This is a genomic window from Vibrio hannami (assembly GCF_029589055.1).
GTDB classification, from domain to species: domain Bacteria; phylum Pseudomonadota; class Gammaproteobacteria; order Enterobacterales; family Vibrionaceae; genus Vibrio; species Vibrio hannami.
In genome coordinates this window covers 806,850-1,037,535 of sequence record NZ_JARQZP010000007.1, presented here as the reverse complement: position 1 = coordinate 1,037,535, position 230,686 = coordinate 806,850, and the positions used below count along the sequence as shown (strand labels likewise).

Sequence of the window (230,686 nt, the reverse complement as noted above, 5' to 3'; positions counted from 1 at the left end):
ATATCTGAGCCTTCACCACCAGAAACCGTATCCGAGCCCATATCAGCTATGTTTTTAGTAACATATCCGGATTGTAGAACAGATTCAAGCTCATCAGGAGTACCAACTATCTGAGCTTCTCCGGCTTGCGCTACGACATCTGATACTACATAGATATCACTGACCAGAGCGGAAGTGTCACTGTTTTTCTTAGAAGCATCATGCTCCAAAACCAAGTAATAATCACCACTATCCAGATCATCTATTGAAACAGTGCTACTTCCATTGTGGGAGCTCAACTCAGCTGAGGAAATAACGACAGCACTGGTAGTTGATGAATCGTACTTCAATAAAGTCCATGTGAAATTACTATGCTTGAGCGAAATATCAAACTCAATAGAACTTGAGTCTTTAGAAACAGAAATCCAATTACTTACCCATATCGCAGCGTCATCAGCATTGGCCTGACTATCCCTGTCCTCCAGTTCAATTTTGTCGTTAGACACACTAACCCTACCATTACCCCCGGTAGAATAATTTGATTCGGATACATCGAGAGCCTTAACTCTATCCTCAGCACCCGGCACTACTTCTAGCCCTGTAGTAGATGTGTTGTCAAAGAACTTAAGAATTGAGTCATCAATATCGCTGCCCATACCAACAGCGACAACTTTAGAGTTATGAATTGTGACCAACTCATTGTATTCAGTTAAAGCACCGGCAACAGTGCCGTCATTTGGCTTTCCATCTGTTAGGAACAGAGTTATGTTCTCGTAATCATTTGAGCTGATTGTTGAGCTGGCAAACCAATCGTTAGCTTCGGAGAAACCGACACTATAATCGGTACCACCACCTACTGGTAAGTTATTCTCGATTCGATCCAGCAAGTCAGCTAAAGCCGATGAACTTTCTTTTATATCAAGAGCTTCAAAGCTGACATCTATATTATCATCGAAGCCAATCAAACTGATATTAACGGTTCCGTCATGCCCCGCGTATGAATTAACCAGGTTTGTCAGTGCTTGTTGCATCATATCCATCCGAGTCATGTAAGACCCATCAGAATTGAGCAGGTGGTTTCCATCACTATCATATACATATGAGATCATACTACCCGAAGCATCAACAACAAGAGCAATATTGTAATTTACTCCCGGAACTACATTAGTAACAAAGCCACCAGTGTCACCAAGCAAGACATCATCACCATCTCCCCCCTGGATATCATGGTTGTCACCATTAGGGTTAGTTCCTGGGGTGAAAATACTACCCGTCTCAGCCTTAGCATAGCGAGGTAGGTCTAGCGCTTCTCCGTTAGAGTCAACTTCCTGCGCTCCAACTGTTACAACGAAACCTGGAGTAACACCAACAGGAGATTCTACCTTTACAGTAACCTTACCATCTGAATCGAGAGCATCAGCTGGTATCGTCCAGGTTCCATCGCCATTATCGACACCAATGGACAAACTCACGCCATCAGGAACATTCCCAACAACAACTTCAGTAATAACTTCACTTCCATCGTTATCGACAAGATCGACATCGATATTTAAGTCATATATCTCTGCAGTTTTTACAAGGTTACCATCATCATCGAATTCGTATTTACCGTCATCGAAATAGAAATATTCGATATCATAAAAATCATGAGTTCCAGTAGTTCCGTCACTTGGTGTTAAGCGAACCTGATAACCAGCTGAAGAACTATCATAATCGAAGTTAAAATCAGCTGCAGAGCCAGGAATATAGGCTGAGTCATTACCCTCGCCTCCACGATACGAGATTGATGAGTTTTTATTCAAACCGACAATGGAGTCGTCTCCAGAACCACCCTGCAACTCATGGGATCCGCTTCCCGAACCACCGATAAGAATATCATTGTCGTTGCCTCCAATTAGATAATCATTTACCGAAGCTCCACCAACAAGTATATCGTTACCACTACCCCCATCCAGGTAGCTTCCTTGAAGAATGTCGTCACCACTAGTTGGTGAGTTAGAACCGGAATAGTTCTCCAAAGAACTGTTAACGAACTCTATTAGGCTATCAGTAGGTGTTGTCGTACTCGTAACTAGTTCGGCACTAACTGACAATCCGTTAGAAATTGGAGCGATGTATACAGTAACAGTTGCATCATCTGTATTGCCATTCTGATCGCTTACGGTATAAGTGAATGTTGCCTCACCACTGAAACCCTCTGTCGGCGTGAATACAACATTACCGTCAAGAAGCTCTACTGTACCGCCAGTTGGGTTTGCCACTGACACGATCTCAAGTGGATCATTTTCAGGATCTGAGTCGTTCGACAGCAATGTACTTGGTGAAATAGTTAACGTTTCACCTTCAACCGCAACAAGTTCATCACCCAATGTTGGAGCATCTAATAGAGGTGAAAATTCGCCTACTAAATTACCGTCTTCATCATACTGACCTATATCGATATCAAGAACCGCATTACCTTCCTGATCCCAATATATAATTTCAACCGTATGGTAGCCTGACTCAGATATCGAGAATACATCATGTGTTAACTCATGTGGGCTCTGGTTTTTATCAACTATTGCAACAATTTGCCCGTCGATCTTCACCATATATCCGTCATCTGCATTAACTTTTAGAGCGTAGCTACCTTCGTCAAGATAAATCGCTCCGGTTAGATGGAATACGCCATCAGTACTATCATCAGGCACAGTTCCGACAGCTGAATCTGCATCATGCCCCAAGAAATCCTTAAGCTGGCTATTAGAAGCTACACTACCATCGCCGGAGTCAAGAGCGTAATCGATATCTGTAGATTGGAATGTTACGTCTGGTTCTTTCGTACGAATTACGGCTAGCGCATCATCAACACTGTCAATATTTAGCGCTTTGGTGTTTTGATCGTTATACCCATAGTAGTGACCAGTTAGGCCTGTGGAATATGTGTCATCTGCTGCTTGCGGCGCATCGTTCACTGGAGTTACATCTGGGTCTGCACTGTCACTATCTGTCAGGCTCGTATCATCATCCTGCGTGACTGTTAGATCAACTACTGGAAGGTCATTACCCGCATTCACATACGCCGCACCTTCCGCAGTTAGCGTCACTGTACCATCACCGTTTAGCTCGTACAGGGCGTTGCCATTACCATCTTCTGGGCTGCCAGTCGCTGCAGTCCAAGTTACGGTGACATCGTCATTTTCTTCATCGCTGGTCATGTAAGTTGCGGCTACTGCGCCTTCCACCACGTTGGCAGCGTCTTCGGTGAAGTTGTTCGCCGTCACCTCGATGGTTGGGCCGTCGTTCTGCTCGTTGTAGGCCGGCGTCGCGTCGTCTTTCGCGGTTTCGTTGAGGCTGTCGGTCGCCGTCAGGTCAACCGCCGGCAGTGTGGTGCCTGCGTTGATCGCATCCACACCCGCCTGGGTCAGTACCACATTCTCGCCGGAGAACTCGTAGTAGCCCTCTGTATTGGTGCCCGGCGTGAAGTCAACATCACCACCCGCCACCGTCAGCGTGCCGTCCTCTTCGTCGCTCGCCGTGAAGGTCGCCACCACATCGCCCGCTGCCGCGTCGTTTTCATCGAAGACCGGCTCGGCCGTCACCTCGATGGTTGGGCCGTCGTTCTGCTCGTTGTAGGCCGGCGTCGCGTCGTCTTTCGCGGTTTCGTTGAGGCTGTCGGTCGCCGTCAGGTCAACCGCCGGCAGTGTGGTGCCTGCGTTGATCGCATCCACACCCGCCTGGGTCAGTACCACATTCTCGCCGGAGAACTCGTAGTAGCCCTCTGTATTGGTGCCCGGCGTGAAGTCAACATCACCACCCGCCACCGTCAGCGTGCCGTCCTCTTCGTCGCTCGCCGTGAAGGTCGCCACCACATCGCCCGCTGCCGCGTCGTTTTCATCGAAGACCGGCTCGGCCGTCACCTCGATGGTTGGGCCGTCGTTCTGCTCGTTGTAGGCCGGCGTCGCGTCGTCTTTCGCGGTTTCGTTGAGGCTGTCGGTCGCCGTCAGGTCAACCGCCGGCAGTGTGGTGCCTGCGTTGATCGCATCCACACCCGCCTGGGTCAGTACCACATTCTCGCCGGAGAACTCGTAGTAGCCCTCTGTATTGGTGCCCGGCGTGAAGTCAACATCACCACCCGCCACCGTCAGCGTGCCGTCCTCTTCGTCGCTCGCCGTGAAGGTCGCCACCACATCGCCCGCTGCCGCGTCGTTTTCATCGAAGACCGGCTCGGCCGTCACCTCGATGGTTGGGCCGTCGTTCTGCTCGTTGTAGGCCGGCGTCGCGTCGTCTTTCGCGGTTTCGTTGAGGCTGTCGGTCGCCGTCAGGTCAACCGCCGGCAGTGTGGTGCCTGCGTTGATCGCATCCACACCCGCCTGGGTCAGTACCACATTCTCGCCGGAGAACTCGTAGTAGCCCTCTGTATTGGTGCCCGGCGTGAAGTCAACATCACCACCCGCCACCGTCAGCGTGCCGTCCTCTTCGTCGCTCGCCGTGAAGGTCGCCACCACATCGCCCGCTGCCGCGTCGTTTTCATCGAAGACCGGCTCGGCCGTCACCTCGATGGTTGGGCCGTCGTTCTGCTCGTTGTAGGCCGGCGTCGCGTCGTCTTTCGCGGTTTCGTTGAGGCTGTCGGTCGCCGTCAGGTCAACCGCCGGCAGTGTGGTGCCTGCGTTGATCGCATCCACACCCGCCTGGGTCAGTACCACATTCTCGCCGGAGAACTCGTAGTAGCCCTCTGTATTGGTGCCCGGCGTGAAGTCAACATCACCACCCGCCACCGTCAGCGTGCCGTCCTCTTCGTCGCTCGCCGTGAAGGTCGCCACCACATCGCCCGCTGCCGCGTCGTTTTCATCGAAGACCGGCTCGGCCGTCACCTCGATGGTTGGGCCGTCGTTCTGCTCGTTGTAGGCCGGCGTCGCGTCGTCTTTCGCGGTTTCGTTGAGGCTGTCGGTCGCCGTCAGGTCAACCGCCGGCAGTGTGGTGCCTGCGTTGATCGCATCCACACCCGCCTGGGTCAGTACCACATTCTCGCCGGAGAACTCGTAGTAGCCCTCTGTATTGGTGCCCGGCGTGAAGTCAACATCACCACCCGCCACCGTCAGCGTGCCGTCCTCTTCGTCGCTCGCCGTGAAGGTCGCCACCACATCGCCCGCTGCCGCGTCGTTTTCATCGAAGACCGGCTCGGCCGTCACCTCGATGGTTGGGCCGTCGTTCTGCTCGTTGTAGGCCGGCGTCGCGTCGTCTTTCGCGGTTTCGTTGAGGCTGTCGGTCGCCGTCAGGTCAACCGCCGGCAGTGTGGTGCCTGCGTTGATCGCATCCACACCCGCCTGGGTCAGTACCACATTCTCGCCGGAGAACTCGTAGTAGCCCTCTGTATTGGTGCCCGGCGTGAAGTCAACATCACCACCCGCCACCGTCAGCGTGCCGTCCTCTTCGTCGCTCGCCGTGAAGGTCGCCACCACATCGCCCGCTGCCGCGTCGTTTTCATCGAAGACCGGCTCGGCCGTCACCTCGATGGTTGGGCCGTCGTTCTGCTCGTTGTAGGCCGGCGTCGCGTCGTCTTTCGCGGTTTCGTTGAGGCTGTCGGTCGCCGTCAGGTCAACCGCCGGCAGTGTGGTGCCTGCGTTGATCGCATCCACACCCGCCTGGGTCAGTACCACATTCTCGCCGGAGAACTCGTAGTAGCCCTCTGTATTGGTGCCCGGCGTGAAGTCAACATCACCACCCGCCACCGTCAGCGTGCCGTCCTCTTCGTCGCTCGCCGTGAAGGTCGCCACCACATCGCCCGCTGCCGCGTCGTTTTCATCGAAGACCGGCTCGGCCGTCACCTCGATGGTTGGGCCGTCGTTCTGCTCGTTGTAGGCCGGCGTCGCGTCGTCTTTCGCGGTTTCGTTGAGGCTGTCGGTCGCCGTCAGGTCAACCGCCGGCAGTGTGGTGCCTGCGTTGATCGCATCCACACCCGCCTGGGTCAGTACCACATTCTCGCCGGAGAACTCGTAGTAGCCCTCTGTATTGGTGCCCGGCGTGAAGTCAACATCACCACCCGCCACCGTCAGCGTGCCGTCCTCTTCGTCGCTCGCCGTGAAGGTCGCCACCACATCGCCCGCTGCCGCGTCGTTTTCATCGAAGACCGGCTCGGCCGTCACCTCGATGGTTGGGCCGTCGTTCTGCTCGTTGTAGGCCGGCGTCGCGTCGTCTTTCGCGGTTTCGTTGAGGCTGTCGGTCGCCGTCAGGTCAACCGCCGGCAGTGTGGTGCCTGCGTTGATCGCATCCACACCCGCCTGGGTCAGTACCACATTCTCGCCGGAGAACTCGTAGTAGCCCTCTGTATTGGTGCCCGGCGTGAAGTCAACATCACCACCCGCCACCGTCAGCGTGCCGTCCTCTTCGTCGCTCGCCGTGAAGGTCGCCACCACATCGCCCGCTGCCGCGTCGTTTTCATCGAAGACCGGCTCGGCCGTCACCTCGATGGTTGGGCCGTCGTTCTGCTCGTTGTAGGCCGGCGTCGCGTCGTCTTTCGCGGTTTCGTTGAGGCTGTCGGTCGCCGTCAGGTCAACCGCCGGCAGTGTGGTGCCTGCGTTGATCGCATCCACACCCGCCTGGGTCAGTACCACATTCTCGCCGGAGAACTCGTAGTAGCCCTCTGTATTGGTGCCCGGCGTGAAGTCAACATCACCACCCGCCACCGTCAGCGTGCCGTCCTCTTCGTCGCTCGCCGTGAAGGTCGCCACCACATCGCCCGCTGCCGCGTCGTTTTCATCGAAGACCGGCTCGGCCGTCACCTCGATGGTTGGGCCGTCGTTCTGCTCGTTGTAGGCCGGCGTCGCGTCGTCTTTCGCGGTTTCGTTGAGGCTGTCGGTCGCCGTCAGGTCAACCGCCGGCAGTGTGGTGCCTGCGTTGATCGCATCCACACCCGCCTGGGTCAGTACCACATTCTCGCCGGAGAACTCGTAGTAGCCCTCTGTATTGGTGCCCGGCGTGAAGTCAACATCACCACCCGCCACCGTCAGCGTGCCGTCCTCTTCGTCGCTCGCCGTGAAGGTCGCCACCACATCGCCCGCTGCCGCGTCGTTTTCATCGAAGACCGGCTCGGCCGTCACCTCGATGGTTGGGCCGTCGTTCTGCTCGTTGTAGGCCGGCGTCGCGTCGTCTTTCGCGGTTTCGTTGAGGCTGTCGGTCGCCGTCAGGTCAACCGCCGGCAGTGTGGTGCCTGCGTTGATCGCATCCACACCCGCCTGGGTCAGTACCACATTCTCGCCGGAGAACTCGTAGTAGCCCTCTGTATTGGTGCCCGGCGTGAAGTCAACATCACCACCCGCCACCGTCAGCGTGCCGTCCTCTTCGTCGCTCGCCGTGAAGGTCGCCACCACATCGCCCGCTGCCGCGTCGTTTTCATCGAAGACCGGCTCGGCCGTCACCTCGATGGTTGGGCCGTCGTTCTGCTCGTTGTAGGCCGGCGTCGCGTCGTCTTTCGCGGTTTCGTTGAGGCTGTCGGTCGCCGTCAGGTCAACCGCCGGCAGTGTGGTGCCTGCGTTGATCGCATCCACACCCGCCTGGGTCAGTACCACATTCTCGCCGGAGAACTCGTAGTAGCCCTCTGTATTGGTGCCCGGCGTGAAGTCAACATCACCACCCGCCACCGTCAGCGTGCCGTCCTCTTCGTCGCTCGCCGTGAAGGTCGCCACCACATCGCCCGCTGCCGCGTCGTTTTCATCGAAGACCGGCTCGGCCGTCACCTCGATGGTTGGGCCGTCGTTCTGCTCGTTGTAGGCCGGCGTCGCGTCGTCTTTCGCGGTTTCGTTGAGGCTGTCGGTCGCCGTCAGGTCAACCGCCGGCAGTGTGGTGCCTGCGTTGATCGCATCCACACCCGCCTGGGTCAGTACCACATTCTCGCCGGAGAACTCGTAGTAGCCCTCTGTATTGGTGCCCGGCGTGAAGTCAACATCACCACCCGCCACCGTCAGCGTGCCGTCCTCTTCGTCGCTCGCCGTGAAGGTCGCCACCACATCGCCCGCTGCCGCGTCGTTTTCATCGAAGACCGGCTCGGCCGTCACCTCGATGGTTGGGCCGTCGTTCTGCTCGTTGTAGGCCGGCGTCGCGTCGTCTTTCGCGGTTTCGTTGAGGCTGTCGGTCGCCGTCAGGTCAACCGCCGGCAGTGTGGTGCCTGCGTTGATCGCATCCACACCCGCCTGGGTCAGTACCACATTCTCGCCGGAGAACTCGTAGTAGCCCTCTGTATTGGTGCCCGGCGTGAAGTCAACATCACCACCCGCCACCGTCAGCGTGCCGTCCTCTTCGTCGCTCGCCGTGAAGGTCGCCACCACATCGCCCGCTGCCGCGTCGTTTTCATCGAAGACCGGCTCGGCCGTCACCTCGATGGTTGGGCCGTCGTTCTGCTCGTTGTAGGCCGGCGTCGCGTCGTCTTTCGCGGTTTCGTTGAGGCTGTCGGTCGCCGTCAGGTCAACCGCCGGCAGTGTGGTGCCTGCGTTGATCGCATCCACACCCGCCTGGGTCAGTACCACATTCTCGCCGGAGAACTCGTAGTAGCCCTCTGTATTGGTGCCCGGCGTGAAGTCAACATCACCACCCGCCACCGTCAGCGTGCCGTCCTCTTCGTCGCTCGCCGTGAAGGTCGCCACCACATCGCCCGCTGCCGCGTCGTTTTCATCGAAGACCGGCTCGGCCGTCACCTCGATGGTTGGGCCGTCGTTCTGCTCGTTGTAGGCCGGCGTCGCGTCGTCTTTCGCGGTTTCGTTGAGGCTGTCGGTCGCCGTCAGGTCAACCGCCGGCAGTGTGGTGCCTGCGTTGATCGCATCCACACCCGCCTGGGTCAGTACCACATTCTCGCCGGAGAACTCGTAGTAGCCCTCTGTATTGGTGCCCGGCGTGAAGTCAACATCACCACCCGCCACCGTCAGCGTGCCGTCCTCTTCGTCGCTCGCCGTGAAGGTCGCCACCACATCGCCCGCTGCCGCGTCGTTTTCATCGAAGACCGGCTCGGCCGTCACCTCGATGGTTGGGCCGTCGTTCTGCTCGTTGTAGGCCGGCGTCGCGTCGTCTTTCGCGGTTTCGTTGAGGCTGTCGGTCGCCGTCAGGTCAACCGCCGGCAGTGTGGTGCCTGCGTTGATCGCATCCACACCCGCCTGGGTCAGTACCACATTCTCGCCGGAGAACTCGTAGTAGCCCTCTGTATTGGTGCCCGGCGTGAAGTCAACATCACCACCCGCCACCGTCAGCGTGCCGTCCTCTTCGTCGCTCGCCGTGAAGGTCGCCACCACATCGCCCGCTGCCGCGTCGTTTTCATCGAAGACCGGCTCGGCCGTCACCTCGATGGTTGGGCCGTCGTTCTGCTCGTTGTAGGCCGGCGTCGCGTCGTCTTTCGCGGTTTCGTTGAGGCTGTCGGTCGCCGTCAGGTCAACCGCCGGCAGTGTGGTGCCTGCGTTGATCGCATCCACACCCGCCTGGGTCAGTACCACATTCTCGCCGGAGAACTCGTAGTAGCCCTCTGTATTGGTGCCCGGCGTGAAGTCAACATCACCACCCGCCACCGTCAGCGTGCCGTCCTCTTCGTCGCTCGCCGTGAAGGTCGCCACCACATCGCCCGCTGCCGCGTCGTTTTCATCGAAGACCGGCTCGGCCGTCACCTCGATGGTTGGGCCGTCGTTCTGCTCGTTGTAGGCCGGCGTCGCGTCGTCTTTCGCGGTTTCGTTGAGGCTGTCGGTCGCCGTCAGGTCAACCGCCGGCAGTGTGGTGCCTGCGTTGATCGCATCCACACCCGCCTGGGTCAGTACCACATTCTCGCCGGAGAACTCGTAGTAGCCCTCTGTATTGGTGCCCGGCGTGAAGTCAACATCACCACCCGCCACCGTCAGCGTGCCGTCCTCTTCGTCGCTCGCCGTGAAGGTCGCCACCACATCGCCCGCTGCCGCGTCGTTTTCATCGAAGACCGGCTCGGCCGTCACCTCGATGGTTGGGCCGTCGTTCTGCTCGTTGTAGGCCGGCGTCGCGTCGTCTTTCGCGGTTTCGTTGAGGCTGTCGGTCGCCGTCAGGTCAACCGCCGGCAGTGTGGTGCCTGCGTTGATCGCATCCACACCCGCCTGGGTCAGTACCACATTCTCGCCGGAGAACTCGTAGTAGCCCTCTGTATTGGTGCCCGGCGTGAAGTCAACATCACCACCCGCCACCGTCAGCGTGCCGTCCTCTTCGTCGCTCGCCGTGAAGGTCGCCACCACATCGCCCGCTGCCGCGTCGTTTTCATCGAAGACCGGCTCGGCCGTCACCTCGATGGTTGGGCCGTCGTTCTGCTCGTTGTAGGCCGGCGTCGCGTCGTCTTTCGCGGTTTCGTTGAGGCTGTCGGTCGCCGTCAGGTCAACTGCCGGCAGTGTGGTGCCTGCGTTGATCGCATCCACACCCGCCTGGGTCAGTACCACATTCTCGCCGGAGAACTCGTAGTAGCCCTCTGTATTGGTGCCCGGCGTGAAGTCAACATCACCACCCGCCACCGTCAGCGTGCCGTCCTCTTCGTCGCTCGCCGTGAAGGTCGCCACCACATCGCCCGCTGCCGCGTCGTTTTCATCGAAGACCGGCTCGGCCGTCACCTCGATGGTTGGGCCGTCGTTCTGCTCGTTGTAGGCCGGCGTCGCGTCGTCTTTCGCGGTTTCGTTGAGGCTGTCGGTCGCCGTCAGGTCAACCGCCGGCAGTGTGGTGCCTGCGTTGATCGCATCCACACCCGCCTGGGTCAGTACCACATTCTCGCCGGAGAACTCGTAGTAGCCCTCTGTATTGGTGCCCGGCGTGAAGTCAACATCACCACCCGCCACCGTCAGCGTGCCGTCCTCTTCGTCGCTCGCCGTGAAGGTCGCCACCACATCGCCCGCTGCCGCGTCGTTTTCATCGAAGACCGGCTCGGCCGTCACCTCGATGGTTGGGCCGTCGTTCTGCTCGTTGTAGGCCGGCGTCGCGTCGTCTTTCGCGGTTTCGTTGAGGCTGTCGGTCGCCGTCAGGTCAACCGCCGGCAGTGTGGTGCCTGCGTTGATCGCATCCACACCCGCCTGGGTCAGTACCACATTCTCGCCGGAGAACTCGTAGTAGCCCTCTGTATTGGTGCCCGGCGTGAAGTCAACATCACCACCCGCCACCGTCAGCGTGCCGTCCTCTTCGTCGCTCGCCGTGAAGGTCGCCACCACATCGCCCGCTGCCGCGTCGTTTTCATCGAAGACCGGCTCGGCCGTCACCTCGATGGTTGGGCCGTCGTTCTGCTCGTTGTAGGCCGGCGTCGCGTCGTCTTTCGCGGTTTCGTTGAGGCTGTCGGTCGCCGTCAGGTCAACCGCCGGCAGTGTGGTGCCTGCGTTGATCGCATCCACACCCGCCTGGGTCAGTACCACATTCTCGCCGGAGAACTCGTAGTAGCCCTCTGTATTGGTGCCCGGCGTGAAGTCAACATCACCACCCGCCACCGTCAGCGTGCCGTCCTCTTCGTCGCTCGCCGTGAAGGTCGCCACCACATCGCCCGCTGCCGCGTCGTTTTCATCGAAGACCGGCTCGGCCGTCACCTCGATGGTTGGGCCGTCGTTCTGCTCGTTGTAGGCCGGCGTCGCGTCGTCTTTCGCGGTTTCGTTGAGGCTGTCGGTCGCCGTCAGGTCAACCGCCGGCAGTGTGGTGCCTGCGTTGATCGCATCCACACCCGCCTGGGTCAGTACCACATTCTCGCCGGAGAACTCGTAGTAGCCCTCTGTATTGGTGCCCGGCGTGAAGTCAACATCACCACCCGCCACCGTCAGCGTGCCGTCCTCTTCGTCGCTCGCCGTGAAGGTCGCCACCACATCGCCCGCTGCCGCGTCGTTTTCATCGAAGACCGGCTCGGCCGTCACCTCGATGGTTGGGCCGTCGTTCTGCTCGTTGTAGGCCGGCGTCGCGTCGTCTTTCGCGGTTTCGTTGAGGCTGTCGGTCGCCGTCAGGTCAACCGCCGGCAGTGTGGTGCCTGCGTTGATCGCATCCACACCCGCCTGGGTCAGTACCACATTCTCGCCGGAGAACTCGTAGTAGCCCTCTGTATTGGTGCCCGGCGTGAAGTCAACATCACCACCCGCCACCGTCAGCGTGCCGTCCTCTTCGTCGCTCGCCGTGAAGGTCGCCACCACATCGCCCGCTGCCGCGTCGTTTTCATCGAAGACCGGCTCGGCCGTCACCTCGATGGTTGGGCCGTCGTTCTGCTCGTTGTAGGCCGGCGTCGCGTCGTCTTTCGCGGTTTCGTTGAGGCTGTCGGTCGCCGTCAGGTCAACCGCCGGCAGTGTGGTGCCTGCGTTGATCGCATCCACACCCGCCTGGGTCAGTACCACATTCTCGCCGGAGAACTCGTAGTAGCCCTCTGTATTGGTGCCCGGCGTGAAGTCAACATCACCACCCGCCACCGTCAGCGTGCCGTCCTCTTCGTCGCTCGCCGTGAAGGTCGCCACCACATCGCCCGCTGCCGCGTCGTTTTCATCGAAGACCGGCTCGGCCGTCACCTCGATGGTTGGGCCGTCGTTCTCGTCCGCTGCAATCGTAGTTTCCAAAACCTCAACCAAAGCCAAACGCTGCGTCTCAGACATACCAGTAGCTGCGGTGCCGGTGGTATCAAAAGAAGTGCTTGCGATGGTTTCATCGCCTTGTCTTGCTATGTTGTCTGCTGTTGTTGAAGCTGAACCTTGTGGTCCGCCTTCGCCTGCTGCGGGTGCAAATTCATCACCAACTAAAGTTGGGTCCGCGCCGGCCTCTAATTGAGCAAAGATCTGGTTAATTTCATCATCTATCGGAGAGATTTCACCTGTTGGGGTTACGATGCCCGCCTGGATGTTTTCTCCAGTCTCTACCGAAACATCATCAATAGTAAGTAAAACTTCACCGGGCTTAAGGTCTGATAAATCAGCGACAACCTTAATATTGCCATTGATATCGATAACGATGTATTTACCAACAACAGAGGCACTTCCCAACAACATGTTCATAACCTTTCCTTACGTAGATAGCGATATTTAATGCTCAATTAATTATTGTTATTTCTGTAAACAAACACATTCACAGCAATGTATGATTTTAACATTGAGTTGGAACCGGAGCCACACTTTCGGGGGAATAGATAAACTTTTGTCGTATTAGTCGCACTTTATTTTTTCTCTTCTCATTTATGAGATTTTTTTTTGATAATCGAGTGAATTATTCCAATAATTGGTTGTATTATTTAGTATTGTCGTGTTTACCCTAGTGCTGCTCGTGATATAACCCTATTCGACAATGAAGCTATTTCTAGCCGAAAAACATTGTGTTACGAATGGAAACATTTAGGGACATTACTTTAAACATTATTATTACAAACTCATACTTTAGAATGAGATTTACGTAAATAAAGCTTCCGTTGATCTATTTGGAGAAACTATTTTGAAATGGACTAGGTTAAGTGTGTTGGGTTGTCTTGTGTCGCTAAGCTTTACAGCTAATAGCCAGACACTTGAACAGGCAATTGCCACCTCGATTTCCACCAATCCCGATATAAAAAGTTCTTATAACGACTTTAAGAGCTATGTCGAGATGAACAATGTATCCAGTGGTGCATACCTACCAAGCCTGGACTTAGACGCAGGTATTGGTTATGAACGAATAGATCCGGCAACCGGAGATACTACGGACCTTACGCGTAAGGAAGCCGTATTAACGCTAACACAGCTGCTTTGGGATGGTTCCTCTACTTTAAAAGACATTGACAGAACAGAAGCTGAAGCTGAGTCCATGCGCTACCAGCTTATTGCAGATGCTCAGGATCTGGCGCTAGAAGTAGCGAGTGTCTACCTGGAAGCAGTAAAGGCTCACGAAGTTCTTCAACTTTCTGAACGTAACCTTGCTGTTCACAAGAAAATCTATAAAGACATTAAACGCCGCGTAGACTCCGGTATCGGTTCTACTGCCGATTTGTCTCAGATTGAAGCTCGTATCGCCAATGCCCACAGCAACCTGCTAGCCGCTCAGAACAATATCTTCGATACACATACTCAATTTACAAAGCTCGTCGGCCAAACGCCACAAGGATTAATATATCCAAGAGCAGATGAAGAGGCACTGCCACTAACCTTAGAGCAAGCAAATGAAATCGCCAAAGCGAACCATCCAGTTCTAAAAGTCGCTGCGGCAGACGTTCAGGCTGCTAAATATCAATTTGAACAGTCTAAAGGTACAAACTACCCAACATTCTCAATCGAGGCTTCTCACGGTTTATATGACGATGCAGATGGCCGAGAAGGACGACGCGATGAAACCTCCGCGATGCTTCGTATGCGCTACAACCTGTTTAATGGTGGTTCAGACGCTGCAGAGCAAGACAGAATGGCCTATCAACTTAACAAAGCGAAAGACTTGAGAGATTCAAGTTTCCGAAATGTTGAAGAAGGTCTTCACCTTTCATGGAGCGCTTTAGACCTGACACTACAACAGATGGAATTCTTAGCCGATAACGTGGACTCTACGACAGATACTGTTATCGCTTATGAGAAGCAATATCGAATTGGCCAACGTACACTGCTTGATTTGCTCAACACCGAAAACGAACTGTTTGAGGCGCGTCGAAGTTATCTAGATGCAAAATATGATGAGCAGTACGCTAAATATCGCGTTCTTAACGCAACTGGCACATTATTGGACGCACTGTTAGTCGACATTCCGCAGGAATGGAATGAGAAGGTTGAGTAAGGAAGTATATAAAATGAAAAATAAACTAATTTCTCTTTCGTTTCTGGCTCTTGCACTCTCAAGCCCAGTGAGTGCTGAAGATAAATATGACTATATTCAGACACCTGAACCTGACCAGATAGCAGACCTGCAAGATGATGATTCCGATGGTGTTATTAACGCCAGAGATAAGTGTAATTCCACACCAAGTGGCTCAGATGTCGATAATTATGGCTGCGAGGCGCTTATTGAGGATCAAGAATATCTGAAGCTGAAAATTCTATTTACCAACGACTCTTCGGTAATTAGCCCTGCATTTATAGGCGAAATTAAGAAGATGGTTTTGTTTCTGGAACGTTACCCTGAAACTTCTATAGAGGTTCAAGGTTACGCTAGCAAGGTCGGCACGGCAGAATATAATCTGAACCTATCTAAAGAAAGAGCAAATGAAGTGCGAGATGCCATCATACAACTAGGTATCGACCCTAGCAGAGTCACCATTACCGGGTATGGAGATACCGTATTGGATCGCGATGGTGAGTCTCAGGTTGACCATGCACTAAACCGCAGAGTTACCGCTTCAGTTGTTGGGTATGACGCATCTATCCTAAAAGAGTGGACTATTTTCACAAAACGCCCCAAATAAATCGCACATAACAGCATGATGTAAAACGGCGGCTGACTGATTCAGCCGCTGTTTTTATTTCTGCCGCGACATATTAGCGTATTTCAATTAGTATAGTTATTACATATCACTAATTACGATTGGGTTATATGAATTTCAGGCGTTCAATCAAGCTTGCTTTAATTTCCTCAGCGTTGCTGATGTCTGTTGTCGGTTGCACCAGCAAACCCAATATGAGCAGTACTCCTTCAGTTAGTGATGAAAAACTTGGCAGCTCACTCTCATCTAACGATAAAACAAAAGGCTTGTGGACCGAGTATCAATCCTGGAAAGGAACCCCTTACCGATTTGGTGGTACGTCGAAATCAGGCGTTGACTGTTCAGCATTCGTTCAATCTGTTTTCTACAAAGCTCAGAATAAAACCCTTCCACGCACAACTGAACATCAGTTAAATAGTGGTTATGAAGTAAAATATGAAAATGCCAAAGCCGGAGATTTAGTATTTTTCAAAACTACTTGGAAAGACAAACACGTAGGAATATATCTTGGAGAAAACGCCTTTATGCATGCGTCTACATCCAGAGGGGTCATAATTTCCAGGCTCGATAACCCATATTGGTCATCTGTATTCTGGCAAATAAGAAGAATTGATTGAGCGTTTAGTCGTAAGTCGCTACAGCCACATCAAATAGATTCTTAACCAGCGCCACATACTCATCGAGAAAAACGATCTGTTCATTAGTTGCTTTTGAAAGCCAAACACCAGCCAATACTTCACTCAAATCTTCGACTACAGAATCCACTTCTTTCAGAAGCTTAAATCGTACACTAGAGTGTAATTCTGGGTTTTGCTCAAACAAAGCCATGATATTGCTGGAGATCATATCCGTTACTACGTCTTCAACAGTTTCTTCACCTGTATCACCGCTTCCAGATGTAAATACATCCAGATTAAAGGTCAAGTGCTCAATAAGAGCCAGATAGCCATCCGTATCAACAACCACTATATACTCCAGAAATTCTATTGTGATAACTCACATTTAGCATTGCTTACTAAACAATACTAAATCATCAACTTAAATGATGCCACCTCAACAATGAATTCAATGATAAAAGATGAGTGTTCGACGATCTTTTTTGTACTTTATGAGGCATATCAACAATCCAGCAATAAAAATAACGACTAACCACCTGATTTTGTAAAAAATTGCCCTAAAATTAATCAAGTGGTGCGTAATTCAATTCTGGAGTGAGTGTATGTGGCAAGCAATTTCTCAACAACTTTCTGATACATTGATGTTTACTTTCCAAATAAGGGAGAAGCAAAAATTAGAGGGTGGTGGTGTAAGCGAGTGCTACATGATCAGTGACGGCGACCAACGCTACTTTCTAAAAATACAGGAAAGAGAAAACCTTCCGATATTCGAGTCAGAAGCGGAAGGGTTAAAGGAGCTAAGACTATCCAATACCGTTTCAGTGCCCGAATTAGTGCTCGTGGGGCAAAGTAAAGATAAGTCTTTTATTATCCTGAACTATTTGCCTAGTAAACCACTTGAAGATCAAAAACGTAGTTATGAGTTTGGTGTACAGCTTGCAAAACTTCACCAGTGGGGAGAACAAAAGGAGTATGGTTTCGACCAGGATAACCATATTGGCTTGACCATTCAGCCAAATAGCTGGACTAAGAAATGGGCCCGCTTCTTCTCAGAGCAGAGAATTGGCTGGCAACTGCAATTGCTCAACGAAAAAGACATTCAGTTCGGCGATATTGATTCCATAGTTTCCGGAATAAATGACAAGCTATCAAACCACCATCCTAAACCATCACTTTTACATGGCGATCTTTGGCATGGGAATGTATCTAACACTGCATTTGGCCCCATTTGCTACGATCCTGCTTGTTATTGGGGCGACCTCGAATGTGATATAGCGATGACCGAATTATTTGGTGGCTTCGAACCAGAATTCTACCAAGGGTACGAGAGTATTACCCCTCTAAGCTATGAATATCAGTCACGCAAAGACATCTACAATCTCTACCATATTCTAAACCACTGTAATATGTTCGGCGGACATTACGTTGATGAAGCAAAACAATATCTGGATAAGATTTTTACCAGCTAAGGTACACCCAAACTGACAACTCCATACTATGCTTAAAGTATGGGGTTGTTCAGGCTTCGCTCGTAAGGTAGGCAACTATGAGAAGTTACTACGAAAAACATGTTATTTGTCCACATTGTGGTTACTCTATTGGTATTACCTTAGATGCATCTAATGGTAGTCAGGAGTTCTATGATGACTGCCCTGCGTGTTGCAGAGCAATTCATTTAAATATGCAGGTAGACGAACAAAATGATGCCATCGATCTCATTCGTTGACGCTGACGATGAACAATACTTCTAAGCTTTTTGGTTAGCGAGTACACGTTCAACAGTATCTACAATAGCCTGTGTTTGGGGATCAAATTCTATATTGACCCTTTCACCTTCACCTTTTCGCCCGAATAAAGTTCGTTGAAGCGTTTCTGGTATAAGGTGAACACTAAAGCGCCTTTCTTCGACTTCTCCTATGGTGAGTGAACAACCATCAATGCCAATATAACCTTTAGCCAGCACGTATTTCATCGCCTCTTCCGGCATGGCAAACCAGACCGTGCGATTGTTAGGTGAATCTATCACCTGAACAATTTCAGCAGTGAGTGATATATGACCAGACATACTGTGCCCGCCAATTTCATCACCAAATCTTGCCGCTCGTTCTATGTTGACCCAGTCCCCCTCTACAAGCTCGCCAAGGTTGGTATGCTTAAGCGTTGCTTGCATTAAATCAAAAGTGACAACGTCATTATTTATTCCAGTTACGGTCAAGCAACATCCATTGTGAGCGACAGAAGCGCCGATTTCTAAACCTGCATCTAACCCTTCGGGTAATCGGATAGTATGGGTTTGAAAGCTCTCTTTTTTATCGATAGCGACGACTTCGGCCATCCCCTGTACAATTCCGGTAAACATAAATTCTCCTATCTTTTTATGGTGATATTACTCACATTTCATTATCATTACATCCCCTGACCACGCTTATATTTGGAATAACTGTGCACCGTTATCAGAGAGAAGCTAAAGAATTAATCAAGCTTGCTACGCCCGTTCTTATTGCATCCATTGCTCAAACAGGGATGAGCTTCGTCGATACCGTAATGGCCGGAGGTGTAAGCGCGACTGATATGGCTGCTGTAGCCGTAGCCTCTAGTATATGGATGCCAACTATATTATTCGGTATCGGCTTGTTAATGGCACTTGTCCCGGTGGTCGCACAGTTAAACGGTGCTGGCAAACAACACAAGATTGCATATGAAATTCAACAAGGTTTTTACGTAGCTGCTTTACTGGTAGTTCCGACTTTATTGATATTGATTCAGACCAAGTTCATCGTCGGGATGATGGATGTTGATCCCAGCCTGGCCGAAAAAACAACCGGGTACATGAAAGCTATGTTATTTGCAGTGCCAGCCACCCTGTTTTATCAAGCATTAAGAAGCTTTACCGATGGTATGGCTCTTACTAAGCCCGCGATGGTAATCGGCTTTCTTGGCCTAGCTGCTAACGTGCCTTTAAACTGGATGTTTGTGTACGGCAAACTAGGTGCTCCAGCTCTTGGTGGCGTTGGTTGTGGTGTTGCCACCGCCATTGTATACACGCTGATGTTCCTATTTATGCTGCTTTACGTCACCACTTCTAATAGGCTTAAGCATATTGGCTTATTTGACAAGCTTCACAACCCTGTTTGGAAAGAACAAATCCGTTTGATCAAACTAGGTTTGCCCGTTGCTTTTTCAATTTTTTTTGAAGTGACACTCTTTGCTGTCGTCGCCTTGCTTGTGTCTCCCCTGGGCCCAACCATTGTCGCAGCTCATCAGGTCGCAATAAATTTCTCCTCACTGGTGTTTATGATACCCATGAGTATTGGCGCTGCAGTCAGTATCAGAGTTGGGCACAAACTTGGTGAAGAAAGCACAGAGGGTGCGAAAATCTCTACTCAGGTTAGTATTGCTTTGGGTTTATTACTCGCTGCGATAACCGCTTTGTTTACAGTTGTTTTTAGAGACGAAGTAACTCTTCTTTATACCAACGATAAAGAAGTCGCTAGCATAGCGGTTCAACTATTACTTATTGCTGCAATCTACCAATTAACCGACTCGGTACAGGTTATAGGCGCAGGGGCATTACGCGGTTATAAGGATATGAAAGCCATCTTTAACTGCACATTTGTCGCCTATTGGGTACTTGGGCTTCCTACAGGATACATCCTTGCAATGACCGACTGGATAGTTCCAAAAATCGGTGTATATGGCTTCTGGGTTGGTTTTATTGTGGGGCTAACTTCAGCAGCCATCATGTTGTCGCTTCGCCTCAGATGGATGCAAAAGCAAGAAGATGGCATCCAGTTGGAATACGCGTCACGGTAAAAAGTTGCTTAACGTCTAAGTTAATCCTTTCCAACACATTCGCAACATACTGATTTAATTCGCATTAAACTTCATTACATAAGCTCACAATACCATTGTGAGCTTATTACGATATTCCTAGCACCACCTCACAAAAACAAAAATATTCCTCTGATTTATACATATATCAATAGTTGCGATACTTTGATTCTTTATATAATGCAGGGCATCGTTTCCTCCTTGCATGACAGATTATGACCTCAGATAGTATTGTTGTAGCCATATCTGGCGTAAAAGGCACTAATCATTTTAAGCTATCTAAAAGCACACTCGTTCGTTTAAAGTTTCTAGCGTTTTTTCTCTGTTTCGCTGTCATTGGCGTAACGGGTACCATCTATTTCCTGATGGACGAAGTTAACCTGTTCAAACAAAAACATAATCTCCTGGAACAAAAATCTGTTCTATTGAGCCAGGAACTAAAAGAGTTTGAAGTTTTGAAAACAGATCTGCAGCATGAAGTGACACAGAAACAACAAGAACTCGAATACCTAAGCGATAGGCTAAAAGATATTGAAACTGTTGTAGGCTCTTCTCCAGAAGCACTGGACATAAACTCAAGGTTGGATGTTGCAGCAATTAATACCGTTGTTCGTCAGCATATTTTGCAAATCATTCCAAGCGGTAGCCCAGTGAATAAAGCTCGTATTTCTTCACCTTTCGGAATGCGAACCCACCCGGTAACCAAAAAGCGCATCATGCATCGTGGTCTCGACTTCGCAGTTAACACCGGAACGCCCATTTATGCACCTGCAGATGGTGTCATTGAAGTAACACGTAAAAGCAACCAGGGCTCAGGAAACTATCTGCGTGTCTCGCATGCGTATGGCATTACTTCATCCTACTCCCACCTAAAGTCATTTAAGGTACAAAATGGGGATTTTGTAAAGAAAGGCGATCTCATCGCTATTTCAGGAAATACAGGGATGAGCGCTGGACCGCACCTACATTATGAGGTTCGTTTTGTTGGACGAGCTTTAGATCCAAAACCATTTGTTAATTGGAGTATGGAAAACTTCGAATCGGTATTTAACGTAAGTAAGGGCATAAAATGGGACTATTTAATAAAGAACGTGGAAAATCAAGTAAACACCACAATACAACTATCATCGCAGAGGGAGCAAAAATCGCCGGAGAGCTAACCCTATCCGGAAATATTCAGGTTGATGAGTGTATTAACCGGGAAAGCTGCAGACTGAAAAGCTTGTAAACAACAAGCTCCCTTCCGGGAGAATTGAAGGTGAGATTTACGCAGAAAAAGCGATCATTAACGGCCACTTTGAAGGTGAAGTGTTCGCCAGAAACATTGAAATTCTAGCCAATGGAAAACCTCCTAAAGGAGAAGTCACTTCTTCTGAGTTGATCATCCATAAAGGCGGCGTATTCTTAGGAAACCCAAAAACCGTAACTGGTGAAGAAGTGATAAACCTTTCTGACAAAAAAGAGAAAGTAAAAAGCGCTTCTTAAGCTAACTGTCTGAAGAGTGTAAGACTGCCCTATCTTCACTCTTCAGCGCTCTTACCCTCAAAAACCTCGCAAATTTGGGTAGTCCGCCAGAAGTGTAACCGCCATATTCAATGGTGATGGTTTCTCCGAGTGATGGAGGCTCCATTCTCTGCTGATCCGTGAATCCAGAACCGATATACATTCCGATCTCCGTTCTTTAGTTCAACAAGGATCGCACCCATTTTACCTTTGAATTTACCTCGCCCTTCCTTGTAACCTATAACCGTCACCTCGGTATCGCTCACCTGCTTCATCTTCAGCAAGTCATCTGTACGTCCCGATACATAATTGCTCCCAATTTTCCTTAACATGACGCCCTCCCCACCCTTTGCAAGTACGTCTCGAAAAAAGTTATGCAAATCAGCACTGCTTTCAATAGGTTGGTGTGCAACGACTTTAACAGGCGACAATGGTTGAACATGTTTAATAGACTTTAGCTTTTGGTACCTGTCTTTATAAATCACGTCTTCGCCATAAAGATCAAACAACATAAATTGGATTTGTTTCCAGCTATGCTCCTCCGGAGATTTATCTAATACCGTTTTCTGAACATGGTTGAAGTTGCCTCGACCAGCCCAGAGCTCACCTTCAACTGGCACATTTGGTAAGGCCTTTATAAACCAGTCGGGCGCATAGATTCTGCGACCAGATCGAGTAATGAGCTTTTCTCCAGTCCATATAGCCCGGATGCCATCTAGTTTTTCACTCATCCAGTAAGGCTAAGATCAACTTCATCAAAATATGGGCGTGCTAATACAATGTCGGGAACGTAGTTAGTAGCTGAAACGCTTACTGGTAAGCCGGCTAATACGGCAGAAGCAACAACGGTGATATATCCTTTATTGACCATGTTAATCCCTCCTGAAATCACCGTTATTACCAAAATCCACATTCAGGTTAAGAAGAGTATGGTCATTTTCAAACGCACTGCTAAGTTATTCTATTTACTTTCATCCCATTTCATCGCTTTTAGAACAACACCTAATTTTTGCTCCTTGACGCTATTCAGAACACATCCCCGCACCTAACAAAGAACAAATATTCGCCAAACCGATGAAATTCACGCCAACCAGTTCAAAGTTAGAGAAATTTTGCTTGCATGGGGCTAACCTAGTAGCTAATATTCTCTGCGTTCCAAGACAATGCGTCCGTAGCTCAGTTGGTTAGAGCACCACCTTGACATGGTGGGGGTCGGTGATTCGAGTTCACTCGGACGCACCATATATTCATATAAAAAAAGCCTAAGCACTCGCTTAGGCTTTTTTTATTGCTTTCGCTCCGCCCTAAATAAGAACAAAACACATATATCCTTTCTGCCAAACTATTCATGTTCCATTCATCTTGAATGCGCTAGACTGACAAAATATCGTCAATTTCGTACATATCTTACAGGCCGAATATGAACAAATCAGCCCTATCTTCTGTTTTCATATCTACGTTGCTACTGCTGCCTCTTCATGCGTTGTCTAAAGACAAAGATGGTCACGAGTTAGTCTATGACGTACACCGTGAAGGAACTCAGGGTGGAGTTTGAAGATGAACAGGACGAAGTTTATGAAGCGGTTCAAAAAGGTCTCATCAAACCATTTCCTGAATTATATAAGGAAGTAGAACAACATTTAAAAGGCCGCGTGATTAAGGTTGAACTAGAAGAAGATGACGACGAATGGATATACGAGTTAAAGCTACTGCATGACAACAATGTTATTAGGGTGGAATACAACGCTGCGACATTAGAAATGACGGAGCTAAAAGGTCGTCACCTGATGAACGTCATAAGGAAATAACTACAAACATGAAGATTTTAGTTGTTGAAGATGAACCGCAACTGGCCTCTCAGATAAGTTCCGCTCTCGATCAGGCAGGATGGGTTTCAGAAATATCTGCCGATGGTATTGATGCATTGTATAGAGCAACCTCTGAAGAATGGGAGGCAATTATATTGGATCTTGGCCTGCCCAAGCTTGATGGCCTGACAGTTCTTAAAAGCCTGCGTGATGAAGGTATCAACACCCCGGTTATTGTTCTGAGCGCACGTGACGCACTTACTCAAAGAGTTTGAAGGTCTTAACGCTGGTGCCGATGACTACCTGACAAAACCTTTTGAGCTTGTGGAACTGATAGCACGAGTCCGGGCACAGCTTCGACGTCAGTCCGGCCAAACATCTTCGGTCGTGCAACTTGGGGATTTAAGTGCTGGACACCAGAGCATCCAAAGTCATGTGGAAAGGACAAAGTGTCGAGTTGCCCGGCTCTTGAGTATAAAGTAGTAGCGTACTTTATGCACAATAGCGATAAAGTGGTGTCTCGAACAGAGCTGGTCGAACACATTTATAAACAAGACTTTGACAGGGATTCAAATACCGTTGAGGTATTTATCGGCAGGATCGAAAAAAGATTTCTCAAAAGTTATTAAAACAGTCAGGGGATTAGGGTATCAGTTAAATGTTGAGTAGGTTGTCTGAGCTCAAAAAGTCATCCGTATTAAAGAAGCTACCAAGCTTGAAACATCTTAGTATACGTACGCGATTGATGCTAGCGGCAAGCCTCTGGATTGGAGGCCTGACACTTGCCGCAGGAATCATGGTCCCTACCCTGGTAAATACTTATCTTGTTGATAACACTCGTTCCCAGCTACAAGTTGTCGCAGACGAAATCATCGCGAACCTAACCATATCCAATGAAGGAAAACTTACTCTTCAAAAACCGGTATCCGACTCAAGATACAACAGACCTTACAGCGGCTTCTACTGGATTGTAACCAGTAAAAAATCAGACACTTCGATCCCGTTCTCTATGGGATAAGTCGATTACTCCTGTTCATAAAAAATCAAAGGTACTTACCGGAGCAAATGGTGAGAAGCTTATATCGATATCTCAGGTGGTGACAATTCCCGAATACAGAGGCCGAATAAACATTACTATTGGTATCGATGAAGACCCAATAGAAGACACATTAGACAATGTGATTGAGTGGCTACTAATCATTCAGTTGGTACTATTTGCCGGGTTACTTGTATTTACTTTTGTTCAAGTCAATTGGTCACTGATACCTCTAAACAAGCTTCAAAAGGAGCTTAAGACGCTCGAACAGGGTAAACAACAAGCTTTGTCCAGCGACTACCCAGGGGAAATCAAACCACTCGTTGCCGATCTTAATGCACTCCTGTTTCACTATCAGGAGCTTCTAGAGCGAGCCAGAAACCATGCCGGTAACCTATCCCATTCGCTCAAAACGCCGCTGTCTGTGATAAAGAACCAGATTTCTGAATTACCAGAAGAAGAGCAACAGTCACTGTCCCAAACAGTGGCTCAGTTACAACAGCAAATAGACTATCACCTTGGTCGTGCCCGCATGGCCGGGGCAATGAACATACTCTCGGTGAGCGCAAATCCTTCAGAAAGAGTCGATGCTATTTCAACAGCCTTTGAAAAAGTCTATTCCCACCGCGAGGTGGTAATGGTTAACGAACTGGACAGCGAACTGAACGTAGCCGTCGAAAGTACGGATCTCGATGAAATGCTGGGTAATCTGATAGAAAACAGCTTTAAAATGGGCAAACTCGCTCATAAGAGTTTACGGTAATGTTCAAGGCGACGTACTTGTCTTAACTATCGAAGATGATGGTAAAGGGGTTGAAGATAGCATGCTAGAGGAAATCGTGAAACGCGGCGTCCGCCTTGACGAAACAATTCCGGGAACCGGACTTGGCCTCAACATTGTTGCTGAAATGGCACACAGCTATCGAGGTGAGTTGAGTTTTGAAAGGTCATCTATGGGCGGGTTAAAGGCAATATTGCGGCTAAATCTCAGCCGCTAAAGAAAGCGTTGGTCTGACAATCAACATTCTGCCATCGGTGTAATAATCATGGTTTTCATCCAATGCCTCTGGCTTCGCAATATGCTTCAGCTCTCCCTGCCACATATCCGTATCAGTTACTGAACGAGCCAAATAATCCCTCTGCTTATCTACATTGGCTTCGACCGTATGCAGCAGAGTTATTAAACCTGAATGTAAGGCGATACCAAGACCATCATCATAACTGATCGCTCCAAACCACATTTTCTCATCAATGCTCGCTCCTTGAGGTATCACGGACCACCAACGTATATGATTTCGTTTGCTCAAAGTGCCTGGTAGTTGAAATGCCATATCCTGGGGTATCCCGTGCCAAAACAGGTCTGAAACCGGCGGTGTGTCTAATTTTAGTAATCCAATATAATCCCGAAAGCTAATATCGTTGCGGGAAAAGTCTGATTTTCAATCCAGCCAAGTTCGAGCACCATATTAATACTGGATTCATTTTTGTTTTGACTTCTTCAGAGACAAAAAATGCCCGCAAGTGCAGGCATTTATGACTTTATGAACAGAAAAGACAGACTTATAAGATCTGAATATTTTCAACTTCTACTTCTGGTGTGCTGCCACCTTCATACTCACCAAATATTCTAACCCTGGTTTTCTCATTGACTGTCGCAGCCTGCTGAATGTCATCATCCATCTCTATCTTAATTTCATCTTCTCCATCGGAGAAAATAAATTCATCCTTTCGAGTCTGACGGATTATAAAGCCCTCCATAATCACTTCTCTTTCAGTGAAATAGCCACTATCTTCAAGCAGTGAAGCGACACTGGATAACTCGACTGGACCATTGTAGTTCAGAATATGACGCTCATGATCTTTTCCTTTGGCCAAAACAGCTGTAGGTACTAAAACAAGTGCAAGAGCGATAGCAATAACCTTAGATTTCATCTGTAACTTCCTTCTAAATTAATCTGATGTATTCAATGATTACTATTAAATCACTCCCCCGCTGAATTAATACTGAGCCAGTTATTCATATTCTATTCATGTTCTCTATCAGCTAGTTAATACGCGAATCCTCTTTGAAATTTCAAACCCACGTTTGATGGGAAGCTTGTTCTTATATACCAGCTACGAAAAGTCTTACTTTTGTGAACAAACAGACAACCTTATATTTACAATGGGTGTAATATTTTCACATACGCATCAATTAGACATATCTAAAACACTCAATAATAAGATGCGAAAACAACTAGCTGTAAATAATTCTGGTGAGGAATTAATCGACATCGACACTCAAGAATGTCGAGAAGTACCCATGTTAATTGGAGCTGCCGCTAGAAAAATAATAAACCGCAGGTAGCAACGCTGTAACTCCAAAATACGCTGGGGAAAATAACCCACACATCAAGGAGCAACGTGTTATGTCTACAGTGACTCAGGAAAGCAATGCACAAAACGAACAACCAAACGCCCCACAGTACCCGGGACTATCAACCGTAATACACGGCAATGGCGCAGTTGCGCATGTTATGGATTACGTCTGTGGCGGCGTTATCGGATACCCAATTACCCCTTCAACCGAAATATCAGAACTTTACGAAGCTTTCCGGGCACAAGGTGGCTGCAATGTGTGGGGAAAACACCCTTTCTTCTTCGAACCAGAAGGTGAACACTCGGCTCAAAGCGGTGCACTAGGTGCCGCATTAACGGGCGGAAAATACATCTCAAACGCGTCATCCAGTCAGGGGATTCTTTATGGCCTTGAGTCGCATTACGTCACTGTAGGTAAGAAAGCGGCCGGATTTGTACTTCATGTCGCTGCTCGCTCCGTATCGCGCCATTCACTCAACGTAATGGCAGGTCACGATGATGTATATGCTCTACTCTCAGCCGGATACACCACACTGTTTGGTAGTAATGCACAGGAAGCGGCTGACTTAGCCGCGATAGCTTACAGAGTCAGTGCTCTTTCGCTAATCCCGGTTGCAAATACGATGGACGGATTTGCAACCAGCCATATCCAAAGTGAAGTAAAACTTCCAGAACCTGAGCTCCTGAAACAATATCTCGGCGACCCATCAGGCCGTATTCCTGCTCCGACAGAAGCACAGCGCATGCTCTACGGCGCTAAAGGCCGGGTATGGCAGCTTCGCCAATTTATCGATAAGTATCAAAACCAGTTCTGGCCAGAGAAGCTGGCTGATTTAATCGGTTATATTGAGAACAATCAGGACGCGATTGAAACCGACAGTGAAGGTAAGTTGATCGAAGAGATCAATCAGTTTATCCCTGAATTACTAACCAAAAAGTGGAAAAGAAGCTGGCTTAACGCTTATGAAAAAGGTTCACGCCAGCTAGTCCCTGCCCTTGTTGATACCCATAACCCAGGCCTGACTGGTGGTGTACAAAACCAGCCAGACTACCGGGCAGGTATCGTTGATCATCGCAGCCACTTTATGAGTGATGTACCTCGCTTTATCGAGCAAGCAATGCAGGAATATGGCGATCTATGCGGACGTTATTACCAGCCGGTGATGGACTACAAATGCGATGATGCCGAACACGTCATTATTGGTTTAGGTTCAGTGACTGATGATGCAGAAGCGGTAGCTGCCCATCTACGTAAACAAGGCCGAAAAGTAGGCGTAATATCAATCAAACAGTTGCAACCGTTCCCAGAGGCTCAACTCGTAGAAAAATTAGCAGGTAAACAGGTTGTCACCATACTTGAACGCTGCGATGAAACTCGCTTAACCGACAGAGTCACTCACGCACTGTTTAAAGCCCAGGAAAATGCCAAAACAATCCGCCACAAAGGTATCCAGGCATTAACCAATATCCCACTTATCAGTACTGGTGTATTTGGTCTTGGTGGTCATGACCTTCAGCCAAAACACCTGATCGCTGCCTTTGACAATATGTGCGCAGATAGCATCAAACCATTCTTCTATCTGGGCAGTCAGTTCTTTGATGAAAACGCGCAAGGTATGCTGAAAACCATTCAGGAAAGACTGCGTAGCGCATACCCAGATACCGAATTGATGGCACTGGAAACCGGAGAGAATCCGAATCTACTGCCTGACGATGCTCTACGTGTTCGTTTCCACTCTGTTGGGGGATACGGCACCATCGCTACTGGTAAATTGTTGACGGATATCCTTGCTGGTGCTTTGGGTATGAACTCCAAATCAATGCCCAAATACGGTTCTGAAAAGAGCGGCGCACCAACAAACTTCTTTATTACGCTCTCACCTGAGCCGATAAAACTGACTAACGCTGAACTTAAGCAAGTAGAGATCGTGCTTTCACCTGACCATAAGGTGTTTATGCACACCAACCCACTTGCTGGACTAACTCCAAACGGCACCTTTATTCTGCAAACCCACCACGAACCAGAACAGGTATGGCAAGAGATACCCGCCACTGCAAGGCAGTTTATCCGTGATAACAATATCGATTTCTTTATTGTTGATGCGTTTAAGGTTGCTAGAGAGCAAGCACCATCGGCGGATCTGGAAATACGAATGATGGGTATCGCCTTTATCGGCGCACTGTGCGGCCACGCTACTCAGGTGACTCATGGTGCAGACGAAACGCTGATGGTTGAGCGTATTTCACAACAAATTGCCAAGAAGTTTGGAGCAAAAGGTGAAAAAGTCGTTGCCAGTAATATGGCGGTTATCCGTGAAGGTATGCATGCAACAAAACAAGTGTGCTATCAGGACTTCGACGATGCTGTTATTGAACAGGATACTTCAACAGCATCAGCAAAACACAAGCAGACTTCAGCAAGTTGTGGCCTGTTTGACCAGTCCTACTTTAATGAAATTGCAGGTAGTCGTTACGCCGACGGTTCCATTGGTGAAGCTCCAGTGATTCCTGGCTCAGGTATGTTTATGCCACCAGCCAGTGCCATCACCAAAGACAAAGGTATCTTCAGGCTCAATGTGCCGAAGTTTGAAGCCGATAAATGTACCGGTTGTATGGAATGTACCATCGCCTGTCCGGATGGCGCTATTCCGAATATGGTGCATGAGGTACACGATATTGTTTATGTCGCTATCGACAAACTCAACATCCCACCCGCTCAGCGTGAGCAACTGAAAGTTAAGATGCCGCCAATTATGGATGCTGTTCGCCAGTACTACCGCACGGCACCAAAAAATGAGGCACTTACGTTGTCTCAGGCGTTCGTCAGAGTGACTGACAACATGAGCTTCGACGACCCAGCGGTGAGACAACAAATCGCCGAGCTTAGTGTGGCGTTGGAATCCCTACCTGTCAGCAGAACAAAACCATTCTTCGACTCAATGGAAAAAGCCGTTCCGGGTAGTGGAGGTCTGTTCTCTGTAGCTGTCGATCCAAGTAAATGTAGTGGATGTATGGAGTGTGTGGATGTCTGTGGTCCAAATGCCCTTAAGAAGGTACGCCAGACCAGCGATCTGAACAAAGAGATGAAAGAGCTGTTCACTACACTCGGAGAAATGCCAAATACACCAGCTCGCTTCCTTGAAAAAGGCGTCGCAGATTCCGCCGAGTCTAAACGCCTTCTTCTTGATCGCAGTAACTACTATGCGATGAGCTCTGGACATGGTGCATGCCGTGGCTGTGGAGAAGTGACAGCGTTACGTTTAGTCACTTCTATCAACCGAGCACTTCAACAACAGAGATATCAGGCACATATCGATAGCCTTGAAAGCATGCTGGATAAGTTGGAAGACAAGCAACAAGCTCTTGTTTCACAGGGAGGCGATCAAGCAAGAATCGAACGTATTGCCAACACCATGCAAACGTTAGAGAAACGTCTGTATCACTTTGAAAACGGCCCAACTGGAAATGGTCCATCGGATGCGCTGATAGCCAATGCGACCGGTTGTAGTAGTGTTTATGCATCAACCTTCCCGGCAAACCCATATAACGACCCGTGGATTAACAGCCTGTTCCAGGATACGCCTGCACTATCTAAAGGTCTATTTGAAGGCGAAGTGGCGAACCAGTTAGATCAGTTCAAAGCACTTCGTACGGCGAAACTCGAACTGGAAGATATGTACGACGCTGATGTCCATGATAACCAGATGCGGTATCTGGAATGGTCTCACCTTTCTGATCAGGAACTGGCTCTTCTGCCAACCGTGTTTAGTATCGGTGGTGATGGTGCCACTTACGATATCGGCTTTGGCGCACTTTCCCGCTTATTGACCACATCCACACCAATCAAAGTGTTGGTTCTGAACACTGGTAGCTATTCAAACACGGGTGGACAGGCATCAACGGCTAGCTTTACCGCTCAGGATTCCGATCTAAGCCGGTTTGGTAAAGCGCACAGTGGTAAACAAGAAGCACGTAAAGAGCTGGGCATTATCGCTACCTTCCACCCAGAAGTCATGGTGGTTCAGACATCTACTGCGCTACAGGGGCACTTCATGTCTAGCCTGATGGAATACCTGAATTATCAGGATGCCCTCGCTCTGTTTGATGTGTACACGCCATGTATGGGTGAACACGGTATCGCTGATGACGCAAGTACCCGACATGCCCGTTACGCAGTTGAAAGCCGTATGAACCCTGTATTTGTCCATGACCCTCGCAAAGGCGCTACCTTAGCAGAAAGGTTCTCTATTGAGGGTAACCCGGAACAGAATCAGGATTGGGCGACACATATCATCAGCTATCAGGACAGCGATGGAATGATGCAGCTAAAAGAGGTGCCATTCACTCCTGCAGACTTCGCTCTGTATGAAGGTCGGTTTAAGAAACACTTTAATGTTCTGGTAGATGATGGGAGCGCTGTAGAGCTAGCGGACTATGTCGCGATGAGCGCTGACGAACGATTAGATAAAACACCATTTATCTGGTCGGTCAATCAACACCAACACCTGACTCAGCTGCAAGTTTCAGACTCAATTGTGTCACTGACCGAAGAACGACTTCGTAACTGGCATATGTTGCAGTACTTAAGCGGACAACATATGAGTGGTCTAGAGGATACTTATCAGCAGCAAGTGGACGAATGGAAGCAGAATTACCAGCAAGCTCTAAACAGCAATGACCAGACTATCGAGTCGATTGCAAATGGTTTAGCTGAGCTGGCAATGGCGACTGGTGCAATGGGCGATTCCATTCCGGTAACTCAAATTGATACCGCTCCTGTAGCGTCTGCATCAGTATTAGGAGAAACACTTCCTCTGGTTTCTATAGATGAAGAGGAAGAGAACCTCTGCACCGACTGTAAAACCTGTTATCAGCAGTTAGGCGAACTGTTCGAGAAAACCACCATCATTGAAGATGGCGTGCCTAAAGTAGTCAGCCATGTCATTCCAGGTGCTCTTGATTCAGTCGAAATCACTGAAGAACTGATTAACCGCGCGCACCGGATTGCAGATGAATGTGATGCTGAGATTATCCACTTCAACGCACCAGCATCGGCGGAGGTGTAGTATGACCACTGTTCTAAATCAGCCTCAAAGAGAACTGATGCTAAAACGGATGGAGCAGAATCCACGCCGTTTTCAGCAGATGGTTATCGAGGAGAGCCAGAAGCTTATAAGAGATACCTTAAAACGTGGCAACCTCAGTGCTGAGTTCACCAATAAGCTATGGGAACTCCTGCTTGTCGGTGATGACCTGAGTGTCACTCTGCAACGTTACCTCTGGCGAGTGCCACTAAAACAAAAACGTGCTTTTGTCGAAGCGTTAGATACTCACCTGTCAGAGCGTTATCCAATGTTCAAGGGTCTTTCCGCTGGCTGGCCGGGATCAAATAACATCCCGCCGTATGTCAGACCTGCAGAAGAGAGGCGAAAAGACTTCGATCTTGTTAGTCAGGGCTACCTTGGTTATATGGGATTGGGGTATACGCTACGCGAAGTCGAACTGTTCGTCTGGCTTGAAGTCATCAGAGACAAACAGTGTGAAGACAGACCTTGTGAAGTCGGTGTTCCAAAATGTGATCGGAATGGTGAGCCCGCTGAAGAAAATGACGGCGGCTGCCCGGTTAAAATTCATATACCACAAGTGCTTAACCTGATGGGTGAAGGGCGCTTCAAAGCTGCGTTTGAGTTGATACGCGATGCCAACCCACTACCAAATGTAACCGGACGAGTATGCCCTCAGGAACTGCAATGCCAGGGGGTATGTACCCATAACAATAGACCGATAGAAATCGGTCAGTTGGAATGGTTCCTACCGCAACGTGAACGTGAGCTGTCCAATGGAGCGCCACCAGAAGCCGTTGCATGCAACCCTTGGGTGGCAGCAAGCAGGCCGCCAGTAGCGATTGTCGGTTCAGGCCCTTCTGGCCTGATTAACGCCTACTTGCTAGCAAAAGAGGGTTACCCTGTCACTGTATTTGAGGCATTCCATGTCCTTGGTGGCGTACTTCGCTACGGTATTCCTGAATTCAGACTACCTAATCAACTTGTTGATGATGTCGTTGAAAAAATCAAAGCATTGGGAGGCCGCTTTGTCGCCAACTATATTGTTGGTAAAACAGCAACACTGGAAGATCTGAAACGCGCTGGATTTGTTCGTATATTCGTTGGTACAGGTGCAGGCCTGCCCCGCTTTATGAATGTACCCGGAGAGCATCTGCTGAACATTATGTCAGCGAATGAGTTCCTGACGCGCGTTAATCTGATGCACGCCAACGAACCGGACTACGAAACACCAATGCCCGATATGAAAGATAAACAAGTCATGATTATCGGCGGTGGTAACACGGCAATGGACGCAGCCCGTACCGCTCGTCGACTGGGCGCTAACGTCACTATCGTTTATCGTCGTACCCAGCAGGAAATGCCAGCCAGGGTTGAAGAGCTTCATCATGCACTGGAAGAAGGTATTCAGCTTAAAGAGCTTCGCGCACCAACGGTGTTCAATGGCGACAAGAAACACTTCCTGAAAAGTGCCGTACTGGATGTTATGGCACTGGGAGAGCCAGATGCTTCTGGTCGCAGACGTCCGCAATCAACCGGTGAAACTGAAGAGATGAAGGTTGACTTTGCGATTATGGCGCTGGGCAACAGCTCAAACCCAATTGTTAAGGATGCAAACCCTGACCTGAACACCTCAAAATGGGGAACATTGCTTCTAAACAAAGGCTCACAAGAGACCTCAATATCTGGCGTATTTAGTGGCGGTGACGCAACCCGTGGTGGCTCTACAGCTATCAAAGCTGCTGGTGATGGCCAGGCTGCGGCCAAAGAGATAATGAAAGGTATTGAGTTCAACAATCGCGAAGTGATGAATCTGGTCAACAAAGCCAGTCATTACACCGATTTAGGTCAGCTACCTGCCAAAATCGTTAAGCGCAGACAGCTTACCGATGAGATTGTCGAGTTTACTATCCAGTCACCGCTTATCGCGCGTTCAGCAAAAGCCGGACAATTTGTCCGTGTGTTACTCGATGAAAAAGGAGAACTTATTCCCCTAACCCTTGCCGATTGGGATGCCGATGCCGGAACCATTGAACTGGTTGTTCAAGGTTTAGGTAGCAGCTCTAAACTAATGAATCAGATGCAGGAAGGTGATTGCTTTGAAGCCATCGCTGGCCCTCTGGGGCAACCGAGCAAGGTCGTGAAGCATGAGGACAATCACAGAGTCTACTTTACTGCTGGTGGTGTTGGCCTGCCTGCTGTGCACCCAATCATGCGAGCGCATCTGGAAATCGGCAATAAAGTCACTCTAATCTCGGGTTTCAGGGTGAAGCTCAGAAGTTCTGGACCGAGCCCGGAGATAAAGTTGAGAACCTGCGCGAAACCTACCCTGAGTTACTGGAAGTTATCTATACCAGTAACGACGGAAGCTTCGGTATAGAAGGCTTTGTCACCACACCTTTGGAAGAAAGGCTGAAACAACATCAGTCCGGACACGGAGAACCTATCTCAGAAGTGATTACTATCGGCCCACCTTTGATGATGCGCGCTGTTAGTGATCAGACTCTGGGCTACAAAGTGGAGTGTGTCGCCAGCCTTAACTCCATCATGGTAGATGCAACAGGCATGTGTGGTGCTTGTATGGTGCCCGTTATGCTGGATGGAAAGCTGGTTCGAAAACACGCCTGTATTGATGGCCCGGAGATCAATAGCCATATTATTGATTGGGATAAGTTTTTACCAAGGTTCGGCCAGTTTAAACCGCAGGAGAGACAGAGCCAGATAGCGCATAAATTTATCAGTGAATAATTATTAGCCGAATAAAACCCCTGCAAAACAATCAGTTCAGCAGGGGTTTTATTGCAATGCATTCACCCACCCTATCACTGAAAATAAAAAACTATACATTCATGCAATTTCTAACCCTTAAGTAGTAGATAATTGAAAAATAGCTGCTATCCTTTATATGAAACACATTGATATTAAGATGTCGTTTTTAAAACAGATAAAACAAATTAGATCTCAAAAGAGGCAAGTTATGGCTAGAAAATTTACTCGTATAGAGTTTGAAGGTGACGGTGCTGTCGTCGTCACAAATCCCCAGAATGGAGGCGCATACAAGGTACAGGGAAACCTTGCATCAGGTGTTGGGAGCTTTAGCGGCTTTAAAGGATTAACCCAAAATGAAGCGGTTAACAAAGTTATTGAGCGCGTTGGTAAGCACGCCAGGAGATGTCTCACTCATACTATCGAAGCATAAGGTAATTAAGGTCGCATTTAGCGACCTTAATTATTAGTAGTAGTATTAAATCAGTTACCTACCCTATGAAAGCTTGTCCAAGCAGATAACCAACAATACAGGCAGACACCACACCTATAATACCCACTGACATAAAGGAGTGGTTAAAGTACCACTTACCAATCTTAGTCGTACCCGACGAATCAAAGTTAACAGTCGCAATATCAGATGGGTAGTTCGGAATAAAGAAGTAACCATATACCGCAGGCATGATACCGATAAGCAGTGCAGGATCTAACCCAAGGCCCAAACCAACCGGTAACATCATACGCGCTGTTGCTGCCTGAGAGTTAACCACTACCGACACAATAAACAGAGCAAATGCGAATGACCAAGGGTAGTCAGTTACCATACCGATGATGCCTTCTTTAAACTCTGGAAGCGCATATTTAAAGTAGGTATCAGACATCCACGCGATACCAAAGATAGCAATCGCCGCTACCATACCAGACTTAAATACAACGCCTTCCGGTACTTTACGTGGGTCGGTTTTAGTCGCCAAAAGTATCACACCACCAAACGCCAACATCATCATCTGGATGATAACCGACATCTTGATTGGCTTTTCACCTTCAACAATCGTTCTTAGTTCTGGCATCATCGCAACCGCGACAATCGAAAGCAGAGCCGCGATAAAGATAAATACAGAATTACGTGCAGCTGCTGGTAGTACTTCATCCAGTGTCGTCGCTGTTGTCTTCAGAATCTTTTCACTCCACACAGGATCTTTCAGGCGACGCTGATACTCAGGATCATCTTCAAGCTCTTTACCACGACGTACACTGTAAAGTGCCATCAGGAAGGTACCCGCAAGCGTTGAAGGTACTGTTATCATCAAAATAGAAAGCAGTGTTAGATCAGTCTGAATATTCGACAGTTGCGCCAAATAGTAAACAACCGCAGCAGATATTGGTGATGCTGTAATTGCAATCTGAGAAGCAACAGATGCCGCCGCCATAGGGCGCTCAGGACGAATACCGTTCTTCAATGCAACATCACCAATAATAGGCATAATTGAATAGACTGCGTGACCCGTACCCAACATAAATGTCATTGTGTAGGTAACAAAAGGGGCAATAAGAGTGACATTTTTCGGATTCTTACGCAGAATTCTCTCAGCGACTTGAAGCATATACTTCAGACCACCCGCCGCTTCCAAAATAGAAGCACAGGTAACCACCGCCAGAATTATCAACATCACGGTTACTGGTGGTGAAGTTGGAGGCATTCTGAAGATGAATACTTCTACCACCAACCCGATGCCAGAAACAACACCGAGACCTATACCACCATAGCGTGAGCCCATGTACAACATGAGCAAGAGGAATAGAAACTCAAGATACAACATGTTAAATCCTTAATAGTTATTTGACTGACGATAGTCTAACAACTCTTAAAAAATCGGATTTAGAGTGAGCATCCATTGTAAGTAACTACCACTTTTGAAACTTTTGTAAACGCCATTACTGATACGTTTGATAAATATGTAAATTACTGACTCGAAACAATTATTTATTACCTTACTCAAGATATAATATCGCCTTATAAAGCAAACTAATGAATTTTTGATGAGTAAGGCAGTAAATGAAGCTTAAGAGCTACCTGGCAATATCAACCATCGCAACATCCTCTACAATCGGAGTTATTGTCACAACAGCAATTTTGTTGATGCTTCAGGCCTCTCACCAACAAGGCTTTGAAGCTAGGGGGCTTGAGTTAGCCCGAGTACTTGCTCACAATCCCGTGGTCATAAACGCGGTGAATGCCAAGAACAATAATCAGCAATTTGAGCTTCAGGAATATATAGAAGATATTCGAAAGAGTACTGACGCGTCTTATATTGTAGTGGTGGATAAAAACGCACTACGCCTGACCCACCCTAAGCCAGACAGACTTGGTAAACACTTTGTCGGTGACGATATCTTCCCCGCTTTAAGGGAAGGCAAAGAGTATAGCAGTCTGGATTCTGGTTCACTTGGTGAAGCCATTCGTAATTTCTCTCCTATCCGTCTAAACGGAGAAGTGATAGGTGCTATCTGTATAGGCTATTTATCATCTAAAACAACCAGTATGCTATTGCATGAGTTTAGCGAAATCGGGCTTTTAATAATTGTCGTTTATCTGCTTGGCCTTGGGACGATAATCGCTTTTCTATACAAGATGAAACGAACCTTCCTTGATTACGAGCCGGAATATATAGTCAATAAATTCAGGGAACATGAGATGGTGTTCGACAGCATCCGAGACGCTATGATCGCTATCGACAACGACATGAACATCACTACCATTAACAACAGTGCGATCAAGATGCTGTCACTCTCTACCTCAGATAAAAACGACTATTTGAGCCATCCCCTTTCAAACTATTCTGTGCCTTTGAGTCATTTGGTTCTGTCTAGTCAGACTCATTTTCATCAGGGGTATTTTAGTATTGGTAAACTTAACTATCGCGCAAATATATACCCGATAAACACAACTAAAGGTTCCCTTGGACACGCCATCGTATTTTTTCCGAATCTGAATCAGAATGAACTTGAGCGCGAAGTAAATTACCTGAAGAGCTATTCAGAAATCCTCCGAAGCAAAACCCATGAGTACTCAAACAAGCTCAACGTTATCTCAGGACTACTGCAAACCGAAAAATACAATGATGCCATCGACTTTATCCAACAAGAAACCGATAGATACCAACATGTCTTAGGAAGTATCGTACTTTCGGTCTCCGATAGCGCAATCGCTAGCTTACTGCTTGCCAAGTTCAATCGCGCATCCGATATAGGGGTAAAATATCACCTTGATGCTGATACCAGCCTTTCCAGCTATAAAAAGAACACTTCGGAAAAGCTGGTGACCATGATAGGAAACTTGCTCGACAACGCTCTGCTCGCGGCCTGGCAAAATCGTGAAAATACACCACCAGAGATCTCCATCTATTTGAGTGATCGTAGTAGCCATTTGATTATTGAAGTCGAAGATAGTGGTGGAGGAATAGCCAAGGACATATCCGATCATATTTTGGAGTTTGGTGTGACCTCAAAAACCAACACAGAACAAAGCGGTATTGGTCTATATCTGGTAAAACAGCTTGTTGACTATTTCGATGGTAGTATCGATTGGGAAAGAACAGAAAACCAAACCACTCTTTTTAGCATTTACTTGAACAAAAGCTCGGTAGAAAATGATGAGTAAACACACCGTTATGATATTAGAGGACGACGTTAGGGCAAGTTACACCCTCGAGTCTACCATCAACCAGCATCCGAATTTTGAAGTGGTCGCTATTAGTGAGAGTTGTGCAGAAGCCCTTCTTCAGTTCAGGCTATATCGGCCCAACCTGGTTTTTGTTGATATTACGCTACCCGACGGCAGCGGACTGGACGTAATTCGTCAGTTAAGAGAACAAAATGCCCAGTGTGACTTCATCATGACAACGGCAGAAAGGGACAGCGCCGTTATTGAAAAAGCAGTCCACCTTGGTGTCAGCGATTATTTGGTAAAGCCTATAAGGATGTCCCGTGTCCAACAAGCGCTGGAAGACTTCCATAGCTTCAGGTTACAACTTGGTGAGTCACATATGGTCGATCAAGGTGAAATCGATCAGCTATTTCGGAAATCACCCGCTAAAACCCATAGACAAACGCCAAAAGGAATTGACGCGACAACTCTCGAAACTTTAAAGAATATTCTAATGACGGAACAGCTATCAGAATTTTCCGCTTACGATATCGGCGAAAAAATGAATGTCAGCCGAGTTACCGCAAGAAGATATCTGGAATTTCTGGAGTCTGAAGGCGTAATACGTCTGGTACTGAACTATAACACTGGAGGCCGACCAAAAAGGTTATATCAGTTAGTTTAGGCGTACAGATTCTGCTTTTATACACAAAATTAATTTGTCGAACTTAACTAGAATAATTTAGGATAGATCACATATTCAAATTACTGAGTAAAATTATACCTTTCCAGGAGGAATAAATGATTTCTAAGTGGTCTCAACGTTTCTACCAGATGGCTGAACTTGTCGGTTCCTGGAGTAAAGACCCATCAACTCAGGTTGGTGCGGTTATTACAAAGAAAAACCGTATTGTGTCCGTTGGCTTTAACGGCTACCCTCACGGGATTTCAGATAGCGCTATGACGGATGAACGTGAAATGAAGTATTTAAAAACGCTTCACGCTGAAGAGAACGCCATCCTATTTGCGAAAAGAGATTTAGACGGTTGTGATATCTGGGTAACTCATTTTCCCTGCCCTAACTGTGCAGCAAAGATAATCCAGACTGGCATAGCTGCTGTTCACTGCCCGGAACAAGAACCGGATTTTTTATCTCGCTGGGGAGATAAAATTCAGATAAGTCAGGATATGTTCTTACAGGCTGGTGTAAAAGTTAACTGGCTTCCACTGGAAGATCTAAAGAACGACAACTAATTAAGGTAAGCCTTATGAATCAAAAAGCGTTTCCCGCTCAGGCGATACTAGGCATATTTATCTGTTTGGGCCTGGGTATTCTTGGATATTTTATCTCTAGTGCTGCAATAGAGTACAAACTGTATGAACGAACGGTCTCGGTAAAAGGTCTATCTGAAAAAGAATACTCAGCCGATATCGTTATCTGGCCCATCCGCTTTAATGTTGCGGATAATGAGCTTGCTTCGCTGTACAAAACGATCGATCAGCAATCTTCCAGCATCCGTGATTTTTTAACTGATAACGGTATTAATGCAGATGAGATAACCTTGTCAGCCCCCTCTATCACTGACAAATCCGCTCAGCAATATGGTGGCGATCCTAATGCGGCTTATCGCTATACCGCATTTCAAACCGTGACCGTCTATTCTTCAGACATAGAAACGGTAAGAAAAGTAATGAGTACTTTGTCTGATCTCGGAAAACAAGGCATTGTATTCACCGGCGGTGGTTATGACTCACAAGCCGAGTATTTATTTACCCGCCTCAACGAAGTGAAGCCAGAGATGATTGAGGAAGCGACTAAAAATGCCAGAGCCGTGGCTGAAAAGTTTGCTACAGACTCAAAAAGTCGCCTGGGAAAAATCAAAAAAGCCTATCAGGGACAGTTCAGCATTCGCCCTCGTGACAGAAATAATCCGCATATCAAGAAGGTTAGAGTCGTAACAACCGTAGAATATTATCTATCGGACTAGGATAAAGCTTGGTCGTGCTTGTAGTTTGAAGCGTTTACCGCTATCTTGCACGGCCACAAATCTATGTACTCTATAAAAATTTACTCTATACAAACGTACTCAATAAAACGTACGCTAAGAAGGAACATCCTTTGAGCCAGACTGCTTTCACTCAACTTCCCCTATCTCCCGCGCTTTTGCAGAACCTTGAATCTCTGGGTTATACCGATATGACCCCCATCCAAATGCAATCTCTTCCGTTAATGTTAGACGGAAAAGATGTCATTGGTCAGGGCAAAACAGGCTCAGGGAAGACAGCAGCGTTCGGATTGAGCTTATTGTCCAACCTCAATGTGAAACGATTCCGAGTTCAGTCTTTGGTGTTGTGCCCAACAAGAGAGTTAGCGGATCAGGTTGCCAAAGAAATACGTCGACTGGCTCGAAGTATCCACAATATTAAAGTGCTCACCTTGTGTGGTGGTATGCCAATGGGGCCTCAAATCGGCTCGTTAGAGCATGGCGCGCATATTCTTGTAGGAACCCCTGGCCGAATTTTGGATCACCTCGAAAAAGGTCGAATTGATCTTTCTGAGCTTAACACACTGGTACTGGATGAAGCAGACCGAATGCTGGAAATGGGTTTTCAGGAAGCACTAGATAGCATCATTGACAGTGCACCAAAGAAAAGGCAAACCCTGCTGTTCAGTGCGACTTTCCCAGAACAAATAGAAACGATTGCAAATCGGATCATGACGACTCCTGAGTTAGTGAAAGTTGAGTCTACGCACACAGAAATAAGCATTAAGCAGAAGTTTTTTAAGGTTGAGAGCCAGGAAGAAAGACTCATCGCGGTTAAAAAACTACTTCTTCACTATCAGGCAGAGTCTACCGTCATCTTCTGCAACACCAAGCGTGAAGTTCAGGACGTAGCAGAAACGCTTTATCATCAAGGCTTTGATGTTATCGACCTTCATGGAGACCTGGAGCAAAGAGACAGAGACCAGTCTCTGGCACAGTTTGCGAATAAAAGTATCTCGGTGCTTATCGCTACCGACGTTGCCGCACGAGGCCTTGATGTGGACAACCTGGACATGGTGATCAATTACCAGCTATCCAGAGACCCTGAAGTTCATATTCATCGAATTGGTAGAACCGGTCGAGCGGGCAACAACGGAATAGCTTGCAGCTTATTCAGTGATAAAGAGATGTACCGTGTTGCGATGATCGATGAATTGATGGATATGCCAATTGAGCCTGAAGCATTACCATCCGATGATGTACTCTCTAAGCCGACGTTCGAAGCCAAAATGCAAACGATTGAAGTTGCAGGAGGCAAAAAGCAAAAAGTGAGGGCTGGTGATATCCTCGGTGCACTGACAGGCAAAAACGGCATAGAAGGCAGTCAGGTAGGAAAAATCAACCTGTTCGCAATGCGCTCATACGTCGCAGTTGATAAGCGTGTCGCTAAAAAAGCACTTCGGACGATAGAGCAAGGCAAATTAAAAGGGCGTAAATTCAAAGCACGTTTATTGAAATAAGCCTAAAAAAAGCCCAATTACACCTCCAAACAAGGTCTCATTAATCAATCAGTTAAAGAGACCTTTGTCCAAAATTTACTCACACTAATCGATTGTTACTTCGTGAAACAAAAAAACTATTTCATATCGTAATCAAGTTTGCGAATCTACCCGGTAAATACATCCCAATAAAGACATATCCCGGATGTATATGATGTAACCTATTTTGGGAGATTCAAGCAAATGCGAAACTCATGTTGTGAAAAATCCACAAATAGAACATTCAGTCTTATTTTACTCGCCTGTCTGATGTTTCTTATGCTTTCAACGTCTAATGCTCACGCCCATGATACTCATAAGGAACACAAACTGGTCATTGGCGTTGTCAGCAACAAAGCAAAAACATATCTCAGGCAAACCTACCCACTCGCTATCTATCTCTCCGAGCATCTTGAAAAATTTGGTATTAACTCAGTTGAAGTAAGGGTCAACGGCAGCCAGGAGCAGATGGGGGAATGGCTACAATCAGGTGAGGTGGATATTGTAACCGAAACCATTTTTTCTGCCCTTACCCTACAAAAAGAATATGGTGCAAAAATGGAGCTACTAAGGTGGGAAAAAGGGGTAGATCAATATCATTCTGTCTTCTTCACACATCAGGAATCAGGCATAGATAACCTTAACGATCTGAAGGGAAAAGTAATTGCGTTCGAAGACAAAGGATCAACTTCAAGTTATTTTATTCCTGTCGCTACATTGATCAACAACGAATTCAAACTCAATAAATTACGTTCCGTTCAAGATACAGTAAAACATGATGAAATTGGCTATGTGTTTGTTAAGGATCAGCTGATACGCGCAAGTGAAAAGAGTATCTCCTCATGGGTGTACAGGAAACAGGTAGACGCTGGAGTGTTCAGTAATCACGACTGGGAAGATCCAGCTATTGTCCCACCTTCATACAAGCGCAAGCTAAAAGTCATCCACCGAAGTATTCCTGTTCCACGGAGTATCATTCTATATAGCCCTAGACTAACCGGACCGATCAAGGAAGAGATAACATCCGTACTCCTCAATGCGCACAAAACAGCAAATGGGAAAAGCGCACTAGAAGCCTTCCAGGAAACTAAGAAATTCGAACCTTTAAATGAGAGGAGCGAACTGTTTACGCCAATAGAAAAACTACACGAAATTGTGGTTGAAACCATATACTAATAAGGCGGATAAAAATGTTTCCACTTAAAGTTCAAGGTAAATACATACTGTTTTCATTGTTTTTATCTCTGACCACCGTCATATCATGTACAGCGGTTTATTATTACCTGGCCCAAAAGCATTCCAGCGACTTATTTAGCCAAGTTACCGAGCGTTCACTTGACGCTTATAAGCAAGCTGTCGTCGAGCAGGCTAAAGAGATGTCTGACTATCTTGCATTCGCTCTTTTTGACCCCCTGTATAATCACAACCCAGATCAGGCCCAATATCTGATCGAGCCTCTGCTCAATATCAATAAGATCTCTAAAATTATTGTCTTTGATGCTAACGGTTCCACGTTCCATGATGGCAGCAAGTGGCTATTCAATTTCGGCGAAAAATTCAATAATCAGGAAGTTCTTTCCGCTGTTCTGGAACAAGGTAAACACTACGACAAGTTTTCAGACAAAAGCTTTGGCAGTGCACAGCCTATTATGGTTGCGGATAAGATTATTGGGGGTGTTTATATTGAGTATTCTCTGGACGAAATTAATCAAAGTATAGGCAACATCTCGAATATATTTTATGGCTTTAAAAATGAAGTTCGTCAAAAACTGTTTTTAAGCATGGGGACGGTCGCTGCATTGAGCTTCCTATTTTCGGTTGGATTTGCCGTTATTATTGCACGCTCAATAAGTAATCCGATAACCAAGCTCATTCAACATACTAAGCAAATAGCGGACACCAATTTTTCAGCTGGTCAAAACCTATCATATGTAAAACGTTCCGATGAGTTTGGTGAACTGGCTATCGCGTTTTCTGATATGTCTCAGGAATTAGAGCGAAAAACAGCGAAGATATCCTTCCTCGCATTTCATGATCATCTCACTAAGCTCCCCAATCGTACAAACTTTACTCAGTATGTGAACGACCAGATGGCCGCGTTACCAGGAAAACCATTTTCTGTACTATTTATCGACCTGGATAACTTCAAGGCTATCAACGATAACTATGGGCACAAAAAAGGCGATATGTTCCTGATTCAGATAGCCAGTCGCCTTGAAGCCACTCTTCAGCTCTACGGTGGTTTAAGACCAAACAAACATTGGGTAAATAAAAATATGATCTCCCGTGTTGGTGGTGATGAGTTTCTGGTTTACCTGCCCAATGCCCATCACCAACATGATATAGCGCGTTTTATAGAATTATTGCTACGAGATATCTGTACACCTATCCAGATAAGTCAGGAACAATTTGTGGTTGGCGCGAGTATTGGTGTTGCTACTTATCCTACTTCAGGAAATAGTGCAGAAGAGTTGATCAAGAGTGCTGATATAGCCATGTACCAGGCAAAATTCGAGGGTGGTAATAGCTTTAAGATATTCAATGATAAAATGAGTGAAATCGTCGCCCGTCGCGCCTTGTTAGAGCGAGAAATGAGACAATCGCTAGACGACTTGGAACAGTTTGAGTTCTGGTACCAGCCGCAAACCCGACTTCGAACGAACCAAATCGTCGGTGCCGAAGCGCTGGTTCGATGGAAACACCCAACACTAGGTTTAATTTCACCCGCAGAGTTTATCCCGATTGCGGAAGCAACAGGCATGATTATCCCAATAGGGAATTGGTTGATAGAGCGAGTTTGTAAGCAACTTAATACCTGGGAGAGCTTTCTTCCAAATGATTTTTATATCGCTTTCAATCTGTCAGCTAATCAGATCTATAGAAACAATATCGCCAATCACATTAGACACATGCTAGATAAGCACGCTATTGACTCAAAGCGAATTCACGTTGAAATTACCGAAAGCCTTCTATTAAAAGATGAAAATGAAGCAATGGTGACTTTAAACGAGCTACGCAGCGATGGTGTAAAGGTGTGGTTAGATGATTTTGGGACCGGTTATTCATCTCTGGCCTACCTAAGGCGCTTCCAGTTAGATGGAATCAAGATAGACCGAAGCTTCGTTAACGATCCGACTTATATAGAGAAAGATGCAGAACTAGTAAAAGCCATTATCGCGCTTTCTGGTAATTTAAATATTGACGTTGTTGCGGAAGGAATCGAAACTTTAGAACAAAAAACTTATCTTGATAAACATGGGTGCACATATGGCCAGGGTTATTACTTATCCAAGCCCCTTATTCCGGAAGAGTTCATTCACCTGTTAAAGAAACCAGGCAAAAAGTATAACTGTCAATTATCACCGTCTACTTGTACTATTCCTGTTTAGCGGAATAACGTTAGATAAAAAGACAGTATGAAAACAATAGAGTTTGACGGGAATCATTACGAGCTAGGCCTAAGGATTGGCCAATTATCAAAAGATATTTTTGATCGACATATCAAACCTTCCAAAGGTTTTGAAGAGCTAACCCGATGGAAATCATCGGACTGGTTTAATGAGGTCACCAAACTAGTTGAATTAAAGTGTCCGGGCATTTTTGCTGAGTTGCAGGGAATTGCGGATGGGGCCAGTCAGCCTTTCGAGGACATCCTTTTATGGAACTGCCGTGGAGATCTTGTTAACTGTATACCTGAAGGTTGTACCTCGATTGGTGTTACTCAAAGCGAATTGACCTTAGTTGCACATAACGAAGATGGTGACCCGGAACTGAAAGAACATGTGTTCTTACTCAAAGCCAGGATGGCAGAGTCCACCGACTTTACTTCCTTTGTATATCCGGCCTCTATCCCAGGCCATTCGTTTGCTATGAACGAACATGGATTAGCTTTTACCGTAAACAACATTCGTTTAACCGATAAACAAGTGGGTTTACCAAGAATGGTCATGTCCCGCTCTCTGCTAGAATCCAAAGACTTTAAAGCGTTCATTTCGGCACTTGAGTCCAGCACCCGAAGCGGCGCTTTCCATTACACCGTTGCCGACCTGACTTATAAAAAAGCACTGAGTATTGAAGCGCCATTCCAGAAGGTTTCCTCTATCGAGGCATGTCCTGTTGTGGTTCATGCGAACCATCTGGTTCACCATGATTTAGATTTTGTGCCTCAGATAATCACTGAGTCTTCGGCATCACGACAAATTCGAATGGAAGAGCTTGGTTATGCATATAAAGAAGCGTTTGATAGTCAGGTGTGTTTAAAGATATTGCGCGATAAGCACCACGATGTACTGCCGATATTCAGGCAAGCTGCTGACGACCCAGACGAAGAAAATACCTTAGCGACAGCCATATTTACATTTGAAGAACAAGGCTTAATCATGAATGTATTTGAGCCTCAAAGCGAAGAAGCTGTATACACAGAGGTTGTTAAAAACTGATGTTAAAAAGCAGCAGGATAACTGCTGCTTTTCTAACTTATTTTAGCTGCTCGACGCTGCCAATACGAAACAGAGTTAAGAAACCAAAAAGTGCTTTATTAGTCGATTCATGGCATCGACATCTTCAACCAGTTTACTCGATTTATCCAAAGAACCTTTAGACACGCTCAATGTGTCATCTGCCAGGTTCTTAATTCTTACCGCGTTCTGGTTTACTTCTTCTGTTACTCCTACCTGTTCACTGACTGCCAGCGCGATTTGATGGCTGTTGTCATTCACTGACTGAAGTTTAGAAGTAATATTCGTTAGTACCTGACTGGTTTCATTCGCTCTGTCGCGACAATCTACGGACAGCTGCTGACCTTTACCCATTAGAGAAACAGCATCATCAGCGGTTTCCTGTAAATTAGAAATCATAGTGTAGATTTCATCTGTCGACGTGCGAGTTTTAAGTGCCAATGTCCGTACTTCATCCGCTACCACCGCAAATCCTCTTCCCGCCTCGCCCGCTCTCGCAGCTTCAATAGCCGCGTTTAGCGCCAGTAGGTTTGTTTGCTCTGAGATGCCGTTGATCACATCAAGAATTAACTCTATCTGTTTACTGTTTTCCGCAAGTTGGTTAATAACCTGCTTAGAGCTATCAAGCTCAGATGCCAGTTTCTCGATCACATCAATGGTAAGAGACAGGCTTTCCTGCCCCTTCTGAGACTCTTCCGTTGCCTCTTCCGTTGCCTGAGACGCCTCTTGTGCACTTTGTGATACTTCCTGTATTGAGTGAGATAGCTCTTCAGCTGCAGCCGCAACCTGCTCTGTTTCAGCAAACTGCTGGTTTAAGCTCTGCTCTATAGATTGCGCATCGCCATAACTGTCTTCTGCTGAGATCAATATCTTCGATGTCGTTTCTGAAGCTCGAGCCGACACTGCACGTAGCTCTGCTTTTCTCATATGTAATGCCAGTTCAACCTGAGAGAAGTCATCAAAGTGTCCAGTATAAGGTTCTTCCATTAACGGATTAGAATAAGAGTCGTTGGCGAGAGATTTAATTTTACTGAATCGGCTACTAAGTCTAAACCCGTTTGCTAATAATGCGGCACTTAACACCGAACCTATTATGCCCAAATAGACAGGTTCGACCGCCACAAGCATCCACAAACTTTGTATAAGAAGCAATGCCAAGAGCCAGGTTAGTGTTAATCGAAGAATAACGACGCATTTTAGGCGTCTTACCTTGATTTATTTTTTTATACAGCTCTGCCGCTCTATCAATCTGCTCCGGTTCAGGCTTAGTCCTGACTGATTGGTATTCGATAATCTCGCCTTTTTCGTTTTTGATAGGGGTAACAAAGGCGTTTACCCAGTAGTGCTTATCTCCCTTACACTTGTTCTTCACCAGCCCCATCCAGCTATTACCGGACTGAATATATTGCCACAGCTGAGCAAAGGCGGCTTTTGGCATGTCCGGGTGACGGACAAGGTTGTGAGCTTCACCCACTAGCTCATCGCTCTGGTACTCAGCGACATCGCAAAAGGTTTCATTAGCAAAAGTAATATGACTAGAAGGCTCGGTAGTGGAAATTAAACTAACATCGCGTGGGTAGTTCTTGTTTAAGGGATCTGAACTTGCTGACATAAGGCAAAAAAACCAGGTTGAATGTAAGCATACATAGTACGAATTACCAACAAATATATAAATAAAAACGTTTACCTTATTCCTTTTTGCTAATTATAAGCTAATTAATAACGATTGTGGTTTTACAATCGCTTGCAAATTAACAATTCATCAACGTAATACCACAAATGCTTTATCATAAATTTCATTTATATTAATAGTGGTAACGTAATCAACAGCTAATCCCATGATGTTTTTGCGAAATCTATAACTTAACAGCAATCCAAATAAACATAGTCCCCTATAACTTCATTTCGCCTCGCTTATGTCTTGTTAAAGAAATCCTAAATAAATCGTTCATCAAAAATCAACTCGAACGAAACACAATTGTCATCTTTTAGCTTAAAAATACCTATCAAACGAAACACCAAAACACTCGCACGAAACTAAACCTTAACTAACAAAGGAAAGGACAATGAAAAAACTATGGATTGCAGGGCTGATGTCAGCAATGGTATCTGGTTCAGCTTTGGCAGCAACTGAAGTTACCTGGTGGCATGCGATGGGTGGTCAGCTTGGCGAGACAGTGAACAAAATCGCAACGGATTTTAACGCGTCTCAGGATGACTACAAACTAGTACCTGTATACAAAGGCTCATACACCGAAACACTGACTGCAGGTATCGCTGCGTTCCGTGCAAACGAAGCACCAAACATTCTTCAGGTATTCGATGCCGGTGCAGCAACAATCATGAATGCAAAAGGCGTAGCAAAGCCTGTACAAGATATCATGATCGAATCCGGCTACGGCTTTAACTCTACTGATTACCTGGCTGGCGTGCGTAACTTTTACGCGGACAGCAAAGGCAAAATGGTAGGTATGCCATTTAACAGCTCAACTCCAGTTCTTTACTTCAACCGCGACATGCTAAAAGAAGCGGGTGTAGATGCGCCAAAAACCTACGAAGAGATGGAATCTCTAGCGAAAAAACTAAAAGAAAAAGGTCATGCTGCATTTTCTCAATCACACACTCCCTGGATCTTTTTCGAGAACTTTAAATCGCGTCACAACCAGCAGCTAGCTGACAAAAACAACGGTTACGATGCGCCAGCTACCAAGGTTATGTACAACACCGCTAACCTTCAGATGCACTTCAACAAAATGAAAGAGTGGTCTGACAAAGGTTACTACAAGTACTACGGTAAGGACTGGTCAGCAAACCAAACTCCTTTTGAGCGTAAAGAAGTGGCTATGTGGATCGGTTCTTCAGGTTCATTTGGTGGTCTGCGTGACCGCGTAGATTTCAATCTTGGCACCACTTACCTGCCATACTGGAAGTCAGTAAACAAAGATGCGGGTGTGACCTTTATCGGTGGTGCTGCTCTGTTCGCACTATCTGGTCATGAGAAAGCGGAAGACAAAGGCGTTGCAGCGTTCTTTAACTACCTGACAAGCCCAGAAGTACAGATGTACTGGCACAAAACGACTGGTTACGTTCCTGTAACTAACGCTGCATATGAGCTAACAAAAGCATCTGGTTACTACAACGATAGCCCGGATGCTGAAGTAGGCGTTAAACAGCTAAGCCTTCACGGTGGTGAGTGGACAAATGGTTACCGTCTTGGTTTCTACCCTCAGATTCGTGAAGTGATGTACCGCGAAACAGATAAAATCTTCGCTGGCGAATCTAAAGTTGAGCCAAGCCTTAAGAAAATCGATGTTGAAGCACAACAACTTCTGAAGCGTTTTGCTCGCACGGTTAAATAAGTAAACCCAGTGGCCTCATTCTATGGAGAGTGAGGCCTTTTTGTAATTTCTGAATCAATATTTCAATTGGAGTCCTTGTGGAACGTCGTCAACAATTCCGACATACACCATTGCCTTACCTGTTTTTGGCTCCGCAGATTTTAATTATTGCGATCTTCTTCATCTACCCCGCTGCACAAGCGTTCTATCTGTCGTTTATGCTGGAAGATCCATGGGGAATGTCATCTACCTTTGTCTGGTTTGAAAACTACACCATGCTTTTTGGATCAGAAGAATATTTAAAGTCTGTCGGATTTACTCTGTTTTATTCTCTGCTAGTCTCGTTTTTCTCTCTGGCGATTGCGTTACTACTGGCAGTAAAAGCAAACAATATCATCCATGGTCAAAGCGTTTATAAGGTAACTCTTACCTGGGTATACGCTGTTGCTCCTGCGGTAGCGGGAATGATGGGCACCTTTATCTTCAATCCGCATATCGGCGTTTTTGTCGACCTGTTTAAAGCAATAGGCTTTGAGTTCAGCTACCAGACCAACTCGACACATGCCATCACAGTACTAGTAATCGTATCGGTATGGAAACAGATCTCAGTCAACTTCGTATACTTTTTGGCAGGACTTCAATCCATACCTTATGCGGTAAAAGAAGCTTCAATGCTCGACTGCATCAGTGACAACCGTCGCTTCTGGACTATCACCTTCCCGTTGTTAGCACCTACTGGATTCTTCCTTCTGGTTATCAACCTGACTTATGCGTTTTTCGATACCTTCGGTGTGATCGACATGATGACCGCAGGCGGACCAGGTGGCTCAACGACGTCAATGGTATACAAGGTATTTACCGATGGGTTTGTTGGTGCTGATTTGGGCGGTAGTGCGGCGCAGTCTGTAGTGTTACTAGTTCTTGTGCTAGGCCTGACCTACCTACAGTTCCGCTTTGTTGAAAAACGCGTTCATTACTAAGGAGATAAGACCATGAAATCGAACAAAATCAGTGATCATATCATCCTTATTCTGGGTGCGATTATCATGCTTCTGCCTATCTGGCTGATATTCGCCAGCTCTACACATAGCTCAAGCACATTATTAACTGAAGGCCTTCAGTGGCTGCCAGGGGATCAGCTGGTAGAAGTGTATGACAGAGCATGGAACACCGATCAGGGATTCTCATCTGGGGTAACTGCCAAAACCATGATCATCAACTCCCTGATCATGGGGCTTGGATTTGCCATCGGTAAAATCATCATCTCAATGTGTGCTGCCTATGCACTTGTTTACTTCAGATTACCCTATGCCAGCGCCTGGTTCTGGTTGATCTTTGTTACTCTGCTGTTGCCGCTCGAAGTGCGAATAATGCCTTCTTATGAGGTTGTCTCCAGTCTCGGGATGCTAAACAGCTACTCAGGACTTATTATCCCGCTTATCGCATCGGCAACCGCGACCTTCTTCTTCCGCCAGTTTTTCAAAACGATCCCGGATGAACTGCTTGAAGCCGCACAACTGGATAATGCTGGCCCATTAAGATTCATCGTCGATATCCTGCTACCACTTTCCCGAACCATGATGGCCGCTATTTTTATCATCATGTTTGTTGTCGGCTGGAACCAATACCTGTGGCCTATCATGATGACCACGGATGAGAGCTACAACACCATTGTAATGGGTATCAAGCAGATACTGGCGAACATCAACGAAACTCCCGACCCAAGATACAACTACGCTTTTGCCATGGTCATTCTTGCCATGCTTCCACCTGTACTGGTCGTCATTATATTTCAACGCTGGTTCGTAAAAGGACTGGTCGAGAGCGAAAAATAGAAATATCGGATTATTAAAATGTTAGAAATTAAACAACTAGTAAAAACTTACGAAAATGGCCACCAGGCAGTAAAAGGCATCAACCTCGATATTGCTAACGGGGAATTTATTGTTCTTGTGGGGCCATCCGGATGTGGTAAGTCATCGATACTTCGCTCTATCGCCGGTCTTGAAAGCATAAATAGTGGAGAAATTCACCTGAACAGTTTCCGTGTTGATACGGAAAAGCCGGCGCTACGCGACATTGCGATGGTATTCCAAAACTATGCCCTCTACCCTCATATGACGGTCTATAACAACCTTGCTTATGGCCTTAAAAACCGGGGCGTAGCGAAAGAAAAGATTGATGAGAAGATTCAGGGCGTAGCTAAAACACTGAAGATTGAACAATACCTGGATAGAAAACCCTCAAAGCTTTCCGGCGGACAACGTCAGCGCGTAGCAATGGGACGCGCTATCGTGCGGGATCCTCAGCTATTTCTGTTTGATGAACCTTTATCAAACCTTGATGCAGCACTTCGCGCCCATATGCGTTTAGAAATTAAGAAGCTCCAACGAGAGCTAGGGGTAACCAGTGTTTACGTGACTCACGATCAGGTTGAAGCCATGACGCTTGCCGATCGTATCGTGGTGCTGAACCAGGGTGAAATTGAACAGGTTGGCACACCTTCAGAGGTCTACCACCAGCCTGCCAGCCGTTTTGTAGCAAGCTTTATGGGAAGCCCTGCGATGAACTTCCTATCTGCGACACTCTCAAACGGTGAACTATTGGTTAATGGTCAGGCAATTCCTGTTCCCGAATTCACCGGACTCGATCAGGAAGTGGTTCTGGGCATTAGACCAGAGCACGCAGAGACACAGCCATTAACCGGTTCGTTAGAACTAGAGCTGAACATCAGTGTCATTGAACCTCTCGGACCAAACCAGCTTGTTCATGGAAAAATCGAAGGTCAGCCTTTTATAGCAGTAACACCGGAAGTTGATTTTACTCTGGATGTACCCCTTAATATTTATATAAACCATGATAATCTGCACCTGTTTGACTTACAGGGCAAGCGTCTAACTCCAGTTAAAAAAGTAACTCAGCACTAAGGAATGATTTGTGGGTTTATCTTCCAGACAAAAAGAGATCTTGAATTACCTTCAGCAGAGCCATGGCGTACTGTCCAGCTCTCTGCTTTCGGACAAATTTAATGTCTCTGTTCAAACCATTCGTAAAGATATGAACGAACTTAGCGACCAAGGTCTGGTCAGGCGCGTTCATGGTGGTATCTCACTTCCAAGTGCAAACGACAATCTCTCCTTTACCAACAGAGAGCTGTTAAATGTTTCGGCAAAGCAGAGAATTGCCAAAAAAGTAGCGGAGTTAATACCTGAAGGAAGCAGCATTTTTCTTGGTATAGGAACCACTCCGAAACATGTCGCCAACGCACTACTGGATCATCCGGGTTTAACGGTTATCACCAATAACATCAATGCGGCATTAACATTGAGCCGCAACCCTAATATCTCTACTTATTTAGCTGGTGGCGCTGTCCGTACATCGGACGAAGATACTGTTGGTGAATCCACTACTTCCTTTTACCGTCAGTTCAACATTAAAATCGGAATATTTGGTGTAGGTGGACTGGGTGAGAAGGGAGAACTTCTCGACTTTACGCCAGAAGAAGCCAACTTGACCCGTGCCATTATCGAACAGAGTTACGAGTGCTGGTTGGTTGCAGATAAGTCTAAACCCGGCAGATATGCCCCTATTGTCAGTGGCAGGCTATCTGAAATGGAGCGCTTGTTTGTCGATGAATCAACATCAGAATTTGAATCTCTTTGCACAACCAATCAGGTTGAGCTAATTGTGGCAGATTAAGGAAATAGAATGATGAAGCCAATAATTATAGGGCACCGGGGTATCGCTGGCCGCTATCCTGAAAACACCAAAGCCAGCCTTGAAGCCGCAATTCGTGAAGGAATAAGATGGGTGGAAGTCGATATTCAGCCCACAAAAGATGGTCGGTTAGTTGTCTGCCACGATCACACCATCGACAGATGCAGTAACGGCACAGGCCGAGTTGATCACCACTCTCTTGAAGAGCTGCAATCGTTTGATTTCGGCAGTTGGTTTGCACCTGAATTTAAAGGTGAAAAAATACTGACACTCGAAGAGCTGTTAGCGATTTCTAAAAAGCACAACCTCAGGCTGAACCTGGAAATTAAGCTCGATACAGATTGCGCTGAGCCGGTGGTTACAGAGCTTGCCCGGTTGCTGGATATATCGCAAATCGATTACGAGACTGTCGTACTATCCAGCTTTGCTCCGTCAGTAATAAAAGTGCTGGCGAGTAAGTGCCCGGAATATAACCTTGGGGTAATTACCGATAAACTTAGCACAGAAGACATAGAACTGATAAGAGAAACAGGCGCTAACAACTGTCACATTAACTATCAGACAACTACAGCCCACGAGATTTCTTTGTTAAGAAAAATGAGCTGCCAAATCTGGTGCTTTACCGTAAATGAGCCGGAAAAATTCGCTCTGTTACGCGAGGTAGACGCGATATTTTCAGATTATCCTGAGCGATTCTAAGCGATTCTAAGCGATTCTAAGCGATTCTAAGCGATTCTAAGCGATTCTATTCAGACAATCCTAGGATGCGTTTTCAACGAATCGATCGCCATTCCCCTAAATTGGGACTGGCGATTTATCCTTCTTAGAGGGTCAGTTGATAAAGATTATTATCGCTGCCATACAATTGAATTACACCGACCCAACTGAACCCCAACTTGATAAGTAACCTGTTGGATGGTTGATTTTCAAGCAGAGTAACGCCCAGTACAGAGGTGAGTCCACGGGCTTTTGCATCATCCAATATCGCTTTAGATGCTTCCAAAGCATACCCTTGTCCCCAGAACTCAGGCAAGAATGCATAACCTAAATCGGGGTGATCTAACTCATCTCTGGTAACCAGACCGCACATTCCGATCTTTGCCCCACTCTCTTTATGAATAACCATGTTAAGTCCAAATCCAACCTTGTTATAGCTGGCAACCGGGCCGTTGATTAAGTAGTTTTTGGCATCAGTTGATGAGCGCACATTCTTATCCGCAATATTCAAAATAAACGACGGCTCATTGAGTTGCTTCAGGATGTAGTCTGTATCTGACAGCTCAAAATGACGGATTATCAAACGCTCAGTTTCCGCAACGATCATTGTGCTGTTTTACCACTGCTTAGGATTTGAACCGTAACGGTTGTGACCAGGTTGCCCGTCTAGTGCCATAAAGAACAGTAAGATCAAAAAGCCCACTATTGGTATTAGTGAAATAAGCACCCACCAACCAGACCTGTCTGTGTCATGTAGCCGGCGAACACTTACGGAAATACTTGGAACAAGAACAATTAAACTATAAATCAGACCAAGATAAACCGTGCCCATCGTGCGGTCTATTGCCTGAAAAGCAAAGGAGAAAAGCAAGTTAAAAATGAAGAACATCCAGTATTCTTTACGACGTGCCCTTCCCTCAAATACAGCAAAATTCTTAAGCACATATATGTAGTAATTCATCGTACCTTCCAAGCCCTTTTTCAAACAAAGTGTTATTTACTATACCTTATATTAAAAGGGACACTAACAGCTTTAAGATGATAGTGAATACTTGGCCCAGAATGATAGGTAGAAAATACTTCAAAAAATCCTTTGAATCGAATCATAACAATACCTGTGCCACCAAAACTGGGTTGATAGATAGCTTCTTCATTGAGATCCAGTACCAATCCTGTTTCGTAGCAACGAAGCTCATCCAGGTTTCCATATCGAGGTATTGGAAATATTCTCTGATGACCACTTCGCGCGATTAATTCATCGATATCAATCTCGCATTGCTCCTGCACAATGCCATTTTCTTCGGTCGATACACTTGCATCTAGATAACCATTGATAAAAACAACGTTGTCGTCGTTTCTTTCAAGGAACTCGATAAAGCCAGTATCCTGATTACTTTTTGTCAGGTAAATGTTGTCCGAAAAAGATTCAATATTGTACTCCCGCTCGCAATACATCATTCCAGCAACAAAAGCGAATAAGGCCAACAGTATGGTCAGGGCTAACTTAACGAACTGATTCATAGCAACTTGGCTTCCTTGGACATACATTGCCGCGGGAGCAAATAAGTCTGGCTTGTTTATCAATTCCACGACCAATCCAGTTTATATTCAAGATCTTAGCTACGGAAGCGAGCTCTTTCTTAATATGCCTCGGAATAATGACTTCTCCACCATTGTTAACGCAAAGTTGTTTCATTTCACTGGCAACTTCTTTTGCGCTCTGACCTTGCGCTTCAATTGCGGGGTTGAGGTCCAAACCAGCACATAAAACCCGATTATTTCCTGCAGGATCGACCACGCCTATCGACTCACAACAATAGAGCCTCGGCTCATCGTTCACATCTAAAATAGAAATTTGCGCCCTGGAGTTATCTTTAGGTTCGGAAAGCATCCTGAATACCGACCAATGCTGGCAAGGATCGTTCACTTCACGCATATTGCCCCAGGGCAGTGGGATACCGTTACCGCGATAAACTGCTTTGAGCTTGCCAAGGGCATGAGCATCAAAGTAGTGCCAATGCGGGTATGGCGAAACAACTGTCATTCGTCTCATTGCAACAGAAGGAGAAACACCAACCGCTTTGTGAACGTCAATCTCATAACCATGTCTGTCCAGCAATTGTCTGAATGGCACCTTAGGGCAGAGCAAAGCGCCCGCGAAAAAGCTTGCTTCAAAACTTCGCCACGCAGTCAGAATGTCCTGCGGATTAACGGGAGAGCCGTTGGTTACTGAGTCATCTATTCCCCAAGTATGACTACCTATCGTTAATGTGCTCGCTAATCCTTCGTGATTGTGTAGAACGCAGTGACCGATATAGACTGCCAGATCGTATTTCAGCCTTGTTGGGTAATCTTGCAATACAGTGTTTAAGTACACCTTACCCGGTGGCTCAAAGTAAGAAGTCACCAGTTGACGGCTAACAACACCTAGTTCGTCAAGCACTTCTTTTGGCGCATCATCAAACCAATGAACCTGTAGACCATGCTGAGCCGCAAGATCTAGCATATCTTCGACAGCTAGCGGTATGCGCTTTAAACCCACCTCTTCTGCGGCACGCTCAAGATCGGGAAAATGATTCTGATGGTGCTCCTGATACGCTCGTATCAGCAACTGAGCAAACTGACGCCCGGTTACACCGGTCTGAGAAAGCAGCTCGGGAATCGCTATCTGAAGCATATCATTGGAAAACAAAAAGCTCGGTTCCAAAGGAATACCACTCAGCCCTCCTTTGCGCCCCTTGTTTGGTGTAATGTCCTGAGACTCTGGCTCATCATCTAGAAACCACCTTGCGTCTTTCTGAAAAACCTTTGCGATGACATCCAACATATCGGCACTTGGTACCCGCTTCCCTCTCTCTATCATTGAGAGGTACGAAACTGATGGTGAATTTTCCGGGTCAATTCGTACACATCGCGAAGACAGGTCTTCCATTGTTAAATGGTTACGTTTCCGTAAGTTACGTATCTTCGTTCCTAAAAAGTGGGACTTTCGGATAAGGCTTTGTGTTTGTCTCATGGCTTCCTGCCTATTGTAAAATTCACAATGTGAAATTTTTGTTGTGAAATTGTAGTGATTTTTTGTGTAATCTACAAATCAAGCAAGTCAACAAGTAAGACCAGATCATACTTTTGGAGTCTTTACTCAAAACTTGCAGGCATATTACGGACGATAGCAGACAAGAGGGCGGGACCATGAATTTGCCAGCATTTAAAAATACCGGTAACAATGACAACAGACATTCTTTCATTGCTGAAGCGGTTTTTGCCGTCGAATCGTTAAAAGCTCAGCAAGTACAAGAAAAGCAACGTAAAGCAGTTGAGCTACTAAACACTATGTTTCCGCTGGATAAGGGATCACACGCACAGGTAGCGTGTTACATCCGTGATGGCCGCCATCTGATGGCTTACTTCACCGACGGGACGCATTGTGGACTCAATAAACCTGGACAGTTTGTAGCCTATACAGGGCGCCCCGAGCACCCATACTCTATTGTTCTAAGAGATAAAAATGGTAGCCATGTTGAAGTGATCTTCAAGAAGGGTTCTAACGAAAGTGGCCGTACAAAGGTAGAAATCGCGGATATTCAACTGGAAACCTGTGCAACATTCCCAACTTCTGTCGAAGGCTCACCTGAAGGCATGCGCCACTGGATTAGCCTGATTAAGCTAGACGAAAACGGCCAGCCAAAGGTCTGCCTGGATGATAAAGATTACACAGCGAAGTGTGGTGGAGATTACTTCTTAACCTGCTGTTACACAGCATAACCAGTGTCAAACAAAACATTATAAGTGCAACAATAATTATAAAGTAGAACGGTAATGTGTCTTCCGGAAGTCCTTAGCGAGCCCTAAGGCTTCCGGTTTTTTTTGTTTATCTGCTGGTGCTCTTTCCAGATCACCCAAACAAACGCCACAATGCCTGCACAAAAAAGAATGGTGACAACGACGAGTATGATGTCGCAAATCCACTCAGGTCTGCATGGCATATAGATCTCTATCTCCATATTACCTACCTATCTAGAAAACAAGGTCGATAATGACTAAGACCAGTAAGCGACCTAATCTATTTCCTTTGCTCCAGATAAATCATAAACAATCGCGCATCAAACTCTAGCTGGTGATAGTCCGGTTCCATATGGCAGCAAAGAGAATAAAACGCCTTGTTATGTTCTTTTTCCCTGAGGTGAGCCAGCTCATGAACCACCAGCATTCTGAGCAACGGTTCCGGCGCATTTTTAAATACGCTGGCGATACGAATCTCATTCTTTGCTTTAAGTTTTCCACCATGGTTTCTTGATACAAACGAATGTAATCCGAGGGCATTGTTAATCAAATGAATCTTGCCGTCGTACACAACTTTGCTAAGCGGAGACGTCTTTTTCATATAACGGTTTTTGAGCTCTACCGTGTAATCAAACAGTGCTTTTTCACTTTTTATCTGGTGGTACTCAGGATATTTTTGCTCAAACCACTGGGTCAGCTTCCCGGACTCTATCAACTGAGAAACTTGTGTAACGATTGAGTCCGGATAGCCATTAATGTAGCGAAGTGATTTGTTCATAGGAAAAGGAATATTGTCATCTTTGGTACAAGAGACGGCAGTATATACTCAATCGCTTCGAACAGGCACTACTTCCTGCGCTCGCATTTCAACGAAGAATTGATTAGACTCCCCTTCCGATAAAAACATCCCTTTTTCACATATTCGAGGTGGTACCATGAAGAGGCTCGTCCTGTACGTAAAAGACAAATGTCCACATTGCAAAGACGCTCAACGCTACCTGGATGAGAAAGGCTACAAGTACCGCCTTACAAACGCAAAAATGCAGCGTGGAAGAAAAGAACTGGACGCCATTGGTGCCCGCTCTGTTCCAGTTCTGAAAATCGGCGACAGAATTATGATTGGCTGGAATCCAAAGAATTTTGAGAAGATGTACAACTCCAAATAAAAACCGATCATACATCTCGTTACGATGCTCCGCGTGGTAATGCATATTAGACTTCAAGCGTAAGAACAGAGTAATGACCCCTGTCCTTTCAGTTCAACGTCTACAAAAACTCGCCTAATAAATCGTTGTAGATCTCTCTGGCTCTAGTCTCTTTTATTAGGTTTTCGACTTCACGTGGGGCAGTATAGAAATCTAAGTCTTCAACGTGCTTTTTGATTACTTCGTCATTAAAAATTTTGGTTGTAGTCTTTGTGTACATCTGTTTGTAATCGTCAAAATCATAACTTACACCTTCTTCGTAATAGTCTCCTAAAGAATCAACCATCTCTGTTAAATGTTCAACTTTACCTACTTCACCAAATATGGTTGCAAAGTTTCCTCCGTACAGTTGGTTCAGGTTAGCTCTTTCTGTTTCACTAAAATATTTGCCAACAATTACTTGCAAATCCCAACCATCCTCAAGATATTCCTTATTATGCTGTACTACTGCTGCTTTGTAGCCATGCTTGTACATACCAAGTTGGTCGCATATATTCGAATTTATTTCTCTAGCGCCAATTTCTTTCTCAGTGAACAACTCGAAGGTTAAAGCATATTCTCCGTCCTCTATGTATGCATAACACTTACCAACAACTGGCGTCGGAGGCCCTGGATTCGGTTGTGGCGCCGGTGGCTTATCATTACTCTTGCTATTACAACCAACCAACGCAACTAAACAAAGCGCAATAGATAAACCTTTAAACTTCACAACAACCTCAACAGAAAATACAAAATAGACCATAAATGATTAGTTGCGATTAAATCACGAATCATAATTGATTTTTGTTAGAGTTTTGCAAGCTTTATTTGACGCTAGTTCAATGAGGTTAAAATGGCTTATGCATTACCACGCAGGAGCGTGGTAATGAGAGTTTATGTGCTTAGCGGAAGACTAAGAGTGAGAACTCCCACGAAAAAACGTTAACTGGGGTCAGAAAGTTCAGCCTGCTGTTTTTTTGTGAGATTAGAAACAACTAACTGATAGGAGTTTTCGACAAAGCCGCGAAGTACCTCATCCGCATCGGGGTACTCAATATTGACGCTAACCCAATGTTTCTTGTTCATATGGTAACCCGGGCTAACAAAAGTAAACTGCTCAATCAGAAATAACACGTCATCAGGATTGGCTTTCAGGTTCACAAAATCTTGCCCGTTTCTGTGTCCAATAAGGGCAAACATCTTATCTTTAACCTTATAAACCAGAGTAGCGGGTCCAAATGGGTATGTTTCTTCGCTGCCGTTAAATGATTTAAGATACTCAACAAGTTCACTTCTACTCAAATTCACCTCCCCTGGCTAACCCTGAGTGTCGTAACCTAGCCATAGCTTTTTTGAATCGCAACTACGCGGTTTCGTCCAGACTCTTTCGCTTGATAAAGAGCACTATCTGCCTGTGAAATGATTTTGTCTGCAATGTCTGATGCTTCTCCACCCACCCATTCGGCAATATGAAAATGGCAAAGTCCAATGGATATGCTTAGTTGCTTTTGCTCCAATCTGATCGACGAAACCGCCTGTTTAAGTTGATTGGCAATATTTTCTGATGACCTCTGTTCACAGCCAGATAACCAAATAACGAATTCTTCACCGCCAAAGCGAGCGATAAAACCTCTGTCATCTAGCTGCTCAAATAGACTCGATGCAACTTTTTGCAGTACTTCATCACCAGTTTGATGGCCTAAAGTGTCATTGATTATCTTAAAGTGGTCTAAATCAGCAACCAACAAGCCTCCTTGCCCGCCAAGCATCTGCATCTTTTCGATATCGGTTCTCAAAACATCAAATAAAAACCGGCGATTCGGTAGATTAGTCAACGCATCGTATTTGGCCTGATGTTCTAACTCCTGGTTTAATTGCATCAACTCTTTTTTCTGCTGGTTACGGATCAACTCACCTTCTATCCATAAAGCCATAAGCTTTAACAGTTCTATTGTCCCTTCAGGAAATGACTGAGCCTTAGGGGTTATACCAGAAAAATTTAACGTACCGTAAAGTTCATCATTAAGGTAAATGGGAATCCCGATATAAGCGCCCAACTTAAACTGTTGGTAGGCAGGGTGTCCGGTAAAAGCCGGGGTACTCGTAATATCATGCACCACTACAGGAACATCCGACTGGCATGTCATTTCACAAAAGGTACTGTCAAAGGTAAATTCATCTCCAGGATTTAAAGGCACCTCTTCCGGAGCAATGGAGTGTTCGATCACATACTTGTCATCTTTGATTTTTGACATGATTGCGATATCCAGGTCAAACACCTCCAGTCCCAGCATTAATATCTGGAACATCTGAATGTCATAACCTTTTCCGTAATCATTGGTTATTTGATACAGGCGGCGAATGACCTTAATTACCTCGTTGCTATCTTTCATAATCGTTGTTATGTCGCGCTAATCTGGATTCCCTGCTTATTTTTAGTAAAGAACACTTAACGCCTTAATTCAATCTAAGTAGAAGAAATACCGAAGATCTTTTAATATCTCTACCATTAATAAATAACTCAGCTAACACAATGAAACTGACACAATTGACTCAAGAGATATACGACCACATCTACAATGATATCCGCGAATTTCGCTCTACGTTCGACTTACCGGTTTGCTCACCAGAAACCATGGATGACGACTCTGATACCCTTCATTCTTCCCTGATTATTGAGGAACTCACCGAGCTTGCTCAGGCTGATAGCAAAATAGAACAGGCAGACGCGATCGTCGATAGTGTCTATGTTTTAATGGGACGATTGGTACATTTAGGCCAGGACAAAGTAGAGGATAACCTGTCAATCAGCTACCTGATTGACGTTTTGCTCAACGCTGCAGTAAATCTGGAGATCAACTTTATTCCCTGCTGGAATGAAATTCACTCAAGTAATATGAGTAAGGTATGCCGAAACGAGCAAGAGTATAAAGAAACAGAAAGCTTCTACGCTGAACAGGGAATCAAACTGAAACCAGTCTCAAAAGGGAACTATATTATTGCTAAGTGTGCACTAAATTTTGTCACTAAAGGCAAAACCGTTCGCGAAGGAAAAGTTCTAAAATCGGTTTACTACCGACCAGCAGATCTTAGCTCGTTGATATAGGGTAAAAAGTTTAGGATAAAAAAATGCGCCTTTGTCATATATGACAAAAGGCGCCAATACTAACGAAAGTAGAACGAGAATGTATCACTCTTAATAATGCCAATAGTGTGCCAAAAGTATTATTTTTGTAACCTATTGATTTTTATTGATATTGATATTTGCTTCTCAGTTCTCTTTCTTATTCCTGCACTAGTTTAGTGCTTTTTGCCCGATTTCAGCCCACGGACGTGAGCTAAGTCGTTCAAAATTAAACCTTTAATCGTACACTAGCTGGTCGTTTTCATAGCGAGTTTCCACTTCACTCACCATTAATGCCGCACGATGACCTATCGCTACCTGCTTATTAGGGAAAACTACCGCTTCCTGCTCTACCTTCGCGAATAGAATTTTGTCTCCGTCATGACCCAATACCTGACCATGCTCAAAACGGGTGAAGTTTTCAATATCATCACTAAAGTTGAAGTCAAAATCTTCGTGTGTGCGTTTTAGAGTCTGGGTAACGCGGTATGGTGTAGGTTCGACGCCTTCAATGCCTTCTAAAGAGTTGGTTAACAGTCCTCGGAACGCGATATCAAAATCACTAATCAGGCTTAGGTCGCTTTCTCCAAGCGGTGATACCTGCCCCAACTCCACCGTTAGTGATTGTGCACCAAATGCATCAGCGGTGTACCAGCTAAATGTACTGGTTGGAGCGTTCGATAACAGAATCGCTTCCAGCTTAGCTTTAGCACCAAAATCAATGAGTTCCTTGCTGCGAGTCGGCTTGGTGGTTTTTGGAGAAACGGCAAACGTAAAGTGCTTTGAACGTCTGATGGCGCAGTGAAGATCCAGATGCCAACGCTGCTCTTGTGAGACACCATCAAAGAAGTCAGCAACATCTTGCATTAACACTTTGGCGATTTTGCCTTCGAGTGAATCAGACTCAACACGCTTATCAAAAAGACGGTTCATATTGTCTTCGATAAAACGTATCTGTTTATTAGTTGCTTCAGGATGAGCAAGCATAAACAAGCATCGAGCTTCAATATTGCACTTACCTTCCAGAATATCTGAAACAACATTATCTACTAATTCCATTGGCGCAGTTTCATTACCATGCACACCAGCAGATACAACGATGGACTTTGTTTGGTCAGATATGTTCGCTGGCACCACTTCCAGCAGTCCACGCTTTAGAAGCCGGATCTTAATGCCCGACGGTAACTGAAGTTGGCCTATTGCCATTTCAGCGCCCGTATCTAAAGTGTCAGACAAGAACGATTGACGAAACAATGGTTTTTCCATGCGTTACTCCTTTGTTTACATAGCACCACGCTAATAAAACATCGCAGAAATTGTGTTGATTTTGGGGTAATCCCCATCAAAAGTAGTATCTTACCCTTAAATGGTATGCGGCACCAAGAGCCCAAACCGGGTTTTAGGTCATAAAAATCTATATTGTTGAATTATACGGTTACGCCTGCACTCTCGAAACTCGCCATATTGTTGTAAAACTCAACTGAAGCAGCAATGATTGAGTATGCCAGCGCAGCTCCTGTTCCTTCCCCTAGTCTCATTCCAAGATCCAGTAATGGTTTAGCATTTAACTCATCTAATAAGATTTTATGGCCAGACTCATTTGAGCGATGAGCAAAGATCATATAGTCACGGCAATCAGGGTTGATTTTAGTCGCGGCGTAAGCAGCAGCTGTAATAATAAATCCATCCACCAGTACAGGCACTTTCGCATCTGTTGCAGCCAGAAACGCCCCTACAATCTGCACTATTTCAAAACCACCTACCTGGCACAACACTTCTAGCGGGTCAGCACCAACACAACGTTCGACACCTTTTTCTACCAACTCTTTCTTTTTAAGAAGCTGTTCAGAGGTTATGCCTGTTCCCAATCCAACACATTCGCTTGCCTTGCGGCCACTAAGCGCGCTCAAAATTGCTGATGCAGAGCTGGTATTTCCTATCCCCATTTCACCAAACATAAGGATGTTTGACCCATCTGAGATGCTCTTCTCAGCCACAGTTCTTCCAAGCTCCACCCCCTGGTAACTTGCTCAGAAGTCATTGCAGGGTTAACAGCAAAATTTTCTGTACGCGTCCCTAGCCTTTGAGAAACAAAATTTGGGGCATCAGATTCAACAGGTAATAGAATCCCTGCATCGATAACTTTCAAATCGATATGGTTTGTGCGGCAAAAGCAGTTAACCGCTGCACCACCATTCAAAAAGTTAAGAACCATCTGTTGGGTCACTGCACTTGGCGCAATACTAACGCCTTCATCCGCGATACCGTGATCACCAGCAAACACCAACATTGTCGGTTTAGAAAGTACGATCTGGTCAACTGCTTCTTCTTTCCCCTGACTCTGAATCAACGCAAGTTGGTGAGCAACCGATTCAAGCTCTCCTAAAGCACCCGGTGGTTTGGTTTTCTGATCAATTCGACTCTGTATTTTGCTTGAGTATTTTTCTTCTAACATCTTGTTTATTTCTACCAAATTTCCATATGGACAAATTATTTCATTAACCCGGTTTTTCTCAGCAACCTCTTCTATCAACGTGCGAAGTTTTGCCGCTATTGCGTTAAGTTGCTCCATCTCATTTTTCTCAAACGGGTGGATTAGTATTTTCTCGGCACCTTTACTTGAAACTATTGTAGGAAGGCTAAGAACCACATCATTTAGGCCATATTGTCCTTGAATCAGGGTACCAACTGGCAACACAGATTTTTCATCAATAGTGATAGCCTGAATAATTCGGAATACACTCGCTGCAATACCGTGTGTCGTGTTCTGCTTCTTATAGAAGATCTCGAATCCGGCTTGCCTTACCTCATCGAGCAATTCGTCTGCGTCAATTTTTGCAAGATCGTTGGTTTCACAGTAATAGTCAGCAGGCTGACCACCAATACTGATTAAACTCTTTGGGGTAAAGCAGTTGCTTCCATGCTCCCCTAACACGTAGCCGAATACGTTCTTAGGGTCGATATCCGCTTTTGCTGCCACTATTGTCATCAATCTTGCCGTATCTATCAGGCAACCAGCACTGATTACCTGAGAAGCGCTAAAGCCAGTATTTGCCACCATAAAGTAAGTAACTATGTCACACGGATTGGTCACAACAATCAATTTAGCATCCGGAGATACTTTCTCGATTCGCTTAGCGATATCAACACAGATCTTACTATTGATTTCAGCCAGGTCTAGACGGGTCTGGCCTTCTTTTATTTGAGCGCCAGCAGTTATAACCACAATATCGGCATCACGCAGCAACTCGTAATCGTCACCTGCCTGTAACCGCGTATTCTTGCTGAACGTAAGCGCATTGGTATGGCTGAAATCCAGTATCTCGCCAACCGCTTTATCCTTGTTGAGATCAACTAAGACCAATTCACTTACACTACCTAGCGTCAGGAGGTAGTTACATATTCCGACACCTACCGAGCCAGCTCCAATAACTCCAATCTTCATATTATCTCTCCCTGATAACGTTTTTGAATTCCAATGCAGCTTCATCATATTGATAGAATTACAATAAACTATCGGGCAGTGTTATTACAAAAATAAATTCTACCAATGCATTAATTCAGAAGAATATCCTGCCTTAATACACAGCTAACGGCCCAGCAAGGTTTTGAATCAGTATTAAATTTTTTATGTAATCATTGTTTGTTGACTATACTTAACTGTGACATGAGTGAGAGAAATAAGGACAAGCAAATAAATTAAATAATTATCCGGAGGTGTTTGTATGCTGTTAAATCAAACCTCAAAGCGCTCTAGAAAGTCAAAGTCATCCACTCAAAATCGCAAAAATGCGAAGAAAAAGATCCCTTTATCAATGACATAATCACATAAACTCCATTATAAGGCTCCATTTCGGAGCCTTTTGTATATACTCTAGTTGTCGATTTAAAACAGGTAACCTTATGGATAAGTTTGGTGATGCGGCAACTGCAATTATAGCCGGAGCCAGTGGTCTGGTTGGAAACGAGCTTCTGCGACTTTTACTTAGCAAGCCATCAGTCAGCAAAGTATACGCTTTGGTCCGTAGTCAGTTATCTCAAACCGATGACAAACTTACCCAAATACAACATGAAGACCTGATGATTACCAACTGGCAGGAAGGAGATACCGCGCCAGATATCGGTTTTATCTGCCTCGGAACAACAATAAAACAAGCAGGAAGCAAAGAAGCGCTAGCGAAAGTCGATTTTGAGCTAGTATGCCGTGTTGCACAGGAAATGAAGTTAATTGGTGTAAAACGTATAGCTGTGGTTTCCAGTTTCGGTGCTGATCCTAAATCCTTATCCCATTACCTTCGTTGCAAAGGAAAAGCAGAAAAGACCATTCTTGATATGGGATTCGAACGAGTTGTTTTTGTCCGCCCTGGCCCGCTGGCTGGAGAACGGAAACAAAAAAGAACAGACGAAGTGATCATTGGTAAGCTACTGAATGTGCTTAACCCACTGCTTATTGGCTACCTTGCTAACTTTCGTCCAATTCAGGCTAAAGATGTGGCGAGTGCTATGCTGTACGCTACATTGCAACCGAAGCATATACCTTCAGATTCGTATATGACGTTTACTACCCCGGAAATGATAAAGCTTCTGAACTCCTTTTAAGCGAATAATAAAACAACGCCCATTCATTGCCTTAGCCAGTTCTCGGTGGTCTAATAGCCGCATTAGCTTACCTATCGGAATACATGCATGCAAAACGAACACTCACCTACTTTTTTCTGGTTCGATTATGAAACCTGGGGCACCAACCCAGCGACTGACAGACCAAGCCAGTTTGCCGGTGTTCATACTGATATGGATTTCAACATTATCGGAGAACCTCTGGTAATCTATTGCCAGCCTCCGGCCGACTATCTGCCTTCTCCTGAAGCCGCATTAATTACCGGGATTATTCCTCAAAAAGCTCAAAATCAGGGTTTACCCGAGCCTGAATTTATCCGCAGGATTCATCAGGAGCTATCGGCTCCAAATACTACAAGCCTTGGTTACAACAGCATTCGATTTGACGATGAAGTGACCCGCTACACACTTTATCGCAACTTCTTTGACCCTTATGCATGGAGCTGGCAAAACGGCAACTCTCGCTGGGATCTGCTTGATGTGATGCGCACGTGCTATGCGCTACGACCGGAAGGTATTAACTGGCCGACCAAAGAGGATGGCACACCAAGCTTTAAACTCGAACAGTTGTCGGTAGAAAACGGTATCGAGCACGAGAATGCACACGATGCTATGGCGGATGTGATTGCGACAATCGAGTTAGCGAAAAAACTGAAGGCAGCTCAACCCAAGCTGTTTGATTACCTCTATCAGATGCGTCACAAACGAAAATTGAACGAGCTTATCGATATCGTCAATATGACCCCTCTGGTGCACGTTTCGGGCATGTTTGGTGTAGGGTGTTCCAATACAAGCTGGATTGTACCAGTGGCGTGGCATCCTAAAAATCAGAATGCCGTTATCTGCATCAACCTCGCGAAAGATGTATCACCTCTGCTTGAGCTAGATAGCGATGCACTATTAGAAAGGCTCTATACCAGGCACTCTGAGCTAGCAGAAGATGAACTTCCTGTACCAGTTAAGCTGGTTCATATAAACAAGTGCCCTATTCTTGCTCCAGCTAAAACACTGACCGCAGAAAACGCAGAGAATATTGGAATAGATAGAGAGCAGTGCCTGAATAATCTCGCAATCATCAAGCAACACCCGGAAATTCGTGAAAAGTTGATAAACCTTTATCAGCATGAGCGCGAGTTCGAAAACAGTAGCAACGTCGATAGTATGCTCTACGATGGTTTCTTCTCGCCATCGGATAAAGCGTCGATGGACATTATTCGCGAAACTGCACCAGAGCACCTCGCTGCGTTAGATATATCCTATGCGGATAAACGAATCGAACCCCTGCTATTTCGATACAGAGCCAGAAACTTTCCGACTACACTTAGCGAAGACGAGCAAATCAAGTGGGCAAACCACTGTCGCGACTATTTTGAGTCTCATCTGCCCGATTACATGCTTAATCTAGAAAATCTGGTTCATGAACATGAAGCAGATGACAAGAAAATGGCAATACTAAAGTCTGTCTATAAATATGTTGAGAAATTAGTATCCTAACGCAATGAACAAGATTAAATTATTAACGGTAGCTAGGTACGTTAGCTCGGCTTTTTTGATCCTGGCATCTTTACAAGCCGGAACGGCCATCCAGCATTACTTTGACCTTAGCATCCCTGGCAGCATTATAGGGATGCTGCTCCTGTTTTCACTGATGACCGCAGGTATCATCCCCGCTCAGTGGGTGAAACCTTCAGCACAGCTACTTATTCGCTATATGATCCTGCTGTTTATTCCTGTAAGTGTCGGTTTGATGGAACACTACGAAGTACTGAGTGAAAATGCACTGCAAATTTTTGTCAGTACCGTCGGAGGCACTGCTATTGTCCTGGTATGTTTGGCCTGGATGCTTGAGAGAATACTGGTAGGTAAGAAATGATCTGGCTATTTGTTACTTTAGCTTCTTTTTGGGTAGCACGTTTGGTCAGCGCTAAACTTAATCATCCTTTAGCCAATCCACTGTTGATAAGCTTGTTTATTGTTATTCCTCTCCTTTTGATAACAGATACCTCTTATCAAACTTACTATCACGATAACGAAATCTTTATGTATCTGCTTCAACCTGCCGTTGTTGCACTCGCTTATCCTCTCTACGAACAGGCAAGAGAAATTCGCGCTAACTGGAAAATCATCTTTCTGGCGTGTGGTGTTGGCAGCGTACTTTCTATGTTTACAGCCTCTGTTATCGCTGTTTTCCTGAACACAGACATTCCGCTAATCGCAAGTATTCTCGGAAAATCGGTAACAACGCCAATTGCAATGGAAGTATCCAGCCATTTAGGTGGCGAACCTGCTATCGCTGCGATTATGGTACTCATTGTAGGGGTATTTGGCGCCATCTTCGCTTACCCAATCTATAACCTTGTTGGTATTACTCACCCTATAGCCAGAGGATTAACAATGGGGACGGTTTCTCACGCACTAGGCACAGCAACATGCCTCGAGAAAAATCCCAAAGAAGGCGCATTTAGCTCCCTTGCATTAGTGTTATGCGGCGTTATTACTTCATTCCTGGCTCCTGCCTTTTATGCACTAGTGGAATGGTTGCATATCATCCTAAATGGATAAGGGACTAAAACTATACAAAAAGCGTGACATCACTCAATTAATGAAAAATGAAAATTCATTACATTAACTTACGTGACAACGATCACGGTTAATGTGCAAATTTGTTCTAGAATGACACATATCGATAACCAAAGGAGTCATTGATGAACTCTAGAATTGAACAAGTGCTGAACAAGATGCCGCCAAAAGTTGCTCAGTACCTAAAGCAAGTTGTGGCATCTGAAGATTTTGACGCAACGATCTCTCCTGAGCAGTTTTCTGAGTTGCTTGCTCTTTCAGGCTTGAACGACGATGAACTTAGAGTTGCTTTGCTTCCTTTAGCTGCATCATTTTCATATGCACCAATTTCAGAGTTTTTCGTTGGTGCCATCGCACGCGGCCTATCAGGCAAACTGTACTTTGGTGCCAACATGGAGTTTGAAGGCGCTCAGTTAGGTCAGACGGTTCACGCTGAGCAGTGCGCTGTCAGCCACGCATGGATGAAAGGCGAGAAAGGCCTGAAAGATGTCACGGTTAATTACAGCCCTTGTGGACACTGCAGACAGTTTATGAATGAGCTGACCACGGCCGATGAACTGATGATTCAGCTACCAGAACGTGATGAAAAGTCGCTTCAGGAATATCTGCCTGAATCATTTGGTCCAAGAGATCTTGGCATTAACGAAAGGCTGATGGATGGCAATCGCCTTGCACACCAGTCGCCAGAAGACGATACACTACTGGCAAGAGCTGTAGACGCACTAAATATGAGCCATTCTCCTTACACCCAAAATCACAGTGGCGTCGCTCTTGAGCTAACAGATGGCACAGTAGTAAAAGGGGCATATGCTGAAAACGCTGCTTTCAACCCTAGCCTTCCTCCGCTTCAGGTGGCCTTTATGCAGGTTCTTATGTCAGGTCATCGTTTTGATGAGATAAAACAGGCCGCAGTTGCTGAAGTTGCAACAGGGAAGATAAGCCACCTGGCATACATTCAGGCAACACTTGATGTAATAAATCCGGACATTCCTGTTAGCTATATTTCAATCTAGTAAGATACAATATTCTGCTCTATTAAAGCCTTAATTCGTTAAGGCTTTTTTATTTCTCATTTTCCAACAGCAAACGATTGCGTCTTTGCATAATTTAAGTATGATCCGCTAAAAATTAATGCTGGATGAAGGAAACAAGATGTTTGGGACAGCTACCCGTGAGAACGCTACTCGTGTATTGCTTCTAGGTTCAGGTGAACTTGGCAAAGAAGTGGCAATTGAATGTCAGCGACTAGGTCTGGAAGTCATTGCCTGTGACCGATACGAAGATGCACCAGCTATGCAGGTTGCCCACAAAAGCTATGTCTTTGACATGCTAGATGGTGAAGCTCTGAAAAAAGTGGTGGAGACCGAACAGCCACACTACATCGTTCCGGAAATTGAAGCCATCGCTACCGATACGTTGATCGAGTTGGAACAAAAAGGCATCAACGTTGTTCCGACTGCGAATGCAACCAAGCTAACAATGAACCGTGAAGGTATTCGTCGTTTGGCTGCGGAAGAATTATCCATTGAAACCTCGCCATATCGTTTTGCAGATACCTTTGAAGAGTTTTCTAAAGCAATTGAAGCGGTTGGTACGCCTTGCGTGATAAAGCCTGTAATGAGTTCTTCTGGTAAAGGGCAGAGCATCGTAAAACAGGAGTCAGATATTGAATCGGCCTGGAACTACGCACAAGAAGGCGGAAGAGCCGGAGCCGGGCGCGTTATCGTAGAAGGTTTTGTTGATTTCGACTACGAAATTACTCTGCTGACCGTACGAGCTGTCGATGGCGTTCACTTCTGTGCTCCTATCGGTCACAGACAGGAAGATGGTGACTACCGTGAGTCATGGCAACCACAAGCCATGTCAGAGCTAGCCTTAAAAGCAGCGCAATACGTATCTGAAACGGTCGTCAACGCACTTGGTGGATACGGTTTATTCGGTGTAGAGCTGTTCGTTAAAGGTGACAAAGTTATCTTTAGTGAAGTCTCCCCTCGCCCGCATGATACCGGCATGGTGACCATGATTTCGCAAGAGCTTTCAGAGTTTGCTCTTCACGTTCGTGCATTTACTGGCTTGCCGATTAACAAAATTACCGATTATGGCCCGGCAGCGTCGGCGGTTATTTTGGGAGAAGGCGCATCTAATAACATTCGCTATGAAGGCCTGGAAGACGTACTTTCCTATTCCAAAACACAGCTAAGACTATTTGGCAAACCTGACATAGACGGGCGTCGCCGTTTAGGGGTAGTGCTTAGTCGAAAGAAAACTACTGAAAAAGCAGTAGATGTAGCGACAGAAGCCGCATCAAAGATCAAGGTTATCTACTAGGGTCTATAAATACGAAGGAGGCTGTTGTTCAGCCTCCTTTCATTTCCCTTTAACAATCTTCAATTAACCACACTTCTTCAGCAAACCTGCTCAGACCTTTCTGGCTGATTTTTGGGTGGTCTTCACTAGCATCGTTTCTTGTTAAACGCTTAATCTGATATTCACTGAACAATCTGCGAACTTCACTCTCTGGCACACTAAACGGTGGCCCCGCCATCTCACTTTGAACGTAGTCGAGGGTGACCAGCAATATCTTTCCGCCCTCTTCAAGCAACAGTTTTATTCTTTCCACATACTCTTCACGCATATCGTCCGGCAATGCGATAAGTGCAGCTCGGTCATAAACCACATTGCATGGTTTCAATGGTGCAGTGAAAAAATCGCCAGCAAAGATTGTCAACTCGTCAAACTGATATAACTCGTGGCTACCATCAAGTTTAGTTACTAATGGCGTATAAAAATGTTCGGCGAAAAAAGAACGCACCGCGATATCACTTAATTCGACTCCCTGAACATCATTGTGGTAACAGGCTAGCCACACCAGGTCTTCCGTCTTACCACATAAAGGAACAAATACCTTATCTTCTCGTGCAGCATTTACTATAGGCCAGTACTCCGTGAGCAATGGATTTACATCCTCTAAGTGAAAACCAATCTTGTTAGAAGCCCACTTGTTATGCCAAAACTCTCTATCTCGCATCGTATCTCATTATTGTTTTGAAGAACTTAAACCAATTTGTATCATTTTTGTTAATTGACCAATACACGTTTTATGCGACGAACCTCTCACTCAATGTAAATTTATGCAAAGTTTCATTGGGAATGGCAAAAATGCCCTAATATATAGTCCTGTAGAAGGTCGTATCTTTCCAACATACATATCTAAAACGCCTGGTATCTTTTAGAACACCGTTTAACCAGGGACATAGATAGTCAGGAGAGTTGATGAGCCTATTTCTACGTACACTTACCTTATCGCTACTCATTTTGAGTAAAGCGCCTGCGTACGCAGCTATTTCGCAAGAAGTCAGCAAAAAAACCGAAGAACCTAAAGAGAACGCCAACCAAATCAACCCAAAGCTGTTTAAACATAGCTTAAGTGGCTTATATGGAATCGAAAACATTTCATATAAGCCAATCCAACCAATCAAAGATTTTGATGCTTTGTATTCAAAAGCAGAATCAGCACAACAAGAGCTAGAAAACATCTGCAAGACAACCGCCTTACTGTCTAATACCAATACAGAATTCGCGGGGGTTAAATCAAAAAGTCGAGCGCAGGTAAAAGTTACCACAGAGTTAAATGGTGAAGCCAACCGGATTACCGATTTAGCCCGAGCAACACTGATAGCAGACGATATCGATGGCTTGGTTACCGCTTACGAATCATTAGCGCGTGAAACCAAAATAGTCAAAGTTAAAAACCGATTCAAAAATCCAGCGCCTTCAGGCTACCGCGATCTCAATGTATTAATCGAACTACCAGAAAGTAAGCTTATTGCAGAAGTTCAGCTTCATCTTAAATCTATCGCTGAAGTAAAAAACGGCCCAGAGCATGACCTTTACGAAGTGATACAAGGAATTGAAAGAGACGCGGCTAAGACCAACAGGTTGTTGACTGAGTATGAATCCCATAGGATTGCATCTCTTCGCCGCCAATCTCTAGAACTGTACCAAAACGCATGGCAACCCTATATCACAACTGAGATAAGGGCTGCATAGCGTCAATAGACAGCAAGCAAAAAATGACGATAAGACCACTATAATAGGTGGTCTTATTTGTCACTAATCAAGTTTGATATTCTCTACACGAGCTTTTAATTTTTGCCCGGGACGGAATGTTACAACGCGTCGTGCAGTAATTGGAATGTCTTCACCAGTTTTAGGGTTTCGACCTGGTCGTTCACTTTTGTCTCTAAGATCGAAATTACCAAACCCTGACAGTTTTACCTGCTCGCCACTTTCTAATGCCTTACGAATCTCTTCGAAGAACACTTCAACCGTCTCCTTGGCATCCCGTTTACTGTATCCTAGTTTTTCAAACAGGTTCTCAGCCAGATCGGCCTTTGTGAGCGCCATAAAAACTTCCCTCAAAGCTTTGTTAAACATTGCTGCTATAAAAGCAACACCAGTATTTAGTTACCTTGCCAATAACAAGTGTATTAGCACAGTCAACTGAAGTTTATGCCAACCTTATGATTTTCGCCAATTTTTTTCTTAGCATATTAGACTATTTGGTTAGCAGTAATCGATTTCATACTCTAGTTAACCAGAGATGTATCCCGATATAATTACAATTATATCATTATACGTATGATATCTAACTAATTTTTTCCACTTAGAAGAACAATTCACTAAATTATCCAAAATTGTGAGAGATATGATTTATTTACAATTTTTATGACTTGGAGGGAAATATTTCTTTAAGTTTTAGAATGTTATAAACATAAACGTTATAGATTGAAACATATTTGCTACACATTCTCAATCTCAGTTTACGCAGTACATGTCATATAGCAAATATAACGTGAATTTAATAAGTCTTTCTCCCGAAGAGTGACGTGCGCAACAAAGTCTGAATAAAAAACATAGTACTGTAAGTAGGTCAGTGCTATGGCCCCCATTAACTACTAGCTTACTGACAGTTTTATTTTTTTATATTTAAAAGGCTTTAGATTTATGTCAAATAACAATTATTCGCATGCTGATACCAACAGACTTGTTCGTGAAACAAGTGCTTTAATTTTGGCAGGAGGCAAAGGAACACGATTAAAACAATTGACAAGTAACAACGCGAAGCCAGCTGTTTCATTTGGCGGTAAGTTTCGAATTATTGATTTTACTCTTTCTAACTGTATTAACTCAGGTATTCGTAAGGTAGGTGTCTTAACTCAGTATATGGCTCAGGATCTGATCGATCACCTTCAGGATGGATGGCAAGAAGTCTGCTCTCCAGCAATGGGCGAAGGTGTACGTATCGTTCCGGCACAGCAAAGAACCGGTGAAGACTGGTATCGTGGTACAGCGGATGCTGTATACCAGAACCTTGACCTAATCAAAAAACAAGGTGCAAAAAACGTTCTAATCCTTGGTGGTGACCACATCTACAAGATGGATTATTCCCGTATGCTTAATTTCCATGTGGAAACAAATGCTGCGGTAACCGTTGCTTGTATCACTAAACCAATTGAAGAAGCGTCAGCATTTGGTGTTATGGGTATCGATGCAGATGGTGAAGTGAAGACTTTCGTAGAGAAACCTGCTAACCCACCAGCTGATCCAAATGACCCAACTAAAGCACTAGTATCTATGGGTATCTATATCTTTAATGCTGAGCTTCTTGAAGAAGAGCTTGTAAAAGCACTAGAAGATCCTGATTATAACCACGACTTCGGTCACAACATCATTCCTGGTCTTCTTGGCCGTCATAAAGTAAGTGGCTATGTATTCGCTGATAACGGTGGACACCCAGGTAAAACAGCTTACTGGCGTGATGTTGGTAACCTTGATGAATACTATGTAGCGACAATGGATCTTCTTTCTCCAGATCCAGAGTTAGACATGTATTCTCCTGACTGGCCTATCATCACAAACCAAAACCAACGCCCTGGCGTTAAGTTCGTGTTTAACGATGAAGGACGTCGTGGCTACGCGGTTGATTCTGTATTAACGGCTGGTGTAATCGTCTCAGGCGCGGCTGTAGAGCACTCACTCATCTCTTCCGATGTTCGACTGCACAGTTACTCTACCATCAAAGACTCTATCATTCTGCCTAACGCAGATGTAGGTCGTCACTGTCGACTGACTAAGGTTATCGTAGGTGAAGGCTGTCGCATCCCTGACGGCACTGTAATTGGTGAAGATCCGGTAGCTGACGCAGAGAAGTACACAGTATCACCAAATGGTGTGGTACTTGTTACTTCAGATATGTTTAAATAATTAAACAACTCAACTTGTAAGACAAGGGCGCACATATGTGCGCCCTTTTGCTTTTATATGATTAAAGCAGATAAAACAATAACGGACGCTAAAAGCGTCCGTTCAGACTGATGACAAACCTTGAGATCGTCATTCCCGCGAAGGCGGGAATCTAAACAAATCAAAACCTTATATCCCTGCCTACACAGGGATGACGGACTTTGTCAACAAACTCAACGGACGCAAAAAACGTCCGTTTTATTGAACTTATTAAGCTCAATTAGTCACGTAGTGTTGCACCGAACTGCTCTGAAACCGCAGCAACGATAGCATCTACAGAGCCAGCGATATCCGCGTCTTCAAGCGTACGCTCAACAGATTGAAGGCTTAGTGCAATAGCAAGGCTCTTCTTGCCTTCTTCTACACCCTTACCTACGTAAACGTCGAACAGCTTCGCATCTGTCAGGAACTCACCGCCAGACTTCAGACACGCTTCAACAACGTCGCCAGAAGCTACAGACTCGTCTACAACCAACGCAATATCACGACGGTTTGATGGGAACTTAGACAGAGCGACGGCTTCAGGAATTACACGTTCGTTAATTGCAGCCCATTCGATTTCGAATACGATAGTACGACCATTCAGACCAAACTTACGCTCTAGCTCTGGGTGTACAGTACCAATAACGCCTACTTCTTTACCATCTACAACGATCGCCGCAGACTGGCCTGGGTGAAGCGCAGGGTGCTTCGCTGCTTTGAAGCTGTATGCTTTTTCATTGCAAGTCAGCTCTAGAATCGCTTCCAGGTCGCCTTTCAAGTCAAAGAAATCAACAGTGTTAGTTTCAATGTCCCAGTGTTCTTCACTGCGAGTACCCGCAATAACACCAGCAAGCATGGTTTCCTGACGCATACCATTTTCTGCCGCTTCATCCGGGATAAAACGCAGACCTTGTTCGAATAGACGAACGCGTGGCTGCTGTCGTTTCTGGTTGTGAACAACAGTGTTAAGAAGACCCTGAATCAGACCAAGACGCATTGCAGACATATCTGCAGAGATCGGGAATGGCAAAATCAGAGGTTCAATCTCAGGCACAATCAGCTTCTGCTGCTCTGGCTCTACAAAGCTGTAAGTGATTGCTTCGTGGTAACCACGGTCAACAAGCAGGTCACGAACACGCTTAAGAGGCTGATCCGCTTCTTTGTGCAGGTTCATAGACAGTGCTGCAACCGGAGCCTGGTTAGGGATATTGTCGTAACCGTAGATACGGCCAACTTCTTCAACCAGATCCTGCTCGATAGCAATATCAAAGCGCCATGTTGGAGCCTGTGCTGTCCAGCCCTCTTCTGTTGTCTCAACAGACATACCAAGACGCTCAAGGATCTCCGCTACATCTTCAGATGGGATGTGGTGACCAAGCAGGTTATCCAGCTTTGTACGGCGAAGAGACACAGTGGTTTGGCTTAGGAAGTTCTGCTTCAGATTCAGCAGTAATTACAGGACCCGCTTCACCGCCACAGATTTCAATTAGCAGCTGAGTAGCACGTTCCATTGCGCTTGGCTGAAGCGCATAGTCAACACCACGTTCGTAACGCATTGAAGCATCGGTATGCAAACCATAAGCACGCGCGCGGCCTTTGATTGCATCTGGTGCAAAGAATGCACACTCAAGCAGTACATCTTTAGTTTCTGTTGTTACGCCAGAACCTTCACCACCAAATACGCCACCGATAGCCAGTGGTTTGTTGTGGTCACAGATGATTAGCGTATCACTGTTAAGCTCTGCTTCGTTACCATCAAGAAGGGTCAGTTTTTCACCCTGCTCAGCCAGACGAACAACAATGCCACCTTCGATCTTGTCCAGATCAAATGCGTGCATTGGCTGTCCCTGCTCAAGCAGAACGTAGTTAGTAATATCAACAACAGGGTCGATTGAGCGAATACCGCAACGGCGCAGTTTTTCCTGCATCCAGATTGGTGTTGCTGCTTTTACGTTTACATTCTTAACTACACGGCCAAGGTAACGAGGACATGCGTCGAATGATTTAACATCAATAGAGATAGTGTCATCGATTGATGGTGCAACAGCTTCAAACGTTGGCTCAGTTACGTCAGCACGGTTAAGTACGCCTACTTCACGAGCAAGACCACGAATGCTAAAGCAGTCAGCTCGGTTAGAAGTCAGGTCAACGTCTACCGTTACGTCTTCAAGATCAAGGAATGCACGGAAATCCATACCGATTTCAGCGGCTTCTGGTAACTCCATGATGCCATCAGATTCAACATCGATACCTAGCTCTGTAAAAGAACAAAGCATGCCGTGTGAAGGCTGACCGCGTAGTTTTGCTTTTTTGATTTTGAAATCGCCAGGAAGAACAGCACCAACAGTTGCAACAGCAACTTTAAGGCCTTCACGGCAGTTTGGCGCACCACAAACGATATCAAGAAGTTCTTCTGCACCAACGTCTACTTTAGTTACGCGAAGTTTGTCTGCATCCGGGTGCTGACCACACTCAACAACTTTACCTACTTTAACGCCGGTGAACTCACCAGCAACAGGTAGTACGTCATCAACCTCAAGGCCAGCCATAGTGATTTGATGTGTAAGCTCGTCAGTAGTTACCGATGGGTTAACCCACTCACGTAGCCAGGATTCACTGAATTTCATAGTTCGACTGCCCCTGAATTACTTGAACTGTTTTAGGAAACGAAGGTCGTTCTCGAAGAACGCACGAAGGTCATTTACGCCGTAACGAAGCATTGTCAGACGCTCAACACCCATACCGAAAGCAAAGCCAGAGTATTTCTCAGGGTCGATGCCTACGCTGCGAAGTACGTTAGGGTGAACCATGCCACAGCCAAGAACTTCAAGCCATTTGCCATTCTTACCTTTCACATCTACTTCCGCTGAAGGCTCAGTGAATGGGAAGTAAGATGGACGGAAACGTACTTCCAGATCTTCTTCAAAGAAGTTGCATAGGAAGTCATTAAGAATGCCTTTCAGCTGAGCGAAGTTTACGTTTTCGTCAACCAGCATACCTTCTACCTGATGGAACATTGGGGTATGAGTCTGATCGTAGTCGTTACGGTAAACACGACCAGGAGCAATAAAGCGCAGTGGAGGCTGACGCTCTTCCATAGTACGAATCTGTACACCAGAAGTGTGCGTACGAAGCATCAGCTTTGGATTGAAGAAGAAGGTATCGTGGTCGGTACGAGCCGGATGATCTTCTGCAATATTTAGCGCATCAAAGTTGTGGAAATCATCTTCAATTTCTGGACCAGACTCAACGGTAAAGCCTAGCTCACCAAAGAAGCTTTCGATACGCTCGATAGTGCGAGTAACAGGGTGCAGGCCACCGTTTTCAATACGACGACCCGGTAGTGTTACATCGATAGTTTCTGCAGCTAGTTTTTTCTCTAGCTCTTCACGCTGTAGCGCATCTTTACGAGCCGCGATAGCCTGCTGAACTGCACCTTTAGCTTTGTTGATCTCTTGACCAGCACTGCGGCGCTCTTCTGGTGGTAGTTTACCCAGGCTTTGAAGCTGAGCGGTAAGCTCACCTTTTTTACCTAGAAACTGAACACGCACTTCATCAAGTGCAACTAACGAATCAGCGCTTTCAATCGCGGCTGTTGCGTTAGCAATGATCTCTTGTAGATGTTGCATCTTTTCCTCATCTACCTTTCGGTAGCGTCCATAATTTAGGGCGTTTTGGTCTTTCCAAATTGCAAAACTTATCGCCAGCAATTTGGAAAGATCAACACGCCCAACTTAATCTTTACGAATAGCTGTACATAGTAATAAAACCAAGCGTTAAAGCCAAATTGAATCTGCCTTAAATCAATACCAATGCTCATTTATTCAACAATTTGCTACGCACTTATGCCCTCTTTCCTTTTCGGTTAAATGGACAAGCACCACACCTGAGCTAATCTGTATGTTATTAATCAATAATCACACTCCAAATTTATGAAATCTACTCTCAAACTATTTAGTTATGCCGCGCTCTTGTTGCCAGGTGTGGTTGCGGCTGCATCATTCAATTATCAACTTGTCGGCAAAGGATTTAACGTTCCCTGGGGACTGGCTTTTCTTGATAAAAGTACCCTTATCGTTAGTGAAAGAAACGGAGGGATTCAAAAGCTAAATCTTGAAACTGGAAACATTTCCCCTCAACCAGTCGTCAAGGACATTTATGCCCGTGGCCAGGGTGGATTGATGGATGTAGCCGTCCACGGAGATCATGTTTATCTCACATACAGCAAATCAACACCTCAGGGGTCAGTCACTGCCCTCGCCCGCTCCAAAATTCTTCAAGGATCACTATCCAAATGGGAAGACATCTTCATTTCTGACTCTGCAAGCGATACTACGAGACATTTTGGTAGCCGTGTAGCATTTGATGGAAAAGACCACCTATTTCTGTCTATTGGAGATCGAGGCGAACGTTCTAACGGCCAAAACACTTCCAACCATGCAGGGTCAATACTTCGGTTAAATCTTGATGGCTCAGTCCCTGACGACAACCCTTTTACAGACAAGCCAACAGTAAGAGATGAAATATGGAGCTTTGGGCATAGAAACCCACAAGGACTTTTCTATGATGCGGAATCTGGCAACTTGTGGTCTATCGAACACGGCCCTCGCGGTGGGGATGAAGTAAACCTAATTCTTGAGGGAGCAAATTACGGCTGGCCTTTAACTTCACATGGAAAAGAGTACTGGGGACCAATTGATGTAGCTGACTATCAGGAAAAAGATGGGATAGAATCCCCAAAAAAAGTCTATATCCCGTCTATCGCACCAAGCAATATTTTGTTGTATCGGGGAGAACGTTATCCATCACTTAAAGGAAAACTTGTTGCAGGAGCACTTAAACTCGCTCACTTGAACGCTCTCACTCTGGATGAAGGGAATAATATTGTTGATGAGCAGAGAATCGCAGAAGAGCTGGGAGAAAGAATCAGGGATGTTGAGATAAGCCCTGATGGGTATATCTATTTTAGTACTGACAGAGGAAATATTTATCGCTTGCTAGAAGGCTAGTAAGAAAAAAGGAGACCAAATGGTCTCCTTTTTCAAAGCCTGTAAACTGACTCTTAAAGAGCAGCTTTCGCTTTTTCAACTAGAACTGCGAATGCAGCTTTGTCGAATACAGCGATATCAGCAAGGATCTTACGATCGATCTCGATAGAAGCTTTCTTAAGACCGTTGATGAAACGGCTGTAAGATAGACCATTCTGACGAGAAGCAGCGTTGATACGAGCGATCCATAGCTGACGGAACTGACGCTTCTTAGCGCGACGGTCACGGTATGCATATTGACCAGCTTTTGTAACTGCTTGGAAAGCTACACGATAAACACGAGAACGTGCACCGTAGTAACCTTTAGCTTGCTTTAGAACTTTTTTGTGTGCAGCGCGAGCCTGAACACCACGTTTTACGCGAGGCATAATTGTCTCCTAAACTAAACTTGTTGAAATAACTAAAAAGAATTAAGCGTATGGCATCATACGAACAACTGCAGCCACTTCACACTTAGGAAGGATTGCATTTGGACGAAGCTGACGCTTGTTCTTAGTAGTACGCTTAGTCAGGATGTGACGTTTTGTCGCGTGCTTGTACTTAATACCGCCGCCAGTTTTCTTGAAACGCTTAGCAGCACCTTTGTTGGTTTTCATCTTAGGCATGATGAATAACTCCGCATTGTAGTTTGTTAATAAACACAGTAATTAGGGCGAATAAAACCCAGCCGCTTTACAGCAGCTGGGCTGTATTACTTGCAAAGCCGTTAATTACTTCTTCTTAGGGGCTAGCACCATAATCATCTGGCGACCTTCAATACGCGTCGGGAAAGATTCTACAACAGCAAATTCTACTGTATCTTCTTTTAGACGGTTAAGAACGTCGACACCGATATCCTGGTGTGCCATTTCTCGGCCACGGAAGCGAATTGTTACCTTCACTTTGTTGCCTTCTTCAAGGAAACGCGTCAGGTTGCGTAGTTTTACCTGATAGTCTCCAATATCAGTTCCAGGACGGAATTTTACTTCCTTAATCTGGATCTGCTTTTGCTTCTTCTTCTGCTCTTTAGCAGCTTTGCTCTTCTCGAAGAGGAACTTGCCATAGTCCATCACACGACAAACTGGTGGCTCGGCGTTAGGGCTGATCTCTACAAGATCCATACCAGCTTCTTCAGCTGCAGCTAGTGCTTCACCAAGTTTTACTACACCTACTGATTCACCATCTGCGCCAGTCAAACGTACTTCACGAACGCCACGAATTTCACCGTTTAAACGGTGCTGGTTTTGTTTGGCCGGTTGTTGTTGGCCACGTCTTCCGCCTTTAATAGTTTATTCCTCCAGATTAAGCTTACGGCTAGAAACCTCTTCTTGAAGATGTGAAATGAAATCTTCAATCTTGAATTTACCGAGGTCCTTACCCTTACGAGTACGTACTGCGATTTCGCCGGCTTCCATTTCCTGGTCACCACAAACGAGCATATACGGTACACGCTTCAAAGTATGTTCGCGGATTTTAAAGCCTATCTTCTCATTTCTCAAGTCCGCTTTTGCTCTAATTCCACTTTTTTGCAGTTTTTCTGACACTTCCTGAACATATTCTGACTGTTTGTCAGTGATATTCATGATTACGGCCTGTTCTGGAGACATCCACGTAGGGAAGAAACCAGCATATTCTTCAGTAAGAATACCGATGAATCGCTCAAGAGAACCCAGAATTGCACGGTGAATCATTACAGGAACCTGACGTTCGTTGTTTTCATCAACGTATGTTGCACCTAGGCGACCAGGCATCGAGAAGTCTAGCTGGATCGTGCCGCATTGCCATGCACGGTCAAGGCAGTCGTATAGAGTGAACTCGATCTTAGGACCGTAGAACGCACCCTCACCCGGCTGTAGTTCATACTCTAGGTTGTTTGCTTCTAGCGCTTCTTCAAGTGCTTTTTCTGCCTTATCCCAAATCTCATCAGTACCAACACGCTGCTCTGGACGAGTAGACAGTTTGATATCAATGTTTTCAAAACCAAATGTACTGTAGGTATCAAATACCATTTCAATACATGAAGTCACTTCCTGCAGGATTTGATCTTCTGTACAGAATACGTGAGCATCATCCTGAGTGAACGAACGTACACGCATCAGGCCGTGTAGTGAACCAGATGGTTCGTTACGGTGAACAAGACCAAACTCAGCCATACGGTATGGCAGGTCACGGTATGATTTAAGACCCTGGTTAAAGATTTGCAGGTGGCCAGGACAGTTCATCGGTTTCACGGCATAAGTGCGTTTTTCCGATTCTGTTGCAAAAATCATATCACCGTACTTGTCCCAGTGACCTGATTTTTCCCACATGCTTACATCCAGGATAAGCGGTGCACGTACTTCTTCATAGTTGAACTTAACCAGCTGCTGACGCATGAAGTTTTCAAGTTCTTTATAAATTGTCCAACCATGGTTATGCCAGAACACCATACCCGGCGCTTCTTGCTGCATGTGGAACAAGTCTAGTTGCTTACCAAGTTTACGGTGGTCACGCTTTGCTGCCTCTTCCAGGCGAGTCAGGTGCGCTTTTAGTGCTTTCTTATCGTGGAACGCAGTACCGTAGATACGCTGTAGCATCTTGTTGTCGCTATCACCACGCCAGTATGCACCAGCAACATTTAACAGTGTAAAGTGCTGACAGAAGCCCATGTGTGGTACGTGCGGACCACGGCACATGTCAACATATTCTTCATGATGGTAAAGACCCGGACGATCATCTTTAGATACGTTTTCGTCCAGAATTTCCATTTTGTATGTTTCGCCACGCGCTTCAAAAGTATCGCGTGCTTCCTGCCAGCTAACGTTTTTCTTGATAACCTGGTACTTGGTTTTCGCCAGCTCTTTCATGCGTTTTTCAAGCGCATCAAGGTCCTCTTGAGTCAGAGAACGGTCAAGGTCGATATCGTAGTAGAAACCATTGTCGATGGTTGGACCAATCGCCATTTTGGTTTCAGGGAATAGCTGCTTAATAGCGTGACCAAGAAGGTGCGCACAAGAGTGGCGTACAATCTCAAGACCATCATCATTGTCTTTATTGGTGATGATTTCCAGAATTGCATCGTTTTCGATCAAATCACAAGCGTCACGACGTTCACCGTCTACACGGCCAGCGATGGTGGCTTTCGCCAGACCAGGGCCGATAGATTCAGCGACTTGCAGTACAGAAACAGGATTATCGAATTGACGTTGACTACCGTCAGGAAGAGTAATTACAGGCATGTTATGTCCTTTACAGTGGTGTTGCACACTAAGCAACACATGTTCATCTAAAATATTTGAAAATAGAATCTTTTTGATCGCCTCTCGGTAATACGTATACCGGACAATCTCCAAGAGGAGTGATTCTACCGATCTAATTCGCTGATTGCAAAGAAGGAATCTAAATCAATTACCCGTTCAAAAAACGTTTTTGACAAAAAAATGACGTGTTGTCTCACTGGATAGACCATTTACATTATAGATCTCAGTTATAATCCGCCCGTTTTTTGGCAACTCTAAAGATAATTATGTTTTTAAAACCTTATTTTTCAGCGATCAGCGAGCACTTTCAGTTCACTAAACAGCAAGCAAGCCACTTTGCTAAAAAAGTAGCGGGCGACTTCAACCCAATCCACGATGAAGATAATAAGCGCTTCTGCGTGCCTGGTGACCTGTTATTTGCGGTACTGCTTAAAAAAGAAGGTGTAAGCCAGAAAATGCGCTTTGATTTCTCCGGAATGGTAAATGAAGGCGTTAACCTGAGTGTTGAAAACAAAGGTGAACATGAGAGCGCCGTTGTTGATGCAAATGGTAAAGAATATCTTCATATGACTCATGAAGGTGAGTGCAATAAGAATCCCGAGTTTATCGAGCACGTGGTAAAGAGCTATGTTCAGTTCTCTGGCATGAACTTCCCTCATATCATGGTTCCATTGATGGAAGAGAAGCAGATGATGATTAACTGTCAGCGTCCGCTAGTTATTTACGAAAGCATGGAAGTTGAGTTCACCAGACTGGATCTTGAGCATCCTGAAGTTGAGTTTGCTGGTGCAACATTTGATATTGAAGGTAAACGCGGAATAGTAACGCTTAACTTCGACTTTAAAGAAGATTGCGAGATTGTAGGCAAAGGCATCAAGCGTATGGTTGCAAGCGGTTTAAAACCATATAACCAAGAATCGATTGATGATCTGGTTACCCGATTCAACGAAAGAAAAGAACAGTTTCTTTCTCAGTTTGCTACAGACCCAATTCTAGCGGCATAACTTAAAGTTCTTAAAAACATCAGATTCACAAAGAAGGCCTTCAAATTTTGCAGGCCTTCTTCTTGTTTACTTAATGATAAGTATTTGCTTGCCCGTGGCTCAAATCCAGCGACGTACTCGTTTTTTATAGCGAGTGTAGCTTTCTCCAAATTTTGCGGTCAGGTGTTGTTCCTCAGGCTCTATCTGGAAGCGATTCATGTACCAGACAAACAACAGGCACACCAGCATACTCAGAACGTTTTGCAACATATACGCAGATCCGATTAAGAGCAATAACAAGCCAAAGTACATAGGATTGCGTGATAGCCTATATATCCCGCTATCGACTACAGTTGTGGCCTTATCTATATCGACCGGGTGTACCGATGTTTTGGCCTTCTTAAACTCATAGATACCAGCTAAGCCAAATATACCCGATGCGACAAAACAGATTGCAAACACGGCATATCTGGCTGGTAGTTCAAGTGCTAATTGAACCACCATACGATCAAAAAAATAGATAAGAGCGATACAAATCAGAAACACAAACACTGGTGGTATTTTTAGCTTTAATGCATCCATTTTCGTTCGCCCTCAATTTTAGCGACTAACCTACTAACTGTAATAACGCCTGCAATGGGTGTTTTGCATAGGTTTCTTCGGTTCTCTTAACCTGACTGCGACAAGAGTAACCCGTCACCAGACACTGCTCTTTCGGTAGTTTTTCAAAGTTCGGTTTCCAGCTAAGGTCATAAATGTCCTTAGAACTTTGTAGCTTATCCGCCTCGTGACCATATGTTCCAGCCATACCACAGCAGCCAACAGATACAGGCTCCAATACACCACCAAAGAATTTAAAGATGGTCGTCCATTCTTTCTCCGCGTTTGGCATACGAGTCTTTTCAGTACAATGGGCAAACAGATACCACGGAGGAAGATCTGAAGGCTGACCTGCAGTAAACGATTCCAGATTATCCATCATCCATTCATGAACATTGAGCACCTGAAAATCACCACGTTGCTCGCCCAGAATATCTACGTACTCATCGCGGTAACAAAGCACCAAAGCAGGATCAACACCGACCATTGGAATACCAAGTTCAGCAACTTGCGATAAGAATTCAGATGTATTCGAAGCGGTTGCCGTAAACTGCTTCAAGAAGCCTTTAATATGCTGAGCCTTACCGTTAGGTTTAAACGGTAATACCACTGGTGTTTTGCCCAATTTAGAAACCAATTTTACAAAATCCTCGACAACCTGAGCATCATAATAGGAAGTAAAAGGATCTTGAACGATCAGTACATGCTTCTGTTTCTCGTCCTCAGACATAATATGAAGAGCCTGGTAATCAAACTCTTTCGCATCCACTTTCGAAAGTCTCTTCTTCAATGTCGGTACTGATAACAACGGCGCATCTACATACCCTACCGATGCCGCCGTAAGATTCTGTATCCACTTCTGCAACAGGGTAACATTCACTACTTTTGGTATTTTAGCCATCAAAGGCAGCATATTTTCGATATTCGCGACTAAATAGTCTTTAGCCGGTCTCTGGTAACGTGAATAGTAGATATTTAGGAATCGCGCTCGGAAACTTGGAACATCAACTTTAATAGGACATTGAGTACCACAAGCTTTACAAGCCAGACAACCATTCATCGCGTCGTACACTTCATGAGAAAAATCATACTCATGGCGCTTATTGATACTGTTACGTACTCTATCTATTAGCACTTTAACTGTTGGTGCTTTGTCTAAAGTCTGCTTTTCAAGATCGAGTACATCTATTCCCTGCTCCGTCAACTGGCGCAACCACTCACGAACCAGCCCCGCCCTTCCTTTTGGTGAGTGGCGACGATCAGCCGTCACTTTCATAGATGGACACATCGGGGAAGCAGTATCGTAGTTAAAGCAAAGACCGTTACCATTACATTCCATTGCCAGCTTAAAGCTATCGCGAACTTCTACATCGATCTGTCTGTCATAATACGCACGCTTGACCCCATTTACTTTTACCAACTCTTCATTGCTATCTAGGGGAGTACAAACCTTACCCGGATTCATCTTGTTATGAGGGTCGAATGCAGCTTTTACTCGTCTTAGCTCGGTATAAAGTTCTTCACCAAAAAACTCTGGCCCGTACTCAGAACGATACCCTTTACCGTGCTCACCCCACATTAAGCCGCCATACTTAGCAACCAATGCCACTACCCTGTCAGATATCTCTTGCATCAGCTCTTCCTGATGGGGGTCGCAAAGGTCCAATGCAGGGCGTACGTGCAAAACACCAGTATCAACATGACCAAACATGCCGTATTGCAACTCTTTGCTATCTAGCAACTCTCGAAATTCAGCAATAAAGTCAGCAAGGTTTTCCGGCGGTACACAAGTGTCTTCAGCAAACGCAACTGGTTTAGCCCTACCCTTTGCAGCACCAAGTAAACCAACCGCTTTTTTGCGCATACCATAGATTCGACCGATGCTGGCTAAGTCATCACATATTTGATAACCGATAACACCTGCTTCATTGTTAGCAATCATTTGGTCCAGTTTTTCTGCTAATGCCCTAACATTATCAGTTATTTCTGTTTCGTCCTGACCTGCAAACTCGACGATATTGATACCTAACATCTCTTTATCAGGTACATCCGTTAATAAATCTTTAACTGAGTGCCAGACAATATCCTGTTTTGCCAGATTCAAAACTTTAGAGTCGATGGTTTCAACGGATAAAGCGTTCGCCTTAACTAAGAAAGGCGCGGTTCTTAAGGCCGAGTCGAAGCTATCGTACTTAACGTTCACCAACGTTCGAACTTTTGGAATTGGTGTCAGGTTCAGCTTCGCTTCTGTAATAAATGCTAATGAACCTTCAGAGCCACATAACACTCGCGTAAGGTCAAAATTGCCTTCATCTGTTAAAGCGTTTTTAAGGTCATAACCTGTTAAAAAGCGATTAAGCGGCGGGAATTTTTCAACAATCTGTTCGCGTTTTTCACTGCAGACCGATTTAGTTGTCTGATAAGCATCATAAGCAAACTCACCTTCCACAGGCAGCCCATGAGTATCATCCGTTTCGTACAACGAACCATCAGCAAAAACAGCCTGGAGAGAGAGGACATGATCGGAGGTCTTTCCGTAAACCAACGATCCCTGACCAGAAGCATCAGTATTAATCATCCCGCCAAGTGTGGCGCGGTTACTAGTAGATAGTTCCGGAGAGAAAAACAAGCCATGTGGACGAATTGCATCGTTAAGCTGATCTTTAACAATACCCGTTTGAACCCGAACCCAGCCCTCTTTGGTATTAATTTCTAACACCTTGTTCATATGGCGTGACAAGTCAACGATTATGCCTTTGGTTAAAGATTGGCCATTGGTTCCGGTACCGCCACCCCGAGGGGAAAATGTCACTCGGTCATAATCGGGTTGGTTGCCCGTTTGACCAATTAGAATAACATCCTCTGTTGTTTTTGGGTGAACAACTGCCTGTGGTAATTGCTGGTAAACACTATTATCGGTTGCTACCGCTAAGCGACTCGAGTATTGAGTTTCTATATCTCCGGTGAATCCGGATTGTTGAAGTTCTTCCAGGTATTTTAATACGACGGGATCGACATCCGTCTGACTTGCTAATCTTGGTAACATCTCGCTTCCTGCCCCGGTATACATAGATCCACTCTATTCGGGTCGTAATTTGGGGTCGTTGTTTAGTTGTCTGAATTATTATGATTTTTGATTTATGTCACTTTACAACATTTGACATGTGAACAAAACAAAAATGCTAGAGGAAATAAAATGACTAAATCTACATTTTTCTCCATACTGACAAAAAGCCAAATGTTCCTTTCTTAGCGAGAACTTATGAAAAAAAACACAGTAGTAACAACAGAAGATATTCTCTTAAAACTTTGTCATTCAGTATCTGATGTTCTTAGCTCCGCCACTGGTACTAATGTCTCCTACTCGGCAATGGTCCAAAAAATAAATAAGACCTGTCTTAAACCGGACCTTGGTTGCTTTGTTCTTTTTGATGGCGGTTTTTCTGGTCTGGTGGTTATCAACTTTACCGCTCCAGCGGCTTTAGAGCTTTATCACACCTATATGAAGAATATGGGCATGCCAGAAGAAGAGCTTGCCATTATTCACACCTCTGACGATGTAGCGGATGTATTGGGTGAATTGATGAACCAGTTGGTTGGTGACTTTACCAGTAAAATCCGTAAAGAACTAAAAACCAATATTACTCAAAACCAGCCAAAGATGCTGGCAATCAACAAACAGGTATTGTTATCTGTTGATACTAACCTTGATCGCCCTCAGGCAAGACGCGTAACCTTCTCTACAGAAAACAACAACATCTTTTATCTCGAACTTGCAATGGATAAGACCGAGTTTATCCAGCTGGAAGATTTCGATATCGAAGAAGACGTTTCTCCCGACTCTATCCTGGAAGCGGAAAGAAATCGAGCACAGTCAAATCAAGCGAATCAGGCGCAGCTTGCTGATGAAGCCGCTGATGATCTTCTCGATGAGCTAGGCATTTAAACTATTAGACATCCAAGCTAAAACAGACAAGCTCTTTAATTTAAAGGGCTTTTCTATTATAGGCTTTACTATTCCCGCTTAATTTCTTTATCTCATACGCCAAAATCGGTAAAATGGTCGACTTTTCATAAGATAGAGGCAAATTTCAGTAAGTTCGATGGATAAGAAGAAAGCCCTTAAGAAAATTGCGAAATGCCTGGAGCTCGGTAACTCCGCAAACGTGAACGAAGCTGCTCAGGCGATCAAAATGGCGCACCGCTTGATGCTCAAATATGGTCTTGATAAAGACGATATTGAGTTTATTAAGATGGGGAAAACTCAATCGACTCACTTGTTACCTGCTTCAATCAGCTCAACAATTCTTCGTATTATCCGTGGTATTAACACTAAGTTTGGTGTTGAAGCAGTCCTGCTAAACCATAAAGGGTTAAAAAGGGTTGAATTTATCGGCGAAGCTGACAGAGCCATTTTTGCTGCATTCGCTTTCGATATTATCTACCGAGAAATGAACGAACATACAGGTCAGTTCCGTAACAGTTTCGCAGGTTCAGGTACAAGTTCCGCAGAAGTGACACGTCGTGTAAACTCTTTTGTGTCTGGTTGGGTAGAAGGCGCTCTTGAAAAGCTACCGATCATCACCCCCGACGATGACTCTCAAAACAAGATTAACAGCTATATTGATCGTGAGTTTAAGAATATAGACAGAGAAACTTTCAAACAACAGCTTAAAGAAGCAATGAAGAACATTACAGAAGATTACGAAGTCGGCCTAAAAAAGGCAGACGAGTTTCTGTTAATCGTCCTGTTGACGGGGCAAAAGCACCGAAAATGCTCAAATAAGGATTCACGAATGTCGTGCATGGATGCAGTGAACAAGAAATATCATTCTATTATCTCTGCCATACTTCTGTCTGCATCTTTTGCCGTTAACTCGGCTCCCGCTGAAAACCTGATTGAAGAGGCTAATTCCGGCAATCCACAGGCCCAACTGGAACTTGGCCGCTCATATTACAGCGACAATCAAATCAAGCTAGCTCATTACTGGTATCTTCGCGCGTTAAAAAATGGCAATGATCAGACACTAACCGAGTTTGGTAAGCTATATGAAGATTTCAACAACCGCCCACTCGATAGTTTAATATTTGCTGAAAACTGGTACGAACTTGCCAACGAGTTAGGTTTACCTGACGCTGAAGAAGGCTATGCGCGCGTATTAGAAACTCAATTCAATAAGAGACGACAAAAGCAAGTTTCTTCTATCGCACTACTCGATGAGGCAGCTGATAAGGCACTGCATGACGGAGCAAGTGTGACAACTGCATCAACCATTGATGACCATAGAATTTCTTCAAATATAGTTATATTTGTTGCAGTGCTGATTGCTCTGGTTCTTGCGATTAGTATTCGTCGTTTTTTCAGACAAAAAAAACAAACCAAGCTAGGTAACTACGAAAAACAGTTAACAGAAAGCAGACGTAAGATTCGCTCCCTTCAAACCCATCTAAACAAAGCCCATGAACAACTTTCCAGGCTTCAGCGGAATAATCAGGCACAAAGCAGAGATCAGTCATATGCACTTGCGTGCTCATTATTAGGATTCAATCCAAATAGAGTCCCGGATCAAAAAGCGCTAAAACTACGTTATAAAAAGCTAAGTCGTGTATACCATCCAGACGCCGGAGGTAGTGAAGACGAAATGAAGCGCCTTAACGCAGCAGTGAAAATAGTAACCAGTTACAAATAAGCAAAATATAATTACATTTTGTTAACATTTTTCTTTTGATTTATGTCATAATACGGCCGCTCGTAAGCGCAGACTATCCGAAGGAGAATGTATGCATAAAACCGAAGGCTCGTGCGATTGGTGTAAAAAACAAAGTTTACTTATCCGCCATGACTATGTTGATGGGAGATATCATTACTCTTGCGAAGAGTGCCAGGAACTGGCCAGATTCGACGTCAACTTATTTAATAGAGATGAGTTAGTGCTAAGAAAACACGCCTATGACGCCTGACTAACGGAATAAATTCTAACGGATTAGCCCCTAGAGCCGCATGTTGCGGCTCTTTTTATACCCGCAAATCAACGCATTTGTACAGATCAACATCACACCGAACAAAATACAGCCAAATTACTAGTTGCAAACTGTCTGAATACACACTACTGTTTACTTATACAGTATGTACAGGAAAACAGTATTATGCTTCAGGTAAACAACTATTCTCAGCTACACACATATATTAATCGCCCTGTTGTGGGCAACCACTCCGAATCTTCTGACGTTGATGCAGGGATGTATCATCAGTTGGCGACGCTTTCACACAAACGTCTTTGGGTCCTGTTTACCTCCCAATGCCCTCGCCCTGTACAATCTGAGCTGACTTCCCATGGTGTTAATTGCCAGAATGTTATTCATATGAAGCCTTCTGTAAGCTCAACCGAAGAAGAAATTGTGCTAAAGGCGATTCAAGCTCGCACAGCAAGTGCTGTCGTTGCCAGCAATAATCTTTCCCAACAAGCAAAAACCAACATTCTTAGCTGCGCTGCTGAATCTGGATGCGAAGTCTTTTTTATGTCAGCAAACAGAACCCATATTCATTAATTCATACTCTGCCTTTATGTTTGGCTACAGCTAGGACGTGTAGACCTAGAGTCTGTAGCCTTTTTCTTTATTTATACCCATAAAGTGAACCCAACTGTTGAAATAGAAAGCAAACAAAGCAAACGTTTGCTTTTTCTCTGGAAGGTTAGAAAAGTTCTGGTATGATGCGCTCATCATTCAATGGATGCTCAGGAAATATCCTAAGCTACACCCTATTTTCAGATTATTAATAGGAATCTTTCGATGAATCTCGCCGATCAAGTTCTAGCAGTAAATGATGACTTGCCTATTCGCACAGACAAGCCTGTTCATAGTGGAAAAGTACGTTCAGTGTACTGGCTTACCGAAGAAGACAGTAAGCGACTAATTAAAGAAAAGGGCTATGATGTAGCAGAAGATGCACCACTGGCGATTATGGTTATCAGTGATCGCATTTCTGCGTTTGACTGCATTTGGCGGGGTGAAAATGGCCTGAAAGGCGTACCAGGTAAAGGCGCAGCTCTAAATGCCATCTCTAATCACTGGTTCCAGTTATTTAAAGACAATGGCCTGGCTGATAGCCATATCCTCGATATCCCGCATCCGTTTGTATGGATTGTGCAAAAAGCCAAGCCAGTGATGATCGAAGCAATCTGCCGTGGCTACATTACCGGTTCTATGTGGCGCGCCTACGAAAAAGGTGAGCGCGAATTCTGTGGTATTGAATTACCTGAAGGTCTGGAAAAAGATAAGCAGCTGCCTGAACTATTAATCACTCCTTCTACCAAGGGTATTCTGAAAGGAATCCCGGGTGTACCAGAAGCCGATGACGTAAATATCTCTCGTAAGAATATCGAGGATAGCTTTGCTTCATTTAACTTCTCTAAATCTGAAGATATTCCTCAATATGAGAAGCTACTAAAAGAAGGCTTTAACGTTATTAGTAACGCGCTTTCAGAGATTGATCAGATTTTCGTTGATACCAAGTTTGAGTTTGGTTATGTGACCGATTCAAAAGGAAACGAGAAGCTTATTTATATGGATGAAGTCGGTACTCCTGATTCATCACGCATCTGGGATAAAACAGAGTATCAATCTGGCAACATCGTGGAGAACTCAAAAGAAGGCTTCCGCCAGTTCCTGCTCAACCACTTCCCTGATCCGGACATCCTGTTAAACAAAGACAGAATGGACGAAAGAAGCGCACTAGCCAGAAACAACGAACTGCCACTTGAAGCAATGCAGATGGTTTCCGACACCTATATTGGCATTGCCGAGAAGATTACTGGTAAGAAGATCGTTCTTAGTGAGAATCCAAAAGCCGAGATTATCAAAGTTCTGAAAGAAGAGTACTCATTGATTGACTAATTAAGGTCTAGTGGCTTTTTGCCTTATTTATCAGGGAAGAGGTTTTGCTCTTCCCTTTTTTGATCCGTTTAATATATTTGATTCCGATATTAAGTGGAGTCTGCCCTACCTTTATAACTTCACTTACATAAAATGCTGTCACATATAGTTGTCCAGCAGATTCAGACTCACTTTAGAAAGAATGCCTTCCGTATCGGGCAGGACATGCATCTTAAGTATGTATTACCAATGATAAATGCACCACGCGCATACATAGAATGATAAATGGTCATTAGCCAAAAGGGGTAGATGAACATACTATAAGCGCATGGCCACAGTTGGTTACTTTTTGTAACTTATCGACACATACACAACTGCTAAGGATTCCAGCATTTTCCTGCGTTCACAATCCTAGCTTTACAAAAAGTGTCATGAGATTTCATCGGAAATACCAGAATAATAACCGGATGTGCCAATCGTCTCGTGATGCTTTCAATTAATTTAAATCTAAATGGAAGAAGCATTAATGAACTTAAACACCACCTCTCCTACTGATCTAGTAAATCTTATCGCTAAAGTAATCAAGTTTGATTCAATTATTATTCTGGGTTACCAAAATGGAAGTCATCCTATTTGTTTGTTTAGTTCACTAGAGAATCACCACAGTCAACCTTTATTGAATCTTCTCAACAGCTCTTACGCTTTTGACCCTTTCTACGCAAGCTTTACCCATCGAAAACTTGAAGGCATTTATAAGATTGAAGAGGTGCTAAAGGACAAACACAAGTACGAAGAATACAGGCAACAATTTCAAGCAGACTATGAGCGACTACATGAAATAGCGATAAACTTGCAGTTAGACTCACGCCGACATATCACGGTATTTATCCGGAGAAGTAGGTTGGATGATTTTTTCTCAACCAAAGAAAAGCTCATTCTACAAACACACTTTGCGAAGCTAAAGACTTTATGTCGAAAGCTGTGGCCTCATATTTGGGCGGCAACACCTGTTTCCGGAGGTAATCAGCTTGCAACTACCATCCACCAATCGCTTGATACTTTTGGATCTGGAGTACTAACCAATCGAGAGCAAGAAATTGCATCACTGGTGATTCAGGGAACGGATAACAAAGAGATCGCAAACAAACTTGGTATCACTATCGCTACCGTCAAAGCGCATAGAAAAAGCATCTACAACAAGCTGGAAATTTCATCTTTAGGAGATATGTTTCAGCTATTTCTCAATCACCTGATTTTGTATTCATCTCAGGAAGTTAGTCGCCAAAGAGAAGCGGCCTAAGTACTTATTATCATCTTATGCGGACACAATGATTACATGCATGATCTGTATGTGATTTTGATCATATATGCACGTAATGCATGTTATAAATGAAAAATGGTCATTAGTCATAAAGTAGTAGATAAGATTAATATACCCACATGGCCATCATGGTTACCTTTGTAACTTGTCGACACGTTTGTAACAAATAAGCAACTTTTAGCGTCATCTTTGACGCTAAAAGCGGCATTTTATACTTTGAAGTGTCACGGGATATCATCCGATATACCAGCAATAATAACCATGATGAGCTTGTTATCTCGTGATGCTTTCGTTCTTAGTTTTTTGTTAAAATGGAAGCAATAATAATGAGTCAAGATAATAACTCTCCTACCGATCTGACCCGGCGAAAGATCCTTACGGGCAGCGCTGCAGCAGCAGTAACCACCATGGTGTTTAGCAACAGTGTCAGTGCCAACGCCATCACTCAGCAAAATAATATCCAGTGGGACAAAACATTTGATGTTTTGGTCATTGGTAGTGGCTTTGCTGCACTGTCAGCTGCAATAGAGGCTCGTCGCAAAGGACTCGATGTGATGATCATCGAAAAAATGCGCGTACCAGGCGGAAACTCAACCATTAACGGTGGTCTCTTCGCTGTTGCAGGCAGTGAGCTACAGAAAGAAGAAGGTGTTGAAGACAGTGTCGAACTGATGGTTGAAGATATGATGAAAGCCGGACGCGGAATCAACCATGCAGAGCTGACCAGAGCAATCGCAGAAGGTTCGCGCGACGCTTACGACTTTGTGATTGATTGCGGTGCGAAATTTAAACCCAAACTTTCCTGGCTAGGTGGTCATTCCGTTGCCAGAACATATCTAACTCACAACGCCTCTGGCTCTGGTATCGTCCGTCCTCTTGTTCGCACTGCACGCAAAGAAGGCGTTGTCATCCGCACAGAATGCAAAATGCTGAATTTTGTGACCAATGATGATAAGCGCGTCATCGGTGTTCAGGTTCAAGACGGTTACCGTTTCCCTGATGAAGAAACTGGTATTATCAAGCATTTCAAAGCGAAGCGTGGCGTTGTTCTAGCTTCCGGTGGTTTCAGCCGTGATAAAGACTTCCGAGCAACACAAGATCCTCGTTTGAGTGGTGATATCGATAGTACCAACCAGCTTGGTGCAACTGGTGAAGCGATGCGTGCTGCATTCCGAATCGGCGCAATACCAGTGCAGATGGGACAAATTCAGCTTGGTCCATGGGCATCTCCTGATGAAGGTGGATTTGGTGTCGCTTCCATGTTCAATATTCAGTCTGGTTTCCGCTACGGCATCATGGTCGGACGCGCTACAGGTGAGCGTTTTGTAAATGAACTAGCCGACCGTAAGACACGAGCGACGGCGATCATTAAGAGCGCAGGTAATGGCAGCGAACCGGATTATCCAATCATTCTTGTTGACAGTGTCGGTGCAAAAGCGTGCCCTACCTTGGATCGTGGTCTTAAGTACAAAGTGATTAATGAGTTCGACACGTTAGAAGAACTCGCCAAGTTCTATCGGGTTCCGGAAGAAAGACTGTTGAAGTCTGTCAGTGACTATAACGAGTACGTCAAGAACAATGATGATGTTGAGTTTGGTAAGCCTATCTCTACAGCTACACCAATTATAGAACCTCCTTTCTATGGTGTTAGAGCGTGGCCGAAAGTACACCACACTATGGGTGGCGTACAAATCGACGTGACAACTCAGGTACTGCATTCTGAAACTTTCGAACCTATCGAAGGGCTCTATGCAGCTGGTGAGGTAACGGGTGGTCCGCACGGTGCGAGTCGATTGGGCAGTTGTGCAATAACAGACGGATTAGTTATGGGCCGTATCGCTGGTAACAGTGTTGCAGCTAATGATTCGGTTTAATCTTCTTCTATTGGGACAACTCACAATGAAAAACGTACTTAATATACTTAAGCCATTATTCGCTCTCGTTCTTACGACGAGTCTGGCATTCAATGCGTTTGCTGAAGGTAAAACTGAAACAACAGCAGACAAGAACCTTGAACAAAACGCGATACATCAAACCATTCTCGACTTTCTTGATGACAAGATTTACGGAAAAGTGCCAGTAAAGGGTTATCATAAAAAAGTGCACCAAAATGGTCAGAGCTGCGCTTTATGTCATGGTTCAAACGAACCGGTAACACCTGCGGATACTTCAAACTGCGCAAGTTGCCATGGCAGCCCGGAAGATGTAGCAAAACTCACCGAAGAGATGCATCCGAACCCTCACAATTCTCCACACTGGGAAACCGAATTACCTTGCGATTCATGTCATATCGAGCATGGTAAATCGAAATCTGTATGTAGTGATTGTCATCAGTTTGGCTTCCAGACACCTTAATAACACCAGAGGTAACCAATGTTCAAATTATTGAATAAAGCATTTGGCATGGTGTTATTGGTACTGCTAACTACCTTGAATGTTCAGGCAAGCACCGTTGATTCGACTGATTTCAACGAGAAAGCCAAACAACTCAGGAGTGAGGCTAAAGCAGACAATGAATCATGTCTTTCCTGCCACAGCAGTGACAGCATTAACAAAGAGTGGGTCACCGACCGGGGAAGAAATATCGATCTTCATGTCGATACTATTCACTACAACGACTCGGTGCACCAGGGATTAAGCTGTCAAAACTGTCACAAAGGTGCAGATCAAGCAGCATTTGACGAGGCTCCACACCGTTTTGAAGGCGAAACAGCCAGCAGAAGTTGTGAAAGCTGTCATAGCAACGCTTTCCACGAAATTGACGAGCAGTTGAAGTCAAGTCACCACACAAAAACCATCATCAATGAGTTTGGTAATGAGTTTGAATGTGAAGCTTGCCACAATGCGCATTCGTTCAAATTTCCAGAAAGAACCGAAGACATTGCGGGTAGTATCAAAGATGCCAACGAAGCATGTTTTTCATGTCATAACGACTTGAAAGGATACGAAAAGCTGACTGACAAGAAAATGTTGGATCAGGATATGGCCCACTGGTTTTTACCAGAAAAAAACAAGCACTTTGACGCTGTACGTTGTGTAGATTGTCATAGCGCTGGTGAAGGTAGCCAGCTTCACACCATCACTCCAGCTGAAGAAGCGGTGTCTGATTGTGAACTGTGTCATAGCGAAGATACTGCTATCACATCAACACTCTATCGTTACAGAAACGAAAATAAGGCATTTTCGAATCTGGACAAAGGGCTGTTTGATGATGGTGAGCTGATTAAGATCAACGCGAAATCCATTGAAGAAAGAGCAAATAAAGCCGACTCTCCACTTGGATACTTGAACGAGAAGTTACTCGATGATCGTTATATCATCGGTGCGACTCGTATCGGCTGGATCGACTCCCTGTTCGGTATCGCTCTTGTCGCTATATCGCTGCTGCTAGCATTACATTTACGTATGCGAAAACTTGGAAGCAAAGCAAAAATTGAACTTGAAAAAACCGATACGGTAATGTTCCCAATTGGCATTAGACTATGGCACAACAGCAATGTACTTGTTTTTGTGACTCTTCTTCTAACAGGGCTATCAATGCACTTCTCGCTTGTCGCATTCGAGTTCTCGCAATATAGCCATAATGTTCTTGGGGTGGTGTTAATTGCGCTTTGGGTACTTTATCTATTGTATTTGTTGGTTTCTGGCCAAATAAAGCAATATTTACCTCGCAAAGACTTTGTAAGTGCAAGTATTAAGCAAGCTAAATACTATCTAATAGGTATTCACAAAGGGGAGAAAAATCCAGCGGGTCATGATCCGAAAAAACGTCTGAATCCGTTGCAGCAGGTTGGTTATCTGTCGATAGTGTTAGGTGCCTTCCCGTTACTGATACTGTCAGGTATTGGTCTGTTCTTTAACGAGCTGCTTCCTGAAGAGATACTAGGCTACAACGGTAAAGAACTCTCCGTTATGGTTCATGTTGCGATGTCCCATATAATGGTGCTGTTCATTGCTGCTCACGTTTACCTATGTACTACCGGCGCGACGGTAACAGAGCACTTTAAGAGCATGCTAACCGGGAAGTTATTTAAAGAAAAATCATAAATTCCCACTAAATACATACCTAAAAGCACTTTTTGGCTTTCTGCCTAAGGTGCTTTTTTTCATGTAAATCAGTAACAATTTCTCTATTTATATTCCGAAGAACTATAAAACAACACCACTTATTCTCATTAACGCAAAATGCACATTTTGCATATTAAATCTGCAAAACATTCATTTTACTCATTCTTTTCTATGCAATATATTCCTCTGCGTTCAACAAATATCACAAAGATTCCCTTCATAAATACAACGACAAGAAGAGATATTTGTTTCCAGATTAATCAAACCATTATTCCATGAGGTAAGATGATGACGATTCCAACAACTGCAATGATTGAAGCCTGGAAAGGCTTTACAGCTGGCGATTGGCAAAAAGAAGTAAACACTCGTGACTTTATCCAGAACAACTATACGCCATACGAGGGCGATGAGTCGTTTTTAGCTGAAGCAACTGAATCCACGACGACCTTATGGAACGCGGTACTCGAAGGAATTAAGGAAGAGAGTCGCACTCATGCCCCACTCGACTTTGATACCGACCTGCCTTCTACCATCATTTCCCACGATGCTGGTTATATCAACAAAGAACTGGAAACCATCGTTGGCCTACAAACTGACAAACCACTAAAGCGCGGTATTATCGCGAATGGTGGTATTCGCATGGTGAAAAACTCTTGTGAAGTATATGGCCGTGAACTGGATCCTGCAGTTGAAAAAACCTTCACAGAGTACAGAAAAACACATAACAAAGCGTGTTTTGACCTTTATACCAAAGACATTCTGGCCTGCCGTAAGTCTGGCATTATCACTGGCTTGCCAGATGCTTATGGCCGTGGTCGAATCATCGGTGACTACCGTCGACTTGCGCTGTACGGTATTGAATTCCTGATTGCCGATAAGCAAGAGCAGTTCAACTCTACTCAAACATACCTGGAACAAGGTGAAGGTCTAGATAAAGTACTGCGCCTTCGCGAAGAATTAGCCGACCAGATTCAAGCCCTGAAAGACATACACCAGATGGGTCTTAAATATGGTATCGACATGTCTGTGCCGGCAAAAACAGCTCAGGAAGCGATTCAATTTACTTACTTTGGTTACTTAGCTGCGGTTAAATCGCAAAATGGTGCCGCGATGTCATTGGGTCGTACTTCAACCTTCCTTGATGTATATGTTGAACGAGATCTTGCAAACGGCACATTAACTGAAACTGAAGCTCAGGAGCTGGTTGATCACTTCATCATGAAGCTACGCATGGTTAGATTCCTACGTACTCCTGATTACGATTCACTATTCTCTGGCGACCCTATCTGGGCAACGGAAGCAATGGCTGGTATGGGTGTAGATGGCCGTACACTGGTAACTAAAACCACTTTCCGTTACTTGCATACCTTATACAACATGGGACCAGCTCCAGAGCCAAACATGACTATTCTTTGGTCTGAGCAATTACCAGAGGCGTTTAAGCGCTATGCTGCAAAAGTGTCGATTGATACTTCATCCGTTCAGTATGAAAACGATGATTTGATGCGTGCAGACTTTAACAACGACGATTACGCGATTGCTTGCTGTGTTAGCCCACAGATTGTAGGTAAACATATGCAGTTCTTTGGTGCGCGAGCAAACCTGGCAAAAGCTTTGCTTTACACCATCAACGGCGGTATCGATGAAAAATCTAAAGTACAGGTAGGCCCTAAGCGTGAGATTATTTCAGATACAGTTCTGAATTTTGATCGCCTTATGCCTCAATTTGATGAAGTTCTAGAGTGGCTGGCTACTCAATATGTCACGGCACTAAACATCATTCACTACTCGCACGACAGATACAGCTATGAAGCATCTCTAATGGCTCTGATGGACAAAGATGTTTATCGCACAATGGCTTGTGGTATTGCTGGTCTTTCTGTGGTTGCGGACTCTTTAGCCGCAATCAAATACGCAAAAGTAACGCCAATCCGCGACGAAAATGGTCTGGCGATCGATTTTGATATCGACGGCGAGTACCCTCAGTTCGGTAACAATGATCCACGCGTGGATGATATTGCTTGTGAACTAGTAGAACGCTTTATGAAGAAAATTCAAAAGAAGCATACTTACCGCGAAGCAACGCCAACTCAATCAATTCTGACCATCACATCCAATGTGGTTTATGGTAAGAAAACAGGTAACACACCTGACGGTCGGGAAGCAGGTATGCCATTTGGCCCAGGTGCAAACCCTATGCACGGACGTGACCAGAATGGCGCTGTCGCATCTTTAACATCGGTATCAAAACTGCCGTTTTCTTCCGCGAAAGACGGTATTTCATACACTTTCTCAATCGTACCTGGTGCTCTGGGTAAAGACGATGATAGTCAGAAACAAAACCTGGCTGCATTAATGGATGGTTACTTCCACCACGAAGAAAGCCAAAACGGTATTGATATTGAAGGTGGTCAACATCTTAACGTTAACGTTCTTAACAGAGAAATGCTGTTAGATGCAGTGGATCACCCAGAGAAATACCCTCAATTAACTATCCGGGTTTCTGGGTATGCTGTGCGCTTTAACTCTCTAACAAAAGAGCAGCAACAGGATGTGATTACCCGTACATTTACTGAAAAAATGTAACGAGATAAAGCCTCTTATAACAAAAAGCCAGATGACCTCGACGGACATCTGGCTTTTTTAAACTTGTAGTGCCGGCAAACGCCATCAAAAACGAATCATAAACTCGTCTTGAGCAGAGCGTGAAATTTCTGCCTCACTCTCCTGACTGATATTATCAAGCTGATTCTGATCCAGCTCATAGGGCATCATCAATTTAAGCTCTTTGATCCCTTCTAGCTTAGCGATCTCCGCAAGCCTTATGATGTTGGATTCATCACTGCTTTGTGCCGATAAGGAGCTGTTCGCTTTATCGATAAACCTCTCTTGAGGATTCATCTCTTTCTCTAAGGTATTCCGCCACGCCAATCCAAACACAGGGGCGATAGAGGAGAATGCCTCGACGAAGGTCCATTTTTTCTTACTGTCAGCACCTAAAAATGTTGTGTAGTCAAAAATAACTACTTCACTATTTTGTTTATCCACCATATGCTCCCCAACACAGTAGATTATGAAAGTCTACTATCTGATAGAGCTAACTTTATATCAATAGGTTATGTAACAATCGAATTTAGACCATTTTGTTCTATAACTAAAGGTATAAAAACACCATATTGTTAACATATGTATTGCAATACATAAATATGTTGCCAAAAACGCGTAATAATTCACGAGTCGAAATTTATCGGATATCAACAATACGGCTCGCCTTTTTATACTGGATTCGCCAACCTTTCCATACTGGTAACTCAATTCGTTTTGGATCTGCTTTTCTTAGCCCACTCTTATAAATTACATAAATCAATTTACGAGATGGCATATACTCTACACCGAGCCGCAAATCACCAATGTTCAGATGATATGGGTAGGTTTCGGCAAAGTTCTTGTATTCCCAGTAAGGAATACCATCAAACTCAAAATCTTCCTCTGAGAAAATATCCAGCTCTTCCACGGAGGTAACGCCCAGATCCTTAAGCTGCTTAGTAAACCACGACTCGAACGTCAGGTTCTCGTGGTCACTACATCGCTCATCTAGCTTAAGGTCGACATAAAGCTTCCAATGCTCTATCTCCTGAATTCTCTTCTCTGCCAGTCCTGGTAGTAAAGCTCCTGAGGTTACAGCTTCCACCAGCGGTTTCACCAGCAACTCTCCTTCTGGCTCGATCTCTTTGGTTGCTATACATCTTCCCGCATAAACGAGATTTAAAATAGAAGATATACCGCTTTCTGTCATGACCGTTTCACCCTGCTGCCAATCACCCAACTCTAGTTCTTTAAGAGTTTTCAGGGTGACAGGCATAGTTACGGATGCCAGATTAAGCGTTTGTTTGACCCCGCGCCCAGGAACGCTGTGCTGATCCAAAACAATTGCTGCTTCGTCCTTGTCACTGAATCGGCTGTTTCTCCCAGGCAATACTTCTGCCAATCCATTACCCATTGCGTCGCGTCTTTTTTCTCTTCGCACGTAAACCAACTCGGGATGAGATTCGATTATCGCTTTCACAAAGGCATCACGATCAAAACGAGAGGCAACTTCCAGCTTTGGCAGACCTAATGCTTCACGCATTTGCTGAGATAAACCCTTTGCTTCTTTTAGTGCATCGAAATCCACTTCTAATGCTTCACACTTTTCGTCTCGAATCAGCTTTAAGTATGTTATCGCATCGCAGGATAGAGGCTCCCATTGAGCTACCATTTCCAGTTTCTGTTCACTATTAGGTAGCTTGAAAATAGAGGCGGGAACAGACAAAGCTGCCGACAGGTCAACCATCGCCTCTTTTAAGGTTTTAGTTGGCATTCGGGTTAACAAGTCTGCGTAAATGGCATCTATCGGTAGCGGATATAAAAGGCGACCATGGTCTGTTGCCTTTCCTTTTTCATCAATGGCTTCCATAGAATGAAGCATTGATTTTGCATTTGTCAGAGACTTCTCTGGCAAGCTATCCAGAAAGTCCAGATCTTCTAAACGGTTATCACAACATGCAGACGCCAGCATCGCTTCTGTCAGCTCTTCTCTCATAAGCTCTGGCGGTGTTACCAGTTCAAGTGGAGCAAACTCACCATAGAGTCGAACACAGGTTCCGTCGGTCACACGCCCTGCCCGACCAGCTCTCTGTTTAGCACTGGCTTTTGATATGGACTTTAAGCTTAATACCGTACGTCCATTTCGCTGAAGTGTTCTCCTTTCAAGGCCACTATCTATCACCACGGTAATATTCGGAATGGTAAGGGAAGTTTCTGCCACGTTAGTCGCGAGTACCACTTTCTGTCGCTCAAGCTGGTGCAGTGCCCGATATCTTTCGTTATCGGAAACCGATGCGTGTAATGGAACAATCTCAATATCACTGAAACTACGCAGTTTTTGGGCACACTGTGTTATCTCTTTGCGACCCGGAAGAAAAACCAGAATATCCCCAGATGTTTCTTTAAGTGCCTGTTCAACCGCATCGAAAACACCTTGTTCTATATTTCTGGAATCCGGTAAATAGTGCGAATCTCTCGCTCTATATCGGACAGATACGTGATAATTACGTCCCTCGGATATCAGTCGTTTTCCGTTGATATAGTTGCAAAGCTTCTCACCTTCCATCGTAGCCGAAGTGACAATCAACCGATGCTGGTTTGCTTTTAATAGCAAGGCCAAAAGCAAGTCGGTATCCCATCTGCGTTCGTGGAACTCATCAATCATCACATAATCAAACTGGCTCAATGCACCTTCAGAAAGCCACCTCAATGCAACGCCCGGGGTAACAAAAACCACCTCAGTAATCTGATCAAACCTGGACTCTAGCTTTATGGCATACCCTATCTTCTTTCCCAGAGGCGAACCATCTTGCTCTGCCAGATATTCTGCTAACGATGTACAAGCGATTCTTCTTGGCTCTATCACAAGGACCCGGCCGTATTTCGCAGCCCAAAGAGGCAAGCAGGTTGACTTGCCGGAGCCGGTTTCTGCCTCTACAACCAAATGGTCTGACTGGACTCGCTTTTCAAATTCAGGAAAGATTGCGTTGATTGGTAAAGAATTCATTTAGTTTGCTAATGCTGCTTTATCTGAGAGAAGCGAGTATACCCTAAGGTCATAAAAACCAGTAATTTCAGGTGATAAAAGTAAAAATAGGCGATATTATCCCTCTACGTTTAATCAAGGGACTGTTCTTATGCTCGATGTACTCGCACCCGTGGGTAAGCATATTTATCCTTATATCCCGGAGCTTTCAACTGCGATGATCGCCTGCTTTCTAGTAATGGCTGGTAATGACATCAATCGAATGCTGAGAAAAATGCTGTCAGGCCATAACTTCTTTTTTAGAACCGGTGCATTTGTACTTCTGAATGCCTTTGGTTATGGCATGCTTATCGTCTATGCAACTCCATACCTCGCAAAAACACTGAGGAGTCTGGAGCCAGGGCTCATGTTTACCCTAATATTCAGCTGCTTCATCCTTATTGGGATGTGGGCCCAGAAGAACAGACAGGTGTAATCATTGTGAGAAAGATATTCGGTCGAAAACCCACTTTTGCACAGCGTTTTTTTAAGTTCGTTGGTTTCTTGTTACTAACAGCAGTAATCGCTATTGGCACCGCAGACTTTGTTGTGGGCTGGACCACCTCCGACAATATTTATACCGAGATAGAAGAGCTACCTGACTATGACGTTGCGCTGGTTCTGGGGACAAGCAAGTACCTTGGTAAAATTCTAAACGATTACTATACCAATAGAATAAACGCTGCGATTAAGCTGTATAAAGAAGGAAAAGTGAAAGCGTTCCTGATGAGTGGCGACAATGCACATCGCTCGTATAACGAACCATGGACGATGAAACGGGACTTACTCAAGGCTGGAGTACCAGAAGAAGCGATACATCTGGACTATGCTGGTTTCAGAACGTTGGATTCAATTGTACGTTCAAAAGAAATATTTGATGCAGACGAATTTATTATCGTTACCCAAAAATTCCATTGCGAACGGGCTCTGTTTATCGCTAAACACTATGATATTCATGCCGTATGCCTTGCCGTTCCTGGCCCCGCTCAACAGTCAGGAATTAAAGTACGGTTCAGAGAGGTATTTGCCCGCGTTAAGGCGCTGCTTGACCTCTATATACTGGAAACTAAACCGAAGTTCTTAGGTCCCAAAGAACCTATAACGCAGCAGCCAAGTTAACCTAATCGTTACTTTTTAAACATTTATTTAGCATTTTATTTATCTAAATCAATTTTTGCCCCGAATCCTGCTTGCCAAAGGATTCGGAGCTGAATTTGCATCTCCCCAGCTCCTATAATCAATGTAAGTTTTTAATCTTTATAGGAGTTAATCATGATGGCGTTAAGCTTCCCTTCTCCTAAGGATTTTCTAAGTCGTAATACATTGATAATCTTAGGCGATGCTATACTTTTTGTTTTCCTTCTCCACACATTACCGTTCGAACCTAGTGTTGTTCACGGACTGAGTATACTTATCTTTATCGCGATACTGTGGCTCACAGAAGCCTTGCATGTCAGTATTACCGCCCTGCTTGTGCCAATGTTGGCGATCGTCTTCAATATCTTTGACACTTCAAAAGCGCTCAGCTATTTTTCCAGCTCTATCATTTTTATATTTCTCGGTGGCTTTTCCCTCGCAGCAGCTTTGCATAAACAAGAGATTGATAAAGCCATTGCCGATCAGGTGTTAATCGCAGCAAAAGGAAAAATGTCTGTTGCTGTGCTTATGCTGTTTTCTGTGAGCGCAGGTTTGTCGATGTGGATATCCAATACTGCAACCATCGCAATGATGCTTCCTTTAGTGTTAGGCGTGATGGCAAACGTGGATGAGAAAACACATAAAAGCACTTACATCTTTGTTTTGCTGGGCATTGCATATTGCGCGTCTATCGGGGGCATCGCGACCCTGGTTGGCAGCCCGCCAAACGCCATCGCTGCAGCTGAAATGGGGCTAAACTTCACTGATTGGGTAGCGTTAGGGTTACCCGTGTCGCTAACATTGCTTCCAATAGCTGTCACCGTGATTTACCTGATGACCAAACCAAATCTCAACCACACATTTGAGATTAACCATACAACCCTAACATGGACGACAAACCGCAAGATAACACTGGCAATATTTGCCTTAACCGTTACTTTCTGGATATTCAGTAAACCAATTAATGCAATGCTTGGTGGATACGCCAAGTTCGATACCCTGGTTGCTATCGGGGCAATATTGCTTCTTGGCGCATCAAGAGTTGTAGAATGGAAGGACATTGAAAGAACCGTCGACTGGGGTGTATTACTGTTGTTTGGCGGTGGTATCTGCTTAAGCAACGTTCTAAAAGCAACCGGGACCAGCGTGTTCCTGGCTGAGCAACTGAGTGCCTTTTTAAGTCAGATGGGACTGTTTATCACCCTGCTTTGTGTAATTGGCTTTGTGGTGTTCTTAACAGAATTTGCTAGCAACACTGCCAGTGCCGCACTACTTATCCCGATTTTTGCCAGTATTGCAGAGATGTTGGGTGTTTCTCCTATTATCCTTTCCGTCATCATTGCAGTTTCCGCTTCTTGTGCCTTTATGCTTCCTGTGGCTACCCCACCTAATGCTTTGGTATTTGGTTCAGGGCATATAGAGCAAAAAGATATGATGAGAGTTGGTGTGGTACTAAACTTCGTTTGTATCTTCGTACTTGCAATTATTGCTCATTTTTTCTGGTAAGTTGAAAAAGTTTCAACCTAATATTTGAGCCCAATTTAAGTCGTTGTTTCATCTTGATTTGGGCTCTGCTTAACACTTCACAAAACCACTTCTGGATAACCTCTTACTTCCAAAAGATCAAGACTTGAAGATCTTTTTCATCAGTGCTTTGATCATTAGATTAAACGGCAGAAAAACTCAACAAAAACCATGCCAAAGACAAGGAAATTTCCAACCATGGCAGACACTTACAACGAAACCAACCTCAACAACACCACCGCGAGTGATATTGCTTATCAAGCAACATCAATGGAAATCTGGGACAGCAAATACCGCCTCAAAACCAAGCATGGAGAGCCGGTCGATCAAGGACTGGATGACACTTTTAAGCGCGTAGCAAAAGCCCTTTCAGACCTGGAAAAAAAGATAAGAAAAAGTGGTATGAAGAATTTTTGTGGGCTCTGAGAAACGGAGCCATCCCAGCAGGACGAATCACATCTAACGCAGGTGCATTCGAGCACAAGCCCGCCACTTCAACAATTAACTGCACAGTCTCCGGCACTATCCATGATTCTATGGACGATATCTTAAATAAAGTGCACGAAGCAGGTTTAACGCTTAAAGCTGGGTGCGGGATCGGCTATGACTTTTCCACTCTTCGCCCACGCGGTGCGTTTGTTTCCGGTGCAGGCGCGTACACATCTGGCCCACTTTCGTTTATGGATATTTATGACAAGATGTGTTTTACCGTTTCCTCCGCTGGTGGCAGACGTGGAGCGCAAATGGGCACCATGGATATCCGCCACCCGGATGTGATGGAGTTTATTAAGGTTAAACGTGAAAACGGTCGCTTGCGTCAATTCAATCTGTCGTTGCTGATAACAGAAGACTTTATTACAGCCGTTAAAAACGACAGTGACTGGCAACTTGTTTTTCCGATTACGGCTAAAGAAGCGAAGCAAGACGGAGTAGATTTACACAACGACGAATCTATCGCATGGGTAGACTGGCCAATAAAACAAGATCTGGTTGAAGATGATCAGGGTCGTGTCGCTTGCCGTGTATACCGAACAATACAGGCTCGTAAGCTATGGAATGTCATCATGGCTTCTACTTATGATTACGCTGAACCTGGTTTTATTCTTATCGACAAAGTAAACCAGATGAACAACAACTGGTTCTGCGAGGAAATCCGTGCCACTAACCCGTGTGGTGAGCAGCCGCTTCCGCCATACGGCGCTTGTTTGCTGGGCTCTGTCAATCTGACTAAATTTGTACGTAATCCGTTTACTGAAAATGCTTTCTTCGACTGGGACAGCTACAACAAGGTTGTATCCATCTTCACACGAATGCTGGATAACGTCGTGGAAATTAACCAGCTTCCACTTGAAAAGCAGAGACACGAAATCGAGCATAAGCGTCGTCATGGTATGGGGTTCTTAGGACTAGGTTCTACTTTAACAATGCTTCAACGTCGTTATGGTAGTGACGAGTCTATCTCTTTCACAGACAAAGTGTCTCGTGAAATGGCTATTACTGGCTGGAAAACAGGACTGGAACTGGCGAAAGAAAAAGGTGCCGCTCCTGTAATGAACGAAGAGTTCGAAATCACAGCTAAGATGCTCAGACAGCGCCCAGAAATGGCCAAAGACGGTTTCAAATTAGGTGATATAGTTTCAGGGAAAGTTCTTCACGCCAAGTACAGCCGTTACATGCAACAGATAGCGGAACATGAGCCAGAGCTGGTAAAAGAACTATCTGAAGTAGGTTCTCGATTCTCGCACCATACTTCAATCGCACCAACGGGTACCATCTCTCTTTCTCTTGCCAACAATGCAAGTAATGGTATCGAGCCAAGTTTCGCTCACCACTACACTCGCAATGTGATTGTTGAAGGTAAAAAGTCGAAGCAAAGTGTTGATGTATATAGTTTTGAACTTCTGGCCTATCGCCAGTTGATCAACGAAAAAGCGATGCCCTACTCTGAAGAAGAGGAAGCGAAGCTGCCAGAATATTTCATTACGACGGATGATATCACTCCATCACAACATGTCGCTGTTCAAGCGGCGGCACAGCGCTGGATTGACTCGTCCATTTCGAAAACAGCAAATGTTCCAACGGACTTCCCGTTCGACAGCTTCAAAGACATCTATATGGAAGCTTACGATAAAGGGCTAAAAGGGTGTACAACCTTCCGCTTCAACCCAGAAGTATTCCAGGGAGTATTGATTAAAGAAAAAGATCTTGAGAACACAACCTACGTTTTTGAGTTAGAAGACGGCAAAACTTTTGAAGCCAAAGGTAATGAAGAGATTGAATATGACGGTGAGACACATACCGCCGCAAACCTGTATGACGCCTTAAAAGAAGGCTACTACGGAAAATACTAGCGTGCATTCACCTGAATTTGAGAGGGCCATATGGCTAAAAAAATAGAAAACAAAATTGTTGGTTTTAAGATTAAAGAAGCAAACGAAGAAGCTTCTCAGGTTGAAAAAGACGATCAGCCTGAAATCCAGCAAATGCATGAGACCATTGTAAGACCAGAGAAGCTGATGGGCTCAACGTATAAACTAAAAACACCAGAGCACGTATCAGAGCACTCGTTGTTTATCACCATCAACGATGTGATACTAAATGAAGGCACCGAGCATGAGGTTCGACGCCCGTTTGAAGTATTTATCAACTCCAAGAGCCTGGAACACTACCAGTGGATTGTTGCCCTGACACGCATTATGTCCGCTGTATTTCGTAAAGGTGGTGATTGTACTTTCCTGGTTGAGGAGCTACGTTCGGTTTTTGACCCTCGCGGTGGCTACTGGAACAACGGTAAATATGTCCCTTCTCTGATAGCTGAAATCGGCAACGTTATCGAACTTCACCTAAAAGAAATCGGTCTGCTTGAGAACCCGGAAATGGATGAGCACCAAAAAGCTTTTCTGGATCAAAAGAAAGCTGAGTTGGTGGAAATAAAACCAGAGCAGGAAGAGGAAGAAGCAAAGAGCAACTTCCCGCCGAATGCAACGCTCTGCTACAAGTGTCACAACAAAGCGGTTGTGATTAAAGATAATTGCCAGACCTGCCTGAACTGTGGTGATTCTAAGTGCGGCTGATATGTTTAGCTCGTACTAACTTTTGTCGAACTTTCTACCGACACAAATGTGAACGGCACCGTTCTATGGCGGTGCCACATAACCGCTCATGCGCTTCTTCCCAGAATCGTTACAGTCGGTATTTTTTAGATTGAAAGTGAGTTTAGATAGAAAACTATCATAGAATTGATTTGTGCAACAAGCTGTTGGACAAACTCTAATAGCCAATTGTGCAAGGGAGTCCTGCACAATCGCGAAACAAGTTGAAATCTAAGCTGTAAGCTTGGTTGAATCGGTTAATATCGTTACATTACTCTCACTAGCTATATTGTTTTTAAGAATATCTTTATATGGTTCAAAGTATTCCCTTGGGAGAATAGGCCATTTATTGTAAGTAAATAAATTCAACCTGTAATGTTCTACGTCTTTTTTAAATAAATTACTAGCTTGTGGTGCGTTCTCTAATAATAAATTAGCACACATTAAATGGTTATTACCATTCCTATGAGATACAACCATATTTAGTGAATCCTTATCTATTTTTTCTCCTAAACATTTCTTTGCAAATTCTCTATTGATTATTAATACATCTCTATCAGAAATATTATTCACTTTCTCCAACCACCAATCACAACGCTCAACCACTTCCTTATAGCTTTTAAACTTTAAATGGCAAAATGATAAACATACAGCATAGCGCGATTTTTTTAATCCATATTCTTTGGCTTTTTCCAGGCTACTAATGGCATCTTCATATTCACCTTTATGTGTATGAATATTATGCAATTCGAGGAAATACTCTACTCTTGATAAGATATCCTTACTCGAATTAAGATAGAGTAACGCTTCATCAACATCATTATAAACATCAAGCAGCAGATCTATTACCTTAGAAATATACATACTACCACTTGAATTTTTCACAATGACATCGATACATCTTCTTGCGGCTGGCAAGTCAAAAGTGACAATTATATAGTAATAAGCCATAAGCATATTAACTGAATCTAGCTTTAAATTCTCCCGTATTATTTTTGTATTTATCACTCTATCTAGCTCATGCTTATAACTATCGTCATCACTATACTTCTCAGCAGAGAAGTAAGGAGTACATAAAGTGTCTACTACATCCTCTTTTTTATATGAATTAGAAATAGCATATACTCTATTACATTCTTCATGAAATGCTTTTAATTTTTTTAAATCTTGCTGAAGGACAAAATCATTCCCTCTAATATTTAAACTTTTAATATGATTTGGATTTATTGAATTAGTACTGTCTAATAATTCAAGTATTTCTTTATCTTTATCTTTTTTGTTTAACTTGCACTCAATACTAGAGTGTTTTTCTTCAATTATCGAAATTTTTATTTGATAAGCATCATTCGATAAAGAAGGGTTTAGTTTGATACTTTTATCGCAAAATTCAAGCATGTTACAAAATGGAACATTCTCTGAAACAGTATCTTCCTGTGTTAAAGTAAGAGCATTAGACGCAAGTGCATTATAGTAATGATATGAATACTCGAATTTTTCTTTGTTTGCTAATAATAGATCGTATCTATCCTTAACTTCTCTTTCTAATGAAATCCTTCTAAACAAGAAATTTACATTATATGGGTCAGATTTAATTAGATCGTCAGCGGAAGAAACAGCTAAGGACACATTATCCTCCAAGACATATACTTGTATAAGTCTTGTTATATATCTATTCTGCAATTCTTTGTCATTATCTTCAGACATGAATTTTTTGATTATAGATTCAGCATCCGTATAATTCTCATGCTTTATATAACTATCAATCAGTAGTAACTTCTTCAAGTCATCATCTGATAATTCACTATCAAACTTATCCTCGCTATCTCTACTAATTTCAGCTAGAAGCCCACCAATATCCTTGTTATTTTGACGCTTTGTTATTGTTTCTAAATCTTGATTAATAAATCCAGATGAATTTTTTAGGTTAAAATTATCATCAGTAAATGACCTGATTATTTTTTCTTTCTTAGAGTCACCAAAACTGTCGTCCAGAGATAGAGAACCTTTTGTTGAATTATGTATACTAGCCATCAATTCGTCAAAACCATCAACCTCAACAAAGTAAACCCTATCCTTCCACAATAACTTCTTAAGCTCCTGACTTATATTGTCGCCTTTTCTAATGCACCAATATATTCCATTCTTAAAATATTCTTCATTTTTTAATAGATGGGAAAGTACGTCCATGATTGAACGATCTCCTCCCGAGTATCCAACCACAATTAACCCATACTCTTTAGAAAACTCGATTAGTTTTTTCTTTATATTAGATTCAAGTGTCTCTGTTTCTCTAAGAGTGCTTTTAATATCATCGTAGAGGTAATCACCATGCAGTTTAATAACTTTAGGCCTTGAACTATTTATTGACAGACTACTAACGGAAGAATCATGAGCACATAAAAGTGGTCTAATATGAGAAAACTGATAGAATGACTCGTTTATTAAATCATCAAAGTTAGTTGTATATATTGTATCAAAATACACATTCTCGCCGTTAGCTAAGGATACTAAATAGGCATATCCGATTGATGGAAAAGCCGCATCAACCTGTTGTTCTACAAATCGTCTCCTTTGTGAAGGCAAATCAAACTTCTTCTCAAACAAGGAGGAATACTCTTTAGCAGGATCATACCAACTTTGTTTTGAAAAATAGTCAGTAGCAATTTCGTTTGAATACATTTCACTTGGATTGTATCGTTGAAATATATCTTTGCGCCACTCCCCTACAAGGTCTTGTCCTGACTTTATTCCAGAAGTAACTGAAGCCCCCGCGCCTAATAGCAAACTGTAGTTTGTTGCGGTTCTACTCGCTTTGGTGGTTATGTATGTGATCAGTTCATCTATGCTTCTTTTTTTATGTGGAATCTCTTCACATAACTTTGCAAGTTCCATCTTAAACCTTCATTGTATCGACATGTCTGCCTATACACTACTCCTAATACGCACAGCGTTTTATGATCAGCATCGAAATTTAATGACGAACGTTTTATCAACAATTAAGTCAATTAGAGTATGAATTTTACTGAACTTATTTTCTTTGCTTTTAGTGACTTATGTAAATTCCTTCAGCTACTGTATGCATTACCACGCAGAGCGTGGGAACGAGGCTGTACAGTAGTTGAATGGTGCTTTAAGTGCCTAGAGCAAAATTATATTTTTAACAAGTGATGGAAACTATTGTCCATTTCCACGCAAATGGGCCTCCGTTAACAACATTGAGTTGGTACGGTGATAGCTAATACAACAATTAGACGCAAGAACGGAGAGCTGTCCAGGGTGCCGAGTGTACGGTTAAAGCTCGCTTCTTTTTTCAGGACAACTCTAGCAAGATTTCAGCCTTAATATAATCCGCCATAGTTAACGCAGAGTTAGTTGTCAGGTTATTCTCACACCTTCTTTCGAACTCATCTGCATCAATGATTTCTGAGGACAAAAGGCACTTTAACTCACTTAAATAGTTGGCTTCCAATACAGCCAGAGCCAAAGGTGTGCATTCATATCTGCTAGACGCCTGATAAGCGATGGCTTTAAGCACCGTATCTGGCAGTTGCCAATACTTTGCAATCATATAGGTAAGGCGGATTTCGTAGCTATTAATCAGCTTTTTAAATGCCATTGAGTTTGGTGGAACATTAGGGTCGACATGGTGAAACGCCTCTACCATTACCTGAAAAATAATCATTTTGCCCAGATTACGAATCAGCCCAACAAAATAGGCCGTAGCCTGATCAGCTGCTGCATGTGAGGACTTAATTAGCGCCTTGGCGTAAAGGCCGGTATCTATGCTGTGCTGCCAGATCTTATCCCCAAACTGACGCCAATATATATTGTTCTTAGGAGTAAACTTTTTAACATAGGCGTCAATCACACCCTCAATTAAGCCCTGAGCGCCCATGTTCATAAAGGCAGTTTTGAGATCTGTCACCTGCCTTTCACTACGACGATAACGAGCACTATTCGCCAACTTGATCACTTCTGCAGCCATACTTGGCTCACGTTCAATAACCTCGAGCAAAGCATCAACATTAAAGTCATCTCCCTGCAATTCAGCAACAAGCGTGGTAACAGAATCCGGCATCACTGGTAGCTCTTGTAACAAAGCTTTCGGCGTCAGCAATAGCTGTTCTACCCTCTCAGAAACAAAATCACTAAACGGGTCTGTATGTGTTTTTAGCTCTGAATCACCAAACAAATAATTAAGGAAATCGGCATCATGAGGTGCAATAGGCAGGTCATCTCTTGCAGATGAATTCATATTCGCGGCAGGAACTGCCTTTTGGGTTCGAGCTGACGAGACTTTATATTGTTGCGCTCCCGGAAAGAACTTCCCAATTATTCTTTTAAACATCACCACCACTCGTTAGCGAACGTCCATATTATTGTTCCATACTACCCTCTTCTAGAATTCAATCTATCACTAATAGAGAAAAACAGGATCTTTGTACCTAAAGACCCTGCATCCATTTGTTTTGCGTAACTACACTTCCAGAACTTCACCATCTGCCGGAATCATCACTTTAGATTCCACACCCTGCGCTATCACAGAGTCACGCAGAATTTTGCGATCGATAGGGCAGTGGTTCAGCGCTTCCATATGGTTCGCAACAACTTTACCTGGAGCCATGTTAATGAACTCCATCACCTCATCTTTTGGCATCAGAAGCGCCTGCCCAACATCAAGGCGGGCCTGACCGGCGGCAACAACAGCTACATCCGGTTTTAGCTCTGTAAGTGCACGCTTAACATCGTCGGTTAAAACCGTATCACCACTAACGTAGATAGATGGCTCACCCGGCAGTTCCAGATAAAAACCACAACCGTTAGCAGACACTTTACTTACCCACCCGTGACCATGTAACGCAGGAACAGCTGTCAGCTTGCCACCAGCAAAGTCTACGGTTTCCCAGTCACCAACGCCCTGCTCTACATTCATGCCATACTTTTCAAGGTATGCCTTGTCTTTTGCTGGAGTGGCGATCGGAATATTCTTTTCAACCAAAAACGCCTCTCCTTTCTGATCCAGGTGATCAATATGTTGTAGGGGTTTGAAGTTAAACGTCTGACTATGTGTAATCAAAGCATGTGTTACTTTGCTTAGAATTTCATCAGCATTGGCAGGCAAATCAACCGTTGGGTTCTTCACCGCTTTGTAGCGGAATACCGAAAACGGAGGAAGAGTCCCTTTATCCGCTAACATTGGGTCAATAAGAATAAACTTGTCGTTAGATTCGATAACAAAAGTCGCGCTGCGTAGATGATGGATTTTCATATTCCGGCTCACTCAATTCTGTGCTTAATAACTGAAACTGATTATGCACCAGTAGTAGATGGTGTAGAATTGTCCCTAAGGACAACCATCGCTCAAATCGGGTCAACATAATGAACCATGTCGAAACCAAAAAAGTGGCTGTGATTGCTTTTGAAGGCATAAGTGCTTTTCACCTTTCCGTTCCATGCCTGGTATTTCAGGATGTATTTATTGATCGGGAACCGGTATTTGAGCTCAATGTTTGTGGTTTAACTGATACCAGAATAAAAACAGGTTCCGGGTTCAAAATAGAAGTAGAAAACGAACTATCCTCGCTTGAGGAAGCAGACATTATCATTGTGCCCAGTTGGCCAAGTGATTTACCTGAAATACCAGAGGCTTTGACGAAAAAACTTATTCAAGCACATTCGAATGGCGCCTTGTTGGTAGGTTTGTGTCTTGGATCATTTGTCATAGCCGAAACGGGATTGCTGGATGGCAAAACCGCCACCACTCATTGGGCGTTCTCTGACGCTTATACAAGGAAATATCCAGAAGTTGTTTTAGACAACCAGCCGTTATTTATCGCTCATGATCAAATCATTACATCAGCAGGCACTGCTGCTGCGCTGGACTGTTGTTTGTATATCATTCGCCTTTTTTGCGGTAGTGAAGTAGCGAGTCAGCTCGCGCGTATCATGGTTACAGCGCCGTTTCGCTCTGGTGGCCAACAACAGTACATCCCAACCCCTATCCCGCCTCGCCCTGAACAGGACACTGGGATTAGCAAGGTGATAGAAAGCATAGAGCTTCAACTGGATAAACCCCACGATATCGACTCAGTAGCAGAGCAGTGTGCCATGAGTCGGCGAACTTTCACCAGACATTTTAAAGCCGCTTATGGTTGTACATTTGGTGACTGGTTGATGAATCAAAGGCTGAAGCTCAGCCAGCAGCTATTAGAAACGAGCGACTATCCCATATCCTATGTCGCACAGCTCGCGGGTTTCGGTTCGGAAAGTGTGTACAGAAAACACTTTAAACTGGCATTTAACGTTACTCCTTCTCAATGGAGAAGGCATTTTGGTAGTAGTAGCTAAGATGTGCTGATTCTATGTCTTAATGCTCGCTATAGACTCCCGCAAAACCAATGAACCAAAGGTCGGAATCAAATCGGCCTTTCCATGTTCACCAATGATCTTGAGAATCGCTTTCTGAGTCATATTTTCCAGAGGCACCCGAACAGTCGTTAGACCAGGAGATAAATACTCTCCCATTTTACTGTTATCAAAGCCTGCAATAGAAATGTCGTCAGGAAGTTTCAAACCTGCGTTATGGAATGCCTTTATGGCTCCAACAGCCATATCATCATTGCATGCAATAACAGCAGTCGGCCTCGGTGTTACTTCCATAAGTTTCTCTGCTGCTTTATACCCCTCTTCAGGTCTCCAGTTCCCCTGTCGCTCATAGTCGCTATTTATCTGGATATTGTACTTGTACAGAATATCCCTGTAAGCCTGGTAACGCTGCTTATCGGTCGTAGAGTTCACATTGCCACGAATAATGGCAATGTCCCGGTGCCCTTGCTGAACAATATGCTCCATCATCAGGCAGGCGCTTGGGTAGTGGTCGGTAGTTACGGAATGGCTAGAGTAATCAGATACACTCTTATTCAACACAATAATCGGCGTATCTGTACCGCTGATAATCTCACCAAGATCCTGTTCATTAAGAAACTTGGGATAAACGATAATGCCCGCACATTTCATATCCAGCAGCAGATTAATCGCATGTCTCTCTTCGGCTTTACTGTGCTTACCATCAATCACCACCAACTGATGATTGTTCTCTTCACAGTAGGAAGCAGAATGGCTCATTAGAGTAGAAAAATAAGGCCCGTCAAACAGAACATTGCTCATCACAAAGCCAATAAAATTGGTTTTTCGGTTGGCTAGGTTCTGCGCAAGAATGTTCGGCCTATAACCGGTCTCCTGAATAGCGTCAAATACCCGCTTTACCAGATCTGGCCTGACGATATCCTTTTTATTCAGTACGCGAGACACGGTCGCTTTTGAGACTCCGGCTTTGTTCGCAACATCAAGCATGGTTACTTTCATGAACGATCCGTAACTCCCGATCTAATAAAAATCTACAACGTTTCACCGTTAGAGGCTATCACACCTTTATACCAGTCAAAGGACTTTTTACGGGAACGCTCAAGACTGCCAGAACCATCGTTATGCTTATCAACATAGATAAACCCATACCGCTTTTTCATCTCTCCGGTAGTAAACGAAACCAGATCGATACAGCCCCATGGGGTATATCCCATCAAATCAACACCATCGATAGAGATTGTGTTCTTCATCTCTTTGATATGCGCACTCAGGTAGTCGATACGATAGTCATCATTAATACTGCCATCGGATTCAACCTTATCCACCGCCCCGAAGCCGTTCTCTACTATAAACAGTGGCACTTCGTATCTTTCATACAGGGATGAAAGAGCGTAGCGCAGACCAGCAGGATCGATAGGCCAGCCCCAGTCACTCGATTTGATATAAGGGTTTTCTACTGTTTTTTCATGTCCGCCATCCATCGCTTCTTCAATAGAACGGTGGGAGGTTGAATCAAGCGTGTTAGACATATAGTAACTGAATGCCAGATAGTCGGCTTTGCCTTGCTTCAGGATTTGCTCATCACTAGGTTCCATCGCAATGTTGTAGCCTTTTAGCGCCCAGTCCTTTTTCGCATAAGCAGGATAATGACCTCGTACCATAACATCAGAGAAGAGGTAACGTTCTCGCATCGCTTCCTGAACTAACAGAATATCTTCTGGCTTCGACGAGATTGGATAATATGGCACAAAAGAGATCATCGCCCCTATCTTCATCTCCGGGTTAATTTCATGCCCTTTTTTCACCGCCAACGCACTCGCTACAAACTGATGGTGCACAGCCTGATACATCGCCTCTTCTGGGTTGCTCATCTGAGGGTATTTAACACCAGAGCATAGCCAGCCAAAGATATCTGCTGAAACATTCACCTGATTATTGATTTCGTTAAACGTCATCCAGTATTTAACTTTGTTTTTGTAGCGTTCCATTACCACCTCTGAGTAACGCACAAAACAGTCAATGACCTTTCGGTTCATCCAGCCGCCATACTCTGTCGCAAGGTGGTATGGCATTTCGAAATGGCTTAGCGTCACAACTGGTTCAATACCGTACTTAAGTAACTCGTCAAACAGTTCATCGTAGAATGCCAGGCCTTCTTCGCATGGTTCCAGCTCATCACCTTTAGGGAAAATACGTGTCCAGGCAATACTGGTTCGGAAGCATTTAAAACCCATTTCAGCAAACAGCTTAATGTCTTCTTTGTAACGGTGATAAAAATCTACCGCCACCTGATTAGGGTAGTTTTCACCTTCAAGCACTCCATCAGTGATTCTGCGAGGTACACCGTGAGCCCCGGCTGTTAAAACATCGACAACACTAATGCCCTTACCATTTGCATCCCAGCCACCTTCTAACTGATGCGCGGCTACTGCCCCACCCCACATAAACTCTTCAGGAAATACCTTGTTCATCATTTGCTCGCTTGTTAATACAGGATTGTTTCGGTCTTTCTTTAAAAACTAATTCTGAAACCGGTTTCAACAAACAGAAAAGCGAAATAACGTGACCGTGATCACTGCTTAAATTTTACTACGTTGAAAATGAAAACAGCCTCTCGGGTGAGAAGCTGTTTTGCGAAAGTAGCTGAGTTAAAGCTGCGTGTTATTCCACTTTAAACGTCGCTTCTTCCAGCATAACGTCATACTTGTAACCAAAACCGAAATCTTTATCCAAAACGACATTCCCTGTAATAATTACAGTATCACCAACATTCGCCACCTGAGCGGTGGTCACCGTTAGATCGTTAGTTGCCATTTTCACTTTTCCGGTTCCGTCCTGAATATGAACCCAGTTTTTCCCCATGATTTGCGGACTAAACTTCACCACTTTTGCCCGTATTGAAACCTGACTGCCTGACAGCTGATCCTTTTTGGTGAAAACATCTTCTACAGTAACCCCACCAATTAACGCCGGTACGTTCACTTTTTCAGCCATTGCTGGCTTGTCTTCTACTGGCGCGGAAGAAATGGCGCTGCTACCAAAGCTATTCACAAAGTAAACAACTTCAAAGTCCTTGTTCAGGCTTTTGCTATGGAACCCTTTCATCGCAATGCCTGGCTCGTTAATACTAACCGTCTGACCTACTTCAATTAGAGATTGCGGACCAGCAAACCAAACTTGTTCTCCTGCCTTGTCCAGTAGCACGTAGGAATAGCCACCAGCATTTATCACCTCGAGCGCTTTACCTGCATGTCCGGTGTTCTCAGCGGCGTGTATATTGGCAGACAACAAAGCCGAAGCCAGTGCAAGTATAGAAATTAGTTTTTTCACGTTAAGATTCCTGAATTATTTATATTATTCTCCAGAACAGTGTACCGCACTTTTACCAGGCAAGCCTTTCCTGAAAATATGATCTGTGCTCTCCAAACACATTATTGCTAAAAGCACTCAAGCGACCTCAAGTACAAAAGTCAGATTTTGTATTTAGGGTCGCTTGTTGTAATACATATCAAAGCATCGAGTGTAAGCCAATCGTATTGCCTTCTGTATCTAACAGTACTGAAATATAACCGTAGGGACCAATAGAAAATTTGGAACTTATCACTTTGCCACCAGCACCTTCTACACGCGACTCTTCTACAGCGCAATCCTCGCAAGAAAAGTAAACCATGGTGCTATTGCCACCCGCTTTAACACCTTCCATTTTTGCTATGGCACCAGAAGCACCATAACTTTCCATACTCGATGGAAAGCCTAGCATCACTAAATCCGCACCTTTAGGACTCTCAATCTCTTCTAATTTGACTGCCATAACTGTCTCATAAAAGCTTTTCGCACGAGATAAGTCATCAACATATATTTCAAACCAACCCACAGGATTTCCTTGCATAATCGCTCCTAAGCTATTTTGTAAGTCGCCCTATAAAAGTAGCTCACAATGGCTCCAGAACAAGTTTAGATTCAGAGTTGATCTTGAAAATAGGCAGACACCTAACGCCATTGATTATAATTATTTGTTACAATGACTAATCAAAATCAAAAATAAAACTGAGCAAAGTTATGTCACTTCAAATTACTGGAACACTTCGAAAACTGAAGTCCTCCTTAAACGAACAGGTTGAATATTCTCTCCCAGTAGGCGAACAATCCGTTGCACTTAACCCGCTAATCGGCAAACAAATCACTCTTAAACATACGGGCAATATCTACTGTTGTTCCTGCGGGAAAAAGACGAAAAAAAGCTACTCTCAGGGTCACTGCTTTGTCTGTATGAAAAAACTCGCCAGCTGCGATATGTGCATTATGAAGCCAGAAACCTGCCATTACGAAGCAGGGACATGCCGGGAACCTCAATGGGGTGAAGATAACTGCATGGTGGATCATTTTGTCTATCTTTCTAACACCTCAAGCCTCAAGGTTGGAATTACACGCCACACCCAGATTCCAACTCGTTGGATTGATCAGGGTGCGACTCAGGGAATGCCTATTTTCAAGGTAAAAACTCGCCACATTTCAGGTTTAATTGAAATAGAGCTGGCAAAACATATTGCCGATAAAACCAACTGGAGAACGTTGCTTAAAGGCGATGGAGAACCCATGCCACTAGCAGAAAGAGCTCAGGAACTTATCCCGCTTGTTATGCCTACAGTGGAAGAGATTCGAGCTAAGTATGGTGAAGATTCCGTTGAAGTGCTGCACGATTCGATCACAAATATCGACTACCCTGTAACCGAGCACCCTACGAAAATTGTGTCTCACAACTTCGACAAGGAACCTGTCGTAACAGGCACCCTTAAAGGTATTAAGGGACAATATTTAATCCTGGATACTGGAGTAATCAACATTCGTAAGTTCACTTCATATGAGGTCGAAGTATCCGCGCCGGTATAATCGGGCATAAATTATAACGATATGTTGTTACTGCACCCTTTGTATTGCATTAGCAAGTCCCCATATAATCAGCAAAATAGAATGTATTTAAATTGGAGTCAGCTCGATGAGTGAAGTCAAACACGCTAGCCTGTTAATTTTAGGCTCAGGTCCTGCGGGATACACTGCTGCGGTATATGCAGCACGCGCAAACTTAAACCCAGTATTAATCACTGGTATTCAACAAGGTGGTCAGCTGACAGAAACCACTGAAGTTGAGAACTGGCCGGGTGATGCAGAGGGCTTGACTGGTCCAGGGCTAATGGAGCGCATGAAAGAACATGCTGAGCGTTTTGAAACCGAAATCATCTTTGATCATATCAATGAAGTTGATCTGCAAAACCGCCCTTTCCGTTTGAAAGGAGATAGCGGCGAATATACCTGTGATGCATTGATTATCTCAACAGGCGCTTCAGCCAAGTACCTTGGTCTTGAGTCAGAAGAAGCGTTTAAAGGCCGTGGGGTATCGGCGTGTGCAACATGTGACGGATTCTTCTACCGCAACCAGAAAGTGGCTGTGATTGGTGGTGGTAATACTGCCGTTGAAGAGGCACTTTATCTTTCAAACATCGCTTCTGAAGTTCACCTTATCCACCGTCGCGAAGGTTTCCGTGCTGAAAAAATTCTGATGAAACGCCTGATGGATAAAGTCGAAAATGGAAACATTGTTCTCCATACTGATCGCGTTCTGGACGAAGTTCTTGGTGACGACATGGGCGTGACAGGTGTTCGAATTAAGGATACTCAGTCAGACGCAACTGAAAATCTGGACGTAATGGGGCTGTTTGTCGCCATTGGTCACCAGCCAAATACTGGCATTTTCAAAGGCCAGTTGGAAATGAAAGATGACTACATCATTGTAAACTCTGGCCTGAACGGTAACGCAACTCAGGCAAGCATTGAAGGCGTCTTCGCGGCAGGTGATGTGATGGATAGCAACTATCGCCAGGCGATCACTTCTGCAGGTTCTGGTTGTATGGCTGCGCTGGATGCCGAACGTTATCTGGATGCCCTGGCTGAAAAGTAATTGCCCATGGTCAATATATAATACTGAAGTATAAGTGATTGTACTCAGTTCAAAACCCTACAAACCAGTGGTATTCCCACTGGTTTTCTTTTTGTATACTCCTCCTTTCCCAATAAAAGAAAAATAAAACAAGCCTTCTATACAAATGGATAAATCAAAACAGCGCGAATTAAATAAGTGGCTGAAGCAACAGAGCAAACTGGCGAAACGCTGGCTGTTAATCAGTATCACTTTAGGAGTTATTTCAAGCTTATTTCTGCTGGCCCAGGCCGCTCTTCTTGCTTCAATTCTCCATCAGCTCATTATCGATCATGTCGATAAATCTCAACTTATCATGCACTTTATCGGACTAGCTCTATCCGTGGTTGGCCGTGCTGGCTGTACCTGGGGACGAGAAATAGCCGGATTCCGTTGTGGCGAACAGATAAGAGTCTACATAAGGCAACTTATCCTGGATAAGTTAAAAGACTTAGGCCCCGCTTATATCAAAGGTAAGCCAGCAGGAACCTGGGCTACCTTACTACTTGAGCAAGTAGAAGATATGCAGGAGTTTTTCGCCCGATATCTTCCTCAGATGTCGCTGTCAGTGCTGGTGCCATTTATCATACTGGTGGTTGTCTTCCCGATAAACTGGGCGGCGGGCTTAATTTTCTTAATCACAGCACCTCTTGTGCCGATGTTTATGGCATTTGTTGGTGTGAGAGCCGCAGAAGCTAACCGAAAAAACTTCAAAGCACTACAACGCCTCTCTGGACACTTTTACGATCGCCTACAATCGATGACCACCATCAGGTTGTTTAACCAAACAGCTAAGGAAGAAGAAACTCTGCATGGTGCATCGGAAGTATTCCGAACCAGAACAATGGATGTTTTAAGGGTTGCTTTCCTTTCATCCGCCGTTCTTGAGTTCTTTACCTCTATTTCGATTGCAATCACTGCAGTCTATTTTGGCTTTAGCTATATCGGTGAGCTTAACTTTGGTCACTACGGTGTCGGCGTAACCTTGTTTGCCGGTTTGTTTATACTGATCCTTGCACCAGAGTTCTATCAACCACTGCGCGACCTTGGTACTTTCTACCACGCGAAAGCACAGGCGGTAGGTGCGGCTGAAAGTATTGTAGATTTTCTCAATATAGATGTAGAACATCAGGCAAAGGGTTCTCAAGCCATTAATGATATCGGTAACGTCCAGATTGAAGCGCGTGATTTGATCGTAAATAGCCCGGAAGGGAAGCAGTTACTAGGTCCGGTTTCGTTTTCAATGAATAGTGGTGAAACCACCGCACTAGTAGGGCCTAGCGGAGCGGGTAAAACCAGCCTTATAAACGCGATTCTTGGTTTTCTTCCTTATCAGGGAAGCCTGACTATCAATGGTGTTGAAGTAAATCAATGCGAGCTTTCACAATGGCGTGAACAGATCAGTTGGGTGGGTCAGAATCCGCTGTTACTTCACGGAACCATTCGCGAGAACATCACCCTTGGTAATCAAGATGTTTCTGATACCCAGATTGAGCAAGCACTGGACGAATCCTTTGCAAGCGAGTTTGTACATAAACACGGGCTCGACTATCAGATAAGCGATCGTTCTGGCGGTCTTTCCGTTGGACAGGCACAACGTCTTGCACTTGCTCGTTCAATGCTTCAAAAAGGCAACTTCTGGCTATTAGATGAGCCAACCGCCAGCCTGGATGCAAACAGTGAAAAGCTGGTGATGCAAGGGATTGAAAGAAAGATCGAAGGTAAAACAACGCTTATGGTTACGCACCAGCTTAATCAGCTAAAAGAGGTAGAACAGATTCTGGTTATGCAGTCAGGCGAGATTGTCGAGTCTGGCGCATACGCCGATTTAGAAAACTCCGATGGACTATTCGCAACCATGCTAAACGCGCGAAACCAACAGCTTGCAGAAAACAAAGGAGATCTAGATGCGTGATTTACTCCCTTATCTGAAACTGTATAAAAAGCACTGGTTTGGTTTGTCTCTAGGCATGCTGTTAGCTTTCGCTACTCTGTTTGCTTCTATTGGCCTTCTTACATTATCCGGCTGGTTTATCTCGGCTGCTGCTGTTGCTGGATTAACCATCGCCAGAGAAACGTTCAATTATATGTTGCCAGGTGGTGGTGTTCGCGGCTTTGCTATGGCTCGAACTGCTGGTCGTTGGGGTGAACGTGTCGTTAGTCACAACGAAACCTTTAAGTTACTGACTGATCTCAGGATATTTTTCTTCAAAAAGCTGGCTCCTCTTGTTCCAGGACGGATTTCCGGTATTCGGGATGGAGACCTGCTAAACCGCCTTGTTGCCGATGTAGACGCGATGGATCATGTTTACCTGCGCCTTGTTAACCCGGTAATCGTAGGTACTCTGGGTATTATTACTCTAACTGCCTTCCTTAGCTGGTTGGATTTAGCCCTCGGTTTAACGCTTGGTGGTGTACTCGCTGTTCTATTGTTTGTTTGGCCTGTTGTGTTTTATAAGCTGGGTAAAAACAACGGTAGCGAGTTAACTCTAAATAAATCCGAGCTTCGTGTATCGTCACTAGATTGGTTGCAAGGACATAGCGAACTTGTCCTGTTTGGCGCAGAAGAGCGTTACCGCAATGCGATTCTGGAAGCGCAGAAAAAGCTGCTGTCTAACCAGTTTGTTAACGCCAATCTTACTGGAATGGCAAGTGCCCTTCTTATGCTGGCAAACGGCTGGATACTGACACTAATGCTGTGGCTGGCCGCAGATGGTATTGGAGGAAACCAACCAGACCCTCTCATTGCGCTGTTCGCCTTTGCAACCATGGCAAGTTTCGAACTACTAATGCCAATCGCTGGTGCATTCCAACATCTGGGACAAACTCTAACCTCAGCTCGCAGACTGAACGAGATTATTAATGCAGAACCGGATGTTGTATTCCCTGAACAAGGTGAGCTTGCTTCAGGTGAGCACAACATAGAGTTCACCGACATAGAATTTAGCTATCCGGATAGTGATTCTAAAGCAATCAATGGCGTTAACCTGTCGGTTAAATCCGGTACTAAGCTGGCGATATTAGGACAAACCGGTTCAGGTAAGTCGACACTACTTCAATTACTATGTCGCTACTGGGATGTACAGAAAGGCGAAATATCTATCGCGGGTAAACCTATCAAGGAAATCAGCGAGTCTGTTCTGCGTGAAAGTATTTCGGTTGTCAGCCAGAGAGTTGATGTGCTTAACGGTTCATTAAGAGATAACCTTCTAATGGCAAAACCCGACGCTAGTGATTCGGAGCTGAATGACGTACTCAAACAAGTAGGACTGGAAAAGCTGCTAGACGACAAAGGATTGGATGAATGGCTTGGTGACGGTGGTCGCCAGCTCTCTGGTGGTGAAAAGCGCCGAATTGGTATAGCGCGTGCAATTATTCACAACGCCCCCATCCTTCTGCTTGATGAACCTACAGAAGGTCTGGATAAGAAAACTGAAAACCAGATTATGGCGCTGTTTGACCAGCACTTTGAAAACAAAACGGTACTGTTTATTACTCACCGCCTGGTGAATCTGGAAAAAATGGACAATATCTGTCTTATCGAAAACGGCAAAATTATCGAGCATGGAGAGCATCACTCTTTACTCGAGCAGAAAGGCCGTTATTACCAGTTAAATCAGACGCTTTAATCTCTGTTTATATAAAGCAAGAAGCCACCAAATTTGGTGGCTTCTTTCATTTGACTTTCAACCGTTAAAACGCCCTTACGTTAAAGACATGTTCCACCTCTGCAATCTGTGCCAGCACTTCATCTGTCGGCTCAGATTCAATATCCATAATGGTATACGCAACGTCGTTCCTGCTTCGGTTAAGCATATCGATAACGTTAATTTCCATATCAGACAGTACTGACAACACCTGACTCAACACCTTAGGAACATTGTCGTTAGCAAAGGCAATACGATGTCCTTGAGTTCGTTCCAGGCTAATACTCGGGAAGTTCACCGAGTTGCGGATATTTCCGTTTTCAAGGAAGTCCATCAGTTGGTCCGCAGCCATTAATGCACAGTTTTCTTCAGCTTCTTTGGTACTGGCACCAAGATGGGGAAGCAAAATAATTTGTGGATGCTCCAACAATTCGGGAGACGGAAAATCACAAACGTACTGAGACAGACGGCCAACTTCCAGAGAGTCCATTAGTGCCTGTTGATTTACAACCGTACCACGAGCGAAGTTAAGTAGCACCGCACCTTCTTTTACATACGAAAGGTTTTCATTGTTAAGCAGGTCTTTGGTGTGTTCGTTTGCTGGCACATGCAGACTGACGTAATCACAACGAGCTAGTAACCACTGTATGTTCTCTGCTCTCTTAATTTGAGACGAGAGTTGCCATGCAGCATCAACACTCAGTACAGGATCGTAGCCGATAACTTTCATACCAAGCGCCAAAGCAGCATGAGCCACACTGGCGCCTATTGCTCCTAGCCCTACAACGCCCAGTGTCTTTCCTGCCAACTCTGAGCCCACAAAATTCTTCTTCTCCTTTTCAACTAACTTCGAAAATTCAGGATTATCTTTCTGGCCTACCAAACGTTCAGCGAATCCAACTCCGTCCAGGATTTTCCGAGACGATATAAGCATACCCGTCAATACCAGCTCTTTTACCGCGTTTGCATTCGCTCCGGGAGTGTTGAATACGACGATTCCCTGATGGGTACAATCGCTTACCGGAATATTGTTTACTCCCGCTCCACATCGGGCGATAGCCTTAACCTGAACCGGAAACTCCGTATCATGGAGATTTTGACTACGTAGCATGATAGCGTCAGGCTCACTTACTTCGCTGGCTACTTCATAATTATCACGAGGAAAACGATCAAGGCCGTGGGTACTTATACTGTTATATGTTCTTATCTTTTTCATTGGTGGTGCTCCGTTATTGAATTAGGCTATAAATCAGGGCGACAGCTACTTAAATACTTGCTGATATCCCCAACTCAACCACGGCAATAGCGCTTTAAGGTCGCTTGCTTCAACCGTTGCACCACACCAGATTCTCAAACCTGCCGGAGCATCACGATAGGCTCCGATATCATAGGCAACACCTTCACGATCCAGCAATTTCACCAAATCCTTCACCTGCTCTGCAGTTGCATCCAGAGAGAGACAAACACTAGTATTGGAACGTGTATCTTCTGTCTCTGCCAGAAAGTCTATCCACTCATTTTCAGCAACAAAATGCTCCATAACTACCAGGTTTTGTTTTGATTTATTGATGCACTCCGACAAGCCACCAATAGACTCAACCCAACCCAGAGCATCCAGATAATCAGCCACACACAGCATCGAAGGTGTATTAATGGTTGCGCCACTGAAGATACCTTCGATCAGTTTATTACCCTTCGTTAGCCTGAAAATCTTAGGCATCGGCCAGGACGGCGTGTAGCTTTCCAGCCTCTCAACCGCTCTTGGGCTTAATACGATGACCCCATGTCCACCTTCACCGCCAAGTACCTTCTGCCAGCTGTATGTTGTTACATCCAGTTTTCCCCACGGCATTGGCATGGCAAACACAGCAGAGGTGGCATCACAGATGGTGATGCCTTCCCTATCATTCGCAATCCAATCCCCATCAGGAACACAGACGCCTGACGTTGTACCATTCCATGTAAACACAACATCGTTAGCTGGATTAGCCTGACTCATGTCCGGCAATTTTCCGTAGTCAGCATCATAATGATTAACTTCGTCCAGTTTTAGTTGTTTAGAAATATCCGCAAACCACCCTTCACCAAATGATTCCCATGAAAATATATCAACGGGGCGCTCTCCTAGCATCGACCAGAGCACCATTTCCATTGCGCCCGTATCTGATGCGGGCACAATACCCACCCGATAATCGTCCGGTATATTTAATACTTGTTTGGTTTTTTCAATCGCATCTTTTAAAGCAGATTTACCGATAGCGCTGCGGTGGGAACGGCCGAGTGTCGAAAGGTCTAACTGGCTAACATCGTAGCCCGGTCGTTTGGCACAAGGGCCAGAAGAAAAGTTAGGGTTAGCTGGTGTGATCTGAGGTTTCATATTACTCCCTGGCACGAAGCCTACTACAAATTACTGAGAATCAGAGAGTTAGTATAAAAATCACACACATCTATAAAATTGATCTTTGTACGATTTTTATGCACTAGATTCTATTCAGCGTAATGCACCTTTCATTGGCGGGCATACTGGTGGTTATTTCTGCAACAATGAGAATAGTCAGAAGGAGCTGTTAATTTTCCATATAGAGACGGATAGACCTCTTTTTTAAAAATTTTGATAAGCATGCATAAACCTGCAAAATCAAAAGATAATTAGATCGGTTAACCTTGGTGTGCCTCGCAAAGTACTGTCAGCTTCAGGTCATTATTTTAGCGTATACCATACACCGCTTGTAACTAAGTTCACTTGGTATCATAATTCTGCCTTTATACGAGCGTCCTCTACGTATACACCGACTCATACCTTCATCGTGAGCCCTCTGTCCAGGTCGGGACCTCCTTAATCCGGAGTGAGTACATTGATATCTAAATTGCCAAAATGGGTTGAATATGGAGCATTCATTCTGGCTTTTATTGCAGGAAACATAAACGTAATTGGCCTTCTTGGCTTCGAACACCAAGCTGTATCACACATATCAGGCACCGTAACACTAGTAGGTAGTAGCCTCTTCGAATCCTCGTATACACACACTTTCCACCTTCTTGGCGTCCTACTAGCCTTCTATCTGGGAGCATCCGTACCCGGTTACCTTGTGCACGGTACAACTCTGAAACTGGGTAAACACTACGATACCGTGCTGTTTGCTGAAGCGATCCTTATATTTGTTGCGTTTTACCTGTTATCTTCTGGATCTCAGTTGGGGCACTTTGCAGCATCCGCAGCGTGTGGCATGCAAAACGGACTGGCTACTACTTATAGCGGAGCCATTGTAAGAACAACCCATCTAACAGGGATATTTACCGATCTGGGACTAATGCTGGGAGCCAGATTGAGAGGAAACAAATTCGATAAACGTAAAGCAATTCTGTTTCTGTTTATTATTTGCGGGTTTGTCTCTGGCTCTGTTTTAGGGGCTTTCCTATACAAAACCCTTCAGTTCAAAGCGCTGTTGGTACCAGCTATTTTCTGCCTAGTTATTGCGACTATCTATAGAACCTACTTTAAGAAAATGAATAAGAAGGTGTTGGCTTCTAGTTGCTAATAAAACGCAATCAGGCACCGCTAACGTTCCAACGGTCTCCGTTGGAATGCATACTTGGCTGTCTTTACTAAGGCTAGAAGTAGCTTTTGGACAAAGACGTGTCAGTGACTCTTCTAATTTAGCTATCATCGAATAACTTTTGGTATCCCAAAACGCAAAGCGGTACCTCTTTCTGAGATACCTACCGTGGAAGGTTTTGGACATTATCATGCATAAGGACTTTGGCTCGAAAGATCGACAATCTGCATATAGATTCAATTAACCAACATATAAAGTAAGGCTGTCTCACTCGGAAATTTTGGTACAATTTCTTCCTGCTGATTTTGCTGCATACAAAGCAATATCGGCTCGATGAACCCAGTCTTTTAATGGTTCTCCTACTTGATACGCGGCTACTCCAGCACTAATAGTTAAACCGTCTAGTGGCTCGAAGGCTTCATTAACAATCTGCTTACGAAGGCTTTCTGCTGCGTGAAATGCCATATCGGAAGAGGCTTCAGCAATAAGAACAATAAACTCCTCTCCCCCCCAACGACATATAACATTTTCTTTACGTGAGTAATGGCTCAATATGTGAGCTACACGTGATAACACCGTATCTCCTACATCATGACCATGCTTATCGTTTACTTCCTTAAAGTGATCAATGTCTATTAGAATTACAGAGGTTTCACTGTTGTGGCGAGCAGCCCTCGACATCTCTTTTTCTGCAAATACCGTAAATGCCCGCCGATTATATAGGTGAGTAAGGGGATCTTTGGAGGCAATTTCTTCTAGTTCACGGTTTTTATCGTTAATCTGAGTGTTCGTTAACTCCAACTCTTTGTACGCTATGTTTAATTCATTGGTACGTTTCTTAACTATTTCTTCTATCTCCTTATTCCGAACAGTGGCAACTTTGAGGGCTATTATTAAACCTTCATTTAACTTACCCGTTGCTACTGATAGGACGGTAGCAATAAAGAAAAATGACAACGTAAAATCAGCCCAGCTTCTTGGGCTGATAGCGTATTTGTAGACGTCAAATTGGGGAGCATGCTGCCCTTGAACTACGAAAATAGCCGTTCCTATGATGATTGAACAACAAGCAAGAACCAGAGAAATACCTACTCTAACTCCTAATAGTAGCGTTGCTATTACTGGGCTAAGTATTGTCCACGTCATCCCATTACCGACTACGCCGAACTGAAAGATTCCACTAAAGCCCGTAATAGTAAAGATACCCACTATCGCGTAGGCTCTGAATGTATAGCTCAACTTACTCTTAAAAAAGTATAGACTCCATGCGACTATCACCATAGTGATATGTACAAGCATTGCTGGCTTCCAGCCAATGTCTAAGGCTCTGGCGACACTTGCAATTACAGGTAGGATCACAAAAAGGCCATAAAAAAATAGCACCCCATCTGCGATTCGATTTTTTCTCTTTGTATTTGTTCTGATAGAAACTGCAACTAGTGACTCCCTAACTCTATGCTCTTTCAATCATATAATCCTATGAAGAACAGTATAAACCACATATTTCACATGGGCATAGGCTTTCTTCGATAGGTGAATCGCTACTAGCTTGCTAGAGACATCTTAACTTTGCTCCATTTCAGAACCTCAAGCATGGATATGCAAATATGAGAGTAGATAGGAAAAGAGGAAGAATGAAAGAAAATGGGAGTTTTCTGTCACGGCCTCTCAGTGGTTAACCATGAGCAAAAGTACGGTGATGTCAGTGGCACGATTTTCCACTGAGTATTTACGTTAACACCGAAAGGGGCAAAAGCGTTTTAGAGAAATTTTACTAAGGTGCTTACGGAAGAACGTGATCGGAGCAGATTGTCGGCAAGGCTCTTTGGGGGGAATTCTGAGGTAAAATAGGCGGTAACAAATGGTATTACCGCCTTCTAGTATAAAACTTTACTACTAGCCCTTGTTTTCTGCTTCAAACTGCTTCATAAACTCTACTAGCGCAGCAACCCCTTCTAGTGGCATTGCATTGTATATAGAAGCTCGCATACCACCCACAGCGCGATGACCTTTAAGCGCTTTTAATCCCGCTTCGTCAGCAAGCTCGAGAAACTTGCCATCAAGTTCTGGTTTTGCCAGCTGGAATGGAACATTCATCAGAGAACGGTTATCGGGATGTACGTTGTTTTTATAGAACGGTGAAGCATCGATATAGTCGTAAAGAAGCGCGGCTTTCTCTCGGTTGATCTTTTCTATCGCTTTTACACCACCCAGCTCTTTTAGCCACTGGAACACGATGCCAGACAGATACCATGCAAATGTTGGCGGTGTGTTGAACATTGAGTCTTTTTCAGCAAGCACTTTATAGTTCAGCACACTTGGCAGGAACTCTTTCGCCAGACCAAGCAAATCATCGCGAACGATGGCAATACAGATGCCAGCCGGGCCAATATTCTTCTGTGCACCTGCGTAGATAACACCATATCTAGACACGTCAATTTCACGGGATAGAATCGTTGAAGACATATCAGCAACAATAGGTTTATCGGTTACTGGTAGGTCGTTAATTTCGATACCATCAATAGTTTCGTTAGGACAGAAATGAACATAGGCAGCATCATCAGCAATAACCCATTCACTCGCAGGTTTGATTGCCATTTTGCCGTCAATTTCCGTTTTAGCGACGAAGACATCTGGCTCACAGTATTTTTTCGCTTCGTTGATTGCACTTTCAGCCCAGTAGCCACCATCAATATAGGTTGCTGTTTCAGCACTACCCAGTAGGTTCATTGGTACTGCTGCAAACTGAGCACGAGCCCCGCCCTGGCAGAAAAGTACCTTGTAGTTGTCAGGGATATTCAGAAGATCTCTCAGGTCTTGTTCCGCAGCATCGGCAACAGCGATAAATTCTTTACTACGGTGGCTAATTTCCATCACGGACGTGCCCAGGTTACCCCAGTCTACAAATTCAGATTGTGCTTTTTCCATAACAGGTTTTGGTAAAGCAGCAGGACCGGCACTAAAGTTAAAAATCTTATCCATGATGATAAATGCTCCCGATTGATATTCGATACAATTTAGACAAATACAACAACTAAACCATGGTTCTTTAAGTTAAACTATGGTCAATTAACCAATTCATACCGTGTTTAGTTGAAAGAATAGAATTCAGAACCCAAGTAATACCATGTTTTGCACCGTATAAAAAGCACAAAAAAGAGGTCTAACGACCTCTTCTCTCATTTATCCAGTGCCAGAATCAGAAATCTTACCGATTAGCGCGCTATCATTGGGAACAAAAGTGCTATCAATGGCATTTTTTGACCACTTTCGAAAACGATGTTTCCATCTTCGACTGTTGCATCTATTTTATAGCCGTCTTCAACAGGTTTTATCATTTCCATAATAACCAGTTCGTCGATACCTTCCTGAATAAACGGATACTCCGTAACTAATCCATTAGAAATAAAGGTATCCAACTTTCCGGTAAGTGCCGGGATAACCTTGCTTAGATCCTTGGATACGTCAGATGTGCCTTGTGGGACAACAAGTTTCCATTTCGAATCGAACACCCCCTGACCTAACGACAATTTCATCTGGTTCATAGAGAGCTCAAAACCTTTATCAAACAAGTTATCGATATGCGGCGCAGATTGGTTTAATACGGCATCTGTCAGGACTGTATGATTCTGATAAATATCAACCAGACTTTCGAACGCATCGGTATCGAGCTGACCCAGAGTAAAGTCAACATTAAGGTCTTGTATCTCACCCTCGGTATTTAAAAACTTATCTGCTGTTAGCTTATGGTTAGTCTGAATCCGATCGCCTGCCTCATTGAGTGAAGATACAAAGTGGTACCCCAGATTCTGTCCAGAAACCAGCATCTGTCCCGTAGCCGTTTCGAGAGCAACATCACCAAGGTTAACGTGCTGTTCCCCATGCCAGAATCCGTTATTCTTTTTACCTTCACCGGAACCAGTTAAGTCGGTAAATGCGAGCTTTTCACCCGTTTCGAAACTAACTTGTATTGAAGGGAAGCTGAACGCAAACTTTAGCTCTCCCAATACAGTGGCGTTCCCTGTGATACGAGAGCGTGAAACCGAGACAGAACCACCAAGGTTGTTTTCGTCGACGAAGTTCAGGTTCTCTATATCCAGACTAAAGTCCGTATTCCCATTAAGTTGGGTGTGAGTATTTAACGTGATAGGTAAAGCATCGACATTTTCTGGTGTGGATACAGCATCTATCCCCAGTAAACCATGAGAAATGTTGTGTTTTACAACGAATGTCGTTGGTAAGCCATCGGCAATAAACTGTTGTTTCAGTGCGGGATCGGTTATCTCATAACGAGTCTTCGCCACAGAGGAAAGATAACCACGGTCATATTCAACTACTTCGGCTTCAACTTGCTGATTGCTTAACTCCGCAATACCGTCTTTCATAACGGTTTGACCTATTTGCCCCACCGCTAAAGGCCAGCACGCAGCCAGTACAATGGCACCACCAATAGCGCCTATTTTTTTCAAACTCTTCATGATCTCACTTTTCGATATGCCGAAATTCAGTAAAGTCTAGCCTATGTACCTGAAAGATAAAACCATATATATGTTTGATTCTTTTACTCACCTCTCATCCCGCCTTCTGGAAACTTGATACAGTAGTTAAGGTCTTTTGACTGTTATGAGGTTACTGTGAACCCATTTGTACTGCTCTATCTTGACAATGACCCGGTATCTGTCGATCTACTGAGAACAGAGCTGGCATCACTCGCTTCGCACTTTGATATTTATTGTATCGACTCACCAGAAGAAGCTGAACAGACCATAGAGTATCTGCAAGAGCAGAAGCAAACTGTTGCGATGGCTATAGCGACATCATCAGAGGCATTTAACGGGTCCGATTTCCTGATTCACCTGGAGCAATCACCACATACTCAAAACGCGCGCAAAGTACTCATTAGTGATGGTAACGATCTAGAGGCTATTCTTGCGGCAGTCAATGAAGGTCGCCTTGATCACTGTTTAACTCGCCCTTTGAAAGAAAGTGCGGTTTTAAATACGGCGATTAAAGAACTCACCTCTTTCATTATTAGCGAGAAAGACGTCGATTGGCTCCATTACAGCACCGTTCTTGATCAGTCCCGAATCCTGAGTGCTCATATCGAGCACAAGCTAAACTCCTTTAGAAGTGGCTTTATTCATGACTATCACGAGCTTAGCGACACCTATCTGGCGGATCAGTTTATTGGCAATCTGATTGATTTCTTTTCGGGGAAAGACGAAACAAGAGCGCTTAGAACCTACTCTCCTGATCACCTGTTAACGGTTGAAGACGAACCAAATGAGTTTTTGTGGTTTATTGTTGAAGGAGAAGTCGCGCTATATAAGCTCGATGATATGGGGGTACAGCAAGAAGTTGTACGTCACTCAAAAGGCAACATTGTTGGTGGTATGTCCTTCGTTACGGGAGAAGTGTCATTCTCAACAGCTATCACCTTAACTAAAACGAAAGTCATCAAGCTGGATAAGGACGTATTCTCACAGGTAATGCGCTCAAATAGTGAACTTCTTCCTCTATTTACCAACCTGCTTTTACGTCACTTTAACCGCCGCCTTCAACGAAGTATTAATACCAAGATTCAGCTGCAGAAAACCTATGAATCACTCGAATCTGCCCACCAGCAACTTATCGAAAGAGAAAAAATGGCCATGCTAGGCCAGCTGGTTGCAGGTGTGGCTCATGAACTCAATAACCCTGTCGCCGCTATCTTGCGTGGAGCTGAAACCCTGACCACCAAGATTGATGAGTTGATTCACTCCCCTCTTCCAGAGTCACATCAGGAACTGGGAGCAAGTATTTTGAAAGAGTCGATGGAGTCGCGACCTATGTCGACGTCAGAAATCCGTCAACAAACGAAAACCATCGTCTCAGAAATCGGCAACAAACAGCTCGCGAAGAAGATTGTTCAGTTAAATCTTCACCATGATCTTGATGAAGTATTGCAGTTAGGCAAAGAGAGCGGAGACCTCAACGGCAGTGTTCTTGGTCTGGAAAAATACCATATCGCGGGTTCTACCCTTCGTTCTATTCAGGTATGTGCCAAACGCATTGCGGACATGGTTAAAAGCCTGAAAGGTTATGCGCGGCAAGATGACGAAGTCATGCATGTGGTGGATATTCATGAAGGTATTGAAGATACCCTCGTCATATTTGAAAACAAGCTAAAAAGACATCAGGTTATTAAAGAGTATCATCAGCTACCACAGATTCTCTGCCTTTCGAATGCGCTTCAGCAAGTGTGGACAAACCTTGTTTCTAACGCAATTGATGCATTCCCTGAAAATGGGTGTCTGAAGATAACCACAGATCAGGCAATGAAAGAAGACATGCTGTATGCCAAAATCACCTTCGAGGATAACGGACATGGAATTCCTCAGGATAAGGTCGATAAGATATTCGAACTGAACTTTACGACAAAAAAAGAAGGCAACTTTGGCCTTGGGATTGGCTTGTCTGTCTGCCAACAGATACTTGTACACCATAGCGGGTGGATAGAAGTTGAATCCATGCCAGATGAATACACTCGGATGATTGTTTGGCTGCCTTTCCAGCAAAGCAATCCTCTGGTTCAACAGTGATAAGGAAACAACATGAATAAATACTTGATACTGTGCGTTGATGACGAAAGAGAAGTACTGGATAGCGTTGTTCAGGATCTGTCTGATTTTGAAGATGACTTCATAATTGAAGGAGCAGAATCCGTCGCTGAAGCACGTGAAGTGTTGGATGAGTACCAGGAAGATGACGTAAAACTGGCGCTTATCTTATGCGATCATATTATGCCTCAGGAAACCGGTATCAGTTTCCTAATCGAACTGAACAAGCAAGAAGACACTAAAGCAGCGAGAAAGCTACTCTTAACTGGTCAGGCGGATCTTGAAGATACGATCCAGGCTGTGAACAATGCGAGCCTTGACTACTACATTGCTAAGCCGTGGAAAGGTGACGAGCTTGTCGCTCACGTGACCGAACAGCTGACATCTTTTGTTATCCAGAATGAAGACGACCTGATGCCCTGGGCACGAATTTTAGATACAGAGAAGATATTCAACGCGATTGCAGACAAACGCACCCAGTTTGGCGAGTAATGGCACTCAGATTGCATAAAAAAGAACCAGGCACTAGAATAGTGACAAATTTTTGGTGACTCAGGCCGTTGATTTATTATTATATGGCAAGGAATTACAGTGGCTCTCGCTATCTTCATGTAGCCAGGGAAATAAATTAGGAAATAGGTTTACTTTCATTATGCGTAAAACTCTTCTTGTTGCAGGACTAGTGCTTGCATCTAGCTCTGCTTTCGCAGCGTCAGCTCCAAATAGCCCTTCGGTTATGAGTAACTTCAACTACGATTATGCTGAAGCACGTATTGGTGCCAGCCCTGTGACATTTGGTGCAGCGTACAGCAAATCGATCCACCCAAATGCACATGCGATCCTTCGTATCGACTCTGAGTTTGAAGGTGATTACAACTTTGCTGGTGGTTTTGGTTTCCATGCTCCAATCAACAACTGGGCTGATTTAACTGGTGAAATGCTAGCACGTGTCGTTGATAACGATGCCAACCTTAGCAACGATCTGGGTATGGAACTGAACCTTGGTGTTCGCCAGTGGTTAGGTCCACAACTAGAAGTGGGTGGTAAAGTAGGTTACGTTGATATTAAAGATGACAACGATGTGATTGGCTCTGTTTACGCGCGTTTCCACTCAACTGAACTATTCTCTCTAGGCCTTGAGTACAAGTACAAAGACTTTTATGGCAACCAGGCGATGTTCACCACTCGCTTCAAGTTCTAAGAGCTTCCTGTTCCTCCCTCACAAGAGGGAGGAATACTCCCCACGTTATCCTCTCTTATCTTATTGTGGCTTTCGCCGCCTGTTCTTTGGATGCGTAGCTGGTATCGCCTTTAACAAGGTCTTTGTGTAATCAGCCTGTGGATGGTCGTAGATATCTTTAACGGCTCCATACTCAACTATCTTGCCAAAGTACATAACCGCAACTCTATCAGAGACATGTCGGACAACCGATAAATCATGAGAGATAAAGATAATCGCCAAATCCATCTCTTGTTGAAGCTTCAATAGAAGGTTAAGAATCTGAGCTTGTACCGATACATCAAGCGCTGAAACGGACTCATCACAAATCAATAGCTTTGGCTTTAATGCTATCGCCCGGGCTATCCCGATTCGTTGTCGCTGCCCACCAGAAAACTCATGCGGATATCTGTTCACTGAACTAGCAGGCAGACCAACTTTTTCAAGTAGCTCCGTAACCCATACCTTTCGTTCAGCTTTGGTTCCGATATTGTGTATCTCGAAAGGTTCTTCGAGAATCATACCTATAGTATGGCGCTGATTTAACGACTCAAGCGGATCCTGAAAGATGATTTGCATCTCTTTACGCAGCGGGCGCATTTCCTTTGTCGTCAGCTCGGTAATATCTTTTCCCTCAAAGAAAATTTGCCCTTCTGTCGGCTCATATAACTTTAATAATGTCCGGCCAAGAGTACTTTTCCCGCAGCCAGACTCACCAACAAGCCCAAGAGTCTCACCTCGATTAACGTGAAACGAAACACCGTCAACCGCTTTAACCGTATACCCCTTCCTAAATACACCACCTCCGGAAGTAAAATAAAGCTTCAAATTTTCGATTCTTACAACTTCGCTCATTTAAAGACCTTTTTGTGGTTGATAGACATCATAATCAATGATCTGCTTAGGTTCTGTATCCAGGCTAGGCATCATTTTTAACAATCGCCTGGTATAAGAATGTTGGGGAGAGTCAAATAGCTCGAAGACGTCGGCATGCTCCACAATTTTGCCATCGTACATCACTGCTACGTCGTCACATATTTCTGCCACAACGCCGAGATCATGGGTGATAAATATCATCGACATGCCGGTCTCTTCCTGCAGTTCAATCATCAAGTCCAAAATAGATGCCTGAACGGTGACATCCAGAGCAGTCGTTGGCTCATCACAGATAAGGATATCCGGTTTGCATGCCAATGCCATGGCAATCATCACCCTCTGCCTCATACCACCAGATAGGTTATGTGGGTACTCTCTAAGCCGTTTTTCCGGTTCAGGAATTTTCACCTTTGCCAACATATCAACAGCATAGTTCATCATCTCTGGCTTTTTAAGATCAGGTCTATGCAGACTAAGAACTTCTAACAACTGCTTGCCAATACTGTGTACCGGATTGAGTGCTGTCATTGGATCCTGAAATATAACGGAGATGTGGTTACCGCGAATCTTATATTTTTCAGACTCTGGCAGTTGTAGCAGGTCCTTACCATCGTATAGAACCTGCCCGTTAGTTACTCTACCGTATGGCTGAGGTAATAAGCCCAGGATAGACATGGATGTAACACTTTTACCACAACCAGATTCGCCCACTAAGCCCAGGGTTCTGCCTTTTCTTAGGGGAAAACTCACCCCGTGAAGCACCTTAATCACACCGTCATCGGTTAAAAATTCCGCTTCAAGATCGGTTACCTGCAAAATTACATCAGAATCACTCACGCCAGAACCTCTAAAACTTGTAGGTATCATTTATTATGGTCACTGGCTCAAAGACCTGTTTCTTCTTCATCGCCGCTTTAGTTTCTTTTTTTGCGTCCTTATCAATCCAATAAGTACCTAAGTCCGACGGAGTACCAATACTGAATAGAGACTCTGTTTTCTTTGTCATCGGTTGCTCAGGAAACTTCATCCAGCGCCAGTAGGCTTCCCTTGTGTAAGGAACCATGTAACCTGGAATTATCACTGCGGCATCATCAACAACTTTCTGAATCTCTCTGGAAAGCACTTGTCTCTGCTCTGTACTGAATTCCTGACGGAAAGACATCACTAACTCATCAAGTTCCGGGGTAGAGAAGTTGGTAAAGTTGTTAGTTTGTGGCTTGTTTGCATTTGATGAATGCAGATATTCCCAGTACTGCGGTTGTTCACCGCTCCCCATGGTGTGGAAGGAAATATCATGTTTTTTCTCCAATACATACTTGAACGCAGAAGAACCATCAATCAACTTCAGGTTGTACTCTAACCCTGCCCGCTTAGCCTGCTCTTTGATATATGAAAGCCTTGGCGTGTGGTGCTTTGCCGCGTAGGTAATTTCAAAACTCAGTCGGTCACCTTTGCTGTTCATTCGGATACCGTCTGGGCCGATAATGTCGAAGCCAGCTTTTTCAAAATACTCTACCGCGAGCTTAGGATCGAAGTTTGGTGCTTTTATGCCGGTATTGGTGTACTCATCCTGCCCTACCCCCATACCATTCGGTTTGCGCATATAGTCGCCACGCAGAACATTCTTGATCATGCCATCAAAATCCGTGGCATATCCTAAGCCTTTGCGTAATTCAAGATTATCCAGATAAGGTTTGGCTGTATTCAACCACATACCACCAGCGCCCTGAGGTAGTTGGTTGAACCCCCAAAACTTGTGAATATAGCCATTCTTGTAAACCTTGCCGTTGGTCTTTTCATGCCACAAGTCAGGCAATACCACCGCAAAGGCGTCAAGCTCACCTTTTTCGAAGTGCTTTTTAGCAATATCGTTATCGCGAATAACAGAGATTCTGATCTTTTCTACGTTATAACGGTTTTTATAGTACTTATTGCTGTACCCCCACCAATCTTCACCCACATGCTTGAAGGTGATAGAGCGCCCTTTTTTGGTTTTATCTAGCTTGTACGCCCAGGTGGTAGGCTCTGCTTTAAAGTTGTATTTGCGTACGAAGTTGTCATCGATTCCGTCGCCATTTTTATCTACATCTGGTTTATAAAAATGCTTAGGTCTGAGCCCCATATTGGTCGCGTAAAGCAGATCCGATTTATCTTTCGGTTTAGCTAGTGTGACGGAAATTGTATGGTCATCATACTTAGTCACGTCTTCAAGTACGGTACTGAAGTAAGTGTTATACCAGGGAGCGACAATATCTTTTGAGCGCATAAGGGTAAGAACGAACACAAAGTCATCCGCCGTGACTGGTTCGCCATCGGTCCATTTTGCTTCTGGGTTTAGGCGGTAATAAACTGTACGGTTGTCGTCACCAAACGCCCATTCGTTAGCAATCGAAGGGATCCAGTTGCCTGAGTTTGGATGTTTACCAACCAGAGCTGGATTTACATCACCCAGCCACTGCCTGAATGCGCCGTTGGCATCAGGCCCTACAGTGCGAAATGTCTGAGGGTAACTCATTATCGATGTTCTGAATGTCCCACCAAATTTAGCCTGCTCCGAAGCAAAAAGAGGCTCATTCCAGTTGGTCTCCCATACCAGTCCATCTGGCAACTGTTTTGCTGTAACCCCGGCAGAGAGTCCGTATATCAATAATCCAGTAGCAATTCGATTTAGTTTCATACTTACTTCCTTGTCAGGTTTTATTCTTATAATTCTAGCTATAACGAGTAAATTTCTTAGGATCAAACGCTGCTCTCACCGCTTCACCGATAAAGGTAACCATCACCAGAACCGAAACAATAGATGCGACTACCGATGTCGCAATCCAGGGGGAATCGAGGTTTGATTTGCCTTGCTGAAGTAATTCTCCCCAACTCGGTGTGGGTGGCATAAGTCCAAGCCCTAAATAATCCAACGCGGTAAGCGCCGTGATATTACCTGCGATAGTAAATGGCGCTAGAGTAACAATCATCACCATGGTGTTAGGCAATATATGTTTAAACAAGATTCTGGATGTAGAGGCACCTAAGGCCTTTGCTGCCAGCACGTACTCACGTGCTGACTCTTTATATGTCATGGTTCTCATGTACCAGGTCATTCCCATCCATCCAAACAGTACGTTTATCGCGACAAACAGGGTGAAAGTAGGCTGAATGATAGATACCAGAATCATGATGACATAGAGAAACGGTACCATAGACCAAATCTCTATCAGTCGCTGAACAATAAGGTCAAACTTTCCACCCCAGAAACCCATGGCACAACCGACTGCTGTACCAATGGCGTACGATATGACCATAGTAATAAGCGCGAAGCCCATCGCGATACGGAAACCGTATACCAGCCTGGCAAGTATATCTCTGCCAATTACATCGGTACCTAGATAGTGCTTGCTTGCTGCATCTGGTGATGTTGGAGGATAATCACCGGAAAAATCCTGCTCATAAGGATTCCAGGGAACAAGAGGTAAAATGACATAGTTACCTTCGTTCTCTTGACTGAACTTTTCCTGTAACTGGCGATAGTTCGTCTCACTAGGATAAGACAAGCCATAGCGTTGCCCCGGAATAACATCGCTAATAACCGGAAAAGTGTACTCACCCTGATACTTCACCACCAAAGCTTTGCTGTTGATCAGTAGCTCAGCAAATAGCGATAGCAGTAACAGCACCGACAATAAAATAAACGACCAGTACCCTCGTTTTATCTGCTTAAAACGCTGTATTTTTTTCTGTGTAAGGGGGTCAAAATTGAACATACATTACTCCCCAAACTTAACGCGTGGATCTACGAGTGCCACACAGATATCGGACAAAATATTTCCCACCAGTAACATCATGGCATTAATAGCCACTATCCCCATTACTACGGGATAATCACGCTCAACGATCGATTCATAGCCCAAAAGACCAATACCATCTATATCAAAAATCACCTCTATCAAAAAAGAGCCTGTCATAAAGAACAATAAAGAATTACCAAAGTGGCTCGCAATCGGAATAAGGCTGTTTCTCAGGGCGTGCTTTCTGACTGCATGCTTAAAAGGCAAACCTTTCGCTATTGCGGTACGGATATAATCGGCGGAGAGGTTCTCCATCAGGTTGTTTTTCATCGTCATTGTTAACGTGGCAAAGTCGCCTATCAGATAACAAATAAGTGGAAGTACCGCATGCCAAAGTACATCTTTAACTTGCTCGACTAGAGTTTCGTAGTCCTCAAAATCATCACTGACAAACCCTCCCATAGGGAACCACTCCAGGTTATATGCGAACCAGGTGATTAAAAGTACACCTACAACATATCCCGGAAGTGCATATCCAATAAAGATAAGAACAGAAGATGCAGAATCAAACACCGAACCGTGTTTTAAAGCTTTGAAATAACCCAGAGGAATTGAAATAAAATAGGCAATAAAGAAAGTCATCCCACCGTAAAACAAAGAGATAGGCAACCTTTCCGCTATCATCTCTGTCACTGGTTCGTAATAACGTGTCGACTCACCAAAGTCCAGAGACACTAGCTTAGTTAACCACTCCCAATAAGCTTCAAGAACAGGTTTATCGAGGCCATAAAATTCATTTAGCTGAGCAATTTGATCTTCCGAAAGTGCAGAACCAGCTCCTACATCAGTAGAAACTACAGCCGTATCTCCGGTATTAAATTGCATAGAAGCCAAAATACGCTCAACAGGGCCTCCGGGAACAAGGCGTGTGATGGCAAAAATAAGTATCGTAATGCCAATAAAGGTAGGAATAACCAGCGCCATCCTGCGCAAAAAATAGTCTAACACCTTTTAACTAACTCCCTGTTTTTTCTTCCTGTTAACGTATCTCGTACTAATAATCATATAGTTAAAGATAGGACAGTGTTAGTAAAATTTGCTAAAAAGAATGGACTTTAAGGTTTGCTAAAACTAAAAACCAGGCATGATAGCCTGGTCTTATGGGGTTCTGATTTTAATCTGATTGAGAAGAATAGGCGCTAGGTACAACTCTCTAACAACTGCTTTTTCCTTCCTGCATCCAGCAACTCCCAATGGACTCCATCAACAGCACCGGCAAACTTCCAGAGCAGGCGCGTATCCACATCTTTGCCATACTCATCCTGAACTTTCCTGAACACAACTTCCGGACCTAAGGAAATAAACTCACTGACGTTTTTCACGCCAGACTTTTTCACCATACGTTCTAACGTTAATTGCATGTTGGGTAAGTCTCTGAGCCGAATATTACTCGTAGACTTTTGAGAATTTTTATACTCAATAGATAGTTCTATCGAGCGTTTTATCAAAGTTTCTATTTCTAGATCGTTTGCTTCGAACAGCTCAGAGATATCATAGTAGTTCACAGTCGCCGTCGTCTGCTTTTTTACATGGCGATATTTTTTACACCCTTTGGAGGTCAATACCTCATCAAGTTCCTCGCCGCCCCTTAAGTATAATTGGTCTTCAATGACTAGGGCATACATAGCATCGTTTAGAAAGATGCCCGTACCGCCAAACATGGAACGCTTCAGGTAAGGGCCGAAATTTTTTAGGTAACTATAGTAATACTGGTTGATCATATTCCTTGATCCTCCGTAAGTTTACATCCCCCGGAAGATACAAAGTAATACGCGAAAAAAAGCCTTTAGTTTTCTGTAAAAATGAAATATACAGGTATAATTAGGATTATATATATTAGATATTTATCTTATTCCAGCCAGCACTTTCGATTTTACGACTCCTTTAATTGAAAAGTAAGGCGAATAACATACATTGTTACGATTAAGTTTCGGTAAGAGTCACATTAAACGAAATGCATTGAGTTAAGTTTTTATATCAACAGCTCAAATCGAATACACTGATTTATGTGCCCATAACAATAAAAAATAAAATAGGTAAATCGAATCAAAGCGTAACCTTGTTCGAGGGTAAATTGGCCATCAAGAATTAGGACAACAAGACCATGAATCATCTATCTTTTTACTGGTTGCCGGATAATAAAGACAAACTTATTGAATCTCTGGAATCAGAGTTTGCCTTTCTGGTTGAGCAATCCATCCAAACAGGCAAAATCTCACTTCCACCTATTCCTGAGGTCGTTATTAAGATTCAGCGATTGTGTGCATCTGAAGACGCAGGAATACCTGATATTGCAAATTGTCTGATCGATGACCCTAGCCTCGCAGCTGTAATAATAAGGGTGGCTAACTCCGTTATCTTCAATCGAAGGAACATCACCTGCACCGACCTTCAAACCGCAGTATCCCGATTAGGAATGATGCGTGTCCGAGATATCGTAACGGCGCAAGCTATCGAGCAGTTAAAACACAGTGCCGACTTAAATGAAGATTGTAATAAGATTCTTGTTGATAGCGCAGTAAACTCACGAGAGCTAGCGGCAACTATGGTGATGGTAACTCAATCAATTAAAGAGAACGCCAAAGGCCACTATGACTATCTGGAAGAAGAGAAGTCGTTACTTGTAGGACTGCTGGCAGATATAGGGCTGTTCTGCCTTGTTAATGAGTATCACCTCTATCTGGATAAAGGGAACTACCTTGAACACGATCTGGTCATGCAGATTCTTGATTCTCGCTGCCCTGAAACCAGTGAGTTGGTGTTAAACAGCTGGAAGTTTGACAGCGATTTTCTTGAAGTAGCAACCAACAAGGAGATTGACAGCAACAAAGAAAGACCGGAAATCACATACTTAGATGTTGCAAGAATGGCTAACCACCTGTTAATGTTCCGCCGTAAAGATGAAGATATCGATGAACATCAGGTAGAAATCAACACGACTGGTGCAGAAGCACTATATGAAATCAGTAATTTATCAGAAACTGAATTTCGTTCGAGAGTATCAGATGTCATCCAGGCTTCAGGACTATAAGGCACTAAATACGTAGGAAGCAAACATCCAATGCTCGCAGGAATGCTATTTATCTTTACCCCACTTATCGTGGGGTATTTATTTTCTATCTCTAACCAAAAGCTACTGGAAAAAATCAATAAGTACACTTCGTCGCTGGTGTACATTATTTTGTCTTTAATGGGCCTCAGTCTCGCTTCCCTGGATAACCTTGGCTCAAACCTGCAAACCATATTGCTTTATACGTCAGTCTTCTTTTTTATTATTGGCGGCTGCAACCTATTGGTATTACCTTTTATCGATAGGGCACTCCCATTACAGACTGAGCATTCCCAAAAACGTATCCCATTCTCTTCAATGGCGTTGGAATCGGTAAAACTGGTCGCTGTCGTTGGTGCAGGTTTGCTCGTAGGGCTACTCCTACCTTTTGATCTAAGCTGGGTAGATACTGCCAGTGAATGGATTCTGTTTGTGCTTCTCTTTTTGATAGGTATTCAGTTACGTAACAGTGGCCTGACGCTACGACAAATTCTGTTAAACAAACACGGCATGATTATAGCCCTGGTGATTATCCTAACGTCCTGGTGTGGTGGATTGATCGCTGCATTCTTCCTGGATATCCCATATTTCAGAGGCTTAGCAATGGCATCCGGATTCGGATGGTATTCACTTTCCGGCATTTTGATGGGAGATGCATTTGGGCCTGTTTATGGTGGCGCATCCTTCATGATAGAACTGCTTCGCGAGTTAATTGCGCTGGTGATGATTCCTATGATGATAAAAACTCGGCCTTGCACGGCTATAGGCTACGCAGGCGCAACCGCAATGGACTTTACATTACCCGTGATTCAAACAAGCGGTGGCGTTAGATGTGTACCAATCGCCATCGTAAGTGGTTTTATTCTCAGCTTGTTAGTGCCTGTATTTATGTTGTTTTTTGTTTCGTTGGCAGGATAACTCGGTTTCAGGTTAAGAAAGTGCTAATTTATGCAAAACTCTGCTAGCTGGCTCTCAGGATTCGCTTTGATCAGATGTTATATTGCGTCACATTCTTACAACAAAAAATAAAACTCAACATAAATTAGCCCAAAGGAATAGCAATGAACCGTTTTGTAACCACTTTACTGCTATGTAGTGCTGCTACTTTCTCACATGCAGCAGATAAGCAATGTCTATCTGGCAAGTACGATGCGTATATCGATGCCTCGCTTAACTGGTATAAAGACCTAATCGGACTAACCACAGAGCAGTATCCGGAGTTAAAGGAAGTTGGAGACTGGTTTTATGAAGGCCGCAGGCAACACTTTGAACTAAACCGTTCGGCGGTTCATTATTATCTGCAGAATGACATGACTAAAGTTGCTACTGAGCAAGCTGTAGAGTCATGGCTTAAGCTTGAACAAAAAGATGTAAAGACACTTGCATCAAGAAGCGATGAACTCGGTAAAATGGCAAGCCTGAGCTATCAGTTCCGTCAGAGCAAGCCACATGAGAAAAATTACGATCTGCGCTCTGCTTTTGCCGAGTTACTCAGTCACCCAAATAAAATCGATAGCGTACTGACAAAATACAACGACGCTATAGAAAAAGCTGAAGCGATAAGTTGCCCTTAACAGTCCGTTCCATTTCTGAGCAAGGTCATCTTTAAAACTTCAGTTTACGCATTTAAAACGGGACATTGTTCCCGTTTTCGTTTAGATTGTGCGGCTAGCAATACATCAAGTTAAAATCTCTTAGTATGGTTTCAGAAAACAAAACAGCGGACGTAAGCTTTGAAAGCTTGCTTCGTATTTTTACTGTGCCAGAAGCACCCGGCTCTGCACTTTCACAAATAGAAGCGGAATTATCGCAAAACCTGAATAAGTTTTTGCGAGAGCACATCGTTGCGGAAGAAAAACCACTAAGAGATATAGAGAAAGATTTTTCCAACGCCTCTATCCCTGAGCTGCCATCTTTTGTTTCGGATCATACTCAGCATCTGATGGATACCCTGGTTGCTCAATCAGTTCATACTTCTGCACCGAGTTTTATCGGTCATATGACGTCTGCTCTACCCTACTTTCTGATGCCGCTATCGAAAATTATGATAGCGCTAAACCAGAATCTGGTGAAAATCGAGACGTCCAAAGCATTCACCCCATTAGAGCGTCAGGTTCTTGGGATGCTACACAGACTGATCTACGCTCAGGATGACGCTTTTTATAGACATTGGATGCATAGCGCTAAACACGCTTTAGGCGCATTCTGTTCCGGCGGTACTGTTGCAAACATAACTGCCCTTTGGGTGGCTCGAAACAACGCACTCAAGCCAGATGGTGACTTTACAGGTGTGGAGAACGAAGGGCTTTTCCGGGCAATGAAGCACTATGGCTATGAAGGCTTGGCCATTCTGGTTTCAGAGCGTGGGCACTATTCACTAAAAAAAGCAGCCAATGTGCTGGGCATCGGTCAGGATGCTCTGATTCCAGTGCGTACGGATGCGAACAACCGAATCTGTACCGATGATCTTGAAGCAAAGATTGCCAAGCTGAAAAGCAAAAAAATTAAGCCATTTGCTGTTGTAGGCGTCGCTGGTACAACAGAAACCGGTAATATCGACCCTATCAGAAAGATTGCTGAAATTAGCCAGAGAGAAGGTTGCCACTTCCACGTTGATGCCGCCTGGGGCGGTGCGACACTAATGTCGAATAACTACCGTCACCTGCTTGATGGAATTGAGCTTGCAGACTCAGTAACGATTGATGCACATAAGCAGCTGTATATTCCAATGGGTGCTGGTATGGTTCTGTTCAAGAATCCGAACGATATGTCTGCTATTGAACATCATGCTGAATATATCCTGCGAAAAGGCTCAAAAGATTTGGGCAGTCGTACACTGGAAGGTTCGCGTTCAGGCATCGCTATGCTTGTTTATTCAAGCATGCATATTATTAGCCGACCTGGATATGAATTGCTTATCGATCAGAGCATTAATAAAGCCAAATACTTTGCAAAACTCATTAAGCAGCAACCAGATTTTGAACTTATTTCAGAACCTGAGCTTTGCCTGCTAACCTACCGTTACGTTCCTGCTGATACCAGAAAAGCACTGACACTAGCAGACGGCACAAGGAAACAGAGGTTACATCAGCTTCTGAATGACCTGACTAAATCCATTCAAAAAAGACAACGAGAAACCGGTAAATCCTTTGTCTCCCGCACCAAACTTACACCACACCAGTGGGATGAGATGAGTACCGTTGTTTTCCGAGTGGTGTTAGCCAACCCTCTAACCACTTGCGATATTCTAGCTGGTGTACTTGATGAGCAACGAGAAATCGCTAAAACCCATGGTTCACTTATGGATGAGATCCAAAGGTTAACTCATGAAGTCTTATCAGCAAAAACCACAGACAAAGCTGAAAGTTAAACTGAAAATTTCTTTCTATTTTTTGTAACTTAGCGGTCAGGAACCTGCTCAAAGTGATAAGTTTCTGACCATATTTGTTTCAAATTCCTTTCGAAACTGAAATTTAGTTTGAGGTTTGTCATGTTCTGATGAATAAACCTCTAAATAGTACGACTTTAGCTTTTTCCAAATAGATTGTTAGGTTTATACTCAATTTAACTTGGTGGCTCTTTGTATTACCGCAAAACAAGACTGATGAAAAATCAGCTGGGTAAACATAAATATGAGCCAAACGGAAGCGAACTATTTTTATTATTACTATGAATATTTTAGAAAAAATTCAGAAAAGCCTAGATAACTTCAGTAAATCAGAACGTAAAGTTGCTGAAGTGATTATGGCTTCTCCCCAAACGGCGATTCATTCCAGCATTGCTACATTGGCAAAAATGGCGGATGTAAGTGAGCCAACCGTAAACCGCTTCTGTCGAAGACTGGATACTAAAGGTTTCCCCGACTTTAAGCTTCATTTGGCACAAAGCCTTGCGAACGGCACACCATATGTGAACCGTAACGTTGAAGAAGATGATGGCCCAGATGCCTACACCCACAAAATCTTTGAATCAACAATGGCATGCCTCGATGTAGCAAAAAATAGCCTGGATGCAACGCAAATCAACCGCGCAGTTGATCTATTGACTCAGGCTAAACGGATTTCCTTCTTTGGCCTTGGTGCATCTTCCGCTGTTGCAAAAGATGCGCAAAACAAATTTATCCGGTTCAACATCCCGATAGCTTGTTTCGAAGATATCGTGATGCAACGTATGAGCTGCATCAACTGTACAGACAACGATGTGATCGTGCTTATTTCTCATACTGGACGAACGAAGAGCATGGTGGAAGTCGCGAATTTGGGTCGCGAAAATGGTTCCACAGTCATCGCTATTACAGCGAAAGATTCTCCGCTAGATAAAGCCGCTTCGTTATCTATCACGCTTGATGTTCCAGAAGATACGGATGTCTACATGCCGATGGCAAGCCGCGTTGTTCAGATGACAGTGATTGATGTGCTCGCAACTGGTTTTACTCTTCGTAGAGGTACCAGCTTCCGAGAGAATCTACGTCGAGTAAAAGATGCGTTGAAGGACTCCCGATACGACAAAATCACTCACTTTTAATGAGTGAAACTCAGATATACCAAAGGACGCCATGGCGTCCTTTGTTTTTTTGCAGTAGTTACATCTATTAGAACGTATCTGACGTTTTATCCTCACTCGATTCATAGCCCAACGCTCTCACCTCTATTGCCTCCGAGCCTGAATCAAACTCCAGCGCATGATCTCCATGCTCCTGACAATCGCACACCTGTTGAAGAATATAGACTAGCCTTTCCTCGTTAAGTGGTAATGGGTTGCCTTTAATTGACACCGACTTAAGTGCATCCTGAGCCACCTTTGCAAAAGAGTGGTCACAGATACCGAATTCACTCAACATAGGGAGGTTTAACCTCTCTAATGTGGAAAACGCCCATTGGATACAATCGTCTTCCGCTGCCTCCGCTTTTCCGAGAAGTATTTTTGATAACTTCTTGTAACGGCTGAGAATATCATTCCTTCCGGCAACTCTCGCCGCGTCAATATTCTCTCGCATAACAAAAGGGGCAAGCCTGCCGGTAATCACACTGTGAGGTACCTTCATCTTGCCACCGAGAGACGATGCTAAGCCGTGTGCGGCACCTAGTTTGGCATTCGAAATCGCCATACCACCAAGCATTGCAGCGAATGATAGGTCTGCCCTGGCCTTCTTATCGTCTTGCGTACACGCAGGGACAATCGCATCAGATAACCTTCTTAATCCCTCTTCACATACCATATCGGTCAATGGATTGGGATCACCACAAACATAAGACTCCATTAAATGTGTAAATGTCTCCATTGCTCCTCGGGCTGAAATCGCTAAGGAAGTTTCGTATGTCAGCGTTGGATCAACAATCGCAACGTCAGGAAGGATATCCGGGCTTCTCAGACTCACCTTCACTTTATCCTGGCCAGAACGAAGCACTGCTTTGTTGGTTACTTCAGAGCCAGTACTCGCCGTGGTGGGAATCGCGATAAAAGGCAGCGGTTTGGTTTTAAGCGGTACACTGCGGCCAACAACCTCAACATAGTCATAGACATTTCCCAGATTAGGGATCATAGCAGCGAGCGCTTTACCCATATCGATAACACTACCGCCACCAATAGCAACCACCATATCCGGCTGAAACTTACGACCAATAGTCGCCGTCTCTTCTATCATGGTTATATTTGGTTCACTGGACAGAGAAACATGCTGATAACGCATATTGTAGCTGTTGAGATAACTGATTATTGGCTGAGCACGTTGCTGATCTTTTCCGGTAACCAGGAGTACGCTATAGCCATATTGATTCAAGACGGAAAGCGAAGAGTTTAACGCCCCCTCACCAAACACTATCCTTGTGGAAGTCATAAACTGAAACATAATAAATACCTTTCAAATTCTAAAAACTATTTAGTATCAGTCAGTTAATTATTTATCCTATTTATATAAACAATACATCATCCGTACTAGAACATCATATTTACTCTTAAGTATTTTTGTTCTATATCAGTTAATTTTGGGTTCACTACATTTACAAATGAAATATTTGACTAACATCTAGGTACAGCAAAGTTGAGCCAAAATCATGTGATAGGTTTTACCTATTAAATTGAAAGGAGTTTCGAGCTTTATTTCCTTACTCATATCATGCATAGTTGTTACAAAAGCCAAACAGCGAAAGAAAAATAGGAGAAAGTCATGTTTGTAGTTATTTTTGGTCGTCCGGGTTGTCCTTACTGTGTTCGCGCTAAAGATCTTGCTGAAAAGCTTAAAGAGGAGCGAGACGATTTCAACTACCGCTATGTAGACATTCATGCTGAAGGCATCACAAAAGCTGACCTGGAAAAAACCGTTGGTAAACCAGTTGAAACTGTTCCTCAGATTTTTGTCGATCAAGACCACGTTGGTGGCTACACAGAATTCGAAGCATACGCTGAGAAAACTTGAGTTTATTCAGCGAATAATTATCAACAAATCAATAACTAAGCTCGTCAATGGCGGGCTTTTTTTGTTTTTATCCGCTGTAAGAAAATTAATTGAGAAAAATCGAAAATTTCACTTATCTTTTGCATTAATTCCTATACAATTCCCGATAATACACCGCCACCCTTAACATCACTTTAGATTGCATCGAGCGACGACTGTGAACATAAATGTCATTCTACTGTTAGAGCAAAATCCCATCCTGCTTATTTTCGTTGTATTAGCCATAGGTTTGACTATCGGAAAAATCCGCTTTGGCGGTTTTCAATTAGGCAATTCTATTGGTGTTCTGTTTACCGCTCTCATCATGGGTAACTTTGGTTTTTCCTTTGACAGTGAAGCACTTACTATCGGCTTTATGCTGTTTATCTATTGTGTAGGTATAGAAGCAGGACCAAACTTTTTTGGTATTTTCTTCAGAGATGGCAAACACTATTTTTTGCTTAGTTTGATTGTTCTTGTTTCCGCTCTTGGCCTGACCTACATTTCCAGCCACTATCTGGGGCTAAGCTTTGGCTTATCTGCGGGGATGATGGCGGGAGCACTAACTGCAACGCCCATCCTGGTTGGAGCTCAGGACGCGCTAAACTCTGGCCTGGCTACGTTACCGCGAAACATGACAATGGATACCGTGATGCAAAACCTCTCGGTAGGATATGCTATCTCCTACCTTGTTGGCTTAATCAGTATGATCCTGTTTGCCAAGCTACTGCCAAAGATGCAAAAAGAAAACCTGCATGACAGTGCAGAGCAGATTGCAAAAGAGCGCGGCATTGGTAATGCGGGTCAACGTAAAGTTTATCTGCCTATTATCCGAGCCTATCGTGTAGGTCAGGAGCTTATCGACTGGATAGATGGTAAGAACCTTCGTGAACTGGGCATCTACCGTCAGACCGGTTGTTATATTGAGCGAGTTCGACGCAACGGCATTCTCGCCCACCCCGATGGCGACGCTATCTTGCAGGAAGGTGATGAAATAGCGCTAGTAGGTTTCCCTGACAGCCACGCACGACTGGATCCAAGCTTTAGAAACGGAAAAGAGGTATTCGACAGGAATCTGCTCGACCTAAGAGTTGTCGAAGAAGAGATCGTAGTAAAAAGTGATAGCATCGCGGGAAAAAAACTGTCTGAGCTAAACCTTTCTGAGTATGGCTGTTTTCTGAACCGTGTTATCCGGGCGCAGATAGAGATGCCAATGGACCACGACATTATTCTGGCTAAGGGTGATATCCTTCAGGTGAGCGGTGAATCAAGCCGTGTTCATGGTCTGGCTGAACGAATCGGTTTTATCTCAATTCATAGCCAGATGGCGGATCTACTCGCCTTCTGTAGCTTCTTCATACTAGGGCTGCTTTTTGGTCTTATTACTATGACCTTTGGTCAGGTAACCTTTGGGCTTGGTAATGCTGTTGGCCTGTTACTGGCAGGTATTACCCTTGGTTTCTTGAGAGCTAACCACCCTACTTTTGGCTACGTCCCTCAAGGCGCTTTAAATATCGTCAAAGACCTTGGTCTGATGTTCTTTATGGCAGGGATTGGCTTAAGTGCTGGTGGTAATATATTAACCTACCTCAGCGATATTGGTTTGCAGGTTATCTTAATCGGCTTAGTTGTCAGTGTGGTGCCAGTGGCCCTCGCATTTGTTGTAGGTGCATATGGATTTAAGATGAACAAAGCACTGTTGTTTGGTGCAATCATTGGAGCCAGAACCTGTGCACCAGCAATGGATGTTGTTAACGAATATGCACGCTCTACTATTCCGGCACTTGGTTATGCCGGTACTTATGCGATTGCAAATATCTTAATGACTCTTGCAGGTACATTGCTAATTATACTGAGTTAGTTTTTATTCGGAAAAACTCAGCGTAGAACAAATACAAAAAAAGGTCGCCTACCAGGGCGACCTATGCTTATTGACAACGTCTGTCATCCCTGCGAAGACAGGGATGACGATGTTCTGGTTTGTTGTCAATTAGATATCGATAACATCAAATTCTACTGCTGGGTTAACATCAGCTTCGTAATCAACACCTTCAACACCGAAACCAAACAGTTTCAGGAACTCTTCTTTATACTCTACGTAATCAGTTAGTTCTTTCAGGTTTTCAGTTGTGATTTGAGGCCATAGCTGACGACAGTGTTCCTGTACATCTTCACGAAGTTCCCAGTCATCCAGGCGCAGACGGTTCTTCTCATCGGTCTCTGGTGCGCTTGCATCATCTTTATACAGACGCTGACGGAACATACGGTAAACCTGTTCCATACAACCTTCGTGGATGCCCTCTTCGCGCATCTTCTTAAACACCATAGCGATGTATAGAGGCATAACCGGAATTGCAGAACTTGCCTGAGTTACCACAGACTTAAGTACCGCAACGTTTGCACTACCACCTGTAGCACCAAGCTTCGCGTTTAGTGCTTCAGACGCACGGTCCAGATCCATCTTCGCCTGACCTAGAGCGCCATCCCAGTAGATTGGCCATGTCAGCTCAGTACCGATGTAGCTGTAAGCCACGGTTTTACAACCATCAGCCAACACGCCAGCGTCAGACAGAGCATTGATCCATAGCTCCCAGTCTTCGCCACCCATAACTGTTACTGTATCTTTGATCTCTTGCTCAGTTGCAGGCTCTACACTTGCTTCAATAATAACGTCTTTATTGGTATCAACCGCAGTTGAAGTGTAAGTTTCGCCAATAGGCTTCAGAGCAGAGCGAATAACTTCGCCAGTTTCCGGCATTTTACGAACCGGAGATGCTAGAGAGTAAACCACCATATCAACCTGACCCAGGTCTTCTTTGATCAGTTCAATGGTTTTCTCTTTTGCTTCATTTGAGAACGCATCGCCATTTAAGCTTTTTGCGTATAGGCCTTCTTCGTGCGCTAACTTGTCGAAAGCTGCCGCATTATAGAAACCAGCGGTACCTGGCTTTCTTTCTGTGCCAGGCTTTTCGAAGAAAACACCGATAGTTGATGCACCACCACCAAAAGCAGCAGCAATGCGTGAAGATAAACCGTAACCACTTGATGAACCAACAACCAGAACACGCTTAGGCGCATTTTGTACTGGCCCCTGAGCTTTAGTGTATTCGATTTGTTCTTTTACGTTTGCTTCACATCCAACCGGATGTGTTGTGGTACAGATAAAACCACGAATTCTAGGTTTGATGATCATATTCAGCTTCCTTTAAAAAACTTCCGTAGCATAAAGTTTTCGACAAGAGTTCGCATCTAATTTCTTCGAAATTACCGTTATTTGTTAAGTGGTTGGAGCACTACAAACAAAAAGGCACCCCGCAGGGTGCCTAAACCATAGTCTTTATGCTTAAGCAACGCTATTTAACTTAGGAGCTGACTGCTTATCCGTCAAGACTTCAGAGAAATCATGGCTGAAGTGGTCAACCTGAACCGCTTTAGAACGAATCGCATCCGCAGCAAGGATCTTATCGACTTCTGCCTGGGTAAATACACCTGCTTCCAGTGCCTGTTGCAGTCTGTCTGTCAATAAGCCTTTTCTCGCCACTTTACCCTCTTTCGCCGCTTGTACCAGCTTGCGTTCCAACCCTTTAATTTCGTACATCTTGATAAACGCTCGTTCCATCAAACCAATTGGATCGTCTTCTTTATCGCTGATATAACAAAGGTGAGTTAGCCTGTCTCGATGCGCTCCCGGAGTCATCAGGCTCTCTGCCAACTTAACAGATAGCTTGTCTTCTGGTTTCTTAAAGTGATTGCCCAACGGGAATACCAGTACTTTCAGTAAGCGACCAGCCGCTTTATTCGGGAAGTTTGTATAAGCTTCCTGAAGTGCTTTAGCTGCGTTGTACGTACAGTGCTGAACCGCATAGTGAACGTAATCCAGATCACTTTGCTGACGACCATCATCTTCGTATTTCTTCAGCACTGCTGAGGCCATATACAGGAAGCTAAGCGCATCACCTAAACGTGCAGAAATCATCTCCTTACGCTTCAGGTCACCACCCAGTGTGCCCATGGCAACGTCTGAACTGATCGCCAACGCACGGCTGATGCGAGTCAGGTCTTTATAGTAGCCTTTTGTCGGGCCACTCATTGGGAGCTGATAAATGCAGAGCCCGTTAAGCCCGCCCAAAGTGAACCAAAGGCATTCTTCGTACCGTGGCCGACATGTTTGAACAGCAGATCATCGAATTCTTTAGCACCCTGCTCTGTATCCGGGTTCGCAGCCGCTTCCATCTCTTTCAGCACGTATGGGTGACAGCGGGTTGCGCCTTGACCAAATATCATCAGATTACGGGTCAGAATGTTCGCGCCTTCTACGGTAATCGCAACTGGCGCACCAATGTAGAAGTTAGCCAGATAGTTCATCGGACCTTGCTGAATACCGCGCCCCGCGTGAATATCCATAGAGTCATCCAGAACCTGCCTTGCCATCTCAGTCATATGGTACTTAGCAATCGCCGTTACGATGCCTGGTTTTTCTTTAAGGTCCAGAGAAGTAGTAGTTAGTGTTCGTGTTGCTTCAAGTAGATAAGTTAGACCACCAATACGGCCCAGCGCTTCTGCAACACCTTCAAACTTACCAATCGACATACCAAATTGCTTACGAACGTATGCATATGCACCTGTTGTACGAGAAGTCAGGTGACCTGTTGCCGTACCCATAGCAGGAAGTGAAATACCACGTCCTGCTGACAAACATTCAACCAACATACGCCAGCCTTTCCCTACGTAGTCCTGTCCACCGATTACCCAGTCCATAGGGACGAATACATCCTGCCCGCGAGTAGGGCCATTCATAAATGCCAGACCAAGTGGGTCATGACGCTCACCGATTTCTACACCAGTGTGATCGGCAGGGATCAGTGCGCAAGTAATACCTAGATCTAGCTCGTCGCCTAGTAGTCCATCTGGATCCTGTAGTTTAAATGCTAGACCAAGAACAGTCGCGACCGGTGCAAGCGTGATGTAACGCTTGTTCCAGCTTATACGCATGCCCAGCACTTCTTTGCCTTCGTGCATACCCATACAAACTGTACCTGTGTCAGGAATACCACCCGCATCCGAACCCGCTTCGGGGCCTGTTAACGCAAAACAAGGAATCTCGGTACCATCTGCCAGGCGAGGCAGCCAGTAATCTTTTTGATCCTGAGTACCATAATGTGCGACCAGTTCACCAGGGCCCAAAGAATTAGGAACCATCACGGTTACGCCTGCACTATTACTACGAGTCGCGATTTTCGACACAATGGTTGAGTTGGCATGTGATGAGAACTGACGGCCACCATATTCTTTAGGGATGATCAGAGAGAAAAAGCGCTCTTTAAGAATGTAGTCCCATACTTCTTTTGGCAGGTCACGGTCTTCCTTAACGATCTTATGATCATCAAGCATATCCAGAAGGGTTTCTACCTCGTTATCGATAAACGACTGCTCTTCAGCACTTAAGGTAGGTTTTGGGTAGTGGTGCAGCTTTTGCCAGTCAGGTGAACCGGAAAATAGTTCGCCATCCCACCAAACGCTACCGGCTTCCATTGCCTCTTTCTCTGTACTGGACAAAGGTGGCAATACTTTTTTAAACATTTTAAAGGCCGGGTCACTTACCCATTTTCTTCTTAGAGAGCACATAGTTCAGATCCTTTTGTTCTACAGAGTATTGTTATTATTGGTTAGGGTGTATTTAGAGTTTATTTTGCAGCAACACCTGCTGCCAAATACGGTATCAGCTGGTCGATAACGACATTTGAATCGACCTTCTGACCATAATCATTAAATGCAATCTCAGCTAACGCCTTGCTGGTTGCCATGGTGAAGATGCAAGTGCCAAGGGTAAAATGGAGACGCCAAAACAACGTCTGATCATCTATATCTTTATTGGCACGTTTCACTGAAGCAACGAACTGAGATAAAACTTCGCTATATCGCGTTGTGATAAACCAGCGAAGGTGTCCCTGCACATCGGTATAACCACGACCAATCAAAAGCATAAATCGGCTGGCACCATGAGGTCGCATATCATTCAATTTAAGAAGAGGGTTACGCAGAGTTTCAAAAACCTCTTCCATAGAAAATTCATCTCGGTGATTGAGTTCAACCAAAGCGTCACCTACAGCAGGCATAAACGCTTCCAGGTAGCGGTCCAATACAGCTCGTACCAAGGTTTTCTTATCACCGAAGTGATAATTCACCGATGCGAGGTTTACATTCGCCTTACTGGTAATGGCGCGCAGCGAAGTATCATTGAATCCCTGTTCGGCAAACAGGCTTTCGGCTACATCCAAAATCTTGTCTTTCGTTTTATTCTTTTGAACCATTTCAATTAACCGTATTAAACAACTGTTTGAAATATACACTTGATACAGATTATTAACAAGCATGCAACATCACATTTATTGCTAATTAACTATAACCCTTTGAGGTAGTGTATTTTTTAACCGGAAAAAGTTTTTGAAAAAAAAGACAAAAAGATTGAACTGAATGGAAAAGCCCTGGTCTGAATAGGTGTAGTAAGAAGTGCATTTTGAAGTTCTTGAAGCTGAAAGGACTTGTTTTCAAACTGAACTTACTAATATGCTGCTTTTTTCTTATTAACTCCTATGTTTGTATCGCCCAAGCCAATTTAGCTTGGGCTTTTTTTTGCTTAACGTTTTATCTACACGTACTAAAAACAAAAAAGCCTCCACTGTGGGAGGCTAAAAGAACATTAAATTTTAATTAGTTAGTCACCGAACTCTGTTTTACTTCTTTCGGCAATGTTGTGTGCAACATCACATAACCAATTATCGCAGCTGTCGTAGAGCCCATCAGAATACCTAATCGAGCATAAGTATCAAACTCAGGACTAACACCAACAAATGCTAGTGAAGAGATAAAGATAGACATAGTAAATCCGATACCACACAACACGGATACTGCCAGAATATGCTTAAAGTTAATTCCTTCTGGCAATTTAGCAACGCCAGTCTTCACTGCAATCCAGCTGAAGCTGAATATACCCAGAGGCTTACCAATTAACAGACCCATAGCAATGCCCATAGGTAGAGTCGCTCCCAACCCTGATATAGAAACACCTTCCAGAGAGATACCAGCGTTAGCAAACGCAAACATTGGCAGAATAGCAAAAGCAACATAAGGATGAAGCGCGTGCTCTAAATGTTTCAATGGTGATGCTTCACCTGCTTTACCTTTAAGCGGAATAGCAAAGCCTATCACTACACCAGCCAAAGTTGCGTGCACACCTGATTTTAGTACCGCGATCCAGAGAATCATACCCGCAATCACATACCAGGATATCTTAGTGACATTTTTCGCGTTCATCATAAACAGCACGCCAGTCATCACAAAGCCAACCGCCAATGCTAATGTCGACAAATCACTGCTGTAGAACAATGCGATAATAACAACCACACCCAGGTCATCGATAATCGCCAGAGCAAGCAGGAATACTTTAAGCGCTAAAGGAACTCGTTTACCCAGCAGGCTCATAATACCCAATGCGAATGCAATATCTGTCGCAGCCGGTATCGCCCAGCCTTTTAATGCTTCCGGATCACCGGAGTTGAACGCAACATATACTAATGCTGGAGCTAACATACCGCCTACAGCTGCAATCGCAGGGAAAATAGCCGTTTCTTTTGATTTAAGCGCACCTTCAAGTAGCTCACGCTTAACTTCTAGGCCGATAAGCAGGAAGAATACAGCCATTAGGCCATCATTAATCCAGTGTGATACTGACATACCAAACACGTAGGTATGCAGAAAAGCATCGTACGCGGCTCCTGCCGGGGAGTTTGCTACCATCATTGCAAAAGCTGCGGCAATAACCAACAAAATGCCGCCAGCAGATTCCATTTGAAAAATTCGCGAATCATGTCGCTCATAAACTAACCTCAAATCATTTATATTTATTGTTTGAATAATATTCACCAGAGATGCGAAACAGTCTACACACCTCTAACACACAGAAAAAATCGATTGTTTAGATAAAAAACATCGAATTTTACGAAATGTCATACGGTGAAATGCAAAGCAATATTCAAATATATATGTGAAGTTTAGTCGGAGATCACTGTGATATGCAGTATTTACATTGTTTGAAAATGTAAACGAAGGGGGATATTAATAACCAGTCAGTTGCATAAAGCCGATAATTTCTGGCTTGCCAATGACTTCCACTGCACCTTCCCAATACTGGAAAACAAATGGTTGCCACTGCTCATTCATAAGCGAACTGACACTAATATCAATGCCATAATCTGGTATCTTAAGTGACCAGACGACTGGTATAAACTTGTCGTTCTCCAGAGTAACGTATTTTTCTGGAGTTAACTCTATCTGTTCATCAGACAAGTTAGCCACAGTTCCTTTGTTCGTTGCTAAAGTCCCATAATTGTATGCGACGAAATTATGCAATTTCAGCTGATGGATAGATAACGCGGTGTTTTTATCCAGATGTAGTGTAAATAGTGCTGTTGATTGTGGATGCTCGTCCAGTGAATCAGTGCCCCACTCCTTGTCTAACCATCCTGTACCTGTTACAGCAATAGTTTCACCATTTAGTATTAACTCACCTATTACACTAATAAACGGGGCCTGTACGTTATAGGAAGCAATAGGCAGCAGGTCGTGTTTTTTTGTATAACCGCCTTCGCCCGGTAGAACATAGGGCCCTTTAGCATAAGAGTTCAAATTCACTGAGAATGTATCGGTCTCGACATTCAGTTTACCTGGTAAAGGTGACTTACCGATTGAGCGCCAGTTCCAGTTATCTAACCAGACCCCAAATGGACGAGATTTGAAGCCTGCCTGACCTATCCCTCCCCGAGCAAGCCTTTGTTGACGCCATACTTCGTCTTCAGACGTTACTACAATATGAGCGTTATAAAGCTGCGGGTTACGCCACCCACTTCCCTTTCGCTCATCCGTGGCAATCCTGTAATAGGTCCACTGGACACTATAGGATTTCCCGCTTTTATCTTTTAAGTTCGCTACATAGCGCCATGATTCATGTTGATACTCAGAATGAAAACTAAAATCCTGCGGCAACCTAACAGCCCTATCAGGTAGTACGGGCTCATAGATAGTATTTTCTTTTTTGCTAAGAATGGATTCCAGATACTTAACCTCAACCTGCTTAGGCTCGTGGCTAAGTAGTGCGAAAGTGATAGCGGCACCCAGAAAAAACGCGACTGAAGTCAAAAAGTACTTATTTTTTATCAGGTGTTTCATATCAAAGCGCATCTCGCAAAGACTTCATAGGTGTGCGATTTATCATTCCAATTACTGGCGCCGCTCCCGCTACAAGTAACGCTGCCATTGTCCAGACAAAGGTTTCTATATATTCCCAAGGAATAACATAAATAGGCATACTCCAGCCAAATGACTGTTTTAGACCAACACTAACCATAACCTGGGCGATAGCATAGCCTAGCGGCAACGCAACAATGGCAGATATAGCACCAAACAGCATAAGTTGAAGACTGCTCAGTGCGACTAGTTCTTTGCCTGAAATACCAAAGCAGCGTAACAATGCCACCTGGCGCTGTTTAGACACCTCGCCAGCAACCGTGGAAAAGAACAGGCCAAACACGGCAATAACCAATGTCAGATCCCCTAAGGTATCAGCAATAATAAATGTCCGGTCGAAGACTCGCATAGCCTGATTATGGATGTTGGTATTGTTCAGCACTCGCTCTTCTGACAAACGGAAGAAAGTACTCAATTTACCGATCAACACTTGAGCATGCGCTTGTTGCCCTTCTTTAAGGTGCACACCTAAACCAACATTTCCCTGGCCGGCGAAAATATGTAACCAGTTCTGGTGTGACATCATGACCTGGTTATATGGATTCCCATAATCGTAATAAACGCCAGCCACCAACCAACCCTTTCTGAGTGGTTCATTAAAAGAGATGTAATCACCTGGCCTGATCTTTTTCTTCAGTGCCATAGACTCACTGACAAGGATGCTCTTGGTATCATGTAGGCGATACCAGTAATTAGGTATCGCTAACTTAACTGGAATTGAGTCGCGCTCACCAATACTGCTACCGGTACTCACTACCTGCAAAGTGCCATTGGTGGTCATGAACTCTTCTTCCCAGCGCCACCAGACCGCATCAACTTCATCTTGCTGTTTCAGCCAGTTACTCACTCTGGCCGCAGAGCTGTTTGTTGGGTGAATATATAGGTCGGCTGCAAGTCTCTGGGTTAACCATTCATCTGTCGTTTCCCTGAAGCTACCAACAAGTGTTTCAACGGCAATGTTAGCGGACATTGCCAACATAAATGCCATCAACGCGACACCGCGGTAACTCATGCTTGCCGCGGCATCAGCAAAGAACCATCGTACTTTTACCCAGCGCAACTTATACGAAAATAAGTTAAACAGCTGGAAAACCAAAAACGGAACTAACAGTGCGGTACACACCATCATCAGGCCTATCAACACAAAGCCTGTTTCTGAGGTAGGTGTCGTTTTATATAACGTTATTGCTATCGCTGCCAATACTATTGCCACAAGAGCTTGCCAAAGGAACTCGCGACCAGCAAAGCGAACCAGTGACAAGCGGGCGGTAAGCCGTATTGGCTGAGTTTTAAGCAGGCGAACCATAGGCCATGCACAAGCCACAAATCCCCCACCTACAGCCATAATTAGGCTTTTGATACTCCAATCGCTACTCCACTGAATAACCAGACCGACATCGGCATCATACAAATCTGATAATGTAGTAGACACAGTGGGGATCAATCCGTTTGCCAAATACAGGCCAAGCAAATTGCCAAATGACCAGCTAAAAATAATCAGAAACGCAAGTTCGATAAGAAGCGCCTGGGTAAGTTGCCAGCCAGATACACCTGTCTGGCGCAAAATACCAACCAGAGGTTGCCTTTGGACAAAAGAAAGAGACATTGCCTGATAGAAGATAAACAAACCAACGACAAATGCCAGCATCCCCATTGCGCTCAGGTTCATATGAAACGCCTGGGTCAATGAACTTAACTCTGTCTTTGAACTGCGAGACACTGTTACACCATTAGGTAGCATCTTTTTTAAACGATCAAACTTGAGTTTTGGCATAGCGCCACAGTTAATTGCTGAGAAGCCACCAGTACGGTGTAGCTCTCTTAGCTTAGCTATATCAGCAACAATTCTGGTTCCAGTAAGGAACCCGGTTTGATCGATAACGACGGGCCCGAGTTGGGTTCCATTTGCCAGTTGAAGAAAGTCACCATCATTAACAGAAAGATAAGACGCCAGCTCGGGACTGAACATTAAAGGATATGGAGGTTGAGCTAAAGCAAGTGATGACAGGTCTTCGACACCAGTAATGTTCAACATGGCAACCATATCTAGGCCGACAATTGTTAAATCTCTACCCGACTGAGTTTCAATTCGCAACGTATCCATTGGAACACACTGGTTGAAACCTTCCCGCCTCAACTGAATATAGAGGCCCTGTGGGATTTTGTTTGCGTTATGCTTAGAACGAATATTGTATGTAAGCGGATCAGAGAAGAGGCGCTCTCCATCAACATAGCTTTGCTTAGCGTGCTGGTTTACCGCTTCAACACCAACAAATAATGATATACCGAGCGTTAAGCCCAGCCAGACAAGCAAGATTTGTAGAGGATGCCGTCGATAATGACCCAGTAGTGCTTTAACTACGGGCCATAACATGCAGTTGTCCTCCTTGCAGACGGACACAGCCGCTCATGTGATTCGCGACTTTTTCACTATGAGTAACTAAAAGCAAAGTGCAGTTAAGCTGACGGGAAAGTGACGTTAACAGGCGCATAACCGCTTCGGCATTTCGCTCATCAAGGCTTCCCGTAGGTTCATCGGCAAGCAATAGCTGAGGCTCCATATACAGAGCGCGGGCAATAGCCGCTCTTTGTTGTTGCCCACCTGAGACCTCTTCAGGGTAGCGACCTAAAAGTGGCATAAGATCAAGTGCCGACAATATTTGACGCCATAGGCCTTTATCTTCAGATTTACCCTTTAACTGTCTGCAAAAGCGGATATTGTCTGCGATATTCAAAGTTGGAAGAAGGTTATACTGCTGGAAGATATGCCCGATGTTATTTCGGCGGTATGCGGTGCGTTCGACTTCTTTACAGTCATGCATGGCAAACCCGGGAAACCAGATTTCGCCTGAATCTGCAGTATCCAAACCCGCGATAATATTGAGTAAAGTGCTTTTACCCGAACCACTTTCACCCATTAGTGCCAGTTGCTCACCTTGTGGTAAAACTAACTCTGCCCCTTGAAGTACCGGATGGAATTCTCCTCCATCAAGATATCCTTTACTAAGGTCAGTTAGTTTTAACATTAATGAGCTCGCTCGCAATTAAAAAATCGGGTCTGTGAATCTACACTAAAATCACACAATTCGGAAGTATTTTGAATACTTGATCACACTATTTACACTCAACATGAAGATTAGAATGACTTAGGCACGCTTTTTATCAAATTTTGTTGCAAAAATTCAAATAAATCAGCTATTTCTCGATAAGGTTTACAATCCATTTTTTGCTTCGCAAACGCTGGATACAACTAAAACACTTAATAGCTTCTTCAATCAAAAACATGGCATAGACGACCTCTGCAGCCGCCCCCATAAAAATCGCAGCTACCGCCGTTAATGGGATGCCGATTAACCACTGAGTAGTCAGATCTTGATACAGGCAATATTTCACATCGCCACCAGCACGAAGAACCCCAACAACAAGGGTTATCGGGACAGATCGAATGATCATACCGGCACATAGAATCAATATAAACTTATCCGCAAGCGCCCTTGTTTCCGGGGTTAAAGCGGTAAATGCACTCAGTATCGGCCCCTGCGCAAAATAGAGGAGAATAGAGATCGCTATACCAACCAGTATGCTTAATACAAGCAAGCCTATCGCCTGATAATAAACTGCATCATACTGCTTCGCTCCGATGCTGTTCCCGGTCAACACGGCTGCGGCGTTAGAGGTGCCTATAAGAAAGCTAAAACTGATTTGATCGACAGGTGTCATCACAGAGAGCGCAGCAAGCCCTTGAACTCCCGTTTGCCCCATCAGAGCGTGATAAGAAAAAATACCCGCTGCCCAGGCGAAAAAGTTGAATGTGGTTGGCAGGGAAAGCTTAAGAAACCGCCTTACCTTGTTGGTATCAAAAATGTTTGCCAGTTCTTTCGTACCAAAAGCAAGAAGATGTTTCTTCGAGTAGATATAGCTATATACGCATATCACTTCGATAGCACCACTGAGTACGGTTGCGATTGCCGCACCTTTGATACCCAGTGCAGGCATACCCAAATTACCAAAAATCAGCACCCAGTTTAAAAACACATTGGACAGAATACCGATACCACTAAAGAACGTGCTTACACCAGGTTGATGCATCGCCCGGAGGCCAACCGCCATACTGCTAATACAGGCGACAGCAATCATACTAAAGGAAGTAATCACGATGTACTCGCTACCCAGCTGTATAACCTGCTCTGAGTCCGTTGCCAGCTTCATAATCGGTTCTGAAAAAAAGAAAAAGCCGACAACGGTTAGCAGCGCAAAACTGTTAGCGATAACCCAGGTTAAGGCTGTACTCTCTTTGACCCCTTTTTTATCACCCGCGCCCCAATATTGCGCTGTCAGCAGAGCACCACCCATATTCACACCAACCAGCATAATGGTGGTTACAAACATTGCGCGACTAGCCACACCAACGGCTGCGACATCTGCCTCACCTAGCTGCCCTAGCATCAACACATCAACAAGTCCACGGCTCGAAAACATCAGGTTTTGCAAAGCGATCGGCAGTGCTATGGCGATCAGGCGACGTATAAAGTCACCTTTTGAATAGCGATAAGCTTGTGATAAGGTGTTTCTCATTGGAGCCTCATAGAGTGAAATATAGATTGGCAGGCCGTTCAGAAAGAAGCCGGAGGTCGTCAATCAGTGAGTTCACCAATTCTAAAATAAATACCATCATATGGATATGATTTGTTTATGAATAATTATAAGAAAATCTTAGTTTTAGGTGCGTCTGGTTATGTTGGTTCTCAGCTGATTCCGCAACTGCTGGCACTTGGACATGAAGTGACTGCTGCCTCCCGAAATATAGATTATCTAAAGGCTCGAGTTGCTCCTCACGACAAGCTGACCATTACCTATCTTGACCTGATTGATAAAGAAAGAACCAGAGACGTTGTGAAAGACCATGATTTGGTGTTCTTTCTGGTTCACGGAATGGCACATGGTCACGATTTTCTGGTGTATGAACTTTCGCTGGCGATTAACTTCAAGCATGCTTTGATAGGCAGCGACGTAAAACACGTTATCTATCTAAGTGCCATTCAACCGCAAACCGGCAATTCAGAACATCTTCAGGCGCGAAAAAAAACCGGTGAAATCATTCGACAGGCTCCAGTACCAGTAACTGAGCTTCGCGCAGGCGTTATTATAGGTCCGGGCTCAGCAGCCTTTGAAATAATGAAGGACTTTGTCTACAACTTGCCTGTTTTGGTTGCTCCTAAATGGGTGGACTCCAAAGCGAACCCAATAGCACTTAAAAACCTCAACCATTACCTACTTGCGTTATTAGGCGAAGAACCGAAAGACCATAATTACTACGAAGTAGGTGGTCCTGATATACTGAGTTATCGAGAGCAATTTCAACTTATTTGCAAAGCAACCGGGCGACCATTCAGACTGTGGTCCACGCCTCTCCTCACCCCAAAGATGGCGTCTTACTGGCTTGGCGTAGTAACCTCTGTACCTTCAACCATAGGTAAAGCCTTACTGGCAGGACTTGACCACGACTATATTGCCAATTCACAAGATATCCGCTCTCGTTATCCGCAGACGCTGATTTCTTATGAGGAAGCGGTATCAGATTCTATCAGTCAGGAAGGTAAATTTATTCGCAGTAACGTATGGGGCTTTGACCCTGCAGCACTAAACCGTTGGCAGGCTGGATATGGTTACTACCCTAAAGATGCTGGTGCGACACTAGAAACAAAACTGTCCAAAGAGGAGCTTTGGGCGGTGATTGAAAAAATCGGTAGCAAAGAAGAAGGGTATTTTTTTGCTAACTACTTATGGCGAACCCGGGAATGGTTGGATCTGTTTGTTGGTGGCGGCATACCAACACGTAGAAGTCCTGCTGGCCCGGGACTAAAAATTGGCGATCATATCGATTCATGGAAGGTAATTCGTTGTGAGGAGAACAAGTTTCTCTCTCTACTTTTTGGAATGAAAGCGCCCGGATTAGGTCGTTTAGAGTGCTCCATTATCGATCACGGCGATTACCGCGAACTCGACGTTAGAGCCTGGTGGCACCCGCAAGGTTTTAGAGGTCTGCTTTACTGGTTTGCCATGATGCCAGCTCATCTATTCATTTTTAAGGGGATGGTAAAAGCCATATGCAAAAAAGCGAGCCCCAATTGAGTATAAACTCACGGCTCGCTCTTATATTCAGAATATACTCAAGCATATCGCTTAGTAGCCTTCCGGCTTAAAACCAATAGGGATTTCGGCCAGCTGATTTCCCTGATTATCCGGGAAGATTAAATACTCACCATGGTACTTGACTATCGACTTATAACCAGTTCGTTTGTGAACCAAAAAGCCTGACTTAGCTGCCAGACTGACAAAGGCTGTGTGGTTACCACGCACATAAAAGCTCATCGGCTTAACCAGAGTTTCATGCCCATTTTCATCCGCATCAGCAAAACACTCCTCGCATTGTCGAGAACACAGAACCAGCGAGCTGTCACCTTCAGTAAAGATCTGCAACTTTTCCGTTAAATCAAACTCAGTGCTTACACCCCAACCGTTCTCTTCCATCACTTCCAGAAAAGATTCAATGTCTTTATCTTTAATTGGTTTAGCCTCTCCTGCTACGGGAAGAAAATGGCCATAGAACTGGGCGATATTGCGGAAAGTAAACAATAGATCGGAGTCCGTCCCCTTGCTTCTTCCCGCTTTTTGCCAACGAGTCAGGTCATCACCAACACTACGAGGAAAACGCTGAGTTTTCAGGCTTCTTGTTACCCAACGAACGAGAAAATGCGTGTTGCTCACTGGTGTGTTCGCCAGTTTGCCCTTTTTATGTTCCGCCTCAAGCTCATCAAGTGCGCTATTTACCAGATTCTGTAGATCAGTACTATACAGAGACATTATACTTTTCTTCCCATAAACCAATATAAAAGTGCAGATAACACGGCACACAGCGCCATGGTCATGATCATCGGCCAGGCCGAGTGGCTTGGCAATACTGCCACTAATGCCCCGACCAGAGAACCTGTACCAAATCTTAGAGTGCCTGCCAGTGAAGACGCCGTACCCGCCATTGATGGATAGTTTGACAGCAGCAAAGCCATCGCATTACTACCTACTGTAGACATCATTCCAATATAAAGCATTACAAAAGGAACGATCCCCCACAATCCGATATCGGCCAGCCAGCCAAAGAACAGACCAATCCCAGCGAAAAGCTGAATGCAAATCGCAAAGCTGAGCATCCACTTAGAGCCCATTTTTTTCACAATCCTGCCGTTAACTGTGGTCATTAACGTTAGAACAACAACGTTTAAGCCAAACAGGTAACCAAATTCCGATGGCTCTACACCGTATATATCGATATAAACAAATGAGCCGGCAGTCAGAAATGCAAACATCCCTGCAAATGAGAAACCACCCGCAAACATCAGCCCAAACGCAACAGGATTAGTTAACAGACGTACATAGTTCTGAAGCGTTGTTTTCAGGCGCAAAGGCTGACGATTCTCCGGGGCTAGTGTTTCAGGTATCTTCCACATTACCGCCATGATGACCAGGATGGAAAAAATGGATAGCACCCAGAAGATAGAACGCCAACCAAACCATTCCGCCAAATGTCCACCAAGCATAGGAGCAATTAAAGGTGCTACCATTACCACCAGAGTGACAAAAGACATGGTTCGGGCAAAGTCCTCTTTGTCGAACATATCCCTGATAACAGCCTGAATGATCACTGCCGCCGCCGCGCCTGCAAAACCTTGAGCTGCGCGAACATATTTCAGTGACTCGATATCTGTCGTTGTCGCACAGACCACTGAACCAACGGCAAATAAAACGATGCCGACAAGTAAAATAGGGCGTCGACCATAACTATCAGACAGAGGGCCATGCAATAGCTGCCCGATAGCAAATCCGGCAGTGTATGCAGTGAGTGTAATCTGAACAGCCCCGGCTTCTACCCCAAGCTCACGTGCAATGGATGGCATAGCCGGTAGATACATATCAATAGCAAGTGGTGTTAGCGCACCGATTGCGCCAAGGACCACGAACATCAGAAAGCTAAGTTGTGTTGTTGAGTTTGTCATAAGCCTCCAGCGCGCGAGTTAAGCACGCACGAATAAAACACAGCGTATAAGAAAAAATGCAATAGAAAGTGAAACGATAAACGTCAGGGAGACTCTATACCCTAATATATAAGCGATGAATAAATGTCAGAAAACTATCAACTCCACACTGAGTTGATCTCTTCGTCCGTCAAATAACGGTATTCTCCAGGTTCAAGATCTTCATCAAGTTCGATGTCGCCAATGCTCTCTCGATGCAGCGCTTCTACCTTATTACCTAAAGCAGCAAACATTCGCTTAACCTGGTGGTACTTGCCTTCAGTAATTGTTAAAAGTACTTCATGCTCATCAATCACTTCCAACTTCGCTGGTAACGTTGGTTCACGTTCATTTCTAAGCTCTATACCATTTTCGAACTTGTCCTGATAATCAGCCTGAACGGGATCGGCCAGCCACACACGATATCGTTTTTCACACTTGTGCTTTGGTGAAGTAATTCGGTGAGACCATTTGCCGTCATCGGTAATTAAAACCAGTCCAGTAGTGTCCACATCCAGACGCCCAGCGAAATGAAGGTTCTCCATCTTTACTTCATCAAGAAGAACAAAGGCGGTGTGATTAAACCCGTCTTCGTGAGAACAAACAAAGCCTTCCGGTTTGAACAACATGATATAGCGAGGCCCTTGATGAGCAATTTCTCTGCCCTGCCACTCGACTATACAGTCCTCTGTAACCTTAAATGCGCCACTTTTCTGAACAACATCATTGACTGTTACGTCACCGCTTTTAATGATTTTTGTTGCTTCTTTTCGGGTTGCACCTAATGCATCACACAGGAATTTATCTAGTCTCATGATTACCTCTTCTTTGTGGGTCATGTATTATATGCCCTATTCCGAAATAAGTTGAGCTATTTCACATTTTCTCTTATGTACACGCTAAGACCGTATCAGGCAGACTCCGTTAAAGCCGTTATCCATTACTTTCGTAAACTCTCGACCCCTGCCGTTATTGTGCTTCCAACGGGCGCGGGTAAAAGTTTAGTTATCGCAGAACTGGCAAGGTTAGCAAAAGGGCGAGTACTTGTACTTGCACATGTGAAGGAACTGGTTGAACAAAACCACGAAAAATACGAAGGCTACGGCTTAACGGGTTCGATTTTTTCTGCAGGTCTGGGTAGAAAAGAGACGGAACAACAGGTTGTATTTGCCTCGGTTCAGTCTGTTGTCCGCAATCTTGATGCCTTTGCTAACCAGTTTTCCCTGCTGGTTATCGACGAGTGTCACCGCGTACCAGATGAACCCAAAAGTAGTTACCAGAAGGTCATTAGTCACCTGAAAGAAATGAACTCGGGTATCAAGATATTAGGGTTAACAGCAACTCCCTACCGCCTTGGGATGGGATGGATTTACCAATACCATACGCGTGGACAGGTTCGCAGTGAGGACTCCCGTTTCTTTCGTGACTGTATCTTCGAACTCCCGATCCGATACTTATTGGATGAAGGCTTCTTAACACCCGCCAGAATGATAGATGCCCCCGTATTAAGCTACGACTTCTCTCAGTTAAAGCCAGCTAATACTGGTCGCTATAAAGAAGCGGAGTTGGATATGGTTATTGAGAGCTCCAAACGCGCCACACCTCAAATCGTTCAGCAAATAATCCAGCTAAGCGATGACAAGCGAGGCATTATGATATTTGCAGCAACGGTGCGACACGCACAGGAAATTCTCTCTCTGCTCCCGGAAAACGACTCGGCTATCGTGATTGGAGATACTCATACCAAAGAACGCGATGAAATAATCAGGAGCTTTAAAGAGCGAAACATAAAGTATCTGGTAAACGTATCGGTTTTAACTACAGGTTTCGATGCACCGCATGTCGATCTGATTGCCATACTTCGTCCGACAGAATCGATAAGCCTTTATCAACAGATTATCGGTCGTGGTTTAAGATTATCTGAAGGCAAGGAAGAGTGCCTGGTGTTGGATTATGCCGGTAATAACTACGACCTGTATCAACCTGAGGTGGGTGATCCTAAGCCGGATTCAGAAAGTGACATCGTCACCATCCCCTGCCCGGCATGCGGCTTTAATAACAACTTTTGGGGCAAGCTCGATAGCAACGGCTACTTGATTGAACACTATGGTAGAAGGTGTCAGGGTTACTTTGAGGACGAAGAAAGCGGTGAACGGGAACATTGCGGATATCGATTCAGAGCCAAATACTGCAACGAATGTGGCGCTGACAACGATATTGCAGCACGGATATGCCATGAATGTGATGCAACTCTGGTTGATCCGGATAAAAAGCTAAGAGATGCACTCAACTTAAAAGATGCGCTAGTATTCGAATGCCGTGATATGCAGTTAGATACACACAAAGACACTAGCGGAAAAAATCAATTAAAAGTCACTTATATCGGCGATAACAATGCACAAGTTCATGAGTTTTGGTCGCTTAACACCAAATCGCAGAAAGAACGCTTTTACAAGCAATTTGTACGCTCTCACCTCGCCGATCGTCACCGTCCTTTTACTGAATCCTCCCCTACCAGGGTAGTAAATAATCAGCACCGTTTTCGGTTACCTCAGTTTGTAATTGCAAGAAAAACAGGGCGTTTCTGGAAATTAAGGGACAGGATCTTCGAAGACGAGTTAAAAGATCATTAGAAATTCACACTGTCGTCGTAACCAAAGCGGAAAGTTGAATTAAATTGTATATTTGTCGACGATTCTGTTGCTCAAAACCAGCAAGAATGGTAGTATCCGCGCTCACTTTGTTGGTATCAGCTTTTATCATCAAAGTGTTAACCATTAACAGCTAGGTCGCTATGCAGTTAATGAAATCTATTTTTTACTAATTTGAGAGTAAATACTATGAAATTTGAAGCAGTAGTACGTACTGAACTAGGTAAGGGTGCGAGCCGCCGCCTACGTCACGCTGGTCAGTTCCCAGCAATCGTTTATGGTGGTGAAGCAGCGCCAGTATCTATCGCTCTTAAGCACGATGACGTTATCAACCAAATGGACAAGCCAGAATTCTACGAAGGCATCACTCTAGTGATCGACGGCGCAGAAGTTAAGGTTAAGCCACAAGACGTACAGCGTCACGCGTTCAAGCCAAAAGTTGAACACATGGACTTCATCCGCATCTAATTCTCCTTACCAGGGAATTAGGAGGATAAACTCCAAACCTTTTGCATAAAGATTATCGGCCTTACCAACCGAGACATCTAAAAATTAGAAACCCCGGTGCTACCAACACCGGGGTTTCGCTGTTTAGGGACTCTACAAATCTCTACGATTTAAATGCCTGAACAATTCTTCTTAGGCCTTCTTCAAGGGTAGAGCGCGGACAGGCGATATTGAGCCGTTGATAACCATTACCCTCTTCACCGAACATGGTGCCACCTTCTGGCAGCACGTTTGCCTCTTTTATAAAAATGTTATCCAACTCTTTTGCTGAAAGATCCAACCTCTTCATATTCAGCCAGATAAAGTAGGTTCCAGCCGGAACGACAAAGTTCACCTTGGGTAAGTGTTCCTCTATATACTCTTTGGCAAACTGAAAGTTGTTGTCCAGATAAAGCTTAAGCTCTTCTAACCACTCTTCACCGTGATCATAAACCGCTTTTACCGCAGCGATTCCAAGGGGGGATGGCATTGCAAAGCCCGCGACTTCGTTCCAGCGCTTCTTAAAGTCATCGTTCTGAATCACGATATTGGACATATGTAATCCTGCCATGTTGAAGGTTTTACTTGGCGCCGTACAGGTAATTATCCTATTGTCTTCAGGAAACAAAGCTGCCAAAGGTCTGTGTACTACCCCTTGCCTTACCAGATCGAAATGTATTTCATCACTAACAAGCAATACATCGTGACACAGACAGATCTCACCTACACGTCTAAGCTCGCTTTCTGACCATACACGCCCAGCCGGGTTATGAGGGCTACAGAAAAGCATAATTTTATTGTTGGGATCACTTGCCTTCTGCTCCAGGTCAGCGAAGTCGATGGTGTAATAACCTTCATTATCGATCAGGGGACTGTTAACTATTGTACGTTGCTTATGATTGATGATATCAGCAAACTTGTGATACACCGGAGGCTGAATAATGACACCCTCCCCTGCTCACTAAAGGCATCAATTAAGTTTTCTAATGCCGGCAGGATACCACTGGTGATAATGATATCTTTCCTGTCGACTTCCCAGCCAAACCGTCGACGAAACCAACCAGTCACACTCTGGTAGTAATCATCGTCTGCCATGCTGTAGCCAAAAATCTGGTTATCGACTCTTTTGTGCAGCGCCTCCATTACTTCCGGAGGGCATGAAAAGTCCATATCAGCAACCCACATTGGAAGTGTGTCCTCAGTGGTATGAGGTGAAATCAGATTCATACACTCCCATTTTGCCGAATAAGTCCCCTTACGCTCGACAGCGCGATCAAAATCGTATTTAGTCATAATTATCCTTGCCAACTATATTTTTTATTTTAATTTTTTATCAACTATTTAACATAGTGTGAAATCGCCACCTATTCAATATCCGATTGTTGGTATTTATTATTTATTTTTATGCAGTCAGAAAGAGCATCATAAACTATTGCGCTTACCTAATGGCCTTTGACGCCATATTCCATCCGCTTCAGATACAAACATCACGCAAACTTATCTTTCATTTTATAGGTCTAAGTCAAAAAAACACCGATCAGGGTGTTATAGTATAACGTCCCATTTAATTTCCACATTTAATTCAAAATTATCTAATGCAATGAAAAGTAAGGTTATTGGTAGCAGATTATCTTTAATAGCATTTTCTTGCTATTGAAACTCATTGCACTTACACATAGAGTAAAAGCTCTGATCGCAATGTAAACACGTATAAAAAATATAATTCAATAAAACGACAGATTGGCAGGAATAATAGATGTCACAACTTTTTTACAACTTAAGCATTAAGTCTAAGATGATCGCTCTGGTCGCTATCCTTCTTAGCTTAATGCTCGCTATCGCCGGGTTTGGGTATACTCAGATGCAAAGAATCAGCATCGAGTTACAAAGCATAATCGATGAAGATATGCCATTAACCGAGATAACAACATCCGTTACAACAAAACAGCTGGAAGGTGCAATCTTATTGGAAAAATCATTACGTTCTGTAGGGTTAACCGGAGGGTTAGAAAATCAGGGAACCGGACTGTTAATTAACCAGTTTAAAATTATCAATTCGGAAATAGACAAGGAGTTAATAAAAGCTGAGAACATTCTTGCCAAAGCTATTCAACACTCCAATTCTACCAACCTATATCAGGAGATCGCTTCACTCCAGACTGCTCTTGTTTCTTTGAAGAAAGAGCATACAGCTTATATGTCCCGTGCAAATGGCGTTGTAGCTCTTATTGAAAGCACAAACCTGGATGAAGCTAACCAACAGTTAGGAGATCTGGAACATTTTCAAAATGGTCTTAACAAGCACCTTGAAGAGTTTCTAAAGGGAATTGAAAAATTAACAGAACATGCACTTATCCAGACCGAAGAACATGAAAAGACGGCCGTTAAGGGTATGGTTATCATCGGTATAGTTGATCTGGTTATCGGTATTCTTCTTGGAACCCTTTTTACTACCGCCCTAACCAAATCTATCGGTAAAGCTGTAAAAGCATCGAATCAGTTAGCGAAAGGTGACCTTCGTGTTGAACTGAAGAGCGACGCAAATGACGAAACCGGGCAACTTCTCAATGCTATGGACTCTATGGCTTCAACACTTAATGGCACCATTCGCCAGATTCTGAACTCTTCCGGGCAAATCGCTTCCCTAGCGGAAGAGATGGCTGCGGCATCTGAGCAGACCAATCACGCGATAGGTACACAACAACTCAACACTGAACATGTTGTTACCGCAATGACAGAAATGTCTACCACCATTCAGCAGGTAGCTGATAGCGCTATACGCACATCTTCGACTACCAGCAGTGCAAGTAAGGAAGCTGATGTTGGAAATGAACTGGTCGCCTCAAATCAAAAACAAATTGAACAGTTGGTAATGCAGATACAAGACGCCGCTGGCCAAGTAAAATCCGTAGACGAAGAGAGTCACGCCATCGATCAATTTGTGGTGAATATTAATGAAATTGCCGAACAAACCAACCTACTTGCCCTAAATGCAGCTATTGAGGCTGCAAGGGCTGGTGAGCAGGGCCGAGGCTTTGCAGTTGTCGCGGACGAGGTTCGACATTTAGCCCAGAGAACTCAGCAAACGACAACACAAATTCATCGTTTAATCGAAGCCTTGCAATCTAAAACTGGAAGCGCTGTTTCAGTGATTGAGCAGAGTAGCCACATGGTGTCTGAAAGTGCAAAAAATGCAGAATCAGCCAGTCAGTCAATTCTGTCGATAAGTCAGTCAGTCGAAGAAATTGACGGTATGACGATGGAGATTGCGGCTATTTGTGAGCAACAATCAGCCGCCGCAGAAGAGATAAATCAAAGTGTTATCGATATTACTCATTCTGGTACCGAGGTACTTGGCAGCTCCGAGCATACTGCTCGTTCAAGCGAAGAACTGGCCACTCTGGCTGCAGAGTTGAGAAATCTAATGAAGCAATTCCAGGTGAAGAGCGCCTGATACGCTTGATCAAAAAAAGCAGCGACTTAAGTCGCTGCTAAAACGAAGGGCAAACACTACAGATATATTGATTTAATTATAGCTTAGCCAGGAAACCGTTAATTTTTTCTTCGTGATGTTTGATTGTCTCTTCGGTTGGCACCACGGCATGTTTATGGGTGAAGTAAACCAATATCGCCATCTGCGCTGTTAAGCGGTTTTCAGCCTCATCAAATGCTACCGAATACTCACTCTCTAGTGCGCCACGGGTTACTTCTTCCTTATCGTTAGCTGGTAGACAGTGAAGAAGCATCGCACCTGGCTTAGCTTTCGCCATTAACTCTTCAGTAATCACGTAATCAGGCATAAACGCAGCAAGACGCTCTTCTTTCTCATCCATCTGGGTAACCCAGTAGAAGCTATCGCCATAAACCACATCACACTCGCTGATCTTTTCTACATCGTCGGTAATTTCAATGTGACCACCAGACTCTTCACAGAACGACTGAGCCAAATCAACCCACTCCTGCTCCATCTGATACTTCTTAGGACCAATTTGCTTAAAGCCCATGCCGTACTTGGCACATGTCAGCATTAGTGAACGACACACATCTGTCGCATCCCCCATAAATGCCAGAGTAAGGTCGGATAGCGTACGACCATCGGTGATGTGCTCTTTGATTGTGTAAAGGTCAGCAAGCATCTGAGTAGGGTGGAATCGTGTGTCCAGTCCGTTAATAACAGGAACGGTAGACATCTCTAACAGGCCATCTAATGTTTCCGGGCTGTTTGTGCGCGCCATAATGATGTCACACATGCGTGAAAGCACGCGAGAAGTGTCATCGATAGACTCTTTTCCACCCAAGTGGATATCTTTTGGAGACAGGAACAGTGCGTGTCCGCCAAGTAAAGTAGCAGCAACCTCAAAAGAAACACGAGTTCGGGTAGAACCTGCTTCAAAGATCATGCCTACTGACTTGCCTTTAAACAGTTGCGGGATAGCGTTGTCACGGCGTGCCTGCTTCAGGTAGGTCATCAGTTCCATCATGTTGTCCATCTCTTGTACCGAGAAGTCCTTCATTGAAACCATGTGCTCCATATTTTCTTTGTTTAGTTCAGTTGCACTTGAAGATGGTAATTTCATATTCTTTCCTTTCTCTCATCACTTGAATTTATTAATGATTTAATTCGATAAATTAAATACATAAGTTGATTAATCTCGATGGATTCAGTATCAAAGAAATAGTTCTGTTTTTCTTAAATCAGAATCACTAATCGGTAGAGAGCGAATATTTGAAAAAAGGAGCATGATAAAAATCACAGTTCGAATTAATTTCTAACCGGCTTTATCGATAACCCGTTTTGATGTTTTTAACAGGTAAAAAAAGTACCATTTCTGGTACTTTCTCAATAAAGGAGAGTTGTTAGGCTTAGTGCATTACACGAGGCAAGTTTTTAGGTAAATAAGTGCCTAGATAAGCTTCTGTTAATACTACTGCTTCTCTTGCCATTTCTGGCGCAATTTCACCATTCTCGCGATAATTCATGGAATAAACTTTATCTGCCACCTGCAGAGCTATCGCGAAAATATTCACATCTTTCGGTAGCTCTGGAAGAACAAAGAACCGTTTATATATTTCCTCTACCCTCTGACCTAATACGAGATCGTTCTGCGCATCTTCATGCCGCACAGAGGCGTATGTGTGCTGACCGAGCAAGGTATGTTGCGCAAGAGGCGTAGAGCGGTAGTAGTCAACATAAGCGGTTTCGATCATTCGATTAATATCGGACCAGTGATTCACCTTTTCAGGATTTACGGCGTTATCCAGAACCTTAGCAAAGTCGGCGAAAATGCCTTTCATCAACTCAACAATCAAAGACTCGATATTTGGATAGTGATGGTACACAGTAGACGCGGCAATTGCTGCCTCCTTAGCAACGTCATAGATGGATATGGAATCAACCTTACGCTCAGAAGCCAGCCGGATAGCTGCACTATGTATTCTTTCAAGCCTTTGTTCTGTCGATTCTTTTTTCATGTAGAGCTAGTACCCCATACTTATGGATGTTTCAATAACGAGAAAGCGAAATGCATAGTACAGCGTACGATTATTGATTATTGTGCGAGCACTATCATTTTTGATATTTAATAAATTAACGAAGAACATGGACATTATAAGTTGATCAGAATCAATATTATTGACTAATCATCTAGCTCCTTTCCGATATATGGCGAACATCACGTCTTCACTGGATTCTTATTTCCGCTTTTCCGATAAGTGATTCTGTTAACAATCAAGAGCAATTATAAGCTTTATATTCAATGCATGGGATGACGTAAGGCTTCTCTATATAAAAACACGCACTCAACTAAGCCTGGTGAATATATGAATGCAAAAACATCCGACGGAAAAATGGGAGTCGGCAGCATCGCTCTGTTTAGTCTGTGTGCGGTTATAGCCGTTGATACCTTGACAGCTTCAGCGTCTATGGGCGCTAGTTCCATTGGATGGTGGCTGGTCACACTGGTTGTTTTTGTAATTCCTTATGGCCTGATCACCTCGGAGCTAGGTACCACTTATCCCGGTGATGGTGGTATTTACGACTGGGTCAAAAAAGCATTCGGTTACAAGTGGGCTGTGCGTACCACCTGGTTTTACTGGATAAACATCGGCCTTTGGATGCCTGCGGTCTATATCATGTTCGCTGGCATGTTTTCCGAACTGTTTTTCCCCGAACTCCCCCTATTCTGGCAAGTCGCTATCTGTATTCTGCTTACCTGGCTAACCATCTGGATTTGTAACGTTTCAGTCGATGTTGGTGTATGGGTAACAAACCTGGGAGCAATACTAAAAATTACGGTGATTTCAGTGTTGGGCTTCGGAGGCTTCTTCTATGCAGCTAAACATGGTGTTGCTAATGAGTTTTCATTTTCCTCAATGCTACCAAGCCTTGATACCGGGGTCGCATTCCTCCCTGCGCTCGTTTTTAATCTTATGGGTTTTGAGCTTGTCGCCACGATGACAAAAGAAATGAAAGACGTTCGTGATATGCCAAAGTCTATTTTCCTCGCGGCGGGGGTCACTGCCTTTCTCTATGTGTTTGGCACTGTTGGTATTTTAATGGCCCTGCCTGTGGAAGAGATTGGCCTGGTTTCCGGTATTATCGCTACATTGCATAAGCTGTTTGGTAATAGCGTTTTTGGTAACGTAATGATCTACGCTATCGGTATTATGGCTCTATTAACCTTCATAGGGAATATGGTTACCTGGACCATGGGTGCCAGCCGGGCGGCAGCACAGGCAGCAAACGAAGGAGAACTACCAAAAGTAGTTGCTAAAATGTCCGATACACATGACACACCTGTTGGCGCAAATATGATTACCGGAGTCCTCTCCACTAGCGTTATCCTTGCGTATGCAACCTTTTCACAAAGCAGTGACGACTTGTTCTGGTCGGTATTCTCCTTCTCAAGTTGTATCTTTCTTCTACCGTACCTGTTTATGTTCCCGTCTTATCTAAAACTACGCATCAGTGACCCGGACACGACACGCCCATTTCGAGTTCCCGGCGGGATGGGTATCCAATGGGCACTATGTATTGTTTGCTTCCTGACTATTTTTCAGGCCGTAATTCTATTTATCTTTCCCGACATAATATCGCTGACAGTGAACTGGGCATACAGTGCCCCAATCCTAATAGGTGTGATACTCACTATAGCTATTGGAGAATATCTGCTCAGATTGTCTATTGATAACAAAAGGGCTGTAAAACAAGTTCGTAGTAATTATAAACTCGCTCATGGCCATTAAGTAGGAGGCGTTGTAATGAGTAAAAGAGTAGGTTCCACGACTCCCCGGGCTGATGGTTACAGGATGCCAGGAGAACATGAGCCTCAGGATGAGGTATGGATGATTTGGCCGGAAAGAGTTGATAACTGGCGAAACGGAGCAAAACCCGCACAAAGCGCTTTTGTCGACGTTGCCAAAGCCATTATCCAATCAACGCCAGTTACCATGGTGGTGAGCGCGGGACAGTTTAATAATGCCCGCACAAGGTTACCCGACGAGATAAGGCTTATCGAGATGAGCACCGACGATGCCTGGATGCGAGATATCGGCCCTACATACGTGGTACATGATAACGGTGAGCGTCGCGGTGTAGACTGGGAGTTCAATGCCTGGGGAGGATTGGTCGATGGACTCTATTTCCCGTGGGACAATGATGATGCTGTTGCCCGTAAGGTTTGCGAAATCAATAACGACTTGAGTTATCGAGCCCCAATTATTCTCGAGGGAGGCGCTATCCACGTAGACGGAGAAGGCACACTCTACGCCACTGAAGAGTGCTTGTTACATGAAAGCCGTAACCCTCACTTAAGCAAAGAAGAAATAGAGCAGGTACTTTGCGACTACCTTTTTGTAGAAAAAATCATCTGGATTCCAGCAGGACTTTATAACGATGAAACAAATGGGCATGTTGATAACCTTATCCACGTAGTTCGTCCTGGTGAAGTAGTGCTAACCTGGTGTGACGATGAGGAAGATCCTCAATACCAGATATCCCGTGCGGCTTTGGATGCACTTCAAACTCAGCGCGATGCTAAAGGGCGCGCAATCAAAGTACATAAAATACCTATGCCAGGGCCATTATACATTTCAGAGCAAGAAGCGAGCGGCATAGATGAGTCCACAGGAATGGTAAGAACAGCGGGAGAGAGGTTGGCAGGTTCATATGCCAACTATCTGGTGACCAACGACCAGATTGTCTACCCATTACTGGATAAACAATACGACGCTGACGTAAAATCGATGCTAGGTGAACTCTACCCCGGTTACCTTATCACTGGTGTGGACGCTCGTGAAATCCTGCTGGGTGGCGGCAATATCCACTGTATCACGCAACAAATTCCCAGGATAAAAAATAGATAGCTCTACGATCAAAAAATGCCAGAGAGCCAAATCAGCTCCCTGGCATTGTATTCATTAAATAAAAGAGCTAATCAGCAACTTAACCCAGTCTATCAGGCGCCTGAATATTCCCCCTGGGCCACCTCTTCCATAGCAACCATAGGAACACGGTGAATCTCTTCTTCTCCGATTCGGTATACTAACGAACCTACTTCATCCCCTTTATTGATTGGCGCTTTAATCTTGTCATCAACCTCTACCTGAGCACTAAAATGTCGTTTATCCGATCGCTTTATAGTAAGAAACACATCTTCAGAAACACCTAGCTCAACGTTCTCTGATTTCCCCATATAAACCCTCTGCGATAAGACTTTATCGCCTTGAGAATGAGGCTGGATGGTTTCGAAAAACCTGAAACCATAGCGCATCAGATGAGCACTTTCTGACTCTCTTGCCTGAGGACTTGAGGTTCCCATTACAACCGAGATCAATCTCATATCGCCCTCAGTCGCAGAACTGACAAGGCTATAACCGGCTGCACTGGTATAACCTGTTTTCATACCATCAACATTCAGACTGCGATTGCTAAGCAGGCGATTGCGATTAGGTTGGGTAATTCCGTTGTATGTGAACGAACGTTCGCTATACATCGGATAGATATCAGGAAGGTCATTGATGATAGCCTGAGAGAGCAGCGCGATATCATAAGGTGTACTATACAAACCTGCAGCGTCCAGCCCGTGAGGGTTCGCAAATGAACTATTGTGCATACCTAGTTTATCGGCCCATGAGTTCATTAGGTCCACGAAAGAGACCTCAGAGCCTGCAACGTGTTCAGCAATGGCCACACTGGCGTCATTGCCGGATTGTATGATCATCCCCCTGTAGAGGTCTTCAAGGGCAACATCCTTACCCACCTCGATAAACATTTTTGACGAATCCGGAAAGTTACGAGCCCAAGCATTTTTGCTGATTCGAACCTGATCTCCCATCGAGATATTGCCATGCTCCATCTCCTTCCCCGCAACATAGCTGGTCATTAGCTTGGTAAGACTGGCTGGGTTTAAACGTTCATTGGCATTCTTTTCTACCAGCACTTCGCCGGTATGAAAATCCATCAGAACATAGCCTTTGGCGCTTAACTCTGGAGGATTAGGAGTTGGGCTGGAAACAGCATAGACAACAGAAGAAAATAATAGTGATGTGGTTAATAGTGAAAACGGCCTTAACATATAAAACTCCATCCGATAAGTGCTGGAGCATTATAGATAAAGACTTCCGTAAATCTTCGGCTGTTAATAAATTATTACGATTTACTCAAACATGTCGGTCTGAGGATCCAAAGTATCCGATTTTACCTCTGGCTTTTCTTTTCCTTGTAGCCTTTTTCTCCGATACCTCTGCCTGCATAGCTTAATTACATGTTTTTGTTGTGCAGGTGTCATGCTGAGCCAGTTAAAACGCTCTTCTCTTTTTCGCATACAGCCCTTGCAGTATCCCTTCTCATCGAGACTGCAAACCCCTATACATGGGCTGGGTACACTAAAGAACTCTAACTGCTCCAAATCCTATTCCTATATCGAGGTATAATTGCGTTTATGTAACTATTCAGCTGTTAGGTTAATAGTAGCTCAATATGCTAAAGGCAATATAAATATCTCATAAGTATCACTTTCTCCTGACATATTCCCCATCAATTAATCTATACTATTCAAATTATTTCCTTAATGTTGGAACAACTCAGGATGCAACATATGAAAAAACTGCTTGCGGTATTTACCCTTCCTTTATTGATAACAGCTTGTCAAAGCAACGGCGATGACGAGGCAACAATAACTGCAACCGATCTTCAACATCACAATTGGAACCTGGTACAAATCGACGGTACAAAATTCGAATCACAGGGAAACCTGCCTGTAGCCAATCTGGAAATTGGTGAGAAGCTGTCTGCGAATGGTAACGCTGGCTGCAACAACTTTTTTGGTCAGGCTGAATTGAAAGACAACCAATTCCGTATCCAACAGATGGGCATGACTCAAAAAATGTGCATGGAAGAAGAGATGAATGTCGAAATGGCCATGGGTGTAGTGTTAAGTGACTGGAGCGATATGATTCTTACTAAGGATACTTTGCAACTAAAGAGTGACAAACACACTTTGACTTTTGAGCTTGCAGACTGGAAATAAAACCTGCGCAAATTCTTAGAACAGTTTTAAACGGGCTTCATTTTTCATGAGCCCGTTTTCTTTTCACCGTTTACAACGCCCTCAACATTAGCTAATTTGTATTAGACTCAAATATGCATGAAGCCAGCTAATGATAGAACTCAAACATCTTAGAACCATCGCCTCGCTGAGGGAAACAGGCTCACTGACAGCAACTGCAACCTCTCTGCATCTGACTCAATCTGCGCTTTCCCATCAGCTAAAAGAACTGGAACAGAGGATTGGGGGGCAACTTTTTCTACGCAAAACGCGTCCGGTCAAGTTTACGTCTGAAGGAGAGATCCTTCTCAGGCTTGCGGATGAGATACTGCCTAAAATAGCGATAGCTGAAGGAAAACTGGCTAGCGTAAAAGAAGAGGCCCACGGCAGATTGCATATGGCGATAGACTGCCATTCCTGTTACCAATGGTTAATGCCTGCGTTAAAAGAGTACCAGCTTAGCTGGCCTGAGGTAACGCTCGACTTCTCTTCAGGGTTTGGCTTTGACCCTATACCGGCTCTGCAAGCCGGAGAGCTGGATTTAGTGATAACATCAGATATCGTTCTTCGCTCAGATGTTCATTACGAGCCACTGTTTGATTTCGAAATGCGGTTGATAACGTCCACTACTCACGAACTTGCCGATCGGGAAAAAATCTCACCTCAGGATTTAGCATCTCAAACCATGCTGACTTATCCGGTTAAGAAAACTCGTCTTGACGTATATAACCAGTTCCTGCAACCAGCCGAGATTGAACCAGAAAGGTGGAAACAAGCAGACAACACCTTAATGCTGGTTCAAATGGTATCTGCCGGATTAGGTGTGGCTGCATTACCTAACTGGGCAATAAGCGAGTTTTCAAGACAAGGGCTTATTACTAGTAAGCCTTTAGGCGAAGGTTTGTGGCGAAGGTTATTTGCAGCCACCAGAGCCTCAGAGACGGACAAAAGATACTTGCAGGCATTTTTTAGTACCGCAAAACAGCAATCACAAAGTCATCTGGAAGGAATTAGAACGGTATAACAGTATAGTTTAAGGTATTCCTATTGTTCTATGAGGTGTATCTTCAGAATATTCTGAGCCTCGCCGCTCTGGTACATAACGCCTAGAGTTGCCGAAAGTTCATCAAAACGTTCATCTGACATATTGGAATTACAAGCCATGTAGTTTATTGCGGTAAAAAAGGTCAGATCCGGCTCCAGTTGTTTTATCCTGTATTTATTTGCCAGAGTACTCGCGGTATGCGTGTCGGAGACCCAAAGTTCCACCCGGTCATGAATCAGCATCTGCAAACCATGCTCGACCTTTTTGGTTTCAAATACATCAAAATCATTCTCTAGCAGGTAATCAACAATACCTGTTCCGGCGAATCCTGAAACTTGATACTGCTTTGCGTCTTCAAGAGTAAACAGGCTTATTTTTCTTTCCGGCGAGCTGAAAAAAGCAAATCGATTGATCGCAACAGGCCCTATCCAACGGTAGCTTGCTTCCCGATTCTGATTACGTTCTACCGGAAATGTACAGGAGTCGACCTCGTTCTGTGTTCTATAAAGCGCCCTTCTCAATGGTTGCTGAGTGTAATAGTGAGGAACATTAGCTTTATTAAATAGTCGTTCAACCAACTCATAAGAGAGCCCCGATTTAGGCTGGTTTCCGGACACTTCAACCAGAGGGGGATAGTCATATACAAAGATTTTGACAGAAGCAAAAGCGATATTGCTGAACAGCAGGAGCAGGATAGCTAGTTTCGCCATACATCAAGTGCCTCTTGATACGAGAGTGTTTTGGGCTCCTCCTCTACAAGCCTTGTTCGCCAGGGTGAGTGGTCTTGATACAAAAGCTTCTGACGCTTCACTTCATCCGTGATCTTAGGAGTGCATTCAATATCGTTGTTGCGTGAAACTATCGACATTCGACGGTCCATTTCTTCTGCAAGTGAATGCATGCTCTGTTCAACGGTTTGCTCCCCATTTACAGCAGGCCCAATATGCTGCCACCAGGCACTAGAAAGTGCAGCATAGTCCGGCACGCTTAATCCTGTAGGAGTCCAGTGCTCTCTCGCCTCACTCAGGTAAAACTCCAGTAAACCTCCCCACTTTTCTTTGCTTTTGTTCAGATACGCTGAACTTAAATCGCTTTGTCTGATGGGCGTAACACCAGCCAAAAACTTTTCCATGGAAACACTTTTAGATACGGCAAATTGAGCATAAAGCCACGCCGCTTCAGCTCTTTTGTCTGGCGTTGAAGTCAAAATTGTCCATCCGCTAATATCCTGATAACCAGACTTCATACCCGGTTTCCAGTATTTTCCTCTCGGCGACGGTGCAACCCGCCATAAAGGAGCGCCGAAACTGTCCGTTAGGTTTTCGTTATACATTGAAGGAATAAATGCGGTATACCAAAAAATCTGTTGGGCGACATTACCTTTACCAAGATAGTCTGTTGCTGTGGAAAAGGTTAAATTTTTTGCTTCTGGCGGAGCAAACTCATGAAGCCAGTCCACATATTTATTAACTGCATATATCGCTGCTGGGCTATCCAGGGCACCGCCACGGGCAACCGAGGCTCCGATGGGGTGACACTCTTTAACACGAATGCCCCAGTCCCCCACCAGGTCTTGAGAATGATAAGGTGTTGTCTTATCTGGTATATCATTTACCCCAGCGAGGCTTAACCAGGAGTCCGATATTCGCCAACCAAGAGATGGATCATATTGGCCATAATCCATATGCCCCCAGATCGTTTTTCCATCAATCGTTTTTACGATATTGGTAAAGAAATCTGCGATATCTTCATAGGCTGACCAGTTTTTGAGGGATCCCGAGCGGATACCCGTATAGTTCCTTGAACTGGTTTTGTAACTCTTCACGCGAAAACCAGTCGTGACGATACCAGTACAAGTTGGCAAATTGCTGAGTCGGTAACTGGTATATCTGCCCATCCATCCCTTTCGAAAATTCAATCCCTATAAAATCATCAATATCCAGAGTCGGTAATGTGATTGAGCTCCAGTCTTGACTCATAAGCAAAGAAAGAGGCCGCGCCTGTTTATAGCGGGAGTGCATACCAATGAAATCTAGGTCGTTCACATAAGCGTCGTAGATGTTAATTCCCGTTTCCATCTGCACGCTCATCTTTTTCACCACATCGTCTTCCTGTGTGATTTCATGTATCACTTTAATTCCGGTTATTTGACTAAATGCTTTAGCCAGCACATTAGATTCAAATCTATGGGTTGGAATATCTTCAGAAACTACGTGTATCGTCATCCCCTGATATGGCCTGGCTGCACGAGCAAACCATAACAGTTCCTGGCTCTGTTGTACTGGAGTGAGTGTTGAATGGCTGAGGTCGCTTTCAATAATCTGTTGAATAAGCAGAATAAGCTGCTCGTCCGGCTCGTCCGCATGAACCGTACCACTTGCAATCAGAATTATCAGTAACCACCTGTGTAAAGGGTTCAAACGCATTAACTTCCCTAAAATAATGACAACTTTAAAAGTTTGTAGTTATTTTAAGAAAGTATAGGTTATTTCAGGATAATTAGAGAATTGGCTCTCCGCTAATTACAGCGAAGAGCGAGCAGTTAGCGGTCGTAAGATTTAAACTGGTTAGTTAAAGGATCGTACTGATAACCTAATCCATCCAACTTCCCGATTAAGTTTTCAACGTCCATCTCATACATACTGACAAGGTCTTCAAAACTGCTGCATTCATGGCGCAGCTTTTCATTTACAATCCCCAATAGAATCGTACTGTCCAGGTTAGTGACATCACTTAAATCCATGACTAAGGCTCCTCTTGCGACCAAAAAACGAAGTACACAAATATAAGAGTAGCCGGAATTTTACAGAAAAGAGTGACTGTTACGACGGTTTACAGCAAATCTTAAACCATAAACAGTGGCTGAAGAGTCAGACAGGCAGCAGTAATTAATACCAAAGCAATCGAAAGTTGAAGTTTTTCTGCCGTCGATGCTCTCAACAAATGCCATCCCCAGACAGCCGTTCCTGCAATTAAGGTGGCTATCCCGGCAAAAATACTGGTAGAAAGTGATACCAGCACAGACTCGTCAAGGTTAAAGCTCTGCAGTGCAACCATCAGCAACAGAAACATCACTCCCACCACACCAGACAAAGGAAGAATTTTTTGAAATGCATCCAGGCGTGAACGGGCAACCTTCAAGCTAAGCTGGGAGAAAACCGCACCAAGAACAATGACCAGCAGAACTCCCGCGATCTGAGCTGAAATATGAGTCAATTTCATCAACTCAGCACCCACAAAAATCGCAGAAAAGAGGTTACCAATAGCCAGAACCCAAATTGGCCCTTTATCACGCGTTTTTTTAGTCTGAACCTGAGAATAAAAATAGAAGACAGGTGCAGCAACACCGAGTGCTGACACATGAAGTGTCGAGCAAGCCAGCCATAGTGTTCCAATCGCAGGAAATAGCTTATGTAAGCGGCCTCTTTGTCCAGGGCAGATCTCTCCCTTTATCAGAACAAGTGTCAGGATAAGTTGTGTTCCCAGTAGCATAGGTGGGATAAGGGATAAAAAGTTATTAAACATGATCATTATTTGGCTTGGAACCTAAAACGGATGCCGATAATAACACACTTTTTCTCGCAAGCTATTTTGCGCTAGCTTCGCATACTCCATACCGCTATAATTCCCGTCCGCACAACCCGAGGTCAAAAAATGCACAACGATATTACCCCAATTCATCAACACAAAAAGTACTGGGCAGAATGCTTTGGCACCGCTAAATTCCTGCCAACCAGTCGTAAGGAGATGAATGCTCTCGGATGGGACAGTTGTGACATTATCATCGTGACCGGGGATGCCTATGTGGATCACCCGAGCTTTGGCATGGCTATTATTGGTCGCTTATTGGAAGCTCAGGGGTTTCGTGTCGGTATCATTGCTCAGCCAGACTGGAACAGCAAAGACGCCTTTATGAAGCTGGGTAAGCCAAATCTGTTTTTTGGTATCACGGCGGGCAACATGGATTCCATGATCAACCGCTACACCGCTGACAGAAAACTGCGCCATGATGATGCTTATACGCCAAATAACGAAGGTGGCAAGCGTCCCGACAGAGCGACACTGGTTTACTCACAGCGGTGTCGTGAAGCCTACAAAGAGGCTCCTATTGTACTGGGTGGGATTGAAGCCAGCCTACGTCGTCTGGCGCACTATGACTACTGGTCAGATAAAGTGCGCCGCTCAGTACTATTTGATGCTAAAGCGGATATTTTGTTGTTTGGCAATGCTGAACGCGCGCTGATTGAAGTGGCTCACCGTCTGGCCGATGGCGAGTCAATTTCTGAGATGACCAACATTCGTGGCACGGCAGTAAACCTACCGGAAGCGCCAGCGGATTATAAGATTGTCGACTCTTCCAGAATCGAAAAACCAGGCAAGGCTTTTATACCTGTTAACCCGTATCAGACGGAGCCGGATTGCGACTCTAAAACGGAGAACCCGGAAGAAGCCAAACCAATAATAGTGCGTCCGTCGCGCCATGATGCTGCCCGCTCTGCGGTAAGGCTCCCGCCTTTTGAAAAACTCAACAACGACCGAATTCTCTATGCGCACGCTTCCCGAGTCATGCACCTTGAAACCAATCCGTATTCAGGCCGCGCACTGATTCAGAAGCACGGCAACCGCGAACTGTGGGTGAATCAGGCTCCGATTCCTCTGACAACAGAGGAGATGGATTACGTGTTTGGGCTACCTTTTGCCCGTGTACCGCACCCGATGTACGGAAAAGCTAAGATCCCTGCGTACGATATGATCAAAACTTCGGTCAATATTATGCGTGGTTGCTTTGGCGGTTGTTCGTTCTGCTCTATTACAGAGCATGAAGGCCGTATTATTCAGAACCGTTCTCAGGAATCAATTCTGAACGAACTTGAAGATATCCGCGACAAGGTTCCAGGCTTTACCGGTACCATTTCGGACCTTGGCGGCCCTACTGCGAATATGTATCGCCTTGGCTGTTCCGATCCAAAAGCCGAAAAGAACTGTCGTCACCCTTCCTGTATCTTCCCCGGTATTTGTAACAAACTAGATACTGATCATAAGCACACCATCGATCTGTATCGTGCTGCACGCAAAGTTCCGGGTATCAAAAAAATAATGATTGCTTCCGGTGTTCGTTACGATTTGGCCGTAGAGTCACCGGAATATGTTAAAGAACTGGTTACTCATCACGTTGGTGGTTATCTTAAAATAGCGCCAGAGCATACCGAGAAAGGCCCTCTGGATAAAATGATGAAACCGGGCATGGATACTTATGACCGTTTCAAAGATATGTTCCAGAAGTACAGTCAGGAAGCTGGCAAGAAGCAGTACCTGATCCCTTACTTTATTTCTGCACACCCGGGAGCTGAAGACGAAGACATGCTGAATCTGGCGCTTTGGCTGAAAGCAAATGACTTTGAGTGCGATCAGGTACAGAACTTCTACCCTAGCCCAATGTGTAATGCGACCGCCATGTACTACTCAGAAACCAACCCTCTGAAGCGAGTGAAGTACAAGCAACGAGAAGATGTGCCTGTTGCTAAAGGCGAGCGTCAGCGCAGACTCCATAAAGCACTGCTACGTTATCACGATCCGGCGAACTGGCCATTGATTCGCGAAGCACTGATTAATATGGGTAAAAAATACCTTATCGGTGATAAACCTGGCTGTCTGGTTCCGGCAGAAGACAAAGAGTCGAAAACTCCGGCTCAAAGACGTAAATCAGGTCGTCACGGTGCCAATCGCTTTGCGACTAAGCACACTAAGGCTCAGTTTTCACAAGAAGCTCCGAAGTCTAAAGGCCGGAAAAACAACGGCTCTAACTCTGCATCTAAGCGCAGTTCTGGCAATAGTCAGGCTGGTAGTAATGCCAGGAATGGGGGTCGCAACAACCCCAACGCTAAGCCTCGTCGTAACAAAAAATAGCTAATAGCAATCAGGTTGATTCCTGATGACTTAGCAGATAATTGACAAACTCGTCCGGTAAAAGGGGCTTACTGTAATAGTAGCCCTGAATAAACTGGACACCTTTCGCTTTTGCATAAACAAGCTGGCTGTGCTCTTCAACTCCTTCAGCGACTATCGCTTTACCAAGGTTCTGAGATAGAGATGCAAGAGCGTTAAACACCATCTGTTTTCTTTGGTTAGTAATAACACCTGAAACAAAAGAACGATCAATTTTTATCTCGTCAAAACTAAGCCGACAGAGATAGCTCATGCTTGAGAACCCCGTCCCGAAGTCATCAATAGAAACCTTAAACCCTCGCAACTGAAGCTGAGACAGCACCATATTTACATAGGTGAAATTTTCTACAAACGCCGTTTCCGTAAGTTCAACCTTGATCTGTTCTGGGTTGATCTCACTCTCATCAAGGTACTGAGTTAATTTATCGATAAAATCGACGTCAAGTATCTCTACCACACTGATATTAATGGCAAAGGTATAATTGTTGACGTCAACGTCTTGTTCTTTAAGGCGGTTCAATACTGTTCCTATGGTTTTTATACTCAGTTTAGTGAGCTCTGCAATTTCTCCCAACCGTTCTGCAATAGGAATAAACTCGACGGGAGATACTGGTGTACCCTCTAGCTCCCAACGCATAAGACACTCACCACCTGCAACTTTACCTGTTATTTCATCATGAACGGGTTGAATGCACGTATAGAAGTCTCTGCCAAGAAGATCGGCGGCTACTGCATGGCGAAATGCATTTTCCAGCTTGTTCTGATGCTCAACATGAACCGCAAACTCTTCCTGGAATTCGACTAAACGGTTTCGATTATCCAGTACATCAAAGATAGCTATTTCGGCCTTGTTCATGCTTTTCTCAAGGTCATCGTCATCTCTTTCGCAATAGTAACCAAGGGCAACGTTGCTATAAAAATGGTTACCATTAAACTGAAACGGTTCGTTCAGCTTTGAATAGAGCAGCTCGAGATCAAGATCGCGGCTGTAATCAACAAAAACATAAAAGCTATCAATCGAGTGCTTAGCGCATATTGCATAATCCCACTCTAGCTGTACCCTCGCCAACATTTCCATATAGACAATATTGGCAACCGCTGTACCCCATATTTCATTGATTCTTTGGTAATTGCATATCCGTACACAGCAAACAATACCACTTAGGTTCAGATCTTTTATCTCTTTTAGAAAAGCCTCGCGATAAAGAAGCCCTGTATGTGGATCTTTTTGCGATAGCTGTTGATTAAGGCGTCTTGCACCAACTAATTCATTGATATCTTCCAGATACAGGATGTAATTGTCTGAGTATGGGATCAGCTCGACCCGGTACCAGCTTATTGTTCGGCTTACGGAGGTTATCCCGAGTTCAAATTGACCATGGCCTGATTCGACAATCGCCTGTTCCAGTTGCTTTTTGAATGCAACCATCTCAAAAGACTCATTAACAAACTCCAGGTCGGATGAATCAAATAATGAGTCACCGACTCCACAACCAAAAATAGATCTAGCTTCCTCTGAAATTCCCAATATCTCACTTTGATTATCAATCAGGACAAAAGCCACTTTCATCGCTGTAATCTGTGCACTTATGTTTTCCATTAAAACTCCAGGTACTTCTGAACTTGATAAGGTAAACTCCCAAGTGAGTAGACCTTTTGAACTCCGCCCTTGGCAATCGCCTCTTTCGGCATACCAAAAACCACACAACTACTTTCACATTCAGCAAACGTCATGGAGCCCGCTCGCTTCATTTCCAGCATGCCTATCGCACCATCATCACCCATGCCGGTTAGGATAATGCCTATTGCATTTGCACCCGCACTCTGTGCTGCACTTCTGAACAGAACATCAACCGAAGGTTTGTGCCGACTGACAAGAGGCCCGTCTTTTATCTCGAGAAAATAGCCATTACCCTGCCTTCGAATCAGAAGGTGTTTACCTCCCGGAGCAATATAAACGCAACCTTGCCCCATCTTAGCGCCATTTTTGGCCTCCATAACCGAGTGTGGTGTACTGATAGCAAGCCTTTGTGCAAAGGCGCTAGTGAAGGCTTCTGGCATGTGTTGAACTATTGCTATTGGCGGGCTCTTTACTGGCATGTTTTTAAGAAAACTCAATATGGCCTCGGTTCCCCCCGTGGAAGCACCAATAACAATGATCTGCTCCGTCACTACTTTGACTTTGCTCTCCGCCGGCTCGATAACGGAATCAGGAGCAATCTTTTCCCGATACGAGTTTTCTGCCAGAAACTTGAGTTTCTTAACCTTTGCCCTGCCAGCAGCTTTAATTGCATCGAGTATCTCTCTGGTCCCAGTGCTATTCAAAAAACCTGACAAATTTGTGTTCGGCTTATTCACCACTTCAACAGCCCCTGAAGACAGAGCTTCAAGGCTTCTGGCGGCTCCCTTTTCAGTTAGTGTAGAACAGATAACGACGGGCGTAGGTCGTTCGCTCATGATTTGCTTAAGAAAGGTGATGCCATCCATTTTTGGCATCTCGATATCGAGTAAAATGACGTCTGGCCAGTTTTTTTCCATTTTTCGTCTGGCAATCAGAGGATCCGGGGCTGAGCCGGAAAGACAAACTTCGCCGTCTTTGCTAATGGCCTCGGACATTAATTGCCGCATCACGGCCGAGTCATCGATTACGAAGACATTTATTCTCATTTAGTCACCTTCCTGTATACACAAGGTGCCACTGCCTCAATATCTATCCTTTTTTTACGCAACCCTTCAGAATGACCAACAAACAGCAATCCCCCTTTATTAAGGCGAGATATTACGTTATCCAGTATCTGTTGTTGTTTAGTTTCGCTGAAATAGATAAGCACGTTCCTGAGAAAAATGATGTCAAAGTTTGTCACTATTACATTTAAATCTAGCAGGTTATCGGCATAAAACTGGCAAAATCGACGAATTGATTTACATATAATGAAACTGCCGTGACGCTCACCAACCCCTTTTAAGCAGTAGCTCATCCGATACGGTTTTGGGATCTTACTGGCCGTTGATATCGCGTAGTGACCTTGTTTCGCTAGAGTTACCGCGGTCTCAGACACATCCGTACCGGTTACTCCCCAGTTCCCAGGTTGAAACAGATCGTCCAATACCATTCCGAGGCTATACACCTCCTCTCCTGTAGAACAGGCAGCGCACCACGCCTTTATCGGATAATGGCGATTCTTAGACTTCAGAAAATACTCTTTTAAAAACTCAAACTGTTCTGATTCACGGAAGAAATAGGTTTCATGAGTGGTCAACCTATCGATAAACACTGATAATTCAGCCCCTCCCTCAACGGAGCCAACCTTTACCAGATACTCATGGAAAGATTGACAGCCAAGAGCTTTAACTCTTGAAATCAATCGATTAAGAGCCAGATCCTTTTTCTGGCTACTCAGTACAATTCCTGTATTAAGCTCTAAAATCTTGTTTATCTGTTTGAAATCATGTTCGGAGAGCCTCATAAGGTTCACCGACTATAATTGTAGAAAAAATGGTCCTGACTGGATTTTATTGCCTGATTTATCTCTTTCACGTTCAAAAATGCCTCCATATCCAGTAAAGCACAAAGCCGATTTTTGACCCGCACCATATGCCAAATAAATTTTCGAGGAATATTGGAACCAAACGAAGGGGGATTTGAAATCTGGGACAATTCAACCGACTCAATAGATGATACCCGGCTAACTAAAATGCCAAGGGTCATTACCTCATCGCTATTCTCTGGTTGCATTTCATAGATGACGACACAGCTATATCTGTCATATTCTGAGTCCTTCTCCAGCCTCAGACGTTTAGCAGCATTGATCACCGGAACAACACTACCCCGAACATTAATTACCCCTTGAATGTAGTCTGTGCACATAGGAACAGTGGTGATACGGGCATACTCAATCACCTCCCGGACCGACTTAATGGGTATGCCATAAGTTTCGTCACAAATTTGCACTAACAAAAAACGTCTCTGCTCAAAATCAATCAACGTATCTGGCTCTGTCTCAGACTTAGTATGCGTCATTCATCACTTCCCCCAGCAAATCCATATCCCTAACCGTTAGCAGCTCGTCTACTTCTACGATTGCCAACAATCTCTCATCCGATTTAGCGAGCCCTTTAACAAACCTATTCTCCAGCTGACCACCTAACGAGGGCACCTCATCAATATTTTGTACATCCAAATCCAGGACACGAGTCACCATATCTACCATCAAACCAATAACCAGAATCTGCTGGTCTCTCTGCACTTCTACGATGACAATACAGGTTCTGCTATTAACCGCCTGCTGTTCCATCCCAAATCGGATTGCCAGGGAAATAACTGGTATTACTTCTCCCCGAAGGTTTATCGCTCCCACTATGAATGCTGGAGCCATTGGTATGCTATCAACCTCTACATACTCCATAATCTCCCTCACTATAGAGATCGGCAGAGAGTAGTTCCGCTGGTTGATTTCAAAAACCAGATACTTTTCTTTGAAAGACTCTTCAATTCCAGTCGGCAGATTTATCGACATCTCTATCTCCTGCAATTACTGGTCAAACGGCACGTACCCATCTTCTGCTGTCGCCATGCCCCCTGATTTACTTTCGCCCTTTATATAATGATGCCTGAGATTAAAGCCTCTCTCTTCACTCGTCAGCTTGAAGTAACCCACTGTATTGCGAATCTCTGTTGTCTGGTCCTGAACCATTTTGGCTGTAGACGCCAGCTCTTCCGATGCTGACGCATTTTGTTGAGCGATTTCATCCAATTGGCTTACCGTACGATTAATTTCTGCGACGCTGGTACTCTGCTCTGTCGATGCTGCGGTGATTTCCTGTACTAAATCAGCCGTTTTGCCTATGTTTGGCACCATACGATCCAGCATATCACCCGCATGCTGAGCAATTCGGACACTGCTATCGGCAAGGCTACTTATCTCCTGTGCAGCAAACTGACTGCGTTCAGCAAGCTTCCGTACCTCATCTGCTACAACAGCAAAGCCCTTGCCATGCTCGCCGGCTCTGGCGGCTTCAATCGCCGCATTCAACGCTAACAAGTTGGTCTTGTAGGCAATATCTTCGATGATGCCTATTTTCTCTGCGATGGCGGACATAGCAGCCACCGTATCTTTTACCGCTTTACCACCGTCGTTTGCTTCGACACTGGACTGAGTAGCAATATCGTTGGTCATCTTAGAGTTTTCAGTGTTCATAGAGATAGATGAACTCATCTGATCCAATGATGCGCTGGTTTCTTCGACACTCGCCGCTAACTGATTTGACGTGGAGCTGAGCATGCGGGAGGTGACACTCACCTCGTTGGTACTGTGTGCGATGGATTCAACCGACTCTTGAATATCAAGCAAGATGTTTTGCAGGCGCTCAATGAATCCATTGAAGCTCTGTGCCGTCTCTCCTATTTCATCATTGCCAAAATCAGGAATTCGACGGGTCAAATCGCCTTCACCGGAGCGTAAATCTTCTGCTGCATCAGCAAGCGCATTGATGGGCAATACGATCCCTTTAATCAGGAAGAGTGCAATCGCAAAAGCTAGAATAATAGCGACGACCAACATTCCCCATACTAAGGAGATACTATCACTCGCTTCATTCACCAGTGTATTTAAAGACTCTCTACCCTGAGTGATGGCATCAGCACTTATCTTGTCCAGAATTTCTTCTAACTTTTTAAATGCGTCATGCTCTAGTCGATCAATTTCTATCGCAGCATTAATTTTGTCTCTTGGGTTGTATATATCAAAAATCTCTTTGCCGCCGTTATAGAGCTCCATGTACATGCGCTCGACTTCACTCAGATTTTTAATCTCTATCGGTTTACGTTCGATCGCCTTAATATCGACCAGGAAGCCAGCAAAAACTCGCGCATCTTTTTCAAAAGCATTGACAGCTCCCAACTCACCTCGCATATACGCGTTGAGCGATGCCATCATATCGCCTTCTTCATCAATCAATTCAAGGTAATATCGAACACCAGGCAAGTCATCATTAACCACCTCGTTAAAGTCTCCACTCGTCCCCGCATCCGCTACCTCCTCTTCTTTTAGTGTGTCTAGAAGCAGCTCTAAAGGTACCGCGAACTCCTCTTGCAAGTAGTTATATTTATCAACCGCTAACTGCTCACGTTCCGGATCGAAGGTGTTGAAAATCAAGTTCTGAGAATCGTTATAGTATCGATTAGAAAGGTCTTCAATCTGTCGTATGACAACTGGATCAATACTATCCAGCCTTTTCAGTCGTTCGAAAAAGGAAACAAACTCAGTGTAGTTAGCCCTGAAGTCATCCTTCTCTTCTGATTCACCAGTAATAAATTCCAGTACGTTGGAATTCATATCGCCAAGCTCGTCTAACATGCTCAACGATAAAATCGCCTCTGGTATATCCTGCTCACCGACCCCTACAGCGTATTTTTCAATACTGCCGTTTTTGACCTGCACAGATATTGCAATCATAAGAAGCAACAACGCCATCATACACATCGCAACGGTTATCTTATTCCGGATTGTTAAGCTTTTCCGCATCATCCTTCTCCCCTATAGCTTGTCAGCTTCAGCCTTTTCATAACCAACGATAGCCGACTCAATCAGTGCCGATACATCCAGAATCACAGCGACATCGCCGCTGCCCAGGATGGTTGCTCCACTAATACATTTAATGCCTTCGAACAATCGACCTAAAGGTTTTACTACTGTCTGGAACTCTCCCTTTAGTGAGTCGACAACAAGGCCAGCTCTCAGGCTGCCGAACTGCACTATTACCAATGACTCTCGTTCATGGTCTGCCTGTTCTCGAATACCGAACAGTGCACGCAGGCGAATGAAGGGAAGAACTTCACCTCTCAGGCTGAGAAAATTCTTTTCTCGTATTTGCTCCGCATCGACCAACTCATGCAGCTCCATACACTCAACCACCATGTCCAGTGGAATCACATAATTCGCGTCATATACCTCAAACATAAAACCATCAATTATCGACAACGTCAGAGGCAAACGAATCACGATTTTCGAACCGTTGTCGAGCTCGCTGTCCACTTCAACAGTACCGCGAAGCGCATCGATATTTCGCCGGACGACATCCATACCCACACCGCGCCCCGAAATATTGGTCACTGATTCTGCAGTAGAAAATCCCGGCTCAAAGATCAGAGAAAAGATCTCCCTTTTTGATAAGCGCATCGTTTCGGTAATCAGGCCTTTGCTGATCGCTTTCTCGCGTACTTTTTCCTTATCGATGCCTTTGCCGTCATCGCGGATTTCAATCACTGTTGATCCTGACTCGTGATAACTGTTCAGTAACACATTACCGGTTTCGGATTTACCTTTGGCAATCCTTTCATCAGGCATCTCAATACCATGATCAATGGCGTTGCGTACGATATGCATGAGTGGATCGCTGATTTTCTCCACAAAGGTTTTATCGAGCTCAGTGTCCTCACCCCGAATCTCCAAATGTACTTTTTTGCCGAGATCCTCAGCAATATCGCGTACTACACGTTTGAATTTGCTGAATGTTCCACCAATCTGAACCATTCTCAATTTAAGGGAGCTGTCTCGTATATTTTCAACCAAACGCTCTAACAAGCCCATCGCTTCAATTAGCTGTTCATTACCCGTTTCGTGCGCAAGTAGATTGGTTCTTGCGCCGGTGATAACCATCTCCCCCACCTGATCGATAAGGCGATCCAGCTTTTGTGCATCAACGCGTAAGGTCTTACTCTGGTGAATCCGGGGTAATGGTTTGCTGCTCTGCTTTTCAACCGCGGCCTGGAGTACCTCCGGTGAAATATTCCCGTGCTCAGTCAGCACCGTTCCTAAATGCGGTATAAAAGATTTTTTCTCTTTGATTTCATCTTGTAACTCTAATGCCCTAGCTAACTCAGACGACGTTATAGCCCCGACTTTAACCAGCATCTCGCCAAGCTTCTGTTTTTCATCCGGTAAACACCTGATACATTGCACATACTCGGTGATGGCTTCTTCAGGAGGGATAATACTAATATCAGCTTCAGACTGTATGAACTCAAAGACGTCCAGAATGTCCTGTTTCCCATGGGAAGTGAGTAATGAGATCTCAAAGGCCAGATAGCAACGCTCAGGATCGAACTCGTCCAGAAGTTCAAGAGCACGAGTATTTGTCTCCAGATACTCTATCTTCCCTATATTGGAGAGGTAACGAACAAAAGACAGGGGGTCTAATCCATCCTGAAATACGGTTTCTTTAGGCTTAAATGAGATATGCCATAACCTAGCAGAACCTACCTCTGGTGTGCTCTCACTTTTTGTTTCAATGGATTGAGAGGGAGTTATGTCTAGAGCATCAGTCGCTTCAGTAAGCAAATAAGCGTCGAGGTTTTCGATAAGCTGACTGAGTCGTGCAACCACCTCCTCTTCTGGCAATACATCCTGTGATGCAAAAGCAATGAGCTCTTCGATAAGATCCCGTGTACTGAAGAGCAGACTGAGCAACGTTTTATCAAATTGGCTGTCACCATTGCGAACCTGATCTAAAATGGTCTCTGTAACGTGAGTAAGCTGCACCACATCATTAAAACCAAAAATACCGGCACTGCCCTTGATAGTGTGTATCGCTCTAAAAATGGAGTTAACAGCTTCAATATCAGGCTCATCACCCACTTCTTCTATGTGAAGAAGACCGTCCTCCATATCTTCGAGTAGTTCTTTTGATTCATTGACAAAGGTCGCGAGCGCCTGCTCCATTCCGGGGATCATATCGCCTCCCCTGAATCAGAGTCACTCAGTTCAAAGCCAGCCAGTTCCAAACATTGGGAAAGCTCATCACTGGGAGAAGTCAGTTTCCACTGTATATCAATCTTCCGGCATTCGTTACGAGACCAAAGCAATAACTGAAGCCCTGACGTATCCAGCTCCTCAACAGCTTTACCATCTAACTCCAACGAATCAGACTGAGAAATTACCGCCAGAAGTTCAGCATAAATATCTGCTACTTCATAAATGGTTATCTCCTGAGGTAAAAGAAAAGTCGTCATCACTCAAAGGCTCTTCTGACATCAGTTATGCAATCAGCTTAGAAACAGCCTGAAGCATCTGATCGGGTTTAAAAGGCTTAATCATCCAGGCCTTTGCGCCCGCTTTTTTACTTTCGTCCATCAGATGTTGCTGACTTTCGGTTGTCAGCATGATGATCGGAGTAAACTTGTATTTAGGCAGCAGTTTGACATTTTTTACAAACTCTATGCCATTCATAATAGGCATATTAAAATCGCTGATGATCAAATGAACTCTTGTACCATCAAGCTTACATAATGCATCTTTACCATCACGAGCTTCCAGAACATTGTAACCCGCACCCGATAACGAAATGGCTAACACCTGCCTTAGCGAGTCAGAATCATCAACAACTAAAATGGTTTTGCTCATCGTATCATCCCTTAAATTCACACAATCTCATCCGCAGCTATCTATTTACACCCAGAATACTGAGTTGTAATTTGCTATCCCTATAAAAAGCCTAGCAATAAGCATCAGTTTTACCTCTTTATTTTTTAGTAATTCCTGATTTATTTGACCTTCAGGACAAAATAAAACCTTCATTATTAATAATGAAGGCTCTATATGTGCGGTTTATCGCTATTTATCTGAGATCAAGCCAGCTCCTGAAATCCTCCCCACTGACTGATTTTCTGAATAGGTAGTGGCCTTTCGAAGTAGTAACCTTGAACATATCCACAACCATACGACATGAGTGTCTTATATTGCTCTTGTGTCTCGACCCCTTCAGCGACGACTCTCATTCCACACGAATCACCGATGGCAATGATCGCTTTTACTAGGCTGTCACTTTGCTCGTTAACCAGTAGTTTATCGATGAAACAACGGTCTATTTTGATTTCTGAAATAGGCAGGTTATTTAAATAGCTTAGCGATGAATAACCGGTACCAAAATCATCCAGTGAAATGCCGAATCCCATATTCCTCAAACTCATTAAAATCGGAGTTACTTTATTTAAGTCATCAAGCAAAACGTTCTCTGTAATTTCTAACGTTACCCTGCTGATATCGATTCCAACATCTCTGACTATTTCCTCTAAATATTGAGAAAAATCTGGATTAAGGAGCTGCTTTGGAGAAATATTGACCGAGACTTTCAACGCATCATCGCCATTTCTGGAAAGTAGCGAAATGTCTTCACATGCTCTGCGGAATACAAATAATCCAATCTCATGAATTAATCCGGTTTCTTCCGCGACGGCTATAAACTTCACTGGAGAGACCATTCCTAATCGGACATTACTCCAACGAGCCAACGCTTCTACTCCAATCATTTTTCCAGTATCTGCGTCCATTTGGGGTTGATACAGCACTGAAATTTCATCTTTGTAGATGGCTCTTCTTAGTTCTTCTTCAACAACAAAATCATACTGAACCTGCTCATTGATGCTCTCGTCGTAGAACATGACATCACCTTTTTTAATCGCTTTCGACTTATACAGCACAATATCAGCCTTGCGAATAAGTGAGTCCGGGGAGTCACTGTCTTCGGGGTACATGCTTACCCCAATGCTACATGCGGTAGACAGAACCTTGCCATCAATCACGAACTGATCCTGGAAAACCGCTTTTATGTCCTGAACTTTTCTTTCGGCGGCAGTGATGTCTTCCAGATCTGGGAAACAGAATATGAACTCATCTCCTCCAAAGCGTGAAACGGTATCTCTGGCACCAAGAATGGTTTCGAACTTGCGACTGATCGTTTCAAGCAACTTATCTCCTGATGAATGACCATAAAGATCATTGACCTTCTTAAAGTCATCAAGATCCACAAACATGACCGCCAGCTGTTTACCATTCGCCCTTGAGTATTCGATTCCCTCCCTGATAACGTCAACGAGCATCAACCGGTTAGGTAAGCCGGTAAGCGCATCGTGTTGTGCCATGTAGGCCATCTGATCTTTGGTATCTTCCAGTTCACCAAAATCTTCCGAGATGCGTTCCTGAAATTTGCTGAATCGTTGTGCAATCAGGTTTCCAGCCATCAACGAAACACCCATTACCATCAAGGTAAAGATAAGACTTATGATGGTTATCTTTATAAATTCTGACTGGTTATTATTAACCAGTTCCAACTGCTTCTGTGCCAGATAATGTTCAAACTCTTCTGTATAGAAGCCACTTCCAACAAACCAACCCCACTCTTCTATCGCTTTGACATAACTAATTTTTGGAGCGACATCTTCACCATCAAAAATCTCACCCGGCTTGTAGGAGGCATTATATTCCACAAATCCCCCACCATCGGCCGTTGCTTGTTCCATTGCTTTGACGGTGAGTTTTCCATTTTCAGAAACTGTTTTATCTATGAACTTGCCGATTCGCGCTTTACCATGGGATGCCAGAATCTCTCCCGACTTGTCGATAATAAAGACATATCCAGCTTCATCGTAGCCAAATTCTGAAGCCCAGTTCAGCATCAGCTTCTTAATATCATTCTCAACATCAACAACATACTCACCAGTGCCAATAAACCAGTCGTAGGGTTCAAACCGTTTACCAAAACCCACTTTTTCAAATTCAGCGTCGACAGGTTCTCCTGGCTTTTGGTACCACCAGTTGTAGAAGGCTTCTCCACCCAGCTCTTTAATCAGGCGAATATGTTCTCTTAATATAAATGTCCCACGTACATCCTTCGCACCCCAGGCCGATTTACCTTCCAGCTGAGTTTTAAGACCGTGCATGACATTAATACCGTCCATCTGAAAGACAAAGAAATACCCCCTGCCTTCAAAAAAACGAATCGGTCTTAGTGCGTCAGAAATAAGTTTGGTGATCTCTTGCTTGGATTTGTCGCGGTTATTGTTATAGATATTAGTGGCTATCTCGTGAGCTTCATATACCCGGCTTTTAGCTTGTTTTTTAAGAAGCTCGACAGCCCGGGATTTTTCGAATTGAATTTGTTTTACGGCCTGATTGACATGGTGACTAACGAGCCCTTGCTGCCTTTCAATTAGATCATTTCTAAGGGACTCAATGCTCTCGGTTGCCTTGTTACGGTTATCCTGAAAAACGACAATATTAATAGCTATCACACATATCCCAATAATCAGAACCGGTGCATAACGTATTAAATTTAATAACTTCCTGTCATTTATGTTTTTCATATATAGAGCAACACCTCAAATTCTATAACTTACCCTTGAGTATAGAACATGAGGTGCAAAAGATATTTTGTGTTGTTAACGTTTTTTAAGATATTGTTATGCTTCCTCTTCCTGATTAAACTCATACTCAACTTGCGCTGCCAATTCTGGGCTAAAATATTGAACGCCACCTTTTGTATTGCTTTTTGCTTTGTAGAGCGCTATATCTGCATTACTGACTAACTCTTCGGCTGTGAACCCATCTTCTGGATAATTTGCAATGCCAATACTGCATGTCACCGAAATAGGTTGGTCTTCAACAACAAAGTCCTCGGAAAACACCTTCTGGATAATTTCAATTTTATCTCTCAGTTCGTGTTTCTTTACCAGGCCTGGGAAGCAGAAGATAAACTGATCACTCCCCAACCTTGATACACCTTCATTTGCATCCAAAATGGCTTCAAAGCGTCGACCCAACATTGCCAGCAGCTTGTCGCCATTATTGTGCCCGTAACTGTCATTCACACTTTTGAAGTTGTCCAAATCAACCAAAACAGTGGCCACATAGCGCCCAGAGAGCTCTGCCTCCTGAATATACTTCTTAACCAACTGAGTAAACTGAATTCTGTTCGGCAATACAGTCAGTGAATCATAGAGCTCGATCTGCTGCATCTTCTTATTGGTGCTTGATAGCTGGTCAAAATCGTGATTAATTTGAGCCTGAAACTTCCTGAACCGGGTCGATAACCGACCACTAAGGTACGTGGCAAATACAAACATGATTGATGCCATGAGGAAGCTAAATAACAGAAGCTTTACCAACTCTGCATCATTTTGCTGTTTGATAGCCTCTTCTCTATCGGCTAAATGAGACTCGATGTCCGATAAATAGATACCAGAACCCACAGTCCACTGCCATTTATCAAACCAACGAGCATAACTGGTTTTATCCGATCTCTGCACCCCCTCGGGTTTAAACGGAGCCTCATAGTCCACAAAGCCACCTCCGGCTTTTGCGACCTCCAGTAAATCTCTTATATAAAAGTTCTTGTTACTGTCATGCAGGTTGAAGCCATTAAAGTTCCGCATCTCCTCATCCTGATGAGCGAGAATCTTCGCCCCTTGATCAATGACGAAAATGTACCCTGAAGATCCATAGCGAATCTCGGATATCCAGTTAAGTAAGCGCTGCTGAATCTCAACTTCGAAATCTTCTACATATTCTCCCGTTCCGATAAACCAGTCCAAAGGCTCGAAATACTTAACGAATCCGATTTTTTCTAGATCGTTGTTCAGATCCTGCGGTTTGTAAAACCACCAACGGTGATAACCTTCATTTTTATCAGTAACGATAGAGACAAGCTCCTGAATAATTGAAGAACCCTTGCTGTCTTTGAATTCCCAAAGAGAAGTGTCTTCCATGTGCTTCAGGTGAGGTAAAAGTACATTAGTGCCATCCATCTGGTAAATGAAGTAATACCCTCTACCACGATTAAAACGGACACCCCGAAGAACATCCTTTATAAGCTTAATTACTTCGTCTCTTGGTTTATCCAGGTTGTTTTCGTAGATATTTTTAACGATAGAGTGAGCTTCGTAGACGCGTTGCTTGATTTCTCTTTTTAACGCAGCCTCCGTATGAGCCTTTTCATACACGAGTTGTTGATAAACACTGTCGACCTCTTGCCGAACACGTTTTTTCTCTTGCTGTATATAATCAGATCTCATCGAGGCGAGTTTTTCTTCCGCATCAATGCGGTTATCGTAAAACATGATACCGATGATAACCATTGTCGCCAGGCCAATGAAAACAACAGGAGAATATTTAATGAATCTTAAAAGCTTCTGATCAGAAATCTTTTCCATAAGATATGTACGACACCTTTAGGATATTGTTTTTATATTTTTGCGTTTTGATACATTTACGTTTTTATTCTAGACCATATTAAGCCATTCATTACATTCATCTTCTATAAATAAGATGCTCAACGGCATGTCATCAGGTTGGTCTCAATATACTCGAGTATATTTACTGCGTATCATATCATTATTTTGTTTACTTTTAATATCTACGCATTCACATCACGAATAACAAATCACTCACTAAAACATTCTGTATCTGCTGAAAGCTGGCTAAATATCAGAAAATCTATAAACTACCCCTCCTTCTGGAAGACCATACAAAACAGGTAACAGCAATGCTCAAGCTTAATGAAATATTTCAGACCATTCAGGGTGAAGGTGTATTTACCGGAGTGCCTGCTATTTTTGTTCGTTTGCAGGCATGTCCTGTAGGTTGCTCCTGGTGTGATACCAAGCAGACCTGGGAGGCAAATGCCCAGGATGAAACCACTACTGATGCTATTATTGCTAAAACCGGTGATTCACCGTCGTGGAGCGAAGTTTCTGAACAAGATTTGATCGAGCTATACAGACAGCAAGGTTTTACTGCCAGGCATATTGTCATCACTGGTGGCGAGCCATGTATATATGACCTGACCAAATTAACGAACGCTTTTGAAGAGATTGGCTGTCAGTGCCAGATTGAAACCAGCGGCACATCTCCTATCAATTGTTCGGAGAAAACATGGGTGACAGTGTCACCAAAAATTAATATGGGTGGAAAGCTTCCGGTGTTGCCTGAAGCGCTTAAGCGAGCGAATGAAATAAAACATCCGGTTGCAAGAGAGAAAGACATAGAACAGTTAGATACACTACTAAAAGAGTGTGACGTATCTGAAAAAACCGTTATCGCTCTTCAACCAATCAGTCAGGGAAACAGAGCCACTGAGCTTTGCATTGAAACCTGTGTGAAACGTAACTGGCGTCTATCAATTCAGACACATAAGTATCTGAATATCGCCTGATGAGGCCACGCAAAAATTAGTGAAGACCTGCTTATAAAGCAGGCCTTCACAGGTTATTCACGGTTTGAAAAGTTATTCTAATTGACTGGTAACTCTGTCAATCTCCTCTTTCCATTGCACTTGTAGATTTAGCTTTTGATGTTTAGGCTTCCTTTGCTTATCCTCTTCCAGAAGTGTCTCCAGCTCGATCAAACGTTCCAACAACTGCTCTTCATCTAAGCCGTCGTCCAGATCGGTTGAAGCTTGCATCTGAACCTTAGCTTCCTTATTTTCGTCAGAAAACACTAATGGTTCAGACAATTGCTTATAAGCGTCTACCGCCGACAAATACTCAGTTAAATAACCATCGTTGATAAGCCAAAACCGATTGCAGCTCTGTTCTATCAAGCTGCGATCATGACTCACCAGCACAATAGCACCTTCGAATTCGTTAAGGGTTTCTATTAGCTCTTCTTTGCCTTCCATATCTAAATGGTTTGTGGGCTCGTCGAGAAATAGCAGGTGATATCTGGCTAGTGTCAGCCCCACAAAAAGTAACCGGGCTCGCTCTCCTCCACTAAGGGAGTCAACTTTTTGAGTATGCCTAACATATTCAAAGCCAGCACTGATTAAAGCTCGTTTGGCCTGCTCGTCATTAATTGATGCAAAGTTACTTAGGGCATCAGTAAGGGTGTCATTATCGTCAAGTTGCTCTAACGACTGATCGTAGTAACCTAAACGACATTTGTCATGAAACGTAACTGGGTACTCCAGGTTTTCTTTGCCTGGCGCGATCTCTTCATCCGACAGTGAAAGTTGATACAGGAGGTTCATCAATGTTGATTTACCACAACCATTACTCCCCATCATTGCAACTCTGTCACCACTTTTAATACGCATTTCGAGCATATCAAAAAGCGATAACTCACTTTTAGGTGGTTTTAGTGTAAAGGGAGCAATTTCCAGCAGGCGATTTGCTGGTAGAACCTCGCCCTGTAGCTTTAAACTCCATGGCGCACCCTCGCTAAGTTCGGTTTGATCTTCTTCTAAGCGCTCTTTTCGGGCGAACATGGTTTTCGCTTTGCGAGCTAGGTCCTCGTTATCATAAACCTTACCCCAAACGGCCAAGCGTTTGGCGCTCTTCTCAATTCGGTCAATCTCTTTTTGTTCGCTAAGATAGCGAAGTTTGTCCTGCTCATCTCTTTCCTTTAGCTCTTTTCTGGCTTCCGAGCATGGTAAAGAAAAATGGTGCAGCGATTGGTCACGCATTATCCAGGTGGTATTTGTCACCGAATCAAGTAACGTTTGGTCATGGGAGACCAACACAAACGCTCCCTTCCAGTTCGATAAAAACTGCTCTAACCACATCAGTGACGGAAGGTCTAAATGGTTGCTTGGTTCATCCAGTAGTAGCAAATCAGGGTCATTTATAATTGCTCGGGCAAGCAGCAGTCTCATTTGCTGTCCCCCACTGCAATTCGTCACTGGCATTTGCCAGTCTGAGTCCGAAAAGCTTAGTTCAGATAAAAGAAGCTCAGCACGCCAATAGTCTTCTGCTGGTAATGTTTCTGTAAGAGCATCCAATACTGTACGGCATTGCAGCTCTGTAGGTATGTGTTGTTCAACATAGCTCACAAGGCACTGCTTGGATGTGGCAATATGCCCTTCACTAGGCTCATACTGACCATCTAAAAGTTTTAACAGAGAGCTTTTTCCGCAGCCGTTATGACCAATAAGGCCAATTTTATCACCTCCGTTAACGGTGATACTCAGATCTTCAAATAGAGCTTTGGATGTGTAAGTGTGTGATAGGGATTGTGCTGTTAAATAAGTACTCATAATTTTCTCAAGAATTTTGGGCGCACTGCGCCATTGTCTGAGTTGACAATAATTCTTCGAGCTTGAGTGAAAGTACTCGAGTGACGTTGTTCGTCGAAAGGTAATTATTCGCTCAAGTCGAGATTATCGCAACGCGATATCAATAACTCTTGAGCGAGCCTTCATGCCAAATAAGCGTGGGTTGATAGAACACCACAAAGACATAAATTCCTCCTTAGATTAGTTTGTGAAAATGTAACCATTTTCAGTTAAAAGATGGCGCCTATTATATCGCCGTTCTATGAAACTGGTACGGAAATTTTCTCTGCCATAAAGTTCCTTCGACCGAACTCATCTTTCCGTTAACGAATAAAACTTTGCAAACCTGACAAATTAGCAAAACTAAATAAAATAAACCCTGAGAACATCATCGCGAATGAGAGAAAAACAGTTGAAATTTTTCCCACCCAATGATGTTTATTAGATCGAACACGATTGAATTTGTTTTGGATGGTTAAAGCATTAAAAACCAGCACAGAATTTGTAATTGCAGTACCTAGAGCCATGGCAAACGTGCTGAATAGCCCCCAGCTTAAACTGCCCAGCATGCTGGCCAAGAAAAGCACAAGGATAGCTCCGGTACAGGGGCGGAGCCCAATTAACAGCAAAGCCCCCCAAGTAACTTTTTGAGTATCAGCTTTTTGACCGTCATTGTCATCTCTCGACACTCTGCGCGCTTTTAATTGATGTATTCCCAACTCAATCAGTTCTTTGCCCCCAAGAGCAATGATCAAAATGCCACATCCTTGCGTCAGCATTCGGACGTTATCCGTGATACTCAGAGAAAACAGCTCAGTTAATGCAGAAGAGGCAGCAAATAGTAAACATGCGCTGATAGCTTGAAGCGAAGCAATTACGCCAACCAGAATAACCGCTTTTCGGCGACGATAATTGTTGATGAGTGCCATTGAGGTGATAGCGGTTTTACCGTGCCCCGGTGAAACAGAATGCAATAAGCCATAAATCAAGCTGAACGCTAAAATGTACCAGCCGAAACGCTGCTCTCCCTGGCTAATTAACACCAGATATTCACTCAAGGAATCCACTACATCTCGTTGCACCTTAAGCAACTGCATCCAGTAAAGAGGAAAATTATTCCAGACAAACAGCGAAAAAGTGGAAAAAACAATCAACGCAATAACGGCTAATATTTTGACAGAGACAGAGTTCATTAGGTATTACTCCGGTTTACAGCGGAACTTTGCTCGCTGTGTAAACAGCTGGCCCAACTCATAGTCAGGATCTTCATCCATAGACAATGACATAGCGTAAGCTAATTGTTCAGCCGTTGGGTTAGGTTTGATAATGTCAATATTGCAAGCATCAGAGTAAGGCTGACTTAATTTTATGGATTGCTTACTATCCCAGCTCATATCGACAAAATAGGTTGGATCAAAAATCAATAAACTCAAACCATTCGTTTCCAGCGCCACTGGTTTTGCTAACTCGAGTTCAAAACTCAACGTCAACTTTGCTCCCTTCTGAACCAACTCTCCTCCTTCTGCCTTTTTATAACGAATAGGTTCCTCGCCCTGATAAAAGTAGGTGAAATAATGATTAGATAACATGTTTTCGACGATTTCGTTGGCTATACGGTTGTAGGTTTCGTCTCTGTTAGAAGCATCTATTTTTTCGTCGGCTAGCATATAGGCGGAAGTCATTGCATCAAACTCCCATTCCATAGAAAGCGAAACAATATTGCCGTCTTGTACATTTACTGTCGTGTCCAAAGCAATCCAGGAGTGGGGATGGGCGCTAATGCCAAAAGAGAAAAGTGAAAGAGTCAGAACAAGGAGGCAACTTTTATTAAACGACATGATGATTCAGAAACAGCAAATAATAAAATTGTTATAACATAACGATCATTGAAATGCGACGGCGTGAAACCCGGTGGCCCCACCCTCGTGTCAGTTTTTGGTGAATTGTTATTCCGCCTCAATCACACTTCACCTGGACACTTTGTGTTTATTTGTCCACTTTTTTGACAATTAGTCAAAATATGTCAATATGAATTTTATGAATATAAAAGAAATCAACATTGTCGAATCTGCTTTTTCGGTATTCTCTCGCTATGGTGTGCAGCGAACCACGATGAACGATATCGCCAAAGAAGCAGGCATTGCCAGGCAGACGCTTTACAACACTTTTTCTAATAAGGATGAGGTGCTGTGCGCAACCATTCGGCTGTTTAAAGAACGTACGACTGTAGTCATTCAACAGGAGCTGGAAGAAACAACGGACCTGTCTTCAAAGCTGGACGTTTTCTTTAAGCACCTTGCCCTTGAACCTTATCAACTTCTGCATTCGACTCCTCATGCTGAGGATATTATCCAGGGTATGAGTCAATTAAGCCGCGACGAAATTCGATCCACTGATGAACATTTTCGTTCAGTTATTGAGTCCACTTTACAGAGCTACCAGTCTTCCATCGAAAAAGCCGGCTTATCTGTATTTGGACTGTCGGACTTGGTTAGAAATTCGATGACAGGCGCGAAACATCAGGCCAGAGATATAGAGCACTTAACAGCACTCCTTAACAGTTTGAAAGCTGTTGTACTTAAGTGTACCCATTAGATTCACTGATAAATGATTATGAAAAAAATAGTATCCATATTTGTCACCTCGATGGTTTTGTTGATAGCTGGTTGTTCGACCTCTGTTACCGAGCCAAAACAGTATCAACCGAATGATCAAGTGGTTGTTCTGGCGCATGGCCTTGGTCGCAGCGACTTTGCTATGTGGCGTTTTACCCAGCGATTAGAAAACGCGGGATATATTGTCTGTACTCTGAACTATTCCAGTATCGGGGAAAGCGTAGATTCCGTACTTACGTCAACCTCCGCACAAATGGACTTATGTACCGATTCTGCCCCTAAGATACATTTTGTAGGTCACTCTCTTGGTGGACTAGTTGTTCGCTCTTACTTGCAAAATCATGAGGATTTCATTGGTAGCGATCGCCTTGGCGAAGTCGTTTTAATGGGTACACCAAACAAAGGCAGTGAAGTTGCCGATCATTATATCGACTCATGGCTAATGGAAGTTGGTGGTGAAATCAGTCAAGCGTTGGTGACTGGTGAAAACAGCCTGGGCAATCAATTAAAAGAGTTAGATATTAACATTGGTGTTATCGCAGGAACAAAAGGCACAAGTTTAACCAATAGTTATTTCAATGGACCGAATGATGGGCTGGTGTCTGTAGAGTCGACTAAATTAAGCAACATGAGCGATTTCGTCGAAATTGAAGTCGGACATTCCAATATGCGTTACAACGAAGAAGTGGCTAAACAAGCTATCTACTTTTTGCAACATGGCAGGTTTGATCACATTCAAGACTTAGCTCAGCACCATTAAGTTTGGTTATATACTCAGAATCAGAGATAAATGGGGCCCACTACAAAATACTAACTCGTTGTGGAAAACACAGCTTTTCTTCATCTTTAACTTAGCTAGTTTGAGTTAACATAAACACCACGGTCATGGCCAGAGTAGCGCCAAGGCAACGATTGACAACAACCATCTGGTTTGGTGAATGCAGCAGTCGCTTCAATAATGAGCCAAAGTAAGCCCATATTGTCGTACTTAGCGTAGTGACCAATAAAAAAGCAGTAATGATTGTGACCACCTGAACCAGGTAGTTTCCTGAAGCTTCTACAAACTGTGAGAACACCGTCATCGCCGCAATCCAGGCTTTAGGGTTCAGCACCTGAATAAGTGTGCCCGATATAAATCCAGCAGAAGACTCGGAAGTTGTCTCTTCCTCCATTTTGAATGTGAATATCCCCCAGGCAATATAAAGAAGATACAACGCCCCTAAGTACTTAATTGCACTGTATAGCTCGGGGACCGAGGTTAATATACTCATTAACCCTGCGCTTGTTCCCGCAAAAACAATCAGCACACCAAAGGTGGTACCAGCAACAAACGGTAACGCTGCCGAAAAGCCAAATCGGTTAGATATACCCAGCAGTGTGAGGTTGCCAGCCCCAGGGGTAATCGTCATGGATACAGCAAAAAACAGAAAAGCAACGATAACCTGAGCACTCATAAATAATTCCTCCACCAAAATGCAATAAACATTCAGTTATTGATTGAAAACAGAAATAGTTTATTAAACTAGCTAGGAATAAATTTGCTTTATGCGTTATGATTTAACTAATTTAAGGCAGATAATTTCCACAATAAACATGAAGAAGAAAGAAAACCCTCAAGATCTACTAGACGGCACAGATCTATCAATGCTGCGGTTTATTCAAAGTGACGGACGAATAAGTAATAGTAAGCTATCAGAAAAGGTAAATTTGAGTGAAACACCATGCTGGAGGCGATGGAAAAGGCTGGAAGAAGATGATTATATCTCTGAATATACCGCTGTACTAAACCGCAAGAAGTTGGGCTTTAGCATGGTCGGATTCACCCTTGTCTCTTTAGGTAGCCACGAAATAGAGAATACCGACTATTTTGAAGAATTTGTTTCTTCAACCGATTGGATTCCGCTTTGTCACTGTATTGCCGGCGGTGCAGATTACATTGTTCAGGTGATCGCACGCGATCTGGACGAGTATTATGATCGAATCAGCCAGTTAAGGCGCGTAAAAGGAGTAAGTGCCTTGCACTCTAATATTTCAGTAAAGGAAGTGAAAAATAGCCAGATGATTCCCTTGGATTAAGTTCGTATTTTTCGCCAACTGATTTTCCTAACCAGTTGGCACTTTGATTTCGCTTTTTCCATTACTTTACTGTTAACGCAGTACCATCGAAGCGAATGCCTGCCCAACCGTGTTTGATAAAGTTGCGAATATTGGCGTGATCGCTGCCATCCGGGTTCTTTAACACATCGTCACGGTAGTACTGACCAAAACATGCCAGAGTTGATGATTCATCTAATCCTTGTAATTTGGCAAACGCAAAAATCTTGCAAGAACCATTATTTTGTCCTGCTTGATTTTCAGTTTCTCCGTTTACAAAGCTTACCGGGTTAAAGTCGTAATGCTCGTCAATAACTTGCATCGTCTGTTCGAACATTACTTCATTGGGCTTTGAAGCCAGTAACTCCAGGAAATTTTCCATTTTACATTCTCCCTCTATTTTTTGAGCCAGTACTATATCTCAAGTGGCCTCAAGATACAGGGTTCAGAGCTGCATTAGAGCAACCGATAATGGTATAGCGAACACTGAAAGAACGGTTTGCAATGAGATAATAGACGCGATTAAAGGCGCATCGCCACCCATCTGCTTAGCTAGCGAATAGCTTGCTGGGGAAGTTGGTGCAATAGAAAATATCACAGCTATCATTGTCAGATTTTCAGATAGCCCAAGATATAGTGCTGCAAGATACGTCATGCCCGGGAACACAACCATTTTAGATACACAAGATATAATACATGGCACAGCTTGATTACGTAGCCCTCTAAACTGTAACCCCGCACCAATACACAATAGGACGATAGGCAACGCTGCCCTGCCTAGAACTCCTGTCAGCTCATAAAATACCGGGTCCCGACTCCACCCGGCAAAGTTGATTAACAAGCCGAGTGCTATCGCAACGATTATTGGATTCTTTACAAGTTCAAGAAACGCCCTTTTGTATGTCCTGCCGTTTTCATTCAACAAAACCGACATAGAAACAACCATGACAATATTTGAAATGGGAACAAGTATCGCGGTAGCAATAATGCCAATTGCCGTTCCATCCGCGCCATAAAGCTGTGCTACAACCGCAAGTGCGATAAATGTATTGTGGCGTCCTGCTCCTTGCATAACAGAGGTAAGAATGGAGGCAGGCTGCTTGAGCACCTTACCTAGAAACAAGGAAAATAGTACGGCTACAAAAAATCCAAACAGTATCGAAGCTGAGAACTCTGGTAGGCTGACACTGGAAAAATCAATCGTCGATATTGAGTAAAACAAAAGGCTTGGAAATAGCATCCAATAATTGATTTTATTTAGGCTCGTCCAGCTTTGGAGATCCTGGACAAAATTCAACTGAATTATTTTTCCAAGGACAATCACCAGAAATATGGGCACAACAACAAAGAACAGATCTATCATGCCCACCTCATAATCTGGTTTTTGCTAGGTTTAAACTCCGGACCTACGATAGTTGCGGCCACAACCAGGCGGCACCTCTTACGCCACTAGAATCTCCATGAACAGCTGGCTTTATTTCAGTAAAGCACTCGCCACCAAACACATACTCCGGAAGTAGCTTCGGAATGTTTTCGTAAAGGCGCTCGATATTACATACACCACCAGCTAGCACAACGACATCCGGATCCAATACATTGATAACCCCAGCCATAGATTTAGCAAGGCGACGCTCATAGGCTTCCAGAGAAATATTCGCTATCTCATCACCAGCCAACGCAAGTTCAGAAATCTCTCTCCCTGTTAACTTTCTGCCAGTTCGTCGCTCATAGTCCGCACATAACCCTGTTCCGGAAACAAACTGCTCTATACAACCATGCTGCCCACAATAACAAGGCGTTGCGTCCGAGAACTCCCGCTCTTCTTTGTTTTGCCAGGGCATGTTGTTGTGTCCCCATTCACCGCCAATACCGTTACCACCAGCATGAGGCTTTCCATCAATAACGACTCCAGCTCCAGCTCCGGTTCCAAGAATTAGGGCAAGAACAACATGTTTACCCGCTCCCGCTCCATCGGTTGCTTCGGAAACCGCCATACAGTTTGCATCGTTAGCTACTCGTACTTCTCTTGCAAGCATGTCAGAAAGATCTTTATCAAGCGGTTGCCCGTTTAACCAGGTTGAATTGGCATTTTTAACTTTACCTGTATAAGGAGAGATTGTCCCTGGGATACCAATACCCACGGTTCCTGTTTCACCAGTTGCTTTTTCGGCATCCTCCACCAGCCCTTTAATGGCGTTTAAAGTCCCTTCGTAAGTGCCTCTCGGAGTCGGTACTCGTTTACGAAATAGCTCCTCGCCCCTGTCTGATAGCGCTATTACTTCAATTTTAGTACCACCTAAATCAATTCCTATACGCATGGCCTCTCCAACTATATTATTGATTTCGTTTCACCTATCTTGTCTTAGATACAAACTGGTTTCTGTGCGATTTATCTCGCTAGGAAAATCCTATCTAGAATGTCTTCTAATTCTTCTATTTTCTGCTAGAATCTCCCACCTTTTTCTATAAACAGAATAAATAATAGCTATTGCTATGAAACTCTCAGACAGCCCAATAACAACGCATTGTTTTGATGGGCACCCTTTTTACCTGAAACGTGATGACTTGCTGCATTCACAATTCTCAGGGAACAAAGCTCGTAAATTTCTGTCACTTCTGAATGGTGATTTTCCTGAAGTTCACACCTTAATTGGCTACGGTTCAGCGCAAGCTAACTCTCTCTACTCTTTGTCTGTGCTGTGCGCTTGTCGAGGATGGAAGCTTAAGTTTTACGTCGACCATATCCCCAGCTTTATTACAGATCGCCCGATGGGCAATTATCGCGGTGCAGTCGAAATGGGCGCAGAGGTCATCGACCTATCTCTGGTAGAGAATCGGGAAGGAAGGCATCCCGCACAATATATTCAGGACACATACGCAGAAGAACAAGGGTGTATGATCATTCCTGAAGGCGGCAGAAGCCCGCTTGCAGAAGAGGGAGTGAAGCTTCTGGCGGATGAAATCATTAGCTGGAAGATGATGGAACGCATGGAAAACCTGACTGTAGCGCTTCCATCGGGCACAGGAACCACCGCGTTATATCTTCAGAAACACCTCCACACTCACGGTATAGAAGTGCTTACCTGCGCCTGCGTCGGAGGGGAAGAGTATCTTCAAGAACAGTTTGCTGAACTTGATCCGGACGTACCTCAGCCCACAGTTTTGGGCGCAGATATAAAGCATCACTTTGGCCGCCTTGAACAAGAGAACTATAAGGTGTGGCAAGAGCTGGAGCGACAAACACATGTGGAGTTCGAATTGCTTTACGACCCCTTTATGTGGCGCTGCCTGAAACAGTGGTTTCCTGAAAATAAAGGCCAAAACCTGTTGTATATCCATCAAGGCGGCACCATGGGTAACGAAACTATGCTTCCGCGTTACCAGAGGCTTTATGATGGTGGCAGCATCAAAACCGATAAGCCGCGCTCAAAGCGAGTCTGCGGCGGCACAAGCTCCTCAGGCTTCCGATCAATAAAAGCTGACTGGTAGGTAAAACTCCAGCTCAAACCTCTCGTCTGAAGCGATAAAGTGATTTTTTAGATAGTGCACATAAGCCGGTGTTGAGCCCATTTTGAAGCCGGATTCAGGTAACCATCTTTCTTGAATCCGGCTAATTTTAGGTAGCAGTTCGCCATATTTCCCTTGCAGGTTGAAACAGGCATATAAGCCACCCGGAATGGTCAGCTGATTCACAATCCCACGCTGCTTTAATGGTTTATCTATCTCAATACATGCCACATAGCGACATTTATCCAACTCAACCCACGCTGGGTTAGAGTGGTGCAACCCAAACTGCCCTTTAAATTCCCGCTCTTCACTGCCTGCCCACGCTTTGAGTAATAGCCACGCATTTTTTATTGAACGGTTATAACCAAGGTGACGAACATAGGCGACCTGCCGGGGTAGCACTTCCTGTATCTGAGGCTGAGGAATCTCCCAATTAGATAACCTTTCGTAACTCGCCGCTATCTCCGGGTCGCTAAGATAAGGTTTTTCATCACTTTGAAGACCAGTGTGCCGCCACTCTCCCGGAGACATATCGAAAGCACTTTTAAACGCTCTGCTAAACGAAGACACCGAGCTAAATCCTGATTTATTGGCAACATCCAATACCGTTGCATTCATATCAAACGTCAACTGATTGGCTGCGTATTCCATGCGTGTTCTCCGTATATATTGGTGAACCGACTCCCCTACCACTGATTTGAAGGTACGGTGAAAATGCTGCTCAGAATAAGCAGCAATATCTGCCAACTTGGCCGCCGGGAGATCCCGACTTATATCCTGATGAATATAGAACAGAACATCATTGATGCGAGATATCTGTTGAGTGTGAGATTGAGTTGATGACATAGCAAATAGCATAAATAGACACATCAACAAGCATAAATGGACATGATAATCTTCTCAACTCCTTTTATGATGCTCCAACACTAAAAATCAATTCGCTTGCTTGTGGAACTTACCAATGGAAATCGCTAAATCACTTCAACAAATTCAATCCTCTTATATCCGTGAAATCCTTGATGCAGCAAGCGATCCTAACGTTATCTCTCTGGCAGGTGGACTACCTGATGCAGATACGTTCCCGATTTCGCTGATGAAAGATACCCTGACAGGGTTAGCTGATACACCAGAGGTGTTTCAGTACAGCAATACTGCAGGGTATACACCTCTGCTGAATTACTTAACCGACTACTTTGAGCTTGCTGATTCTCAGCAAGTAATGGTAACCACAGGCTCACAACAAGGCTTAGACCTTATCGCCCGAGCTTTTATTAATCCCGGTGACAAAGTGGTGATGGAAGCACCTAGCTACCTTGGTGCAATGCAGGTATTTGGGTTGGTTCAGGCAGATATCATAACCGTGCCGCAAAATGAGTCTGGGCCTGACCTGGATAAATTGGAAAGCTGCTTCGCGGCAGAAAAACCCAAACTGTTTTACACGGTACCCGATTTCCACAACCCGACTGGTGTTTGCTGGTCTCTGGAAGTACGTCAGCAAGTTGCAGAACTATGTAAGAAGTACAATGTTGCACTGGTGGAAGACGCACCATATCGAGATTTACGATTCACCGGTAAAGCTCTGCCATTGGTTTCCAGCTTCTGCCCAGAACACTCCATCGTTCTTCGCTCTTTCTCGAAGATTGCCTCTCCGGGTTTAAGAATGGGTGTAGTGACGGGTAAAGCTGCTTATCTCGAACCAATGATTAAGGTGAAGCAAGGCGCAGACCTGCACTCTAGCGTTCCTATGCAGGCACTTTTACTTGGCCTGCTTAAGAACAAAGATTTCCCACAACACATCGAGACTATCAGAGCGCTATATAAAGCAAGATGCCAGAAACTTATCGATGAGTTAACTACTCACCTTCCGCAAGAGTGTGGTGTTAACTCAGTAGAAGGCGGCATGTTTATCTGGGTGACTATCCCAGAGTGCGATACCTTTGACCTCGCAAAAGCACTACTTGCTAAAGGCGTGGCAGTTGTTCCGAGTGATGTGTTCTACCCTGCATCTGCCGATAAACAGGCGGCGCTACGACTGAATTTCAGCAACGCTACCGAGAGTGAGCTTGAAGTTGCGGTTGATAGACTAGCTAAAGTACTGAAGACTTATTTTCGTTAAAAATAGCTAAATCAATCTACTGTTAACCGGTCGCTCCGCTCTCCCGGAACACGACCGGTATCTATCGCTTTAACCATATGCGCGATAATTGGACTCACATTACCGTCTGAGTCTGTCAGAAAGTATGAATGCCCTTTTGGGCTATCGAAGCGGTTGTTGAAGTCATCACAATCCACTTCGTATACCTTCTTCGGTAATCTGCTTAAATCTTCAGGGCCTGTCATCCCCATTCTACGGGACATGGTTTTCATTCTTAACGTATTAGCCACTTTTGAAGCCGGCATGGCAAGATCGTCGTTAGCGTAATAGACAACAATATTTCGCCCGGAATCAACGATATACTGACCAGCCTCTCCTTTTTCCAAAGTTTCGTTTTCAACATCAGCCGCAATCATAAACACGTTACGAAATAGCTGAGGCATGTTTCCATTGGAGTAGTCTTGCGCCCATTTCTGTAACGCGTTTTTCAGCACTCTGTTACCCATCGAATGCGCCAGTATATTGATACGTTTAACGCAAAGCTCTTTCGTCTGAGCCTCGGCCTGACGCCAGGTGTCAAACTTACCCAGCAACCTTGAAAACGCCAGTCCACTGCCATCGGCTGCATCCTGATCATCGTAATAATCATCAGCTAAATGGATTGGGCTATCATCGTCACATGGCCAGATAAGAGGAATCACTTTTACCAGGGTATTGCCATCCGACTGTTCGTTAATTAACTTCTGCAATTGCGCCGCGTTGCCGAAGATATCCGGCTCCATATTGTTATTAAAGCCGTGCAGATAAAACAGAATTTGAGTTTCGTTCGATAGTGACTTTAACTGACTAAAGAAGGCATCTTGTTTTATCTCCTTGTATTCATCTTTTCCTGTCCGTTCACAGAAATAAAGATAGGCTGAAGGACTGGTATTGTCGTAATTAAAACTGATTCGCCTGTTCACTTTGGATCTGGCCGACTGCACAGGTACACGGTTAGTGATAAAAAGCATTATTTTTCTCCTTATCTAGCATTCGAATTTTTTAACGCTAGACTAAGGAGCTTCGTGTTTTACGATGAATGACTTTTTCAGTTCTCGGTCTCATTTTGACCATAGTGTAAAATCTAAGGTTTAGTTTTAGGAGCAAGCCATTAAAGATGTCAGATAAGGCGATAACCATAGCCCTTCCTTCTCTTATTCATCGAATCGGTGGTGAACAAGCGAAACGAGCTCGTAGCCTGGCTGAAAACTATCACTGCAAACTATCTCGAGTTCGCCGATCCCGCAACTGGCAAATAACAGGGCTAGCGATAAAACAATCTGAGTTTTGCGAGCACATCAAATCAACTGAGCCAGAAACAATGGCATTTTTGGTTCGTAAACTGGAAGAAGGATTAGAAAGACATAAGGACAAACTAGAACCTAAAGAAGAACGCTTGAGACGTATTATTACAGAGAACCCGAACATCACCCTCAATGAGCTGATGGCAATGACCAACTGTTCGATAAGCGAAACGAGGAAAGCACGCTTTGACAATGAAACCTACTAAACGTCACCACGGATGCTCATATTTATCAATGATCGCCTGAATTATACTTTTTGTTTCAGTTCTAGTTGAAGCAGCAACCAGAGCCGCTATGATGCTCTCGTCTGCTTTCTTTTTAGAAAAGACCAGATGCAATTCCAACTGCCTCATAAGAAGGGGGCGCTAAGATCATTCCATGTATAGCCCAGTTCCTTTAATGAATAATTGAAGGTATATTTTGCAGCAACCATTGCGTCAATTCGATCATGCATCAGCATTTGAATCATATGTGTGTATTGGTCACCTTCTACATTTATAACATCAAGATTTTCTAAAATTTTCTCGGAAATACGCGAACTCCGAAGGTAACCAACCCGCTTGCCAGTAAGGTCCTCCACGTTATTCAGCTCAGTACCTCGTTTACCAACAATGATAAAATCTACGTTTTGAAGATGAACCAGAGGGATAGCCACCTTGGTTACTTTGTCATTGGGTACCAGCAAAGCTAAATCTACTTTCCCAACCTCTAGATTATGCAGGATACGTGGATACGGCATGATTACATTTTTGACCTGTATGTTGGCGGCCTGAGCAACAGTATTTGTGATTTCTACAGATGAACCTTGAGCTGTTCCATCTTCGCCCCAAAAGCCTCTTTGGCTAACCTCAACAGCAGCCACAACAATATCTTTCGCAAAAGCGGATCCGTTTGTGATGAACACAAGTGCTAACATCCAGATAGTCACAAACTTTGAGTGTTTGAATTTACCCATAAGCGATTCCTTTTTCTGCTTTGGTTAATTATAGACGCCAGCAATTGGATAGCGACAATATGGACACTTTCCCCCACTAAAGATTTTATTTTGACGCACGAGATGCCAGGCTCGCTCGATCAACCGACGATTACAGGAAGGACAAAACGTACTTTCTGAATCCGGATCTATTGCATTACCAATGTACACATAATTCATACCTTGTTTTATGGCTATGTCTCTCGCTCTGAGCAAGGTTGAAAGCGGCGTTCTGGGGATGTCTATTATCTTAAAATCCGGATGGTAGGCACTAAAGTGAAGCGGTGTATCGTAGCCAAGGTTGTCTACAATCCATTGGCACATTTCTTCCAGCTCATTATTTGAATCATTTTCTCCAGGAATAAGCAAAGTGGTGATCTCAAACCACACATCGGTTTCGTGTTTTAGATAAAGCAAGGTGTCTAAAACCGGAGCAAGGTGACCGCTGCATAGCTTACGATAGAAACGCTCAGTAAATGCTTTAAGGTCGATATTTGCTGCGTTCATATGCCTGAAAAAATCGACTCTTGGTTTATCGCATATATACCCGGCGCTGACAGCCACACTCTTAACGCCCTTCTCGTGGCAGGCAATGGCTGTATCGACAGCATATTCCATAAAAATCACAGGGTCGTTGTATGTAAAAGCAACGCTCTTGCATTCTTCATAAACCGCAATGTTCGCTATCTGCTCTGGGCTGGCCTCCATTGAAATTGTGTCCATCTTACGCGATTTACTGATATTCCAGTTCTGGCAAAACTTGCATCCAAGATTGCAACCTGCCGTTCCAAAGGACAATACACGGCTACCAGGATAAAAATGGTTTAACGGCTTTTTCTCGATAGGATCAACAGCAAAACCACTACTTCTGCCATAACTGGTCAGCACAATTTCACCATCAACCGCCTGGCGAACAAAACAAGCGCCGCGCTTACCATCCCGCAGTGAACATTCACGGGGGCACAGGTCACAAACCACTCTGTCGTCATCTAACTTATGCCAGTATTTGGTTTTAACCGTACTGTTGATGAAAGTCATATTACACAACCTCATTCACTGATCGCTTCTATACTATATTCAAGTGACCTCAAACCCTGTACTAAATATAGGCAGAGATATGACGACCCGATACCCGGCTGTAGCTGGCCGTTTCTATGATGATTCGGCTCAGGATCTGAAATCACAGATCGAACAATGGTTAGATGAAGCCACGCTTTCGCCTGAACAAAGCAATAATCTTAAAGCGCTTATTGTGCCTCATGCCGGGTATATCTATTCAGGCTCAACGGCTGCAAAGGCCTATAAACAACTCTCACAAATCAGTGACAAAATTAAGCGTGTTGTTCTTATCGGGCCGAGCCATTACTACAGTTTTGACGGATGCGTAATCCCTGAAGCAGATATTTTCACCTCCCCTTTAGGAGAAATTACCCTCGATACCGATGGAATGAACCTACTCCTGAACTCAGAGCATGTAACAGCCAGCGATGAAGCTCACTCTCCGGAGCACTGCCTCGAAGTCCAGCTCCCTTTTTTGCAAACCAGCCTGAATGACATAAAGCTTCTCCCAATCCTAACGGGCTATATTACTCCTGAAGTATTGGCGTCCTTATTAGAACCATTATGGCAAGATGAACAAACCATATTTGTAATCAGCAGCGACTTAAGTCATTTTCATCCATACAGCAACGCTCAGGATATCGATAAAGAAAGTTGTTCTCATATAGAATCACTTCAACCCGACCTGACACCGGAAATGGCCTGTGGTTGCACAGCGATTAACACGCTTCTGGTGCTTGCTCAAAAAAGTGGCTGTAGTTTGCACAAGTTGGAACTCATTAACTCTGGCGACACCGCCGGAAACAAATCAAGAGTGGTTGGCTATGTCAGTTACACTGTTACCTCACCTTAATAACAAAGAATTGAACATCCTTCTGGACATCGCGAGAACTGCAATTCAGGAATATATAGCAAATAAAGAAGCATCCAGACCTGCTCCTACCGAACTTCCCGACAAACTGCGGGAACCAGCAGGCTGTTTCGTTACTCTTGAGGTCAATGGAGAGCTACAAGGCTGCCTTGGTTCTATCTATCCTTCCTCATACCACTCACTGGCAGAGGAGGTTGCGCGGAAAGCTCGTTCCAGCTGTTTTGAAGATACTCGATTCCCACCGCTGGAAAGCCAACAGTTGAATGCGTTAACAATAGAGGTTTCGGTATTATCCATTCCTAAGCAACAGCACTTTTCCTCTCAAGCAGAACTTGAATATTTTCTCGCAAACAACAAATGCGGCTTAATTTTTTCCGAAAAGTATAGGCGTTCTGTCTTTCTTCCTCAGGTATGGGATAAGTTGCCAAATCCAAAAGAGTTTATCCGTCACCTAAAACTCAAAGGTGGCTGGAAGTCAGACTATTGGTCAGAAGAGTTAAAAGTAGAAACCTTTGTTGTAAGTTCTGTAGAAGGGAAATATAGGTAGGCGAACTAATGTTCGCCTGCCACCTGGATCTTTCGGATACCTTTACTCCATTTCAATCGTCATAAGCGCCTTTCTTTCCTCGGTTTTGAGTTTCGCTTTGCTATCCAGAATATAAACCCTTCCCGGATTAATCTCTTTTTCTACCAGGTAGGCCTTGACCGATTTAGCCCTGGACTGAGCTAAGTTACCAAGATCATTGGTACTGATGTCCTGAGCGGTCAACAGCTGGTTATATATGCTGATATGCAGAGCCTGATTTAGCTCCTCAGGTGTAATTTCAGCGTCTTCACTTTGCTTCTGTTCCTTCAGGTAATTAACCATTTTCTCTCTTTCTTCAGAAAGATCGTTACTTAGCTCCTGAGTAAACAGAGCTTCTAAAGCCTGAGTCAGTTCTGGATAGTCAGAGATCCGGCTGGCACTCAAGTCAGACGGCAACTGTTCGACACCACTGAGCTTTTGTAGTTTGGAATGGAACTGCTGCTCTGCCAGGCTCTTGGAGTCTTCGGCAGCTAAAACAGAGCCTTCAACACTGATGTTTAAACCTGGGCGGGCAACCAGCGCTTCAGCCAGTTTATCCAATCGGCTTTGAGCAGCAGAATCCAGACTGTCAGTTCCAGCTTCAAAATCGACAAAATCCAGGTCTTCATCACTGCCAACCAGATCGGCAAGCAATGAGAATGGCGCTGTTATCGCTTTGGTTATGATATTGCCAAGCACTGTCATAATGGCACCACCAAAGCTGAAGTCCGGGCTATCAACATCACCTGAAACACCAAACCCAAGGTCAATAACGCCATCACTGTCCTTCAATAGGCTAACTGCAAGGCTAACAGGTAAGCTTGTTGCTAAATCAGACTCACTTCGCTTGCCCAAAGTAAGTTGGTCAACAACAACATGGTTTTTCCCTTCAAGTATGTTGTTTTCCAACTTGTAATTTACCGTAAGAGAGAGCAAACCTTTATCTATGTAGTAACCCGCGTAAGTGCCAGAGTATGTATTCACAGAAGTCAACTCCGCACTATCTACTTTAAAATCGAGATCCAGATACGGTGGAACAGCTAGCGGATTGACTTCACCCTCTAATTTCACAGGTGCATACTTGTCTATTTTACCCTGAATATCGACCTTGGCTCTGGCTGCTGGGTTAGACGAAATATTACTAATCTCACCATTCATGAGTTCAATACCGGAGGCGAAATTAGGTGTTAATGAATAGTCCGCAAAAAAGGCTGAACCATCTTTGATAATGATTTTTCGAACATCCAGTGCCATCGCATCTGGGTCAGATATAGAGTTACTTGCCTTCTGTGCGCCTTTACTTTTAGGTACTGATTCTTTGCTCGCCGCAGGCTCACCAGCCTGTTCGTTGTTTTCGGTTAGATCTCCAACATTAGTTTTCTGATCTTTGGTAATAATGACCTTTGAGAAGAGCTCATCAAACAAAATAGTGTTTATCTTTAATGCGTTTTTAGATCTACTAAAATCAATTGAGTCAACCGACACCTTTTTCCACTGAACCAGCGGTTCTTTCTCCAGTTCATCTCTGATCAGAAAACTATCGACTGTACTTTGTCCCTTAAAATCAAGTTTCCCTTCAGAGTCAGCCTGAACATTGCCGCTTACATCAAGTGTTCCTTTGTTAAGAATAATATTCAGGTGCGGATCGATATAACGCTGGAACTGCTTTAGCTGCAATTTAGACAGCTGCATCTCGCTGTCTACCGTCAGCGCTTTTCCATCGACCTTGCCTTTGCTGGAATACTTTCCCCGTGATTTTTCAGGCTGCTTTTTGTACGCAGATCCAATATCAAATCCCAACTGATAATCAATAGGAGCGCTTAAATCACTGACCAATGGTCCGGTACTCAAATCAAATCCAAATACGCGCCAGAAAACGCCATCACTTACCATTTTCTCCTTCAGGTTGATGTCAGCATTTTGCATTTCGAAAGCGTCAAGCGTTACTAACCAGGGTTGAGCGTCTTGGTCTGCAGCAGTTTCAGCGCCCGTCGCTGCTTCTTCACTACTCTTTTCTTTTGCCTCCGGTACAAAATATTTCTGTAAATCGACGCCAGCTTTATCGAGTACCGCATTCACCCATGGTTGCGCTAGTGTCAATGCCCCGATATCGACATAAGATTTTTCCGTACTTACCTTAATGTCGCTAAGAGTAAGGTTGGCAAGCTTCAATTTCGGGTCTTCTTTGTGGCTAAATGTCAGGTCAGACAACGAAAACTGTCCATCTTCAGTACTAATATTGATTTGTTCACCTTCTTGCTGAAGATGGTATTGAGAAGACAGGTTAATAACGCCACTTGTCAGCTCAGCGGCAACGACTTGTTCTGTCAGAGGCCAAAACGGTGCTAACTGTAGGTTAGCTAGTTCTATATCCCCAAGAACTTCGAGCGAGTAGAGCTGAAACTGTCCTTTGATATCAAGCTGGCTATTATCGATACCCGCCAGAGACAAAGAGTATTTGTTTGCTTCAGGAGAAAGCGTGGCTTTGTTTTGAGCACCGGTGTCAGGGATCTGAATAGAGAAGGCTTGTGTGTCCAGATTCGTAAGAGCAATATCTATACTCTGATAGCCTAAGTTTGCCCCAGTTATATGATCCTTTATACCGATTCGACCATCCTGCAATGTAATCTGGCGAGCCCGGAAAGCAAAAATGCCTTCGGATGTGTCTTCAGGCGTGACCTCTGTCTTCGGCTGTTCGCCCTCTACTTTCTGTGATGCTATATGTTCCGGAATATCACTAAAGTTAAAACGCACTCCATCATCACTACGAGACAAGCGAGCCAGATTAATATCAGGCTTTGTAACATAGAAGTACTCTAGAGTCGGTGTGAAGCTCAACGCACTTTCCCAGAAGTTAAACTCTGTTTTGATTTGTGCAATCGAAACAAAGTCGTCCTGACGTTCACTTGCACTCTCATTTTCAGCGACTGAGAGCTGATTTACCTCAAAACGCAGTAAGAAGGGATTAATTCTGACCTCACCAATAGTAACGTCGCGTCCGATAAGCTCTTTAATTTTGTCGGGGGCTTTCGCTTCAAGGATTGGCGGTAGCGCCAGGCCAATCAACGCAGCGTAGGTAAGGTAGCTCAGTATCAGATAGGTGGTGATTCTTACGGCTTTGTGAGTTGATTTGAAACGAGCGATGGCATTGGTCAGTATCGTTTTCATCCGTGACTCTTCTTCTGGTTGAGGTTCAGCAAAGATATTTTTTGAACTATATCCCTAATAAATAAAACATATCTTATCCATCAACCATAGGCTAGCGGCCAAAGCGCAATTTGGGAAAATTTGTTAAATCTGCTTAACTTTCCTGAATCTCTCGCGTCTTAATTTCGCATTAGTGTCTGTAACGGCGTCTCACCAAACAGACGTTTATAATCCTGACCAAATTGCCCCAGATGAAAAAAACCAAAATCAAACGCTATATCCGTTACTGTTTGTGTCTGATCAGCAACTAACAAGGCTCGTCTGACCTGATTTAGACGGACAAACGAAATATATTGTTTAGGCGACATCCCACAACATTGAGCGAAAATATTCTGTAGCGTTCTACGGCTTACATGAACAGCTGTACACAGCTCACTTACGGTGATCGGCGAGTGTAAAGCGGACTCATTCAGATACAGCTTAACTTTGGACATAACCTTATGCCTTTGATCCACAGAAACGTTTGTTTGTTGATGATTTTTGGTCTGGCAGAGCAAATCGTAAATAGCATCTTTTAGTATCAACTGTTGAGTTCTGCTGCTCCACTTATTGCCTTCAGAATTAAGAAGAATCGAAAGGTACTCACGAAATCGGAACAAATCCAACGGTGATATATGTTCTAACCACAATTGTGGATCCGCATCGGAAAAGCAGCCCTCCTCTTCACACTCTTCGAGCTCTGACATCAAGCTTCGGTGCAATACCAGGCCAAATATAGAAAAGTCGTCAGGAGTCAATAATTCAAAGTCTAGGCCTCCCGGACGACATAAAAACTGCTGCCCTTCAGGTAGTGCATTATTAATACGACACTGTTTGTTATCAGCACTGAACCCTATCCACAAACCGCCATCTTCGACCCGGCACTGTTGTCGTAATACGTGGCTGGTGTCTTCTCTGAAAACATGAACATCCGGATAATGAATTTCATTAATAACCCCCAGAAATCGCCCATGACTAAGCTGGTCAAACTGTTGATCCCAGTTAACCAGATTCGCAGCCTGATGGTTTGCATCATCTGAGTGAAGTGTGCACAACGATGGTTCACCACCTACTACCCCATTGTTCTCCATACTCTTTGTCCTTATCTCGGCTGTTGAACCAATACAGGGCAAGACCTTACTTATCTTATTGTTATTTATGAATTATTCACTTTTTCCACTTTTCGATATTAATACGGAACGGGACTCGCACGTCAAAGTTGAAAGTGAATTAGCTGTAAAACAGCAAAAACTGAACCAGATTATTAAGGAACTTAAATGCCTGGATTTCTTCTCGCCTATGTCAAATATGTCGATGCCTTTAACCGGGGGGTCGGCAGGCTGATGACATATGGAATTTTCCTGATGGTCGGCGTGCTACTGTGGTCTTCTGTGTCTAAAACCTTTTTTATGCCATCCCTTTGGACACTCGAATCCGCTCAATTCATGATGGTCGCCTACTACATACTTGGTGGCGCTTACGCCATCCAACTAAACGCTAACGTAAGAATGGATCTTTTCTATGGTGAGTGGTCAGTCAAGCAGCGGGCCTGGGTCGATGCCTTCACTGTATTTTCTCTCATCTTCTATCTGGGCGTTCTTCTTTATGGTGGTTTGGATAGTACGCTCTATTCGCTCGAATACGGACAGCGCAGCCGCACCGCATGGCGACCACTTCTTTGGCCTATTAAAGCACTTATGTGTACAGGGTTCTTAATGATGATCCTTCAGGCTATTTCCCAGCTAATCAAAGACATTGCAACTATCCGTGGAGTAGAAATCAAATGAGTTATGGCATGATCGCAACAATGATGTTTTCGTTGATGATGTTGTTAATGGCAACGGGTCAACGAGTATTTGCTGCTATAGGAGCTGTGGCTTCCATCGCTGCTTTGCTGCTATGGGGTACGGGTGGTGTAGATATCCCTTTTACCGCAGCAATGAAGCTGATGAACTGGTATCCAATGCTTACGCTGCCAATGTTCATCTTTATGGGGTACGTCCTTTCTGAGTCCAAGATAGCCGATGACCTGTACAAAATGTTCCACGTCTGGATGGGGCCGATGCCCGGTGGCTTAGCTATAGGCACCATAGGGCTGATGGTGCTGGTTTCTGCGATGAATGGCCTTTCTGTGGCAGGCATGGCGATTGGTGCAACTATTGCTCTGCCGGAATTACTTAAACGCGGTTATGACAAAAAGATGGTAACTGGTGTAATTCAAGCGGGCTCATCTCTCGGGATACTGGTTCCACCTTCTGTGGTACTCGTTCTTTATGCCATGATCGCTCGCCAACCTGTCGGCCAGTTGTGGCTGGCCGGAATTGTTCCCGGCCTTGTGATGGCAACACTATTCATCATCTACATCGCTGTAAGATGCTACCTGAACCCCAAGCTTGGTCCAGTGTTAAGTGCCGAGGAAAGAAACGTACCGTTAGATGAAAAGCTTAAGCTTTTGGGTGCAGGGCTACTTCCGATAGGCATATTTGCCGTCATGATGATTCCGTTCGTTAATGGCTGGACGAGCCTGGTAGAAAGCTCAGCAATCGGTGCTATGGCCGCTATGCTTGCTGCGATTCTAAAAGGCCGCATGAATAGGGTTGTATTTGAAAACTCCGTTCGCAGCACATTGGCTATTTCATGCATGTTTATGTGGATCATACTCGCAGCACTTGGCTTCGGCGCAGTATTTGACGGACTGGGCGCAGTAAAAGCCATTGAGCATATGTTCACAGAACAGCTTGGCCTGAGTCCATGGACCATCCTTATTCTAATGCAACTTTCGTTTCTGGTGATGGGTACTTTCCTTGATGATACCGCCATGTTGGTAATCGTCGCGCCGTTATATGTTCCTCTTGTTCACGCTCTTGGCTTTGACCTTATTTGGTATGGCGTGCTTTACACCGTGACTTCTCAGATTGCCTACATGACACCACCATTTGGCTACAACCTCTTCTTAATGAGAGCGATGGCGCCACCTGAAATTAGTTTGCGCGACATCTACGGTTCAATCGGGCCATTTGTCGCCATCATGGTTTTCTCACTCATCCTGATCATGCTGTTCCCAGATTTAGCGATGTGGTTACCAGAATACGTTTACGCAAAATAATGAAACCGAATTTAAATTAACGCACTACTTTGGGTGGGCAAGTCGCCCCCCGGATTGATATCCATTGGAGGGATACTATGAACTCAAGACGTAAATTCTTAACAGGTGCTGCGGCACTAACCGCCGGTACCATGCTTGCTCCTGCAAAAACCTTTGCATCCAGCCCAAAAATCAAATGGCGAATGCAAACTTATGCTGGCCCTGCTTTGGCAGAGCACGTTGTGAAACCAGCGATAGAAGCATTTAATAAAATCGCTGGTGAAGAGATGCAGATTGAGCTCTATTTTGCCGATCAGCTGGTACCAACGGGTGAACTGTTCCGCGCACTGCAAAAAGGCATCATAGATGCAGTTCAGTCGGACGACGACTCGATGGCTTCTCCAACAGAAGTCACCACATTTGGCGGATACTTCCCATTTGGTAGCCGCTACTCTCTGGATGTCCCTGTTCTTTTCAATCAATACGGTTTAGGGGAAATCTGGGCAGAAGAGTACGCGAAGGTTGGGGTGAAACATATTTCCGCAGGTGCATGGGATCCTTGTCACTTCGCCACCAAAAAGCCTATTACCAGCCTTGAAGATCTTAAAGGCTTAAGGGTGTTTACCTTCCCTACTGCGGGTCGTTTCCTGGCTAAATTTGGTGTTGTACCTGTTTCTATCCCGTGGGAAGACGTAGAAGTCGCTCTTCAGACAGGTGAGCTCGACGGTATTGCCTGGTCTGGTATCACTGAAGACTACACCGTAGGCTGGTCTAAGGTTACCGATTACTTCCTTACCAACAACATCTCAGGTGCGTGGATCGGTTCTTTCTTCGCTAACATGGATCGTTACAACGAGCTGCCAGACCACCTGAAAGAGCTACTTAAACTTTGTATGGAAAGCTCTCACTACTACCGTCAATGGTGGTACTGGGGCGGTGAAGCCAAACTTCGTGTTGACGGCGCAGATATGAAACTGACTTCTATCCCTGATGAGGAGTGGGCAACAGTTGAAGCAGATGCGCACAAGTTCTGGGATGAGATTGCTAAAGAATCCCCGACAAAAGCGAAAATCGTTGAAATATTCAAGAAATACAACGCGGATATGGAAAAAGCAGGACGACCTTATCGCTACAGTTAATGAGTTCTGATCACAGCGGCTTCGGCCGCTGTTTCCAATTGATCGTTCTATGAAGTGTTTAATCTATTAAGGACAGATTATGACTGCAGCGTATCGCTGGCAGCAGGGAAATCAGGTTTATCATTTCCATTCCCTCGCTGATTTAATGGCAAAAGCTACACCCGAAAGATCCGGGGATATGCTTGCCGGAGTGAGTGCTAATACGGCAGAAGAGAGGGTTATCGCACAGATGGCTCTGGCAGATTTACCGCTAAAGACCTTCCTCAATGAGGCCATTATCCCTTACGAATCTGACGAGATAACCCGTTTGATAATCGACAGCCACGATGTTGAAGCATTCGCACTTATTTCACATATGACTGTTGGCGATTTTCGTAATTGGCTTTTAAGCGATAGTGCTGATGAAGCAACATTAGCAAGGCTTCGTCCAGGCCTTACGCCAGAGATGGTAGCGGCTGTCAGCAAAATAATGCGAAATCAAGATTTGATTCTGGTTGCACAGAAATGTCGGGTAATTACAGGGTTTCGCAACACAATAGGTTTGAAAAATAGGCTTTCGACACGCTTACAGCCTAACCATCCGACAGACTCACTAGACGGCATAGCTGCCTCAATATTCGATGGGCTTATGTACGGAAATGGCGACGCCGTTATTGGTATTAATCCCGCGACGGACAACGTTCCTCAAACAGCCAAACTATTGTCCCTGTTGGACGAGGTTATTCAGCACTACCAGATCCCTACTCAATCATGTGTGCTCACTCACGTCACCAATACTATCGAAGTTATAGAGCAAGGCGCACCTGTCGATCTGGTATTCCAGTCCATTGGGGGCACCGAAGGAACCAATGACACGTTTGGCGTTAACCTGGCCGTTCTTAAAGAGGCACAAGATGCAGCGTTATCTCTTAAACGCGGTTCGGTCGGTAACAATGTTATGTATTTCGAAACCGGACAAGGCACTGCACTTTCAGCCAATGCATTTCACGGAGTGGACCAGCAAACATGTGAATCGAGGGCTTATGCCGTTGCCCGTCACTTCAGCCCACTGCTAGTAAATACCGTTGTAGGTTTTATCGGACCAGAATACTTATTTGACGGAAAACAGATAATCCGAGCAGGACTGGAAGACCATTTCTGCGGAAAATTACTCGGCTTACCTATGGGCTGTGATATCTGTTACACCAACCACGCGTATGCCGATCAGAACGATATGGACAACCTTCTTACTTTACTTGGGGTTGCAGGCTGCTCATTTATTATGGGAATACCCGGTTCTGACGACATCATGCTCAACTACCAGACTACCTCGTTTCACGATGCGCTTTACGCAAGAAAAACACTGGGCTTAAAACCAGCTCCCGAGTTTGAAGAGTGGCTAACCAAAATGAATATCTTCAGTGACATCGAACAGGTAAAACTCAACGACCAGGTAGCCAGATCATTTAACGAAACACTTTCCATTCTGGATAAGGCGGAGTAATGCCAAGCAATACCTCAGTAATCAATCCCGACACCACAGTTAATGAGAGCCAATGGAAAAGCCTCAAGCAATTTACCTCTGCACGAATCGCAATCGGGAGAGCGGGTAACAGTATTCCGACACAAGAACTTCTCGGTTTTCAGTTGGATCATGCGCGGGCTATCGACGCCGTTCATAAAGCGCTGGATGTCGAGGTTTTAAAAAAACAGCTGATGGAATCAGAAGCAACTCGTTTCGCCACATCCGATGCACCCATCGTAGTTAATAGTAAGGCAAGAGACAGAATGGTTTATCTACAACGACCTGATCTTGGTCGCCAGTTGGAAGAAATGTCCTGGGAAAACCTTAAAGCACATAGCCTAAATCATGATAAAAAATATGACCTCGCTATTGTTATCGGCGATGGGCTCTCCTCTACCGCAATACAAAATCACGCCCTGCCTGTTGTTGAAAGGTTGGCTCAGAAAATGGTTAGTGATAACAATCACGACT

184 protein-coding genes, 1 tRNA gene and 13 pseudogenes (2 of these 198 only partly in view) are annotated in these 230,686 nt (G+C 44.4%); 98 read left to right on the top strand and 100 right to left on the bottom strand.

Annotated elements, in window-relative coordinates:
• Positions 1-12,944 carry the 5' portion of an Ig-like domain-containing protein gene (locus P7F88_RS19115; RefSeq protein WP_277827343.1) on the bottom strand. Its footprint begins 364 nt before the window's first position, so only the first 12,944 of its 13,308 coding nucleotides appear in the window; the start codon lies at positions 12,942-12,944; its stop codon lies off the left edge, out of view.
• Positions 12,945-13,374: 430 nt separating this feature from the next.
• Between P7F88_RS19115 and P7F88_RS19110 the strand changes: the two genes are divergently transcribed.
• The 3 genes from P7F88_RS19110 (at position 13,375) to P7F88_RS19100 (ending at position 15,936) form a co-directional block, all read left to right on the top strand.
• Entirely contained in the window at positions 13,375-14,676 is a 1,302-nt protein-coding gene (locus P7F88_RS19110) for a TolC family outer membrane protein (RefSeq protein ID WP_277827341.1), read from the top strand.
• A gap of 13 nt (positions 14,677-14,689) precedes the next feature.
• Positions 14,690-15,301, top strand: a complete 612-nt coding sequence (locus P7F88_RS19105) for an OmpA family protein (protein ID WP_277827339.1) — start codon at positions 14,690-14,692, stop codon at positions 15,299-15,301.
• A gap of 128 nt (positions 15,302-15,429) precedes the next feature.
• The gene (locus P7F88_RS19100; protein ID WP_277827337.1) at positions 15,430-15,936 is read left to right on the top strand and encodes a C40 family peptidase; all 507 of its coding nucleotides are present in this window, start codon (positions 15,430-15,432) and stop codon (positions 15,934-15,936) included.
• A 4-nt stretch (positions 15,937-15,940) separates the two neighbouring features.
• Here P7F88_RS19100 and P7F88_RS19095 read toward each other — a convergent pair whose 3' ends face one another.
• Positions 15,941-16,285 carry a DUF3802 family protein gene (locus P7F88_RS19095; protein WP_277827335.1) on the bottom strand — a complete coding sequence of 115 codons (345 nt, stop codon included), beginning with the start codon at positions 16,283-16,285 and terminating at the stop codon, positions 15,941-15,943.
• A 253-nt stretch (positions 16,286-16,538) separates the two neighbouring features.
• On the opposite strand from P7F88_RS19095, the gene P7F88_RS19090 reads away from it, so the two are divergent.
• A complete protein-coding gene (locus tag P7F88_RS19090) occupies positions 16,539-17,405 on the top strand; it encodes a fructosamine kinase family protein (protein WP_277827334.1) in 867 nt (288 codons plus the stop codon).
• A gap of 77 nt (positions 17,406-17,482) precedes the next feature.
• Positions 17,483-17,687 (top strand): annotated as a pseudogene (locus P7F88_RS19085) (CPXCG motif-containing cysteine-rich protein).
• Here the strand turns inward: P7F88_RS19085 and P7F88_RS19080 are convergent.
• Positions 17,684-18,295, bottom strand: a complete 612-nt coding sequence (locus P7F88_RS19080) for a riboflavin synthase subunit alpha (RefSeq protein WP_277827332.1) — start codon at positions 18,293-18,295, stop codon at positions 17,684-17,686. The pseudogene P7F88_RS19085 and the gene P7F88_RS19080 sit on opposite strands and share 4 nt — an antisense overlap.
• Before the next feature lie 83 nt (positions 18,296-18,378).
• Between P7F88_RS19080 and P7F88_RS19075 the strand changes: the two genes are divergently transcribed.
• From P7F88_RS19075 to P7F88_RS19065, 3 genes are all read left to right on the top strand, one after another.
• Complete coding sequence (locus P7F88_RS19075) at positions 18,379-19,749, top strand: MATE family efflux transporter (RefSeq protein WP_277827330.1); 1,371 nt, start codon at positions 18,379-18,381, stop codon at positions 19,747-19,749.
• Positions 19,750-19,982: 233 nt separating this feature from the next.
• The gene (locus P7F88_RS19070) at positions 19,983-20,927 is read left to right on the top strand and encodes a M23 family metallopeptidase (RefSeq protein ID WP_277827328.1); all 945 of its coding nucleotides are present in this window, start codon (positions 19,983-19,985) and stop codon (positions 20,925-20,927) included.
• Positions 20,928-20,973: 46 nt separating this feature from the next.
• Positions 20,974-21,252, top strand: coding sequence for a bactofilin family protein (locus tag P7F88_RS19065; RefSeq protein WP_338405579.1), 279 nt, complete (start codon positions 20,974-20,976; stop codon positions 21,250-21,252).
• 1 nt (position 21,253) lies between these two features.
• Here P7F88_RS19065 and P7F88_RS19060 read toward each other — a convergent pair whose 3' ends face one another.
• The 3 genes from P7F88_RS19060 to P7F88_RS19050 are packed head-to-tail and all read right to left on the bottom strand — an operon-like array spanning position 21,254 to position 22,141.
• Complete coding sequence (locus P7F88_RS19060; protein ID WP_277827326.1) at positions 21,254-21,397, bottom strand: hypothetical protein; 144 nt, start codon at positions 21,395-21,397, stop codon at positions 21,254-21,256.
• Entirely contained in the window at positions 21,360-22,001 is a 642-nt protein-coding gene (locus P7F88_RS19055) for a DNA ligase (protein WP_277827324.1), read from the bottom strand. Before P7F88_RS19055 ends, P7F88_RS19060 begins: the two co-directional genes overlap by 38 nt.
• Positions 21,998-22,141, bottom strand: coding sequence for a hypothetical protein (locus tag P7F88_RS19050; protein WP_277827322.1), 144 nt, complete (start codon positions 22,139-22,141; stop codon positions 21,998-22,000). Before P7F88_RS19050 ends, P7F88_RS19055 begins: the two co-directional genes overlap by 4 nt.
• A gap of 294 nt (positions 22,142-22,435) precedes the next feature.
• Here P7F88_RS19050 and P7F88_RS19045 point away from each other — a divergent pair.
• The 4 genes and pseudogenes from P7F88_RS19045 (at position 22,436) to P7F88_RS19030 (ending at position 25,112) form a co-directional block, all read left to right on the top strand.
• Positions 22,436-22,512: transfer RNA gene (locus P7F88_RS19045), tRNA-Val, on the top strand.
• Positions 22,513-22,690: 178 nt separating this feature from the next.
• Positions 22,691-23,078 (top strand): annotated as a pseudogene (locus tag P7F88_RS19040) (PepSY domain-containing protein).
• An 8-nt stretch (positions 23,079-23,086) separates the two neighbouring features.
• Positions 23,087-23,747, top strand: a pseudogene (locus P7F88_RS19035) (response regulator transcription factor).
• Positions 23,737-25,112 (top strand): annotated as a pseudogene (locus P7F88_RS19030) (ATP-binding protein). Before P7F88_RS19035 ends, P7F88_RS19030 begins: the two co-directional pseudogenes overlap by 11 nt.
• On the opposite strand, the gene P7F88_RS19025 reads toward P7F88_RS19030, so the two are convergent.
• Positions 25,095-25,445 (bottom strand): LssY C-terminal domain-containing protein, encoded by a 351-nt coding sequence (locus tag P7F88_RS19025; RefSeq protein WP_277827320.1) that lies wholly within the window; start codon positions 25,443-25,445, stop codon positions 25,095-25,097. The pseudogene P7F88_RS19030 and the gene P7F88_RS19025 overlap by 18 nt on opposite strands.
• 229 nt (positions 25,446-25,674) lie before the next feature.
• Positions 25,675-26,046 (bottom strand): YgiW/YdeI family stress tolerance OB fold protein, encoded by a 372-nt coding sequence (locus P7F88_RS19020; protein ID WP_277827318.1) that lies wholly within the window; start codon positions 26,044-26,046, stop codon positions 25,675-25,677.
• Positions 26,047-26,522: 476 nt separating this feature from the next.
• Between P7F88_RS19020 and P7F88_RS19015 the strand changes: the two genes are divergently transcribed.
• The 4 genes from P7F88_RS19015 (at position 26,523) to P7F88_RS19000 (ending at position 34,734) form a co-directional block, all read left to right on the top strand.
• The gene (locus P7F88_RS19015) at positions 26,523-31,538 is read left to right on the top strand and encodes a 2-oxoacid:acceptor oxidoreductase family protein (protein WP_277827316.1); all 5,016 of its coding nucleotides are present in this window, start codon (positions 26,523-26,525) and stop codon (positions 31,536-31,538) included.
• Between the two features lies 1 nt (position 31,539).
• A complete protein-coding gene (locus P7F88_RS19010; RefSeq protein WP_277827314.1) occupies positions 31,540-33,915 on the top strand; it encodes an FAD-dependent oxidoreductase in 2,376 nt (791 codons plus the stop codon).
• 20 nt (positions 33,916-33,935) lie between these two features.
• The gene (locus P7F88_RS19005) at positions 33,936-34,283 is read left to right on the top strand and encodes an iron-sulfur cluster-binding protein (protein WP_277827312.1); all 348 of its coding nucleotides are present in this window, start codon (positions 33,936-33,938) and stop codon (positions 34,281-34,283) included.
• Positions 34,284-34,512: 229 nt separating this feature from the next.
• A complete protein-coding gene (locus P7F88_RS19000; RefSeq protein ID WP_277827311.1) occupies positions 34,513-34,734 on the top strand; it encodes a hypothetical protein in 222 nt (73 codons plus the stop codon).
• Between the two features lie 58 nt (positions 34,735-34,792).
• Here the strand turns inward: P7F88_RS19000 and P7F88_RS18995 are convergent, their stop codons facing one another.
• Entirely contained in the window at positions 34,793-36,121 is a 1,329-nt protein-coding gene (locus tag P7F88_RS18995; RefSeq protein WP_277827309.1) for an anaerobic C4-dicarboxylate transporter, read from the bottom strand.
• 236 nt (positions 36,122-36,357) lie between these two features.
• Between P7F88_RS18995 and P7F88_RS18990 the strand changes: the two genes are divergently transcribed.
• The 8 genes from P7F88_RS18990 (at position 36,358) to P7F88_RS18955 (ending at position 45,909) form a co-directional block, all read left to right on the top strand.
• A complete protein-coding gene (locus P7F88_RS18990; protein ID WP_277827307.1) occupies positions 36,358-37,962 on the top strand; it encodes an ATP-binding protein in 1,605 nt (534 codons plus the stop codon).
• Positions 37,955-38,632 carry a response regulator gene (locus tag P7F88_RS18985; protein ID WP_277827305.1) on the top strand — a complete coding sequence of 226 codons (678 nt, stop codon included), beginning with the start codon at positions 37,955-37,957 and terminating at the stop codon, positions 38,630-38,632. The genes P7F88_RS18990 and P7F88_RS18985 overlap by 8 nt, the downstream gene beginning before the upstream one ends.
• A gap of 116 nt (positions 38,633-38,748) precedes the next feature.
• Positions 38,749-39,201, top strand: coding sequence for a dCMP deaminase family protein (locus tag P7F88_RS18980; protein ID WP_277827303.1), 453 nt, complete (start codon positions 38,749-38,751; stop codon positions 39,199-39,201).
• A gap of 14 nt (positions 39,202-39,215) precedes the next feature.
• On the top strand, positions 39,216-39,935 hold the full coding sequence (locus P7F88_RS18975; protein ID WP_277827301.1) for an SIMPL domain-containing protein: 720 nt from the start codon (positions 39,216-39,218) through the stop codon (positions 39,933-39,935).
• A gap of 131 nt (positions 39,936-40,066) precedes the next feature.
• Positions 40,067-41,452 (top strand): ATP-dependent RNA helicase DbpA, encoded by a 1,386-nt coding sequence (dbpA, locus tag P7F88_RS18970; protein ID WP_277827299.1) that lies wholly within the window; start codon positions 40,067-40,069, stop codon positions 41,450-41,452.
• Positions 41,453-41,749: 297 nt separating this feature from the next.
• Positions 41,750-42,646 (top strand): phosphate/phosphite/phosphonate ABC transporter substrate-binding protein, encoded by an 897-nt coding sequence (locus P7F88_RS18965; protein WP_277827297.1) that lies wholly within the window; start codon positions 41,750-41,752, stop codon positions 42,644-42,646.
• Between the two features lie 14 nt (positions 42,647-42,660).
• The gene (locus P7F88_RS18960) at positions 42,661-44,859 is read left to right on the top strand and encodes a putative bifunctional diguanylate cyclase/phosphodiesterase (RefSeq protein WP_277827295.1); all 2,199 of its coding nucleotides are present in this window, start codon (positions 42,661-42,663) and stop codon (positions 44,857-44,859) included.
• A gap of 27 nt (positions 44,860-44,886) precedes the next feature.
• Positions 44,887-45,909, top strand: coding sequence for a C45 family autoproteolytic acyltransferase/hydrolase (locus P7F88_RS18955; RefSeq protein WP_277827293.1), 1,023 nt, complete (start codon positions 44,887-44,889; stop codon positions 45,907-45,909).
• A 75-nt stretch (positions 45,910-45,984) separates the two neighbouring features.
• On the opposite strand, the gene P7F88_RS26500 is transcribed toward P7F88_RS18955, so the two are convergent.
• Positions 45,985-46,914: a methyl-accepting chemotaxis protein gene (locus P7F88_RS26500; protein ID WP_422128238.1), complete on the bottom strand. Its 930-nt coding sequence runs from the start codon at positions 46,912-46,914 to the stop codon at positions 45,985-45,987.
• A gap of 61 nt (positions 46,915-46,975) precedes the next feature.
• Positions 46,976-47,539, bottom strand: a complete 564-nt coding sequence (locus P7F88_RS26495; RefSeq protein WP_422128236.1) for a PAS domain-containing protein — start codon at positions 47,537-47,539, stop codon at positions 46,976-46,978.
• A gap of 454 nt (positions 47,540-47,993) precedes the next feature.
• Between P7F88_RS26495 and P7F88_RS18945 the strand changes: the two genes are divergently transcribed.
• The 6 genes from P7F88_RS18945 (at position 47,994) to P7F88_RS18920 (ending at position 53,681) form a co-directional block, all read left to right on the top strand.
• Positions 47,994-49,286 (top strand): extracellular solute-binding protein, encoded by a 1,293-nt coding sequence (locus P7F88_RS18945; protein ID WP_277827291.1) that lies wholly within the window; start codon positions 47,994-47,996, stop codon positions 49,284-49,286.
• A gap of 77 nt (positions 49,287-49,363) precedes the next feature.
• Positions 49,364-50,245: an ABC transporter permease subunit gene (locus P7F88_RS18940; protein WP_277827289.1), complete on the top strand. Its 882-nt coding sequence runs from the start codon at positions 49,364-49,366 to the stop codon at positions 50,243-50,245.
• Between the two features lie 12 nt (positions 50,246-50,257).
• A complete protein-coding gene (ugpE, locus tag P7F88_RS18935; protein ID WP_277827287.1) occupies positions 50,258-51,100 on the top strand; it encodes a sn-glycerol-3-phosphate ABC transporter permease UgpE in 843 nt (280 codons plus the stop codon).
• An 18-nt stretch (positions 51,101-51,118) separates the two neighbouring features.
• A complete protein-coding gene (gene ugpC, locus P7F88_RS18930; protein WP_277827285.1) occupies positions 51,119-52,192 on the top strand; it encodes a sn-glycerol-3-phosphate ABC transporter ATP-binding protein UgpC in 1,074 nt (357 codons plus the stop codon).
• A gap of 10 nt (positions 52,193-52,202) precedes the next feature.
• Positions 52,203-52,964, top strand: a complete 762-nt coding sequence (locus tag P7F88_RS18925) for a DeoR/GlpR family DNA-binding transcription regulator (protein ID WP_277827283.1) — start codon at positions 52,203-52,205, stop codon at positions 52,962-52,964.
• 12 nt (positions 52,965-52,976) lie between these two features.
• Positions 52,977-53,681 (top strand): glycerophosphodiester phosphodiesterase family protein, encoded by a 705-nt coding sequence (locus P7F88_RS18920; protein ID WP_277829228.1) that lies wholly within the window; start codon positions 52,977-52,979, stop codon positions 53,679-53,681.
• 124 nt (positions 53,682-53,805) lie between these two features.
• On the opposite strand, the gene P7F88_RS18915 is transcribed toward P7F88_RS18920, so the two are convergent.
• Genes P7F88_RS18915 through P7F88_RS18900 form a run of 4 tightly spaced genes read right to left on the bottom strand, consistent with a single transcriptional unit; the run spans position 53,806 to position 56,715 of the window.
• On the bottom strand, positions 53,806-54,306 hold the full coding sequence (locus P7F88_RS18915; RefSeq protein ID WP_277827281.1) for a GNAT family N-acetyltransferase: 501 nt from the start codon (positions 54,304-54,306) through the stop codon (positions 53,806-53,808).
• Between the two features lie 9 nt (positions 54,307-54,315).
• Positions 54,316-54,660 carry a DUF805 domain-containing protein gene (locus P7F88_RS18910; protein ID WP_277827279.1) on the bottom strand — a complete coding sequence of 115 codons (345 nt, stop codon included), beginning with the start codon at positions 54,658-54,660 and terminating at the stop codon, positions 54,316-54,318.
• A 32-nt stretch (positions 54,661-54,692) separates the two neighbouring features.
• On the bottom strand, positions 54,693-55,220 hold the full coding sequence (locus P7F88_RS18905; protein WP_277827277.1) for a hypothetical protein: 528 nt from the start codon (positions 55,218-55,220) through the stop codon (positions 54,693-54,695).
• Positions 55,204-56,715, bottom strand: coding sequence for a DUF3612 domain-containing protein (locus P7F88_RS18900; protein ID WP_277827275.1), 1,512 nt, complete (start codon positions 56,713-56,715; stop codon positions 55,204-55,206). Before P7F88_RS18900 ends, P7F88_RS18905 begins: the two co-directional genes overlap by 17 nt.
• A 176-nt stretch (positions 56,716-56,891) precedes the next feature.
• On the opposite strand from P7F88_RS18900, the gene P7F88_RS18895 reads away from it, so the two are divergent.
• Positions 56,892-57,464, top strand: a complete 573-nt coding sequence (locus tag P7F88_RS18895; RefSeq protein WP_277827273.1) for an aldolase/citrate lyase/malate synthase family protein — start codon at positions 56,892-56,894, stop codon at positions 57,462-57,464.
• An 83-nt stretch (positions 57,465-57,547) separates the two neighbouring features.
• On the opposite strand, the gene P7F88_RS18890 is transcribed toward P7F88_RS18895, so the two are convergent.
• A complete protein-coding gene (locus P7F88_RS18890) occupies positions 57,548-57,703 on the bottom strand; it encodes a hypothetical protein (protein ID WP_277827271.1) in 156 nt (51 codons plus the stop codon).
• Positions 57,704-57,762: 59 nt separating this feature from the next.
• Entirely contained in the window at positions 57,763-58,260 is a 498-nt protein-coding gene (locus P7F88_RS18885) for a M48 metallopeptidase family protein (RefSeq protein ID WP_277827269.1), read from the bottom strand.
• 157 nt (positions 58,261-58,417) lie between these two features.
• On the opposite strand from P7F88_RS18885, the gene P7F88_RS18880 reads away from it, so the two are divergent.
• A complete protein-coding gene (locus P7F88_RS18880; protein WP_277827268.1) occupies positions 58,418-58,648 on the top strand; it encodes a glutaredoxin family protein in 231 nt (76 codons plus the stop codon).
• 100 nt (positions 58,649-58,748) lie between these two features.
• Here P7F88_RS18880 and P7F88_RS18875 read toward each other — a convergent pair whose 3' ends face one another.
• From P7F88_RS18875 to P7F88_RS18865, 3 genes are all read right to left on the bottom strand, one after another.
• A complete protein-coding gene (locus P7F88_RS18875) occupies positions 58,749-59,396 on the bottom strand; it encodes a hypothetical protein (RefSeq protein WP_277827266.1) in 648 nt (215 codons plus the stop codon).
• A 212-nt stretch (positions 59,397-59,608) separates the two neighbouring features.
• Positions 59,609-59,968, bottom strand: a complete 360-nt coding sequence (locus P7F88_RS18870) for an MmcQ/YjbR family DNA-binding protein (protein ID WP_277827264.1) — start codon at positions 59,966-59,968, stop codon at positions 59,609-59,611.
• Between the two features lie 35 nt (positions 59,969-60,003).
• Positions 60,004-61,059, bottom strand: a complete 1,056-nt coding sequence (locus P7F88_RS18865; protein ID WP_277827262.1) for a sensor domain-containing diguanylate cyclase — start codon at positions 61,057-61,059, stop codon at positions 60,004-60,006.
• A 140-nt stretch (positions 61,060-61,199) separates the two neighbouring features.
• Here P7F88_RS18865 and P7F88_RS18860 point away from each other — a divergent pair, with 140 nt between their 5' ends.
• Positions 61,200-61,772: a nucleoside triphosphate pyrophosphohydrolase family protein gene (locus tag P7F88_RS18860; protein WP_277827260.1), complete on the top strand. Its 573-nt coding sequence runs from the start codon at positions 61,200-61,202 to the stop codon at positions 61,770-61,772.
• Between the two features lie 255 nt (positions 61,773-62,027).
• On the opposite strand, the gene P7F88_RS18855 is transcribed toward P7F88_RS18860, so the two are convergent.
• The 3 genes and pseudogenes from P7F88_RS18855 to P7F88_RS18845 form a co-directional block, all read right to left on the bottom strand.
• Entirely contained in the window at positions 62,028-63,056 is a 1,029-nt protein-coding gene (locus tag P7F88_RS18855; RefSeq protein WP_277827258.1) for a succinylglutamate desuccinylase, read from the bottom strand.
• A gap of 161 nt (positions 63,057-63,217) precedes the next feature.
• Positions 63,218-64,245, bottom strand: a pseudogene (cobT, locus tag P7F88_RS18850) (nicotinate-nucleotide--dimethylbenzimidazole phosphoribosyltransferase).
• A 57-nt stretch (positions 64,246-64,302) separates the two neighbouring features.
• A pseudogene (locus P7F88_RS18845) lies at positions 64,303-65,235 on the bottom strand (lactate/malate family dehydrogenase); the annotation flags it as partial.
• 458 nt (positions 65,236-65,693) lie between these two features.
• On the opposite strand from P7F88_RS18845, the gene P7F88_RS18840 reads away from it, so the two are divergent.
• The 6 genes from P7F88_RS18840 to purT all read left to right on the top strand — a co-directional run bounded on the left by P7F88_RS18840 (position 65,694) and on the right by purT (position 71,315).
• Positions 65,694-66,389: an NAD(P)H-binding protein gene (locus tag P7F88_RS18840; RefSeq protein WP_277827256.1), complete on the top strand. Its 696-nt coding sequence runs from the start codon at positions 65,694-65,696 to the stop codon at positions 66,387-66,389.
• A gap of 87 nt (positions 66,390-66,476) precedes the next feature.
• Positions 66,477-67,901 carry an exodeoxyribonuclease I gene (sbcB, locus tag P7F88_RS18835; protein WP_277827254.1) on the top strand — a complete coding sequence of 475 codons (1,425 nt, stop codon included), beginning with the start codon at positions 66,477-66,479 and terminating at the stop codon, positions 67,899-67,901.
• A gap of 4 nt (positions 67,902-67,905) precedes the next feature.
• Positions 67,906-68,280 carry a CidA/LrgA family protein gene (locus tag P7F88_RS18830; RefSeq protein WP_277827253.1) on the top strand — a complete coding sequence of 125 codons (375 nt, stop codon included), beginning with the start codon at positions 67,906-67,908 and terminating at the stop codon, positions 68,278-68,280.
• Positions 68,280-68,969, top strand: coding sequence for a CidB/LrgB family autolysis modulator (locus P7F88_RS18825; RefSeq protein WP_277829227.1), 690 nt, complete (start codon positions 68,280-68,282; stop codon positions 68,967-68,969). Before P7F88_RS18830 ends, P7F88_RS18825 begins: the two co-directional genes overlap by 1 nt.
• A 143-nt stretch (positions 68,970-69,112) precedes the next feature.
• Positions 69,113-70,000, top strand: a complete 888-nt coding sequence (gene cdd, locus P7F88_RS18820) for a cytidine deaminase (RefSeq protein ID WP_277827251.1) — start codon at positions 69,113-69,115, stop codon at positions 69,998-70,000.
• 139 nt (positions 70,001-70,139) lie between these two features.
• Positions 70,140-71,315 (top strand): formate-dependent phosphoribosylglycinamide formyltransferase, encoded by a 1,176-nt coding sequence (gene purT / locus P7F88_RS18815; protein ID WP_277827249.1) that lies wholly within the window; start codon positions 70,140-70,142, stop codon positions 71,313-71,315.
• Positions 71,316-71,364: 49 nt separating this feature from the next.
• Here the strand turns inward: purT and P7F88_RS18810 are convergent, their stop codons facing one another.
• Positions 71,365-72,015 (bottom strand): thiopurine S-methyltransferase, encoded by a 651-nt coding sequence (locus P7F88_RS18810; protein ID WP_277827247.1) that lies wholly within the window; start codon positions 72,013-72,015, stop codon positions 71,365-71,367.
• A 245-nt stretch (positions 72,016-72,260) separates the two neighbouring features.
• Here P7F88_RS18810 and P7F88_RS18805 point away from each other — a divergent pair, with 245 nt between their 5' ends.
• Positions 72,261-73,037 carry a RelA/SpoT domain-containing protein gene (locus P7F88_RS18805; RefSeq protein WP_277827245.1) on the top strand — a complete coding sequence of 259 codons (777 nt, stop codon included), beginning with the start codon at positions 72,261-72,263 and terminating at the stop codon, positions 73,035-73,037.
• A gap of 63 nt (positions 73,038-73,100) precedes the next feature.
• On the opposite strand, the gene ihfA is transcribed toward P7F88_RS18805, so the two are convergent.
• Positions 73,101-73,394 (bottom strand): integration host factor subunit alpha, encoded by a 294-nt coding sequence (ihfA, locus tag P7F88_RS18800; RefSeq protein ID WP_277827243.1) that lies wholly within the window; start codon positions 73,392-73,394, stop codon positions 73,101-73,103.
• 600 nt (positions 73,395-73,994) lie between these two features.
• On the opposite strand from ihfA, the gene glgC reads away from it, so the two are divergent.
• Entirely contained in the window at positions 73,995-75,254 is a 1,260-nt protein-coding gene (glgC, locus tag P7F88_RS18795) for a glucose-1-phosphate adenylyltransferase (protein ID WP_277827241.1), read from the top strand.
• Between the two features lie 259 nt (positions 75,255-75,513).
• Here the strand turns inward: glgC and pheT are convergent.
• Together pheT and pheS are read right to left on the bottom strand one after the other, a co-directional pair.
• Positions 75,514-77,902: pseudogene (gene pheT / locus P7F88_RS18790) on the bottom strand (phenylalanine--tRNA ligase subunit beta).
• An 18-nt stretch (positions 77,903-77,920) separates the two neighbouring features.
• Positions 77,921-78,904: a phenylalanine--tRNA ligase subunit alpha gene (pheS, locus tag P7F88_RS18785; protein ID WP_277827239.1), complete on the bottom strand. Its 984-nt coding sequence runs from the start codon at positions 78,902-78,904 to the stop codon at positions 77,921-77,923.
• 303 nt (positions 78,905-79,207) lie between these two features.
• Between pheS and P7F88_RS18780 the strand changes: the two genes are divergently transcribed.
• Positions 79,208-80,284 (top strand): PQQ-dependent sugar dehydrogenase, encoded by a 1,077-nt coding sequence (locus P7F88_RS18780; protein WP_277827237.1) that lies wholly within the window; start codon positions 79,208-79,210, stop codon positions 80,282-80,284.
• A gap of 53 nt (positions 80,285-80,337) precedes the next feature.
• On the opposite strand, the gene rplT is transcribed toward P7F88_RS18780, so the two are convergent.
• From rplT to thrS, 4 genes are all read right to left on the bottom strand, one after another.
• Complete coding sequence (gene rplT / locus P7F88_RS18775; RefSeq protein WP_277827235.1) at positions 80,338-80,691, bottom strand: 50S ribosomal protein L20; 354 nt, start codon at positions 80,689-80,691, stop codon at positions 80,338-80,340.
• 42 nt (positions 80,692-80,733) lie between these two features.
• Entirely contained in the window at positions 80,734-80,928 is a 195-nt protein-coding gene (gene rpmI / locus P7F88_RS18770; RefSeq protein WP_275131898.1) for a 50S ribosomal protein L35, read from the bottom strand.
• A gap of 105 nt (positions 80,929-81,033) precedes the next feature.
• Entirely contained in the window at positions 81,034-81,588 is a 555-nt protein-coding gene (infC, locus tag P7F88_RS18765; RefSeq protein WP_277829226.1) for a translation initiation factor IF-3, read from the bottom strand.
• Positions 81,589-81,591: 3 nt separating this feature from the next.
• On the bottom strand, positions 81,592-83,520 hold the full coding sequence (gene thrS, locus P7F88_RS18760) for a threonine--tRNA ligase (protein ID WP_277827233.1): 1,929 nt from the start codon (positions 83,518-83,520) through the stop codon (positions 81,592-81,594).
• Positions 83,521-83,807: 287 nt separating this feature from the next.
• Here thrS and P7F88_RS18755 point away from each other — a divergent pair, with 287 nt between their 5' ends.
• Positions 83,808-84,545 (top strand): DUF3581 domain-containing protein, encoded by a 738-nt coding sequence (locus P7F88_RS18755; protein WP_277827231.1) that lies wholly within the window; start codon positions 83,808-83,810, stop codon positions 84,543-84,545.
• A gap of 99 nt (positions 84,546-84,644) precedes the next feature.
• Here the strand turns inward: P7F88_RS18755 and P7F88_RS18750 are convergent, their stop codons facing one another.
• A complete protein-coding gene (locus P7F88_RS18750; RefSeq protein WP_277827229.1) occupies positions 84,645-85,106 on the bottom strand; it encodes a methyltransferase family protein in 462 nt (153 codons plus the stop codon).
• Positions 85,107-85,131: 25 nt separating this feature from the next.
• Positions 85,132-88,170, bottom strand: coding sequence for a D-2-hydroxyglutarate dehydrogenase YdiJ (ydiJ, locus tag P7F88_RS18745; protein WP_277827227.1), 3,039 nt, complete (start codon positions 88,168-88,170; stop codon positions 85,132-85,134).
• Positions 88,171-88,386: 216 nt separating this feature from the next.
• Here ydiJ and P7F88_RS18740 point away from each other — a divergent pair, with 216 nt between their 5' ends.
• The 11 genes and pseudogenes from P7F88_RS18740 (at position 88,387) to pflB (ending at position 100,974) form a co-directional block, all read left to right on the top strand.
• Positions 88,387-89,070 carry a DUF3334 family protein gene (locus P7F88_RS18740; protein ID WP_277827225.1) on the top strand — a complete coding sequence of 228 codons (684 nt, stop codon included), beginning with the start codon at positions 88,387-88,389 and terminating at the stop codon, positions 89,068-89,070.
• A gap of 157 nt (positions 89,071-89,227) precedes the next feature.
• Positions 89,228-89,910, top strand: a pseudogene (locus P7F88_RS18735) (DUF2786 domain-containing protein).
• Between the two features lie 10 nt (positions 89,911-89,920).
• Entirely contained in the window at positions 89,921-90,814 is an 894-nt protein-coding gene (locus tag P7F88_RS18730; protein ID WP_277827224.1) for a hypothetical protein, read from the top strand.
• A 91-nt stretch (positions 90,815-90,905) separates the two neighbouring features.
• Positions 90,906-91,085 carry a hypothetical protein gene (locus tag P7F88_RS18725; protein WP_277827222.1) on the top strand — a complete coding sequence of 60 codons (180 nt, stop codon included), beginning with the start codon at positions 90,906-90,908 and terminating at the stop codon, positions 91,083-91,085.
• A 186-nt stretch (positions 91,086-91,271) separates the two neighbouring features.
• A complete protein-coding gene (locus tag P7F88_RS18720; protein WP_277827220.1) occupies positions 91,272-91,673 on the top strand; it encodes a hypothetical protein in 402 nt (133 codons plus the stop codon).
• 243 nt (positions 91,674-91,916) lie between these two features.
• Complete coding sequence (locus tag P7F88_RS18715) at positions 91,917-93,020, top strand: phosphoribosylaminoimidazolesuccinocarboxamide synthase (RefSeq protein ID WP_277827218.1); 1,104 nt, start codon at positions 91,917-91,919, stop codon at positions 93,018-93,020.
• 505 nt (positions 93,021-93,525) lie between these two features.
• Entirely contained in the window at positions 93,526-94,299 is a 774-nt protein-coding gene (locus tag P7F88_RS18710) for a response regulator transcription factor (RefSeq protein WP_277827216.1), read from the top strand.
• A 347-nt stretch (positions 94,300-94,646) separates the two neighbouring features.
• Positions 94,647-96,194, top strand: a complete 1,548-nt coding sequence (locus P7F88_RS18705; protein WP_277827214.1) for a flavocytochrome c — start codon at positions 94,647-94,649, stop codon at positions 96,192-96,194.
• Positions 96,195-96,219: 25 nt separating this feature from the next.
• Positions 96,220-96,675 (top strand): cytochrome c3 family protein, encoded by a 456-nt coding sequence (locus P7F88_RS18700; RefSeq protein WP_277827212.1) that lies wholly within the window; start codon positions 96,220-96,222, stop codon positions 96,673-96,675.
• 18 nt (positions 96,676-96,693) lie between these two features.
• Positions 96,694-98,367: a cytochrome b/b6 domain-containing protein gene (locus P7F88_RS18695; protein WP_277827210.1), complete on the top strand. Its 1,674-nt coding sequence runs from the start codon at positions 96,694-96,696 to the stop codon at positions 98,365-98,367.
• A 309-nt stretch (positions 98,368-98,676) separates the two neighbouring features.
• Complete coding sequence (gene pflB, locus P7F88_RS18690; protein WP_277829225.1) at positions 98,677-100,974, top strand: formate C-acetyltransferase; 2,298 nt, start codon at positions 98,677-98,679, stop codon at positions 100,972-100,974.
• An 84-nt stretch (positions 100,975-101,058) separates the two neighbouring features.
• Here the strand turns inward: pflB and P7F88_RS18685 are convergent, their stop codons facing one another.
• Positions 101,059-101,439 carry a transporter gene (locus P7F88_RS18685; protein ID WP_277827208.1) on the bottom strand — a complete coding sequence of 127 codons (381 nt, stop codon included), beginning with the start codon at positions 101,437-101,439 and terminating at the stop codon, positions 101,059-101,061.
• 193 nt (positions 101,440-101,632) lie between these two features.
• On the bottom strand, positions 101,633-103,981 hold the full coding sequence (locus P7F88_RS18680) for a helicase-related protein (RefSeq protein ID WP_277827206.1): 2,349 nt from the start codon (positions 103,979-103,981) through the stop codon (positions 101,633-101,635).
• A gap of 130 nt (positions 103,982-104,111) precedes the next feature.
• Between P7F88_RS18680 and P7F88_RS18675 the strand changes: the two genes are divergently transcribed.
• The 5 genes and pseudogenes from P7F88_RS18675 (at position 104,112) to P7F88_RS18650 (ending at position 109,734) form a co-directional block, all read left to right on the top strand.
• The gene (locus tag P7F88_RS18675; RefSeq protein WP_277827204.1) at positions 104,112-104,435 is read left to right on the top strand and encodes a DUF3392 domain-containing protein; all 324 of its coding nucleotides are present in this window, start codon (positions 104,112-104,114) and stop codon (positions 104,433-104,435) included.
• A gap of 113 nt (positions 104,436-104,548) precedes the next feature.
• Complete coding sequence (locus P7F88_RS18670; protein ID WP_422128568.1) at positions 104,549-105,118, top strand: SanA/YdcF family protein; 570 nt, start codon at positions 104,549-104,551, stop codon at positions 105,116-105,118.
• Positions 105,119-105,271: 153 nt separating this feature from the next.
• Complete coding sequence (locus P7F88_RS18665; protein WP_277827202.1) at positions 105,272-106,642, top strand: SLC13 family permease; 1,371 nt, start codon at positions 105,272-105,274, stop codon at positions 106,640-106,642.
• 216 nt (positions 106,643-106,858) lie between these two features.
• Positions 106,859-109,011 (top strand): annotated as a pseudogene (locus P7F88_RS18655) (adenosylcobalamin-dependent ribonucleoside-diphosphate reductase).
• 30 nt (positions 109,012-109,041) lie between these two features.
• Positions 109,042-109,734 carry a TSCPD domain-containing protein gene (locus tag P7F88_RS18650; protein WP_277827196.1) on the top strand — a complete coding sequence of 231 codons (693 nt, stop codon included), beginning with the start codon at positions 109,042-109,044 and terminating at the stop codon, positions 109,732-109,734.
• A gap of 249 nt (positions 109,735-109,983) precedes the next feature.
• Here the strand turns inward: P7F88_RS18650 and P7F88_RS18645 are convergent, their stop codons facing one another.
• From P7F88_RS18645 to P7F88_RS18635, 3 genes are all read right to left on the bottom strand, one after another.
• Entirely contained in the window at positions 109,984-112,644 is a 2,661-nt protein-coding gene (locus tag P7F88_RS18645) for an SIR2 family protein (RefSeq protein WP_277827194.1), read from the bottom strand.
• Positions 112,645-113,062: 418 nt separating this feature from the next.
• Positions 113,063-114,100, bottom strand: coding sequence for an HDOD domain-containing protein (locus tag P7F88_RS18640; RefSeq protein WP_277827192.1), 1,038 nt, complete (start codon positions 114,098-114,100; stop codon positions 113,063-113,065).
• 129 nt (positions 114,101-114,229) lie between these two features.
• The gene (locus P7F88_RS18635) at positions 114,230-115,021 is read right to left on the bottom strand and encodes an MBL fold metallo-hydrolase (protein WP_277827190.1); all 792 of its coding nucleotides are present in this window, start codon (positions 115,019-115,021) and stop codon (positions 114,230-114,232) included.
• Positions 115,022-115,131: 110 nt separating this feature from the next.
• On the opposite strand from P7F88_RS18635, the gene P7F88_RS18630 reads away from it, so the two are divergent.
• The gene (locus P7F88_RS18630) at positions 115,132-116,100 is read left to right on the top strand and encodes a GlxA family transcriptional regulator (protein ID WP_277827188.1); all 969 of its coding nucleotides are present in this window, start codon (positions 115,132-115,134) and stop codon (positions 116,098-116,100) included.
• Between the two features lie 12 nt (positions 116,101-116,112).
• Here the strand turns inward: P7F88_RS18630 and P7F88_RS18625 are convergent, their stop codons facing one another.
• The 4 genes from P7F88_RS18625 to P7F88_RS18610 form a co-directional block, all read right to left on the bottom strand.
• Positions 116,113-117,117, bottom strand: a complete 1,005-nt coding sequence (locus P7F88_RS18625) for a LacI family DNA-binding transcriptional regulator (RefSeq protein WP_277827186.1) — start codon at positions 117,115-117,117, stop codon at positions 116,113-116,115.
• A gap of 32 nt (positions 117,118-117,149) precedes the next feature.
• Positions 117,150-118,589: a 6-phospho-beta-glucosidase gene (locus P7F88_RS18620; RefSeq protein WP_277829223.1), complete on the bottom strand. Its 1,440-nt coding sequence runs from the start codon at positions 118,587-118,589 to the stop codon at positions 117,150-117,152.
• Between the two features lie 190 nt (positions 118,590-118,779).
• Positions 118,780-119,448 carry a hypothetical protein gene (locus P7F88_RS18615; protein WP_277827184.1) on the bottom strand — a complete coding sequence of 223 codons (669 nt, stop codon included), beginning with the start codon at positions 119,446-119,448 and terminating at the stop codon, positions 118,780-118,782.
• 178 nt (positions 119,449-119,626) lie between these two features.
• Positions 119,627-120,007 (bottom strand): VOC family protein, encoded by a 381-nt coding sequence (locus P7F88_RS18610; RefSeq protein ID WP_277827182.1) that lies wholly within the window; start codon positions 120,005-120,007, stop codon positions 119,627-119,629.
• Positions 120,008-120,177: 170 nt separating this feature from the next.
• Here P7F88_RS18610 and P7F88_RS18605 point away from each other — a divergent pair, with 170 nt between their 5' ends.
• From P7F88_RS18605 to cydC, 4 genes are all read left to right on the top strand, one after another.
• A complete protein-coding gene (locus tag P7F88_RS18605; RefSeq protein WP_277827180.1) occupies positions 120,178-121,008 on the top strand; it encodes a DUF2797 domain-containing protein in 831 nt (276 codons plus the stop codon).
• A gap of 106 nt (positions 121,009-121,114) precedes the next feature.
• Complete coding sequence (gene trxB, locus P7F88_RS18600; RefSeq protein ID WP_277827178.1) at positions 121,115-122,074, top strand: thioredoxin-disulfide reductase; 960 nt, start codon at positions 121,115-121,117, stop codon at positions 122,072-122,074.
• Positions 122,075-122,219: 145 nt separating this feature from the next.
• Positions 122,220-124,007 carry a heme ABC transporter permease/ATP-binding protein CydD gene (cydD, locus tag P7F88_RS18595; RefSeq protein ID WP_277827176.1) on the top strand — a complete coding sequence of 596 codons (1,788 nt, stop codon included), beginning with the start codon at positions 122,220-122,222 and terminating at the stop codon, positions 124,005-124,007.
• Positions 124,000-125,721, top strand: coding sequence for a heme ABC transporter ATP-binding protein/permease CydC (gene cydC / locus P7F88_RS18590; protein ID WP_277827174.1), 1,722 nt, complete (start codon positions 124,000-124,002; stop codon positions 125,719-125,721). Before cydD ends, cydC begins: the two co-directional genes overlap by 8 nt.
• A 64-nt stretch (positions 125,722-125,785) precedes the next feature.
• Here the strand turns inward: cydC and P7F88_RS18585 are convergent, their stop codons facing one another.
• Positions 125,786-126,955: a phosphoglycerate dehydrogenase gene (locus P7F88_RS18585; protein WP_277827172.1), complete on the bottom strand. Its 1,170-nt coding sequence runs from the start codon at positions 126,953-126,955 to the stop codon at positions 125,786-125,788.
• Between the two features lie 45 nt (positions 126,956-127,000).
• Positions 127,001-128,116, bottom strand: a complete 1,116-nt coding sequence (locus P7F88_RS18580; protein WP_277827170.1) for a phosphoserine transaminase — start codon at positions 128,114-128,116, stop codon at positions 127,001-127,003.
• 478 nt (positions 128,117-128,594) lie between these two features.
• On the opposite strand from P7F88_RS18580, the gene P7F88_RS18575 reads away from it, so the two are divergent.
• Positions 128,595-129,278, top strand: coding sequence for a YoaK family protein (locus tag P7F88_RS18575; RefSeq protein ID WP_277827168.1), 684 nt, complete (start codon positions 128,595-128,597; stop codon positions 129,276-129,278).
• Between the two features lie 285 nt (positions 129,279-129,563).
• On the opposite strand, the gene P7F88_RS18570 is transcribed toward P7F88_RS18575, so the two are convergent.
• From P7F88_RS18570 to P7F88_RS18560, 3 genes are all read right to left on the bottom strand, one after another.
• Positions 129,564-130,763 carry a GGDEF domain-containing protein gene (locus P7F88_RS18570; protein ID WP_277827166.1) on the bottom strand — a complete coding sequence of 400 codons (1,200 nt, stop codon included), beginning with the start codon at positions 130,761-130,763 and terminating at the stop codon, positions 129,564-129,566.
• Positions 130,764-131,192: 429 nt separating this feature from the next.
• Positions 131,193-132,278, bottom strand: coding sequence for a 3-phosphoserine/phosphohydroxythreonine transaminase (gene serC / locus P7F88_RS18565; protein WP_277827164.1), 1,086 nt, complete (start codon positions 132,276-132,278; stop codon positions 131,193-131,195).
• 233 nt (positions 132,279-132,511) lie between these two features.
• On the bottom strand, positions 132,512-133,774 hold the full coding sequence (locus tag P7F88_RS18560) for a DUF945 family protein (protein WP_277827162.1): 1,263 nt from the start codon (positions 133,772-133,774) through the stop codon (positions 132,512-132,514).
• A gap of 156 nt (positions 133,775-133,930) precedes the next feature.
• Between P7F88_RS18560 and P7F88_RS18555 the strand changes: the two genes are divergently transcribed.
• The 3 genes from P7F88_RS18555 to P7F88_RS18545 all read left to right on the top strand — a co-directional run bounded on the left by P7F88_RS18555 (position 133,931) and on the right by P7F88_RS18545 (position 137,096).
• Entirely contained in the window at positions 133,931-135,877 is a 1,947-nt protein-coding gene (locus P7F88_RS18555; RefSeq protein WP_277827160.1) for an ATP-binding protein, read from the top strand.
• 12 nt (positions 135,878-135,889) lie between these two features.
• The gene (locus P7F88_RS18550; RefSeq protein ID WP_277827158.1) at positions 135,890-136,387 is read left to right on the top strand and encodes a response regulator; all 498 of its coding nucleotides are present in this window, start codon (positions 135,890-135,892) and stop codon (positions 136,385-136,387) included.
• A 160-nt stretch (positions 136,388-136,547) separates the two neighbouring features.
• On the top strand, positions 136,548-137,096 hold the full coding sequence (locus P7F88_RS18545; protein ID WP_277827156.1) for a hypothetical protein: 549 nt from the start codon (positions 136,548-136,550) through the stop codon (positions 137,094-137,096).
• Between the two features lie 60 nt (positions 137,097-137,156).
• Here the strand turns inward: P7F88_RS18545 and P7F88_RS18540 are convergent, their stop codons facing one another.
• The 6 genes from P7F88_RS18540 to P7F88_RS18515 all read right to left on the bottom strand — a co-directional run bounded on the left by P7F88_RS18540 (position 137,157) and on the right by P7F88_RS18515 (position 143,550).
• Positions 137,157-137,969: an ABC transporter ATP-binding protein gene (locus P7F88_RS18540; RefSeq protein WP_277827154.1), complete on the bottom strand. Its 813-nt coding sequence runs from the start codon at positions 137,967-137,969 to the stop codon at positions 137,157-137,159.
• Positions 137,970-138,827 carry an ABC transporter ATP-binding protein gene (locus P7F88_RS18535; protein ID WP_277827152.1) on the bottom strand — a complete coding sequence of 286 codons (858 nt, stop codon included), beginning with the start codon at positions 138,825-138,827 and terminating at the stop codon, positions 137,970-137,972.
• A gap of 10 nt (positions 138,828-138,837) precedes the next feature.
• Positions 138,838-140,667 carry an extracellular solute-binding protein gene (locus P7F88_RS18530; protein ID WP_277827150.1) on the bottom strand — a complete coding sequence of 610 codons (1,830 nt, stop codon included), beginning with the start codon at positions 140,665-140,667 and terminating at the stop codon, positions 138,838-138,840.
• Between the two features lie 34 nt (positions 140,668-140,701).
• Positions 140,702-141,745: an ABC transporter permease gene (locus P7F88_RS18525; protein ID WP_277827148.1), complete on the bottom strand. Its 1,044-nt coding sequence runs from the start codon at positions 141,743-141,745 to the stop codon at positions 140,702-140,704.
• 3 nt (positions 141,746-141,748) lie between these two features.
• A complete protein-coding gene (locus P7F88_RS18520; protein ID WP_277827146.1) occupies positions 141,749-142,777 on the bottom strand; it encodes an ABC transporter permease subunit in 1,029 nt (342 codons plus the stop codon).
• A 191-nt stretch (positions 142,778-142,968) separates the two neighbouring features.
• Positions 142,969-143,550: a TfoX/Sxy family DNA transformation protein gene (locus tag P7F88_RS18515; protein ID WP_277827144.1), complete on the bottom strand. Its 582-nt coding sequence runs from the start codon at positions 143,548-143,550 to the stop codon at positions 142,969-142,971.
• A 383-nt stretch (positions 143,551-143,933) separates the two neighbouring features.
• Here P7F88_RS18515 and P7F88_RS18510 point away from each other — a divergent pair, with 383 nt between their 5' ends.
• The 5 genes from P7F88_RS18510 to P7F88_RS18490 all read left to right on the top strand — a co-directional run bounded on the left by P7F88_RS18510 (position 143,934) and on the right by P7F88_RS18490 (position 149,402).
• On the top strand, positions 143,934-144,860 hold the full coding sequence (locus P7F88_RS18510) for an HDOD domain-containing protein (RefSeq protein WP_277827142.1): 927 nt from the start codon (positions 143,934-143,936) through the stop codon (positions 144,858-144,860).
• 30 nt (positions 144,861-144,890) lie between these two features.
• Positions 144,891-145,796, top strand: coding sequence for a LysO family transporter (locus P7F88_RS18505; protein WP_277827140.1), 906 nt, complete (start codon positions 144,891-144,893; stop codon positions 145,794-145,796).
• A gap of 143 nt (positions 145,797-145,939) precedes the next feature.
• Positions 145,940-146,452: a hypothetical protein gene (locus P7F88_RS18500; RefSeq protein WP_277827138.1), complete on the top strand. Its 513-nt coding sequence runs from the start codon at positions 145,940-145,942 to the stop codon at positions 146,450-146,452.
• 125 nt (positions 146,453-146,577) lie between these two features.
• Positions 146,578-148,248, top strand: coding sequence for a pyridoxal-dependent aspartate 1-decarboxylase PanP (gene panP, locus P7F88_RS18495; RefSeq protein WP_277827136.1), 1,671 nt, complete (start codon positions 146,578-146,580; stop codon positions 148,246-148,248).
• 299 nt (positions 148,249-148,547) lie between these two features.
• On the top strand, positions 148,548-149,402 hold the full coding sequence (locus P7F88_RS18490; protein WP_277827134.1) for a MurR/RpiR family transcriptional regulator: 855 nt from the start codon (positions 148,548-148,550) through the stop codon (positions 149,400-149,402).
• A 67-nt stretch (positions 149,403-149,469) separates the two neighbouring features.
• Here P7F88_RS18490 and P7F88_RS18485 read toward each other — a convergent pair whose 3' ends face one another.
• The gene (locus tag P7F88_RS18485; RefSeq protein WP_277827132.1) at positions 149,470-150,726 is read right to left on the bottom strand and encodes an iron-containing alcohol dehydrogenase; all 1,257 of its coding nucleotides are present in this window, start codon (positions 150,724-150,726) and stop codon (positions 149,470-149,472) included.
• A gap of 318 nt (positions 150,727-151,044) precedes the next feature.
• Here P7F88_RS18485 and P7F88_RS18480 point away from each other — a divergent pair.
• Together P7F88_RS18480 and P7F88_RS18475 are read left to right on the top strand one after the other, a co-directional pair.
• A pseudogene (locus tag P7F88_RS18480) lies at positions 151,045-151,310 on the top strand (GrxA family glutaredoxin).
• Positions 151,311-151,489: 179 nt separating this feature from the next.
• Positions 151,490-153,172, top strand: a complete 1,683-nt coding sequence (locus P7F88_RS18475; RefSeq protein ID WP_277827128.1) for an aspartate:alanine antiporter — start codon at positions 151,490-151,492, stop codon at positions 153,170-153,172.
• Between the two features lie 129 nt (positions 153,173-153,301).
• On the opposite strand, the gene fabV is transcribed toward P7F88_RS18475, so the two are convergent.
• The 8 genes and pseudogenes from fabV to P7F88_RS18435 all read right to left on the bottom strand — a co-directional run bounded on the left by fabV (position 153,302) and on the right by P7F88_RS18435 (position 165,189).
• Positions 153,302-154,504 (bottom strand): enoyl-ACP reductase FabV, encoded by a 1,203-nt coding sequence (gene fabV, locus P7F88_RS18470; protein ID WP_277827126.1) that lies wholly within the window; start codon positions 154,502-154,504, stop codon positions 153,302-153,304.
• 150 nt (positions 154,505-154,654) lie between these two features.
• A pseudogene (locus P7F88_RS18465) lies at positions 154,655-156,891 on the bottom strand (acyl-CoA dehydrogenase).
• Between the two features lie 104 nt (positions 156,892-156,995).
• Positions 156,996-157,622 carry a TetR family transcriptional repressor PsrA gene (gene psrA / locus P7F88_RS18460; RefSeq protein ID WP_277827124.1) on the bottom strand — a complete coding sequence of 209 codons (627 nt, stop codon included), beginning with the start codon at positions 157,620-157,622 and terminating at the stop codon, positions 156,996-156,998.
• A gap of 400 nt (positions 157,623-158,022) precedes the next feature.
• Positions 158,023-159,188 (bottom strand): annotated as a pseudogene (gene nhaA / locus P7F88_RS18455) (Na+/H+ antiporter NhaA).
• A 238-nt stretch (positions 159,189-159,426) separates the two neighbouring features.
• Entirely contained in the window at positions 159,427-160,536 is a 1,110-nt protein-coding gene (locus P7F88_RS18450) for a lipocalin-like domain-containing protein (protein WP_277827122.1), read from the bottom strand.
• A 1-nt stretch (position 160,537) separates the two neighbouring features.
• A complete protein-coding gene (locus tag P7F88_RS18445) occupies positions 160,538-162,988 on the bottom strand; it encodes an ABC transporter permease (protein ID WP_277827120.1) in 2,451 nt (816 codons plus the stop codon).
• Complete coding sequence (locus P7F88_RS18440) at positions 162,969-163,640, bottom strand: ABC transporter ATP-binding protein (protein ID WP_277827118.1); 672 nt, start codon at positions 163,638-163,640, stop codon at positions 162,969-162,971. Before P7F88_RS18440 ends, P7F88_RS18445 begins: the two co-directional genes overlap by 20 nt.
• A gap of 169 nt (positions 163,641-163,809) precedes the next feature.
• Positions 163,810-165,189 carry an MATE family efflux transporter gene (locus tag P7F88_RS18435; protein ID WP_277827116.1) on the bottom strand — a complete coding sequence of 460 codons (1,380 nt, stop codon included), beginning with the start codon at positions 165,187-165,189 and terminating at the stop codon, positions 163,810-163,812.
• 117 nt (positions 165,190-165,306) lie between these two features.
• Here P7F88_RS18435 and P7F88_RS18430 point away from each other — a divergent pair, with 117 nt between their 5' ends.
• Positions 165,307-166,746, top strand: coding sequence for a DUF2867 domain-containing protein (locus P7F88_RS18430; RefSeq protein ID WP_277827114.1), 1,440 nt, complete (start codon positions 165,307-165,309; stop codon positions 166,744-166,746).
• Between the two features lie 51 nt (positions 166,747-166,797).
• Here the strand turns inward: P7F88_RS18430 and P7F88_RS18425 are convergent, their stop codons facing one another.
• The 3 genes from P7F88_RS18425 to rsuA form a co-directional block, all read right to left on the bottom strand.
• The gene (locus tag P7F88_RS18425; protein ID WP_277827112.1) at positions 166,798-167,478 is read right to left on the bottom strand and encodes a DUF2913 family protein; all 681 of its coding nucleotides are present in this window, start codon (positions 167,476-167,478) and stop codon (positions 166,798-166,800) included.
• Positions 167,478-168,665, bottom strand: coding sequence for a Bcr/CflA family multidrug efflux MFS transporter (locus tag P7F88_RS18420; protein ID WP_277827110.1), 1,188 nt, complete (start codon positions 168,663-168,665; stop codon positions 167,478-167,480). The genes P7F88_RS18425 and P7F88_RS18420 overlap by 1 nt, the downstream gene beginning before the upstream one ends.
• Positions 168,666-168,802: 137 nt before the next feature.
• Complete coding sequence (rsuA, locus tag P7F88_RS18415; protein ID WP_277827108.1) at positions 168,803-169,498, bottom strand: 16S rRNA pseudouridine(516) synthase RsuA; 696 nt, start codon at positions 169,496-169,498, stop codon at positions 168,803-168,805.
• A 75-nt stretch (positions 169,499-169,573) separates the two neighbouring features.
• Here rsuA and radD point away from each other — a divergent pair, with 75 nt between their 5' ends.
• A complete protein-coding gene (gene radD, locus P7F88_RS18410; RefSeq protein WP_277829222.1) occupies positions 169,574-171,316 on the top strand; it encodes a DNA repair helicase RadD in 1,743 nt (580 codons plus the stop codon).
• 207 nt (positions 171,317-171,523) lie between these two features.
• Complete coding sequence (gene rplY, locus P7F88_RS18405) at positions 171,524-171,802, top strand: 50S ribosomal protein L25 (protein ID WP_277827107.1); 279 nt, start codon at positions 171,524-171,526, stop codon at positions 171,800-171,802.
• 142 nt (positions 171,803-171,944) lie between these two features.
• On the opposite strand, the gene P7F88_RS18400 is transcribed toward rplY, so the two are convergent.
• Both P7F88_RS18400 and P7F88_RS18395 read right to left on the bottom strand, forming a co-directional pair.
• Positions 171,945-172,748, bottom strand: coding sequence for a MalY/PatB family protein (locus P7F88_RS18400; RefSeq protein WP_277827105.1), 804 nt, complete (start codon positions 172,746-172,748; stop codon positions 171,945-171,947).
• Positions 172,700-173,113 carry a beta C-S lyase family protein gene (locus P7F88_RS18395; RefSeq protein ID WP_277827103.1) on the bottom strand — a complete coding sequence of 138 codons (414 nt, stop codon included), beginning with the start codon at positions 173,111-173,113 and terminating at the stop codon, positions 172,700-172,702. The genes P7F88_RS18400 and P7F88_RS18395 overlap by 49 nt, the downstream gene beginning before the upstream one ends.
• Positions 173,114-173,576: 463 nt before the next feature.
• Here P7F88_RS18395 and P7F88_RS18390 point away from each other — a divergent pair, with 463 nt between their 5' ends.
• Entirely contained in the window at positions 173,577-175,274 is a 1,698-nt protein-coding gene (locus P7F88_RS18390; RefSeq protein ID WP_277827101.1) for a methyl-accepting chemotaxis protein, read from the top strand.
• A 76-nt stretch (positions 175,275-175,350) separates the two neighbouring features.
• On the opposite strand, the gene argF is transcribed toward P7F88_RS18390, so the two are convergent.
• Together argF and P7F88_RS18380 are read right to left on the bottom strand one after the other, a co-directional pair.
• Entirely contained in the window at positions 175,351-176,397 is a 1,047-nt protein-coding gene (gene argF, locus P7F88_RS18385) for an ornithine carbamoyltransferase (protein ID WP_277827099.1), read from the bottom strand.
• A 286-nt stretch (positions 176,398-176,683) separates the two neighbouring features.
• Positions 176,684-177,292, bottom strand: coding sequence for a TetR/AcrR family transcriptional regulator (locus P7F88_RS18380; protein WP_277827097.1), 609 nt, complete (start codon positions 177,290-177,292; stop codon positions 176,684-176,686).
• Between the two features lie 348 nt (positions 177,293-177,640).
• Between P7F88_RS18380 and P7F88_RS18375 the strand changes: the two genes are divergently transcribed.
• Positions 177,641-179,065 carry an APC family permease gene (locus tag P7F88_RS18375; protein WP_277827094.1) on the top strand — a complete coding sequence of 475 codons (1,425 nt, stop codon included), beginning with the start codon at positions 177,641-177,643 and terminating at the stop codon, positions 179,063-179,065.
• Between the two features lie 15 nt (positions 179,066-179,080).
• Positions 179,081-180,184: an agmatine deiminase gene (aguA, locus tag P7F88_RS18370; protein WP_277827092.1), complete on the top strand. Its 1,104-nt coding sequence runs from the start codon at positions 179,081-179,083 to the stop codon at positions 180,182-180,184.
• A gap of 54 nt (positions 180,185-180,238) precedes the next feature.
• Here aguA and P7F88_RS18365 read toward each other — a convergent pair.
• Together P7F88_RS18365 and P7F88_RS18360 are read right to left on the bottom strand one after the other, a co-directional pair.
• A pseudogene (locus P7F88_RS18365) lies at positions 180,239-181,395 on the bottom strand (D-alanyl-D-alanine carboxypeptidase family protein).
• An 81-nt stretch (positions 181,396-181,476) separates the two neighbouring features.
• On the bottom strand, positions 181,477-181,728 hold the full coding sequence (locus tag P7F88_RS18360) for a DUF1289 domain-containing protein (RefSeq protein WP_277827090.1): 252 nt from the start codon (positions 181,726-181,728) through the stop codon (positions 181,477-181,479).
• 189 nt (positions 181,729-181,917) lie between these two features.
• Between P7F88_RS18360 and P7F88_RS18355 the strand changes: the two genes are divergently transcribed.
• Together P7F88_RS18355 and P7F88_RS18350 are read left to right on the top strand one after the other, a co-directional pair.
• A complete protein-coding gene (locus tag P7F88_RS18355; RefSeq protein ID WP_422128213.1) occupies positions 181,918-182,349 on the top strand; it encodes an META domain-containing protein in 432 nt (143 codons plus the stop codon).
• Positions 182,350-182,479: 130 nt separating this feature from the next.
• A complete protein-coding gene (locus tag P7F88_RS18350) occupies positions 182,480-183,391 on the top strand; it encodes a LysR substrate-binding domain-containing protein (RefSeq protein ID WP_277827086.1) in 912 nt (303 codons plus the stop codon).
• Between the two features lie 20 nt (positions 183,392-183,411).
• Here the strand turns inward: P7F88_RS18350 and P7F88_RS18345 are convergent, their stop codons facing one another.
• From P7F88_RS18345 to P7F88_RS18325, 5 genes are all read right to left on the bottom strand, one after another.
• Positions 183,412-184,122, bottom strand: coding sequence for a substrate-binding periplasmic protein (locus P7F88_RS18345; RefSeq protein WP_277827084.1), 711 nt, complete (start codon positions 184,120-184,122; stop codon positions 183,412-183,414).
• Entirely contained in the window at positions 184,110-185,237 is a 1,128-nt protein-coding gene (locus P7F88_RS18340; RefSeq protein ID WP_277827082.1) for a type 2 periplasmic-binding domain-containing protein, read from the bottom strand. The genes P7F88_RS18345 and P7F88_RS18340 overlap by 13 nt, the downstream gene beginning before the upstream one ends.
• Positions 185,161-185,838, bottom strand: a complete 678-nt coding sequence (locus P7F88_RS18335) for a hypothetical protein (protein WP_277827080.1) — start codon at positions 185,836-185,838, stop codon at positions 185,161-185,163. Before P7F88_RS18335 ends, P7F88_RS18340 begins: the two co-directional genes overlap by 77 nt.
• A 116-nt stretch (positions 185,839-185,954) precedes the next feature.
• A complete protein-coding gene (locus P7F88_RS18330) occupies positions 185,955-186,155 on the bottom strand; it encodes a DUF4250 domain-containing protein (protein WP_277827078.1) in 201 nt (66 codons plus the stop codon).
• Between the two features lie 101 nt (positions 186,156-186,256).
• Positions 186,257-186,937 (bottom strand): hypothetical protein, encoded by a 681-nt coding sequence (locus tag P7F88_RS18325; RefSeq protein ID WP_277827076.1) that lies wholly within the window; start codon positions 186,935-186,937, stop codon positions 186,257-186,259.
• Positions 186,938-187,066: 129 nt separating this feature from the next.
• Between P7F88_RS18325 and P7F88_RS18320 the strand changes: the two genes are divergently transcribed.
• Positions 187,067-189,319 (top strand): YgiQ family radical SAM protein, encoded by a 2,253-nt coding sequence (locus P7F88_RS18320; protein ID WP_277827074.1) that lies wholly within the window; start codon positions 187,067-187,069, stop codon positions 189,317-189,319.
• Positions 189,320-189,329: 10 nt separating this feature from the next.
• Here P7F88_RS18320 and P7F88_RS18315 read toward each other — a convergent pair whose 3' ends face one another.
• The 11 genes from P7F88_RS18315 to P7F88_RS18265 form a co-directional block, all read right to left on the bottom strand.
• A complete protein-coding gene (locus P7F88_RS18315; protein ID WP_277827072.1) occupies positions 189,330-190,958 on the bottom strand; it encodes a GGDEF domain-containing phosphodiesterase in 1,629 nt (542 codons plus the stop codon).
• The gene (locus tag P7F88_RS18310; RefSeq protein ID WP_277827070.1) at positions 190,958-192,025 is read right to left on the bottom strand and encodes a protein-glutamate methylesterase/protein-glutamine glutaminase; all 1,068 of its coding nucleotides are present in this window, start codon (positions 192,023-192,025) and stop codon (positions 190,958-190,960) included. Before P7F88_RS18310 ends, P7F88_RS18315 begins: the two co-directional genes overlap by 1 nt.
• On the bottom strand, positions 192,022-192,825 hold the full coding sequence (locus P7F88_RS18305) for a CheR family methyltransferase (RefSeq protein ID WP_277827068.1): 804 nt from the start codon (positions 192,823-192,825) through the stop codon (positions 192,022-192,024). Before P7F88_RS18305 ends, P7F88_RS18310 begins: the two co-directional genes overlap by 4 nt.
• Before the next feature lie 5 nt (positions 192,826-192,830).
• A complete protein-coding gene (locus P7F88_RS18300; RefSeq protein ID WP_277827066.1) occupies positions 192,831-193,379 on the bottom strand; it encodes a chemotaxis protein CheW in 549 nt (182 codons plus the stop codon).
• A complete protein-coding gene (locus P7F88_RS18295; RefSeq protein WP_277827064.1) occupies positions 193,366-193,875 on the bottom strand; it encodes a chemotaxis protein CheW in 510 nt (169 codons plus the stop codon). The genes P7F88_RS18300 and P7F88_RS18295 overlap by 14 nt, the downstream gene beginning before the upstream one ends.
• A gap of 15 nt (positions 193,876-193,890) precedes the next feature.
• Positions 193,891-195,885 carry a methyl-accepting chemotaxis protein gene (locus tag P7F88_RS18290; RefSeq protein WP_277827062.1) on the bottom strand — a complete coding sequence of 665 codons (1,995 nt, stop codon included), beginning with the start codon at positions 195,883-195,885 and terminating at the stop codon, positions 193,891-193,893.
• 9 nt (positions 195,886-195,894) lie between these two features.
• The gene (locus tag P7F88_RS18285; protein ID WP_277827061.1) at positions 195,895-198,090 is read right to left on the bottom strand and encodes a chemotaxis protein CheA; all 2,196 of its coding nucleotides are present in this window, start codon (positions 198,088-198,090) and stop codon (positions 195,895-195,897) included.
• Entirely contained in the window at positions 198,087-198,368 is a 282-nt protein-coding gene (locus P7F88_RS18280; protein ID WP_277827059.1) for an STAS domain-containing protein, read from the bottom strand. Before P7F88_RS18280 ends, P7F88_RS18285 begins: the two co-directional genes overlap by 4 nt.
• Positions 198,369-198,393: 25 nt before the next feature.
• The gene (locus P7F88_RS18275; RefSeq protein WP_277827057.1) at positions 198,394-198,759 is read right to left on the bottom strand and encodes a response regulator; all 366 of its coding nucleotides are present in this window, start codon (positions 198,757-198,759) and stop codon (positions 198,394-198,396) included.
• 224 nt (positions 198,760-198,983) lie between these two features.
• Complete coding sequence (locus tag P7F88_RS18270; RefSeq protein WP_277827055.1) at positions 198,984-201,497, bottom strand: bifunctional diguanylate cyclase/phosphodiesterase; 2,514 nt, start codon at positions 201,495-201,497, stop codon at positions 198,984-198,986.
• A gap of 96 nt (positions 201,498-201,593) precedes the next feature.
• On the bottom strand, positions 201,594-203,342 hold the full coding sequence (locus P7F88_RS18265; RefSeq protein WP_277827053.1) for a sensor domain-containing diguanylate cyclase: 1,749 nt from the start codon (positions 203,340-203,342) through the stop codon (positions 201,594-201,596).
• 332 nt (positions 203,343-203,674) lie between these two features.
• Here P7F88_RS18265 and queE point away from each other — a divergent pair, with 332 nt between their 5' ends.
• Positions 203,675-204,343, top strand: a complete 669-nt coding sequence (gene queE / locus P7F88_RS18260) for a 7-carboxy-7-deazaguanine synthase QueE (RefSeq protein ID WP_277827051.1) — start codon at positions 203,675-203,677, stop codon at positions 204,341-204,343.
• 72 nt (positions 204,344-204,415) lie between these two features.
• Here the strand turns inward: queE and P7F88_RS18255 are convergent, their stop codons facing one another.
• From P7F88_RS18255 to P7F88_RS18245, 3 genes are all read right to left on the bottom strand, one after another.
• Positions 204,416-206,161, bottom strand: coding sequence for an ABC-F family ATP-binding cassette domain-containing protein (locus P7F88_RS18255; RefSeq protein WP_277827050.1), 1,746 nt, complete (start codon positions 206,159-206,161; stop codon positions 204,416-204,418).
• Positions 206,162-206,502: 341 nt separating this feature from the next.
• Complete coding sequence (locus P7F88_RS18250; protein WP_277827048.1) at positions 206,503-207,372, bottom strand: nickel/cobalt transporter; 870 nt, start codon at positions 207,370-207,372, stop codon at positions 206,503-206,505.
• Between the two features lie 6 nt (positions 207,373-207,378).
• Positions 207,379-208,017 carry a DUF1007 family protein gene (locus tag P7F88_RS18245; protein ID WP_277827046.1) on the bottom strand — a complete coding sequence of 213 codons (639 nt, stop codon included), beginning with the start codon at positions 208,015-208,017 and terminating at the stop codon, positions 207,379-207,381.
• 199 nt (positions 208,018-208,216) lie between these two features.
• Here P7F88_RS18245 and P7F88_RS18240 point away from each other — a divergent pair, with 199 nt between their 5' ends.
• Both P7F88_RS18240 and P7F88_RS18235 read left to right on the top strand, forming a co-directional pair.
• Positions 208,217-208,774 (top strand): TetR/AcrR family transcriptional regulator, encoded by a 558-nt coding sequence (locus P7F88_RS18240; protein ID WP_277827044.1) that lies wholly within the window; start codon positions 208,217-208,219, stop codon positions 208,772-208,774.
• Between the two features lie 18 nt (positions 208,775-208,792).
• Complete coding sequence (locus P7F88_RS18235; RefSeq protein ID WP_277827042.1) at positions 208,793-209,554, top strand: alpha/beta fold hydrolase; 762 nt, start codon at positions 208,793-208,795, stop codon at positions 209,552-209,554.
• Between the two features lie 91 nt (positions 209,555-209,645).
• Here P7F88_RS18235 and P7F88_RS18230 read toward each other — a convergent pair whose 3' ends face one another.
• Positions 209,646-210,248, bottom strand: coding sequence for a LysE family translocator (locus tag P7F88_RS18230; RefSeq protein WP_277827040.1), 603 nt, complete (start codon positions 210,246-210,248; stop codon positions 209,646-209,648).
• 139 nt (positions 210,249-210,387) lie between these two features.
• Between P7F88_RS18230 and P7F88_RS18225 the strand changes: the two genes are divergently transcribed.
• The gene (locus P7F88_RS18225) at positions 210,388-210,870 is read left to right on the top strand and encodes an Lrp/AsnC family transcriptional regulator (RefSeq protein WP_277827038.1); all 483 of its coding nucleotides are present in this window, start codon (positions 210,388-210,390) and stop codon (positions 210,868-210,870) included.
• A 61-nt stretch (positions 210,871-210,931) separates the two neighbouring features.
• Here P7F88_RS18225 and P7F88_RS18220 read toward each other — a convergent pair whose 3' ends face one another.
• The 3 genes from P7F88_RS18220 to mak form a co-directional block, all read right to left on the bottom strand.
• Positions 210,932-211,270, bottom strand: a complete 339-nt coding sequence (locus P7F88_RS18220; RefSeq protein WP_277827036.1) for a HopJ type III effector protein — start codon at positions 211,268-211,270, stop codon at positions 210,932-210,934.
• A 63-nt stretch (positions 211,271-211,333) separates the two neighbouring features.
• Complete coding sequence (locus P7F88_RS18215) at positions 211,334-212,251, bottom strand: AEC family transporter (protein WP_277827034.1); 918 nt, start codon at positions 212,249-212,251, stop codon at positions 211,334-211,336.
• A gap of 43 nt (positions 212,252-212,294) precedes the next feature.
• Positions 212,295-213,206, bottom strand: a complete 912-nt coding sequence (gene mak, locus P7F88_RS18210; RefSeq protein ID WP_277827033.1) for a fructokinase — start codon at positions 213,204-213,206, stop codon at positions 212,295-212,297.
• 175 nt (positions 213,207-213,381) lie between these two features.
• Here mak and P7F88_RS18205 point away from each other — a divergent pair, with 175 nt between their 5' ends.
• Positions 213,382-214,377: a 1-aminocyclopropane-1-carboxylate deaminase/D-cysteine desulfhydrase gene (locus tag P7F88_RS18205; RefSeq protein WP_277827031.1), complete on the top strand. Its 996-nt coding sequence runs from the start codon at positions 213,382-213,384 to the stop codon at positions 214,375-214,377.
• Here P7F88_RS18205 and P7F88_RS18200 read toward each other — a convergent pair.
• Complete coding sequence (locus P7F88_RS18200) at positions 214,357-215,253, bottom strand: AraC family transcriptional regulator (protein ID WP_277827029.1); 897 nt, start codon at positions 215,251-215,253, stop codon at positions 214,357-214,359. The genes P7F88_RS18205 and P7F88_RS18200 overlap by 21 nt on opposite strands.
• A gap of 103 nt (positions 215,254-215,356) precedes the next feature.
• Between P7F88_RS18200 and P7F88_RS18195 the strand changes: the two genes are divergently transcribed.
• Positions 215,357-216,511, top strand: coding sequence for an aminotransferase-like domain-containing protein (locus P7F88_RS18195; RefSeq protein ID WP_277827028.1), 1,155 nt, complete (start codon positions 215,357-215,359; stop codon positions 216,509-216,511).
• Positions 216,512-216,522: 11 nt separating this feature from the next.
• Here the strand turns inward: P7F88_RS18195 and P7F88_RS18190 are convergent, their stop codons facing one another.
• Positions 216,523-217,500, bottom strand: coding sequence for an alpha/beta hydrolase (locus P7F88_RS18190; protein ID WP_277827026.1), 978 nt, complete (start codon positions 217,498-217,500; stop codon positions 216,523-216,525).
• 146 nt (positions 217,501-217,646) lie between these two features.
• On the opposite strand from P7F88_RS18190, the gene P7F88_RS18185 reads away from it, so the two are divergent.
• Positions 217,647-218,039 (top strand): ribosome recycling factor family protein, encoded by a 393-nt coding sequence (locus tag P7F88_RS18185; protein WP_277827024.1) that lies wholly within the window; start codon positions 217,647-217,649, stop codon positions 218,037-218,039.
• Positions 218,040-218,182: 143 nt separating this feature from the next.
• Here P7F88_RS18185 and P7F88_RS18180 read toward each other — a convergent pair whose 3' ends face one another.
• Both P7F88_RS18180 and amrS read right to left on the bottom strand, forming a co-directional pair.
• Entirely contained in the window at positions 218,183-218,788 is a 606-nt protein-coding gene (locus P7F88_RS18180) for a substrate-binding periplasmic protein (protein ID WP_277827022.1), read from the bottom strand.
• Positions 218,789-218,812: 24 nt separating this feature from the next.
• The gene (gene amrS / locus P7F88_RS18175; protein WP_277827020.1) at positions 218,813-219,844 is read right to left on the bottom strand and encodes an AmmeMemoRadiSam system radical SAM enzyme; all 1,032 of its coding nucleotides are present in this window, start codon (positions 219,842-219,844) and stop codon (positions 218,813-218,815) included.
• 79 nt (positions 219,845-219,923) lie between these two features.
• Here amrS and amrB point away from each other — a divergent pair, with 79 nt between their 5' ends.
• A complete protein-coding gene (gene amrB / locus P7F88_RS18170) occupies positions 219,924-220,718 on the top strand; it encodes an AmmeMemoRadiSam system protein B (RefSeq protein ID WP_277827018.1) in 795 nt (264 codons plus the stop codon).
• Positions 220,690-221,283 carry an AmmeMemoRadiSam system protein A gene (amrA, locus tag P7F88_RS18165; protein WP_277827016.1) on the top strand — a complete coding sequence of 198 codons (594 nt, stop codon included), beginning with the start codon at positions 220,690-220,692 and terminating at the stop codon, positions 221,281-221,283. Before amrB ends, amrA begins: the two co-directional genes overlap by 29 nt.
• A gap of 42 nt (positions 221,284-221,325) precedes the next feature.
• On the opposite strand, the gene P7F88_RS18160 is transcribed toward amrA, so the two are convergent.
• A complete protein-coding gene (locus P7F88_RS18160) occupies positions 221,326-224,469 on the bottom strand; it encodes a DUF748 domain-containing protein (RefSeq protein ID WP_277827014.1) in 3,144 nt (1,047 codons plus the stop codon).
• Positions 224,470-224,627: 158 nt separating this feature from the next.
• Entirely contained in the window at positions 224,628-225,578 is a 951-nt protein-coding gene (locus P7F88_RS18155) for a helix-turn-helix domain-containing protein (protein ID WP_277827012.1), read from the bottom strand.
• A 252-nt stretch (positions 225,579-225,830) separates the two neighbouring features.
• Between P7F88_RS18155 and P7F88_RS18150 the strand changes: the two genes are divergently transcribed.
• The 5 genes from P7F88_RS18150 to eutC all read left to right on the top strand — a co-directional run.
• Positions 225,831-226,274 (top strand): TRAP transporter small permease subunit, encoded by a 444-nt coding sequence (locus P7F88_RS18150; RefSeq protein ID WP_277827010.1) that lies wholly within the window; start codon positions 225,831-225,833, stop codon positions 226,272-226,274.
• On the top strand, positions 226,271-227,593 hold the full coding sequence (locus P7F88_RS18145) for a TRAP transporter large permease (RefSeq protein ID WP_277827008.1): 1,323 nt from the start codon (positions 226,271-226,273) through the stop codon (positions 227,591-227,593). The genes P7F88_RS18150 and P7F88_RS18145 overlap by 4 nt, the downstream gene beginning before the upstream one ends.
• 77 nt (positions 227,594-227,670) lie before the next feature.
• A complete protein-coding gene (gene dctP, locus P7F88_RS18140) occupies positions 227,671-228,711 on the top strand; it encodes a TRAP transporter substrate-binding protein DctP (protein ID WP_277827006.1) in 1,041 nt (346 codons plus the stop codon).
• Positions 228,712-228,790: 79 nt separating this feature from the next.
• Positions 228,791-230,194, top strand: coding sequence for an ethanolamine ammonia-lyase subunit EutB (locus P7F88_RS18135; protein WP_277827004.1), 1,404 nt, complete (start codon positions 228,791-228,793; stop codon positions 230,192-230,194).
• Positions 230,194-230,686: the 5' portion of an ethanolamine ammonia-lyase subunit EutC gene (gene eutC, locus P7F88_RS18130; protein ID WP_277827002.1), read on the top strand. Its footprint extends 392 nt past the window's final position; only the first 493 of its 885 coding nucleotides appear in the window; it begins with the start codon at positions 230,194-230,196; its stop codon lies beyond the right edge, outside the window. The genes P7F88_RS18135 and eutC overlap by 1 nt, the downstream gene beginning before the upstream one ends.

Bases quoted from the DNA above. Each gene is read 5' to 3' on its own strand.
- mak (WP_277827033.1), bottom strand. From the start codon at position 213,206: ATGCGTATAGGAATTGATTTAGGTGGTACTAAAATTGAAGTAATAGCG.
- P7F88_RS18490 (WP_277827134.1), top strand. From the start codon at position 148,548: ATGAATATTTTAGAAAAAATTCAGAAAAGCCTAGATAACTTCAGTAAA.
- P7F88_RS18145 (WP_277827008.1), top strand. From the start codon at position 226,271: ATGAGTTATGGCATGATCGCAACAATGATGTTTTCGTTGATGATGTTG.
- P7F88_RS18270 (WP_277827055.1), bottom strand. From the start codon at position 201,497: ATGAAAAACATAAATGACAGGAAGTTATTAAATTTAATACGTTATGCA.
- P7F88_RS18300 (WP_277827066.1), bottom strand. From the start codon at position 193,379: ATGACGCATACTAAGTCTGAGACAGAGCCAGATACGTTGATTGATTTT.
- P7F88_RS18920 (WP_277829228.1), top strand. From the start codon at position 52,977: ATGAAGCCAATAATTATAGGGCACCGGGGTATCGCTGGCCGCTATCCT.
- P7F88_RS18605 (WP_277827180.1), top strand. From the start codon at position 120,178: ATGTCACTTCAAATTACTGGAACACTTCGAAAACTGAAGTCCTCCTTA.
- P7F88_RS18990 (WP_277827307.1), top strand. From the start codon at position 36,358: ATGAAGCTTAAGAGCTACCTGGCAATATCAACCATCGCAACATCCTCT.
- P7F88_RS18290 (WP_277827062.1), bottom strand. From the start codon at position 195,885: ATGATGCGGAAAAGCTTAACAATCCGGAATAAGATAACCGTTGCGATG.
- P7F88_RS19090 (WP_277827334.1), top strand. From the start codon at position 16,539: ATGTGGCAAGCAATTTCTCAACAACTTTCTGATACATTGATGTTTACT.
- P7F88_RS18185 (WP_277827024.1), top strand. From the start codon at position 217,647: ATGTCAGATAAGGCGATAACCATAGCCCTTCCTTCTCTTATTCATCGA.
- P7F88_RS18220 (WP_277827036.1), bottom strand. From the start codon at position 211,270: ATGGAAAATTTCCTGGAGTTACTGGCTTCAAAGCCCAATGAAGTAATG.
- P7F88_RS19000 (WP_277827311.1), top strand. From the start codon at position 34,513: ATGGCTAGAAAATTTACTCGTATAGAGTTTGAAGGTGACGGTGCTGTC.
- P7F88_RS18695 (WP_277827210.1), top strand. From the start codon at position 96,694: ATGTTCAAATTATTGAATAAAGCATTTGGCATGGTGTTATTGGTACTG.
- trxB (WP_277827178.1), top strand. From the start codon at position 121,115: ATGAGTGAAGTCAAACACGCTAGCCTGTTAATTTTAGGCTCAGGTCCT.
- P7F88_RS18390 (WP_277827101.1), top strand. From the start codon at position 173,577: ATGTCACAACTTTTTTACAACTTAAGCATTAAGTCTAAGATGATCGCT.
- P7F88_RS18965 (WP_277827297.1), top strand. From the start codon at position 41,750: ATGCTTTCAACGTCTAATGCTCACGCCCATGATACTCATAAGGAACAC.
- P7F88_RS18755 (WP_277827231.1), top strand. From the start codon at position 83,808: ATGTTTTTAAAACCTTATTTTTCAGCGATCAGCGAGCACTTTCAGTTC.
- P7F88_RS18435 (WP_277827116.1), bottom strand. From the start codon at position 165,189: ATGAGAAACACCTTATCACAAGCTTATCGCTATTCAAAAGGTGACTTT.
- P7F88_RS18915 (WP_277827281.1), bottom strand. From the start codon at position 54,306: ATGATCGTTGCGGAAACTGAGCGTTTGATAATCCGTCATTTTGAGCTG.
- P7F88_RS18305 (WP_277827068.1), bottom strand. From the start codon at position 192,825: ATGAGGCTCTCCGAACATGATTTCAAACAGATAAACAAGATTTTAGAG.
- P7F88_RS18830 (WP_277827253.1), top strand. From the start codon at position 67,906: ATGAACAAGATTAAATTATTAACGGTAGCTAGGTACGTTAGCTCGGCT.
- P7F88_RS18135 (WP_277827004.1), top strand. From the start codon at position 228,791: ATGACTGCAGCGTATCGCTGGCAGCAGGGAAATCAGGTTTATCATTTC.
- P7F88_RS18675 (WP_277827204.1), top strand. From the start codon at position 104,112: ATGCTCGATGTACTCGCACCCGTGGGTAAGCATATTTATCCTTATATC.
- fabV (WP_277827126.1), bottom strand. From the start codon at position 154,504: ATGATCATCAAACCTAGAATTCGTGGTTTTATCTGTACCACAACACAT.
- P7F88_RS18310 (WP_277827070.1), bottom strand. From the start codon at position 192,025: ATGAGAATAAATGTCTTCGTAATCGATGACTCGGCCGTGATGCGGCAA.
- P7F88_RS18190 (WP_277827026.1), bottom strand. From the start codon at position 217,500: ATGCTTTTTATCACTAACCGTGTACCTGTGCAGTCGGCCAGATCCAAA.
- queE (WP_277827051.1), top strand. From the start codon at position 203,675: ATGCTCAAGCTTAATGAAATATTTCAGACCATTCAGGGTGAAGGTGTA.
- P7F88_RS18580 (WP_277827170.1), bottom strand. From the start codon at position 128,116: ATGAAACCTCAGATCACACCAGCTAACCCTAACTTTTCTTCTGGCCCT.
- P7F88_RS18545 (WP_277827156.1), top strand. From the start codon at position 136,548: ATGCGTAAAACTCTTCTTGTTGCAGGACTAGTGCTTGCATCTAGCTCT.
- P7F88_RS18685 (WP_277827208.1), bottom strand. From the start codon at position 101,439: ATGGTGGATAAACAAAATAGTGAAGTAGTTATTTTTGACTACACAACA.
- P7F88_RS18150 (WP_277827010.1), top strand. From the start codon at position 225,831: ATGACATATGGAATTTTCCTGATGGTCGGCGTGCTACTGTGGTCTTCT.
- P7F88_RS18160 (WP_277827014.1), bottom strand. From the start codon at position 224,469: ATGAAAACGATACTGACCAATGCCATCGCTCGTTTCAAATCAACTCAC.
- P7F88_RS18880 (WP_277827268.1), top strand. From the start codon at position 58,418: ATGAAGAGGCTCGTCCTGTACGTAAAAGACAAATGTCCACATTGCAAA.
- rpmI (WP_275131898.1), bottom strand. From the start codon at position 80,928: ATGCCTAAGATGAAAACCAACAAAGGTGCTGCTAAGCGTTTCAAGAAA.
- P7F88_RS18730 (WP_277827224.1), top strand. From the start codon at position 89,921: ATGTCGTGCATGGATGCAGTGAACAAGAAATATCATTCTATTATCTCT.
- P7F88_RS18350 (WP_277827086.1), top strand. From the start codon at position 182,480: ATGATAGAACTCAAACATCTTAGAACCATCGCCTCGCTGAGGGAAACA.
- P7F88_RS18680 (WP_277827206.1), bottom strand. From the start codon at position 103,981: ATGAATTCTTTACCAATCAACGCAATCTTTCCTGAATTTGAAAAGCGA.
- P7F88_RS18200 (WP_277827029.1), bottom strand. From the start codon at position 215,253: ATGCTATTTGCTATGTCATCAACTCAATCTCACACTCAACAGATATCT.
- P7F88_RS18810 (WP_277827247.1), bottom strand. From the start codon at position 72,015: ATGCGAGATAGAGAGTTTTGGCATAACAAGTGGGCTTCTAACAAGATT.
- P7F88_RS18345 (WP_277827084.1), bottom strand. From the start codon at position 184,122: ATGGCGAAACTAGCTATCCTGCTCCTGCTGTTCAGCAATATCGCTTTT.
- P7F88_RS19025 (WP_277827320.1), bottom strand. From the start codon at position 25,445: ATGGCATTTCAACTACCAGGCACTTTGAGCAAACGAAATCATATACGT.
- ugpE (WP_277827287.1), top strand. From the start codon at position 50,258: ATGAAATCGAACAAAATCAGTGATCATATCATCCTTATTCTGGGTGCG.
- P7F88_RS18890 (WP_277827271.1), bottom strand. From the start codon at position 57,703: ATGGAGATAGAGATCTATATGCCATGCAGACCTGAGTGGATTTGCGAC.
- P7F88_RS18235 (WP_277827042.1), top strand. From the start codon at position 208,793: ATGAAAAAAATAGTATCCATATTTGTCACCTCGATGGTTTTGTTGATA.
- P7F88_RS19050 (WP_277827322.1), bottom strand. From the start codon at position 22,141: ATGGTCAATAAAGGATATATCACCGTTGTTGCTTCTGCCGTATTAGCC.
- P7F88_RS18750 (WP_277827229.1), bottom strand. From the start codon at position 85,106: ATGGATGCATTAAAGCTAAAAATACCACCAGTGTTTGTGTTTCTGATT.
- P7F88_RS18255 (WP_277827050.1), bottom strand. From the start codon at position 206,161: ATGAGTACTTATTTAACAGCACAATCCCTATCACACACTTACACATCC.
- P7F88_RS18240 (WP_277827044.1), top strand. From the start codon at position 208,217: ATGAATATAAAAGAAATCAACATTGTCGAATCTGCTTTTTCGGTATTC.
- P7F88_RS18320 (WP_277827074.1), top strand. From the start codon at position 187,067: ATGCACAACGATATTACCCCAATTCATCAACACAAAAAGTACTGGGCA.
- cydC (WP_277827174.1), top strand. From the start codon at position 124,000: ATGCGTGATTTACTCCCTTATCTGAAACTGTATAAAAAGCACTGGTTT.
- P7F88_RS18650 (WP_277827196.1), top strand. From the start codon at position 109,042: ATGGCTAAAAAAATAGAAAACAAAATTGTTGGTTTTAAGATTAAAGAA.
- P7F88_RS18860 (WP_277827260.1), top strand. From the start codon at position 61,200: ATGAAACTGACACAATTGACTCAAGAGATATACGACCACATCTACAAT.
- P7F88_RS18635 (WP_277827190.1), bottom strand. From the start codon at position 115,021: ATGAAAATCCATCATCTACGCAGCGCGACTTTTGTTATCGAATCTAAC.
- P7F88_RS18445 (WP_277827120.1), bottom strand. From the start codon at position 162,988: ATGTTATGGCCCGTAGTTAAAGCACTACTGGGTCATTATCGACGGCAT.
- P7F88_RS18715 (WP_277827218.1), top strand. From the start codon at position 91,917: ATGAATCTCGCCGATCAAGTTCTAGCAGTAAATGATGACTTGCCTATT.
- P7F88_RS18425 (WP_277827112.1), bottom strand. From the start codon at position 167,478: ATGTCTCTGTATAGTACTGATCTACAGAATCTGGTAAATAGCGCACTT.
- P7F88_RS18285 (WP_277827061.1), bottom strand. From the start codon at position 198,090: ATGATCCCCGGAATGGAGCAGGCGCTCGCGACCTTTGTCAATGAATCA.
- aguA (WP_277827092.1), top strand. From the start codon at position 179,081: ATGAGTAAAAGAGTAGGTTCCACGACTCCCCGGGCTGATGGTTACAGG.
- P7F88_RS18430 (WP_277827114.1), top strand. From the start codon at position 165,307: ATGAATAATTATAAGAAAATCTTAGTTTTAGGTGCGTCTGGTTATGTT.
- P7F88_RS18525 (WP_277827148.1), bottom strand. From the start codon at position 141,745: ATGTTCAATTTTGACCCCCTTACACAGAAAAAAATACAGCGTTTTAAG.
- amrB (WP_277827018.1), top strand. From the start codon at position 219,924: ATGACGACCCGATACCCGGCTGTAGCTGGCCGTTTCTATGATGATTCG.
- P7F88_RS18975 (WP_277827301.1), top strand. From the start codon at position 39,216: ATGAATCAAAAAGCGTTTCCCGCTCAGGCGATACTAGGCATATTTATC.
- amrA (WP_277827016.1), top strand. From the start codon at position 220,690: ATGTCAGTTACACTGTTACCTCACCTTAATAACAAAGAATTGAACATC.
- P7F88_RS18980 (WP_277827303.1), top strand. From the start codon at position 38,749: ATGATTTCTAAGTGGTCTCAACGTTTCTACCAGATGGCTGAACTTGTC.
- P7F88_RS18985 (WP_277827305.1), top strand. From the start codon at position 37,955: ATGAGTAAACACACCGTTATGATATTAGAGGACGACGTTAGGGCAAGT.
- argF (WP_277827099.1), bottom strand. From the start codon at position 176,397: ATGAAATTACCATCTTCAAGTGCAACTGAACTAAACAAAGAAAATATG.
- dctP (WP_277827006.1), top strand. From the start codon at position 227,671: ATGAACTCAAGACGTAAATTCTTAACAGGTGCTGCGGCACTAACCGCC.
- P7F88_RS19080 (WP_277827332.1), bottom strand. From the start codon at position 18,295: ATGTTTACCGGAATTGTACAGGGGATGGCCGAAGTCGTCGCTATCGAT.
- P7F88_RS26500 (WP_422128238.1), bottom strand. From the start codon at position 46,914: ATGGAAGAACCTTATACTGGACACTTTGATGACTTCTCTCAGGTTGAA.
- purT (WP_277827249.1), top strand. From the start codon at position 70,140: ATGTTTGGGACAGCTACCCGTGAGAACGCTACTCGTGTATTGCTTCTA.
- P7F88_RS18230 (WP_277827040.1), bottom strand. From the start codon at position 210,248: ATGAGTGCTCAGGTTATCGTTGCTTTTCTGTTTTTTGCTGTATCCATG.
- P7F88_RS18155 (WP_277827012.1), bottom strand. From the start codon at position 225,578: ATGGAGAACAATGGGGTAGTAGGTGGTGAACCATCGTTGTGCACACTT.
- ihfA (WP_277827243.1), bottom strand. From the start codon at position 73,394: ATGGCGCTCACAAAGGCCGATCTGGCTGAGAACCTGTTTGAAAAACTA.
- P7F88_RS18375 (WP_277827094.1), top strand. From the start codon at position 177,641: ATGAATGCAAAAACATCCGACGGAAAAATGGGAGTCGGCAGCATCGCT.
- P7F88_RS18280 (WP_277827059.1), bottom strand. From the start codon at position 198,368: ATGACGACTTTTCTTTTACCTCAGGAGATAACCATTTATGAAGTAGCA.
- P7F88_RS18895 (WP_277827273.1), top strand. From the start codon at position 56,892: ATGAATTTGCCAGCATTTAAAAATACCGGTAACAATGACAACAGACAT.
- glgC (WP_277827241.1), top strand. From the start codon at position 73,995: ATGTCAAATAACAATTATTCGCATGCTGATACCAACAGACTTGTTCGT.
- P7F88_RS18315 (WP_277827072.1), bottom strand. From the start codon at position 190,958: ATGGAAAACATAAGTGCACAGATTACAGCGATGAAAGTGGCTTTTGTC.
- P7F88_RS18500 (WP_277827138.1), top strand. From the start codon at position 145,940: ATGAACCGTTTTGTAACCACTTTACTGCTATGTAGTGCTGCTACTTTC.
- P7F88_RS26495 (WP_422128236.1), bottom strand. From the start codon at position 47,539: ATGTCAGCAAGTTCAGATCCCTTAAACAAGAACTACCCACGCGATGTT.
- panP (WP_277827136.1), top strand. From the start codon at position 146,578: ATGGTTTCAGAAAACAAAACAGCGGACGTAAGCTTTGAAAGCTTGCTT.
- P7F88_RS18900 (WP_277827275.1), bottom strand. From the start codon at position 56,715: ATGAGACAAACACAAAGCCTTATCCGAAAGTCCCACTTTTTAGGAACG.
- P7F88_RS18720 (WP_277827220.1), top strand. From the start codon at position 91,272: ATGCTTCAGGTAAACAACTATTCTCAGCTACACACATATATTAATCGC.
- P7F88_RS18420 (WP_277827110.1), bottom strand. From the start codon at position 168,665: ATGACAAACTCAACAACACAACTTAGCTTTCTGATGTTCGTGGTCCTT.
- P7F88_RS19070 (WP_277827328.1), top strand. From the start codon at position 19,983: ATGACCTCAGATAGTATTGTTGTAGCCATATCTGGCGTAAAAGGCACT.
- P7F88_RS18245 (WP_277827046.1), bottom strand. From the start codon at position 208,017: ATGTCGTTTAATAAAAGTTGCCTCCTTGTTCTGACTCTTTCACTTTTC.
- P7F88_RS18330 (WP_277827078.1), bottom strand. From the start codon at position 186,155: ATGGATTTAAGTGATGTCACTAACCTGGACAGTACGATTCTATTGGGG.
- psrA (WP_277827124.1), bottom strand. From the start codon at position 157,622: ATGGTTCAAAAGAATAAAACGAAAGACAAGATTTTGGATGTAGCCGAA.
- P7F88_RS18955 (WP_277827293.1), top strand. From the start codon at position 44,887: ATGAAAACAATAGAGTTTGACGGGAATCATTACGAGCTAGGCCTAAGG.
- P7F88_RS18380 (WP_277827097.1), bottom strand. From the start codon at position 177,292: ATGAAAAAAGAATCGACAGAACAAAGGCTTGAAAGAATACATAGTGCA.
- pheS (WP_277827239.1), bottom strand. From the start codon at position 78,904: ATGCAACATCTACAAGAGATCATTGCTAACGCAACAGCCGCGATTGAA.
- P7F88_RS18265 (WP_277827053.1), bottom strand. From the start codon at position 203,342: ATGGAAAAGATTTCTGATCAGAAGCTTTTAAGATTCATTAAATATTCT.
- P7F88_RS18705 (WP_277827214.1), top strand. From the start codon at position 94,647: ATGAGTCAAGATAATAACTCTCCTACCGATCTGACCCGGCGAAAGATC.
- P7F88_RS18700 (WP_277827212.1), top strand. From the start codon at position 96,220: ATGAAAAACGTACTTAATATACTTAAGCCATTATTCGCTCTCGTTCTT.
- P7F88_RS18960 (WP_277827295.1), top strand. From the start codon at position 42,661: ATGTTTCCACTTAAAGTTCAAGGTAAATACATACTGTTTTCATTGTTT.
- P7F88_RS18180 (WP_277827022.1), bottom strand. From the start codon at position 218,788: ATGGGTAAATTCAAACACTCAAAGTTTGTGACTATCTGGATGTTAGCA.
- P7F88_RS18335 (WP_277827080.1), bottom strand. From the start codon at position 185,838: ATGCGTTTGAACCCTTTACACAGGTGGTTACTGATAATTCTGATTGCA.
- P7F88_RS18945 (WP_277827291.1), top strand. From the start codon at position 47,994: ATGAAAAAACTATGGATTGCAGGGCTGATGTCAGCAATGGTATCTGGT.
- P7F88_RS18450 (WP_277827122.1), bottom strand. From the start codon at position 160,536: ATGAAACACCTGATAAAAAATAAGTACTTTTTGACTTCAGTCGCGTTT.
- P7F88_RS18195 (WP_277827028.1), top strand. From the start codon at position 215,357: ATGGAAATCGCTAAATCACTTCAACAAATTCAATCCTCTTATATCCGT.
- P7F88_RS18250 (WP_277827048.1), bottom strand. From the start codon at position 207,372: ATGAACTCTGTCTCTGTCAAAATATTAGCCGTTATTGCGTTGATTGTT.
- P7F88_RS19010 (WP_277827314.1), top strand. From the start codon at position 31,540: ATGACCACTGTTCTAAATCAGCCTCAAAGAGAACTGATGCTAAAACGG.
- P7F88_RS18780 (WP_277827237.1), top strand. From the start codon at position 79,208: ATGAAATCTACTCTCAAACTATTTAGTTATGCCGCGCTCTTGTTGCCA.
- P7F88_RS18725 (WP_277827222.1), top strand. From the start codon at position 90,906: ATGCATAAAACCGAAGGCTCGTGCGATTGGTGTAAAAAACAAAGTTTA.
- P7F88_RS18215 (WP_277827034.1), bottom strand. From the start codon at position 212,251: ATGATAGATCTGTTCTTTGTTGTTGTGCCCATATTTCTGGTGATTGTC.
- P7F88_RS19055 (WP_277827324.1), bottom strand. From the start codon at position 22,001: ATGAGTGAAAAACTAGATGGCATCCGGGCTATATGGACTGGAGAAAAG.
- rplT (WP_277827235.1), bottom strand. From the start codon at position 80,691: ATGCCTCGCGTAAAACGTGGTGTTCAGGCTCGCGCTGCACACAAAAAA.
- P7F88_RS19105 (WP_277827339.1), top strand. From the start codon at position 14,690: ATGAAAAATAAACTAATTTCTCTTTCGTTTCTGGCTCTTGCACTCTCA.
- P7F88_RS18865 (WP_277827262.1), bottom strand. From the start codon at position 61,059: ATGAAAGATAGCAACGAGGTAATTAAGGTCATTCGCCGCCTGTATCAA.
- P7F88_RS18440 (WP_277827118.1), bottom strand. From the start codon at position 163,640: ATGTTAAAACTAACTGACCTTAGTAAAGGATATCTTGATGGAGGAGAA.
- P7F88_RS18275 (WP_277827057.1), bottom strand. From the start codon at position 198,759: ATGAGCAAAACCATTTTAGTTGTTGATGATTCTGACTCGCTAAGGCAG.
- pflB (WP_277829225.1), top strand. From the start codon at position 98,677: ATGACGATTCCAACAACTGCAATGATTGAAGCCTGGAAAGGCTTTACA.
- P7F88_RS18620 (WP_277829223.1), bottom strand. From the start codon at position 118,589: ATGAACAAGGTATTTCCTGAAGAGTTTATGTGGGGTGGGGCAGTAGCC.
- P7F88_RS18510 (WP_277827142.1), top strand. From the start codon at position 143,934: ATGAATCATCTATCTTTTTACTGGTTGCCGGATAATAAAGACAAACTT.
- P7F88_RS18550 (WP_277827158.1), top strand. From the start codon at position 135,890: ATGAATAAATACTTGATACTGTGCGTTGATGACGAAAGAGAAGTACTG.
- P7F88_RS18395 (WP_277827103.1), bottom strand. From the start codon at position 173,113: ATGACTAAATACGATTTTGATCGCGCTGTCGAGCGTAAGGGGACTTAT.
- cydD (WP_277827176.1), top strand. From the start codon at position 122,220: ATGGATAAATCAAAACAGCGCGAATTAAATAAGTGGCTGAAGCAACAG.
- P7F88_RS19015 (WP_277827316.1), top strand. From the start codon at position 26,523: ATGTCTACAGTGACTCAGGAAAGCAATGCACAAAACGAACAACCAAAC.
- P7F88_RS18610 (WP_277827182.1), bottom strand. From the start codon at position 120,007: ATGCAAGGAAATCCTGTGGGTTGGTTTGAAATATATGTTGATGACTTA.
- thrS (WP_277827233.1), bottom strand. From the start codon at position 83,520: ATGCCTGTAATTACTCTTCCTGACGGTAGTCAACGTCAATTCGATAAT.
- P7F88_RS18805 (WP_277827245.1), top strand. From the start codon at position 72,261: ATGAGCCTATTTCTACGTACACTTACCTTATCGCTACTCATTTTGAGT.
- P7F88_RS18530 (WP_277827150.1), bottom strand. From the start codon at position 140,667: ATGAAACTAAATCGAATTGCTACTGGATTATTGATATACGGACTCTCT.
- P7F88_RS18885 (WP_277827269.1), bottom strand. From the start codon at position 58,260: ATGAACAAATCACTTCGCTACATTAATGGCTATCCGGACTCAATCGTT.
- P7F88_RS18355 (WP_422128213.1), top strand. From the start codon at position 181,918: ATGAAAAAACTGCTTGCGGTATTTACCCTTCCTTTATTGATAACAGCT.
- cdd (WP_277827251.1), top strand. From the start codon at position 69,113: ATGAACTCTAGAATTGAACAAGTGCTGAACAAGATGCCGCCAAAAGTT.
- rsuA (WP_277827108.1), bottom strand. From the start codon at position 169,498: ATGAGACTAGATAAATTCCTGTGTGATGCATTAGGTGCAACCCGAAAA.
- ugpC (WP_277827285.1), top strand. From the start codon at position 51,119: ATGTTAGAAATTAAACAACTAGTAAAAACTTACGAAAATGGCCACCAG.
- P7F88_RS18995 (WP_277827309.1), bottom strand. From the start codon at position 36,121: ATGTTGTATCTTGAGTTTCTATTCCTCTTGCTCATGTTGTACATGGGC.
- P7F88_RS18625 (WP_277827186.1), bottom strand. From the start codon at position 117,117: ATGAAAGTAACCATGCTTGATGTTGCGAACAAAGCCGGAGTCTCAAAA.
- sbcB (WP_277827254.1), top strand. From the start codon at position 66,477: ATGCAAAACGAACACTCACCTACTTTTTTCTGGTTCGATTATGAAACC.
- P7F88_RS18560 (WP_277827162.1), bottom strand. From the start codon at position 133,774: ATGAAGAGTTTGAAAAAAATAGGCGCTATTGGTGGTGCCATTGTACTG.
- amrS (WP_277827020.1), bottom strand. From the start codon at position 219,844: ATGACTTTCATCAACAGTACGGTTAAAACCAAATACTGGCATAAGTTA.
- P7F88_RS18665 (WP_277827202.1), top strand. From the start codon at position 105,272: ATGATGGCGTTAAGCTTCCCTTCTCCTAAGGATTTTCTAAGTCGTAAT.
- P7F88_RS18645 (WP_277827194.1), bottom strand. From the start codon at position 112,644: ATGGAACTTGCAAAGTTATGTGAAGAGATTCCACATAAAAAAAGAAGC.
- P7F88_RS18225 (WP_277827038.1), top strand. From the start codon at position 210,388: ATGAAGAAGAAAGAAAACCCTCAAGATCTACTAGACGGCACAGATCTA.
- P7F88_RS18640 (WP_277827192.1), bottom strand. From the start codon at position 114,100: ATGTTTAAAAGAATAATTGGGAAGTTCTTTCCGGGAGCGCAACAATAT.
- P7F88_RS18585 (WP_277827172.1), bottom strand. From the start codon at position 126,955: ATGAAAAAGATAAGAACATATAACAGTATAAGTACCCACGGCCTTGAT.
- P7F88_RS18855 (WP_277827258.1), bottom strand. From the start codon at position 63,056: ATGGAAAAACCATTGTTTCGTCAATCGTTCTTGTCTGACACTTTAGAT.
- rplY (WP_277827107.1), top strand. From the start codon at position 171,524: ATGAAATTTGAAGCAGTAGTACGTACTGAACTAGGTAAGGGTGCGAGC.
- P7F88_RS19100 (WP_277827337.1), top strand. From the start codon at position 15,430: ATGAATTTCAGGCGTTCAATCAAGCTTGCTTTAATTTCCTCAGCGTTG.
- P7F88_RS18205 (WP_277827031.1), top strand. From the start codon at position 213,382: ATGAAACTCTCAGACAGCCCAATAACAACGCATTGTTTTGATGGGCAC.
- P7F88_RS18295 (WP_277827064.1), bottom strand. From the start codon at position 193,875: ATGTCGATAAATCTGCCGACTGGAATTGAAGAGTCTTTCAAAGAAAAG.
- P7F88_RS18910 (WP_277827279.1), bottom strand. From the start codon at position 54,660: ATGAATTACTACATATATGTGCTTAAGAATTTTGCTGTATTTGAGGGA.
- P7F88_RS18515 (WP_277827144.1), bottom strand. From the start codon at position 143,550: ATGATCAACCAGTATTACTATAGTTACCTAAAAAATTTCGGCCCTTAC.
- P7F88_RS18710 (WP_277827216.1), top strand. From the start codon at position 93,526: ATGAACTTAAACACCACCTCTCCTACTGATCTAGTAAATCTTATCGCT.
- P7F88_RS19060 (WP_277827326.1), bottom strand. From the start codon at position 21,397: ATGGAGCCTCCATCACTCGGAGAAACCATCACCATTGAATATGGCGGT.
- P7F88_RS18905 (WP_277827277.1), bottom strand. From the start codon at position 55,220: ATGAATCAGTTCGTTAAGTTAGCCCTGACCATACTGTTGGCCTTATTC.
- P7F88_RS18840 (WP_277827256.1), top strand. From the start codon at position 65,694: ATGGATAAGTTTGGTGATGCGGCAACTGCAATTATAGCCGGAGCCAGT.
- P7F88_RS18325 (WP_277827076.1), bottom strand. From the start codon at position 186,937: ATGTTTAATAACTTTTTATCCCTTATCCCACCTATGCTACTGGGAACA.
- P7F88_RS18740 (WP_277827225.1), top strand. From the start codon at position 88,387: ATGAAAAAAAACACAGTAGTAACAACAGAAGATATTCTCTTAAAACTT.
- P7F88_RS18485 (WP_277827132.1), bottom strand. From the start codon at position 150,726: ATGTTTCAGTTTATGACTTCCACAAGGATAGTGTTTGGTGAGGGGGCG.
- ydiJ (WP_277827227.1), bottom strand. From the start codon at position 88,170: ATGTTACCAAGATTAGCAAGTCAGACGGATGTCGATCCCGTCGTATTA.
- serC (WP_277827164.1), bottom strand. From the start codon at position 132,278: ATGGATAAGATTTTTAACTTTAGTGCCGGTCCTGCTGCTTTACCAAAA.
- P7F88_RS18505 (WP_277827140.1), top strand. From the start codon at position 144,891: ATGCTCGCAGGAATGCTATTTATCTTTACCCCACTTATCGTGGGGTAT.
- radD (WP_277829222.1), top strand. From the start codon at position 169,574: ATGTACACGCTAAGACCGTATCAGGCAGACTCCGTTAAAGCCGTTATC.
- P7F88_RS18630 (WP_277827188.1), top strand. From the start codon at position 115,132: ATGAACCATGTCGAAACCAAAAAAGTGGCTGTGATTGCTTTTGAAGGC.
- P7F88_RS19020 (WP_277827318.1), bottom strand. From the start codon at position 26,046: ATGAAATCTAAGGTTATTGCTATCGCTCTTGCACTTGTTTTAGTACCT.
- P7F88_RS18540 (WP_277827154.1), bottom strand. From the start codon at position 137,969: ATGAGCGAAGTTGTAAGAATCGAAAATTTGAAGCTTTATTTTACTTCC.